General features: G+C 71.1%; 191 protein-coding genes, 1 tRNA gene and 3 pseudogenes (2 of these 195 only partly in view). 98 read left to right on the plus strand and 97 right to left on the minus strand.

Annotation, left to right across the window (positions count from 1 at the left end):
* The 7 genes in view from OOK38_RS00765 to pcaD are tightly spaced (at most 10 nt apart) and all read left to right on the plus strand, a layout consistent with a single transcriptional unit that may run on beyond the window.
* Positions 1-397 carry the 3' portion of a CoA transferase subunit A gene (locus OOK38_RS00765; RefSeq protein WP_266764028.1) on the plus strand. The gene continues 386 nt to the left of window position 1, outside the view, so the window shows 397 of its 783 coding nt (coding positions 387-783); its start codon lies off the left edge, out of view; the stop codon is at positions 395-397.
* Positions 397-1,044 (plus strand): CoA transferase subunit B, encoded by a 648-nt coding sequence (locus OOK38_RS00770; protein WP_266764027.1) that lies wholly within the window; start codon positions 397-399, stop codon positions 1,042-1,044. Before OOK38_RS00765 ends, OOK38_RS00770 begins: the two co-directional genes overlap by 1 nt.
* Complete coding sequence (locus tag OOK38_RS00775; protein WP_266764026.1) at positions 1,041-2,243, plus strand: thiolase family protein; 1,203 nt, start codon at positions 1,041-1,043, stop codon at positions 2,241-2,243. Before OOK38_RS00770 ends, OOK38_RS00775 begins: the two co-directional genes overlap by 4 nt.
* A gap of 10 nt (positions 2,244-2,253) precedes the next feature.
* Positions 2,254-3,021: a protocatechuate 3,4-dioxygenase subunit beta gene (gene pcaH, locus OOK38_RS00780; protein WP_266764025.1), complete on the plus strand. Its 768-nt coding sequence runs from the start codon at positions 2,254-2,256 to the stop codon at positions 3,019-3,021.
* 2 nt (positions 3,022-3,023) lie between these two features.
* Positions 3,024-3,587, plus strand: a complete 564-nt coding sequence (gene pcaG, locus OOK38_RS00785; RefSeq protein ID WP_266764024.1) for a protocatechuate 3,4-dioxygenase subunit alpha — start codon at positions 3,024-3,026, stop codon at positions 3,585-3,587.
* Positions 3,584-4,933: a 3-carboxy-cis,cis-muconate cycloisomerase gene (pcaB, locus tag OOK38_RS00790; protein ID WP_266764023.1), complete on the plus strand. Its 1,350-nt coding sequence runs from the start codon at positions 3,584-3,586 to the stop codon at positions 4,931-4,933. The genes pcaG and pcaB overlap by 4 nt, the downstream gene beginning before the upstream one ends.
* Complete coding sequence (pcaD, locus tag OOK38_RS00795) at positions 4,930-6,072, plus strand: 3-oxoadipate enol-lactonase (RefSeq protein WP_266764022.1); 1,143 nt, start codon at positions 4,930-4,932, stop codon at positions 6,070-6,072. The genes pcaB and pcaD overlap by 4 nt, the downstream gene beginning before the upstream one ends.
* A gap of 317 nt (positions 6,073-6,389) precedes the next feature.
* Here pcaD and OOK38_RS00800 read toward each other — a convergent pair whose 3' ends face one another.
* Positions 6,390-9,056, minus strand: coding sequence for an AAA family ATPase (locus OOK38_RS00800; protein ID WP_266764021.1), 2,667 nt, complete (start codon positions 9,054-9,056; stop codon positions 6,390-6,392).
* A 260-nt stretch (positions 9,057-9,316) separates the two neighbouring features.
* Between OOK38_RS00800 and OOK38_RS00805 the strand changes: the two genes are divergently transcribed.
* From OOK38_RS00805 to OOK38_RS00815, 3 genes are all read left to right on the plus strand, one after another.
* Complete coding sequence (locus tag OOK38_RS00805) at positions 9,317-10,603, plus strand: MFS transporter (protein ID WP_266764020.1); 1,287 nt, start codon at positions 9,317-9,319, stop codon at positions 10,601-10,603.
* A 4-nt stretch (positions 10,604-10,607) separates the two neighbouring features.
* On the plus strand, positions 10,608-11,762 hold the full coding sequence (locus OOK38_RS00810; protein ID WP_266764019.1) for an anhydro-N-acetylmuramic acid kinase: 1,155 nt from the start codon (positions 10,608-10,610) through the stop codon (positions 11,760-11,762).
* 94 nt (positions 11,763-11,856) lie between these two features.
* A complete protein-coding gene (locus OOK38_RS00815; RefSeq protein ID WP_266764018.1) occupies positions 11,857-12,867 on the plus strand; it encodes a DUF2510 domain-containing protein in 1,011 nt (336 codons plus the stop codon).
* A 274-nt stretch (positions 12,868-13,141) separates the two neighbouring features.
* Here the strand turns inward: OOK38_RS00815 and OOK38_RS00820 are convergent, their stop codons facing one another.
* On the minus strand, positions 13,142-13,759 hold the full coding sequence (locus tag OOK38_RS00820; RefSeq protein ID WP_266764017.1) for a TetR/AcrR family transcriptional regulator: 618 nt from the start codon (positions 13,757-13,759) through the stop codon (positions 13,142-13,144).
* A 260-nt stretch (positions 13,760-14,019) separates the two neighbouring features.
* Here OOK38_RS00820 and OOK38_RS00825 point away from each other — a divergent pair, with 260 nt between their 5' ends.
* Entirely contained in the window at positions 14,020-14,916 is an 897-nt protein-coding gene (locus OOK38_RS00825; protein WP_266764016.1) for a phosphatase PAP2 family protein, read from the plus strand.
* Positions 14,913-15,869, plus strand: a complete 957-nt coding sequence (locus OOK38_RS00830) for a hypothetical protein (protein ID WP_266764015.1) — start codon at positions 14,913-14,915, stop codon at positions 15,867-15,869. Before OOK38_RS00825 ends, OOK38_RS00830 begins: the two co-directional genes overlap by 4 nt.
* A 198-nt stretch (positions 15,870-16,067) precedes the next feature.
* Here OOK38_RS00830 and OOK38_RS00835 read toward each other — a convergent pair whose 3' ends face one another.
* From OOK38_RS00835 to OOK38_RS00850, 4 genes are all read right to left on the minus strand, one after another.
* Positions 16,068-16,907 (minus strand): phospholipid scramblase-related protein, encoded by an 840-nt coding sequence (locus OOK38_RS00835; protein ID WP_266764014.1) that lies wholly within the window; start codon positions 16,905-16,907, stop codon positions 16,068-16,070.
* A gap of 52 nt (positions 16,908-16,959) precedes the next feature.
* Positions 16,960-19,011, minus strand: a complete 2,052-nt coding sequence (locus tag OOK38_RS00840; RefSeq protein WP_266764013.1) for a phosphocholine-specific phospholipase C — start codon at positions 19,009-19,011, stop codon at positions 16,960-16,962.
* A 207-nt stretch (positions 19,012-19,218) separates the two neighbouring features.
* Complete coding sequence (locus tag OOK38_RS00845; protein WP_266764012.1) at positions 19,219-21,531, minus strand: HEAT repeat domain-containing protein; 2,313 nt, start codon at positions 21,529-21,531, stop codon at positions 19,219-19,221.
* A 109-nt stretch (positions 21,532-21,640) separates the two neighbouring features.
* Positions 21,641-22,105 (minus strand): DUF3592 domain-containing protein, encoded by a 465-nt coding sequence (locus OOK38_RS00850; protein WP_266764011.1) that lies wholly within the window; start codon positions 22,103-22,105, stop codon positions 21,641-21,643.
* Positions 22,106-23,689: 1,584 nt separating this feature from the next.
* Between OOK38_RS00850 and OOK38_RS00855 the strand changes: the two genes are divergently transcribed.
* On the plus strand, positions 23,690-25,375 hold the full coding sequence (locus OOK38_RS00855; RefSeq protein ID WP_266764010.1) for a ribonuclease J: 1,686 nt from the start codon (positions 23,690-23,692) through the stop codon (positions 25,373-25,375).
* Between the two features lie 451 nt (positions 25,376-25,826).
* Here OOK38_RS00855 and OOK38_RS00860 read toward each other — a convergent pair whose 3' ends face one another.
* On the minus strand, positions 25,827-26,126 hold the full coding sequence (locus tag OOK38_RS00860) for an STAS domain-containing protein (RefSeq protein WP_266764009.1): 300 nt from the start codon (positions 26,124-26,126) through the stop codon (positions 25,827-25,829).
* Positions 26,127-26,485: 359 nt separating this feature from the next.
* Positions 26,486-26,821 (minus strand): MerR family transcriptional regulator, encoded by a 336-nt coding sequence (locus OOK38_RS00865; protein WP_266764008.1) that lies wholly within the window; start codon positions 26,819-26,821, stop codon positions 26,486-26,488.
* 1,207 nt (positions 26,822-28,028) lie between these two features.
* Here OOK38_RS00865 and OOK38_RS00870 point away from each other — a divergent pair.
* Positions 28,029-29,267: a PP2C family protein-serine/threonine phosphatase gene (locus OOK38_RS00870; RefSeq protein ID WP_266764007.1), complete on the plus strand. Its 1,239-nt coding sequence runs from the start codon at positions 28,029-28,031 to the stop codon at positions 29,265-29,267.
* A gap of 166 nt (positions 29,268-29,433) precedes the next feature.
* Here OOK38_RS00870 and OOK38_RS00875 read toward each other — a convergent pair whose 3' ends face one another.
* The gene (locus OOK38_RS00875; RefSeq protein ID WP_266764006.1) at positions 29,434-30,255 is read right to left on the minus strand and encodes a hemolysin III family protein; all 822 of its coding nucleotides are present in this window, start codon (positions 30,253-30,255) and stop codon (positions 29,434-29,436) included.
* 214 nt (positions 30,256-30,469) lie between these two features.
* On the opposite strand from OOK38_RS00875, the gene OOK38_RS00880 reads away from it, so the two are divergent.
* Both OOK38_RS00880 and OOK38_RS00885 read left to right on the plus strand, forming a co-directional pair.
* Positions 30,470-31,030: a hypothetical protein gene (locus tag OOK38_RS00880; RefSeq protein WP_266764005.1), complete on the plus strand. Its 561-nt coding sequence runs from the start codon at positions 30,470-30,472 to the stop codon at positions 31,028-31,030.
* A gap of 150 nt (positions 31,031-31,180) precedes the next feature.
* Positions 31,181-31,537: a hypothetical protein gene (locus tag OOK38_RS00885; RefSeq protein WP_266764004.1), complete on the plus strand. Its 357-nt coding sequence runs from the start codon at positions 31,181-31,183 to the stop codon at positions 31,535-31,537.
* 106 nt (positions 31,538-31,643) lie between these two features.
* Here OOK38_RS00885 and OOK38_RS00890 read toward each other — a convergent pair whose 3' ends face one another.
* The 4 genes from OOK38_RS00890 to OOK38_RS00905 all read right to left on the minus strand — a co-directional run bounded on the left by OOK38_RS00890 (position 31,644) and on the right by OOK38_RS00905 (position 34,485).
* On the minus strand, positions 31,644-31,952 hold the full coding sequence (locus OOK38_RS00890) for an SCO5918 family protein (RefSeq protein WP_266764003.1): 309 nt from the start codon (positions 31,950-31,952) through the stop codon (positions 31,644-31,646).
* Positions 31,953-32,002: 50 nt separating this feature from the next.
* A complete protein-coding gene (locus tag OOK38_RS00895; RefSeq protein ID WP_266764002.1) occupies positions 32,003-32,407 on the minus strand; it encodes a CBS domain-containing protein in 405 nt (134 codons plus the stop codon).
* Between the two features lie 46 nt (positions 32,408-32,453).
* On the minus strand, positions 32,454-33,944 hold the full coding sequence (locus tag OOK38_RS00900) for a DEAD/DEAH box helicase (protein ID WP_266764001.1): 1,491 nt from the start codon (positions 33,942-33,944) through the stop codon (positions 32,454-32,456).
* Positions 33,945-34,281: 337 nt separating this feature from the next.
* A complete protein-coding gene (locus tag OOK38_RS00905) occupies positions 34,282-34,485 on the minus strand; it encodes a cold-shock protein (protein WP_164374567.1) in 204 nt (67 codons plus the stop codon).
* Between the two features lie 496 nt (positions 34,486-34,981).
* Between OOK38_RS00905 and OOK38_RS34475 the strand changes: the two genes are divergently transcribed.
* The 5 genes from OOK38_RS34475 to OOK38_RS00930 all read left to right on the plus strand — a co-directional run bounded on the left by OOK38_RS34475 (position 34,982) and on the right by OOK38_RS00930 (position 39,023).
* On the plus strand, positions 34,982-35,110 hold the full coding sequence (locus OOK38_RS34475) for a hypothetical protein (RefSeq protein WP_323178774.1): 129 nt from the start codon (positions 34,982-34,984) through the stop codon (positions 35,108-35,110).
* Positions 35,111-35,437: 327 nt separating this feature from the next.
* Positions 35,438-36,277 carry an RNA polymerase sigma factor SigF gene (locus OOK38_RS00915; RefSeq protein WP_266764000.1) on the plus strand — a complete coding sequence of 280 codons (840 nt, stop codon included), beginning with the start codon at positions 35,438-35,440 and terminating at the stop codon, positions 36,275-36,277.
* 477 nt (positions 36,278-36,754) lie between these two features.
* Complete coding sequence (locus OOK38_RS00920; protein WP_266763999.1) at positions 36,755-37,819, plus strand: aromatic ring-hydroxylating dioxygenase subunit alpha; 1,065 nt, start codon at positions 36,755-36,757, stop codon at positions 37,817-37,819.
* Complete coding sequence (locus OOK38_RS00925; protein WP_266766043.1) at positions 37,816-38,091, plus strand: hypothetical protein; 276 nt, start codon at positions 37,816-37,818, stop codon at positions 38,089-38,091. The genes OOK38_RS00920 and OOK38_RS00925 overlap by 4 nt, the downstream gene beginning before the upstream one ends.
* Positions 38,088-39,023: a PDR/VanB family oxidoreductase gene (locus OOK38_RS00930; protein WP_266763998.1), complete on the plus strand. Its 936-nt coding sequence runs from the start codon at positions 38,088-38,090 to the stop codon at positions 39,021-39,023. The genes OOK38_RS00925 and OOK38_RS00930 overlap by 4 nt, the downstream gene beginning before the upstream one ends.
* Here OOK38_RS00930 and OOK38_RS00935 read toward each other — a convergent pair.
* The gene (locus OOK38_RS00935; protein ID WP_266763997.1) at positions 38,974-39,789 is read right to left on the minus strand and encodes an IclR family transcriptional regulator C-terminal domain-containing protein; all 816 of its coding nucleotides are present in this window, start codon (positions 39,787-39,789) and stop codon (positions 38,974-38,976) included. The two genes, OOK38_RS00930 and OOK38_RS00935, sit on opposite strands and share 50 nt — an antisense overlap.
* 185 nt (positions 39,790-39,974) lie before the next feature.
* Here OOK38_RS00935 and OOK38_RS00940 point away from each other — a divergent pair, with 185 nt between their 5' ends.
* The 4 genes from OOK38_RS00940 to OOK38_RS00955 are packed head-to-tail and all read left to right on the plus strand — an operon-like array spanning position 39,975 to position 43,400.
* The gene (locus OOK38_RS00940) at positions 39,975-40,946 is read left to right on the plus strand and encodes an ABC transporter substrate-binding protein (protein ID WP_266763996.1); all 972 of its coding nucleotides are present in this window, start codon (positions 39,975-39,977) and stop codon (positions 40,944-40,946) included.
* 41 nt (positions 40,947-40,987) lie between these two features.
* Positions 40,988-41,752 (plus strand): ABC transporter permease, encoded by a 765-nt coding sequence (locus OOK38_RS00945; protein WP_266763995.1) that lies wholly within the window; start codon positions 40,988-40,990, stop codon positions 41,750-41,752.
* Positions 41,753-41,784: 32 nt separating this feature from the next.
* Positions 41,785-42,567, plus strand: coding sequence for an ABC transporter permease (locus tag OOK38_RS00950; protein ID WP_266765943.1), 783 nt, complete (start codon positions 41,785-41,787; stop codon positions 42,565-42,567).
* A gap of 20 nt (positions 42,568-42,587) precedes the next feature.
* A complete protein-coding gene (locus OOK38_RS00955) occupies positions 42,588-43,400 on the plus strand; it encodes an ABC transporter ATP-binding protein (RefSeq protein ID WP_266763994.1) in 813 nt (270 codons plus the stop codon).
* A 140-nt stretch (positions 43,401-43,540) separates the two neighbouring features.
* On the opposite strand, the gene OOK38_RS00960 is transcribed toward OOK38_RS00955, so the two are convergent.
* From OOK38_RS00960 to OOK38_RS01010, 11 genes are all read right to left on the minus strand, one after another.
* A complete protein-coding gene (locus OOK38_RS00960) occupies positions 43,541-45,142 on the minus strand; it encodes a glycoside hydrolase family 13 protein (RefSeq protein WP_266763993.1) in 1,602 nt (533 codons plus the stop codon).
* A gap of 39 nt (positions 45,143-45,181) precedes the next feature.
* The gene (locus OOK38_RS00965) at positions 45,182-46,057 is read right to left on the minus strand and encodes a carbohydrate ABC transporter permease (RefSeq protein ID WP_266763992.1); all 876 of its coding nucleotides are present in this window, start codon (positions 46,055-46,057) and stop codon (positions 45,182-45,184) included.
* Complete coding sequence (locus tag OOK38_RS00970) at positions 46,054-47,025, minus strand: carbohydrate ABC transporter permease (RefSeq protein WP_266763991.1); 972 nt, start codon at positions 47,023-47,025, stop codon at positions 46,054-46,056. Before OOK38_RS00970 ends, OOK38_RS00965 begins: the two co-directional genes overlap by 4 nt.
* An 8-nt stretch (positions 47,026-47,033) precedes the next feature.
* On the minus strand, positions 47,034-48,383 hold the full coding sequence (locus OOK38_RS00975; RefSeq protein WP_266763990.1) for an ABC transporter substrate-binding protein: 1,350 nt from the start codon (positions 48,381-48,383) through the stop codon (positions 47,034-47,036).
* Between the two features lie 164 nt (positions 48,384-48,547).
* Positions 48,548-49,546, minus strand: coding sequence for a LacI family DNA-binding transcriptional regulator (locus OOK38_RS00980; RefSeq protein ID WP_266763989.1), 999 nt, complete (start codon positions 49,544-49,546; stop codon positions 48,548-48,550).
* A gap of 77 nt (positions 49,547-49,623) precedes the next feature.
* A complete protein-coding gene (locus OOK38_RS00985; protein WP_266763988.1) occupies positions 49,624-50,313 on the minus strand; it encodes a GntR family transcriptional regulator in 690 nt (229 codons plus the stop codon).
* Positions 50,314-50,417: 104 nt separating this feature from the next.
* Complete coding sequence (locus OOK38_RS00990) at positions 50,418-51,419, minus strand: proline racemase family protein (protein ID WP_266763987.1); 1,002 nt, start codon at positions 51,417-51,419, stop codon at positions 50,418-50,420.
* Positions 51,420-51,464: 45 nt separating this feature from the next.
* The gene (locus tag OOK38_RS00995; RefSeq protein ID WP_266763986.1) at positions 51,465-52,364 is read right to left on the minus strand and encodes a dihydrodipicolinate synthase family protein; all 900 of its coding nucleotides are present in this window, start codon (positions 52,362-52,364) and stop codon (positions 51,465-51,467) included.
* Positions 52,365-52,453: 89 nt separating this feature from the next.
* Positions 52,454-53,899, minus strand: coding sequence for an NAD(P)/FAD-dependent oxidoreductase (locus OOK38_RS01000; protein ID WP_266763985.1), 1,446 nt, complete (start codon positions 53,897-53,899; stop codon positions 52,454-52,456).
* Positions 53,892-54,191: a (2Fe-2S)-binding protein gene (locus OOK38_RS01005; protein ID WP_266763984.1), complete on the minus strand. Its 300-nt coding sequence runs from the start codon at positions 54,189-54,191 to the stop codon at positions 53,892-53,894. Before OOK38_RS01005 ends, OOK38_RS01000 begins: the two co-directional genes overlap by 8 nt.
* Complete coding sequence (locus tag OOK38_RS01010; protein WP_266763983.1) at positions 54,188-55,339, minus strand: FAD-binding oxidoreductase; 1,152 nt, start codon at positions 55,337-55,339, stop codon at positions 54,188-54,190. The genes OOK38_RS01005 and OOK38_RS01010 overlap by 4 nt, the downstream gene beginning before the upstream one ends.
* Before the next feature lie 135 nt (positions 55,340-55,474).
* Between OOK38_RS01010 and OOK38_RS01015 the strand changes: the two genes are divergently transcribed.
* Positions 55,475-56,884: an aminopeptidase P family protein gene (locus tag OOK38_RS01015; RefSeq protein WP_266763982.1), complete on the plus strand. Its 1,410-nt coding sequence runs from the start codon at positions 55,475-55,477 to the stop codon at positions 56,882-56,884.
* 72 nt (positions 56,885-56,956) lie between these two features.
* Here the strand turns inward: OOK38_RS01015 and OOK38_RS01020 are convergent, their stop codons facing one another.
* From OOK38_RS01020 to OOK38_RS01035, 4 genes are read right to left on the minus strand one after another with little or no spacing between them, the layout of a single operon-like run.
* Complete coding sequence (locus OOK38_RS01020) at positions 56,957-57,772, minus strand: ABC transporter permease (protein WP_266763981.1); 816 nt, start codon at positions 57,770-57,772, stop codon at positions 56,957-56,959.
* Between the two features lie 10 nt (positions 57,773-57,782).
* Positions 57,783-58,673 carry an ABC transporter permease gene (locus tag OOK38_RS01025; RefSeq protein WP_266763980.1) on the minus strand — a complete coding sequence of 297 codons (891 nt, stop codon included), beginning with the start codon at positions 58,671-58,673 and terminating at the stop codon, positions 57,783-57,785.
* A gap of 7 nt (positions 58,674-58,680) precedes the next feature.
* Positions 58,681-59,877, minus strand: a complete 1,197-nt coding sequence (locus OOK38_RS01030) for an ABC transporter substrate-binding protein (protein ID WP_323178775.1) — start codon at positions 59,875-59,877, stop codon at positions 58,681-58,683.
* 38 nt (positions 59,878-59,915) lie between these two features.
* A complete protein-coding gene (locus tag OOK38_RS01035) occupies positions 59,916-60,953 on the minus strand; it encodes an ABC transporter ATP-binding protein (RefSeq protein WP_266763978.1) in 1,038 nt (345 codons plus the stop codon).
* Positions 60,954-61,075: 122 nt separating this feature from the next.
* Between OOK38_RS01035 and OOK38_RS01040 the strand changes: the two genes are divergently transcribed.
* Together OOK38_RS01040 and OOK38_RS01045 are read left to right on the plus strand one after the other, a co-directional pair.
* A complete protein-coding gene (locus OOK38_RS01040) occupies positions 61,076-61,894 on the plus strand; it encodes a FadR/GntR family transcriptional regulator (protein ID WP_266763977.1) in 819 nt (272 codons plus the stop codon).
* Positions 61,851-62,630 (plus strand): cache domain-containing protein, encoded by a 780-nt coding sequence (locus OOK38_RS01045; protein ID WP_266763976.1) that lies wholly within the window; start codon positions 61,851-61,853, stop codon positions 62,628-62,630. The genes OOK38_RS01040 and OOK38_RS01045 overlap by 44 nt, the downstream gene beginning before the upstream one ends.
* Before the next feature lie 150 nt (positions 62,631-62,780).
* On the opposite strand, the gene OOK38_RS01050 is transcribed toward OOK38_RS01045, so the two are convergent.
* Positions 62,781-63,440 (minus strand): hypothetical protein, encoded by a 660-nt coding sequence (locus tag OOK38_RS01050; protein ID WP_266763975.1) that lies wholly within the window; start codon positions 63,438-63,440, stop codon positions 62,781-62,783.
* Positions 63,441-63,710: 270 nt separating this feature from the next.
* On the opposite strand from OOK38_RS01050, the gene OOK38_RS01055 reads away from it, so the two are divergent.
* From OOK38_RS01055 to OOK38_RS01065, 3 genes are read left to right on the plus strand one after another with little or no spacing between them, the layout of a single operon-like run.
* Positions 63,711-64,367, plus strand: coding sequence for a helix-turn-helix transcriptional regulator (locus tag OOK38_RS01055; protein ID WP_266763974.1), 657 nt, complete (start codon positions 63,711-63,713; stop codon positions 64,365-64,367).
* A gap of 32 nt (positions 64,368-64,399) precedes the next feature.
* Entirely contained in the window at positions 64,400-64,930 is a 531-nt protein-coding gene (locus OOK38_RS01060) for a toxin-antitoxin system, toxin component (protein ID WP_266765942.1), read from the plus strand.
* A 13-nt stretch (positions 64,931-64,943) separates the two neighbouring features.
* Positions 64,944-66,170: an MAB_1171c family putative transporter gene (locus tag OOK38_RS01065; protein ID WP_266763973.1), complete on the plus strand. Its 1,227-nt coding sequence runs from the start codon at positions 64,944-64,946 to the stop codon at positions 66,168-66,170.
* Between the two features lie 272 nt (positions 66,171-66,442).
* Here the strand turns inward: OOK38_RS01065 and OOK38_RS01070 are convergent, their stop codons facing one another.
* Positions 66,443-67,486, minus strand: coding sequence for an alpha/beta fold hydrolase (locus OOK38_RS01070; RefSeq protein ID WP_266763972.1), 1,044 nt, complete (start codon positions 67,484-67,486; stop codon positions 66,443-66,445).
* A gap of 253 nt (positions 67,487-67,739) precedes the next feature.
* Between OOK38_RS01070 and OOK38_RS01075 the strand changes: the two genes are divergently transcribed.
* The gene (locus tag OOK38_RS01075) at positions 67,740-67,976 is read left to right on the plus strand and encodes a hypothetical protein (protein ID WP_266763971.1); all 237 of its coding nucleotides are present in this window, start codon (positions 67,740-67,742) and stop codon (positions 67,974-67,976) included.
* 238 nt (positions 67,977-68,214) lie between these two features.
* On the opposite strand, the gene OOK38_RS01080 is transcribed toward OOK38_RS01075, so the two are convergent.
* The 4 genes from OOK38_RS01080 to OOK38_RS01095 form a co-directional block, all read right to left on the minus strand.
* The gene (locus OOK38_RS01080) at positions 68,215-68,514 is read right to left on the minus strand and encodes a hypothetical protein (protein WP_266848014.1); all 300 of its coding nucleotides are present in this window, start codon (positions 68,512-68,514) and stop codon (positions 68,215-68,217) included.
* A 274-nt stretch (positions 68,515-68,788) separates the two neighbouring features.
* Entirely contained in the window at positions 68,789-69,538 is a 750-nt protein-coding gene (locus OOK38_RS01085; RefSeq protein WP_266765941.1) for a GNAT family N-acetyltransferase, read from the minus strand.
* A gap of 99 nt (positions 69,539-69,637) precedes the next feature.
* Positions 69,638-70,351 (minus strand): 4'-phosphopantetheinyl transferase, encoded by a 714-nt coding sequence (locus OOK38_RS01090; protein WP_266763969.1) that lies wholly within the window; start codon positions 70,349-70,351, stop codon positions 69,638-69,640.
* A complete protein-coding gene (locus tag OOK38_RS01095) occupies positions 70,299-71,207 on the minus strand; it encodes a metallophosphoesterase (RefSeq protein ID WP_266763968.1) in 909 nt (302 codons plus the stop codon). Before OOK38_RS01095 ends, OOK38_RS01090 begins: the two co-directional genes overlap by 53 nt.
* A 256-nt stretch (positions 71,208-71,463) precedes the next feature.
* Between OOK38_RS01095 and OOK38_RS01100 the strand changes: the two genes are divergently transcribed.
* The 3 genes from OOK38_RS01100 (at position 71,464) to OOK38_RS01110 (ending at position 75,708) form a co-directional block, all read left to right on the plus strand.
* Positions 71,464-72,669 carry an ATP-grasp domain-containing protein gene (locus OOK38_RS01100; protein WP_266763967.1) on the plus strand — a complete coding sequence of 402 codons (1,206 nt, stop codon included), beginning with the start codon at positions 71,464-71,466 and terminating at the stop codon, positions 72,667-72,669.
* Between the two features lie 145 nt (positions 72,670-72,814).
* Positions 72,815-74,500, plus strand: a complete 1,686-nt coding sequence (locus OOK38_RS01105) for a carbohydrate binding domain-containing protein (protein WP_266763966.1) — start codon at positions 72,815-72,817, stop codon at positions 74,498-74,500.
* A 113-nt stretch (positions 74,501-74,613) separates the two neighbouring features.
* Complete coding sequence (locus OOK38_RS01110) at positions 74,614-75,708, plus strand: D-cysteine desulfhydrase family protein (RefSeq protein ID WP_266763965.1); 1,095 nt, start codon at positions 74,614-74,616, stop codon at positions 75,706-75,708.
* Positions 75,709-75,760: 52 nt separating this feature from the next.
* On the opposite strand, the gene OOK38_RS01115 is transcribed toward OOK38_RS01110, so the two are convergent.
* Positions 75,761-77,098, minus strand: coding sequence for a 6-phospho-beta-glucosidase (locus OOK38_RS01115; protein WP_266763964.1), 1,338 nt, complete (start codon positions 77,096-77,098; stop codon positions 75,761-75,763).
* A 164-nt stretch (positions 77,099-77,262) separates the two neighbouring features.
* Here OOK38_RS01115 and OOK38_RS01120 point away from each other — a divergent pair.
* The 6 genes and pseudogenes from OOK38_RS01120 to OOK38_RS01145 form a co-directional block, all read left to right on the plus strand.
* A pseudogene (locus OOK38_RS01120) lies at positions 77,263-77,463 on the plus strand (hypothetical protein); the annotation flags it as partial.
* Between the two features lie 95 nt (positions 77,464-77,558).
* Entirely contained in the window at positions 77,559-77,726 is a 168-nt protein-coding gene (locus tag OOK38_RS01125) for a hypothetical protein (protein ID WP_266763963.1), read from the plus strand.
* Entirely contained in the window at positions 77,723-78,490 is a 768-nt protein-coding gene (locus OOK38_RS01130) for an IclR family transcriptional regulator (RefSeq protein WP_266763962.1), read from the plus strand. Before OOK38_RS01125 ends, OOK38_RS01130 begins: the two co-directional genes overlap by 4 nt.
* Before the next feature lie 242 nt (positions 78,491-78,732).
* A complete protein-coding gene (locus OOK38_RS01135; protein WP_266763961.1) occupies positions 78,733-80,007 on the plus strand; it encodes a sensor histidine kinase in 1,275 nt (424 codons plus the stop codon).
* Positions 80,004-80,672, plus strand: coding sequence for a response regulator transcription factor (locus tag OOK38_RS01140; RefSeq protein ID WP_266763960.1), 669 nt, complete (start codon positions 80,004-80,006; stop codon positions 80,670-80,672). The genes OOK38_RS01135 and OOK38_RS01140 overlap by 4 nt, the downstream gene beginning before the upstream one ends.
* 136 nt (positions 80,673-80,808) lie before the next feature.
* Positions 80,809-82,929 (plus strand): MMPL family transporter, encoded by a 2,121-nt coding sequence (locus OOK38_RS01145; protein ID WP_266763959.1) that lies wholly within the window; start codon positions 80,809-80,811, stop codon positions 82,927-82,929.
* A 175-nt stretch (positions 82,930-83,104) separates the two neighbouring features.
* Here OOK38_RS01145 and OOK38_RS01150 read toward each other — a convergent pair whose 3' ends face one another.
* Positions 83,105-85,813, minus strand: a complete 2,709-nt coding sequence (locus OOK38_RS01150; protein ID WP_266763958.1) for an FAD/NAD(P)-binding protein — start codon at positions 85,811-85,813, stop codon at positions 83,105-83,107.
* A 404-nt stretch (positions 85,814-86,217) separates the two neighbouring features.
* On the opposite strand from OOK38_RS01150, the gene OOK38_RS01155 reads away from it, so the two are divergent.
* From OOK38_RS01155 to OOK38_RS01165, 3 genes are all read left to right on the plus strand, one after another.
* Positions 86,218-87,414 carry an Ig-like domain-containing protein gene (locus OOK38_RS01155; RefSeq protein WP_266765940.1) on the plus strand — a complete coding sequence of 399 codons (1,197 nt, stop codon included), beginning with the start codon at positions 86,218-86,220 and terminating at the stop codon, positions 87,412-87,414.
* A 244-nt stretch (positions 87,415-87,658) separates the two neighbouring features.
* Positions 87,659-89,065 (plus strand): glycoside hydrolase family 16 protein, encoded by a 1,407-nt coding sequence (locus OOK38_RS01160; RefSeq protein WP_266763957.1) that lies wholly within the window; start codon positions 87,659-87,661, stop codon positions 89,063-89,065.
* A 15-nt stretch (positions 89,066-89,080) separates the two neighbouring features.
* Positions 89,081-90,601: a glycoside hydrolase family 64 protein gene (locus OOK38_RS01165; protein ID WP_266848015.1), complete on the plus strand. Its 1,521-nt coding sequence runs from the start codon at positions 89,081-89,083 to the stop codon at positions 90,599-90,601.
* A gap of 51 nt (positions 90,602-90,652) precedes the next feature.
* Here the strand turns inward: OOK38_RS01165 and OOK38_RS01170 are convergent, their stop codons facing one another.
* Positions 90,653-91,561 (minus strand): AraC family transcriptional regulator, encoded by a 909-nt coding sequence (locus tag OOK38_RS01170; RefSeq protein ID WP_266763955.1) that lies wholly within the window; start codon positions 91,559-91,561, stop codon positions 90,653-90,655.
* 146 nt (positions 91,562-91,707) lie between these two features.
* Here OOK38_RS01170 and tkt point away from each other — a divergent pair, with 146 nt between their 5' ends.
* The 8 genes from tkt to OOK38_RS01210 all read left to right on the plus strand — a co-directional run bounded on the left by tkt (position 91,708) and on the right by OOK38_RS01210 (position 101,206).
* Positions 91,708-93,783 carry a transketolase gene (gene tkt, locus OOK38_RS01175; protein WP_266848016.1) on the plus strand — a complete coding sequence of 692 codons (2,076 nt, stop codon included), beginning with the start codon at positions 91,708-91,710 and terminating at the stop codon, positions 93,781-93,783.
* Between the two features lie 19 nt (positions 93,784-93,802).
* Positions 93,803-94,948, plus strand: coding sequence for a transaldolase (gene tal / locus OOK38_RS01180; RefSeq protein ID WP_266763953.1), 1,146 nt, complete (start codon positions 93,803-93,805; stop codon positions 94,946-94,948).
* Entirely contained in the window at positions 94,945-96,591 is a 1,647-nt protein-coding gene (zwf, locus tag OOK38_RS01185; protein WP_266763952.1) for a glucose-6-phosphate dehydrogenase, read from the plus strand. Before tal ends, zwf begins: the two co-directional genes overlap by 4 nt.
* The gene (gene opcA / locus OOK38_RS01190) at positions 96,588-97,523 is read left to right on the plus strand and encodes a glucose-6-phosphate dehydrogenase assembly protein OpcA (protein ID WP_266763951.1); all 936 of its coding nucleotides are present in this window, start codon (positions 96,588-96,590) and stop codon (positions 97,521-97,523) included. The genes zwf and opcA overlap by 4 nt, the downstream gene beginning before the upstream one ends.
* Positions 97,516-99,162, plus strand: a complete 1,647-nt coding sequence (gene pgi, locus OOK38_RS01195) for a glucose-6-phosphate isomerase (RefSeq protein WP_266763950.1) — start codon at positions 97,516-97,518, stop codon at positions 99,160-99,162. The genes opcA and pgi overlap by 8 nt, the downstream gene beginning before the upstream one ends.
* 7 nt (positions 99,163-99,169) lie before the next feature.
* Positions 99,170-100,048 carry a phosphogluconate dehydrogenase (NAD(+)-dependent, decarboxylating) gene (gene gnd, locus OOK38_RS01200; RefSeq protein WP_266763949.1) on the plus strand — a complete coding sequence of 293 codons (879 nt, stop codon included), beginning with the start codon at positions 99,170-99,172 and terminating at the stop codon, positions 100,046-100,048.
* A 7-nt stretch (positions 100,049-100,055) separates the two neighbouring features.
* Complete coding sequence (locus tag OOK38_RS01205) at positions 100,056-100,667, plus strand: histidine phosphatase family protein (protein ID WP_266763948.1); 612 nt, start codon at positions 100,056-100,058, stop codon at positions 100,665-100,667.
* 83 nt (positions 100,668-100,750) lie between these two features.
* Positions 100,751-101,206, plus strand: coding sequence for a tellurite resistance TerB family protein (locus tag OOK38_RS01210; protein WP_266763947.1), 456 nt, complete (start codon positions 100,751-100,753; stop codon positions 101,204-101,206).
* A gap of 165 nt (positions 101,207-101,371) precedes the next feature.
* Here the strand turns inward: OOK38_RS01210 and OOK38_RS01215 are convergent, their stop codons facing one another.
* A complete protein-coding gene (locus OOK38_RS01215; protein WP_266763946.1) occupies positions 101,372-103,267 on the minus strand; it encodes a bifunctional sugar phosphate isomerase/epimerase/4-hydroxyphenylpyruvate dioxygenase family protein in 1,896 nt (631 codons plus the stop codon).
* 155 nt (positions 103,268-103,422) lie between these two features.
* Positions 103,423-104,298, minus strand: a complete 876-nt coding sequence (locus OOK38_RS01220) for a shikimate dehydrogenase (RefSeq protein WP_266763945.1) — start codon at positions 104,296-104,298, stop codon at positions 103,423-103,425.
* 200 nt (positions 104,299-104,498) lie between these two features.
* On the opposite strand from OOK38_RS01220, the gene OOK38_RS01225 reads away from it, so the two are divergent.
* Together OOK38_RS01225 and OOK38_RS01230 are read left to right on the plus strand one after the other, a co-directional pair.
* Entirely contained in the window at positions 104,499-105,164 is a 666-nt protein-coding gene (locus OOK38_RS01225; RefSeq protein ID WP_266763944.1) for a TetR family transcriptional regulator, read from the plus strand.
* A 280-nt stretch (positions 105,165-105,444) separates the two neighbouring features.
* Complete coding sequence (locus OOK38_RS01230) at positions 105,445-106,740, plus strand: MFS transporter (RefSeq protein WP_266765939.1); 1,296 nt, start codon at positions 105,445-105,447, stop codon at positions 106,738-106,740.
* 199 nt (positions 106,741-106,939) lie between these two features.
* On the opposite strand, the gene OOK38_RS01235 is transcribed toward OOK38_RS01230, so the two are convergent.
* Positions 106,940-107,377 (minus strand): PPOX class F420-dependent oxidoreductase, encoded by a 438-nt coding sequence (locus OOK38_RS01235; protein ID WP_266763943.1) that lies wholly within the window; start codon positions 107,375-107,377, stop codon positions 106,940-106,942.
* Positions 107,378-107,493: 116 nt separating this feature from the next.
* On the opposite strand from OOK38_RS01235, the gene OOK38_RS01240 reads away from it, so the two are divergent.
* From OOK38_RS01240 to OOK38_RS01250, 3 genes are read left to right on the plus strand one after another with little or no spacing between them, the layout of a single operon-like run.
* Complete coding sequence (locus tag OOK38_RS01240; RefSeq protein ID WP_266763942.1) at positions 107,494-108,075, plus strand: TetR/AcrR family transcriptional regulator; 582 nt, start codon at positions 107,494-107,496, stop codon at positions 108,073-108,075.
* 2 nt (positions 108,076-108,077) lie between these two features.
* On the plus strand, positions 108,078-109,529 hold the full coding sequence (locus OOK38_RS01245) for an MFS transporter (protein WP_266765938.1): 1,452 nt from the start codon (positions 108,078-108,080) through the stop codon (positions 109,527-109,529).
* A 30-nt stretch (positions 109,530-109,559) separates the two neighbouring features.
* Positions 109,560-110,786, plus strand: coding sequence for a serine hydrolase (locus tag OOK38_RS01250; RefSeq protein WP_266763941.1), 1,227 nt, complete (start codon positions 109,560-109,562; stop codon positions 110,784-110,786).
* 12 nt (positions 110,787-110,798) lie between these two features.
* Here the strand turns inward: OOK38_RS01250 and OOK38_RS01255 are convergent, their stop codons facing one another.
* The 3 genes from OOK38_RS01255 to ribA all read right to left on the minus strand — a co-directional run bounded on the left by OOK38_RS01255 (position 110,799) and on the right by ribA (position 113,885).
* Positions 110,799-111,965 carry an MFS transporter gene (locus OOK38_RS01255; protein WP_266763940.1) on the minus strand — a complete coding sequence of 389 codons (1,167 nt, stop codon included), beginning with the start codon at positions 111,963-111,965 and terminating at the stop codon, positions 110,799-110,801.
* Positions 111,966-112,194: 229 nt separating this feature from the next.
* Positions 112,195-113,181 (minus strand): ornithine cyclodeaminase family protein, encoded by a 987-nt coding sequence (locus tag OOK38_RS01260; RefSeq protein ID WP_266763939.1) that lies wholly within the window; start codon positions 113,179-113,181, stop codon positions 112,195-112,197.
* Positions 113,178-113,885 (minus strand): GTP cyclohydrolase II, encoded by a 708-nt coding sequence (ribA, locus tag OOK38_RS01265; protein ID WP_266763938.1) that lies wholly within the window; start codon positions 113,883-113,885, stop codon positions 113,178-113,180. The genes OOK38_RS01260 and ribA overlap by 4 nt, the downstream gene beginning before the upstream one ends.
* A 40-nt stretch (positions 113,886-113,925) precedes the next feature.
* Between ribA and OOK38_RS01270 the strand changes: the two genes are divergently transcribed.
* Positions 113,926-114,687, plus strand: a complete 762-nt coding sequence (locus OOK38_RS01270) for a creatininase family protein (protein ID WP_323178776.1) — start codon at positions 113,926-113,928, stop codon at positions 114,685-114,687.
* Positions 114,688-114,824: 137 nt separating this feature from the next.
* Here OOK38_RS01270 and OOK38_RS01275 read toward each other — a convergent pair.
* The 5 genes and pseudogenes from OOK38_RS01275 to OOK38_RS01295 all read right to left on the minus strand — a co-directional run.
* Positions 114,825-115,982, minus strand: a pseudogene (locus OOK38_RS01275) (lysylphosphatidylglycerol synthase transmembrane domain-containing protein); the annotation flags it as partial.
* Complete coding sequence (locus OOK38_RS01280; protein WP_266765937.1) at positions 115,901-116,782, minus strand: class I SAM-dependent methyltransferase; 882 nt, start codon at positions 116,780-116,782, stop codon at positions 115,901-115,903. The gene OOK38_RS01280 and the pseudogene OOK38_RS01275, both read right to left, overlap by 82 nt.
* A 53-nt stretch (positions 116,783-116,835) precedes the next feature.
* Positions 116,836-118,059 carry a glycosyltransferase family 4 protein gene (locus tag OOK38_RS01285; RefSeq protein WP_266763936.1) on the minus strand — a complete coding sequence of 408 codons (1,224 nt, stop codon included), beginning with the start codon at positions 118,057-118,059 and terminating at the stop codon, positions 116,836-116,838.
* Positions 118,056-118,454 carry a 6-carboxytetrahydropterin synthase gene (locus OOK38_RS01290; RefSeq protein ID WP_266763935.1) on the minus strand — a complete coding sequence of 133 codons (399 nt, stop codon included), beginning with the start codon at positions 118,452-118,454 and terminating at the stop codon, positions 118,056-118,058. The genes OOK38_RS01285 and OOK38_RS01290 overlap by 4 nt, the downstream gene beginning before the upstream one ends.
* A gap of 136 nt (positions 118,455-118,590) precedes the next feature.
* Positions 118,591-119,571: a zinc-binding alcohol dehydrogenase gene (locus tag OOK38_RS01295; protein WP_266763934.1), complete on the minus strand. Its 981-nt coding sequence runs from the start codon at positions 119,569-119,571 to the stop codon at positions 118,591-118,593.
* A 108-nt stretch (positions 119,572-119,679) separates the two neighbouring features.
* Between OOK38_RS01295 and OOK38_RS01300 the strand changes: the two genes are divergently transcribed.
* A complete protein-coding gene (locus tag OOK38_RS01300; RefSeq protein ID WP_266763933.1) occupies positions 119,680-120,483 on the plus strand; it encodes a CDP-alcohol phosphatidyltransferase family protein in 804 nt (267 codons plus the stop codon).
* Positions 120,484-120,537: 54 nt separating this feature from the next.
* Here the strand turns inward: OOK38_RS01300 and OOK38_RS01305 are convergent, their stop codons facing one another.
* A complete protein-coding gene (locus OOK38_RS01305; protein WP_266763932.1) occupies positions 120,538-124,254 on the minus strand; it encodes a choice-of-anchor D domain-containing protein in 3,717 nt (1,238 codons plus the stop codon).
* Between the two features lie 348 nt (positions 124,255-124,602).
* On the opposite strand from OOK38_RS01305, the gene OOK38_RS01310 reads away from it, so the two are divergent.
* From OOK38_RS01310 to OOK38_RS01325, 4 genes are all read left to right on the plus strand, one after another.
* Positions 124,603-125,484 (plus strand): DNA-3-methyladenine glycosylase, encoded by an 882-nt coding sequence (locus tag OOK38_RS01310; protein ID WP_266763931.1) that lies wholly within the window; start codon positions 124,603-124,605, stop codon positions 125,482-125,484.
* A gap of 161 nt (positions 125,485-125,645) precedes the next feature.
* Positions 125,646-126,785, plus strand: a complete 1,140-nt coding sequence (locus OOK38_RS01315; protein WP_266763930.1) for an ABC transporter ATP-binding protein — start codon at positions 125,646-125,648, stop codon at positions 126,783-126,785.
* A complete protein-coding gene (locus tag OOK38_RS01320) occupies positions 126,782-127,492 on the plus strand; it encodes an ABC transporter permease (protein WP_266763929.1) in 711 nt (236 codons plus the stop codon). The genes OOK38_RS01315 and OOK38_RS01320 overlap by 4 nt, the downstream gene beginning before the upstream one ends.
* A complete protein-coding gene (locus OOK38_RS01325) occupies positions 127,489-128,163 on the plus strand; it encodes an ABC transporter permease (protein ID WP_266763928.1) in 675 nt (224 codons plus the stop codon). Before OOK38_RS01320 ends, OOK38_RS01325 begins: the two co-directional genes overlap by 4 nt.
* Before the next feature lie 45 nt (positions 128,164-128,208).
* On the opposite strand, the gene OOK38_RS01330 is transcribed toward OOK38_RS01325, so the two are convergent.
* The 4 genes from OOK38_RS01330 to OOK38_RS01345 are packed head-to-tail and all read right to left on the minus strand — an operon-like array spanning position 128,209 to position 132,190.
* Positions 128,209-128,736 carry an ATP/GTP-binding protein gene (locus tag OOK38_RS01330; RefSeq protein ID WP_266765936.1) on the minus strand — a complete coding sequence of 176 codons (528 nt, stop codon included), beginning with the start codon at positions 128,734-128,736 and terminating at the stop codon, positions 128,209-128,211.
* Positions 128,737-128,770: 34 nt separating this feature from the next.
* Entirely contained in the window at positions 128,771-129,202 is a 432-nt protein-coding gene (locus tag OOK38_RS01335) for a DUF742 domain-containing protein (RefSeq protein WP_266763927.1), read from the minus strand.
* Between the two features lie 58 nt (positions 129,203-129,260).
* Positions 129,261-129,734, minus strand: a complete 474-nt coding sequence (locus tag OOK38_RS01340; RefSeq protein WP_266765935.1) for a roadblock/LC7 domain-containing protein — start codon at positions 129,732-129,734, stop codon at positions 129,261-129,263.
* Between the two features lie 2 nt (positions 129,735-129,736).
* Positions 129,737-132,190, minus strand: a complete 2,454-nt coding sequence (locus OOK38_RS01345; RefSeq protein ID WP_266848019.1) for an ATP-binding protein — start codon at positions 132,188-132,190, stop codon at positions 129,737-129,739.
* Positions 132,191-132,644: 454 nt separating this feature from the next.
* Between OOK38_RS01345 and OOK38_RS01350 the strand changes: the two genes are divergently transcribed.
* Both OOK38_RS01350 and OOK38_RS01355 read left to right on the plus strand, forming a co-directional pair.
* Positions 132,645-133,604 (plus strand): ABC transporter substrate-binding protein, encoded by a 960-nt coding sequence (locus OOK38_RS01350; protein ID WP_266763925.1) that lies wholly within the window; start codon positions 132,645-132,647, stop codon positions 133,602-133,604.
* Positions 133,605-133,733: 129 nt separating this feature from the next.
* Entirely contained in the window at positions 133,734-135,410 is a 1,677-nt protein-coding gene (locus tag OOK38_RS01355; protein ID WP_266763924.1) for an aromatic amino acid ammonia-lyase, read from the plus strand.
* A gap of 178 nt (positions 135,411-135,588) precedes the next feature.
* On the opposite strand, the gene OOK38_RS01360 is transcribed toward OOK38_RS01355, so the two are convergent.
* Complete coding sequence (locus OOK38_RS01360) at positions 135,589-137,070, minus strand: MFS transporter (RefSeq protein ID WP_266763923.1); 1,482 nt, start codon at positions 137,068-137,070, stop codon at positions 135,589-135,591.
* 314 nt (positions 137,071-137,384) lie between these two features.
* On the opposite strand from OOK38_RS01360, the gene OOK38_RS01365 reads away from it, so the two are divergent.
* Positions 137,385-137,963, plus strand: coding sequence for a TetR/AcrR family transcriptional regulator (locus OOK38_RS01365; RefSeq protein ID WP_266763922.1), 579 nt, complete (start codon positions 137,385-137,387; stop codon positions 137,961-137,963).
* Between the two features lie 168 nt (positions 137,964-138,131).
* A complete protein-coding gene (locus OOK38_RS01370; RefSeq protein WP_266763921.1) occupies positions 138,132-139,799 on the plus strand; it encodes a serine/threonine-protein kinase in 1,668 nt (555 codons plus the stop codon).
* Between the two features lie 64 nt (positions 139,800-139,863).
* On the opposite strand, the gene OOK38_RS01375 is transcribed toward OOK38_RS01370, so the two are convergent.
* Positions 139,864-140,265, minus strand: a complete 402-nt coding sequence (locus OOK38_RS01375) for a hypothetical protein (RefSeq protein ID WP_266763920.1) — start codon at positions 140,263-140,265, stop codon at positions 139,864-139,866.
* Between the two features lie 144 nt (positions 140,266-140,409).
* Between OOK38_RS01375 and OOK38_RS01380 the strand changes: the two genes are divergently transcribed.
* Complete coding sequence (locus OOK38_RS01380; RefSeq protein WP_266763919.1) at positions 140,410-140,850, plus strand: PAS domain S-box protein; 441 nt, start codon at positions 140,410-140,412, stop codon at positions 140,848-140,850.
* A gap of 193 nt (positions 140,851-141,043) precedes the next feature.
* Here OOK38_RS01380 and frc (OOK38_RS01385) read toward each other — a convergent pair whose 3' ends face one another.
* On the minus strand, positions 141,044-142,300 hold the full coding sequence (frc, locus tag OOK38_RS01385) for a formyl-CoA transferase (protein ID WP_266763918.1): 1,257 nt from the start codon (positions 142,298-142,300) through the stop codon (positions 141,044-141,046).
* A 65-nt stretch (positions 142,301-142,365) separates the two neighbouring features.
* A complete protein-coding gene (gene oxc / locus OOK38_RS01390) occupies positions 142,366-144,114 on the minus strand; it encodes an oxalyl-CoA decarboxylase (protein ID WP_266763917.1) in 1,749 nt (582 codons plus the stop codon).
* A 295-nt stretch (positions 144,115-144,409) separates the two neighbouring features.
* On the opposite strand from oxc, the gene OOK38_RS01395 reads away from it, so the two are divergent.
* A complete protein-coding gene (locus tag OOK38_RS01395; RefSeq protein ID WP_266763916.1) occupies positions 144,410-145,999 on the plus strand; it encodes a FadD7 family fatty acid--CoA ligase in 1,590 nt (529 codons plus the stop codon).
* A 29-nt stretch (positions 146,000-146,028) separates the two neighbouring features.
* Here the strand turns inward: OOK38_RS01395 and OOK38_RS01400 are convergent, their stop codons facing one another.
* The 5 genes from OOK38_RS01400 to OOK38_RS01420 all read right to left on the minus strand — a co-directional run bounded on the left by OOK38_RS01400 (position 146,029) and on the right by OOK38_RS01420 (position 152,230).
* Positions 146,029-146,961: a LysR family transcriptional regulator gene (locus OOK38_RS01400; protein ID WP_266763915.1), complete on the minus strand. Its 933-nt coding sequence runs from the start codon at positions 146,959-146,961 to the stop codon at positions 146,029-146,031.
* Positions 146,962-147,083: 122 nt separating this feature from the next.
* Positions 147,084-147,296: a formate dehydrogenase subunit delta gene (locus OOK38_RS01405; RefSeq protein ID WP_266763914.1), complete on the minus strand. Its 213-nt coding sequence runs from the start codon at positions 147,294-147,296 to the stop codon at positions 147,084-147,086.
* 1 nt (position 147,297) lies between these two features.
* Positions 147,298-150,144 (minus strand): formate dehydrogenase subunit alpha, encoded by a 2,847-nt coding sequence (fdhF, locus tag OOK38_RS01410; protein WP_266848021.1) that lies wholly within the window; start codon positions 150,142-150,144, stop codon positions 147,298-147,300.
* Entirely contained in the window at positions 150,141-151,754 is a 1,614-nt protein-coding gene (locus tag OOK38_RS01415) for an NADH-quinone oxidoreductase subunit NuoF (RefSeq protein ID WP_266848023.1), read from the minus strand. The genes fdhF and OOK38_RS01415 overlap by 4 nt, the downstream gene beginning before the upstream one ends.
* Positions 151,751-152,230, minus strand: coding sequence for an NAD(P)H-dependent oxidoreductase subunit E (locus tag OOK38_RS01420; protein ID WP_266848025.1), 480 nt, complete (start codon positions 152,228-152,230; stop codon positions 151,751-151,753). Before OOK38_RS01420 ends, OOK38_RS01415 begins: the two co-directional genes overlap by 4 nt.
* Before the next feature lie 407 nt (positions 152,231-152,637).
* On the opposite strand from OOK38_RS01420, the gene OOK38_RS01425 reads away from it, so the two are divergent.
* Positions 152,638-153,327, plus strand: a complete 690-nt coding sequence (locus tag OOK38_RS01425; RefSeq protein ID WP_266763910.1) for a GntR family transcriptional regulator — start codon at positions 152,638-152,640, stop codon at positions 153,325-153,327.
* Positions 153,328-153,393: 66 nt separating this feature from the next.
* On the opposite strand, the gene OOK38_RS01430 is transcribed toward OOK38_RS01425, so the two are convergent.
* Positions 153,394-154,269, minus strand: coding sequence for an acyl-CoA dehydrogenase family protein (locus OOK38_RS01430; protein ID WP_266848027.1), 876 nt, complete (start codon positions 154,267-154,269; stop codon positions 153,394-153,396).
* A 225-nt stretch (positions 154,270-154,494) separates the two neighbouring features.
* Between OOK38_RS01430 and OOK38_RS01435 the strand changes: the two genes are divergently transcribed.
* Positions 154,495-155,187: a GntR family transcriptional regulator gene (locus OOK38_RS01435; protein WP_266763908.1), complete on the plus strand. Its 693-nt coding sequence runs from the start codon at positions 154,495-154,497 to the stop codon at positions 155,185-155,187.
* A 72-nt stretch (positions 155,188-155,259) separates the two neighbouring features.
* On the opposite strand, the gene OOK38_RS01440 is transcribed toward OOK38_RS01435, so the two are convergent.
* Both OOK38_RS01440 and OOK38_RS01445 read right to left on the minus strand, forming a co-directional pair.
* The gene (locus OOK38_RS01440; protein WP_266763907.1) at positions 155,260-155,826 is read right to left on the minus strand and encodes a carbonic anhydrase; all 567 of its coding nucleotides are present in this window, start codon (positions 155,824-155,826) and stop codon (positions 155,260-155,262) included.
* A gap of 346 nt (positions 155,827-156,172) precedes the next feature.
* Positions 156,173-158,122, minus strand: a complete 1,950-nt coding sequence (locus OOK38_RS01445) for a DUF262 domain-containing protein (RefSeq protein WP_266848029.1) — start codon at positions 158,120-158,122, stop codon at positions 156,173-156,175.
* Positions 158,123-158,386: 264 nt separating this feature from the next.
* Between OOK38_RS01445 and OOK38_RS01450 the strand changes: the two genes are divergently transcribed.
* Positions 158,387-158,584, plus strand: coding sequence for a hypothetical protein (locus tag OOK38_RS01450; protein ID WP_266848031.1), 198 nt, complete (start codon positions 158,387-158,389; stop codon positions 158,582-158,584).
* Positions 158,585-158,919: 335 nt separating this feature from the next.
* Positions 158,920-160,140 carry an Ig-like domain-containing protein gene (locus tag OOK38_RS01455; RefSeq protein ID WP_266848033.1) on the plus strand — a complete coding sequence of 407 codons (1,221 nt, stop codon included), beginning with the start codon at positions 158,920-158,922 and terminating at the stop codon, positions 160,138-160,140.
* A gap of 188 nt (positions 160,141-160,328) precedes the next feature.
* On the opposite strand, the gene OOK38_RS01460 is transcribed toward OOK38_RS01455, so the two are convergent.
* Positions 160,329-160,413: transfer RNA gene (locus tag OOK38_RS01460), tRNA-Leu, on the minus strand.
* 142 nt (positions 160,414-160,555) lie between these two features.
* Between OOK38_RS01460 and OOK38_RS01465 the strand changes: the two genes are divergently transcribed.
* Positions 160,556-161,887 carry a DUF2254 domain-containing protein gene (locus OOK38_RS01465; RefSeq protein ID WP_266848034.1) on the plus strand — a complete coding sequence of 444 codons (1,332 nt, stop codon included), beginning with the start codon at positions 160,556-160,558 and terminating at the stop codon, positions 161,885-161,887.
* 169 nt (positions 161,888-162,056) lie between these two features.
* Here OOK38_RS01465 and OOK38_RS01470 read toward each other — a convergent pair whose 3' ends face one another.
* The 3 genes from OOK38_RS01470 to sucC form a co-directional block, all read right to left on the minus strand.
* Entirely contained in the window at positions 162,057-163,655 is a 1,599-nt protein-coding gene (locus OOK38_RS01470) for an aldehyde dehydrogenase family protein (protein ID WP_266848035.1), read from the minus strand.
* 143 nt (positions 163,656-163,798) lie between these two features.
* Entirely contained in the window at positions 163,799-164,740 is a 942-nt protein-coding gene (gene sucD / locus OOK38_RS01475) for a succinate--CoA ligase subunit alpha (RefSeq protein WP_266763901.1), read from the minus strand.
* 11 nt (positions 164,741-164,751) lie between these two features.
* The gene (gene sucC, locus OOK38_RS01480) at positions 164,752-165,882 is read right to left on the minus strand and encodes an ADP-forming succinate--CoA ligase subunit beta (protein ID WP_266848037.1); all 1,131 of its coding nucleotides are present in this window, start codon (positions 165,880-165,882) and stop codon (positions 164,752-164,754) included.
* 166 nt (positions 165,883-166,048) lie between these two features.
* Between sucC and frc (OOK38_RS01485) the strand changes: the two genes are divergently transcribed.
* The 3 genes from frc (OOK38_RS01485) to OOK38_RS01495 all read left to right on the plus strand — a co-directional run bounded on the left by frc (OOK38_RS01485) (position 166,049) and on the right by OOK38_RS01495 (position 170,994).
* Positions 166,049-167,281: a formyl-CoA transferase gene (gene frc / locus OOK38_RS01485; protein ID WP_266763899.1), complete on the plus strand. Its 1,233-nt coding sequence runs from the start codon at positions 166,049-166,051 to the stop codon at positions 167,279-167,281.
* Between the two features lies 1 nt (position 167,282).
* On the plus strand, positions 167,283-169,487 hold the full coding sequence (locus OOK38_RS01490; protein WP_266848039.1) for an acetate--CoA ligase family protein: 2,205 nt from the start codon (positions 167,283-167,285) through the stop codon (positions 169,485-169,487).
* 118 nt (positions 169,488-169,605) lie between these two features.
* Positions 169,606-170,994: an OFA family MFS transporter gene (locus tag OOK38_RS01495; protein ID WP_266848041.1), complete on the plus strand. Its 1,389-nt coding sequence runs from the start codon at positions 169,606-169,608 to the stop codon at positions 170,992-170,994.
* A gap of 139 nt (positions 170,995-171,133) precedes the next feature.
* On the opposite strand, the gene OOK38_RS01500 is transcribed toward OOK38_RS01495, so the two are convergent.
* From OOK38_RS01500 to OOK38_RS01525, 6 genes are all read right to left on the minus strand, one after another.
* Positions 171,134-172,144, minus strand: coding sequence for a sugar phosphate isomerase/epimerase (locus OOK38_RS01500; RefSeq protein WP_266763896.1), 1,011 nt, complete (start codon positions 172,142-172,144; stop codon positions 171,134-171,136).
* 11 nt (positions 172,145-172,155) lie between these two features.
* Positions 172,156-173,487: a Gfo/Idh/MocA family protein gene (locus OOK38_RS01505; RefSeq protein ID WP_266848043.1), complete on the minus strand. Its 1,332-nt coding sequence runs from the start codon at positions 173,485-173,487 to the stop codon at positions 172,156-172,158.
* Positions 173,488-173,568: 81 nt separating this feature from the next.
* Positions 173,569-174,618, minus strand: coding sequence for a substrate-binding domain-containing protein (locus OOK38_RS01510; RefSeq protein ID WP_266763894.1), 1,050 nt, complete (start codon positions 174,616-174,618; stop codon positions 173,569-173,571).
* Positions 174,619-174,638: 20 nt separating this feature from the next.
* Positions 174,639-175,658: an ABC transporter permease gene (locus OOK38_RS01515; protein WP_266763893.1), complete on the minus strand. Its 1,020-nt coding sequence runs from the start codon at positions 175,656-175,658 to the stop codon at positions 174,639-174,641.
* Entirely contained in the window at positions 175,655-177,193 is a 1,539-nt protein-coding gene (locus OOK38_RS01520) for a sugar ABC transporter ATP-binding protein (RefSeq protein ID WP_266763892.1), read from the minus strand. The genes OOK38_RS01515 and OOK38_RS01520 overlap by 4 nt, the downstream gene beginning before the upstream one ends.
* Positions 177,194-177,310: 117 nt before the next feature.
* Entirely contained in the window at positions 177,311-178,492 is a 1,182-nt protein-coding gene (locus OOK38_RS01525; protein WP_266763891.1) for an ROK family transcriptional regulator, read from the minus strand.
* A 395-nt stretch (positions 178,493-178,887) separates the two neighbouring features.
* On the opposite strand from OOK38_RS01525, the gene OOK38_RS01530 reads away from it, so the two are divergent.
* Positions 178,888-180,159 (plus strand): low temperature requirement protein A, encoded by a 1,272-nt coding sequence (locus OOK38_RS01530; RefSeq protein WP_266848044.1) that lies wholly within the window; start codon positions 178,888-178,890, stop codon positions 180,157-180,159.
* A 45-nt stretch (positions 180,160-180,204) separates the two neighbouring features.
* Here the strand turns inward: OOK38_RS01530 and OOK38_RS01535 are convergent, their stop codons facing one another.
* The 4 genes from OOK38_RS01535 to OOK38_RS01550 all read right to left on the minus strand — a co-directional run bounded on the left by OOK38_RS01535 (position 180,205) and on the right by OOK38_RS01550 (position 183,552).
* A complete protein-coding gene (locus tag OOK38_RS01535; protein ID WP_266765934.1) occupies positions 180,205-180,879 on the minus strand; it encodes a GntR family transcriptional regulator in 675 nt (224 codons plus the stop codon).
* Between the two features lie 155 nt (positions 180,880-181,034).
* Complete coding sequence (locus OOK38_RS01540; RefSeq protein WP_266763889.1) at positions 181,035-181,982, minus strand: beta-ketoacyl-ACP synthase III; 948 nt, start codon at positions 181,980-181,982, stop codon at positions 181,035-181,037.
* A 135-nt stretch (positions 181,983-182,117) separates the two neighbouring features.
* Positions 182,118-182,252 (minus strand): hypothetical protein, encoded by a 135-nt coding sequence (locus OOK38_RS01545; protein WP_266763888.1) that lies wholly within the window; start codon positions 182,250-182,252, stop codon positions 182,118-182,120.
* On the minus strand, positions 182,221-183,552 hold the full coding sequence (locus OOK38_RS01550; protein ID WP_266763887.1) for an OFA family MFS transporter: 1,332 nt from the start codon (positions 183,550-183,552) through the stop codon (positions 182,221-182,223). The genes OOK38_RS01545 and OOK38_RS01550 overlap by 32 nt, the downstream gene beginning before the upstream one ends.
* Before the next feature lie 254 nt (positions 183,553-183,806).
* On the opposite strand from OOK38_RS01550, the gene OOK38_RS01555 reads away from it, so the two are divergent.
* Both OOK38_RS01555 and fdhD read left to right on the plus strand, forming a co-directional pair.
* Positions 183,807-184,778: a 2-dehydropantoate 2-reductase gene (locus tag OOK38_RS01555; protein WP_266763886.1), complete on the plus strand. Its 972-nt coding sequence runs from the start codon at positions 183,807-183,809 to the stop codon at positions 184,776-184,778.
* A gap of 169 nt (positions 184,779-184,947) precedes the next feature.
* Positions 184,948-185,811 (plus strand): formate dehydrogenase accessory sulfurtransferase FdhD, encoded by an 864-nt coding sequence (gene fdhD, locus OOK38_RS01560; protein WP_266763885.1) that lies wholly within the window; start codon positions 184,948-184,950, stop codon positions 185,809-185,811.
* Between the two features lie 129 nt (positions 185,812-185,940).
* Here fdhD and OOK38_RS01565 read toward each other — a convergent pair whose 3' ends face one another.
* Positions 185,941-186,483 (minus strand): isochorismatase family protein, encoded by a 543-nt coding sequence (locus OOK38_RS01565; protein WP_266763884.1) that lies wholly within the window; start codon positions 186,481-186,483, stop codon positions 185,941-185,943.
* Between the two features lie 470 nt (positions 186,484-186,953).
* On the opposite strand from OOK38_RS01565, the gene OOK38_RS01570 reads away from it, so the two are divergent.
* Positions 186,954-188,849 (plus strand): sialidase family protein, encoded by a 1,896-nt coding sequence (locus OOK38_RS01570; RefSeq protein ID WP_266848046.1) that lies wholly within the window; start codon positions 186,954-186,956, stop codon positions 188,847-188,849.
* A 10-nt stretch (positions 188,850-188,859) separates the two neighbouring features.
* Positions 188,860-190,098: a hypothetical protein gene (locus OOK38_RS01575; RefSeq protein WP_266848047.1), complete on the plus strand. Its 1,239-nt coding sequence runs from the start codon at positions 188,860-188,862 to the stop codon at positions 190,096-190,098.
* On the opposite strand, the gene OOK38_RS01580 is transcribed toward OOK38_RS01575, so the two are convergent.
* Positions 190,031-191,152 (minus strand): bile acid:sodium symporter family protein, encoded by a 1,122-nt coding sequence (locus OOK38_RS01580; RefSeq protein WP_266849307.1) that lies wholly within the window; start codon positions 191,150-191,152, stop codon positions 190,031-190,033. The two genes, OOK38_RS01575 and OOK38_RS01580, sit on opposite strands and share 68 nt — an antisense overlap.
* Before the next feature lie 163 nt (positions 191,153-191,315).
* On the opposite strand from OOK38_RS01580, the gene OOK38_RS01585 reads away from it, so the two are divergent.
* Positions 191,316-192,188 carry a LysR substrate-binding domain-containing protein gene (locus tag OOK38_RS01585; protein ID WP_266763881.1) on the plus strand — a complete coding sequence of 291 codons (873 nt, stop codon included), beginning with the start codon at positions 191,316-191,318 and terminating at the stop codon, positions 192,186-192,188.
* Between the two features lie 30 nt (positions 192,189-192,218).
* Here the strand turns inward: OOK38_RS01585 and OOK38_RS01590 are convergent, their stop codons facing one another.
* Positions 192,219-193,196: an Lrp/AsnC family transcriptional regulator gene (locus OOK38_RS01590; RefSeq protein ID WP_266763880.1), complete on the minus strand. Its 978-nt coding sequence runs from the start codon at positions 193,194-193,196 to the stop codon at positions 192,219-192,221.
* A 138-nt stretch (positions 193,197-193,334) separates the two neighbouring features.
* On the opposite strand from OOK38_RS01590, the gene OOK38_RS01595 reads away from it, so the two are divergent.
* From OOK38_RS01595 to OOK38_RS01610, 4 genes are all read left to right on the plus strand, one after another.
* On the plus strand, positions 193,335-194,819 hold the full coding sequence (locus OOK38_RS01595) for an MFS transporter (RefSeq protein ID WP_266848049.1): 1,485 nt from the start codon (positions 193,335-193,337) through the stop codon (positions 194,817-194,819).
* A 441-nt stretch (positions 194,820-195,260) separates the two neighbouring features.
* Positions 195,261-197,087 (plus strand): long-chain fatty acid--CoA ligase, encoded by a 1,827-nt coding sequence (locus OOK38_RS01600; RefSeq protein ID WP_266763878.1) that lies wholly within the window; start codon positions 195,261-195,263, stop codon positions 197,085-197,087.
* A gap of 348 nt (positions 197,088-197,435) precedes the next feature.
* The gene (locus OOK38_RS01605) at positions 197,436-198,227 is read left to right on the plus strand and encodes an aldo/keto reductase (RefSeq protein ID WP_266765932.1); all 792 of its coding nucleotides are present in this window, start codon (positions 197,436-197,438) and stop codon (positions 198,225-198,227) included.
* Positions 198,228-198,405: 178 nt separating this feature from the next.
* The gene (locus OOK38_RS01610; RefSeq protein WP_266763877.1) at positions 198,406-199,101 is read left to right on the plus strand and encodes a glycoside hydrolase family 75 protein; all 696 of its coding nucleotides are present in this window, start codon (positions 198,406-198,408) and stop codon (positions 199,099-199,101) included.
* 44 nt (positions 199,102-199,145) lie between these two features.
* Here the strand turns inward: OOK38_RS01610 and OOK38_RS01615 are convergent, their stop codons facing one another.
* Entirely contained in the window at positions 199,146-199,847 is a 702-nt protein-coding gene (locus OOK38_RS01615; RefSeq protein ID WP_266763876.1) for an SDR family oxidoreductase, read from the minus strand.
* A gap of 115 nt (positions 199,848-199,962) precedes the next feature.
* Positions 199,963-200,799, minus strand: a complete 837-nt coding sequence (locus OOK38_RS01620; protein ID WP_266765931.1) for a trans-aconitate 2-methyltransferase — start codon at positions 200,797-200,799, stop codon at positions 199,963-199,965.
* A 250-nt stretch (positions 200,800-201,049) separates the two neighbouring features.
* Here OOK38_RS01620 and OOK38_RS01625 point away from each other — a divergent pair, with 250 nt between their 5' ends.
* Positions 201,050-201,820, plus strand: a complete 771-nt coding sequence (locus tag OOK38_RS01625; RefSeq protein ID WP_266763875.1) for a phytanoyl-CoA dioxygenase family protein — start codon at positions 201,050-201,052, stop codon at positions 201,818-201,820.
* A 29-nt stretch (positions 201,821-201,849) separates the two neighbouring features.
* Here the strand turns inward: OOK38_RS01625 and OOK38_RS01630 are convergent, their stop codons facing one another.
* The gene (locus OOK38_RS01630) at positions 201,850-203,556 is read right to left on the minus strand and encodes a glycoside hydrolase family 6 protein (RefSeq protein ID WP_266763874.1); all 1,707 of its coding nucleotides are present in this window, start codon (positions 203,554-203,556) and stop codon (positions 201,850-201,852) included.
* Positions 203,557-203,567: 11 nt separating this feature from the next.
* Complete coding sequence (locus OOK38_RS01635) at positions 203,568-205,052, minus strand: cellulase family glycosylhydrolase (protein ID WP_266763873.1); 1,485 nt, start codon at positions 205,050-205,052, stop codon at positions 203,568-203,570.
* A gap of 255 nt (positions 205,053-205,307) precedes the next feature.
* Here OOK38_RS01635 and OOK38_RS01640 point away from each other — a divergent pair, with 255 nt between their 5' ends.
* From OOK38_RS01640 to OOK38_RS01655, 5 genes and pseudogenes are all read left to right on the plus strand, one after another.
* On the plus strand, positions 205,308-208,232 hold the full coding sequence (locus OOK38_RS01640; RefSeq protein WP_266763872.1) for a glycoside hydrolase family 48 protein: 2,925 nt from the start codon (positions 205,308-205,310) through the stop codon (positions 208,230-208,232).
* A 175-nt stretch (positions 208,233-208,407) separates the two neighbouring features.
* Positions 208,408-211,068 (plus strand): cellulose binding domain-containing protein, encoded by a 2,661-nt coding sequence (locus tag OOK38_RS01645; protein WP_266763871.1) that lies wholly within the window; start codon positions 208,408-208,410, stop codon positions 211,066-211,068.
* Positions 211,069-211,377: 309 nt separating this feature from the next.
* Positions 211,378-211,938, plus strand: a complete 561-nt coding sequence (locus tag OOK38_RS01650; protein WP_266763870.1) for a hypothetical protein — start codon at positions 211,378-211,380, stop codon at positions 211,936-211,938.
* 658 nt (positions 211,939-212,596) lie between these two features.
* Positions 212,597-212,739: pseudogene (locus tag OOK38_RS34605) on the plus strand (DUF6233 domain-containing protein).
* 94 nt (positions 212,740-212,833) lie between these two features.
* Positions 212,834-213,298 (plus strand): hypothetical protein, encoded by a 465-nt coding sequence (locus OOK38_RS01655; RefSeq protein ID WP_266763869.1) that lies wholly within the window; start codon positions 212,834-212,836, stop codon positions 213,296-213,298.
* Positions 213,299-213,372: 74 nt separating this feature from the next.
* On the opposite strand, the gene OOK38_RS01660 is transcribed toward OOK38_RS01655, so the two are convergent.
* The 3 genes from OOK38_RS01660 to OOK38_RS01670 all read right to left on the minus strand — a co-directional run bounded on the left by OOK38_RS01660 (position 213,373) and on the right by OOK38_RS01670 (position 217,044).
* A complete protein-coding gene (locus tag OOK38_RS01660) occupies positions 213,373-213,657 on the minus strand; it encodes a hypothetical protein (protein ID WP_266763868.1) in 285 nt (94 codons plus the stop codon).
* A gap of 485 nt (positions 213,658-214,142) precedes the next feature.
* Positions 214,143-215,963, minus strand: coding sequence for a rhamnogalacturonan lyase (locus OOK38_RS01665; RefSeq protein ID WP_266765930.1), 1,821 nt, complete (start codon positions 215,961-215,963; stop codon positions 214,143-214,145).
* A gap of 136 nt (positions 215,964-216,099) precedes the next feature.
* On the minus strand, positions 216,100-217,044 hold the full coding sequence (locus OOK38_RS01670) for a YafY family protein (protein ID WP_266763867.1): 945 nt from the start codon (positions 217,042-217,044) through the stop codon (positions 216,100-216,102).
* Positions 217,045-217,254: 210 nt separating this feature from the next.
* Here OOK38_RS01670 and OOK38_RS01675 point away from each other — a divergent pair, with 210 nt between their 5' ends.
* Together OOK38_RS01675 and OOK38_RS01680 are read left to right on the plus strand one after the other, a co-directional pair.
* Positions 217,255-217,734, plus strand: a complete 480-nt coding sequence (locus OOK38_RS01675) for a hypothetical protein (protein ID WP_266765929.1) — start codon at positions 217,255-217,257, stop codon at positions 217,732-217,734.
* Positions 217,731-218,222, plus strand: coding sequence for a hypothetical protein (locus tag OOK38_RS01680; protein ID WP_266763866.1), 492 nt, complete (start codon positions 217,731-217,733; stop codon positions 218,220-218,222). Before OOK38_RS01675 ends, OOK38_RS01680 begins: the two co-directional genes overlap by 4 nt.
* Positions 218,223-218,371: 149 nt before the next feature.
* On the opposite strand, the gene OOK38_RS01685 is transcribed toward OOK38_RS01680, so the two are convergent.
* Together OOK38_RS01685 and OOK38_RS01690 are read right to left on the minus strand one after the other, a co-directional pair.
* Positions 218,372-218,677, minus strand: a complete 306-nt coding sequence (locus tag OOK38_RS01685) for a 4a-hydroxytetrahydrobiopterin dehydratase (protein ID WP_266763865.1) — start codon at positions 218,675-218,677, stop codon at positions 218,372-218,374.
* Between the two features lie 101 nt (positions 218,678-218,778).
* Positions 218,779-219,846 carry an ADP-ribosylglycohydrolase family protein gene (locus tag OOK38_RS01690; protein WP_266763864.1) on the minus strand — a complete coding sequence of 356 codons (1,068 nt, stop codon included), beginning with the start codon at positions 219,844-219,846 and terminating at the stop codon, positions 218,779-218,781.
* A gap of 27 nt (positions 219,847-219,873) precedes the next feature.
* Here OOK38_RS01690 and OOK38_RS01695 point away from each other — a divergent pair, with 27 nt between their 5' ends.
* The 3 genes from OOK38_RS01695 (at position 219,874) to OOK38_RS01705 (ending at position 222,629) form a co-directional block, all read left to right on the plus strand.
* Positions 219,874-220,710: a helix-turn-helix domain-containing protein gene (locus tag OOK38_RS01695; RefSeq protein WP_266763863.1), complete on the plus strand. Its 837-nt coding sequence runs from the start codon at positions 219,874-219,876 to the stop codon at positions 220,708-220,710.
* 168 nt (positions 220,711-220,878) lie between these two features.
* On the plus strand, positions 220,879-221,742 hold the full coding sequence (locus tag OOK38_RS01700) for a helix-turn-helix transcriptional regulator (RefSeq protein WP_266763862.1): 864 nt from the start codon (positions 220,879-220,881) through the stop codon (positions 221,740-221,742).
* A gap of 77 nt (positions 221,743-221,819) precedes the next feature.
* Positions 221,820-222,629, plus strand: coding sequence for an SAM-dependent methyltransferase (locus OOK38_RS01705; RefSeq protein WP_266763861.1), 810 nt, complete (start codon positions 221,820-221,822; stop codon positions 222,627-222,629).
* 143 nt (positions 222,630-222,772) lie between these two features.
* Here the strand turns inward: OOK38_RS01705 and dnaK are convergent, their stop codons facing one another.
* From dnaK to OOK38_RS01730, 5 genes are all read right to left on the minus strand, one after another.
* Positions 222,773-224,647, minus strand: a complete 1,875-nt coding sequence (dnaK, locus tag OOK38_RS01710; protein ID WP_266763860.1) for a molecular chaperone DnaK — start codon at positions 224,645-224,647, stop codon at positions 222,773-222,775.
* A 164-nt stretch (positions 224,648-224,811) separates the two neighbouring features.
* Positions 224,812-225,237, minus strand: coding sequence for an OsmC family protein (locus tag OOK38_RS01715; protein ID WP_261705012.1), 426 nt, complete (start codon positions 225,235-225,237; stop codon positions 224,812-224,814).
* Positions 225,238-225,401: 164 nt separating this feature from the next.
* Positions 225,402-227,207, minus strand: coding sequence for a hypothetical protein (locus OOK38_RS01720; RefSeq protein ID WP_266848053.1), 1,806 nt, complete (start codon positions 227,205-227,207; stop codon positions 225,402-225,404).
* Between the two features lie 58 nt (positions 227,208-227,265).
* Complete coding sequence (locus OOK38_RS01725; protein ID WP_266763858.1) at positions 227,266-228,327, minus strand: ATP-binding protein; 1,062 nt, start codon at positions 228,325-228,327, stop codon at positions 227,266-227,268.
* A 347-nt stretch (positions 228,328-228,674) separates the two neighbouring features.
* A protein-coding gene (locus OOK38_RS01730) for an alkaline phosphatase family protein (RefSeq protein WP_266763857.1) crosses the window boundary here: on the minus strand, positions 228,675-230,686 show its 3' portion. 64 nt of this gene lie beyond the right edge of the window; the window shows 2,012 of its 2,076 coding nt (coding positions 65-2,076); its start codon lies beyond the right edge, outside the window; its stop codon occupies positions 228,675-228,677.

Genomic DNA, 230,686 nt, shown 5'->3' on the forward strand with positions numbered 1-230,686 from the left:
CGGCGGACTGCCGTGGCGGTACGACGGCCACGGCGGCGTCACGCTGGCCTCCCCGCCGAAGGAGGTGCGCGAGTTCGACGGCACCCCGTACGTGCTGGAGCACGGCATCCGCACCGACTTCGCCCTGGTACGGGCCGCGAAGGGCGACCGGCACGGCAACCTCGTGTTCAACAAGTCCTCCCGGAATTTCAACCCGCTCGCGGCGATGGCCGGCCGGGTGACGATCGCCGAGGTGGAGGAGCTCGTGGAGCCGGGCGGGATCGATCCGGACGCGGTGCATCTGCCGGGCATCTTCGTGCAGCGCGTCGTGGCCCTGACTCCCGAGCAGGCGGGAGCCAAGATGATCGAGAAGCGGACGGTCTCGGCGTCCGCGGCGGACGGAACGGTGAGCGAGTAATGGCCTGGAGCAGGGAAGAGATGGCCGCCCGCGCCGCGCGCGAGCTCGCGGACGGCCAGTACGTGAACCTCGGCATCGGTCTGCCGACACTGATCCCCAACCACCTCCCCGCGGGCGTCGAGGTGATCCTGGAGTCGGAGAACGGCATTCTGGGAACCGGCCCCTACCCGGCCGAGGACCAGGTCGACCCCGACCTCATCAACGCGGGCAAGGAGACCGTCACGGTCCTGCCGGGCGCCTCGTACTTCGACTCCTCGCTGTCCTTCGGGATGATCCGCGGCGGGCACATCGACGTCGCCGTGCTCGGAGCGATGCAGGTCTCGGCGGGCGGCGACCTCGCCAACTGGGCCGTCCCCGGCAAGATGATCACCGGCATCGGCGGCGCGATGGACCTCGTGCACGGGGCCCGTACGGTCATCGTGGTGATGACCCACACCGCCAAGGACGGCTCGCCCAAGATCCTTGGGGAGTGCGAGCTGCCGCTCACCGGGAAGGCGTGCGTGAACCGGATCATCACCGATCTGGGCGTCCTCGACGTCACCGACGAGGGGCTCCTGCTGGTGGAGACGGCTCCCGGTGTCACAGCCGAGGAGATCAGGGCGAAGACCGCCGCCGAGGTCCGTGTCGTGGAGGAGATCCCGTCGTGAAGGACGTCTACATCGTCGATGCCGTCCGGACGCCGGTCGGCAAATACAACGGCTCGCTGGCCGGCGTCCGCCCGGACGACCTGGCCGCCCACGCCATCCGTGAACTCCTCGCCCGGACCCCGGAGCTGGACCCGGCGCGGATCGAGGACGTGTACTTCGGCAACGCCAACGGCGCGGGCGAGGAGAACCGCAACGTGGGCAGGATGGCCGCCCTCCTCGCCGGACTGCCCACCTCCGTGCCGGGCGTGACCGTCAACCGGCTGTGCGCCTCCGGGCTCGAAGCCGTCATCCAGGCGGCCCGCGCCATCGCCCTGGGCGACGCCTCGATCGCCCTGGCCGGTGGCGTCGAGTCGATGACCCGTGCCCCGTACGTCCTGCCCAAGAGCGACCGGCCGTTTCCCGCCGGGCACGCCGAGCTGTACTCCACGACCCTCGGCTGGCGCATGGTCAATCCGCGGATGGACCCGCAGTGGACGATCCCGCTCGGCGAATCCGCCGAACTCATCGCGGACAAGCACAAGATCACGCGTGAACAGCAGGACGAGTTCGCCCTCGCCAGCCACCGGAAGGCCGCCCGTGCCCGGGAGGAGGGCCTGTTCGACGCCGAGATCGCCCCGTTGTCCCTCCCCTGGCGCAAGGGCGACCAGGTCGTGTTCGGCGCCGACGAGTGCGTACGCGCCGACGCGTCCCTCGACGCGATGGCCCGGCTGAAGCCGTCCTTCCGCACGGAAGGGGGCACCGTGACCGCGGGCAACGCCTCGCCCCTCAACGACGGCGCCGCCGCCCTGCTGCTGGTCGACGCGGAGGGGCTGGAGGCCACCGGCCGCGAGCCCCTCGCCCGTGTCTCCGCCACCGGCGTGTCCGCGGTCGACCCGCAGTACTTCGGACTCGCCCCCGTCGAGGCCGTGAACCGCGCGCTCGCCAAGTCGGGCAAGGGATTTGACGATCTGTCGACACTCGAACTGAACGAGGCCTTCGCCGCCCAGGTCCTCGGCTGTGTCGCCGAATGGCCCGGGCTCGACCCCGGGATCCTCAACCCCCAGGGCGGCGCCATCGCCCTCGGCCACCCCCTCGGCGCCTCCGGTGCCCGGCTCGCCGGCACCGTCGCCCACCAACTCGCCCGCAAGGGAAGCGGAGTTGGTGTCGCCACCCTCTGTATCGGCGTGGGCCAAGGTCTCGCCCTCGTCCTCGAACGCTAGGAAGTCGGCCATGGCTCTGACCCAGTCGGACATCGACGTCGAGATCAAGGATCTCCAGGACGCCTACGACAAGGCGGTGGCCGGCGGCGCGCCCGTGCGGCACCACCCCGCTCGCGACTACGCCCCGTACCGCAGCTCCGGGCTGCGCCACCCGAAGCAGCCGCTGGTCGCCGTGAGCGGCGACCCGGAGACGGTCGAGCTGTCGGGCCCGGTCTTCGGGGTCACCGACATCACCGAGATCGACAACGACCTCACCCTGCAGCACCGCGGTGAGCCGATCGGCGAGCGGATGACCGTCTCGGGCCGGCTGCTCGACCGCGACGGCCGTCCGGTGCGCGGTCAGCTCGTCGAGATCTGGCAGGCCAACGCGGCCGGACGGTATGCCCATCTGCGCGAGCAGCACCCGGCACCGCTCGACCCCAACTTCACCGGTGTGGGACGCACCCTGACGGACGATCAGGGCCGGTACGCGTTCACCACGATCAAGCCGGGCCCGTACCCGTGGGGGAATCACACCAACGCGTGGCGGCCCGCCCACATCCACTTCTCGGTCTTCGGCACGGCCTTCACGCAGCGGCTGGTGACCCAGATGTACTTCCCGAGCGACCCGCTGTTCCCCTACGACCCGATCCTGCGGTCCGTGACGGACGAGGCGGCCCGCGACCGGCTGATCGCCACCTACAACCACGATCTCTCGCGGCCCGAGTTCTCCATGGGCTACGAGTGGGACATCGTCCTCGACGGTCCCTCCGCCACCTGGATCGAGGAAGGCCGTTGAGCATGACCGAGCGATTGCTCCCCACCCCCTCCCACACCATCGGCCCCTTCTACGGCCACGCGCTGCCCTTCCCGGGCGGCGGCGACATCGCGCCCCAGGGCCACCCCGACACGATCACCCTGCACGGCCATGTCTACGACGGCGCGGGCACACCGATCCCCGACGCCCTGCTGGACTTCTGGCAGGCCGCGCCCGACGGCTCCCTGACGGGCACCCCAGGCTCCCTGCGCCGCGACCCGTCGACGGGCGGCTTCCTCGGCCGCAACGGCGTCGACTTCACGGGCTTCGGCCGCGTCGCCACCGACGCCGACGGGCACTACGCGCTGCGCACACTGCCGCCCGGCAACGCGGGGCTGCCGTACATCTGCGTCTGCGTGTTCGCGCGCGGTCTGACACACCACCTGTTCACCCGCGCCTATCTGACCGACGGCACGGACCCGCTGCTCGACGCGCTGCCGCCCGAGCGGCGCGCCACGCTGATCGCGGCCGAGGGCGCGCTGCGGACGTACCGTTTCGACATCCGCCTTCAGGGCGAAGGCGAGACGGTCTTCCTGGAGTTCCAGTGACACCTGCCGACCCCGTCGCGTCCGACACCGGCCTGCTCGCCCCCGGCCGGGCGGGTTCCCCGGCGTCGGCCGCGACGAGCGACACCGCGTATCTACGGGCACTGCTCGACGCGGAGGCCGCGCTGACCCGGGCCCAGGCGTCGCTGGGGCTGGCCCCGGCCGACGCCGCGACAGCGGTGTCCTCGGCGGCCGACGCCGGGGACTTCGACGTCGCGTCGATCGCGCTGCGCGCCCGGGGCGGCGGCAACCCGGTGATTCCCCTGGTCGCGGACCTGACGGCCGCCGTCCCGGCGGAGTACGGTCCATACGTCCACCGGGGCGCGACGAGCCAGGACATCCTGGACTCGGCCACCATGCTCGTCGCGGCCCGCACCCTGGACCTGGTCCTGAGCGACCTGGACCGCACCGGGCGGGCCCTGGCCCGGCTGGCGGAGGAGCACCGCGACACGGTGCTCCCGGGCCGCACGCTCACCCAGCACGCGGTGCCGACGACCTTCGGGCTCAAGGCGGCGGGGTGGCGGTCGCTGGTGCTCGACGCCAGGGACCGGGTGCGGGCCGTGCGGTCCTCGCTGCCCGCCCAACTCGGCGGCGCGGCAGGCACCTTGGCCGCGTTCACAGCCTTCGGCGCGGACGACACCCGGGCCCTGACCGCGGCGTACGCCCGCGAACTGGGACTGGCCGAGCCCGTGTTGCCCTGGCACACCCTGCGCACGCCGATCGCGGACCTGGCCGGAGCGCTGGCGTTCACGGCCGGTGCCCTGGGCAAGACGGCCGCCGACGTGCTCACCCTCTCGCGCACGGAGATCGCCGAGCTGGCCGAGGGGTCGGGCGGCGGTTCGTCCGCGATGCCGCACAAGGCGAACCCGGTGCGGGCCACGCTGGTGGCCGCCGCGGCCCGGCGCGCGCCGCTGCTCGCGGCCACGCTGTACGGCGCGATGACGGCCGAGGACGAGCGGCCGGCCGGGGCCTGGCACGCCGAGTGGGAGCCCCTGCGCGATCTGCTCCGGCTGGTCGGCGGGGCGGCCCTCGACGCGGCCGAACTGACCGAGGGTCTGCGGGTGAACACCGAGGCCATGCGCGAACATCTGGGGCTCACCCATGGGTTGATCGTCTCGGAGCGGCTGGCCGCGGAACTGTCCCCGGTGCTCGGCCGGGCGCCCGCCAGGGACCTGCTGACACGAGCCGCCGAACGGGCGGTCACCGAGCGGCGGCCCCTCGCGGACGTGCTCCGCGAGGAGCCCGGCCTCAAGGACCGCCCGGACGTCGACCTCGCGGACCTCACCGACCCCACTCGCTACACGGGCTCCGCCGGAGTCCTCACCGACCGTGCTCTGGAGCGACGTTGACCGTGAAACTGCTCAACCACCGCACCGAGGGATCGGCCACCGCTCCCCCGCTGCTCCTCGGCCCCTCGCTCGGGACGTCGTACGCCCTGTGGGACAGGGTCGCGCCCGACCTGTCCGTCACCCACCGGGTGGTGCGCTGGGACCTTCCCGGACACGGCGGCTCTCCGGCCGACCTGATCGGACCGGGGGCGACCGTCGCCGACCTGGCCGCGCTCGTGCTGGAGCTGGCAGACTCCCTGGGCATCGAGCGCTTCTCGTACGCCGGTGTGTCGCTCGGCGGGGCGGTGGGTCTGCATCTGGCGGTCCACCACCCCGAACGGCTCTCGTCCCTCGCCGTCATCTGTTCCTCTGCCCACTTCAACGGGTCGAAGCCGTGGGAGGAGCGGGCCGAGCTGGTGCGCCGCGAAGGCCTCGCGCCCGTCGCCGCGACCGCCGACACCCGCTGGTTCACCGCCGGTTTCACCGTGCCGGAGCTGGTCGAGGACCACCGCGGCGCCGACCCGGAGGCGTACGCCGCCTGCTGCGACGCCCTGGCCGCGTTCGACATCCGGGACCGGCTGTCGTCGCTCACCGTGCCGACCCTGCTGATCGCCGGGCGCGAGGACCCCGCGACGCCGCCCGCGCATCTGCGGGAGATCGCCGACGCGGTGCAGGGCGCGGCGCTCGTCGAGATCCCGGGCGCCTCCCACCTGGCGCCCGCGCAGTGCCCGGAGGCCGTGCTGACAGCCCTGCGGACGCACTTCTCGGCGGGCGGCGCCCGGCGCGGCATGGAGGTCCGCCGCCAGGTTCTCGGTGACGCGCACGTGGACCGCGCGCAGGCCCGCCAGAGCCCGTTCACGGCCCGCTTCCAGGACTTCATCTCGCGCTACGCCTGGGGCGAGATCTGGACCGACACGACGCTGACGCGCCGCGAACGCAGCATGATCACGCTGACCGCGCTGGTGGCGCACGGGCACTACGACGAGCTGGCGATGCATGTCCGCGCGGCGCGGCGCAATGGGCTCACACCCGAGGAGATCGGCGCGGTGCTGCTGCAGACAGCGGTCTACTGCGGTGTCCCGGCGGCCAATTCGGCGTTCGCCGTGGCCCAGCGGGTGCTGGCCGAAGAGGACACGGAGGGCGACCCCCGCCCGGAGTGACCTCATGAGCGGGAGCCCGCCCCGGGATGGCTCACCCCGCCTGATGAGCAGGCGCCGCCATGCTCACGGGCCGGCCTGGTGAGCGGGCGCCGCAATGCTAGCGGGCCGGCCTGGTGAGCGGGCGCCGCAGTCTCACGGCCCCGCCTGATGAGCGGGCGCCGCAGTCTCACGGCCCCGCCTGATGAGCGGGCGCCGCAATGCTCGCGGGCCCGGCGGAAGCGGGTGCTCGGTGCACGGCCGGTCACGGAAGCGGGTGCTCGGTGCCTGGCCGGGCATGGAAGCGGGTGCTCGGTGCCCGGCCGGGCAGCCGCGGCGGGCTACAGGCCCGCCAGCGCCGCCTCCGCCTTCGCCACCAGCCCGTCGGCGCCACTGGTACGCGCCAGCGTCAGGCCCTTGTTGAGTTCCGTCACCGAGCGGGAGGCGATGCCGTACTCGATGCGGGCGGCCGCGTGTTCGTACTGGCAGGGGGAGGCTTCCAGGTAGGTGACCGCCTGGGCCGCCAGCCGGACCGCGCGCTGGCCGGTCTCGAGGGCGGCGGCGCAGCGGAGCGCCTCGCCGATCGCCGTGTCGGTGCCGAACCGCTCGGCCTGGCGACGGGCGTCACCCGCCAGGGCGGCGGCACGCGACGGGTCCTCCGTGGCGAGTGCCCTGGCGAGGTCCACGGCCCAGGGTGCGAGCACCGTGTTGTGGTGGCCCCGGGCGCCGGCTGCCTTCTCCGCCGCCTCCAGTTCGTTGATGCCTTCCTTCGTGCGGCCGACGGCGAGCAGCAGACGGCCGCGCACGGAGCGGGTGTCGGGAAGGACGATCGTGGCGGGGTACGGAGGTGCGAAGCCGTAGCGCTCGGCGATCTCCGCGGCCTGCTGGACGTGACCGCGGGCCAGCAGGGTGTCGATGAGCCCGCAGGTCGCCGACCAGTACAGGGGCAGGCCGCGTCCGACGCGCTCCGCGAGGCGCAGCGATTCGCGCTGGTAGTGCTCCGCGTCGGCGAGGCGGCCCCGGCGGCGGAGTGCGAGTCCCAGGTAGGCGTTGGCCAGGGACTGATGGCCGCCGCTCCAGCCCGCCTTCACATAGGCGTGCAGGGCCTCGCTGAACAGGCTCTCGGCCCGGTCGAGCCGGTCGGCGTAGGCGTACGCGCTGCCCAGCATGAGGAGGAGTTCGACGCCCCACTCGGTGTCGGTCCAGGCGAGTCCGGGCGCGAGGCGGCCGTTGACGAGGGCGCGGTCGCAGAGTTCCACGACCTCCTCGGCGTTCTCGCCGCGGGTCATCGCGTCGAAGCCGCGCAGTATGAGGAGGGCGCGCTCGGAGTTGTCGCGCCCCGTACAGGTCGCGACGAGTTCCGCGAGACCGCTGGAGTGTCCGGAGCGCTCCTCGCCCGCGTGGATGCCCTCCCACATGTAGTGCACGGCCTGGAGCCGCATCCGGGCGGGTCCCGGCTCGAGCCGCTCGACCTCCTCGTCGACCGTGCGGACCGCTTCGTCCAGTTGGTTGTTGTGGAGCAGCGCCTGGGAGAGCCGGAAGACCGCGTCCACGCGCGTGGTGTCCTCGAGGCCGGGCCGTTCGAGCGCGGCACGCAGATGGCCGATGGTCGTGGAGGGCGCGGTCAGGAGCGTGGCACAGCCCAGCTCGTAGAGCACGCGCGCGTGCACCTCGGGAAGCGGTGGCTCCTTCAGCGCGCGCTCCAGGCAGCGCCGGGCCGCGTCCGGGGCGCCGACGGCCAGGTGTTCGCGGGCGGCCTCGCGCATCTGCTCGACGAGCTCGGGATCGTCGTCCGGATGCACTTCGAGCAGGTGGCGGGAGGCCGCGGCGGCACCTCGTCCGGACTCGGTGACCGCCCAGGCCGCCTGCCCGTGCATCGCCGTGCGCAGGGCGTCCGGGATCGAGCGGTAGACCGCGGTCGCGATCAGCGGGTGCACGAACTCCAGGTCGTCGTCCGGCCCGTGGCCGTTCGCGGATCCGACCGTGGTCAAAATGCGTGCGGCGCCCAGCAGTTCGGCGCAGCGGTTGGCCTCGTCGTCGGGCATTCCGGCGAGTTGGGCGGCGAGGTCGAGGGAGATCCCGGTGCCGAGGATGGCGGCCGCCCAGGCGAACCGGGTGGCGTCGATGCCGAGTCCTTCGAGGCGGGCGACCAGTCCGCGGCCGCGGGCCGAGCGGTTCAGGTCGCGCAGGTCGGCGGCCGATCCCTCGCTCGGCTCCAGTTCGCTGTCCTGGACCTTGGCGAGCAGTTCGACGGTCTCGTACGGGTTGCCGCCGGTGACGGCCCACACCTCGCGGCAGAAGGGCGCGTCCGCGTGCTCGCCGAGCGTGGCGCGGGTGAGTCCCTCGGCGGCGGCCGGGGTCAGCGCGCTCAGGGTGGAGATGGGACGGGCCTCGGCGGCCACCGCGTCGAGCAGCCGGGCGCTCTCGCCGGTGACCCCGCCGGGCCTGCGGGCGACCACGACGAGGACGGGCAGGTCGTCGAGGCGCTCGGCGAACGCGGCGAGCCAGCGCAGCGTCTCCTGGTCGGCCCAGTGCGCGTCGTCGATGAGCAGCACGAGCGGCCATTCCCGCTTGGCGAGCCGGCGTACCGCGGCGACCAGACCGTCGCAGACACCCTGCGGGTCGGGCTGCCGGTCACCCGGTTCGGCTATGCCGAGGGCGGGGCCGGCGATGTCGTACCAGTCGCCCAGGTACTCGCGCGCCTCCTCCGGGAGGAGCGAGACGAGGGCGGGCTGGAGCAACTGCCGTACGACATTGAAGGGAACGGACGTGACGGTCTCGCCGCCGCGTGCCGACCACACCGTGCAGCCGTTGCTCTCCGCGATCCGGCGTGCCTCCGCGAGGAGAGCGGTCTTGCCGAGTCCCGCGTCGCCGCTGACCATCAGCAGGCTGCCCGAGACCGCGGAGTCCGCGCGCAGCGCGGCGATCGCCTCTTCGAGGGTGGCGACCTCCTCGTCGCGCTCCCACAGGGAAGCCGAGGCGACCGCTCCGGGTCGTGCCTCCGTCATCCCGTTACCTCCCCAGGTCGCCCGAATGACGTAACTCCCATGAGCCTAGCCCCCTGGGAGCCACGACGGAGGCGGGACCCGGCAGCAGTTGCCGAGACGGGTGACGGCGGTGTCCGGGAGTCGACGCCGCCGGGCGCCCATCGGCCTCCGTGAAAGTTATTGACAGTCAGCAGACCCGAAAATGAAGGTAACTTTCCTCCATCGGTCTCACCGCGGAACCGGTACCGCCCGGCCCCGCACGCCCCCCGGGAGGAACCGGCATGAGCGCCCCCGCGCACGACTCCGACCTGCGCGCCCTCCGGTCAGGGCAGTCCCGCCGAGCCCTGTTCGCGGGCTCCGTGGGCAACCTCATCGAGTGGTACGAGTTCGGCGTCTACGGCTGTTTCGCGACGATCATCGCGGCCCGCTTCTTCACCCCGGAGGGCGGCGGCGGTGCCGAGGCACTGGTGAAGACATACGCGTCCTTCGGACTGGCGTTCTTCTTCCGGCCGGTGGGAGCCGCGCTGTTCGGTCGGCTCGCCGACCGCGTCGGACGACGGCCGGTACTGATCACGGTCGTCGTCCTGATGTCGGCCGCGACCACCCTGATCGGCGTCCTGCCCACGTACGCCACCGCGGGCGCCCTGGCCCCGTGGCCGCTCACCCTTCTCCGGGCTGTCCAAGGCCTGTCCGCGGGCGGGGAGTTCGGCGGCGCGGTCTCCGTGATGACGGAGTCGGCGCCACCCGGCCGACGCGGACTGTACGGGGCCTGGCAGTCGTTCACGGTGGCGCTCGGCCTGCTGGGCGGAGCCGGCGTGGCGGCGCTGCTGGCCAGCGTGCTCAGCGAGGCTCAACTCGGCGACTGGGGCTGGCGGTTGCCGTTCCTGCTGGCCCTGCCTCTCGGCCTGGGCGCGCTGTGGCTCCGGCTGCGGCTGGACGAGACGCCGTCGTTCGCCCATGAGCACGCGCGCGAACGGCCGCCGGCACGCGAGGTGGCCCGGGCGATCGCTCTCGGCACGGGCCGGATCATGGGCTGGTCCGCGGCGGGCTACACCTTCCTCGTCGTGCTCCCCTCGTACCTCCAGAGCACCCTGGGCACGACCTTCCGGGAGGCGCTGCTCGCGACGGTCCTCGCCAACCTCGGCTTCGCGGCCACGATCCTCCCGGCCGGTCTGCTCAGCGACCGGATCGGGCGCCGTCCGGTGATGCTCGCCGGCGCCGTGCTGGTCGCCGTCCTGTCGATCCCCCTGCTCGACCTCCTTCAGAACAGCGGCACTTCGAACGCCGTGAAGGGTCTCGCCGTCCTGTCGGCGGGTGCCGTCGTCGGGCTGATGGCGGGACCGGGGCCCGCGATGCTCGCGGAGATGTTCCCGACGAGCGTGCGCTGCACGGGGCTCGGACTCGCCTACGCGCTGTCCAATGCCGTGTTCTCGGGCTGCGCCGGGCTCATCATCACGGAAACCGCCGCACGGACCGGGAGCGTCCACATCCCCGGGTACTACGCGGCGGCGACCTGCGCGGTGAGCGCGCTCGCGCTCGCCACGCTCCGTACGGAGAAGGGGAGGTGAGCGCGTGCGGGTGATCGGCCTGATGTCCGGTACGTCGTACGACGCGATCGACGCGGCGGCCGTGGATCTGGAGCTCGACGCGGACGTCCTCGTCCTGCGGCCGCTCGGCCACGTCAGCGAGGCGTACGACGCGGCACTGCGCGACGCGCTCGCGGACGCGCTGCCACCGGCCCCGACCGACCTGGCCCAGGTGTGCCGTCTGGACACCTTGATCGGCCGGGCGTTCGCGGCGACGGCCGTTCGCGCCGACCATGAACTGTGCGACGGGCGAGCGGAGTTGATCGCCTCGCACGGCCAGACCGTCTACCACTGGGCCGAACGGGGGCAGGTGCACGGCACCCTCCAGCTGGGGCAGCCCGCCTGGATCGCCGAGGCGACCGGACTGCCGGTGGTCGCCGACTTCCGGCCGCGGGACATCGCCGCGGGCGGACAGGGGGCGCCGCTGGTGAGCCGGGTCGACCTGCTGTGGCTGCGGGGCCGCCCGGGTACCCCGGTGGCGCTCAACCTCGGGGGCATCGCCAACCTGACCGCGCCGGACGGGACCGCCTTCGACACCGGCCCCGCCTGCGCGCTGCTCGACGCGGCGGCCCGGGGGCTGAGCGGAGGGCGCCTCGACCACGATGTGGACGGCGCCCTCGCCGCACGCGGCACCGTCCACGATCCCCTGCTCCGGCGCCTGCTCGCGGAGCCGTACTACGCGCTGCCCGCGCCCAAGACGACCGGCAAGGAGCTCTTCCATCTCGGCTATCTGTGGGACGCGCTGGCCGGGTTCGGGACGCTGACCGCCGAGGACGTCATCGCCACCCTCACCCGGCTCACCGCCCGGACGGTCGCGGACGCGGTGCGGTCGGTGCGGGCCACGGAGGTGATCGCCTCCGGCGGCGGCACGCGCAACCCGGTCCTCATGGCGATGCTGGACGCGGAGCTTCCCGGCGTGGCGCTGCGTACCTCCGACGAGCTCGGGCTCCCCGCGTCCGCCAAGGAGGCGTACGCCTTCGCGGTCCTCGGCTTCCTGACCGTGCACGGCCTGGCGGGCACGGAACCGGCGAGCACCGGGGCCCGCCATCCCAGCGTGCTCGGTTCGATCACGCCGGGCCGGGACGGGCTGCGGCTGCCGGCGCGGGCGGAGCGGGCACCCGCGCGGCTCGTCGTGGAGTGAGCCGGGCCTCGCGGGAACCCCTTGACAGGCTCCCGGGGCGGGCTTCGGGGGGCCCTCTCATCCGCCTTTCACCCTGGACTCATACGGTGGGGCCATGACGCAGGTGACTCCCCCCGGCTGGTATCCCGACCCCGGGCAGACGAATGACGCTCCCGCCACCGAGCGCTGGTGGGACGGTAAGGCATGGACGGACCAGGTCCGCCCCGTCGGGTCGGCCGCCGTATGGGGTCCCCCGGCACACGCGCCGGCCGCCGGACCGTATCCGGCCCTCGCCCCGTATCCGGCCCTGGCCCCGGGTTCCCCGCGGCGCGGGCTGCGCATGGGCATAGCGGTCGCCGCGGCGATCGCCGTCCTCGCGGGCATCGGCGGCGGCGTGTACGCGCTGACCAAGGACGACGGCGGAGGTGGTGGCAGCGCGGCCTCCCAGGGGCCCGGCGGACCGGACGGCCAGGGCGGACCCGGCGGCGGACAGGGCGGCCCGAGCGACGGCCCGAGCGGCGCGCCGGGGGACTCCGGCGGCTCCGGCGGACAGACGCCGGCGCCCGGCGAGTCGGGTCAGCCGGGGACCGAGGACGGCTACGCCACGGACGTCTACAACGGCATCAGCATCCCGGTGCCGGACGAGTGGACCGGCGAGAGCCGCGCGGGTTCCGCCTCGGTCGCCACCAAGGACACCTACAAGTGCCCCGGCGACACCTCGCAGAACTGCCAGCGCGGCGGCGCCTACTCGGCCCCGGCGAAGGCGCTGAAACTGAAGTCCACCACGGCGGAAGCGGCGGCCAAGGAGGACATCTCCGCGAACGCCGACGATTCGTACGGCAAGGGCTACGGCTCGATCACCTCGCACACCCAGCTCGCCTCGAAGGCGGTCACGGTGGCCGGCGAGAAGGGCTACATGGTTCGCTGGAAGGTCGTGACGAGCAAGGGTGACGACGGTTACGTCGAATCGCTCGTGTTCCCCTCCCCCGCCGACTCCACCTCGCTCGTCGTCGTGCGCTTCGGCGTCGATGTCAGCTCCAAGGCTCCCGAGCTGTCGGTCATCGACACGATCACCAAGGGCATCAAGGTGGCGTCCGGGACCGGCGGCAGCGGCCAGAACGTCTAGGCGCACCGCCGGGCGCCCCTGTCCCGGCCCCGCGCGGAGCGGGCATTTCTGACCCGCTCCGCGCGCCGAGCCGGGCATCCCCGTCCCGTCCACCCGCCGAGCGGGTCTTCCCGTCGGCTCGCGCGCGGGGTCCGTGGGCATGCATCGGCCGGATGGGGCGCCCCTCCGCTCAAGGGGAACCCCACCCGGCCGGTGGGTGCGCGCCGCCCCCGTCCCCACGGTGCGGCGCGTTACAGGCCGACGTCCTGTCATCCCGAGGACGGCGGCCTGAGTCTCAGGTCAGGCCGAGCGTCGGCAGCACGACCGCCTCCACGAACTGTGTGAGATACGCCGCGTCCGCGTACTGGCCCTCCAGAAGGGGGCGCACCCGCAGGACCCCGAGCATCTGCGCCGGGATGAACTCGAGCGCCGGGTGATCGGCGGCGACCTCGCCGCGCTCGACGGCCCGGCTGATCATCTGCCTCAGCTCGGCGACCTCGGGCTCCACGAGAGCGTCACGGAGCGCCTGCTGGAGCTCCTTGTCCTGCATCACGGCGTTGCCGAGGCCCTGCAGCAGCTGTGTGCTGTCACGGGCCGACCATTCGCCCGCGGCCCTGGCCGCCTCGCGCAGGTCCCCGGCGAGCGAGCCGGTGTCGATGCCCGTGAACCGCGGACAGCGGTTGTTGCGCAGCGCGGCGGCCACGAACTGGGGCTTCGTCTTCCACTGCCGGTAGAGCGTGGACTTGCTGCATCGCGTGCTGGCGGCGACGCCCTCCATGGTGAGCGCCTCGTAGCCGCATTCCCGGATCTGCTCGAGCACGGCGTCGTAGAACTCCTGCTCACGCTCGGGCGTGATCTTGGAGCGGCGCGAGGCGACGACCGTCTCCGGTCCGTCCGCGGCCTGCGACGTCATGGCGCTTCTCCTCGCTGGAAACCGGCCGACGCCGGTGCGGTCTTGCATCCACTCTAATCGATACGTCAGTGTACCGGTACGCCTCCGTATCGGTACACTCCCGTATCGGTACACTGTCGTATCGGTACACTGCCGTATCGATGAGTCTCGGACAGCATCCACTCCTCCCGCACCCGGAGATCGGGCGGACGTCGAGTGGATCCTGTCCCGGGCTCACCGCGCACCACCCCACACCAGACCGTCAGCGAGGGGGCCGGGGGATGGATTCCCGAACCGAGCCTGCAGATTCCGCATCCGAGTCCGCATCAGAACCGGAGCCGCCCGACGCGGCCATACCGGCGGCCGCGTCACGAGACGCGGCCGCCCCGGTACGCCCGCACGACACCGTCGCGCGCCCGCCGCTGCTGCGGGAGCTGCTGCTCGTCGTCGGACTCTTCGTCGTCTACAAGGCCGGCCGCGTGCTGGCCACCGGCCACACCGACCAGGCCTTCACGGACGCGCACCGCGTCTGGGACTGGGAACGATTCCTGCACCTGCCGGACGAGGGCGCCCTCCAGGGCACGCTGCTGCACAGCGACTCGCTCGTGCACATCGCGAACACCTACTACGCGACGGTCCACTTCCCGGCCACCGCCGCCTTCCTGGTCTGGCTGTATCTGCGGCGCCCCGCGCACTACGTGTGGGCCCGCCGGGTCCTCGCCCTGGTCACCGCCGCCGCCCTGGTCGGGCACCTCACCTTCCCGCTCGCACCGCCGCGGCTGCTCGCCGGGACGGGTCTCGTCGACACCGGCCAGGTGTACGGGCCCACGGTGTACGGAGCGCACCCGGCGGCCGACACGATGGCGAACCAGTTCGCGGCGATGCCGTCGCTGCACTTCGGCTGGGCACTGATGGTCGCGATCGGCCTGATCGCGACGACCCGGTCGCGCCTGCGCCCGCTGTGGCTGCTGCATCCGCTGCTCACCCTGCTGGTGATCGTCGGCACCGCGAACCACTACTGGCTCGACGCGATCGTCGCGACCGCGCTGCTCTGCGTCGCTCTCGCCGTCGTCCACCCGCCGCACCGGACGGTGACGACCGCGGGACGGCACCAGGAGCACGACCTCGCCGAGGCCCCCGTACGGGATCTGCCCGAACTCGTGGGAGCCGGGCGATGACCCCGACGCTCGCCGCCATCGTCCTGTCCCTCTTCTCCGCGGCGGCCTACGCCGCCGCGGCCGTCGCCCAGGAGCGGCTCGCCGCCCGGTCGGCCGGCTCGGGCACGCTGCGCCTGCTGGCCCGCGGCGCCTGGTGGTGGTCGGTGACGCTCAACGCCTCGGCCGCACTGCTGCACGTCGCGGCCCTCAAGTACGGAACGCTCACCCTGGTCCAGCCGCTGGGGGCACTGACGCTCGTGGCGGCTGTGCCGCTGGGCGCGCGGGTCGCCGGACGGCGGGTCACCGCGGTCGAGTGGCGCGGTACGGCGCTCACCCTGCTCGGCCTCGCCGCACTGCTCGTCAGCGCGTCCGGACCCGCGCCCGACGATGTGCTGAGCCTGCCGCAGGCGCTGGCCGTCGCCGGTACGACCGCCGTACTCATCGGCGGGCTGTCGCGCGGCGCGCGGCCGGGCCTGCGGCACGCGACGGCCTCCGGGTTCGCCTCGGGCGTGGCGTCGGCTCTCACCCAGACCGTGACGGTGGCCGCCACGGACCGCTCGGACTCCCTGATGAGCGCCCAAGTGGTCGTGGTGGCACTGCTCGTGGCGGTCTTCGCGGCGGGCGGACTGCTGTTGTCGCAGACCGCGTATCAGGGCGGACTCGGCGCTCCGCTGGCCGTCGTGACGCTCGCCAACCCGCTGGCCGCGGCGGTGATCGGACTGTCGCTGCTCGGCGAACGCCTCCAGGGCGGCGCGGCGGGCGTCCTGCTCGCGCTCGCCGGAGCGTCGGTCGCCGGGTGGGGCGTGGTGACGCTGTCCCGCTCGGCACCCGAGCCGGCCGCGGACCCGGTGGACACCCTGGTGGACGACGAGCATCCCGTCGCCGCGGTGCTGGCCCTGGAGCCCGGATCGGCGGCGTACGAGCCCTCGTTGCTGCCTCAGCAGCCCAACTCGGGCCACCTCACGTCCCTGTAGGGCCCTGGAGGAACAGCCCCGCCCCCCGTCGGGAACGGACTCGGGTCACCACGGGAAGCCGGCTCACGTCCTCGCGGGGAGGCGACGCCGAGGGCGACCGGCGGACGCGACACGTGGCCGGCGGTCGTGAGGGGCGCAACAGACACGAAGGGCGGCCGCGGAGAGATCCGCAGCCGCCCTTCCGCACATCCGGTCCGGTTAACCCAGTCCGCGGGAGTCCTGCTTGAGCGCCGTGTCGACGGTCAGCGCCGTCGCGACGACGAGGCTCAGCAGCGGCTCGGGGAGCTGGAAGTGGATCTGCAGGACGTAGTTGTCCGCGGTCGTGAACATCGTCTTGGCGAGGCCTTCCCAGGTCTTCGTGATCCGGGCCACCTCGTTGTCCGTGTGGTCGACGATCGCGAAGTTCCAGGCACGCCAGTTCTCCGCCTTGATCGCACCGACCTTCTGGCCGTTGACGTTCATCGCGAAGTTGATCTTGCCGATCATGTTCTGCTGGACTATCTCGCCGACGGGCGAACCGTCCGGACGCGACACGATCACCCGCGACTTGAGGAACTTCGCGGGGCGGGTGAGCAGCAGCTGCGGCTGGCCGTGCGCGTCACGGATCTCCAGCTTGTGCGTCATGAACTGGTCGAGGCTGGAGACGAAGCGCAGGATCTTCTTGAGCACGCCCTGGCCGACCTGGACGACCGAGCCGATCAGATTGCCCTGCTGGTCCATGACCTTGTACTCGTTGGTCAGCTCGATCAGCTTGGCCTTCTGGTTCACCACCAGGACCGGCTCGGTGAACAGGCTGCCGCCGCCGACGACGCTGGGGGCCACCCCGGCCTGCTGCTGCACCTGACGCTGCACGCGCGGGTCCGTGCCCGGCGCGCCCTGCTGGGGGAACGCCTGCTGAGGCGCCTGGCCCTGCTGCGGCACCTGCTGAGCGGCCGGAGCCTGCTGGTCGGTCCACTGCGAGCCGTCCCAGTAGCGCTGCGTCTGAGGCGCGTTGGGGTCCGGGTACCAACCTGCAGGAGTGTTCGAATGCGTGGTCACCGGGGCACCCTACCGTGACATGGCCGGAAATCAACTGTCAGTTGGGTATCCATCAGACGGTGACGAGGGCCGGGTCACTGACGCCGGATTTGCCATTCTCGACATGTCCGGCGAATCGCCTCAGGAAGCCCGCCTCCGCGTCCCAGGCGACGGTCAGGTCGTACCAGCGCTTGCTCGCCCGCAGGTCCACCCTGTGCTTCACGGTCGCGCCCGCCCGTACCCGGAAGACATGCGGCTGCCCGCCGTAGCCGTCGGTGAGTTTGAGCGTCGCCGTGGCGGCGCCCTTGTTGACGAGGGTGAGCTCGACGTCGCAGCCGACATGGCGGGCGGTGACCTCGGGCCCTGCCGTCCTGTTGGCTCCCTTGAAGGTGCGCAGGAAGCCGTTCGGACCGTGCACCGTGAGGTCGTACGAGCCGGCCGAGTAGGCCGAGTTCCAGGTGTCCGAGACGGTCTTCCCCGCCTCGGTGGTGTACGTCCAGGGGCCGTCGGCGCGGTTGCCGGAGGTGACGAGGAAGGCCGCGCCGGCCTTGGCTCCGGAGCCGAAGGTCAGACTGAACCTGCCCGCAGCGGTGTCCGCCGAACCGTCCACGAGGGGCGCGTACTTGAGGGGGCGGGCCGGGCGCGATCCGCGCTCCTGCCGGGGCAGGGCGGGGTTCGCCGGCGGGGTCGGCACATAGTCCGGGTGACGGTTGCCGTCCGGCGGCCGGTAACCGTCGGTGTCGGGCAGCGCGACCGGCCTGGTGTCCTTGTGCGCGAAGTCGAAGGCGGCGGTGAGATCGCCGGTGACGGCACGCCGCCACGGCGAGATGTTGGGCTCGCGCACCCCGAACCGGGCTTCCATGAACCGGATGATCGAGGTGTGGTCGAGCGTCTCGGAGCAGACGTAACCGCCCTTGCTCCAGGGCGAGACGACGAGCATCGGCACCCGCTGGCCGAGTCCGTACGGACCGGCGGCACGGCTCGCGTCACCCTGGTATAGGTCCGGGCCGACGTCGACCGTGGACTTGCCCTGCGCCGCGGACTGCGGCGGGAACGGCGGCACCAGGTGGTCGAAGAAGCCGTCGTTCTCGTCGTACGTGATGAACAGCGCCGTCCTGCTCCACACCTCGGGGTCCGAGGTGAGCGCGTCCAGCACCTGGGAGATGTACCAGGCACCGTAGTTGGCGGGCCAGTTGGGGTGCTCGGTGAAGGCCTCGGGCGCGGCGATCCAGGAGATCTTCGGCAGCTTCCCGCCCTGCACGTCGGCCCGGAGCTGGTCGAAGAAGCCCTCGCCCTTGCGGGCGTCGGTGCCGGTGCGCGCCTTGTCGTAGAGCGGGTCGCCGGGCTCGGCGTTGCGGTACTGGTTGAAGTACAGCAGCGAATTGTCGCCGTAGTTGCCGCGGTAGGCGTCCGCTATCCAGCCCCAGGAGCCGTTCGCGTCGAGCCCGTCGCCGATGTCCTGGTAGATCTTCCAGGAGATCCCGGCCGCCTCCAGCCGCTCGGGGTACGTCGTCCAGTCGTACCCGGCCTCGTCGTTGCCGAGGACCGGGCCGCCGCCCTTGCCGTCGTTGCCGGTGTAGCCCGTCCACATGTAGTAGCGGTTCGGGTCCGTGGAACCGATGAACGAGCAGTGGTAGGCGTCGCAGACGGTGAACGAGTCGGCCAGCGCGTAGTGGAACGGGATGTCCTCGCGCGTCAGATAGGCCATCGTCGTCGCCGACTTGGCGGGCACCCATTTGTCGTACTTGCCCTTGTTGAACGCGGTGTGCCCGTCGCTCCAGCCGTGCGGGAGGTCCTGGATGAACGCGAGACCGAGGTCGTCCGCCTCCGGGTGGAAGGGGAGGACGTCCTTGGTGCCGTCCGACTGGTACCAGACCGACTTGGTGCCCGTGGTGGTCGCCGGACGCGGGTCGCCGAAGCCGCGGACACCCCTCAGCGAACCGAAGTAGTGGTCGAAAGAACGGTTCTCCTGCATCAGGACGACGATGTGCTCGACGTCCTCGATCGTGCCCGAACGATGGTGCGCGGGCAGAGCCGCCGCACGCTGGATGCTGCTGGACAGCGCGGTGAACGCCGTGGTGCCACCGGCGAGTTGGAGGAATCGGCGCCGATTCACTTGGGGCATGGGTGGGTGACCTCTTGTCCTGGCGGGCCCATTCGGCCGGAAGGTGATGGAACGTGCGCGAAAGGAGTGTTCCAAGAGCACCAAACGTCAGGGAAGTGCCCCATGACGCTCGCGTGAAACTCGGCGGTACGCGAGACGAACGGTTTCGGACGGGGCGTCAGAACCCAGGTCTCCTGCGGTTGGGCTGGACCGCGTCCCTTGTCAGGTTCACCTGCCGGAGTCCTCTGAGGCGGCCCGACCCTCGGGGCTGTCGGGCCAGTGTCTCGCCAGCATCTGTCGCGCGGTGTGGCGGACGTCCGGGTCGGGGTCGGCCCTGGCGGCCAGGACGGCGGCCAGGGTCTCGGGGCGGTCGGAGCGGTACTGCGCCAGCGTCCGCAGGGAGGCCTCGCGGGCGTCCTGGTTCGGATGTCCGGTCGTGGCCTGGAGGGTGGCGAGGGCTTCCGGGAGGTCGGGCCAGCATTTCCCCAGCGTCTGCAGGGCGGCCCTGCGTACGTAGGGGTCGGGGGTGGTGGTGGCGGTCTGGACGATGGCCAGAGTCTCGGGGTGGTCGGGCCAGTACTGCCCCAGCGTCTCCAGTGCGGTGAGACGGACGTACAGGTTGGGGTCCGTGGTGGCGGCCCGGACAATGGCCGGCACCTCGGGGTGATCGGGCCAGTGCCTCGCCAGCAGCGGAAGAAACTCCTGGCGGGACTCGCCGTCGGGATCGGTGACGGCCTCCTGGACGGTCGGCAGCGTTTCCGGGTGGCCGGACCAGTACTCCGCCAGCAGCGGCAGGGCCAGTTCGCGGATCTCGGCGTCGGGGTCGGTGGCGGCCTCCTGAATCGCGGCCAGGGACTCGTGGTGGTCTGGCCAGTACCTCCCGAGCGCCCGCAGGGCGGTGTAGCGCACCTCGTGGCTGGGGTCGGCGGCGGTGGCCAGGAGGGTGGCCAGGGTCTCGGGATGATCGGGCCATGTGTCTGCGAGACGGTCCAGGAGGACGCTGCGGTCGGCGGGGTGGTGGGCGGCCATCGCGAGCTCCCGGATCTGGTCCGGGTTGTCTCCGAGCGGGGTGCCGGCGATGTGCGCGGGCTCGGAGTCGGCAGGATCACTCAGCAGTGACGTGGGGTCGACACGCCCGTGGTTCTGGCGTACCCGCGCCCCGTGCCGGCCGATCGCCTCCGTCATGACCGGCTCCGCGAGCCACCCTTGCCCCGCCGAGGTCCCGACCACGGTCGCCACGACAGTGCCGCCGGGCACCGCCGCGTCCTCCGCCGGAACAACTGCCGGAGGAACTGCCGGATCCGTTGCGGGGCACGCCGCGAGGACCAGACGGGCCGCGGCAGCCCAGGTCCGCTCCACGGCGCAGGTCCCGCGCACCCTGGCGGCGTGCCCGAACGCCGCTTCCCGGTCCTCCAGCACCTCGGCGATCCGGCGCCCCCACGCCGCCACATCCGCCTCCTGCCGATCGGTGACCGGGACGACCGTCCGGCCCGCGTCCTGGGCCGGCAGAACTTCGCTCAGCAGCGTGCCCAGACCACTCCGGTCGGAGACAAGCAGCGGAACCCCGGCCGTGACGGCCTCCAGTCCTGCCAGACCGAACACCCCGGCCCGCGACGGCATCAACACCAGGTCGGCGCCCACCCGCTCCCGGCGCATCCACGCCGCCTCGGTGACGTAGTGATGCATCCTCACCCTCAACCCCGCGGGCCGGGACGCCCACTCCAGGACCTGCTCGCACAAACGCTCGTTCTCGTCCTCGCTCTCGCCCGACTGCGCGTCGTAAAGCACCAGGTCGACGTACCTGCCGGGCGGCAGCCGGTCCAGGGCGTCGGCCAGCGCCCGAGCGGCGATGTCCACGCCGGTGACCCGCCAGTCCGCCGGGCGACCCACGAGCAGCACGCGCGGCACATGCTGCTCCTGCGGCATCCAGTCGGGCATCGCGGCCGAGACCTCCGGAGCATCGGTGTCGTCGAAGCCGGGATCGAGCCGGACCGGCTCGACCGACCTCTTCGCGGGAAGTTCCTTGAGTAGCCATTTGTTCAAGTGCGGTCCCACCGCGAGCACATGGTCCGCCCGCGAGGCCAACTCCAGCTCAAGACGGGCATGTTCCTCCGCCGACGCCGTCTCGTCGGTCCCGCCCCACTCCGAAGCGTTCGATGCCATGTGTACCAACTGGACGAGCCGCGCCGCGGGGTAGGCCGATCGCTTCAGTCTCAGCGCCGACGGCCCGGTGATCCGGCCGTGCCCCACGACGATGTCCGGCAGGACTCCACCAGGCAGCACGGGAACATGGCCGGGCCCCGCTTCATCGCCGGTACCGGAGACCCGCGGAAGCTCCACCAGCGTCACCCCGAGCGCCCTCGCGTCGTCCCACACCCATTGTCCTTGCTCGCCCAGCACCGAGCAGAACACCTGCGCCCCGGCCTCGGCCAGTGCCTGGCACAGCTGCCGGTTGAACGAGCTGACCCCGCCGTGTTCCGGCGTCCACGCCGTGGCCATCACCAGAACGCGCACCGTCGTCTCCGTCACACCGTCCGCCATCGTCGATCCCCCATCCCGTCCCCATCACCCGATCACGCAGAGCAAGCGGCGACCGGGCGAGCGGATGCCGTGCGCGGAGGCGGCCCACCCTGATCGCGACGTGGGAAAGCTAACTACCGCCCGCGAACAGCGAGAGCACACCGATCCCGACACCGGCGACGACGAGGGCAGTGGTGAGGGCGAAGCCGAGGAACACCAGCATGCAACCGAGTTCCCGCTGGGCCCTGCGGTCGCCGGGCAGGGCGACCGTGGCCCTGTCCGGGCGCTCCGGCAGATAGGAGACCGTGAAGAGGTCACCCGGGACGGTCGTATTCGGAGCGGTGTCCTCGAACCGGACCTGCCGGCCCTCGTGGGTGACGAACTCGAAGAGGTAGTAGCGCCGCAAAGAAGAGGGACGCCCCCCACCGCTGCGCCGCACCGTCTCGATTCTTATGCATCTGCCTTCGGTACGCAGACCGTGCCGCTGCGCCCGGGTCCGCCGGCGGACCCGGTTCACCAACGTCACGCCCATGGCGATCGGGGCGATCACGAACAGAGAAGCAATGGCGACGAACGCAAGGGCGATGAAGGTCATTCGAAGTTCCTCTGGTGCGAGTGGTGCTGATGGCACTGATGGTGCGACAGGGTGTGAAGCGAGGCGGACAGCGGATGCCCACCCCAGTACGCCGCACGGGCCGGACCAGTTCATCCGTCACTGCCCGCGTGCCCTCGGCTCCACCGGATGGTCCGGACACCACCGCCTGACCCGGCCGTGGGAACCGGCCGCGCGCCCCTTCGCACCAAGACGGGCTCCGAGCCCCGTCCGTTCCATCGACGCCGCGGGCCCGCCTACGCAAGCGGATGGAGGAATCACGGGCAGCCGCCCGTGGAACTCGGCGCCGGTGGGCCGACCGCCTCCACCTCCGTCAGCAACAGTCCGTCGAGGTCCACCGACGCGGCGGGAGAGGCACCATTGCCGTGAGCGCGCGTCTCACGTGGGGACCCGCGTCACCGCAGCCCCCCGCACGGGACTCCCCTTCCAGGTTGCCCCGGCGCGCCTCGGGTTCTCCCGGTACTTCCGGTTCTTCCGCGAGACGGACGCCGCGTTGCGCCCCCGTGATGGCCTCCCACACGATGCGGCCACCACCAGAGACGGGAGCCGCAACGATGCCGCACATCCACCGCCTTCGCCAGGAACCAGTGGTACAGCTAGCGCATCTTTCTGACCTGCGCTTGTGCGGGAGCGATGAGGCTGTGACCTGCTAGGACGGGTTGCAGAGGCGATCGGAGACAGTCAGAGGAAACCGCTCTGATTCGACCCCGGTTCGACCCGGGTCGCTCGGAGGCAGTCAGAGGGCAACACCCTCTGCAACTGGCCCCTGAGGGACCAGAGTTGACCGGTGTTGATCACGAGTGGGCGGCTCTGGCGGTGCTCTGTTTCGACCTCGGTCGAGCTGCGATGGGGACGCCTGCCTCCCTCTCGGGGCCAGGCATGCGGGGTCTTCAGGATGGCCGTCCTGAAGATCTCGCCGGCGCCGATGGAGGTCGGTTCGGACATCACCCGTGGTTTTTAGCGGGCCTGGGTGGCGTCCACGTCTTTGCGAGACGACCCCACCGTGTCAGACAGCACCCACCAGCCACTCCCCCGCATACCTTCCTAGCGTCCTGTCAGTACTCCGACAGCTTCGGGATATCCGCTGAAGACACAGGTCACCCACCGGTTTCAGCCGCTCGGAAGATGGCCTACCCGCACCACGACCCGACAGGTGGGCACGGCGCCGACCCTCGCCAGCGAAGCGCACTTTCCACCATGGCAACGGCTACGGGCCAGCTGGCCGTCGCCGGTGTCGATGTCGCCGGCCGTGCTCGATTCCGTGGCGGCGGGCACCGTGGGGCTGGTGCCCACGTTCCGGGAGCCCTGTTGCAGGCGCTGACTCCATGCGGCTCTCCGACTCGGACGTCTCGAACCTCTCAGACGTCCGGTAGCCCGCCGACTGGACGGTCGTGGCAGAGGGCGAACCCGTGGCCAGGCGGCCGTCGACACGCGGCACAGCCGTGCCCGCGCCCCCGCTACAACCTGCTCGCCCCGCGACCCGGTGCGGGTGCCCCCCTCCGTCGGGAAGAAGAGATCACACAGGCAATGGATCACGCCGTCCCGCTCTCCGGGTACCGTCAGGGTATGAGTCACCCGCACCCCGACCTGAAAACCGCCCCGCCCCTTCCCGAAGGAGGACTGCGGGTCATCGCCCTGGGCGGCCTGGGTGAGATCGGCCGCAACATGACCGTCTTCGAGCACGCGGGCAAACTGCTCATCGTCGACTGCGGCGTGCTGTTCCCCGAGGAGACCCAGCCCGGCGTGGACGTCATCCTGCCGGACTTCACCTCGATCCGGGACCGGCTGGACGACATCGTGGCCGTGGTACTCACCCACGGCCACGAGGACCACATCGGCGGCGTGCCGTACCTGCTGCGCGAGCGGTCCGACATTCCCGTCGTCGGCTCCAAGCTGACGCTTGCGTTCCTGGAGGCCAAGCTCAAGGAACACGGCATCCGGCCGCGCACGGTGCGGGTGCGGGAGGGCGACCGGCGCAGCTTCGGGCCCTTCGACTGCGAGTTCGTGGCGGTCAACCACTCCATCCCGGACGGCCTCGCGGTCGCGATCCGCACCGGCGCCGGGATGGTGCTGCATACCGGCGACTTCAAGATGGACCAGTTCCCTCTCGACGACCGCATCACCGATCTGCGTGCCTTCGCCCGCCTCGGCGAGGAGGGCGTGGACCTGTTCCTCACCGACTCCACCAACGCCGAAGTACCCGGCTTCACCACCTCCGAGCGTGAGCTGAACCCGGCGATCGAGCAGGTGCTGCGCACCGCGCCGCGCCGGGTCATCGTCTCCAGCTTCGCCAGCCATGTGCACCGCATCCAGCAGGTCCTGGACGCCGCCCACCAGCACGGCCGTAAGGTCGCCTTCGTAGGCCGGTCGATGGTCCGCAACATGGGCATCGCCCGTGACCTGGGCTATCTGAAGATCCCGTCCGGTCTGGTCGTGAGCACGAAGGAGCTGGAGAAGCTCCCGGACCACAAGATCACTCTGGTGTGCACAGGCTCCCAGGGCGAACCGATGGCCGCGCTGTCACGGATGGCCAACCGCGACCACCAGATCCGCATCGGCAAGGGCGACACCGTCCTGCTCGCCAGCTCTCTCATCCCCGGCAACGAGAGCGCCATCTACCGGGTGATCAACGGACTCACCCGGTGGGGCGCCCACGTGGTCCACAAGGGCAACGCCAAGGTCCACGTCTCCGGGCACGCCAGCGCCGGCGAACTCGCCTACTGCTACAACATCGTCAAACCCCGCAACGTCATGCCCGTGCACGGCGAATGGCGCCACCTGCGGGCCAATGGCGACCTCGCCATCCGTACCGGCGTCGACCCGGACCGGGTCGTCATCGCCGAGGACGGCGTCGTCGTCGACCTCGTCGACGGCCGCGCGTCCATCACCGGGAAGGTCCCCGCCGGCAACGTCTACGTCGACGGCATGGAAGTCGGCGGCGCCACCGAAGCGTCCCTCAAGGACCGCCTCACCCTCGCCGCCGAAGGCGTGGTCACGGTAGTGGCGATCGTCGACGCGGACACCGGCGCCCTCGCCGAGGCCCCCGACTTCCTGGCCCGCGGCTTCGTCCACGACGACACCACCTTCGAGCCGGTCATCCCAGTCATCGAGAAGACCCTGGCCACCGCGGCCGAGGAAGGCGTCGGGGACGCGCACCAACTCGAACAGCTCCTCGCCCGCGCCGTGGCGAACTGGGCGTTCCGCACCCACCGCCGCAAGCCCCTCATCATCCCCGTCATCATCTACGCCTGAGCCACAGCACGGCCCCCGGTTCCGGTCCCGGGGGTACCGAGGTCGGGCACGGGAGTCAGCAGCCGCCTCGGGAGGCCGGGGTGGCAACACACTCCACATGATGAGCCATCGGGAAGATGTCGCCGAAGCCCACCCTGCGAGAACCAGCAGGTCAGGCATGGTTTATCGACACCGAGGAGCCGCCACCTTTCCGGCTGCGGCGGAAGCGGGTCATACAGCCCACAGACTGTCTCGAGAATGACAGTACGGACTCGGAGGGTTCACGTCTCGGTGGGAACCCTCGGGGCGAATGGGGCTCCTTTGCCTGTGCCCAGGGGAGCGCGGAGAGGTCTCCGCAATGGGCAGTGATCGGGCCGATACGTAGTGGACAGCAGCCCCGGACCGAAACGGCCCCGCAGAGGGGGACTGCTCCGCGGGCGCGATTCAGTCCCTAGTGGCGCCGTCCTGGTGATCAGCGGGCTGTGGAACTGGGGTTGGTGGCTGTTGAGGTGTCGGGGTGGAGGGTGAAGACTCGGTCCAGGCCGGCGATACGTAGGATCCGGGCGGTGTTGGCGGGGACTGCGGCCAGGGCCATGTCGCCGCTCTGTTCCGTAGCCAGGTTGCGTGTCGCCAGCAATGCGGTGATGCCGCTGGAGTCGCAGAATTCCAGGCCGGCCAGATCCAGGACCAGCAGTTGTCCACTGGCGAGGGTGAGGCGGTCCACGGCCTGGCGGAGTTCGGGTTCGTCGCCCCAGCGTGATCGACACCGCAAGCTGCACCAGCGGCGCGGGCCGGTTCCGCTGACCAGGCCCGCCCACCGGCAACACCCTCGCCAACGCCTCGGCCAGTCCGACCCGGTCCGCACACCGCCGCAGCGGTGCCTCCCCGGCGTGTCCGACCAGTCCCTTGCCGTCGGCCCGCACGACCGGCCGCCGGTCCCACCCTGTACGCTCGGTCGCCAGAAAAATGCCTTGATCTTCTGCCCGACACGTCCTCAACAAACGCATCCTTGCAGGTCAACGGCATCTTTCTACTGTCAGGGCGTCAGCCCGTCAATTCCGGTGAATAGCCAGGGCTGACGCAGACGCCGCCCGTCCGAACGCCCTGCCGCCGGAACCCGGACGCACCATCTCAGGACACGGGCGGACCGGACGGTCCGGCCGTCCGGCGATGTTCGGCGTTGATGCGCTGGGCTTCTTCGAGTTGGTCTTCGAGGATGATGATGCGGCAGGCGGCCTCGATGGGGGTGCCGTTGTCGACGAGTTCGCGGGCGCGGGCGGCGATGCGCAGCTGGTAGCGGGAGTAGCGTCGATGGCCGCCCGCGGAGCGGAGCGGGGTGATGAGGCGGGCTTCGCCGAGGGCGCGGAGAAAGCCCTGGGTGGTGCCGAGCAACGCTGCGGCCCGGCCCATGGTGTAGGCGGGGTAGTCGTCGTCGTCAAGCCGGCCGAACGAGTCGTCTGCTGTCACTTGCACCTCTCCGAGAAACGCGTGGAGGGGCCCTGGCGCCAGTAGCGCCAGGGCCCCGAAGGAACAGCTACACCATCTGCCGGCCCTGATACTGCGCCGGCCTTCTGTTTCCGCACGCCCACCCGGGAAAGGGCGGGAAATGCGGGGATCGCGGTTGCTCGACCGGAGACCACCTCACTATCGATGTCCTGCGGTACCCGGGCTCTGCAATTCCGCCCGGGCGATCCTGATGGCGCTCGGCCCCTCCGTTCTTTCCCTCTGGGATCTACTCACTGCCGGTACTGCTCTACCGCGTACTGCTGGTGATGCGACCTGCTCGGTGACCTGAGGAAGCGCCACTCTTCGGCAGCCAGCCCCGTCGCCCGTCCTCCGACCACTGCTCTGGCTTAGAACCCCACTGCCGAACCTCCCGGTGCGCGCGCCCGCAGCCGACGCCTTCACCGAGGAACCACTCACATACCTTCGCTGCTGGATACCGCGAACTGCACTAACGGGTACTGCAACTTCAACTGCGGTCCTGCTCACGGCGGCCCCTGATCACTGCGGGCCGCCCGGTCCGGTCGTCAGCCCCGTCGCCGTCCTGCGACAACCCTGGCTCCGAAACTCCACCACCGCACCGCCCTGCGCACTGCAACTACCTGTACCACTGCCTGGCAGTTCGTGTCTGCCAGGCCCGGCTGATCTCGGCTACGAGAGAAACCATAGCCAGACGATCTCCCAATGTCTACTCCAGCCAGCATAGATTTTTGTGCGTTCGGCGGGGAGGTAAGCGACCTCGACCGCGACGGAGGCTGGCACCCGTCTGCCAGGGCGAGAGGGCGAAAGGTCCGGGGCATGTGCAGCGGGCAGAAGAGCGTCGTCGCGCGATCCAAAAACCCTGGGACCCCAACGAAGAGCGTCAACGCCACAACCGCCATCTCACCCGCTGGCAAGCGAGGACCTCGGTATGCGGGCTTGGTGTGTCGGACGGACAAGGCGTACGGCCGCCGAGTCCGGGGCCGGACGTTGGCGTCCGTTCAGGGGCTCTGTGGTGCAATGACACTGCCCGGCACCAGGCCCTGGCGCCGCCCCCTCGGCCCACTCGGCAGGGGGCACTGCGCTGGCGGGCAGCAAAGAGCGAGGAGTCACCGTGACCGTATGCGGGCCTGGCGAAGAAGGCAGGCCGACCACTCGTCTTCCTGACAGCGACGGCGGCCGGGGCGGGGCGATGACCTTGGCGGGGACGCTGGCGGCGGCGGAGGCCACGGCGCCCGTGGAGTCGCTCGACGTGGTCGCGCGCATGCTCAAAGAGCGACTCGGGGCCGCGGCGGTGTCATTCCTGATCACCGACTTCAGCGGCGGCTCGGTCGTACGGCTGGGGGCGGCGGGCAGCGTCGAGACCGACGAGCCCGCGCGGCGCATCACGTTGCGGGGCACCCTGTACGACGACGTGATCCGCACCCAGCGGCCGAGGGTGGAGGACAAGGGCGAGGGCGGTCTGGTGCGGCTCGTCGCCCCGGTGACCAACCGCGGGGACGCCATCGGGCTCCTGGAACTGTTCTTGCCCGTCGCGCCTGACGCGGAGGTGATGCAAGAGGTCAGCGAGACCGCGCACGCCCTGGCGTACATCGTCATCGCGAACCGGTCCTTCACCGACGTGTACCAGTGGGGCCGCCGCACCGCACCGCTGAGCCTGGCCGCCGAGATCCAGTACAGGCTGCTCCCGGCATCACTGGCATGTGAGGCGGCGCAATTCGCGGTCGCCGGGGCGCTGGAGCCCGCCGACCACGTCGGAGGTGACACCTTCGACTACGTGATCGACCGGGACACCGTCCAGCTCTCCGTCACCGACGCCATGGGCCACGACGTCGACGCCGCACTCCTGGCAACTCTCCTGGTGGGCGCCCTGCGCCGGGCACGGCGGGCCAGTGCTGGCCTCGCCGAACAGGGCGATCAGGCCGATCAGGCCGCGCGCGAGCACGGCCGCCACGGCTACGTCACCGGGCAGCTCCTGCGCATCAGCCTGCTCGACGGCACCGCCGAGTTCATCAACGCCGGGCACCCCTGGCCACTGAGGATGCGGGACGGACAGGTGCGGGAGATCACTCCGAAGATCGATATGCCGTTCGGCTTCCACGCACCGCACAGCTACCGGGTCCAGTCGCTGGACCTGCGGCCGGGCGACCGGCTCGTGATGCTGACCGACGGCATGCTGGAGCGCAACGCCAACAGCCTCGATCTGCCGGACCTGATCGTCCGCACTCGCGCGCTGCATCCCCGCGAGGCCGCCCGCACCCTCATCGCCGCGGTCGTCGACGCCAACCACGGTCACCTGCAGGACGACGCGACCGTCATGTGCCTCGACTGGCACGGCATCGGCCACTCCCATCGGGACGCCGACACCGGCGCCAACCTCGCCGACGCCTCCGCCCCGTCGCCAACGGGGCCGACCACTCCTGGGCGATGACCTTGAGACCGCTCCGCTCCCCCGCTTCGGGCGGCCCTTGGACCGCGGTGCGGAGGAGCGGACGGCTTTCGCGCGCGGCGCGATGCCTCGACGGCCGCCCTGCCCGTCGCGGCCCGGCACGCGGCAACGTGCGTGACCAGCGGCCCTGGCCAAAACGTTGTCGCGGTCAGTAGACGGCCAGGGAGATGGCGATGTAGTGCGCCGTGAAGGCCGCCACGGTCAGGGCGTGGAACACCTCGTGGAAGCCGAACCAGCGCGGTGAGGGATCGGGGCGCTGCAGACCATAGACGACCGCGCCCGCGCTGTAGAGGAGACCGCCGGCCACGACCAGGGTGAGTACGGCCACTCCGCCGGTGTGCAGGAAGTCGGGCAGGTAGCGCACCGGTGCCCACCCCAGCGCCAGGTAGCACGGGGTGTACAGCCAGCGCGGAGCTCCCACCCACAAGACCCGGAAGGCGATGCCGACCAGTGCGCCCGCCCACACGACCCACAGCAGCACGGACCGCTGGCCCGGCGGGAGAAGGACCACCGCAAGAGGCGTGCAGGTGCCGGCGATGATCAGGAAGATGTTGGCGTGGTCGAGACGCCGCAGGACCGCCTCGCCGCGCGGCCCCCAGGTGCCACGGTGGTAGACGGCGCTCGTCGCGAACAGCATCCAGGCGGTGACCGCGTACACGGCGCAGGCCACGGCTGCCTGCGGGGTGCGGGCCAGACAGATGAGCACGATGCCCGCGATCAGTGCGGCGGGGACCATCCCGGCATGCAGCCAGCCCCGCAGCCTCGGCTTGATCGGTTCTGCCAGATCGGCCGCCCGCTCCACCAGAGCGGCAACCGAGTGCCCGCTCTCCCCATCTTGTGATCCGCAGGGCAGCCCGTCTTCATGGTGTTCTCCACGCGCTGCGGCGGCGTACATGTATTCGGCTTCAGCGGCGTCGTGCGACACGGCTTCTCGTCCTCCCTCGGACTCCTGGGCATCACCGGTGATCATGCAGCCATGCTAAAGACCTCGCCCAGACAGTTTCTGCAAGGCCGGTCTCGAAACAGCCAGGCCGCGTCGCCGGAAATGGGTCACTTCGCCGCCGTGTGAACTCCGGCCCGTTGCCGCTGCCGCCCTGGGCTCGAAGCGGAATAGATCAGTTGCTCATGGGAACGATCAGAGCTCCCGAGCGGGTATCCCCGCTCCCTGCGCGCAAGGATCGCCGATGCTTCCTGAGGTCCGCCCCCACCTGTCCGGCCCCCTCGCCGACCAGTTGGAACACCAACTGGGTCTGCCTCCGCAACGGGAAGCCGGCGATCTCGATGTGCAGCACGTCGCCGGCATCGCCGTCGTCGCAGCCGCCCACTCCGATGGGTATGCGGCCACCGGTCACCTCTTGGGGCTGCTGGCCGCGCTGCCTGCCCCCACCAAGGCAGGAGAACGCTTCTGGTCGGAGCTGTGGAGGTCTTCGGGCACCGCGTACCTGCTGCCTGCCAACATCAAGGCTGCGGTGCTGCGTTCCCTGGCGGGAGAAGGAATCGTGCTGGCCCGACAGATCCTGTCGGCTGTCGATGAGATGACCCCGCCCCAGCGCGTCGCAGCCGGGGAGGTGATCGGTCAGGCCCTCGCCGAGTCCGACCACTTTCCCGACCTCAAGACACAGGTCATCGGAGAACTATGGCTCCGTGACCTCGAACTCACCGCCTGGCGCGTCCTGCACGCAGACCGCAGGTCCGACGATCCGACAGGACGCAAAGCATTCCTCGACGCCTGGAGCAGGGTCTGAGCTTCAGCGCTTGCTTGTCGTGATGGGTGAACAGTTCCAGCAGGGCTCGGACGGGCACGCGTGCGTCTGCAGGATGGCGGACGGTCCGTCCAGGCAGCACCTCCCGCACACCGGGGGAACCTCAGGGTGGCCAGTAAATATAATCGGCCCATGTCGAAGCCTGACGAGCTGCTCGTTGACGTCGCCGCCCTGGTGGAGTCCGGGCAGAGCAACCAGATGTCCCTGACCGTGGTCACCGGTGGTGCCGTCATCACCGGCCGACTGGCTCCCGAAGCCGTGTGGAGGCGGAGGGTGTCGGACGTGCTGACGGATTCCGCCCGCCTGGGAGAATTCTCAGCCGTCTTCGACACCCCCGCGAAGAACGGGCCGCCCACGCATCTGCACTTCCATGTCGCCCGGATCCTGCAGGGCACGGTGGGGATCCCGGAGACGGGCGGGATGTACCGCGTGGCGATCGCCGACGTCGGCGCCTGGACCGTGGGCGACTTCAGCTATTCCGACCACTGAGCACCACTGCGACGGGAACCCGTTGCAAGCAGTGTGGGCCCGGCCGGCACATGCCGGCCAGGCCCACACTGCTGTTCAGGTGTCGGCTTCGTGCCTGTTCCCTCGGTCAGACGGACACGGGAGTGCCGAGCGTCGCGGAAGCGTGCTGGAGCGGGCTGAGGATGCGTACGGGTGCGCCCTCGGGGAGGGTGCGGCAGGTGAAGCCGAGCTGCGTCATGGCCCGCAGGACTTCGCCGGCGCTGAAATCACGGCGGTCCTGGCGAGTGATGACCTGGCCGACCTGTTTGACGGGGTAGTGGCGGCGGCCGATGATCACGGATTCGCCGGTACCCAGTTCGGGCTTGATGCCCTTCATCGATTCCAGCACGCCGCTCTTGGTGAGCTCGAAGGGGAAGCGGGCGATGACACAGCGCATGTGACCTCACAGAGAGAAGAGGGAGAACGGCCCGGCCAGGGTGAGACGGTTCAGCGGGAGAGGGCGAGGACGCCCAGAGCGCTGCCTTGCCCGTCGACCACCGGCAGGGCACCGAGCCGGCGGGAGCGCATCGCGTGCTCGGCTTCGGCCGTCGTGGCCACGGATGTAGTGAACGACCCGTGGTCGCCGAGGATTTCGCGCAGGCGGACGCGGTCCGTGTAGGCGGAGCTGTCGCGGACGGCGGTGAGTTCGGTCCGGGTGACCAGGCCGGTGCACTGGCCGTCCTGGTCACAGACGACCAGCCGACCCGTGTGTGCGGCGGCCATGACCGACAGCGCCACCTCGACACTCATGTCGTCACAGACCTGCGGTCCGGCCGCGTCCATGACCTCAGCCACCGTCCTGTGCCCGGGGTCGGCGCTCGCCGGGCGGGGCTGCATCTGAACCAGCGTCACAAGGTGCCTCCTGCAGAGATGGGTCAGCTTCCTGATCACGAAGGTTCTAGGCCGCCGTGCCGAAGACGGTCTGGCGTACGGGCGCGCGCCGGGTCGTCGAAGAGGGGCGGCGCCGGCCTCGCGAGGTGCTGCGCTTGGAGCGTTCGGCCACCGGTGCGGTGATGACGACCGGGATGCCGGACGGGGACTGGGCACCGGTGATCCGGTGCAGGGCCTCGTCGCCCGAGCGGATCTGGGTGGTCTGCGGCCGGATCCCGGCGTCCGACATGAGGCGGACCATGCCGCGGCGCTGACTCGGTGTGACGAGGGTGACGACGCTGCCGGACTCGCCGGCTCGGGCCGTGCGTCCGCCGCGGTGGAGGTAGTCCTTGTGGTCGGTCGGCGGATCGACGTTCACGACGAGGTCGAGGTTGTCGACATGGATGCCGCGCGCCGCGACGTTGGTCGCCACCAGCACGCTGACGTGCCCCGTCTTGAACTGCGCCAGCGTGCGGGTGCGCTGCGGCTGCGACTTGCCGCCGTGCAGCGCGGCGGCCCGAACCCCGCTGTTGAGAAGGTCCTGGGTCAGCCGGTCGACGGCGTGCTTGGTGTCCAGGAACATGATCACGCGGCCTTCGCGGGCGGCGATCTCCGTCGTGGCGGCGTGCTTGTCGGCGCCATGGACGTGCAGGACGTGGTGCTCCATCGTCGTGACCGCACCGGCCGACGGGTCGACCGAATGCACGACGGGGTCCGTCAGATAGCGGCGCACCAGCAGGTCGACGTTACGGTCCAAGGTGGCGGAGAACAGCATCCGCTGTCCCTCGGGACGCACCTGGTCGAGCAGCGCGGTGACCTGCGGCATGAAACCCATGTCGGCCATCTGGTCGGCCTCGTCCAGCACCGTGATGCCCACCTGGTTCAGCCGGCAGTCGCCCCGGTCGATGAGGTCCTTGAGCCGGCCCGGGGTCGCGACGACGACCTCGGCCCCGCCTCGCAGCGCGCCGGCCTGCCTGCCGATCGACATCCCGCCCACCACCGTGGCCAGCCGCAGCCTGACGGACCGGGCGTAGGGGGTGAGCGCGTCGGTCACCTGCTGCGCCAGCTCACGCGTCGGTACGAGGATCAGCCCCAGCGGCTGGCGGGGCTCAGCACGCTGTCCCGCGGTACGGGCCAGCAGAGCGAGACCGAAAGCGAGGGTCTTGCCCGAGCCGGTGCGCCCGCGGCCCAGGACGTCACGGCCCGCCAGGGAATTCGGCAGCGTCGCGCCCTGGATCGGGAACGGCGCGCTCACACCCTGCCTGCCGAGTTCGGCCAGCAGCTGCTCGGGCATGGAGAGATCGGCGAAGCTCTCCACGGCAGGCAGCGCGGGGGTGATCGTCGTGGGGAGCGCGAATTCACCCTGCACGGGGGCGGGCCGGCGGCCGTAACTGCCTGAACGAGCAGGACCGCCGGAACGGCGTGGTGCCGGCGAGCCGAAGCGGCTGCCGCCCCTTCCTGCGTCGGCACTGCCATTACGGGTGCGGGGTGAGTAGTCGTTCGTACGTGTGCGGTTCATGCGGAACCTTCCTCGATGCGGCACATATCAAGGAATTCCCGCAAGCGGTAAGCAGCACGGAATTACAAGTATGGACCGATGTCAAAGCAAATCCGGCCGACGGGAATCCGCGGCGGGCGTAAATGCTGAAATAGGTGACGCAGCGAGGACGTAAAGTCCCGGGCGCCGAGGCGCGGTGTGGATCTTCAGGATGCGCCTGCATCCTGAAGGAGGAGCCGCGTGTGGTGAGACTGCGGATTTCTCCGAGCCGTCCCGCAGGTGAAACCACTGCGGGAAAATGCGTGTAGCTGGGGCCCGCACCCCGAGGGATGCGGGCCCCAGCTACTGCGCGTCAGCGTCAGGCCGGAACGATGTTCTCGGCCGTCGGGCCCTTCTGGCCCTGCGCGATGTCGAAGGTCACCTTCTGGCCTTCGAGCAGCTCACGGAAGCCCTGGGCGGCAATGTTCGAGAAGTGGGCGAACACGTCAGCGCCGCCACCGTCCTGCTCGATGAAGCCGAAACCCTTGTCCGCGTTGAACCACTTCACGGTGCCAGATGCCATGTCATATCTCCTTTGGGGCAGTACACCGGCGTCCACACTGTGCGAACACCGTGTCGCCGCGATGATTACCCCGCCGGAAAATGACCGGAAATACAAAAGCGCTCTCCCCGACAGAAGCCGAGTGGGAGCACTTGAAGTTCGGGAACCACAACTGCAACTGAGATGGACAGTAGCACGCCGCAACGGTCCGCGTCGGTTAAGTAATTCCACTCCGCTCATTGCGGCAAAAACTCTCACTACACGGTCCGGCAAACTCTCACCTCACGAGCACAGATATTGACTCACTCGCAGTGCAACGTTCCAGAAAAGCGGAGTCGCCAGCCGCAACCAGGGTTGTCGGGGCGCTTTGGCGTGTGCGGCTGTCCGCAGGATCGCATTGAACAGCGGCCAAGAGCAGCGCCCTGCGCCACGGCGGCGGCGCCTACACCCTGGACCTGGTCGCGCCCCGGACAGCATCGAGGTGGCCGTGCACGACCACTGCTCCCGGGTGCTCCGCATGCGCATCCCCGCCTTGAACAGCACCGGAGGCTTCGGCCGGCCCATGGTCAACCGCCTCGCCGACACCACCGCCGTCACCCGCCACCCGTTGGGGAGCAAGACCGTGAGCGCCCTCATGCCGCGGTAGTGACCCGGCGTAAACGTCAGGCGGCACTCCTGGTCGTTGCTGGGGAAGGCGACCGCAGTGGCAAAATCCTGACGTCGCGTTGCCCGTCGTGCCAGCACCAGGGGCTTCGCCGGGACGGCATCTCGGCGGGGGCGGCCGGCCCTACGTCGAAACCCCGCCTGCCGAATGGGTTAACCTCGCTTCCGCTTTGACTCCTGAGGCCGGATGGCCGAGCAGCAGATCCACTGCGGAATTGCCTGGCATGCATGCCTCAACTGCGGGTACGCCGTCTCTGGCCGCTCAGGAGCAGGCGGCATATGAGGCTGGATCACGCAGGAGGGGACGAGCATGACAGTGACCGAGACGGCAGGGGCGCGGACCGTTGTGCTGCCGGAGATCAGTGACCCGTCGCAGGTCGCTCCGAAGGACGCCCGCGAGCTGTCGAGGCTGTTCTTCGACCAGCTCGCCGTTCTGGAAGAGGGCACGCCCGAGTACCAGTACGCGCGCAACACCCTCATCGAAATGAACATCACCCTCGTCCAGTTCGCGGCCGCGCGCTTCCGCAGCCGCGGACAGGACGAGATGGAGGACATCGTCCAGGTCGGCACGATCGGACTGATCAAGGCCATCGACCGTTTCGAGCTGACCCGCGAGGTCGAGTTCACCTCCTTCGCCGTCCCCTACATCGTCGGTGAGATCAAGCGCTTCTTCCGTGACACCACGTGGGCCGTCCACGTCCCGCGCCGGCTGCAGGAAGCACGCGTGGCGCTCGCCAAGGCCACCGAGGAGCTCCGCAGCCGGCTCGGCCGCATGCCCACCACACGGGAACTGTCCGAACTGATGTCCCTGTCCGAGGAAGAGGTCATCGAGGCCCGCAAGGCCGCCAACGGTTACACCTCGGCCTCCCTCGACGCCGCCATCACCTCCAGCGAAGACGGCGAAGCCGCCCTCGCCGACTTCATCGGCATCGACGACACCGCCCTCGAACTCGTCGAGGACTTCAACGCGCTCGCCCCTCTGATCTCCCAGCTCGACAACCGTGAACGCCGCATCATCCACATGCGGTTCGTCGACGAACTCACCCAGGCCCAGATCGGTGAACACCTCGGCGTCTCCCAGATGCACGTCTCCCGCCTCCTCAACCGCACCCTCGCCAAGCTCCGCGAAGGCATGCTCACCACCAACTGAGCACAGCAGCCCACAACACACCGGCGTTGCTCTCCTCCCCCCATGCGGCGGAAGGGGGACAACGCCGGTACACGCCACGACGCGTCGGCACGGACTCTCCCCCTGCTCGCGGTGCGGCACTTCGCCGCTGGTAGCAGCCAGACTCAGAACCTTCCTGGCCACACCGCCCGAAACCAACCGGGCCACTCCTGGGCTGAGTCACCATGCGGCAACAGCCCTGTTTGCGCTAGCCGGAGCAGGCGCCCCATGCGCGTCACCGGAGACGAACGGCCTGTCGATGACCGTCTCGCTGCGTCGTTCAGTCAGCAATCTGCTCGCGATTCCTGCCCCCCAATCCCTCGCGCTACCCGGCCGACCTGCGACAACACGCTGACGTGGCATTTCATCGGACATCTTCCGTGAGACGGAAGTCGTATTGCGGCCCAGTGATGCCTGCCCGAACGATGCCACCACCATCAGAGACGGGAGCCGGCCTTCATGCCTCACATGACGTCCTTCGCCAGGAACCAGTGGTACGTCGTCGCCTATACCTACGAAGTCGGGCGCGAATTGCTCGGACGGACGGTTCTCGGTGAACCGCTCGTCCTCTTCCGGACCGAGGAGGACGGGACGGCCGTGGCCCTGTCCGACCGCTGTGTGCACCGGCGCTTCCCGCTCTCGGAGAGCCGGCTCGACGGTGACCGGATCGTGTGCGGCTATCACGGGTTCACGTACGACACGACGGGCACCTGCGTGTACGTGCCGGGGCAGAAACGGATCCCGCGCACCGCCCGTGTCGCCTCGTATCCGGTCGTCGAGCAGGACCTGTTCGTCTGGGTCTGGATCGGCGACCCGGCCCTCGCCGACCCGGCGGCCGTCCCGCGCGCCCCGCACATGGACTCGCCGGACTGGACGACGGTCAGCGGCATGGAGCCCATCGACGCGGACTACGGACTCCTCGTCGACAACCTCCTGGACCTCTCGCACGAGACGTATCTGCACGGCGGCTACATCGGCACGCCCGAGGTCGCCGAGACACCGATCGCCACCGAGGTCGACGAGGGCGCGGGCATCGTGCGCGTCTCGCGGCACATGGACGACGCAGAGTGCCCGCCGTTCTACGCCCGTTCGACCGGTATCGAGGGCCGCATCACGCGCTGGCAGGACATCGAGTACCACGCGCCCTGCCTCTATCTGCTGCACAGCAGGATCGCGCCGGCCGGTGTGCTGCCGGAGGCGGACGGCGGCGACCCGGACGCGTTCCACACCGAGATCACGTACGCGATCACGCCGTCCGGCGACGGCAAGGTCTACGACTTCTGGGCGGTCTCCCGCGACTTCGCCCGCTCGGACGACGAAGTCACCACCTTCCTGCGGGACTTCAACCACACGGTCGTGATGCAGGACGTCGACGCGCTCAACCTCCTCCAGAAGACCCTCGGCACCGAACGCGACGGCTACCAGGAGCTGAGCATCAACATCGACACCGGCGGCCTCGCCGCCCGCCGCATCCTCGCCCGGCTGGTCGAGCAGGGCGAGAAGCCCGTGGAGAGGGTCCTGTGACCGGCCCGACCGGCGAGATCTACCGCGTGGACTGGGTACCGGGCACCGACGTGCTGCACGGAACGTGTCACTGCGGCGCCGAGCACACCGCCGGGGACCCGATCGCGATGTGGGAGTGGATGCTCGCCCACCCCGAGGGTCACGAAGCACCGGGGAACGGCCTCGGACCACGGGCGGGCGACCGGGGACCGCGGGGCGGCGAACCCGGACCGCGGGGAGACCGGGGCGGACCGCGCGAAGGCGGCCCCGAACCGCGGGGGAAGGCCTCATGACCGCGTACGAAGCCGAACTCGTCGTCGGGCGGCGGGAGTCCGTCGCCGACGGCGTGGTCGCCCTGACCCTGCGCCATCCGCTCGGCGCGGAACTCCCGTCCTGGGAGCCGGGCGCCCACATCGACGTCGTCCTCGGTCCGGACCTGGAGCGGCAGTTCTCCCTGTGCGGTGATCCGGCGGACCGCCGGGCCTGGCGGATCGCGGTGCTGCGCGAGCCGGACGGACGGGGCGGATCGGCTTATGTCCACGAGCAGTTGGGCGACGGTGACCTGGTCCGCGTTCGTGGTCCGCGCAATCACTTCGCGCTGGCACCCGCCCCGCGCTACCGGTTCGTCGCGGGCGGCATCGGCATCACCCCGATCCTGCCGATGCTCGCGGCGGCCGAGGCGGCGGGCGCCGAGTGGTCGCTGCTGTACGGCGGGCGCACCCGTGGCTCCATGGCGTTCACCGGGGAGTTGGGACGGTTCGGGGACCGGGTCACCCTCGCTCCGCAGGACGAGACCGGGCTGCTGGACCTCGCCCCCGTGCTCGACGAGGTCCCCGAGGGCACCCTCGTCTACTGCTGCGGCCCCGGGCCGCTGCTCGACGCGGTGGAGGAGCGGTGCCCGGCCGGACTGCTGCACGTGGAGCGCTTCCGGCCGAAGCCCCAGGAAGCGGGCGGGGAGAGGGAGTTCGAGGTGGTTCTCGACCGGTCGGGGCGCACTCTGACCGTCGCCCCCGGCGTCTCCGTCCTCGACACCGTGCGCGCCGCCGGCGTCGAGGTGCTCTTCTCCTGTACCGAGGGCACCTGCGGGACCTGCGAGACGGACGTGCTCGAAGGGACGCCGGACCACCGGGACTCGGTGCTCACGGACGAGGAGCGGGAGGCGGGCGGGACGATGCTCATCTGTGTGTCCCGCTGCCGCGGGAAGAGCCTCGTGCTGGACCTGTGACCGCGAGGTCCCCCTCGATCCGCGCGACCGTCGCCAGCAGGTGGGGAAGCAGGTCGCGGCGGACGGATCCGAGGCTGTTGCCGCTGGCGTGCACGGGGATGTTCGCGGCCGCCACCACGGTGCCGTCCCGGTCCCGCACCGGGGCGGCGACCGAGCGCAGGCCCTCCTCCAACTCCTGGTCGACGATGGCGTATCCCTGCCGCCGCACCCGGCCGAGTTCCGCCTTCAGGAGGGCCCGCGAGACGATCGTGCGCTCCGTCAGGGACCGCAGATCCGCTCGCTCCAGCAGGGCGTCGATCTCCGCGTCGGCGAGGTGCGCGAGGATCACCCTGCCCACGGAGGTGACGTGGGCGGGGAAGCGGGTGCCGACATTGATCGTCACCGTCATGATGCGCCGGGTCGGAACCCGCGCCACGTACACGACGTCGTCGCCGTCGAGGACGCAGAGCGAGCTCGACTCCCCCACCTGTTCGGCGAGTTGCTTCAGATGGGGCAGGGCGATCTCCGGGAGGGTGAAACCGGAGAGATAGGCGTAGCCGAGTTCCAGCACGCGCGGGGTGAGCCGGAAGACCCGGCCGTCCGTGCGGACGTACCCGAGATCGACCAGGGTCAGCAGGAAACGGCGTGCCGCGGCGCGGGTCAGGTCGCAGCCGCGGGCGACCTCACTGAGTGTCAGTTCCGGTCGGTCGGGCCCGAATACACGGATGACGGCGAGTCCGCGTTCGAAGGATCGGACGAAGTGGGGCGCTCGGGCTGCTGCAGGCATCGTCGCCTCCAGAGGGACACACGGAGCGCTCCCGCGGAGGCCGAGAGCGCATTTCGGTAACTGTCAACAATATTGTTAGCCAAGGCCATTGACCCGGCACGGACGGGGTTCTACCTTCGCGCTGAGCACCATTGTGCGGTGTGCGCACAACCTGTCGGAACACTTTCGTCTGCACAGGAGGAGCCATGCGTCGTCTGCTCGCCGGTATCGCGGTCGGAGCCTTCCTGGTCGCCGCGTCGGCCTGCGGTTCGTCCGACGGCGGTGGCGCCTCGGACAAGAACTCTTCGTCCGGCGGTACCACCACCGTCAAGGTGGGGATCATCCCCATCGTCGATGTCGCCCCGGTCTATCTGGGCCAGAAGAAGGGCTTCTACAGCAAGCGCGGACTGAAACTGTCGATGACGCCCGCGCAGGGCGGCGCCGCGATCGTGCCGGGTGTCGTCTCGAGCCAGTTCCAGTTCGGGTTCTCCAACATGACCTCGCTGATGATCGCCCAGTCCAACGGCGTTCCCGTGAAGGCCATCGCCAACGGCGTCGCGTCGACGGGCGTCGACGGCAAGGACTTCGGCGCCATCACGGTCAAGAAGGGCAGCGCCATCACGTCGGCGAAGGACCTGGAGGGGAAGAAGGTCGCCGTCAACACGCTCAAGAACATCAATGAGACGGCCGTGCGCGAGTCGGTGCGCAAGGCCGGCGGCGATCCGTCCGAGGTGAAGTTCGTCGAGCTCGCCTTCGACCAGATGCCCGCGGCCCTCGACAGTGGCCAGATCGACGCCGCGATGGTGGTCGAGCCCGCGCTCGCGACGGTCAAGAGCCAGGGAGCGACCGAGATCGCCTCGTCCCTGGTCGACGTGGCGAAGGACCTCACCGTCGCCATGTACTTCACCTCGAACCAGTACGCGACACAGCACCCCGACGTGGTGAAGAAGTTCCAGGAGGCCACCGCGGAGTCGCTCGCCTACGCCGACGCCCACCCGGACGAGGTCCGGCAGATCGTCACCACGTACACGAAGATCCCGGCGGCCCTGCTGGCGGACGTGACCCTGCCCAAGTGGCCGGCCGAGCCGAACCGGACCTCCATCGAGGCGCTGCAGAAGCTGGGCGAGCAGGACGGCCTCTTCAAGTCGGCGCCCGATCTGGACAAGCTGCTGCCGTGAAGCGGAAGCAAGCGCGTGGCAGTGGCTCCGCCGGGTGGGCAGTGAACGCCGCTCTGGGCGCCGCCGGGCTCGCGGCCTTCCTCGTCCTCGGCGAGGTGGTGCCGCGGCTCGGCGTGGTCAAGGAGGAGTACTTCCCTCCGACCAGCCGGATCGCCCGGGCCCTCGGCGACGAGATGTCCGACGGCGCCTTCTGGACCGATCTCGGTGACACCCTCACCGGCTGGGCACTGGGCCTGGCGATCGCGGTCGGTGCCGGCATCGTGGTGGGCGTGGTCGTCTCGGTGGTGCCGTATCTGCGCGAGGTGACCGCCTCGACGATCGAGTTCCTGCGTCCGATCCCCTCCGTGGCCCTGATCCCGCTCGCCGTCCTCCTCTACGGCACCGAGCTGCGGTCGGTGCTCCTCCTCGTCGTGTACGCGTCCTTCTGGCAGGTCCTCGTCCAGGTCATGTACGGCGTGCGGGACGTGGACCCGGTGGCGGAGGAGACGGCGCGCTCGTACGGGCTCGGCACCTGGGCCCGGGTCCGCCATGTGCAGTGGCCGACGGCCCTCCCGTACGTCATGACGGGTGTCCGGCTGGCCGCGGCGGTCGCGCTCATCCTCACCGTGACCGCCGAACTCGTCATCGGAGCACCGGGGTTGGGCGCGCGCATCGCGGTCGCCCAGACCTCGCAGGCCGTGCCCGAGATGTACGCGCTGATCGTGGTCACGGGTCTGCTCGGACTGCTGATCAACGTGGGTGCGCGGTCGGTGGAGCGGCACGCGCTGGCCTGGCACCAGTCGGTGCGCGGGGAGGTGGCGGTGTGACGGACATCCCGCCCGAACCGGTCAGGCCGAGCATGTGGAGAAGCCTCCCCCTGCGGGTGCTGTTCGTGGCCGCGCTCCCGGTGCTGCTGATCGCCGTCTGGTGGCTCGCCTCGGACGGCAGCACCAATGTCTACTGGCCGCCGCTGCGCACGATCCTCAACACGTTCCCCGACGTCTGGACGCGCGACCGGCTCCACGCCGACCTGGTGCCCAGCCTGCTGCGGCTGCTCGCCGGCTACGCGTCGGCGGCGGTCGTGGGTGTCGCCCTCGGCACGGTCATCGGCTCGTACCGGAAGGTGCGGGCGGTGTGCGAACCGGTCCTGGAGTTCCTGCGGGCGGTGCCGCCGCCGGTCCTCGTTCCGGTCATCATGCTGTTCGCGGGCATCGGGGACACGATGAAGATCGTCGTGATCGCGAGCGGCTGCGTCTGGCCGATCCTGCTGAACACGGTCGAGGGAGTGCGCGCCGTCGACTCCGTGATGTCCGAGACGGCCCGCTCGTACGGCATCACCGGACCGGCCCGGATACGCGCCGTCGTCCTGCCGTCGGCGAGTCCGCAGATCTTCGCGGGCCTGCGCCAGGCGCTGTCCATCGGGATCATCCTGATGGTCATCAGCGAGATGTTCGCGGCCAGCAACGGACTCGGCTTCACCATCGTGCAGTTCCAGCGCGGCTTCGCGATCCCCGACATGTGGACCGGAATCCTCGTCCTCGGCCTGCTCGGCTTCGTCCTCTCGGTCGTCTTCCAGCTGGTCGAGCGCCGGGTGCTCGGCTGGTACCACGGTCTTCGGGACTCCTCCCGGCGGTCCTCGTGACGTTCGCGAAAGGGCGGTCCATGCACGCGTCTTTGGTCGTATCCGGCCTGCGGAAGGTCTACGAGGGGTCAGGGCGCAGGGTGGAGGCGGTCCGGGACCTCACCTTCACGGTGGACGCGGGTGAACTCGTCTGTCTGGTCGGCCCGTCGGGCTGCGGCAAGACCACACTGCTGAAGTGCATGGGCGGTCTGCTGACCCCGACTTCGGGCGAGGTGCTGCTCGCGGGCCGGCGGGTGAGCGGCCCGCCGCCCGGCATGGCGTTCGTGTTCCAGGAGTACGGGCGCAGCCTGTTCCCCTGGATGCGGGTCGGCGAGAACGTCGAACTGCCTCTGAGGCAGAAGAAGCTGAGCAGGACGCGGCGGCGGGAGCTGGTCGCCGACGCGCTGGAGTCCGTCGGCCTGGCCGATGCCGCGGGGGCCTATCCGTGGCAGCTGTCCGGCGGGATGCAGCAGCGGGTCGCCATCGCGCGGGCCCTCGCGTACGAGCCCGAGGTCCTGCTCATGGACGAGCCGTTCGCGGCCGTCGACGCGCAGACCCGCGCCGATCTGGAGGACCTGGTGCGCCGGCTGTGGCGGCAGCGCGGCATCACGATCCTGTTCGTGACCCATGACATCGACGAGGCCGTCTATCTGGGCGAGCGGGTGCTGATCCTCTCGGCCTCCCCCACCGTCGTGCAGGAGCAGCTGAAGGTCGATCTCCCGGAGGAGAGGGACCAGTTGCACACCCGGGTCGCCCCGCGCTTCGCAGAGTTACGGACCCATGTGTACGAGCAGATCCAGGCGGCGAAGCGCGGGGAGCCGGTCACGAAGACGGACACGCCTCCACCTCGCTGAGCCGGCCGGCCAGCCAGCAAGGTGTTCGCGGTGGCGTTCAGCCGCAGGTAGCGCAGGCCCGTACCGGCCGCAGGGCGACGGTGACCGTGTGCTGATCCCTTCGAGGTGGGGGTGGGCACACGGTGTCCGGTCCGTTCGTCTCAGGCGCGCAGCCATACCGCCGTGTCCGGCGGGAGGAACCCGTCGGCGTCCAACGGGCCGCTGCCGAGCAGGAGTTCGGAGTGCTCCGGCAGCTCGACCGGGCCGTCGGCCAGATTGACGACGCACCGCAGACCGTCCGTACGGGCGAAAGCGAGGACGCCCTCCGGTGCGGGGAGCCAGCTGAGGGGGCCGTCGCCGAAACCCGGTTCGGTGCGGCGGATGCGGAGCGCGGCACGGTAGAGGCTCAGCATCGAGGCGGGGTCCTCGGACTGGCGGTCGGCGGCGTGGGCGGGCCAGCCGGCCGGTTGCGGCAGCCAGGGGTCGCCGCCGAATCCGGCGTACGGCGCCTCGGCGGCCCAGGGCAGCGGGACCCGGCAGCCGTCGCGGCCCGGGTCCGAGCCGCCGGAGCGGAAGTGCATCGGGTCCTGGATGCTCTCGAGCGGCAACTCGACCTCGGGCAGCGCGAGTTCCTCCCCCTGGTAGACGTACACGGAGCCGGGCAGGGCGAGCGAGAGCAGTGCGGCGGCGCGGGCCCGGCGGGTGCCGAGAGCCAGGTCGGTGGGCGTGCCGAAGGCCTTGGCGGTGAAGTCGAAGCCGGTGTCGGTGCGGCCGTAGCGGGTGACCGTGCGGGTCACGTCGTGGTTGCACAGCACCCAGGTGGCGGGCGCGCCCACGGGGGCGTGCTCGGCGAGGGTCTCGTCGATCGAGGTGCGCAGCCGCGCGGCGTCCCAAGGGCAGGACAGGAAGGAGAAGTTGAACGCGGTGTGCAGTTCGTCGGGGCGCAGATAGCGGGCGAAGCGCTCGGTGTCGGGGAGCCAGACCTCGCCGACGAAGACCCCGTCGTAGGCGTCGGCGACCGCCCGCCAGGAGCGGTAGATGTCGTGGAGTTCGTCGCGGTCGACGTAGGGGTTCGGGTCGCGGCCCTCGACGAAGTCGGGCAGGTCGGGGTCCTTGGCGAGCAGCGCGGCCGAGTCGATGCGCACGCCCGCCACCCCCCGCTCGAACCAGAAGCGCAGGATCTCCTCGTGCTCCTGGCGGACGGCCGGGTGGGCCCAGTTGAGGTCGGGCTGCTCGGGGGTGAAGAGGTGGAGGTACCAGTCGCCGTCGGGCAGCCGGGTCCACACCGGTTCGGCGGAGCCCGCGAACTGGGACGGCCAGTCGTTGGGCGGGAGTTCGCCGTGTTCGCCGCGGCCGGGGCGGAAGTGGAAGAGCTCGCGCTCCGGTCCGCCCGCCAGGGCCGCCCGGAACCAGGGGTGCTGGTCGGAGACGTGGTTCGGCACGATGTCGACCAGGGTGCGGATGCCCAGTTCCCGGGCCTCGGCGATCAGTTTCTCCGCCTCGGCGAGCGTCCCGAAGGCCGGGTCGATGGCGCGGTAGTCGGCGACGTCGTAGCCGCCGTCGGCCAGGGGTGAGAGATACCAGGGGTTGAACCACAGTGCGTCCACGCCGAGTTCGGCGAGGTACGGGAGTCTGGCGCGGACGCCCGCGAGGTCGCCGGTGCCGTCGCCGTCGCCGTCCGCGAAGCTGCGGACGTACACCTGGTAGATGACGGCGGAACGCCACCACGCGGACTGATTTCGGGCAGGGCGGGGCTGTCCCACGGTGCGTTGCCTTTCGTTCGAGGAGGTCACGTACAGGCGTCAGCCCTTGGTGCTGCCCGCGCTGATTCCGGCGATGATGTGCCGCTGGAACACCAGGAACATCACGACCATGGGGATGCTGGCGATCACCATCGCGGCGATGAGCACGGTCAGCTGGATGTTCTGCGACAACTGGACGAGGGCCACGCTGATGGGCTGCTTGTCGGTGTCGGAGAAGACCATCAGCGGCCAGAGGAAGTCCTGCCAGACGGCGACCAGGGCGAAGATCGACACGACTCCGAGGACGGGCCGGGACATCGGCAGCACGATCGACCACAGGGTGCGCAGTTTCCCGGCGCCGTCGATCTCGGCTGCCTCCAGGACGTCGCGCGGGATCTGGTCGAAGAAGCGTTTGAGGAGATAGAGGTTGAAGGCGTTGGCGACTGCCGGCAGCCAGATGCCCAGCGGGTCGTTGAGCAGGCTGGTGTGGATGAGAGGCAGGTCGGCGACCGTCAGGTACTTCGGGACGACCAGGGCCTGCGCCGGGACCATCAGGGTGGCGAGGATGCCGCCGAGGATCACCTTGCCGAAGGCCGGCTTCAGCTTGGACAGGGCGTACGCGGCGGCGGTGCAGAGGACGAGCTGGAGGAGCCAGGCCCCCGCCGCCTGGACGACCGTGTTCCACAGGTGCGTGGGCAGGTCCATCAGGTCCCACGCGTCGGTGTAGCCGGACAAGTGCCACTGGTCGGGTACGAGGGTCGGCGGTGTGCGCGTCACCTCGTCCGGCGACTTCATGGCGCCGGTCACCATCCAGTAGACGGGGAACAGGAAGGCCAGCGCGAACAGCAGGACGACACCGCAGAAGACGGTCCAGTAGACGGCCTTGCCGCGGGGGCGGGCCAGGGTGAGCGGGGAGACCAGGGTGCGGGTGCTCATGTGTCGTCCCCTTCCGAGCGGGTCAGCCGCAGGTACAGGGCGGAGAAGGTGCTGAGCAGCACGAGCAGCATGACGCTCAGCGCGCAGGCCCCTCCGAAGTCGTTGTAGAGGAAGGCGTACTTGTAGATCAGGTACAGCACCGTGACGGTCTTGTCCTCGGGTCCGCCGCCGGTGATCACGAACGGTTCCGTGAACACCTGCATGGTGGCGATGATCTGAAGGAGCATCAGCATGAGGATGATGAAGCGGGTCTGCGGGATCGTGACGTGCCGGATCCGCTGCAGGAGGCTCGCGCCGTCCAGCTCGGCCGCCTCGTACAGCTCGCCGGGGATGCTCTGGAGCGCGGCGAGGTAGATGAGGACGGTGCCGCCGAGGTTGGCCCAGGTGGCGACGATGACCAGCGAGACGAGGGCGGTGTCGGCCCCGTTGGACCAGTTCGAGGTCGGCAGGTGCAGAAAGCGCAGCGTCTCGTTGGCGAGGCCCGCTCCGGGGTCGTAGAACCACTTCCACAGCAGGGCGCTGACCACCGGCGGGATCATCACCGGCAGATAGACCACGACTCTGAAGAAGGCCTTCGCGTGCCTCAGTTCGTTGAGCACCAGCGCCATCACGAAGGGGACGGCGAAGCCGATGAGCAGGGCGAGGACCGTGAAGGTGAGGGTGTTGCGCCAGGCGGCGGTGAACTCCGGGTCGTGGAAGACCCGGGTGAAGTTGGCGGTGCCGACCCACTCACCGCCGCTGCCCGGCGTGTACTTCTGGAAGGCGATCACGACCGCACGGATCGCCGGGTACCAGGAGAACAGCGCGAAGCAGAGCAGGCCGCCGATCAGGAAGGCGTAGGCGCGGGACTGGTCGGCCAGGCGCCGGCGCCAGGGGGGCCCGGGCCGGCGTCCCGCCGAGCGCGGCGCCTCCGGCACGCCGACGGCGGCCGGAGGGAACGCTGCGGGGGGCTTCGATGCGGTCTTCATGAACGGTGTCAGCCTCGGGCCAGAATCGAGTCGATCTTGCCGGAGGCGTCCTTGAGGAGCTGGTCGATGTCGGCGTCCTTCTTGGTGAGGACCGCGGACACGGCGCCGTCGAGGACGGAGTAGATCTGCTGGGCCTGCGGGGGCTCGATCTTCATCTGCAGGCTCTGGTTGCCGTCGAGGAAGGCCTGGTAGTTCTCCACCGGCACGTTCGCGTTGGCCTTCTTGACCTCCTGGTCCTTGGCGTCCGCGGCGCCGGTGAACAGGCGCGGCTCGGGCAGGCCGACCGGGGCGTCGTTCTGCTTGGCGCGGGCGTAGTCACCGAGGAACCCGTCGCCGGGTGTCAGGAACATGTGCTCCAGCCACTTCAGGCCGGCCTTGATCTGCTCCGGAGTGGCCTTCTTGTTGAACATGTAGCCGTCGCCGCCGATGAGCGTGCCCTTGCCGCCGGGCATGGGCGCGAGGGCGAGGTCCTTGTAGTTCCCGCCCTTCTCCTTGACCAGGATCGGGATGTTGTCGGGCGCGGAGAGGTACATGCCGAGCTTGCCGGAACCCATCATCTGCTGGACGTCGTTGATGACCAGCAGCTGCTTGGTGCCCATGGAGTTGTCGCTCCAGCGCATGTCCTTGAGGTTCTGCAGGACCGCCTTGCCCTCGGGGCTGTCGATCGTGGACTTCTTGCCGTCCTCGCCGACGACGTTCCCGCCCTGCGAGTAGAGCTCGGCGGTGAAGTGCCAGCCGCCCTGGTTCTGGGCGCTGTAGTCCGCGTAGCCGACCGTCCCCTTGCCGAGCGCGGCTATCTTCTTGGCGTCCGCGCGCAGCTCCTCCCAGGTCGTCGGGGGCTTGTCGGGGTCGAGGCCGGCCTTCTCGAAGAGCGCCTTGTTGTAGATGAGGCCCATCGAGTAGCCGGTGCGGGGGATGCCGTAGATCTTGCCGTCGACGGTGTAGATGTCGCGCAGTTGCTGCTGGATGGTGCTGTAGCTCTTGAGGTCCTTGACGTAACTCGTGATGTCGGCGGCCTGGTTGACGTCGACGACGTGCTTGGCGTCGGTGAAGTACGTGTAGAACACGTCCTCCATCTGGCCGCCGGCCAGCTTGGCGTCGAAGGTCTTGGGGTCCTGACACGGGAACGCGTCGTGGGCGACGACGTCGATGTCCGGGTTGGCCTTCTCGAACGCCTTGATGTCGGCTTCGAAGAACGAGCGGTCGACCTTGGCGCTCTTCGGCGGCTCGCAGTTGACCGTGATGCGGGTCTTTCCGTCGGCCGTGTCGTCGTCGCTCGAACCGCAGGCGGTGGCGGCGAGCGCGAGGGAGGACGCCATGAGCATGACGGCGGTACGGCGGAACCCGGTGCTTCTCATTGGTGGACCCCTTTGGGCAGGAGCGAGGAAGGCCCACGGCGGGTGTGCCGCCGTGTTCTGGCGCCGCACACTCAAGCACCGCCGACATCTGTCCGCAAGATGTCGCGCAGAATCTGTAATTATTTGACAGCAGAAGGGGTCTCTGCGGCGGGTGTTTGCGGCCCTCAGACGCGGGGCGCTTGCGCGGTGGACCCGCGCACCACCAACTCCGGTTCGAACAGCAGCTCTTCGGCGGTCACACTGCTGCCGCCGATCTGCGCGTTCAGCAGCTCCACCGCTGCGCGCCCCATCGCCTCGATCGGCTGGCGGACCGTGGTCAGCGGGGGTTCGGTGCAGTTCATGAACGCCGAGTCGTCGTATCCGACGACGGAGATCTCGCCCGGGACGCTGAGTCCCTTGCGCCGGGCGGCCCGTACGGCGCCGAGCGCGAGCGGGTCGCTGGCGCAGATGATGCCGGTCACCCCGCGGTCGAGCAGCCGGGTGGCCGCGGCCTGACCGCCCTCCAGCGAGAACATCGCCCGGGCGACGTGCTCGTCGGGCAGGTCCGGCGCGAGGGCGCGCGCCGCCGCGAGTTTGCGGCCCGACGGCATGTGGTCGCCGGGGCCGAGGACGAGCCCGATCCGCTCGTGGCCGAGCGAGTCGAGATGGCGCCAGGCCTGCTCGACGGCGACGGCGTCGTCGCAGGAGACGCAGGGGAAGCCGAGGTGTTCGATGGCCGCGTTGACCAGCACCACCGGAATGTTGCGGTCCGCGAGCTGGCGGTAGTGGTCGTGCGGCGCGTCGGCCTGCGCGTACAGACCGCCGGCGAACACCACGCCGGAGACCTGCTGCTGGAGCAGCAGTTCCACGTAGTCGGCCTCGGAGACGCCGCCCTTGGTCTGGGTGCACAGCACCGGGGTGAGGCCGAGCTGCGCGAGCGCTCCGCCGATCACCTCGGCGAAGGCCGGGAAGATCGGGTTCTGCAGCTCGGGCAGGACGAGGCCGACGAGCCGGGCGCGTTCGCCGCGCAGCTGGGTCGGCCGCTCGTAGCCGAGGACGTCGAGGGCGGAGAGCACCGCCTGCCGGGTGGAGTCGGAGACTCCCGGCTTGCCGTTGAGCACCCGGCTGACCGTGGCCTCACTGACCCCGACCTTCTTGGCCACCTGAGCAAGTCGTCGCGTCATGTACGCAAGAATAGCGCAAGAAATGCAAGCTGCTTGCGTAGAAATTCGCCCACTTCACGCTCGCGTCGTCGGCCCCCTCAGGGTGCGGCCCACAGACCGCGGACATGGCCCAGGTGGCGCGTCATCACCGCGCGCACGGCGTGCTCGTCGCGGTCGAGCAGGGCGTCGAGGAGTTCCAGGTGCTCCTCGGCCGAGGCCTCCAGACGGCCCGCCTCGACCAGGGCGTTGAGCCCGTACAGGCGCGAGCGCTTGCGCAGGTCGCCGACGACCTCGATCAGATGGGAGTTTCCCGCGAGGGCGAGCAGGCCGAGGTGGAAGCGGATGTCCGCCTCCACGTACGCGATGAGGTCACCGGCCGCCGCCGCGGTCACGATCTCCCGGGCGGCCGGACGCAACGCCTCCAGCGAGACGGGGTCCGCCGTGGTGGCCAGCTGGACGATGGTGGGGATCTCGATGAGCGAGCGGATGTGGGTGTACTCGTCGAGCTGCTTCTCGGAGACCGCCGTGACCCGGAACCCCTTGTTGGGCACCGTGTCGACCAGGCCCTCCTTGACCAGGTCGAGCATGGCCTCGCGGACCGGCGTCGCGGAGACGCCGAAGCGCGCCGCCAGCGTGGGCGCCGAGTAGACCTCGCCGGCGCGCAGTTCGCCGGCGATCAGCGCGGCGCGCAGCGCGTCGGCCACGCGCTCGCGATAGCTGCTCTTCTTGCCGCCCAGCGTGGGCAGGTCGGGAGCGGCTGAGGGTGCGCTGCTGCGCTGGGCGGCCATCGGGGTCTCCTCGTACGGGCCGGTGCGTCGTCTCGGCGCACCGGCCATGTGCCATATCACGTGTTACTCGGACTACCAGTATCTACGTCCCGGAGCGGGGCCGCTCACAGGACGAATCCGGCCGGGAACGGGTCCGTGGGGTCGAGCAGGTACTGGGCCGTCCCCGTGATCCACGCGCGCCCCGTGAAGCTGGGCAGCACGGCGGGCGTTCCGGCGACCTCGGTGGTGCCGAGCAGCCGGCCGGTGAACCGTGTCCCGATGAAGGACTCGTTCACGAACTCGGTGTCCAGCGGGAGTTCACCACGGGCGTGCAGCTGGGCCATGCGCGCGCTGGTGCCCGTACCGCAGGGCGAACGGTCGAACCAGCCGGGGTGGATCGCCATCGCGTGCCGCGAGAAGCGGGCCGTCGCCCCGGGAGCGTACAGGTGGACATGGTGGCAGCCGCGGATGGACGGGTCCTCGGGGTGCACGGGCTCGCCCTCGGCGTTGACCGCGTCCATCAGCGCCAGTCCGGCCGCGAGGATCTCGTCCTTGCGGGAGCGGTCGAAGGGCAGGCCGAACTGTTCCAGCGGCAGGATCGCGTAGAAGTTCCCGCCGTAGGCCAGGTCGTAGGTCACCGTGCGCCCGTCGGCGAGCGTGGCCTTGAGGTCGAGGCCGACGGCGAACGACGGCACGTTCTTGAGCGTGACCTCCTTGGCCGCGCCGTCCTCGACGGCGACCTCGGCGACGACGAGGCCCGCCGGGGTGTCGAGCCGGATCGTGGTGACGGGCTCGACGACCTCGACCATGCCGGTCTCCACCAGCACGGTCGCCACCCCGATGGTGCCGTGCCCGCACATCGGCAGATAGCCCGACACCTCGATGTAGATCACGCCGTAGTCGCAGTCCGGGCGGGTGGACGGCTGGAGGATGGCGCCGCTCATCGCCGCGTGGCCGCGCGGCTCGTTCATCAGGAGCTGTTTGATGTCGTCGCGGTGCTGACGGAAGTAGAGCCGCCGCTCGTTCATGGTCGCGCCCGGGATCGTGCCGATCCCGCCGGTGATCACCCGGGTGGGCATGCCCTCGGTGTGCGAGTCGACGGCGTGCAGGACGAGTTTGCTGCGCATGGGACTCCTGAGTGGTGTCGGCGGGGGCCTGGAGGTCGGGACGGCTCAGGCGAGACCGGCGGCGACGGCCCGCTCCGTGGCCAGGCGCACGGCGGCCTCCTGCTCGGGCAGCAGCGGGACGCGCGGCGGCCGGACCGGACCGCCGTGGCGGCCGACGACGTCCATGGACAGCTTGATGGCCTGGACGAACTCGACCCGGGAGTCCCAGCGCAGCAGCGGGTGCAGCTGTCGGTAGAGCTTGCCCGCCGTGTCGAGGTCACCGGCGACCGCGGCGCGGTAGAGCTCGACGCTCGCCCGGGGCAGCGCGTTCGGGTAGCCGGCCATCCAGCCCTTGGCGCCGGCGACGGCGAGTTCGAGCAGCACGTCGTCCGCGCCGATCAACAGGTCGAGATCCGGGGCGAGTTCGGCGATGCGGTAGGCGCGGCGCACATCGCCTGAGAACTCCTTGACCCCCTGGATGGACCCGGCGGCGTGCAGCTCGGCGAGGAGTTCGGGCACCAGGTCGACCTTGGTGTCGATCGGGTTGTTGTACGCGACGACGGGGATGCCCGCCCGGGCGACCTCTTCGTAGTGGGCGAGCACGGATCGCTCGTCCGCGCGGTAGGCGTTGGGCGGCAGCAGCATCACGGCGCCGCAGCCCGCGTCCCTCGCCTGCTCCGCCCAGCGGCGGGCCTCGGCGGAGCCGTACGCGGCGACGCCGGGCATCACCCGCGATCCGCCGATCGCGGCGACGGCGGTCTCGACGACCTTGGCGCGCTCTTCGGGCGTGAGCACCTGGTACTCACCGAGCGAGCCGTTCGGCACGACGCCGTCGCACCCGTTCTCGACGAGCCAGGCGCAGTGCTCGGCGTACCGGTCGTGGTTCACGGAGAGGTCGTCGTTCAGCGGGAGCGCGGTGGCGACGAGGACTCCGCGCCAGGGGCGGCTGTCGGGGGTGACGGTCATGAGCTGCTCATCCCTCTCGATAGGGTGTGACATTTTACTGTGGCGGAGGCAAAGCGCGGTCGAGTGGAGCGGGGTCGTCGCGGGGCGGGTCACTCCCGGGCAGGGGACGAACCCGCGCCCGGGGCCCCGTCGTCGCCGTCCGTACCGGCGCGGGCGAGCACGCCGAGCGGTACCGGGCGCGCCAACAGCCGTCGTGCGGGCGTCTGTTCGCAGCCGACGAGCCCGGCGACCGCGGGTTCGCACATCCGGCCCTGGCACCATCCCATCCCGGCCCGGGTGAGCAGCTTGACCGTCCGTACGTCGCCGGCACCGAGGTCGGTGACGGCCTCGCGGATACGGCCGCCGGTCACCTCCTCGCAGCGGCACACGACGGTGTCGTCGGTGACCTGGTCCGTCCAGTGCGCGGGTGGCGCGTACACGGCGTCGAGCGCGGCGAAGAAGGTGCGCATCCTCGTACGGGACTTGACCGCTCGGGCCACCGCACGCGGGTCGGGTTCGGTACCCGAGAGCCGGGCGGCGATCGACCGGCCCGCGAGGTGTCCCTCGGTCAGGGAGAGCGCGGCGCCGCCGATGCCGGTGGTCTCGCCCGCGGCCCAGACGCCGGGCACGTCGGTGCGCTGCTCGTCGTCCGCATCGACCCTCAGTCCGTCGATGCGGCAGCCGAGCGCTTCGGCGAGGTCGGTGTGCGGGATCATCCCGTGTCCGACGGCGAGCGTGTCGCAGGGGATGCGGCGCCCGGTTCCGGTCCTGACCCGCCCGTCGGGGCCGAGCGCGGCGACGGTGACGGCTTCGAGCCGCTCCTCGCCATGGGCCTCGACGACGGTGTGCGACGGGACGAACGGCACGCGATGACGCAGAAGTTGAACCGCGTAACGGGCTCCCTCGGCAAGCTTGCCCGGCTGAGCCGCCATCGCCCCGGCCCTGCGGACGAACGCTCGGGGACCGGCGGACTCCACCAGGGCCGCGACCTCCACTCCGGCGGCCGCCAGCCCGGTCGCCACGGGCAGCAGCAACGGTCCGGTGCCCGCGACGACAGCGGTCCGCCCCGGCACGACGAGGCCGCCCTTGAGCATGGCCTGGGCGCCGCCCGCGGTCACGACACCGGGCAGGGTCCAGCCGGGGAACGGCAGCACCTTCTCGTATCCACCGGTGGCGAGGAGCACGGCGTCGGCGCGCACGGTGACGGAGCGTTCCTGGAGAGGGCCGAGGAGGGCGTGGACGCTGAATCCGGGTCGTGCGCCCGCCCCGGTCCGTTCGACCAGCCACACATGATGGTCCGTCAAGTGCTCGATCGTGCCCGTTTCCAGGTGTGCCGCGAGCCCCAGTTCCAGCCGTTCCCAGGTACGCCACTGGTGGTGCAGCGCGCGAGGCCGCCGGGCACCGAGACCGCTCGCGGCCCGGCGGTAGAACTGCCCGCCCGCCGCAGCGGCCGAGTCGATCAGCGTCACATGGATGCCGCGTGCCGCCGCGGCGAGGGACGCGGCGAGACCGGCCGGGCCCGCGCCGATCACCGCGAGGTGGCGTCCGTCAGTCATCGTGGCCCGTGCCTTCCTGTGTGCGGATCGTGTCGCCCGGCTCCAGCGGGACCAGACAGGCCCGCTGATTGGGGCGGCCGTTGACGGTGACGAGGCAGTCGAAGCAGACGCCGATGCCGCAGAAGACGCCGCGGGGCCGGCCCGCGTCGCGGGTGGTGCGCCAGGAGGTGACGCCCGCGGCCCACAGTGCGGCGGCGACGGTCCGGCCGGGCAGCGCCTCGATCTCCCGGCCGTCGAGGGTGACGGTGAACGCGGGGCCGGGTTCGGCCCGTACGAGGTCCAGGGGGTTCACACGGCCTCCTCGGGGAAACGGTCGGGACGGAACGGCGCGAGGTCGAGCTCGGGTGTCTTGCCGGCCAGGACCTGCGCGATGAGCTGTCCCGTTCCGGTGGACAGTCCGATGCCCGCCCCTTCGTGCCCGCAGGCGTGGAAGAGACCGGGCGCCCGGGGGTCGGGGCCGATCGCGGGCAGGTGGTCGGGCAGGTAGGGCCGGAAGCCGAGATAGGTCCGCAGGGCGCGCACCTCCGCCAGGAAGGGGAAGAGCCGTGTGGCCCCCGCCGCCAGTTCGCGTACGACGGGCAGCGAGAAGGACCGGTCGAAGCCGACCCGTTCCCGGCTCGCGCCGATCAGGATCGGACCGGCCGCGGTCCCCTCCACCACCGGCGAGGTCTGGAGCGCGGCCGAGTCACTGGCGACGTCGGCGACGTAGTCCGCGGCGTACACCTTGTGGCGCACCCGGCGCGGCAGGGGTTCGGTGACGAGGACGAAGCCTCGGCGGGGCAGCACGGGAAGGGTGACACCGGCGAGGGAGGCCACCGCCGCGCCCCACGTCCCGGCCGCGTTGACGATGGCCGGCGCGTGCAGATCACCCCGGTCGGTGCGCACGCCGCGGACCGAGCCGTCCCGTGCGCGCAGCACCTCGGTCACGGTGCGCCCGGTCAGCAGCCGCGCGCCCGAAGCCCGGAGAAGATGCGCGGCGGCCAGGGCGGGCATCACCTGGGTGTCCTGCGGATAGCGCACGGCGCCCGCGAGTCCGGGCGCCAGGTACGGTTCCAGATCGTGGAGTCGGTCGGCGGTGACCGGTTCGGCCAGCACACCGGCCGCCCGCTGGCCCGCGGCGAAGGTCTCCAGCGCGGCCAGGCCTTCGGGCGTGGCGGCCACGACGACGCCGCCCTTGGCCTCGTACTCGATCTCCTCCGCCCGTTCCTGGGCGAGGTCGGCCCACAGGCGCCCGGAGAACAGCGCGAGGTCGAGCTCGGGCCCGGGTTCCTTGTCGGAGACGAGCAGGTTCCCCTCCCCCGCGCCGGTCGTGCCGCCGGTCACCGGGCCGCGGTCCACCACGGCGACGTCGAGGCCCGCGCGAGCCGCGTACAGGGCGCAGGCAGCGCCCACCATTCCGGCTCCGACGACCACGACATCGCAGGTAAATGGCTTGCTCACATCAGTACTATGTCACATGCTTCTCTCGTACGGAACAGTCGACGCCCCGCCCGGACACCCCACCCGGACGTCCCGTCGGGCGCGCCCCGGACGACACCACCCGCGCGACACGACCTACACGAGAAGGTGCCTGACGTGGCCAAGGGCCGAAAGAACGGTCTCTACCGAGGAATCTCCGACGAGCTGTCCGCCCTGATGCGCACGGGCTGGGCGGACACCGAGCAGCACGATCTGCGGCCGAACGAGCAGGCGGCCCACGCGGCCCGCCGCCGCGCCGCGCTCTCCGCCCTCTTCCCGGGCGAGCGGCTGGTCGTCCCGTCCGGAGGACTCAAGACCCGGTCGAACGACACCCATTACCCGTTCCGCCCGTACTCGGGATACGTCCACCTGACAGGTGATCAGACGCGTGACGGCGCACTCGTGCTGGAGCCCCGCGCGGAGGGCGGTCACGACGCGCACTGTTATCAGCTCCCCCGCGACAGCCGGGACAGTGACGAGTTCTGGACGGGCATGACGGCCGAGCTGTGGATGGGCCGTCGCCGCTCCCTCGCCGAGTCGGAGCAGGTGCTCGGACTCCCCTGCCGTGACATCCGCACGATCTCCGGGGACCTGGCGCACTCGGGTGTCCCGACCCGTGTCGTCCGCGGCCACGCCCCCGCGATCGAGGCCTCGCTCGTCACGGACGAGGAGCGGGACGCCGAGCTGGAGGAGGCGCTCTCCGGGCTGCGGCTGGTCAAGGACGCCTGGGAGATCGGCGAGCTGCGCCGGGCGGTGGACTCCACCGTGCGCGGATTCACCGATGTCGTACGGGAGTTGTCGCAGGCGGTCGCCACCTCGGAGCGATGGATCGAGGGCACCTTCTTCCGCCGCGCCCGCGTCGAGGGCAACGACGTCGGCTACGGCTCGATCTGCGCGGCCGGCGAGCACGCCACGATCATGCACTGGGTGGAGAACGACGGCCCGGTCCGCCCCGGCGAGCTGCTGCTGCTCGACGCGGGCGTGGAGACCCGCACCCTCTACACCGCCGACGTGACCCGCACCCTTCCCATCAGCGGCACGTTCAGTCCGATCCAGCGCGAGGTCTACGACGCCGTGTTCGAGGCGCAGGAGGCGGGCATGGCGGCGGTGAAGCCGGGTGCCCTGTACCGCGACTTCCATGACGCCGCCCAGTGGTCGCTGACCGAGCGGCTGGTGGCGTGGGGCTTCATCGAGGGCCCGGTGGAGCGCGCCTTCGACCTCGGTCTCCAGCGCCGCTTCACCATGGCGGGCACCGGGCACATGCTCGGGCTCGACGTCCACGACTGCGCCCGGGCCCGCAACGAGGACTATGTCGGCGGCGTCCTGGAGCCGGGCATGGTCCTCACCGTGGAGCCGGGCCTCTACTTCCAGCCGGACGACCTGACCGTGCCCGAGGAGTGGCGCGGCATCGGCGTACGGATCGAGGACGACCTCCTGGTCACGGCCGACGGCCATGAGAACCTCTCGGGCGCGCTTCCTCGCTCTGCCGATGAAGTGGAGGCGTGGATGCGGGAGTTCGCCGGATAGTCCCGGCCCGCCAGAAGCCCGGCCACGGCCCGCTCACCGCTCGGAGCGGGCTCACGGCCACTCGCCGCCCGCTCAGATCCTGCTCTCGGCCGCCGTGTCGGCGGACAGCCGCTGTGCCGCGTAGATCGGAATCACCGAGAGCAGAACGAGCACGGCGGCCACGACGTTCACGACCGGTGCCTGCCGGGGTCTGGTCATGTTGTCGAAGATCCAGATCGGCAGAGTCTCGATGCCGGGCCCGGCCGTGAACGTCGTCACGACGATCTCGTCGAAGGACAGCGCGAAGGCGAGCAGTCCGCCGGCCAGCAGCGCCGAGCGCACCAGCGGGAAGGTGACGTCGGCGAAGGCGCGGAAGGTGTCCGCGCCCAGGTCCATCGCGGCTTCCTCGTACGTTCCGGACGTACGGCGCAGTCGTGCGACGACGTTGTTGAAGACGACGACGATGCAGAAGGTCGCGTGGCCGACGATCACGGTGAACATGCCGAGTCCGACGCCGAGCGGTTCGAGCACCGTGCTGAACGCCGAGTTGAGCGCGATGCCCGTGACGATGCCGGGCAGCGCGATCGGCAGGACGACCACGAAGGAGATGGCGTCGCGGCCGAAGAAGCGGTGGCGGGCGACCGCGAAGGCGATCAGGGTGCCGAGGACCAGCGCGATCGCCGTGGCCCCGAGGCCCGCCTTGACCGAGACCCACAGCGCGGCGCGGGCACCCTCGTTGGCCCAGGCGACCGACCACCAGTGGAAGGTGAGCCCGGTCGGCGGCCAGCTCGCGCTGCGGTCCGGGTTGAAGGAGTTGACCAGGACGAGCGCGAGCGGCACGTAGATGACCGCGAAGCCGAGCCCGGCGGCGACGCGCAGCGCGATGCGCGCGGAACGGGAGAGTTGCACAGCGGGCTCCTCAGAGACTGCTCAGGGCGCCCGTGCGGCGCATCGCGAGGAGGTACACCACGATGACCACGACGGGGACCGTGCCGAGCGCGGCGGCCATGGGCAGGTTCAGTTCGATGTTGGAGTAGACGACGTTGCCGATCAGCTGGGTCTTGCCGCCGACGATCTGCACGGTGATGTAGTCGCCGAGACTGAGCGAGAAGGTGAAGACCGAGCCGGCGGCCACGGAGGGCAGGACCATCGGCAGCACGACCGACCGGAAGGTGCGCCCCGCACCGGCGCCCAAGTCCGCCGACGCGTCGAGCAGGTTGGCCGGCAGCTGCTCCAGCGCGGTGTGGATCGGCAGGATCATGTACGGCAGCCAGAGGTAGGTGAGCGCGATGATCGCCGCGACCAGTCCGTACCCGGGTCCGCTCAGCCCGAAGGGCTTCAGCATCCAGTCGGCGAGGCCGCCTTGGGAGAGGATCAGCCGCCAGGCGTACACCTTGACGAGGTAACTCGCCCACAACGGGGTGAGGATGGCGACGACGAGCAGCGGGCGCCGGGCGGGCTTGGCGATGCGGGCGGTGTAGAAGGCGATCGGGAAGGCGATCACCGCGCACAGGACGGTGACCGCGAGGGCGACGCCGATGCTGCGCAGGATGACCTGCCGGTACACGGGCGTGGTGAACAACTGGTGGAAGTTGTCGGTCGACCAGACCTTCACGACCTCGGAGGTGAAGGAGTTCGTCGTCCAGAACGCCGACACGAACAGCACGGCCAGCGAGCCGAGATAGAGGACCGCGAGCCAGAGCAGCGGTGCGGTCAGGAGCAGGGACAGCCGCAGCCGGGAGTGCCGGTGCAGGGTCCCGGCGAGCCGCCGGACGGGGGAGCGTCCGGCGGCCTGCGGGGTGGAGGTCATCGCTTGTTCAGCCCTTGATCTCGGTCCAGGCCTGGACCCACTTCGCGTACGGGACGCACTTGACGTCGGTGCGGCCGTCGAGGCACTGCTCGATGGGCGTGTTCCAGAACGCGATGTTCTTCCAGTAGCTCTCGTCGGTGGCGTGGTAGGTGTCGCAGAAGGTCTTGTCGCTGGTCTCCTCGCACGCCTCGGCGTTGGCGGGCGCCTCCCCGAAGTACTCGGCGACCTGGGCGTTCACCTTCGGTGAGATGATCCAGTCCATCCACTTGTAGGCGCAGTTGGGGTGCTTGGCCCCGGCCGAGATCATCCAGGTGTCGGACCAGCCGGTGGAACCCTCCTTGGGCACGAAGGCCTTGACCTTGGCCCCCTCGTCGGCCGTGAGGTTGGCGATGACCTGCCAGGTGGTACCGACCACGGAGTCCCCGCTCTTGAACGCGGAGATCTCCTTGAGGTAGTCGCTCCAGTACTCCCCCACGTTCGCGCTCTGCTTCTTCAGCAGCGCGACGGCCGCGTCGAACTGCTTCTGGTCGAGCGCGTAGGGGTCCTTGATCTTCAACTCGGGCTTGGTCGCCTTCAGATACAGCGCCGCGTCGGCGATGTAGATCGGTGAGTCGTACGCGGTGACGTGGCCCTTGTTCGCCGGGGCGTCGTCGAAGACCGCCGACCAGGACGTGGGCGCGGGGGTGACCTTCTCGGTGTTGTACATCAGGAGGTTGGCGCCGCGGCCGTGCGGGATGCCGTACATCTGGCCGTCGACGGAGTTCCAGGCGCCCTTCTTCAGGCCGCTGAAGACGTCCTTGTAGTTCGGTACGAGGCCGGTGTTGACCGGGGCCGCGTCGCCCGAGGCTATGAGCCGGAGGGAGGCGTCTCCGGAGGCGGAGACCGCGTCGTACTGGCCGGTCTTCATCAGCTTGACCATCTCGTCGGAGCTGGCGGCGACCTTGGAGTTGACCTGACAGCCGGTCTGCTTCTCGAAGTCCCCGACCCAGTCGACCTTCGGATCGTTGGAACCGTCCTCGACATAGCCGGCCCAGGCGATCAGGTTGACCTGCCCCTCGGTCTTGCCGAGCTTCGACTGCGCCTTGAGGTCGGGCGGGTTGAGGCCGGTGGACGAGGAAGAGCCGGTGTCGGACGATCCGCAGGCGGTGGCCGCGAGGAGCACCGCGACGGCGGTGGCGGCCTTGAGGGTTGGGGTGAGGCGCACGGCGTACTCCATACGTGACGGGGGACTGAGCGTGGGAGTCAGCGGGGGTCGGGGACCTGGAAGGTGTGGCGGCGGTGCCACTGGAGCCGGACCCGGGTGCCGCGCAGGGCGGCGACGTCCTCGGAGGAGGTCTCCAGGTTCTGCTGGAGCGCGGTGAGGCGGCCGCCCGCGTCGAGGTCCACCAGGAAGCGGGTGGAGTCGCCGAGGTAGACGACCTCGGCGACGGTGCCGGTGGCGGTGGAGTGCTCCGGCTCGTCCGCCTCGGCGGACTCCTTGAGGACCCGGATCTTCTCGGGCCGGATGCTGTAGGTGCCCGGGGCGCCGACGACCTGTTGCGCCGACTGGCCCTCGAGCAGGTTGGACGTGCCGACGAAACCCGCGACGAACGGGGTGGCGGGGCGTTCGTAGATCTCGGCCGGGGTGCCGACCTGTTCGATGCGGCCCTGGTGGAAGACGGCGATGCGGTCGCTCATCGTCAGGGCCTCCTCCTGATCGTGGGTGACGAACACGAAGGTGATGCCGACCTCGCGCTGGATCGCCTTGAGTTCGACCTGCATCTGCTCGCGGAGCTTGAGGTCGAGGGCGCCGAGCGGCTCGTCGAGCAGCAGGACGCGGGGGCGGCCGACGAGGGCCCTGGCGAGGGCGACGCGCTGGCGCTGGCCTCCGGAGAGCTGGCCCGGACGGCGCCGGCCGAACCCTTCGAGACGTACGTCGGCGAGTGCCTTGCGGGCCCTGACGAGCCGCTCGGCCTTCCGCACCTTGCGGACCTTGAGTCCGTAGGCGACGTTCTGTTCGACGGTCATGTGCGGGAACAGGGCGTAGTCCTGGAAGACCGTGTGCACGTCCCGTTCGAAGGGGGCGAGACCGGTGACCTCCTGGCCGGCCAGCTCGATCCGGCCCGCGGTAGGGCTCTCGAATCCGGCGATCATCCGCAGGACGGTGGTCTTGCCCGAGCCGGACGGGCCGAGCATCGAGAAGAACTCGCCGTCGGCTATCTCCAGATCGACTCCTGCCACGGCGGTCGTGTCACCGAACGCCTTTCGCAGGCCCTGGAGCCGGATCGCCTTTGCCTCCATGGGCGGGGAACCTTTCTGGTGCAGGTGTGCGTTGCAACACTGACCGGAAAGATATGAAGTCATAGTTCAAATCTCAAGACCCCTTTAGAGTAAAGGTTGAGTCAACGCACAAGGTGGTGACCGTGAAGCAACACAGGGGCGACGGCGTCCGCAGAGCCGTCTTCACTCCCGTGGACAACCGCGCGCGCGTCGAGACGGTCGTACACCGGATCGGCGACGCCATCGAGCTCGGGCTGCTCGCCGACGGCGAGCAGCTGCCCGGCGAGATGGAGCTGGCCGGGCAGCTCGGCGTGTCCACGGTCACCCTGCGCGAGGCCCTCATGGCCCTGCGGCAGCAGGGTCTGGTCACCACGCGGCGGGGGCGCGGGGGCGGCAGCTTCGTGTCCCTGCCCGAAGTGCCGGGCGAGGAACGGCTGAAGGCCCGGCTGGCCGGCTGGAGCACCGAGGAACTGCGGGACTTGGGCGACCACTGGGCAGCCGTGTCCGGAGCGGCCGCCCGGCTCGCGGCGCAGCGGACGGAACCGGACGACCTCAAGGCGCTGCGCCGCACGCTGGACGACCTGGCGTCCGCCGAGGACGCCGCCGCCCGCAGCCGCGTCTACGGCCGCTTCCATGTCGAGCTCGCCGCGGCGGCGCAGTCCGCCCGGCTGACCCGTGAACAGGTCGTGCTCCAGACGGAGGTGGGGGCGCTGATGTGCCTCGTGCTCGGGGACGACGAATATCGTGAAGAAGTCGCAGACCGTCACCGCTCCGTAATCTCCGCCGTGCAAGATGGGGCCCACGATTCGGCCAGAGCGCTGGCCGAGCGGTGCGTACAGGACTCGACGGCGCGGCTCATCACCCTCCGCCTCGCGATGCCACGCGCCGTGTCCGGTCCCCGTCCGCTGGAGGGCACCCATGAGCAGGAGCCCAGGCCCGGCCGGCGCGACCGCGACGCTTGACGCCACCCCCGAGGCGGCCGTCGCCGCGCAGGTCCGCTCCACGCTCGAGGCCGTCTTCGAAGCGGTCGCCGAGACCCGCGCCGACACGACCGCTCTCCTCGCCCGCGTCGCCGCGCAGGGCCGCCGCCCCGCGACGGCGGATCTGGCGGCACTGCGACCGGGGCTGCATCTGCGGCTCACCCGGCGGGAGTTGGTGTCGGGCGCCGGCTTCGTGGCCGCGCCGGGCCTGCTCGGTGACGTACCGGCGTGGCTGGAGTGGTGGCAGCAGAGCTCCGACGGGGGTGTACGGCCCTTGCTGCTCGACCTCGATCCGGCGCACTCCGCGTACTCCGACTACACGCACTGGGACTGGTTCGCGCTTCCCCGCGACACCGGGCAGCGCGCGGTCGCCGGGCCCTATGTCGACTACCTCTGCTCCGACGAGTACAGCCTCACACTGTCCGTACCCGTCCACATGGAGGGCCGGTTCGTCGGGGTCGCCGCGGCCGACGTGTATCTGCGGCACTTCGAGGGCACCGTCGTCCCGCTCCTCCAGCGGCTGCCCGGAGCGGCCTACCTGGTGAACGCGCGCGGACGGGTGGCGGCGTCCGCCGACCCGGGCCATCTGGCCGGATCGCTCACCAGGGGACCGGACTTCGCGTCCGTGCTGTCGGCGGCCCGGAGCATGCGCTTCGAGGAAATGCGGCTCGTCCCGTGCGACGGCGTGCCACTCGTCCTCGTGACCCCGGCCGTCTGACTTCGACCGCGTACCGAGGTCCACGACCTGCCGAGGTCTGCAACCTGCCGAGGTCTACGACCGCTTACGCGTCCCGCTTCCGGGAAGCCGCACCACGGCCCGCGCCCGGTCGAGGACACGCACCAGTGGCCCGAAGGCCGACGGCGCGGGTCACACCGCCCGCAGCTCCGCCGCGCCGTTGCGTGTCGTGCGGGCCTTGCGCGGCGGGCCCGCGACCGGGCGGACGGCCTCGCGCAGCACCAGGGTCATCCGCGTGTAGCCCATGTTCTGAAGGGTCTTGGGCGTGTCGTCGACGATCCGGCAGTCCGTGCGGCCCCAGCGCGGGTCGGGGTGCACCAGCGGGCGGACGGCTCCGTCGTGCTCGACGGCGCCGGGACCCACCGCGCGGATCCAGTGCGGCAGACCGTGCCGATAGGCGGCATCCATGATCGGGTCCTGGGCGATGTCCCGGCGGATCGACTGGAGTCCGCGGTCCTGGCCGTGCCGCTCCACCGCCGCGGCGAATTGCGCGAGCATCGGCAGGCACCAGCTCGACTCGTGCTCGCCGAGGATCGACCCCGCGTCCGGATGGAACAGGACGAACCGAAGGAAGTTGTCGCCCGGCATGGCGGTCGGATGGGTACCGACGCCGTCGAAAAGTGTCTCGAATGCGGCGTTGGACAGAACGACGTCCCAGCGGTGGTCGAACACGACGGAGGGGAAGGGGACGGCCTCAAGCAGCGTGGCGTAGTCCTGGAGGTACGCCTGAGCTTCGAGACTCTCGGGGACAGGTCGCGGCTGGGACCGCTGCCTTCCTGCCTGGTACGCCATCGGGAGGTCACCCCTCTTGCCTCTGCGGCCTTCACGCGGCGCCCCGATCCTGATGCCCCGGGCACAGGCGTGTCAACTATCGTGGCATTTGGCGCTTGTTGACGGCTGAATCTCGCCACAGTTGTGGCGAGACCTGGATGTGAGTTCGAGCGAGGGGCTACGCTCCGGATGGTCCCCGGTCTTGGCACCGGGATGGTTTTCCGACCTTCGTGTCCACATGGTTCCCGACCTTCGTGAGAGCCACCTGAGAGAGACGTAGGAGATCTGTCGGTGACGGATGGCTTCGAGGTTCCGGGCGCCACGGCGACGGTTCTGCTGCAGGCCGTCGTGGCCCGGGTCACCGCACTCGCCGACCGGCTCGGCGTGCTGCACGCCGAAGTCTTCGACGTCCAGCGGCTGTCGACCGGGTCCGGCGTCCCCGAACCCGTGGTGAGGGCCCTGCTCAGCGGCCGCCGCGCCGGGGAGCCCGATCTGCAGGCACGGTTCCTGCAGCGCCTCGACCTGCTGCGCCGGACCCGGCTCAAGCCCAACGGGCGCCGCTACACCCAGCAGGAGATCGCGGACGGCGCCGGCATGTCGCGTCAGCAGGCGGGCGCCCTCATCAACGGCGACCGGCGCCCCACCATGGAGCACTGCGACGCCATCCAGCGCTTCTTCCGGGTGCCCGCCGGATTCCTCACGGCCGAGGACTCCGAAGCGCTCGTGGGCGCCCTGCAGCGCTCGGAACAGGAACTCCTGCAACGGCTCGCCGACCGCGAACGCGCGGCGGCCACCGTCGCCGACGATCCCCTGGAGCGGCTGCTCCTCGACCACGGGGTCCGCGGAATCGCCTGGCGGGCCGCGCAGTTGCCCACCGACCAGCACCGGGACAAGGTCGCGGAGTGGCTGGACATGCTCCTGGAGAGCGTCAAGCGGCCAGAGTCGTGAGCCGGGGGAGATCAGTGGGCATCGGAAGGGAAATGCGCCGTCTGTGCGGCGAGTTGGTCTCGGAGCTCTCGCTCCCGGCGCCGGCGGCACCCGCCGACCTCTACACGGCGCTGTGCTGCGCGATGAGCAGACGCCGCGGCCGCCCCGTCCAGTTCCGTACGGCCGTGTTCCCGCCCGGCACCGCCAGCGGCCTGTGGCTCGACATGGCCGAGCAGGACCTCGTCGTCATCGAGGAACGCACCGCGCCCGACCACCAGTTGGTCATCCTCGGCCATGAGCTGTGGCACATGAAGGCCGGGCACTGCAGCCATCACGTCGGGGGCGCGGCCGTCGCGGCGCGCTTACTCAGCGACACCGCGGACCTCGAGGCGACCGTCCTGAGAGTGGCCGCGCGCACCCGATTCGACCTCGCGGACGAGAAGGAGGCCGAGAGCTTCGGTCTTCTGCTCGCCAGCAAGTGCCGTACCTGGCTGGCCGGTTCGTCGCTGCGCGGCCCGGTGCAGCAGCACGGTCTGGCCGGGCGCATCGAGACCTCCCTGGGCTGCCGCGGGCCACGGGGCTGACGGTCCCGGAACCATGGACGGATCCAGCTACTACATCCCGGCCGTCGCCATGGGCGCCGCCATCGGCTTCAAGGGACCCACGCTCCTGCGCGGCTGGCGCGACCCGCTGCTGCGTTCCGTGGGTGTGCTGCTCGCCCTCGCCGGTCTGGTGTTCCTCTTCGCGGCCCCGCCCACCATCGCCGCGGTCAACGACATCACCGGGATACCCAACGTCTCGGCGCCGCTGGTCTACTGCCTGCTGAGTGCCTACAGCGCCTCGTGTCTGGTGCTCATCATCAACTGGCGCGGCGGACCGCCCGAGGTGACCCGACGGCTCTCACGCCGCTGGATCCTCGGCTACACCGTGGTCGGCGTGGCGCTGATCGCGCTGTTCGCCCTCGGGGACGCCTCCGTCGAACGGCTGCGGGACCTCGACACCTACTACGCCAACACCCCCTTCATCCGCGAGATGATCGTGCTCTACCTCGTCTCGCTGACCGCGGCGGGTGTCGCGATGAACGTCATGTGCTGGCGCTGGGCCGCCCAGGTGCGCGGCCGGCTGCGCGCCGGGCTGGTGATCATCGCGTTCGGCTCGCTGTGCAACATCCCCTACTCGGCGGCCAAGCTGACCGCCGTGGTGGCCCGCTGGTTCGGCGGGAACCTCGACGGCCTGAGCACCAACGCGGCACCCGTACTGGCCTCGGCGGGGGCCCAGATCACCGCCGTCGGGTTCTGTCTTCCGCTCGCCTTGCAGCGCATCGAGGACAGCTGGAACACCTGGTCGACCTATCGCACACTCGGGCCGCTGTGGCGCGAACTGAGGCCGGTCTCCGTGCCGGAGGACCGCGCGGTGCGGATCTCCTGGTGGTCGCCCGCCGAACTCCAGGTCACCCAGCGGGAGTCCGACATCCACGACGGCATGCTGAGCCTCTACCCCTACTTCGACTCCGCGGTGCGCTCCCGGGCCTACGGCGCCGCGGTCGCGGCGGGCTCCTCCCCCACCGAGGCGCACGCCGAGGCGGACGCCGCCATGGTGACGGTCGCCGTGCGGGCCAGGGCCGCCGATCCGGAGGGCCGGGTCATCAGCTCGGCGGAGGAGGTCTCCGCGCCGCCGACCGCCGGATCGACGTTCGCGCACACCGACGGCCCGCGGGACCTCGTACGCATGTCCATCGCGCTGCGCCGGTCGCCCGTCGTCGCGGCGGCCCGTGGCCGGGCGGCGACCAGGGCGGCGAGCGACTCCCGCGAACGAACGGGCTAGCCCGGCGACCGGGTCGGCAGGCGGCTCCCGCGAACGAACGGGATGACCGCTCCGGGCACACCGCCGCGTCCGAAGGAGCGGCTGGTCTCGACGACGGGGTCAGGGGCGACACCGGGTGCCCGGCACGGCACCCGGCGCGGCACCCGGGGCGGCACCCGGGGCGGCACCCGGGGCGGCACCCGGGGCGGCACCCGGGGCGGCACCCGGGGCGGCACCCGGGGCGGGCAGGCCGCCGGGGCGGCGTCTGCCCGGCCGCCCTCGGAACCACCGCCTCAGGTCGCGCTGCGTTCGCTCGCCTCGCGCAGATCCTTCTCCACCGCGCGGTTCTGGACGGTGTCCGGTTGCCCGGCCGCCGTACCCGGGCGTCCGGCGCGCAGCAGCCCCCGCCAGCGCTCGCGGCTCCAGTCGGCCGCGTTGGTGGTGGTCGTGAACTCCTCGACCAGGGCGAGGAAGCGCGCGGGATCGCTGTGGAAGGGGAAGTGACCGGCCCCCTCGAAGATCTCTAGGCGGCTGCCCGGCATGGCCTCGTGGGCCCCGTGGGCGTGCCGCACCGGAACCACGCTGTCCCGGTCGCCCCAGAGCAGCATGGTGGGCATGCCCTCGGTGAGGTAGCAGCGGTCGAGCATGGTGACCGCCTGGCCGCGCCAGTCGACCACCGCCCGCAGGGTCCGGATGAACGCGCTGCGGGAGGTCGCGTCGGGCAGCGCGTCGACGAGGTTCACCAACTCCGGCGCGTCCTGGGCGAGATCGGTGTCGAGCAGACGCATCAGACGCAGGAAGAGGCCCACTTGGAGGCCCATGCCGGGCAGTCGCAGCGCGGAGAGCATCAGATGGGCACCCGGCAGCGACACGGCGCGCAGGACGGGGTTGACCTCGCCCCCGACACCGCCCGCGCTGACCAGGATCAGCCGCTCGGTGCGCTCGGGGAACTGGTACGCGAACTGCATCGCCACTCCCCCGCCCAGCGAATGCCCCACCAGGGTGGCGGACTCGATGTCGAGCGTGGACAGCAGATCACGCACGCCGTTGGCGTAGGCGGCCACCGAATAGTCGGCGCGCGGTTTGTCCGAGGCGCCGTGGCCGAGCAGGTCGGGCGCGATCACGGTGTGGGTGCGGGCGAGGTCGGGGATCAGCTCCGCCCAGGTCGCCGAGGAGTCGCCTATGCCGTGGATCAGGACGAGCGCCGGGCCCTCACCGGCCATCCGGTAGGCGCGCCGGTAACCGTGCACGACGCGGTGGTGCAGCCGCAGTTCCCCGTCACCGACGGAACGCAGCCGCGGGGTGCGCCGCGGATGGCGGGACTGTAAGTCGACCACGGGCAGACCTCCCGTTCCCTGGCCGCCGCGAAGGCGGCTCCCGAGCCGCCGGAACGACGGCTCCGGGGCCGTCCGGTAGGCGGCCCCAGCTCTCGTCACCAGCGTAGGGCCCCTGTCCCACAAGGGATTTCCGTGATGTTTCGCCTCCGCTAAGCGGGCGAACCTCCCCGCACCGAAACCGGATTGTCAGTGGTGGACGGCAAGCTGGGGTCAGGACCAGTGTCACGACAAGCCAACCGGGGAGAGCCGTCCGATGCCGACCGCCGTACTGACCGAACACGAACGCGCCGCCGTGCAGGCCTACCTCCGCCTCCTCCAGACGGTACGAGCGGCATTCGACGGCCCGCCGGACGGGTCCCGACCACCCATGGTGCCGCCCGCCGTACTCGCCGAGGCGGAGCGAGCCCTGGCGGCGGCCGGCCTCGCGGGCAACGAGGAGTCGTTCTTCGAACTGCTGCACTCGTGGTGCCCGGAACCGGGCTGGGCGTGAGACACGGACGTCCGGGTCCCGCCTCCGTGCGGCCGATGCCGACGACCGGAACGCCACCGTGATCGCGGACACCGCCTGCCGGGCGGCCGGGTACGGCGAAGCCCCCGGGTTCGAGCTGCCGGGGGTCTTCGTCGTCCGGGCGGATGGAGTCGGGCGGGTGGAGTCGGGCGGAGTCGGGCGGAGTCGGGCGGGCAGTCGATCCCGTCGTGGCCGCGGGGCCGTGACGGCGCGCCGGGCCCTACGCGGCGCCGTTGACGTCGGGGGCGACGAAGCGCCGGTGGAGCGGGCTGAAGCTCGTCTCGGGTTCGCCGGCCATGCCCGCCTTCTGGATCGCGGGGGCGAGCCGCTCGGCGAAGAAGGCCTCGAACGCCTGCTGGGATTCCCAGACGTCGATCACATGCAGGCCCTGGGCGTCGAACCAGGCCACGTGCATCTGGCCACCGGCCGCCGGGACCTGCTCCCAGTCGACCGCGTCCCGCACCGTGTCGTACTGCTCCGGCGTGACTCCCGCCCAGTGCATCGACATCACCATCGCCATGTCCAGCCCCTTACCGCTCGTAGTGGTGTACGCCGTACTCGGACCAGCCAACATCCACCCGCTGCCGCGCACATCTCCACGGCGGCCAATGGTGTCCCCCTGCCGGTGCCGGGCATCGGGATCGTTCCACCCGACGAGCGGTGCCGGACAGAGCGTGCGGAGGCACACCGGAGCCCGCGGAACGCCTCGTACGCGCGGTGCGCCTCTCCGCGCCGGGTTCGCCGTCGCCGACGCATGTTTCCCGCGAAGCGGTCCGGATCAGAAGCGGTCCGGATCAGGAGTCTCCCGGTGTCCAGATCCAGGGCGTGGCCGTGGTCGCGGCCCGGAAGCCAAGGCGTCGGAGGGTCGGGGCGCTTTCCTCGGACGCGTCGACGTGCAGATACTCGACTCCCCGGGCCACCGCGAGCCGGGCTCGGGCCGCGATCAGCGCCCGGTAGATTCCGCGGCCTCGCCAGGCCGGCACCGTCGTACCGCCCCGGAGCCCGGCGAAGGCGGTGCCGGGACTGAGGACCAGCCACGCGGCGGAGACGACCTGGCCGTCGGCCTCGGCGACGAGGACGGCGATGTCGTCCGGTGCCGCCGCGATCTGCCCGTTCAGGAATCCGTGGAGCGGGCGCCAGTCCATGCCCCACACGCTGGACTCCATCACCGCGATCCGCCGGATGTCGGCGTCCTCGGCGACACGGCGCAGTGCGACGCCTGCCGGGACCACCGGCTCTCTCGCCGTGTCGGCCGCATGTCCGATCAGCACCGTCTCCGGCTTCCCCGGGACGAATCCGGCGGCTCGGAGGCGGTCCGTGAGGTCCGCCGGCCTGTCATGGGCGCGGGTCTTCCACTCGACCGCCTCGCCCCGCGCGGCGAAGTAGTCGCGCTGCCGGACGATCAGCCGGTCCAGGCCGGCACCGCTCGGTCCGAGGTCGCGCGGGGCGATGACGAAACCGCGGAAGTGTCCGACCACACGCAGGAGCGGTCCGTCCTTCTCACATCTGACTCCGGCCGGGAGCGTCGGGAGCACTCCTCGCATCTGCGCGTCGTACGCGGCCAGCAGCGTGTCGATGTCCTCCGTCACGCCATCGAGGGTACGCAACCGTCAACTCGGTTGCTCCAGTGGCCTGTTCAGGCGTCAGGCCCGGACCGTCGGGCTCTGCCGCCCGTGCGGGACCGTGACCGTCGTCGCGACCAGCCCCCGCTGGACGGTCCAGCGTCCGTCGAAGGACGGGACGGGACTGCCGTCCACCACGGGCCCCGGTACGAGGAGTCGGGCGTGGAAGGTTCCCGAGAGGTCGGGGGTGGCGGGTGTCGGGCCCACGGAGATGTCGATGTCCGCCTCGGAGAAGTCGAGCCACTTGCCGGTGAGCGGGAACCACGCCTTGTAGACCGACTCCTTGGCGCTGAACAGGAGCCGGTCCCAGTGGACGTCCGGTGTCCGGGCGCCGAGGCGGTCCAGGCGGCCCGTCTCGCTGGGCAGGGCGACGGCGGCCAGGACGTCCTCCGGAAGTGCCAGGTGGGGTTCGGCATCGATGCCGAGGGAGGCCAGATCGGTGGCACGGGCGAGCGCGGCGGCGGCGTAGCCGTCGCAGTGCGTCATGCTGCCGATGAGGCCCGCGGGCCACTGCGGGGCTCCGCGCTCGCCCGGCAGCACGGGGCCCGGGGCCACGCCCAGCTTCTCCATGGCACGCCGGGCGCAGGCACGCACGGTGGCGAACTCGCGGCGCCGCTTCTCCACGGCGCGCGTCACGATCACCCGCTCCTCGGGGTACAGGTTCGCGACCGCGGTCTCGTCGTCACCGTGGCTCTCCACCGTGACGACCGACTCCGGAAGCAGCTCCTCCATCACCGGCTTTGACCTCCATCGGCAGAATGCGGCGCAGCGTTCCGGGCGGCCCCGGTCGCTTACGCCATTCTCGGGGATAGCCCACCGACACCTCTTCGAACCGGACACCGTCGTGCCAGGTGGTCCGGGGGATGTGCAGATGTCCGTAGACCATGGCCTCGACCCGGAACCTGCGGTGCCAGTCGGCGGTCGCCCGGGTGCCGCACCACATGGCGAACTCGGGGTAGCGCAGGATGTCCGTCGGGTGACGGTCCAGCGGGTAGTGGTTGACCGGGACGGTCGGCAGGTCGTCGGGGAGTTCGGCGAGTCGGCGTTCGGTCTCGACGACCCGGGCCCGGCACCAGGCCTCGCGGCTCGGGTAGGGGTCGGGGTGGAGCAGGTGCTCGTCCGTGCAGACGACGCCGGTGCCGTGGGCGTAGGCCAGCCCCTCGTCCTTGGTGGCGCAGCCCTGCGGCAGGAACGAGTAGTCGTAGAGCAGGAAGAGCGGCGCGACGACGGCGGGACCGCCCGGTCCGTTCCAGACGGGGTAGGGGTCCTCCGGGGTCGTGACGCCCAACTCCCGGCACAGAGCGACCAGATGCTCGTAGCGGGCGACACCGCGCAGCTGGACGGGGTCCTTGGGATGGGTCCACAGCTCGTGGTTGCCGGGCACCCAGACGACCTTGCGGAAGCGGCCGCTGAGCGTCTCCAGGGTCCACCTGATGTCATCGACGATCTCACCGATGTCGCCGGCCACCAGGAGCCAGTCGTCGTCCGACTCGGGTCGCATCCTCTCGACCAGCGCGCGGTTCTCGGCGTAGCCGATGTGCAGATCGCTGATGGCCAGCAGGTTCCCGTCGCCGCCGTCTGTCGGCCGCACGCGCCACCCCCGTAGAAAGCGAATGTCAACACAAGAACACACCCGCCCGGCGCCGGACAAGGAGGCCCTCCGGCCGGCACATGGGTGAATCCGTAACATGCCCGTAGCAGCACGGGGGTCCCGCGCCCCCTATGATCGCCCCAACACCACCGCCCCGAATCCGCTTTGGCGTACGGCGGCGCTTGGTGCACCTCCCCTACCCCTGGCCGGGCCCGGCCTGCTCCGCCGTGCCCGCGAACCGTGAAAGGTGGCTTGCATGGGCTCTCGCGTACGCGTCTGGCTCAACCGCACGTACGCGGAGAACGTGTTCTTCATGGATCAGCTGCGAAGTAATCCGCAGCATCGCGCGGTCGAGATCCATGCCACCCACGGCGACGCCGACTCTCCCGTACTGGCCGCCGCCGACACCGCCGAGATGGAGCCGGAGGGCCTGTCACCGCGAGCCTATGTCGAGTACGCCCTCGACATGTGCGCACGGCGCTCCGTCGACGTCTTCGTGCCGGTCCTGCACCAGGCGGCGATCGTCGCGCAGCGCGCCGAGTTCGCGGCGCTCGGTACGGCTCTGCTGGCACCGCCCTCGGAGGCGGTCGCGGTCTTCCACGACAAGGCCACCGCGTACCAGGCCGTCGAGGCCGTGGGTGTTCCGGTGCCTCCCTGGTGGCGGGTGCGCACGGAGGACGAGCTGGTCGCGGCGGTGGAGCTGCTGGAGGCCGCGGGTCAGCGGGCCTGCTTCAAGCCCGCGGCGGGAGCGGGCGGGGTTGGCTTCCGGGTGATCACCCGCACTCCCTTCTCGCTCATGCACCTCAACGGGTTCCCGAGCCCGTACGTTCCGCTGGACCTGGTCGTGGAGGCGCTGCGCGCCGCCGACGAGCCCGTCGACTGGCTGGTCATGCCGCACCTCGGACAGCCGGAGGTGTCGGTGGACTGCCTCACCGGCCCGGACGGCCGGGTCCGCATGGCGATCGGCCGCACCAAGAACGGGCGGCGCCGCGGATTCACCCTCGACGCCGCCTGGATCGAACCCGCCACGCTGCTCGCGGAGGCGTTCGGGCTGCACTATCTGTCGAACATCCAGTTCCGGATGTACGGCGACGAGCCGGTTCTGATGGACGTGAACACCCGTCCGGCGGGCGGACTGCACCAGCTCTCCCAATGCGGGGTCAACGCCCCTTGGTCCGCAGTACAGTTGGCGCTGGGCGAGGAGACGGGCGAGGTGGTCCCGCCGTTCCTCGGTCAGGACTACACGGTGGTCTCGGGGCCGCGTCCGGTGCGTCCGGTGTCGCTGCCGCAGCAGCGGACCGAGGTGCCGGTACCGACGCTGTCCGAGGTGCCCGTACCGACACTCCCCGCGGTGCCCGCGCAGGCCACGGAGCCCGCGGCGTCCTCCCCGGTGGACGCGACCGCCTCCACCGCTTCGGCCCAGGCCACCACGTCCGCCTCGGCGGCCATCGCGCCCGCCTGACCCTCCGGGCCCTCCACGCCGCCCTCCGCCTCTACCGGTCTGGACCAATTCCCGCTCAGCGTCTTGACAGCGGGATTGGTCCATACCAACTTGGTTGCGCACCTCTCTGCACTCCCGAACACCCCCATTTCCCCAGGGAGATCGCGTGCGCATCACACAGCTCAGACGTTCCAGACATCGCTTCCTCGCCCTGCTCGGCACGGCCGCGCTGGCCCTCGCCGGGGCGGTCGCCCTGCCGGGTACGGCCCAGGCGGCGAACATCCTGTCCAACCCCGGCTTCGAGACGGGCAGCCTGTCCCCCTGGTCCTGCTCCGGCAACCTGGGCTCGATCGTCTCCAGCCCCGTACACGGCGGCTCCAAAGCCCTTGCGGGGGCGGTGAGTTCGAGCGACAACGCGCAGTGCACCCAGACCGTCTCGGTCCAGCCGAACACGACGTACAGCCTCTCTGGCTGGGTCCGCGGCAGCTACGTCTACCTCGGCGTGGACGGCGGTGCCTCGACCTGGACGACGTCCCCGTCGGCGTACAGCCGGCTGAGCGTGGCCTTCACCACCGGTGCCTCGCAGACCAGCGCCAAGATCTATGTGCACGGCTGGTACGCGCAGGGCACCTACTACGCCGACGACGTCAGCCTGGACGGTCCCGGCGGCGGTGGCTCCGACAGCCAGGCGCCGACCACGCCCACCAACCTGACCTCCACCGGCAAGACCTCCTCCAGCGTGTCGCTCTCGTGGGGCGCGTCGAGCGACAACGTCGGCGTCAGCGGGTACGACGTCTACAGCGGTTCCAACCAGGTGCTGACCGTGTCGGGCACGAGTGCCACGGTCAGCGGGCTGTCCCCGAGCACCGCCTACTCGTTCACCGTGAAGGCGCGGGACGCGGCCGGTAACACCTCCGCGGCCTCCAACTCCGTGAGCGTCACGACGAGCGCGGGCGGCGGTGGCGGCACCGGCTTCAAGCAGGCCGCTCCCTACCTGTTCGAGGGCTGGGGAGACCCCCCGAACCCGACCACGGTGATGAACGCGACCGGGATCAAGTGGTTCACGATGGCGTTCGTGCTCGACTCGGGCGGCTGCAACCCCGCCTGGGACGGCAGCCGGGCGCTGGCCGGCGGCGTCGACCAGACGGCCATCAACCAGATCCGTTCCGCGGGCGGTGACATCGTCCCGTCGTTCGGTGGCTGGCAGGGCAGCAAGCTCGGCGCCAACTGCTCCTCGGCGAGCGCGCTCGCCGGCGCTCTGCAGAAGGTGATCGACGCCTACAGCCTCAAGGCCATCGACATGGACATCGAGAACACCGACGAGTTCGAGAACGAGGCCGTCCAGGCGAGGATCCTGACCGCGCTGAAGACCGTCAAGGCCAACAACCCCGGCCTGAAGACGATCGTCACCTTCGGCACCTCGACGACCGGCCCGACCTACTACGGCAACCGGCTCATCGAGCAGGCGCAGTCCCTGAACGCCAACATCGACGTCTTCACCATCATGCCGTTCGACTTCGGCGGCGGCTCCGACATGTACGGCAACACGGTCAACGCCACCGAGGGGCTGAAGGCCAAACTGAAGTCGACCTTCGGCTGGGACGACGCCACGGCCTACTCCCACATCGGCATCTCCGGCATGAACGGCCTGTCCGACCAGCAGGAGAACACCACCCCGGCGATCTGGACCCAGATCCGTGACTGGGCCAACGGCCATCACATCGCCCGGCTCGCCTACTGGGCGGTCAACCGCGACCGGCCCTGCCCCGGCGGCGGCGTGGTGAGCAACTGCTCCGGCATCAGCCAGAGCACCTGGCAGTTCACGTCGATCACGGCCGGCTTCACGGGCTGAGACGACGGCGGAACAGCGCGGCGGGCCGCCCCGGCGGCCCGCCGTGTCACGTTCCCCGCACGATCCACCGCGTTACGCTCCCCGGACGACCGGCGTCAGCAGAAAGGCCCGCGGTGACCAGCACCCGCTCCGGAGCGAACATCCCGCCCCGCGCCCTTCTGGGCAGTTGGCCCACTCCCCTCGAACCGGCCCCGCGGCTCGCCCGTGCGCTCGGGCTCGGCCCCGACGACCTGTGGATCAAACGCGACGACCTCACCGGCCTGGGCGGCGGCGGCAACAAGATCCGCAAGCTGGAGTGGACCTGCGGCGCGGCGCTGGCGGACGGTGCCACCGTGCTGGTGACCACCGGCGCACCGCAGAGCAACCACGCCCGTCTGACGGCGGCCGCGGGAGCCCGGCTGGGCCTGAGGACCGTCCTCGTCCTCGCCGGTGGGCCCGCGGCGCCGGACGCCGGTGAGCCCGGCGCCGACCCGGCCGGGGCACGGCCACCGGGTTCACCCGCGAAAACCCCGTCCACCCCGCCCGCCTCCGGCAATCTCGCCCTCGACGGCCTCTTCGGCGCCCAGGTCGTCTGGGCGGGCGACCGCGAGTACCTCGACGCCATGGCGGCGCGCACGGTCGAGGAGCTACGGGCGCGGGGAGAGGTACCGGCACTCGTCCCGTTCGGCGGGTCCAGCGCGCTCGGCGCCCGCGGCTACACAGAATGCGCCCGTGAACTCCTCGACCAGGCACCGGACTTGACGAACGTGGTCGTCGCGCTCGGCTCGGGCGGGACGATGGCCGGGCTCGTCGCCGGGCTGGGCGCCGCGCGTGTCCTCGGCGTCCACGTCGGTGCCGTCACCGATCCCGCCCGGGTCGTCGCGGAGCTGGTCTCGGAGCTGTCCGGCACACCCTGCGACCCGCGCTCGCTGCGCGTGCGCCGCGACCAGGTCGGAGCGGGCTACGCCACGCTGACCGAGCCGGTCATGAGTGCCCTGACCCTCGCCGCGCGCGCCGAGGGCATCGCCCTCGACCCGATCTACACCGGGCGCGCGATGGCCGGCCTGGTCGCGGCCGTCGAGGACGGCGACATCACCCCGGGACAGCGCACCGTCTTCCTGCACACCGGCGGGCTGCCCGGCTTCTTCGGCCACCCCGCGGCGGTCGCCCGCGCGGAGGCCGAACTGCTCGGCCCTCCGGACAGCCCCCTTCCCGCTCCGGCTCCCTGACCACCCCCGACTCCCGGGACAAGTACGGGGCGGACGTCTCCTCGGCCGATGTCTACTTCAGGTACGCCAGGCCGGGGTGCACGGCCGTGTATCCCTCGACCAGGGCACGCGCCACGTTCACGGAGTCGACGAGCGGGTGGAGCGCGAAGGCCTTCACCGCGGTCGTACGGGACCCCGACTCGGCGGCGGAGAGCACCTCCCGCTCCACCGCCTTGACCGCGCACACCAGCCCGGCGGCGTGGCCGGGCAGCGGGTCGACGGTGACGGGGTGCGCGCCGTTGGCGTCGACCAGGCAGGGCACCTCGATGACGGCCTCGCCGTCGAGGACGCTCAGCGTGCCGCGGTTGCGGACGTTGAGGATCAGGGTGGTGCGTTCGTCGCGGGCGATGGCCCGCATGAGGGCGAGCGCCACCTTCTCGTAGCCGCCGGAGAGATCGTCGGCGTCGCGCTCCCCGGCACCGGCCGCGTCCCGGTTCTCCGCCATGTACGTGGCCTCGCGCTCGGCGCGGGTGCGGTCCCAGGCGGTCAGGGCCGCGGCGTCCGGGCTCTTCATCTCGTCGTAGAACCGGGCCTGTTGGTCGCGCAGGAACGCGCCGCGCGTCTTGTCGGCCTCCTGGTAGGCGCGGACGGTCTCGCGGTTGAAGTAGTAGTAGTGCAGGTACTCGTTCGGGACGGCGCCCAGCGACCGGAGCCACTCCGGGCCGAACAGCTTGCCCTCCTCGAAGGAACCGAGCAGGCCGGGGTCGGCGAGCAGCCGCGGGAGCTCGTCGCGGCCCGCGACGCGCAGGCCCCGCACCCAGCCGAGGTGGTTGAGCCCGACGTAGTCGATCCACGCCTCGCGCGGGTCCGCGCCGAGGACCTTGGCGATCCGGCGCCCGAGGCCGACCGGCGAGTCGCAGATGCCGATCACACGGTCACCGAGGTGGCGCGACATCGCCTCGGTGACCAGGCCTGCCGGGTTCGTGAAATTGATGACCCAGGCGTCCGGCGCGAGCCGGGCCACCCGCCGCGCGATGTCCACGGCGACGGGCACCGTGCGCAGGCCGTAGGCGATACCGCCGGCGCCGACCGTCTCCTGGCCGAGGACGCCCTGGTCGAGGGCGACGCGCTCGTCCGCCGCGCGACCCTCCAGGCCGCCGACGCGGATCGCGGAGAAGACGAAGTCGGCGCCGCGCAGGGCCTCGTCGAGGTCGGTCGTGACGGTCACCTCCGGCGCGTCGGGGTCCCCCGCCGCCTGCTCGGCCAGGACGCGGGCCACGGCGGAGAGCCGTCCGGCGTCCAGGTCGTGCAGCACGACCCTGGTGACGCGGCCCTCGGCGCGGTCGCCGAGGAGCGCCCCGTACACGAGGGGGACGCGGAATCCACCGCCGCCCAGAATGGTCAGCCTCACGCGAGTACCACCTTTGCAGTTCGTGCGGGACGCGGGTCGCGCGGCGAGGGATCACGCCGCGGCCACCGGGACGCCCGCGTCGTCCGGGGACCAGCGTGTCACCACGTCCACCGGCTCGTTCGTCTCCACCCCACGAGTGTCGGTCCCGCACACCCTCGCCACCCCTCTCCAGCCTGTTCGCCCTGCCGCGGCGCAGCCTGTGTACGGACGGGACGTACGAGGCGGAGGGCGTCGACTACGAAACGGCGGGCGGGACGCTGCGTGCCGAGGTTGGTCGGACCCGTCGGCCCGGCCAGCGCAGCCAGCGCAGCCAGCGCAGCCAGCGCAGCCAGCGCAGCCAGCGCAGCCAGCGCAGCCAGCAATAGTCGTTGACGTCACTGGTTGTCGCTGTCCGGGTCCTACGGCATGCTGAGGCCGTAGGACCGCACCGCCCCGGCCGGGGCCCGGCCCCAGGGAGCCCGTGATCGCAGGTCGGCCGAGCGCCGCGGAACACCCCCGAGGAACCGTCCGCGTCGACGCCCGGGAGCCGTGGACGCACGGCCTGCACGCGGACACCGGCTGTCCGCCGGACCGGCTGGGCCTGTGCTCGGGACAGCTGGTCATCGCGGACGCCGAACTCGACTCATGACCGCCCTGTCCGCTCCCGGCCGCCTCCTCGCCGTGCTCGCCGCCTTCGACCACGAGCACACGGCACTGTCCCTGACGGACATCAGCCGTCGGGCGGGACTCAGCCTCACCACCGCCCACCGGCTCGTGGCCGCGCTCACCGAATGGGGCGCGCTGGAGCGGGACGCCGACGGCCTGTACCACGTGGGCCTGCGCCTGTGGGAGATCGCGGCGCTCGCCCCGCGCGGCCTGGCGCTGCGGCAGATCGCCCTGCCGTATCTGGAGGACCTGTACGAAGCGACGCACGAGAACGTGCAGTTGGCGGTCCGCGACGGCGCCGAGGTCGTCTACATCGAGTGGATCTCCGGGCGTTCGTCGGTCGGCGTCCGCATCCAGGTGGGCGCCCGCTGGCCGCTGCACGCCACGGGCGTCGGGCTCGCGCTGCTCGCGCACGCGCGGCCCGCGTTCCAGGACGCCTACTGCGCCGGGCCGTTGACCGCCTTCACGCCGTACACCATCACCGATCCGGCCCTGCTGCGGCGCGTTCTGGCCGAAGTCCGGCACACGGGTGCGGCGGTGAGCAGCCGTCAGGTGACCGACGACGCCCTGTCGGTGGCCGCCGCGGTGCGCGGCACGGAGGGGGCGGTCGTCGCGGCCGTGTCGGTCGTCGTGCCCCGGGCCGACGCGCAGGTACCGGCGTTGGTCCCGGCGGTACGCCTCGCGGCCCGCGGAATCTCACGGGCCCTCGGATGGCGGCCGACGGCCCCGACGGAACCGTACGCCTGACGCCACACTCCACACTCCACACGCCTGACGCGGACGCGGACACGGGACCGGGACCGGCAGAGCACCCGCACCCGCACCGGCACCCGCACCCGCACCCGCACCCGCACCCGTATGAGGCCAACACCCGGACGGGCACGGTCGGGAACCCGCCTTCGGGCGGGACGGGATATCCCTCTCGCCGGTGAGGCGTCCGCGGGACCGGATCGGGATACTGGGACGGCCCTTGTCCAAAGGAGCCGTGTATGCCCGCCCAGTCCTGGTCAGCGTCCGTCGCCTCGCGGTGGCGGACGGCCGTGTCACCCGCCGTGTCCCGATGGCGGCCGATCGTCGCGCGGTTGCGGACGACGCATCCCTACGTCCTCGACACCGCGCTCGCCGCACTCGTGCTGTTCGCCGCCTCGCTCCAGTGGATGTTCCCCGACGAGGGCGACGACCGGCTGTCCTGGCAGGGGTTCCTGCTGGCGGTCGGGACGGCGGCGCCGCTGGTGTGGCGGCGGCGGGCGCCCCTCCTGTCCGCGCTCGCGGTGTCGATCTGCACGCCGGCCATGGCGCTGTACCACGCGCCGCCGCCGAACGTCGCCTACGGCGGGCTGGTCGTGCTCTACACGGTGGCCACGCTCTGCCCGCCCGCGCAGCGCCGCTTCATGCTGGTGACCTGGCTGGTCGGCGCCTCGCTGACGATGACCACCAAGGAGCACGCGCAGCCCTTCGAGTACGCGTTCCACCTCACGAGCTTCCTCAGCGCGTACGCGCTCGGCGTCCTCACCCGCGTACAGCGCGCCTACACGGCGGAGTTGGAGGACCGGGCCCACCGGCTGGAGCGCGAGCGCGCCTCGGACACGGCGCGCGCGAAGACCCAGGAACGCGCGCGGATCGCCCGCGACATGCACGACATCCTGGCCCACGCGGTCAGTCTGATGGTGGTGCAGGCGGAGGCGGGACCCGTGGTCGTGCGCAGTGATCCGGAGCGGGCCGAGGCGGCCTTCGACGCGATCGCGACGAGCGGGCGCGACGCCATGACCCAGCTGCGGCGCATTCTCGGGGTTCTCAAGGAGGACCCGGTGAACGGCGCGTCGGCCCGGTTGCCGCAGCCCGGCATCACCGCGCTCGGTGAACTCGCCGCGCAAGTCGCGGAGTCCACCGGACTGCGGGTCGACCTGCGGACCGCCGGCGAGCGGCGCCCCCTGCACCCGGACACCGAGGTGGCCGCGTACCGGGTGGTGCAGGAGGCCCTCACCAACACCGTGAAGCATGCGTACGCCGCATCGGCACGGATCGAACTCGACTGGACGGAGGACGCGTTGACGCTCACGGTGACGGACGACGGACGGGGGCCGGTGCGTCCGCCCGGCGGACGGGATCTCGGACCCTCGACCGGCGGACACGGGCTGATAGGCATCCGCGAGCGGGCCGCCGCCTGCGGAGGCAGCGCACACGCGGGCCGCGGCCCCGAGGGCGGCTTCCGGGTCACCCTGCGCCTTCCGGCCGCGGCCGACCGGCAGGCGGCCCTCGGGTGAGCATCCGCGTGGTGGTCGCCGACGACCAGGAGCTGGTCCGCAGCGGTTTCAGCATGATCCTGGAGGCCCAGCAGGACATCGAGGTGGTGGCCGAGGCGGGTGACGGCTTCCAGGCGGTGGCCGCCGTACGGGAGCACGCGCCCGATGTGCTGCTCCTCGACATCCGCATGCCGCGCATGGACGGTCTGGAGGCCGCGCGCGTGGTGTGCGCGGAGTCCGGCTGCAAGGTCGTCATGCTGACCACGTTCGACCTCGACGAGTACGTGTACGAGGCGCTGTACGCGGGGGCCAGCGGCTTTCTGCTCAAGGACGTCCGCCGCGACGACCTCGTCCACGCGGTGCGGGTGGTCGCGGCCGGCGACTCGCTGCTCGCGCCGACGGTGACACGCCGGCTGGTCGCGGACATCGTGCGGCGGCGGCTGGCGGAGACCGCCGTCGAGGTCCCGCCCCAGCGGCTGGACGTCCTCACGGCGCGCGAGGAGGAGACCCTGCGGCTGCTCGCCCGCGGGCTGTCCAACGCGGAGATCGCGAAAACCCTGTTCGTGAGCGAGCACACCGTCAAGACGCACGTCAGCAACATGCTGAGCAAGCTCGGCCTGCGGGACCGCGTGCAGGCGGTGATCTGCGCGTACGAGACGGGGCTGGTGACCCCGGGCTCCTCCTAGCGAGTGAGCCGCCGGGGCGCCTCCCTCCTGCGAGGGATTCCCGGAAACCGCTCCCTCCGGCGATCCGGTGACCCCCGGTCCGGTACGACGCTGAGTGGCGTTGTCAGGAACCGCACCAACCGCCGGGAGGCGCACCGTGCTCGCCACGATCTCCCGGGCGGCGACCCGCCGCCCGATCACCGTGATGCTCGTCTGGCTGCTCATGCTGCTGATCGGCTTCGGCCTCGGCACGGGCGTCTTCGGCCGGCTCGTCGACTCGGTGCCCGATGTCCCGGGCACCGAGTCGGAACGCGCCGCCGCCCATCTCGACCGCGTCGACACGAGCGGTGAGTCGATCACCGCCGTCATCGCGGGCACCTCCGTCTCGGACCCCGCGCTGCGGTCCCAGGTCGCGGGGGCGGTCGCGGACCTGCGTACGGTCTCGGGAATCGCCGAGGTGCCCGACCCGTACACCACCCGGGGTCTCACCTCCGAGGACGGCAGGGCGCTCGTCATCCCGGTGACGCTCAAGGGCGACATGAAGTTCCGGGACGAGAAGAGGGCCGTCGACGCGGCGGCCGAGCGCATCAAGCGGATCGACGCGCCCGAAGTCCACGTCAGCGGTGGGCTGCTGCTCGGGCAGCAGATGAGCGGGCGGGCCCAGGAGGACGTGCAGCGGGCCGAGTTGATCTCCCTGCCGGTCGTGCTCGCCCTGCTCCTCGTCGTCTTCGGCGGGCTGCGGGCCGCGAGTCTGCCGCTGGTGATCGCGATCAGCGGAGTCGCGGGCGCGTTCCTGGCGCTGTTCGCCTTCAGCCAGTTCACCGACATCTCGGTGTACGCGATCCAGATCACCACCATGCTGGGACTCGGACTGGCCATCGACTACGCCCTGTTGATGGTGGTCCGCTTCCGGGAGGAGCGGCGCCACACCGACGACGTCGTCGAGGCCGTGCACCGCACCGTGGCCGGAGCCGGACGGACCGTCCTGTTCTCCGGGCTCACCGTGGCCGTCAGTCTCACCGGGCTGCTGGTCTTCCCCAGCCCGTTCCTGCGCAGCATGGGTCTCGCGGTGGCCGCCGTGGTCGTCGTCGACATGCTCGCGGCGATCACCCTGCTGCCCGCCCTGCTGGCCCGCTTCGGGGCGGGGATCGCACCGGCACGCGCGAAGACCGCGGCCGCCGGGGCCGGTCCGGAGACCGAGGGGCGCGTCTTCGCGCGCCTCGCCCGGTTCGCCACCCGCCGTCCGGTCGTCGTCCTCGTGGCCCTCGTCCCGGCCCTGATCGTCCTCGCGCTGCCCGCCGTCGGCATGAAGATCAGCATCGGGGACGCCAAGCAGCTGCCCGCGAGCACCGAGGCACGGCAGTTGTACGACACGCTGGGTGCCCACTTCCCGCCCGGCACCGGGGTGTCTCCGGTGTCCGTGGTGGTGGGTTCCGGCGCCGGTCCCGGCACGGTGGACCGCGTCCGTGGCCTCGTCGGCACGAGTGACGCGCGGGCCCTGCCGGACGGCAGCACGCTGGTGCACCTGCAGCCGACCGGAAGCGTCGACGGGAAGGCGGCGACGGATCTGGTCGAGCGGGTACGGCAGGTACGCGGCGACGAACCCGTCGAGGTGACCGGCGTGGCGGCCCGGCTGGTCGACTTCCGCGCGATGCTCGCCGACCGGGCGCCCTGGGCCGCGGTCACGGTCCTCGCCGGCATCTTCGTCCTGCTCTTCGCCTTCACCGGTTCGGTGCTGATCCCGCTGCGGACGATCGCGACGACGCTGCTCAGTCTGGGGGCCGCGCTCGGCGCGGTGGTCTGGGTCTTCCAGGACGGGCATCTGGCCGGGGTGCTGGGCGCCGAGGGCCTCGGTTCGCTGAGCCTGACCGCTCCGCCGCTGATCATGGCGATCGCCTTCGGACTCGCCATGGACTACGAGCTGTTCATCCTGGCACGGATGCGCGAGACCTGGCTGCGGACCGGCGACCACCAGGAGGCCGTCGTCACCGGGCTGCGCCGTTCGGGCCGGGTCGTCAGCTGCGCGGCCCTGCTTCTCGCCATCGTCTTCGGCGCGTTCATGACCGGCGGCTTCTCGCCCATCCTGCAGATCGGCCTCGGCCTCACGCTCGCGGTCCTGATCGACGCGACCGTCGTCCGCATGCTCCTCGTACCGGCGACGATGGCGCTGCTCGGCAGGCGGGCGTGGTGGGCCCCGGGCGCGCTGCGCAGGGCGCACGACCGGCTCGGCGTGAGCGAGGAGGAGCCGGCGGAGCGGCCCCAGCTGGCCGGCGTCTGACCTCGGTCCCGAGCGGTACCCCTGTCGACGCCGGTCCTCGGACCGCTGGGGCTCCCACCGCTTGGACGCGAGCGGTCCGGCATCCGCCTGCCCCCGACTGCGGATGCCGGACCGCTTCGTCGCGCGCGGACGGCGCTGTCGCGCGACCGAGCGGCGCCCGCCCGCCGCACTCAGCTCAGTTGGGCAGCTCGGCCAGCAGGCGGCTGTCCCGGGGTGAGGGGCCGCGGTCGAGGCGGGAGTCCAGGAGACGGCGGGCCGCCTCGCAGCGGCCCGCCGCGACCAGGGCGTACAGCAGGGTCTCCTCGACGACCTCCCGCTGGGCCGCGCTGCCGCCGACCCGGCCGAGGACCGGGAGGAGCGCGTCCAGGCCCCGGGCGGCTTCGGAGAACCGTTCCTCGACGAGGGCGGCGAAGGCCTCGCAGAGGGGGACGACGACCTCGCGCTGTACGGGGTCGGCGCCGGCGGCGTGGTCGCGGAGCCGGCGCAGCGCCGCGAGATCGCCGACGGCGGTGAGGGCGACCGCGGCGTGCAGCGCGGTGAAGGCGGTCGCGGGCCGTTCCACGATCTCCCGGGCGACGTTGTCGAGGACGTCCGCCGCCGGTACCCGCCCCCGCCAGCTGTCGCTGAGCCGGGCCCGCCACAGCAGCGATCCCGAGTCGACCAGGGCGCGTACACCGGTCACCCGCCCCGGCGCCAGCTGGGCGAACCAGCGTCTGCGGACGGCGGCGGGATCGTCGAGGGCCAGTTCGTGCAGGGCGATGTGCCAGGAGAAGTGGGCCCGGTGGACGGCGCCCCGTCCGTGCCCCGACACCCAGGCGTCGAGCCAGTCGCGGCCGGTCTCGTGGGCCCCTGACTCGTAGTGGACGTGGGCGAGGGCGTGCACGGCGTGTCCGGAGGCCGGCTCGGCGGTCAGCGCGCGGCGGGCCAGTTCGGCGGCCTCGTCGTACCGGCCCTGGTCCTGGCGCAGGAAGGCGAGGAGCGAGGCCGGGAACCAGTGACCGTCGTAGGCGGGCGCGGCGCGCTCGACCAGGTTCAACGCGTAGCCCGTGTCGAGGTCGTTGATGCCGGAGAAGGCGATGGTGGGCACGGCGGCGGCGAGCGCCAGCGCGTCGGCGGGGTACGCGGCGAGGTGCCCGAGCAGGGCCCCCGCGCCGCCGTCCGGGGACTCACCGTGCACGCGGCGGGTCACCACGTCGACGAAGGAGCGCTCACGCTCGTCGGCCCGTTCCCGCGCGCAGCGCTGCGCGTCGGCCAGCGTCCTCGGTACGTCGACGTCGGCGCCGCACTCGTGGCCGAGCAGGGCGAGCGCGGCGTGCCCGAGCGCGAAGCCGGGGTCGAGGGCGACGGCACGGGCGAAGGCGTCCTCGGCACCGGCCCTGACCTTGAGGACCCGTTCGAGGCCGGTGCGATGGGCGGCGGCCGCCTCGGCGTGGGTGGACAGCGCGAGTCCGTGGGCGTCGACCGGCCGGCGGCGCGCGGAGCGCCGCGCGGGTGCCTGGGGTGCGAGCAACTGCTGCGCCAGGTCGGCGGCCTGGACCCGGATTTCGGGGATGGCGGTCGTCTCCCACAGTTCGCCGCGGCGCGGGGCGCCGAGGGTGAACACCGGCAGCCCGGCGGTGCCATCGGCGTCGAGGAGCCTGCCGTCGCGGGTCGCGACGCCCAGACCGAGCGGGCCGGGCACGGCGGCACCCGTGTCGAACAGCGAGCGCCACAGGGGGTCTTCGGGTCGAGGGCCGGGCCCCGTGCAGTCGATCACCCAGCCTGCCGGGATGTCACGGCCGTCGGAGAGCGTGACCCTTACGGAGCCGTCGGGGCGTACCACGGCGTCGGCGATCCTGCCCGTGTGCACCCGCAGCCGCCGGGCCGTACGGGCCCGGGCCACCGACTCGGCCGTCACCGGCGCCATCCGGTGGCGGTGGGTGTTCCACAACGCGCCCTCGCGCTCCAGGAACAGGGCGCGTTCCTCGGGTGTGAGGCTGTGCCACAGGCGAGCGGTGTGCGGGCGCAGACTGTCGAGCGCGGGGCGCCAGTCGCCGTGGGCGCGCACGGCGCGGCCGATGTGGCGGTAGACGGTCCGGCGCAGCGTGGACAGCGTCGGCGCGTCGAGCCCTTCGGGTGCGGCCATCTCGGCGGCGGGGCTCAGCGCGTGCGGCTGCGGCAGCAGGCCGGTGCGGGAGAGCGCGTGCACGGTGCGTCCGGGCCGGTCGAGGCTGAGCGCCAGGTCGACCGCGGTGAGCCCGGTGCCCACCAGCAGGACGTCGGCGTTCGCGCGTCCGCTCGCGCGGGCGGCCGGCTCGGCGAGGGGTCCGTCGAGGGCGCCGGGCGCCCAGGGGGACCCGATGAACCGTTCGGAGGTACGGAGTCCGGGCGGGACCCGGTCGCCGGGCGGGGCCGCCGGTCCGGTGGCGAGGACCGCGCTGTGGGCCGACAGGCGCTCCCCGTCGGCGAGCCGAAGCTCCAGCCCGCCGCCCGGGGCGGGGATGCAGCCCTCCGCCCTGGTCCGCAGCCGGTGTACGGCGACGGTGCCGTGGGCGTGGACGATCGCCTGGGCCAGGGTGTCGGCGAGGTAGGCGCCGTAGCGGTATCGGGTGGCGAAGTCGGTTCCCCTGACGGTGGGTTCGCCGTGCCGGCACAGCCAGCGGGTGAAGTGTCCTGGGTCGTCGGGGTAGCAACTCATGCCGCCGGCGGGCACGTTCAGCCGGTGCCGGGGATCGGGGGTGGCGTACGCGGTGCCGCGTCCGGCTTCGGGGGCCGGATCGACCAGGACGAGTTCGAGGGGGGTGCGGCGCCGGGTCGCCGTCTCGCACAACTGCACGGCGGTGAGCGTGCCGGCCGCACCCGCTCCGACGATCGCCACGGTGTGCCGCTCACGGGCTGGATTCACGGATGCCTCCGGCGGGGTCTGCTGCGGAACCGGCAAGCGGAGCTCCTTCGTCACTCGGCGACCGGAGAGGTCAGGAAAAGGGGGCTCCTGGAAGGGGATCTCACGGAAAACTCAGGGATCCGGTCGGCGCTTCATACTCTGTTCACATTCCAAGGTGGCCCGGCAACCGTGGATTTAGGCCGTCTCTCCGGACGTCTTCACAGGAATCTCAGGTTGGAGCCGTCGGATTCAAAGAATCAACCCATGGAAGTCGCGCAGGATGCACCCGCAGTGGTGGTGAGCGATGAACCGAGGAAAGGCGTTCCGTGGGCTTCCCTGAGATATCGAACCGGCCCGAGTCCGCACCGGAGGCCTCGGGGCAGGCGCGGCACCGGCCCGGGCGTCCGGCCTGGTCACGGCGGGGAATCCTCGCCGCCCTCGGCGCCGCGGTGCCGGCCCTGGCGCTGACGGGGTGCGGCGACCCGGCGGACGCCGCGGAGGGGACGGCAACGACGCCGACCGGCGGGACACAGGCCGGGACCGAGGCGAAATCCCAGGTGAGGACGCCGGCCATCACCGTCAGCCCCGCCGACGGCACGAAGAAGGCCGAATTCACCGGCCCGGTCGAGGTCTCGGTGACCGACGGCACTCTGTCGACGGTCGATGTGTCCGGCAATGACGGCTCCACTCTGGCCGGATCCTTCAACGACGGCCGCACCCGATGGACCTCCACCCGGAATCCGTACTCGGGCACCAAATACACGGTCACCGCGAAAGCGGAGGGTGCCGCGGAGCACACCGCGGTCTTCGTCACGAAGTCCCCGGGCGAGACCTTCGTGGGCTATTTCACGCCCGAGGCGAATTCGACCTCCGGCGTCGGCATGCCCGTGTCGATCAACTTCACGAAGGCCGTGACGGACCGGGCTGCCGTCGAGAAGGCGATCACGGTGACGGCGGAGCCCGCGGCCGAGGTGGTCGGCCACTGGTTCGGGAACACCCGGCTCGACTTCCGTCCGGCGCGGTACTGGGCGGCGGGCACGAAGATCACGCTGAGCCTGCGTCTGAAGGACGTCGAGGGCACGGACGGCGTCTACGGCGTCCAGTCCAAGGACGTCACCTTCCGCATCGGCCGCCACCAGGTGAGCACGGTGGACCTTGCGAAGAAGACCATGACGGTGGAGCGGAGCGGCGCGACCCTCGCCACCTATCCGGTCAGCGGCGGCGACGCGGACCACACCACCTGGTCCGGGATCATGGTGATCAGCGAGCGGTTCGAGGAGACCCGGATGGAGTCCTCGACGGTCGGGCTCGGCGACGAGTACGACATCGCGGATGTGCCGCACGCCCAGCGCCTGACCACTTCCGGCACCTTCATCCACGGCAACTACTGGGCCTCGGCCTCGATCTTCGGCGGCAGCAACACCAGCCATGGCTGCATCGGCCTGCACGATGTGAAGGGCGCCGACGACACCTCCGTGCCGGGCTCCCGGTTCTACGAGAGCTCGATGCTCGGTGACGTGGTGGTCGTCAAGAACTCGGGCGAGCGGACCGTCGAGGCGTCGAACGGCCTCAACGGCTGGAACCTGTCGTGGGCGGACTGGAAGGCCGGCAGCGCTCTTTGACGGTCCACCCCGAGGGGCGGGCATCGGCGGACCGCGCCGGGCCCGCCCCTTCGGCGTGCCCCCTTCTTTCACGGCGTGAACTCCCTTGAGCCGTAAGGACTTTCTCGGCTTCACCTCTTGACGGCCGGAGTGACAGAGAGCACATTGGCCGCGCAGCTGCTGTGAGAGCGCTCTCAACTGGCCATGGGAGCGCTCTCACGACCACCCGCGCACCCCACACCCCGTACCCGAAGAGGCACACCCCATGAGTGAAACTTCCGGCACACCTGTCAGACGCGGCCCACTGCGGCGCGTGCTCATCGCCGTGCTCAGCACGCTGAGCCTGGCGGCGGTGGCCGCCACGGCGGCCACCCTCCCCGCGAACGCCTCCGCCCCCACACCCCCCTCCGGCTGGTCCCAGGTCTTCCTCGACGACTTCAACGGGTCCGCCGGAACCGGCGTCAACACGGCCAACTGGCAGTACACGACGGGCACGAGCTACCCGGGCGGTCCCGCGGGCTTCGGTACCGGCGAGATCGAGACGATGACGTCCAGCACCAACAACGTCGCGCTCGACGGCGCCGGCAACCTCCGGATCACGCCCCGGCGCGATGCCGCGGGCAACTGGACCTCGGGCCGGATCGAGACGGTCCGCACCGACTTCCAGCCGCCCGCGGGCGGCAAGCTCCGCGTCGAGGCCCGCCTCCAGATGCCGAACGTGACCGGCGCGGCCGCGAAGGGTTACTGGCCCGCCTTCTGGATGCTGGGCGCGCCCTTCCGCGGCAACTACTGGAACTGGCCGGGCATCGGCGAACTGGACATCATGGAGAACGTCCAGGGGCTCAACACCGAGTGGGCCACCATGCACTGCGGTACCTCACCGGGCGGCCCCTGCAACGAGACCTCCGGCATCGGCGGCAACACCCCCTGCACCGGGGCCACTTGTCAGGCCGGGTTCCACACGTACGCCGTCGAGTGGGACAAGTCGACGAGCGTCGAGGAGATGCGCTTCTACCTCGACGGCGTCAACTTCCACACGGTCCGGGCGAACCAGGTGGACGCGACCACCTGGACGAACGCCACCAACCACGGCTACTTCGTGATCCTGAACGTCGCGATGGGCGGTGGCTTCCCGGACGCCTTCGGCGGCGGCCCGGACAGCGGCACGGAACCCGGCCACCCGCTCGTGGTCGACTACGTCCAGGTCCTCCAGTCGGGCAGCGGCGGCGGTGGCGGCACCACTCCGCCGCCCACCGGCAACCGTGACGCGTACAGCGCCATCCAGGCCGAGTCCTACGACGGTCAGGCGGGCGTCGGCACCGAGACCACCACCGACTCCGGCGGCGGCCAGAACATCAGCGCGCTCGCGAACGGCGACTACGCGCTCTACAAGGGCGTCAACTTCGGCTCCACGGCCGCCAAGCAGTTCTACGGCCGGGTCGCGAGCGGCGCGGCGGGCGGGGTCAGCGGCCTGGTCGAGGTGCGCCTCGACAGCCGTACGAGCACGCCGGTCGGCAGCTTCGCACTGGGCAACACCGGTGGCTGGCAGGCCTGGAAGACCGTGCCCGCGAACATCAGCTCCGTCACCGGAACCCACGACGTCTATCTGACCTTCACCAGCGGCCAGCCCGCGGACTTCGTGAACGTCAACTGGTTCGACTTCGGTCACTGACACAGGAGTTGACGGATGCTCACCCGATCCCCGGCCGGGCCGGCCGCATCACGCCCCGTGGTCAGGCGGAAGGCCGGCGCCGTCCTGGCCGCCCTCCTCACGGTGCTGGTGCTCGGCCTGGCCGGGGCGGTACCCGCCAGGGCCGCCGCCGACTACACCCAGGGCGTCGCCTCGACGGGCTCCGGATCCGTCCAGATCTGGTTCACACCCACCGCGCCGGCGTCACTGGTCGATGTGCACTACCTGTCGCCCGGCGCGGGACAGCAGAACTTCCGGATGACGAACACCTCGGGCACCTGGCGGCAGAGTGTCAGCGGCCTGCCGAGCGGCTTCACCCTGGAGTACTGGTTCACGTACGAGAGGAGCGGCCCGCTCCTCGACACCCCGCACTTCACTCACACCGTGGGAAGCGGAGGAGGCGGCGGAGGCGGCACCGGCAGCTTCCCGATCACCTTCCAGAACAACACCCGTGGCACGTACGGGGATTCACAGATCTACGTCACGGTGCTCGGTCAGGTGACGCCAGGTCAGTGGTCGTACATGAAGGCCGACGGGACCATGGCGCACATCAGCCACCTGGACGCGAGCGCGCCCGGACATCTGACCAGGAACGGCGTGAGCTACCCGAACATGTCGTTCACGCTGGCCCAGTCGGGCGGTTCGGTGCCTTCCCCGACGTCCATCCGCGGCGGCCGGATCTACGTCTCCCTCGGCTCCCCCCTCTACATCCCGGTCTCCCCGGACGACCAGGGCTGGGGCGGCCCCGACCTGCGCAACCCGAACGACCCCAACACCGACGTCTACTACGACTGGTACGAGTACACGTACGTCTTCGGGCAGGTGGCCTTCGGCGGCAACACCACCCAGGTCGACCAGTTCGGCTTCCCGATGACCTCGCGGCTCACTCAGGCGTCGAGCGGCTACGACACCACGCGGGGCATCACGCTGACCCGCGCCCAGGTCATGTCGCAGTACGCCGCCTCGGTGGGCGCGGCCTTCAGGCCGCTGCAGGATCCGTACCGGATCGTCGCCCCGCGCTCCTCCGACCTCTTCCTCCCGGGAGGCTCCCAGGCGGACCATCTCCAGCCCTCCATCGACCAGGCCTGGTCGTACTACTCCACCCACCCCTTCAAACTGACCCGGCTCGGCGAGACCTTCACCGGCCGGGTCGCCGGGACCACGCTCACCTTCACCAAGAACGGAGCCGGTCCCTACACCCTCCGGAAACCGTCCTCCGCGGACGTCATGGCCTGCGCCGGAGCGCTGGCCTCCGGCAGCGACCCGGAGAAGCAGCTCGGCGCGGAGTTCTGCGCCGCGTTCAACCGGGGCGTCGCCCTCGACACCACGGCCTGGTACACCCCGTCCGCCTACTACACCCCAGGCGCCGGGAACGACTACGCGGCCTTCCTGCACACCGTGGGTCTCGACAAGCGTGCCTACGCCTTCCCCTACGACGACGTCAACGACCAGTCGTCGGTGCAGATCCTCGGCAACGCGAGCCCGCCGACCGGGCTGACGCTCGGCATCGGCTGGTGACCCGGCCCCGCACGGCCGGCTGAGAGGGGCGGACCACAAGGTCCGCCCCTCTCAGCGCAGTTCGGCGCGGAAGGCCACCGGGGTCGCCCCCGTGTGCTGGTGGAAGAACTTGGAGAAGTTGGCCGCGTCCGGGAAGCCGACGGCGACTCCGATGCGCCCGATCGGCATGTCGGTGTGGGCCAGGAGCCGCTTGGCCTCCAGGACGACCCGCTTGTCGATGAAGCCCTTGGGCGTCTCGCCCGTGGCGGCGCGCACCGCGCGGACCAGGGTGCGGCGTGAGTATCCGAGGGCGTCGGCGTAGGCGCTGACGCTGTGGTTGGTGGCGAAGTCCTTCTCGACCGCGTCCCGGAAGCGGGTGAAGGTGGTGTCGGTGTGCTCTCGGGCCGTCTCGGCGGAACTCGCCGCGAGATGGGCGAGGCGCAGCAGGAACGCGGTGAGCGAGTGCCGCAGCACCGAGGTGTGCAGGCTGAGCGGCAGTGTGGTCGTGTCGACGTACTCGCGCTCCAGCTGGGCGAGCGAGTGCTCCAGTGCCGTGAACCGGCCGGCGTCGGGGCGCAGCAGCGGGGGCAGGTCGTAGCGGTAGAGGCCGGTCGCCTCGACGGTCGCCCGGGGGAGGAACCCGGGCTGCATGGTCAGGACGGTGCCGCGGTAGCGGTCGGTGGTGGAGAAGCGGTGCACCTGACCGGGCCGGATCCACAGGATGTCGCCCGCGCGGGCCTCGTACTCGGCGAAGTCGATCATGTGCCGGACGGGGCCCTCGTGGAAGAGCATCACGACGTGGAAGTCGATGCGGTGCACGCGTTCCAGCGGGGCGTCCGCGTGCCAGGTACGCCCGGTCCCCATCGCGCCGACCTGCATGCCCACGCCGGACAGGCTCAGATCGGCCGGGAAGGGGAAGGTCCTGATCCCCTCCCGGCCGCCTTCGCTCCCGGCACCGCCTTGGGTGGTTCTGTCTGCCATGTCCTTCTCGCGTCGGCTCGCCACGACTCTGCGTGTCCCACTTTCACCGAAGGCTGACACACGGGCACCTTCCCCAGCAAAAGTCTGACTTTTAGGTTTGAAGGCATCGACCCAGAGTTCGCCCATTCAGTGAGGACTTCTTGAAGATGAGTACGCAGAGCTCCGACGGCGCCATCTGGACCGAGCTCGACCGCCGCGCCGTCGACACCGCCCGCATTCTGGCCGCCGACGCCGTGCAGAAGGTCGGCAACGGTCACCCCGGGACCGCGATGAGTCTGGCCCCGGCCGCGTACACCCTCTTTCAGAAGGTGATGCGTCACGATCCGGCCGACCCGGAGTGGACCGGCCGCGACCGCTTCGTCCTCTCCCCCGGACACACCTCTCTGACCCTCTACACGCAGCTCTTCCTGTCGGGCTACGAACTCGGTCTCGACGATCTGAAGGCGTTCCGCACCCACGGGTCCAAGACGCCCGGTCACCCCGAGTACGGACACACCGCGGGCGTGGAGACGACGACCGGTCCGCTCGGGCAGGGTGTCGCCAACGCGGTCGGCATGGCGATGGCCGCCCGCTACGAGCGCGGCCTCTTCGACCCCGAGGCCCCCGAGGGCGAGTCCCCCTTCGACCACACCATCTGGGCGATCGTCTCCGACGGCGACCTGGAGGAGGGCATCTCCGCCGAGGCCTCCTCGCTCGCCGGCCACCAGAAGCTCGGCAACCTCGTCTTCGTCTACGACGACAACCACATCTCCATCGAGGGCGACACCGCGACCGCCTTCTCCGAGGACGTGCTGAAGCGCTACGAGGCGTACGGCTGGCACGTGCAGCGGATCGAGCCCGCGCTCGGCGGCGACATCGACGTGCGGGCGCTGCACACCGCGCTCACCGCGGCCAAGGCCGAGACCGAGCGCCCCTCCATCATCGCGATGCGCACGATCATCGCGTGGCCCGCGCCCAACGCGCAGAACACCGAGGCCTCGCACGGCTCGGCGCTCGGCGCCGAGGAGATCGCCGCCACCAAGCGCATCCTGGGCTTCGACCCGGAGCGGACGTTCCAGGTCGACCCGGAGGTGCTGGCCCACGCCCGCCAGGCCCTCGACCGGGGCGCCGAGGCGCACACCGCGTGGGACAAGCGGATCGGCGCCTGGCGCACCGCCAACCCCGAGCGGGCCAGGCTCTTCGACCGGATCGTCGCGGGCCAGCTCCCCGAGGGCTGGGAGGCCGCGCTGACGGTGTTCGAGGAAGGCACCTCCGTCGCCACCCGTGCCGCGTCCGGCAAGGTACTCCAGGCCCTCGGTGACGTGCTCCCCGAGTTGTGGGGCGGCTCCGCCGACCTGGCCGGCTCGAACAACACCACCATCGACAAGACGTCCTCGTTCCTGCCGAAGGGCAACCCGCTGCCGGAGGCCGACCCGTACGGCCGCACCGTGCACTTCGGCATCCGCGAGCACTCGATGGCCGCGGAGATGAACGGCATCGCGCTGCACGGCAACACCCGTATCTACGGCGGCACCTTCCTGGTGTTCTCCGACTACATGCGCAACGCCGTCCGGCTGTCCGCGCTGATGCAGCTCCCGGTGACCTACGTCTGGACGCACGACTCGATCGGCCTCGGCGAGGACGGCCCGACGCACCAGCCGGTCGAGCACCTCGCCTCGCTGCGCGCCATCCCCGGCCTGAACATCGTCCGCCCCGCCGACGCCAACGAGACCGCGATCGCCTGGGGCGAGATCCTCAGGCGGCACGCCACGAACCCGGCCCCGCACGGTCTGGCCCTCACCCGTCAGGGCGTGCCGACCTACCCGGCCAACGCCGACGCGGCGCGCGGCGGGTATGTCCTGCGGGACTCCTCCACCGAGACCCCGGACGTCGTCATCGTCGCGACCGGCTCCGAGGTGCAGCTCGCCGTCGCCGCGCGCGAGCAACTGGAGGCCGAGGGCGTGGGCACCCGCGTGGTGTCGATGCCGTCCGTCGAGTGGTTCGAGGAGCAGTCCCCGGAGTACCGGGCCGGCGTCCTGCCGCCCTCCGTGAAGGCCCGCGTGGCGGTAGAGGCCGGGATCGGGCTGACCTGGTACCGGTACGTCGGTGACGCGGGACGCATTGTCTCGCTCGAGCACTTCGGCGCCTCCGCCGACGCCGGAACCCTGTTCGCCGGGTTCGGCTTCACCGCCGAGAACGTAGCCGCCGCCGCGCGGGAATCTCTCACCGCAGTCCGCGGTTGATCCGACCGCACGAAGGAAGATGATCACTGTGACCGAAGCAACCGCGACCGCGGTAACCCTGAAGCGCCTCTCCGACGAAGGCGTCTCCATCTGGCTGGACGACCTGTCCCGCAAGCGGATCGAGTCCGGCAACCTGGCCGAACTCATCGAGAACCGCCACGTGGTGGGCGTCACCACCAACCCGTCCATCTTCCAGGCCGCCATCGGCTCCGGCGAGGGGTACGAGGAGCAGCTGGCCGACCTCGCCGTGCGCGGGGTGACGGTCGACGAGGCCGTCCGCATGATGACGACCGCGGACGTACGCGCCGCCGCCGACGTCCTGCGCCCGGTGTTCGAGACGACCGGCGGCCGGGACGGCCGGGTGTCCATCGAGGTCGACCCCCGGCTGGCGCACAACACGGCCGCCACGATCGCCGAGGCCAAGCAGCTGGCCTGGCTGGTCGACCGCCCGAACGTGATGATCAAGATCCCCGCGACGAAGGCGGGCCTCCCGGCGATCACCGAGGTCATCGGCCTCGGCATCAGTGTCAACGTCACGCTGATCTTCTCCCTGGAGCGCTACCGCGCGGTCATGGACGCCTACCTGGCGGGCCTGGAGCGGGCGCACGCCGCGGGCATCGACCTCGCCGGCATCCACTCCGTCGCCTCCTTCTTCGTCTCCCGGGTCGACAGCGAGATCGACAAGCGCCTCGCGAAGGTCGGCACGGACGAAGCCCTCGCGCTCAAGGGCAGGGCGGCGCTCGCCAACGCGCGGCTCGCCTACGAGGCGTACGAGGAGGTGTTCGCCGGTGCCCGCTGGACGGCGCTCGCCCCGTCCGGCGCGCACAAGCAGCGTCCGCTGTGGGCCTCCACGGGCGTCAAGGACCCCGCGTACAAGGACACCCTGTACGTCGACGAGCTGGTCGCGCCGGGCACGGTCAACACCATGCCCGAGGGGACACTGAACGCCACCGCCGACCACGGCGACATCCACGGCGACGCGGTGACCGGCGGCTACCCCCAGGCCCGTGCCGATCTGGCCGCGGTCGAGGCGCTCGGGATCTCCTACGACGAGGTCGTCGGGCAGCTGGAGGACGAGGGCGTCTCGAAGTTCGAGGCCGCCTGGGAGGATCTTCTCGACGCGGTGGCGACTTCGCTCCGCGGCAAGGGAGTTGAGGGGGCATGACCAAGGGTGAGGCGCTTTCCGACGGCACCCCGCAGGGTGCGCCCGCCGCGCCGCAGGGATCTGGTGACACGGCCGTGGAACCGGGCGGGCTGAGCCCCGAGGCGCTCGGCGTCCCGTCGCCCGACTGGGACAACCCGCTGCGCGACCCGCGCGACCGCCGGCTCCCCCGGATCGCGGGCCCCTCCGGTCTCGTCATCTTCGGTGTCACCGGTGACCTGTCCCGCAAGAAGCTGATGCCGGCCGTGTACGACCTCGCCAACCGGGGTCTGCTGCCGCCGGGCTTCTCGCTCCTCGGGTTCGCCCGTCGCGAGTGGGAGGACCAGGACTTCGCGCAGGTGGTGCACGACTCGGTGCGCGAGCACGCGCGGACGGAGTTCCGCGAGGAGGTCTGGCAGCAGCTCGCCGAGGGCATGCGGTTCATCCCCGGTGACTTCGACGACGACGCGGCGTTCAAGCAACTGCGGTCGGCGGTAGAGGAGTTGGACTCCTCCCGGGGCACCAGCGGCAACTACGCCTTCTATCTCTCCGTACCGCCGAAGTTCTTCCCGAAGGTGGTCCAGCAGCTCAAGAAGCACGGACTGGCGGACGCTCCGGAGGGTTCCTGGCGGCGCGCGGTCATCGAGAAGCCGTTCGGCCACGACCTGGCGAGCGCGCGCGAACTGAACCGGATCGTCCACGACGTGTTCGACCCGGACCAGGTGTTCCGTATCGACCACTACCTGGGCAAGGAGACCGTCCAGAACATCCTGGCGCTCCGCTTCGCCAACCAGATGTACGAGCCCGTCTGGAACCGGTCGTACGTCGACCACGTCCAGATCACGATGGCCGAGGACATCGGGATCGGCGGCCGGGCCGGCTACTACGACGGCATCGGCTCCGCCCGGGACGTGATCCAGAATCACCTCCTCCAGCTCATGGCGCTGACCGCCATGGAGGAGCCGGCCGCCTTCGACGCCGAGTCGCTGCTCGCCGAGAAGCTCAAGGTCCTGAAGGCGGTGAAGCTGCCGGAGAACCTGGGCGAGCACACCGTGCGCGGCCAGTACGCGGCGAGCTGGCAGGGCGGCGAGAGGGTGCGCGGCTACCTCCAGGAGGACGGCATCGACCCCGGGTCGACGACCGACACCTACGCGGCCGTCAAGCTCCAGGTGGACAACCGCCGTTGGGCGGGCGTCCCCTTCTATCTCAGGACCGGCAAGCGCCTGGGCCGGCGGGTGACGGAGATCGCGGTGGTCTTCCAGCGCGCCCCGCACTCCCCCTTCGACTCCACCGCCACCGAGGAGCTCGGCGCGAACGCGATCGTCATCCGCGTGCAGCCCGACGAGGGCATGACGGTGCGCTTCGGATCGAAGGTGCCGGGTACGTCGATGGAGATCCGGGACGTCACGATGGACTTCGCGTACGGCGAGTCGTTCACCGAGTCCAGCCCCGAGGCGTACGAACGGCTGATCCTGGATGTCCTGCTCGGCGACGCCAATCTCTTCCCCCGTCACCAGGAGGTGGAAGAGTCCTGGAAGATCCTCGACCCGATCGAGGGGTACTGGGAGAAGCACGGCACGCCCGCGCAGTACCCCTCGGGCAGCTGGGGCCCGAAGGAAGCCGACGAGATGCTCGCACGAGACGGACGGAGCTGGCGCAGGCCATGAAGATCGACCTGACCGACACCACGGCAAGCAAGATCAACAAGGCGCTCGTACGGGGGCGCCGGGCCATCGGCACCCCCGCCGTGGGCATGGTCCTGACGATGGTCATCGTCACCGACGAGGAGAACGCGTACGACTCCATCAAGGCGGCCGAGGAGGCCTCCCGGGAGCACCCCTCGCGCACGCTGGTCGTCATCAGGCGCGTCGCCCGCACCCCGCGCGACCGCACCAACTCCCGTCTGGACGCGGAGGTGCGCGTCGGTTCCGACGCCGGCACCGGCGAGACGGTCGTCCTGCGGACCTACGGCGAGGTCTCCGACCACGCCGACTCGGTGGTCCTGCCGCTGCTGCTGCCGGACGCCCCGGTCGTCGTCTGGTGGCCGGTGGACGCGCCCGACAACCCGGTCAAGGACCCGCTGGGCGCCCTCGCGCAGCGCCGGATCACCGACATGTACGCCGTCGAGACCCCGCTCCAGGCGCTCGACGCCCGCGCCGCCTCGTACGCGCCGGGTGACACCGACCTGGCGTGGACCCGGCTGACACCGTGGCGCTCGATGCTGGCGGCGGCCCTCGACCAGGCCCGGGCGAAGGTGATCTCCGCGGCCGTCGAGAGCGAGGCGCAGAACCCGAGCGCCGAACTGCTGGCCCGCTGGCTGGAGGCCCGCCTCCAGGTCAGGACCGAGCGGGTCGTCACCGCGGGCCCCGTGGTGACCGCCGTCCGGCTCGGCACCGCGAACGGTGAGATCGTGATCGACCGCCCCGAAGGGCCGCTGGCCACGCTGTCCCTGCCCGGACAGCCGTCCCGCACCCTCGCGCTGAAGGTGCGCTCCACCTCCGAACTGATCGCCGAGGAACTGCGCCGCCTCGACGCGGACGAGATGTACGCCGTCGCCCTGCGGGGCGAGGCCACCAAGGAGACCCCCCGTCATGTCTGACTCCCCCAAGCCCACACGGCGTCCGGAGTGGGTGGCCCTGGAGGACCACCGCGCGACCGCGCTGCTCCACCCACGGCTGCGCGAGCTGTTCGCCGCCGACCCCGCGCGCGCCGAGCGCTATGTCGTACAGGTCGGTGACCTGCGGATCGACTACTCCAAGCATCTGATCACCGACGAGACCCTCGCCCTGCTCCAGGAACTGGCCACCGCCACCGATGTGTTCGGGCTGCGGGACGCAATGTTCCGGGGCGAGAGGATCAACGTGACCGAGGACCGCGCGGTGCTGCACACGGCGCTGCGGGCGCCGCGGGACGCGGTGGTGGAGGTCGACGGGGAGAACGTCGTGCCGGCCGTGCACGCGGTCCTGGACAAGATGGCGGGTTTCGCCGGGCGGGTCCGTTCGGGTGAGTGGACCGGGCACACCGGCAAGCGCATCAAGAACGTGGTGAACATCGGCATCGGCGGCTCGGACCTGGGTCCGGCGATGGCCTACGAGGTGCTGCGTTCGTTCACCGACCGCGGTCTGACCCTGCGGTTCGTGTCGAACGTGGACGGCGCCGACCTGCACGAGGCGGTGCGGGACCTGGACCCGGCGGAGACGCTGTTCATCATCGCCTCGAAGACGTTCACCACGATCGAGACGATCACCAACGCCACCTCCGCGCGCTCCTGGCTGCTGGAAGGACTCGGCGAGGAGAAGGCGGTGGCGCGGCATTTCGTGGCGCTGTCGACGAATGCCGAGAAGGTCTCGGACTTCGGGATCGACACGGCCAACATGTTCGAGTTCTGGGACTGGGTCGGCGGCCGCTACTCCTACGACTCGGCGATCGGTCTGTCGCTGATGATCGCGATCGGTCCGGACCGGTTCCGGGAGATGCTCGACGGTTTCCACCTGGTCGACGAGCACTTCCGCACGGCTCCCGCCGAGGCCAACGTGCCGCTGCTGCTGGGTCTGCTGGGCGTCTGGTACGGCAACTTCCACGACGCGCAGTCGCACGCCGTGCTGCCGTACTCGCACTACCTGTCGAAGTTCACCGCCTATCTCCAGCAGCTGGACATGGAGTCCAACGGCAAGTCCGTGGACCGTGACGGCAACCCGGTGGAGTGGCAGACCGGTCCGGTGGTGTGGGGCACGCCCGGCACCAACGGCCAGCACGCGTACTACCAGTTGATCCACCAGGGCACCAAGCTGATCCCCGCCGACTTCATCGGCTTCGTCAACCCGGTAGGCGAGCTGAGCGACGAACTCCAGTCCCAGCACGACCTGTTGATGGCGAACTTCTTCGCGCAGACCCAGGCGCTGGCCTTCGGCAAGACGCCGGACGAGGTGCGTGCCGAGGGTGTGCCCGAGGAGCTGGTGCCGCACAAGACGTTCCGGGGCAACCACCCCACGACCACGATCCTCGCGGCCGAGCTGACCCCCTCGGTCCTCGGTCAGCTGATCGCTCTCTACGAGCACAAGGTGTTCGTCCAGGGCGCGATCTGGAACATCGACTCCTTCGACCAGTGGGGCGTCGAGCTCGGCAAGGTGCTCGCCAAGCGCGTCGAACCCGCCCTCACCGACGGCGCCGACGTGCCCGGTCTCGATCCCTCCACGGCCGCTCTCGTGGCCGCTTATCGCACTCTCCGAAAGAAGTGAACTGACCATGCAGCTCGGACTCATCGGCCTCGGCAAGATGGGCGGCAACATGCGCGAGCGGATACGCCGCGCGGGACACACCGTCATCGGCTACGACCGCAACCCGGACCTCGCCGACGTGCACAGCCTCGCCGAACTCGTGGGCAGCCTCGAAGGCCCGCGCGTGGTCTGGGTGATGGTGCCGGCCGGCGCCCCCACCCAGACCGTCATCGACGAACTCGGCGACCTGCTGGAGGCCGGCGACACGGTCGTTGACGGCGGCAACTCCCGCTGGACCGAAGACGAGAAGCACGCCGAGGAGCTGGCGGCCAAGGGCATCGGCTTCGTCGACGCGGGCGTGTCGGGCGGTGTGTGGGGCCTGGAGAACGGCTACGCGCTGATGGTCGGCGGCGACGCCGAGAACATCGCGAAGGTACGGCCGGTCTTCGACGCGCTCAAGCCGGAGGGCGACTTCGGCTTCGTGCACGCCGGCAAGGTGGGCGCGGGCCACTTCTCCAAGATGGTCCACAACGGCATCGAGTACGCCATGATGCAGGCCTACGCCGAGGGCTGGGAGCTCCTGGAGAAGGTCGACTCGGTCACCGACGTACGTGAGGTGTTCCGCTCCTGGCAGGAGGGCACCGTGATCCGCTCCTGGCTGCTCGACCTCGCGGTCAACGCCCTGGACGGCGACGAGCACCTGGACAAGCTGCGCGGCTACGCGGAGGACTCCGGCGAGGGCCGCTGGACCGTCGAGGCGGCCATCGACAACGCCGTTCCGCTGCCCGCCATCACGGCGTCCCTCTTCGCGCGCTTCGCGTCCCGTCAGGACGACTCGCCGCAGATGAAGATGATCGCGGCGCTGCGCAACCAGTTCGGCGGCCACGCCGTCGAGTCGGCGAAGTAGGCGGACCATGGGCGACCTCATCCTGGTCCGCCACGGAGAGACCGAGTGGACCCTGACGGGACAGCACACCAGCTGGACCGACCTTCCGCTCACCTCGCACGGCGAGGAACAGGCCAAGTCCCTGGCCCGGTTCTTCGCGGGGCACACCTTCGCCCAGGTCCTCACCAGTCCCCTCGACCGCGCGGTACGGACCGCCGACCTGGCGGGCCTGTCCGGCGGGCGGATCGATCCCGATCTGCACGAGTGGGACTACGGCGGCTACGAGGGGATCACCACCCGCGCCATCCACCGGGCCCGGCCCGACTGGGTGCTCTGGAACGACGGGGTGCCGCCCGGCCCGGACGGCCACCCCGGCGAATCACCGCGGGAAGTGGGGGTGCGCGCCGACCGGGTGCTCTCCCGGGTGGACGCCGCGCTCTGCAACCACCCCGGCGATGTGGTGCTGGTGGCGCACGCGCACTTACTGCGTGTCCTGACGGCCCGCCGGCTGGGGCTGCCGCCCGAGTCGGGGCGGCTGTTCCAGCTCGCGACCGGGACCGTCAGTCGGCTCTCCACCGAGCACGGCGATCCGGTGATCGCCACGTGGAACGAGCCGGGAACTTCCGTCGTGGCCCGCTAGTTTCTACGTTGCTGTAGAAACCGAAGAGGTATCCGGTCCGCCCGCTCGGGCGGACCGGGCCCTTGACTACGTATGGAGTTCTCATGGCCCTGTGGGACCGCGTCAAGGAATCCGCGTCGACGATGCAGACCCAGCTCGTGGCGAAGAAGAACGATCTGAAGAGCGGTGCCTTCCGCGACGCGAGCATGGCGATGTGCGCGCTCGTCGCCGCGGCGGACGGCTCGATCGACCCGTCCGAGCGGCAGCGCGTGGCCCAGCTCATCGCCACGAACGAGGTGCTGCAGAACTTCGACGCCATCGACCTCCAGCGCCGCTTCGACGACAACCTGAACAAGCTGACCGCCGACTTCGCCTTCGGCAAGGTCAGCGTCCTCCAGGAGATCGCCAAGGCGAAGAAGAAGCCCGCCGAGGCGCGCGCCGTCATCCAGATCGGCATCGTCATCGGCGGCGCCGACGGCGACTTCGACAAGACCGAGCAGGCCGTCGTGCGGGAGGCGTGCTTCACGCTCGACCTGCCGCCGCACGAGTTCGACCTCTAGGACACCGTGTCCACCGGCTGACCCGGCCCCGGCCGCACCACGTCCGCGACTCGTCGACACCCCTGATGGGGCGGGCGCGTCGCCCTGGTGGCCGGGGTCCGGCGCGTCCGGACACCCCGCCGCATCGCCCGCGACACCGGCGACCCGCTCCGAACAGCCGGTGCGTCAGCCCCCCGGTCGTCCCGCCGCGCGCTGCGCCGCGAGGCGCACCGGGGCGTTCTGCGCTCCGTACCCCAGGTAACCGCCGTCGCGCTGGACGAGTTCGAAGAAGACGCGGCCGACGGTCTCGGTGTAGCAGTGCCGGAACTCCCCCTGCTGGTCACGGTCGTAGAGGATGCCGAGTTCGCGGTACGTCGCCAGCTCCTCGTCGCCGAGCTCGTACCGGGCGGCCAGGTCGTCGTAGTAGTTGGCGGGTATCGCCAGCAGACGGCCGCCCGCCGCGCGGAAGCGCCGGGCCGCGTCGGTCACGTCGCCGGTGGCGAGGGCGATGTGCTGGGCGCGGGCGCCGTCGTCCGTGGGCGCGGGGCCGACACCGAGGGCGATACGGACACTTCCGTCGGCGTTGGTGACGGCACGGCTGCGATGGAGTCCGTACGGGTCGGCGACGTCGACGCTCTCCTGGCCGCTCAGCCCCAGCACGCTGTGGTGGAAGAGAGCGGCCTCGTCGAACTGGTGCCAGGGCTGGGTGAGCGCCAGATGATCGATCCGGGTCACGGAGCCGGCGCCCGGCCCCGGTTCGGTGTGCGCCTCCCGTCCGGGCTGTTCGACCTGCTCGAAGTCACCGGTCCAGCCGCGGAGTTCGGATCCCCCGCGGGAATCTCCACGGGAGTCTCCCGGTCCGGACCGGACCGGGCTCCCGGGCGAGGCGCAGAAGAAGAGCTCGGTGCCGTCGGGTGCGGCGACCGCGTCGAGGGGCGCGTCCTCGAGAGCGCGACGGCGCGGCAGGACGGGGGCGAGGAGGGATTCGGCGCGCCGGGCGGCGGCGGCCGGGTCGGGCGATTCCAGACCGATGGCGGCCAGCGCGGTGCCGTCGCGCCGGGCGGCCGGTCCGGTGTTGACCAGGACACGGGCCTCGCCCTGCTGCCAGAGGTCCACGGGCTTGCTGCGGTGCCGGGCCGTACGGGTGAAGCCGAGGGCGCCGAGGACCTCGGCGACGGGGACGACGTCGGGCGTGACGAGTTCGGCGAACGCGACACCGGTCGGCACGACGGGGGCGGGCGGTGCCGCGAGCCCGGCCGTCTCCCGCAGGAGGGGCCGGGTCGTCTCCTGGAGGACGAGGAGGGAGCGGCGCGCGTCGACGGCGGTGGGCCCGGCCTCCGCCTGCCGGAAGACGTCGTTGAAGACTTCGAGGGAGAGGGGACCGCGGTAGCCGGCGCGCAGGACGTGCGCGAGCAGTCCGGAGAGGTCGAAACCGCCCTGGCCGGGGAAGCAGCGGTAGTGACGGCTCCACTGGAGCACGTCCATCGCCATCAGCGGGGCGTCGGCCAGCTGCAGGAAGAAGATCTTGTCCCCGGGGATGTCCTCGATCCCCTTGGGGTCCGAGCCGCGCGCGAGGATGTGGAAGCTGTCCAGGCAGGTGCCGAGGGCGGGGTGACCGGCGGACTCGACGATGCTCCAGGCGTGGTCGTACGTACTCACGTGGCGGCCCCAGGCCAGTGCCTCGTACGCGACCCGGACGCCGAAGTCCTCGGCCAGGACGGCCAGTCGGCTCAGTTGTTCCGCCGCGAGCGCGTCGTCGTCCACGGCGAGCGGCGAGACGCTGGAGCACACCAGCACGGTGTCGGCGCCGAGGCGGCGCATGAGCTCGAACTTGTGGCGCGCCCGCCGCAGACCGCGGGCGAACTCCTCCTCGGCGACGGCCTCGATGTCGCGCATCGGCTGGTAGAGGTCGATGCTCAGGCCGAGGTCGGCGGTGCGGGCCCGGATCTCCTCGGGGGTGAGGGGGCTCGCGAGCAGGTCGTTCTCGAAGATCTCCACACCGTCGAACCCCGCCCGGGCCGCGGCGGTGAGCTTCTCGGTCAGGGAACCGCTGAGGGACACGGTGGCGATGGACGTACGCATGGCGATGCTCCTTCGGTGTCGCTTCACTTCATGACCGGGCGAGGGGGACGGGACCCGGCAGAGGCGCGGGGAAGCGCGCGAGCGGCGTCCCCGGGTCGGCGCCCGTCCGGTCGCCGCGGCGCCCTCGTTCGCACGTCTTCCTCCGCACTCGGGTCTCAGCTCCGGGCACCCGCGGCGCCGGCCAGCTCGGCGATGTCGGCGAGCATGCGCGCCGGGTCGGGCTCCCGCCCGGTGAAGAGCCGGAAGGCGTCCGCGGCCTGGAAGACGGCCATGCCGCCCCCGTCGAGCGTGGCGCAGCCGGCCGCGCGGGCGGTGCGCAGCAGCTCGGTCTCCAGCGGCCGGTAGACCACTTCGGCCACCCACAGCGCGGGACGCAGCAGTTCGGCCGGGAACGGGAGTCCGGGGTGCGCGGCCATGCCGGTGGGGGTGGCGTGCACGATGCCGTCGGCGCGGGCGAGCAGGGACGCGAGGGTGTCCGGCGTCGCGGCGGCTGCCCGGCCGTCGCCGAAGTGGCGGTTCAGGGCGGTGGCGAGGGAGGCGGCCCGGTCGGGCATCGCGTCGACGAGGGTGATGTGTCCCGCGCCGAGCGTGAGCACCGCATGGGCGACGGCCGCCCCCGCGCCGCCCGCGCCGAGCTGGACGACCCGTTCCAGGGAGACATCGGGCAGTCCGCGCGCGAAGGAGGCCGCGAAGCCGGTGACGTCCGTGTTGTGCCCGATCGCTCGGCCGTCCTCGAAGACGACGGTGTTGACCGCGCCGAGGGCCGCGGCCTGCGGGGCGAGTTCGTCGAGGTGCGCGATGACCAGCTGCTTGCAGGGGTGGGTGATGTTCAGTCCGTCGAAGCCGACGTCGCGTGCGGCGCGTACGAGATCGCCCACGGCCTCCGGTGGAACACCCAGGATGTCGATGTCGATCAGCCGGTACAGGCAGCGCAGTCCCTGCCGGTCGGCCTCGCGCTCGTGCAGTGCCGGGCTGAGGGAGGGCCCGATTCCGGAGCCGATCAGGCCGACGAGATACGAGGTCTGGGACACGGCGGGCCTCCGGAGGCGTGGGGTCGGCGGCAGGCCGGTGAGCGGCCGGTGACCGACTGACGGCTGATTAATGTACTAACTGGTTCGTTAGTCATATCAAGCCGTCGGCCCGAAGGGAAGGGAGGGAGCCCGGGCGACCTCGCCCCGGCGCGCCCAGCTTCTAGAATCGCGGAACCGACCGTCTCGCCCGAAGGAACCCGATGACCAGCGTCGAAGAACCGGCACGACCCGGCGGGCGCATCCGCGACGCCGCCCGCACCAGGGCCGAGATTCTCGACGTGGCGACCCAGGAGTTCTCCCGCGCCGGTTTCGCGGGCGCCCGGGTCGACGAGATCGCCGCGCGCACCAGCACCACGAAGCGGATGATCTACTACTACTTCGGCGGCAAGGAGCAGCTTTTCACGGCGGTCCTGGAGCGCGCCTACTCGGTGATCCGGCAGGCCGAACAGGAGCTGGACGTCGAGCATCTGGACCCGGTCGCGGCCATCCGCCGGCTGGCCGAGCTGACCTTCGACCACCATGAGGCGCATCCGGACTTCATCCGCCTGGTGAGCATCGAGAACATCCACGAGGCCGAACACATCGCGGCCTCCGAGGAACTGGGCAGGATCGGCTCGCCCGCCCTCGACGTGATCGGCCGGATCCTGGCGACCGGCCGGAAGTCGGGCCTGTTCACGGCGGACGTCGACGCCGTGGACCTGCACGCGATGATCAGCGCCTTCTGTTTCTTCCGGGTCTCCAACCGGCATACGTTCGGCGCCCTGTTCGGCCGCGATCTGGTCGCGTCCGACCAGCGGGAGCACTACCGCGCGATGCTCGGCGACATGGTCATCGCCTACCTGACCGCGGACCGCGCGGCGGACTGAGCACGGGAAGATCCTTCGGCGCGACCTCTTGACACCCGGGAAACGTGAGCGCAACATCCGTAGCCATCCGCTACTAACTATCCAGTGGGTTAATTAGCCGCGGGGACTACAGTCGCCACCTGGACTCACTCCGGGCACGGCCGATCCGTACGCCTCAGATCCCGGCATCCGTCCCCTGGCTTCGCCGCACTCCCGTCCCCGGAGTTCCCCGAAGGAGCACGCCGTGTCCGACACCGCCGTCCCGCTCGACGCGCCTCCAGGCCAGCCCAGGAAGGCCGCCATGGCCGCCTGGATCGGCAGCGCCCTGGAGTACTACGACTTCTTCATCTACGGCAGCGCCGCGGCCCTGATCTTCCCGAAGGTCTTCTTCGACGACTCCGACCCGGCCGACGCGACGCTCCTGTCACTCGCCACCTTCGGTGTCGCCTACGCGGCCCGCCCGATAGGCGCGCTCTTCCTCGGCCATTTCGGCGACCGGGTGGGCCGCAAGAAGATCATGGTCTTCACGCTGATCCTGATGGGTCTGTCGACGTTCCTGATCGGCTGTCTGCCGACGCGCGCGCAGGTCGGCGGCCTCGCCCCGGTCCTGCTGGTCCTCTGCCGCATCCTGCAGGGCATCTCCGCGGCCGGCGAACAGGCCAGCGCCAGTTCGATGACGCTGGAACACGCGCCGCCGGACCGGCGGGGCTTCTTCACCAGCTTCACCCTCAGCGGCACCCAGGGCGGCCAGCTCCTCGCGACCCTGGTCTTCCTGCCGGTCGCCGCGCTGCCCGAGGACCAGTTGCTCTCCTGGGGCTGGCGGGTGCCCTTCTGGGCGAGCGTCGGCGTCGCCGTTGTCGGCTACGTCATCCGCCGCACGCTCCAGGAGACTCCGGCCTTCACCAAGCAGGCGGCCACCGAGGGAGTGGTCAAGCTGCCGCTCGCCGTGCTCTTCCGCGAGCACTGGGCGGACGTGCTGCGGGTCGTCGCGGGCGCGCTCATCGCCTCGGTCAGCACGATCTTCACGGTGTGGGCGCTCGCCTACGGCACCAGTGACGCGGTCGGTCTGTCCCGCACGCAGATGCTGTGGGTGGGCGCGCTGGCCAACCTGGTCGCCCTCGGCGCGATTCCCCTCTGGGCCACGCTGTCCGACCGCATCGGCCGCCGCCCGGTCTATCTGATCGGCGCCGCGGGCAGCGCGGTCCTGATGTCCGCCTACCTGTGGGCCATCTCCACCGGCTCGTACTCCCTGGTGCTGCTGTTCGGCATCCTCGCCTTCGGCGTCGTCTACAGCGCCGCGAACGGCGTCTGGCCCTCCTTCTACGGCGAGATGTTCTCCACCCGCGTCCGGCTCTCCGGCATGGCCATCGGCACCCAGATCGGCTTCGCCGTGGCCGGGTTCGCCGTCACCTTCGCCGCGCAGATCGCCGGACCGGGCGGCGACGACTGGTCCTCGGTGGCCCTGTTCACCGCGGCCCTGTGCGTGCCGCCGGTCCTCGCCGCGCTCACCGCCCGGGAGACGCACACGGTGCCGACCGAGCGGCTCGGTGAGGACACGGCGGGCGAAGCGGTGCGGCGTGAGGCCGTGAGCGCCTGACCCGCCCGGGGGCGCGGCCGTTCACGGCCCACCACCCCCTCCGGACAACCCGGACCCCCGACGCGCGGAGCCGCTCGGGGGTCCGGGCCCGCCCCGGCTCCGCGCGGCACTCGGCGCGACGCCGTGCGGGCCCCGGGGATCAGGGAAGGGCGCGTGCCGCCGCCGGGTCACGGCCTCGGCGCCCGGAGGCGGTTCCGCCTCAGCGTCCGGGAATCCCGTACGCCCGCTCCACGCGCAGCCGCAGGACGAGCCGGTCGTCGCGGACCATGGCTGCGCGGTACTCGTCCCAGTCCGGGTGTTCACCGAGCACGTCCCGGTACACCCGGATGAGCTCCTCGACCGTGTCGTCGGCCGGGTCCTCGGCGACGGGCGTCAGTTCGGCCGTGCCCTCGACGACCGTGTACGCCCACCGGTCCGCGCTGGTCACGTGGTACGAGGCCCGCGGATCCCGGCGCAGATTGCGGGTCTTGGCGCGGTCGTCGGTGAGCGAGACGCGGATGATCCCCTCGTCGGGGTAGTAGAAGTGGCTGACGTTCGACAGCTGGGGCCGGCCGTCCTTCTTGAGGGTGACGAGCACTCCACCCTTGTACTCGGAGAGCAGCTTGAGCAGTGCGTCCTGGGTCGCTTCCTCAGTCATGTCTTGTTCAACGCTCGGGATCCGGCACGTCATTCCGCGCCGACGCCCTCCAGGAACCCATCCCCACCGGGGCACACTGGTAGACACTGTCTACTTCCTCCTGGTAGACAGTGTCTATGAATGATCGGGAGACCACCGGGCTGAGGACGCGCCTGATCGACGTCGGCGTCGATCTCGTCACGAGGGAGGGCGCGCAGGCCCTGACACTGCGGGAGATCGCCCGTCGGGCGGGGGTCTCGCACGGCGCCCCGCGCCGCTACTTCCCGACCCATCTGGAGCTGCTGTCCGCCATCGCGCACCGCGGCTTCACCGACCTCCAGGCACGGGCGGCGGAGGCCGGCGGCGACAGCGGGGCCGATCCCCGTGCCCGGCTCACCGCCCTGGCGAAGGTCTACCTGGACTTCGCGCTGTCCCAGCGCGGCATGTACGAGCTGATGTTCCGTCACGACCTGCTGGAGAGCAATCGGTTGGGGCTCCGCGAGACCAGCCTGCCGATGTTCGGGGCGCTGGTGGACCTCGTCGGCCGGCTGCGCCCGGACGCCGAGGCCCGGATCGTCGCGGGTGCCCTGTGGGCGAACCTGCACGGCATCGCCCAACTGTGGGGCTGGGGCAGCCTGAAGCTCGCCACGGGCGCCGACGGCTTCCTGCCGCTGCTGCACGCGGCGCTCGACGCGCACCTCGGGCCGGAGGAGCGGTGAACCTGCCCGACGCTCCGGTCGCCGAACGCCATTACGCCTCCGCGGCCGCGCACCGCCGGGTCACCCTCGCGAGCAGTGTCCTCGGTGCCGTCATCGTCGCCCTCGACGGCACGGTCCTCACCATCGCGCAGCCCACGCTGCAACGCGATCTGGACGCCTCGTTCGCGCGGGTCCAATGGACCAGCACCGGGTATCTCATCGCGGTGGCGGGCCTGTTGGTGTTCGCGGGACGCCTCGGGGACCGCTACGGCCATCAACGGGTCTTCGCCCTCGGCATCCTGGGCTTCGGGGCGGCATCGGCGGGGATCGGCCTCGCGCCCGGGATCGGCTGGGTCATCGCGCTGCGGGTCGTGCAGGGCGTGTTCGGCGCGCTGCTGCAACCGGCCACGCTCGGGATGCTGCGCGCCGCGTACCCACCCGACCGGCTCGGCATGCCCATCGCGCTGCGGACGAGCGCCATCGGTCTCGCCGCTGCCGCCGGCCCGCTGCTCGGCGGCGCTCTGGTCAGCCACTTCGGCTGGCGGTCCGTCTTCTTCCTGAACGTGCTGCCCGCGCTGGTGATGGGCGCGCTCGCGCTCACCGTCCGGGCGCCGGCCGACGCGGAGCGCGGGACCGACCGCCCGGCCGCGGCGGGTGGCCTCGGTGTCCCGGGCGCCTGTCTGCTCACCGTGGCCCTGGTCGCCCTGGTGCACACACTGGTCGCCGTACCCGACGCCGGGTGGACGACTTCGACCGTGGCCGGACTCGCCGTGGTGGCCGCCTCCGGCGCCGCGTTCGTACGCCGGGAGCGCCGCGCCGCGAGCCCTCTGGTGCCGTCCGACGTCCTCGGCTCGGCGACCATCGGCGCGGCGCTCGGCATTCTGGTGGCCGCCTCCGCCGCGATGCTCGGCACCCTGTTCGTCGCCAGCTACCACCTTCAGGGAACCCTTGGGCTGGACCCGCTGCAGACCAGCCTGCGGGCCCTGCCGGGCGGCGTGACGATGGTGCTCGGCGCTCCCGTCGCCGCCGTCCTGCTGCGCAGGCTCGGCCCGCGGCGGACCACCGTGGCCGGAACGCTCGTCCTCACGCTCGGCGTCCTGCTCCTGGCCCGGCTCGACGAGGCGTCGACGGCCGTGCCCATCGGACTGGGGTTCCTGCTGCTGGGCGCCGGTTTCGCCACCGTCATGGTGACCGCGACGGCGGTCGTCGTACGGCAGGCCTCCGCGGCGTCGGCCGGTGTGGCGGGCGGGCTGCAGCAGACGGCGATGAACATCGGGCCCACCCTGGGGATCGCGGTGGCGGCCACGCTGATGACGGTCACCCCGGGCACCGCCATCGGCCCCCCGCTGATCACGCTCGCGGCGATCTCCGCGGCGGGGACACTGCTCGCCCTGCGGCTTCCGGGGCACAAGAAGACGGTGACCGCCGACCGGGGGAGCCCGGACGACGGGTCACCAGCGCGTACGGGACGATGAAGAACACGAGCCGCAGCCCGGAGGAGAGCCATGCGACATCTGCGACAGGAAGTCGAGCCGGGATCGGTCGGCCTCGACGCCGAGGCGCTCGGCCGGCTCGACCGGCACTTCGCCCGGCTGGTCGACGACGGCAGGCTGCCCGGATATCTGGTCGCCGTCTCCCGGCACGGCCGGGTCGCCCATCTCACCACCTACGGCAGACGCGACCGCGAGGCCGGACTCCCGGTGGAGAGCGACACGCTGTGGCGGATCTACTCGATGACCAAGCCGGTCACCTCGGTCGCCGCGCTGATGCTCCTCGAAGAGGGCCGCCTCGGACTCGACGACCGCGTGGCCGACTTCCTTCCGGCCTTCGCCGAACCGCGCGTCCACGTCGGCGGAAAGGGGCCCGACACGACGACGCGTCCGGCCGAACAGCCCATCCTCATCCGCCACCTGCTCACCCACACCGCGGGCCTGACCTTCGGCTTCTACCACGCGCACCCCGTCGACGGGCTCTACCGGGACGCCGGTCTGGAGTCGTCGGTGGCCCCCGGCGCGGACCTCGCCGGGACCTGCGACGTCTACGCCGGGCTGCCGCTCCAGTTCGAGCCCGGCACCCAGTGGAACTACTCGGTCGCCACCAACGTCCTCGGCCGGGTCATCGAGGTGGTGTCCGGCCAGGACCTCGACGTCTTCCTCCACGAGCGGATCTTCCGCCCGCTCGGAATGGCCGACGCCGGTTTCCACGTCACGGACGAACAGGCGGGCAGACTGGCCGAGTTGTACGGCGACGACGACGAGGGAGGGATCACTCCGATCCCCGGGCTCCCGCTGCGCGGCCGGCCCCGCTTCCTGTCCGGCAGCGGCGGGATGGTCGCCACCGCCCACGACTACCACCGCTTCATGGAGATGCTCCGGCGCCGCGGCGAACTCGACGGAACCCGTCTGCTGCGCCCCGGGACCGTCGACATGATGGCGGCCAACCAGCTGCCCGGCAACGCGGACCGCCGCTCCTTCGGCAGCCCCGTCCACCAGGAACCCGGCAACGCGGGCCTCGGATTCGGCCTCGGCGTCTCCGTCGTGGTGGACCCGGCGCTCACCCGGGCCCCTTCCAGCGAGGGCGCGTTCGGCTGGAGCGGGGTGGCCACCACGACCTTCTGGGTCGACCCCCGGCGCGACCTGACCGTGCAGTTCCTGAGCCAGCTCCGCCCGACGGCCTCCCACTCGGTCTTCCCCGAGCTCAAGCGGCTGGTCCACGAGGCGGTGCGGTCCTGATCTCCGCCCGGCTCAACTCGGCTTCGGGGTCGTCCGGTTGATCCGGTACACGTCCCGAACGCACAGGTTGAGCACCGTGGCGGCGACAATCACGCCGGCGCACACCAGGAGCACCTCACGGTCGGACCAGGCGCCGGCCGCGAGGGCGGCGAGCAGGTAGCCGAGCGGAATCGCGAGGCGCTCCCCGACACTGTTGAAGGAGCCCGCGCGTCCCAGCTCGGCGTCGGGTATATGCAGTTGGAAGGCGGTCGTCCACGCGACGATCGCGACGTCCAGACCGACTCCCGCGATCAGGGCGGCGAACAGGACGGCGGGCAGCGGCAGTCCGAGACCCATCGCCGTCAGCGGCAGAAACAGCAGGGAGGCGGTGCAGACGGCGACGGCGAGCAGCCGGTACGGCTTCCACCACAGGCACACCAGCGCGCCCGCCAGCAGGCCGAGCGCGAACGCGCCCTGCACCAGGCCCCAGGATCTCGCGCCGGAGTACAGCGTCGCGGCGAGGACCGGTCCCAGCATCTGGAATCCGGCCAGCCAGGCGGCGACCACGACCATCCCGGCCACCGTGTAGGTCCACAGCCAGGTGCGGGAGCGGAATCCGGCCCATCCGGCCCGCAGATCGCTCAGGGCGCTGTGCGCGGTGACGGGGGCGTCCAGTCGCAGCCCGTGCAGCAGCAGGGCCGCGATCAGGAACGTGAGGGCGTCCCAGGACAGCGCCCATCCCGGTCCGCAGAGCGCGACGACCAGCCCGCCCACCACGGGCCCGAGCACCCGTACCGCGTTGCTCGGCAGCCTGACCAGCGCGTTGGCCCGCTGCAGGTGCTCCGCCGCCACCAGTTGGTTCACGACGCCCTGACCGGCGGGCACGGTGAAGGCCACGGCGACTCCCGACAGGAAGCCGCACGCGGCGATGGAGGCGGTGGAGGCCGCGCCGCTCAGCACGACGACGGCGAGCGCCCCTTGTGCCGCCGCCGCGACGAGGTTGCCCACCAGCAGGATCCGGCTGCGGGACATCCGGTCCGCGAGCACCCCGCCCACCAGTAGAAAGGCCACGGTGGGAACGGTGTTCACCGCCAGCACCAGGCCGAGCGATCCTGCTCCGCCGCCTTCTCCGATCACCGCGTAGGCGAGCGCGAGCGGCGCCATCGCCGATCCGGTCGCCGAGATCAGATTGGCCAGCACGAACCGTCTTCATGGTTCTCCCCCACCACCCGGAGGGGGACCTGCCGGGTCCGCTCGGACGACTCCAAGTGCCCGGCGATCATACGAGGTTGACCTCGGGGCGCGATGACTGCGCCACCGCCCGCCCTGCCAGGACGACGAGCCATGCCCGTGCTCAAGACGCCGCCGCCGACGGCCGTGGGCGCCGAGTCCGTGCGCCGGGCTCAGCCGACGACCACGCGCGCCGGGGTCATACGCCGGGCCCCGCCGCCCGGGCCGCGTGGATGACGGCCCACGCCGCGGCGGCGTCCTGGATGCCGAGCCCGACGCTGTTGTAGAAGACGATGTCCTCGGGGCGCGTGCGGGCCGGACGCCGGCCGGTGAGCACGTCGCCGAGCGCGATCAGGTCCTTCGGGGCGAGCCGCCGCTCCCGCAGCGCGTCCACCACGGGCCCGGCGTGCTCGGCCGCGGTCCCCGGGTCGTCGACGACCACCGCGTCGGCCCGCCGGAGGACCTCCGCGTCGACCTCGCTGCGGGTGGGTTCGAACGATCCGACGCTGACGACCGTGCAGCCCGGGGCGAGCCAGGAGCCCCGGACGACCGGCGTGGCGCTGAGGGTGCAGGCGGCGACCATGGGCAGCCCCGCGACGGCCTCCTCGGCCGAGTCGACGGCCTTCACGGCGACCCCGAGTTCGGCCGCGAGGCGCTGCGCCGCCAGGGCGCGCCGGCCGGGGTGCGGGCTCCACAGCCGTACGGACCGCAGCTCGCGCACCCGGGCGACGGCCCGCGCGTGGGCGAGGGCCTGGGTGCCGGAACCGAGCAGGCCGAGCTCCGCGCTGCCGGCGCCGGCCAGCACGTCGAAGGCGACGGCGCTGGCCGCGGCGGTGCGCAGGGTCGTCACCGCGGTGCCGTCCATGACGGCGACGAGCCGCCCGGTGACCGGGTCGAGCGCGTTGATCACCGCGTGGACGGACGGCAGCCCGGCCGCCGCGTTGCCGGGGTTGACGCTGCCGATCTTGGCGACCGCCCCGGTGTCCGCGGACAGGCGGGCCAGGTACGCGAACACGACGCTGTCGTCGAAGCGGCTGGGGTGCATGATCTTGCCGGGCAGTTCCGCGGTGCCGTCACCGAGCGCGGTGAAGGCCGCGCGCTGCGAGGCGATCGCCGCGTCGGTGTCCAGCAGCCGTGTCACCTGCTCGCGCGAGAGGAACAGCGGGCCGGGGTCGTCCTGGGTCATTCCTCAGTGATAACCGTCTTCGCCGATTCGCAAAAGATCGCCTTGGTCCACTCCTCGCTGTCCAGGTGGGGCAGGTAGTGGTCGAGGCGCTCCCGCTTGGTCAGCAGATAGCTGAGGTTGTCCTCGCACGGCGGTATCAGCAGCGGCACCTGCTCGGCGACCTTGATGCCGTGGCGCAGCAGCGACTCGCGCTTGCGCGGGTTGTTCGACAGCAGCCGTACGGACCGTACGCCGAGGTCGTGCAGCATCTCCGCCGCCACCCGGTAGTCGCGGGCGTCCACCGGCAGCCCGAGGGCGACGTTCGCCTCGACGGTGTCGAGACCCTCCGCCTGGAGCTTCATCGCCTTCAGCTTGGCGAGCAGTCCGATGCCCCGGCCCTCGTGACCCCGGAGGTAGACGAGGATGCCGCGGCCCTCGGCCACGATGGCGCGCAGCGAGTCGACGAGCTGGGGGCCGCACTCGCAGTGCTGCGATCCGAAGGAGTCGCCGGTGAGGCATTCGGAATGCAGCCGGGTGAGCACGTCCCCTTCCCGGAGAGTGTCCAAGTCGCCGTAGACGAGGACGACTTGTTCCTCGCCACGGTCGTGGTCGAGGTAGCCGACGGCATGGAAATCGCCGTACTCGGTGGGCAGTGGGGCAATCACGACTCGTTCGACACCTGTGAGGTGGGCATTCCCGCCGAGTACGCCAAAGTTATCTGTCATGATCTGGTTCCTAAGCAGAGTCGAAAGGGCCGTGAAAAACATGAGTAGTTCGGGAACGCGCGCGACGGTGTCCGGTGTGCTGCCGCTGGACACCACGGAGGACGTCCGCGAGCGGGGGGCCGGTGTCGCCCGTCAGGTCGCCGTCCTTCCCGTCGGCAGTCTCGAACAGCATGGCGCCTACCTGCCCCTGACCACGGACACCCTCGTGGCGTGCGCCATCGCGCGGGAGATCGCGGACGCCTATCCGGTGCATCTGCTTCCTCCGGTGACGATCTCCTGCTCGCACGAGCACGCCGGCTGGCCGGGTACCGTCAGCATCTCCTCCGTCACCCTGTACGCGGTCGTCCGGGACATCGCCGCCTCGCTGCGCCGCTCCGGCGTCGACACCCTGGTGGTGGTCAACGGGCACGGCGGTAATTACGTGTTGGGCAATGTAGTCCAGGAATCCGCGGGCACCGGTACGCGCATGGCGCTTTTCCCTGCCATGGAGGACTGGGAAGGCGCGTGTGAACGGGCCGGTGTGCAGACGTCGTTGCTCACTGATATGCACGCGGGAGAAATCGAGACGTCCATTCTCCTGCATGCCCATCCGGAATGCGTCAAAGACGGTTATGAGGCCTCCGATTTCGTCGCCGACGACCGCCGGCATCTGCTCACCCTCGGCATGTCGGCCTACACCGAGTCCGGGGTCATCGGCCGTCCCTCGATGGCCCGCGCCGAGAAGGGGAAGGAGCTCCTCGCCGGGCTGGCCGAGGCCTTCGGAGCGTATTTCTCGCTGCTGACGTCCGAGACGCTGCACTGATCAGGCCCTCCCGCGCTCTCCTCGCGGGGGCGCCGGAGCGCGGCACCCCAGCGGACGACCAGGACCGCGGCGCCGGGCAGGCTCGCCGCGAAGCTGAGCACTCCGTAGATCACCGCGACGGTGAGGCCCATGCCCGCGCCGAGCCCGGCGGCGCCGAACGCCCAGGCGGTGACGCCCTCGCGGGGGCCCCAGCCGCCGATGTTCAGCGGCAGCCCCATGGCGAGCAGCGCGAGCAGCGCCAGCGGCATCAACTGGGCTACGGACGCGGTGGATCCGGCGACCCGGGCGGCGAGCACGAACATCGTCAGGTGACCGGCGAGCACCAGCACCGACGAGAGCGTCACGCCGGGCCAGCTGCCGCGGGCCAGCAGAGCGCCCCGCGCCTCGGCGAGCGCGCCGCGGACGGCGCCGTACCGGACGGCACCCACGGGGGCCCGGCCCTTGCGGACGGCACCCACGGTCACCACGCCGCACACCGAGACGATCGCGAGAATCAGCGCGGCCTCGCGGGACTCGGCGAGCACCGGTGACGGCTGGGTGAGCAGCACGATCGCACCGACGGCCACCAACACGGCCTGTCCCGCGGTGCGTTCGAGCACCACCGCGCGTACGCCCCGGCCGATGTCACCGGCGCTCTGCCCGTGCCGGACGGCGCGGTGCACATCGCCGAGGACTCCGCCGGGCAGCGCGGCGTTCAGGAACAGCGCACGGTAGTAGTCCGCGACGGCCGCGCCCAGCGGGAGCCGGATGCGCAGCTCACGCGCGACCAGGCACCAACGCCAGGCACTGAACACCGTGGTGAGCAGTCCGATCCCGATCGCCGCCCACAGTGTCGTGGCGTCGATCCGCCGGAGGCCGTCCAGGAACACCCCCGTGCCGAGCCGCCAGAGCAGCACGCCGAGGATGAGGACGCCCGCGACGGTGCCGAGGTGCGTACGGAGGCGACGGTCACCGAGCCGGGCCCGCAGGCCCCGCGCTGTTCCGGCCGCCGCGGGGCTCCCGGCGTCCGCGGCCGGGCCGGACTCCGGCCGGGTGCCCTCGGCGGCGGACTCGTGCACATCCGCACCGGGCTCGGCGAGAGTCCGGGCCTGGCCCGCGGTCGCACCCGGCGCCGCGGGGGTCCGGGGCAGGCTCGTGTTCAGGGGCGGGCCGTCGAGGCCGGGGGGCGCGGCCGCCGGGGCGGAGGCCACTCCCACCGTCTCCAGGCCCGCGCTCACACCGCACCCCCGGTCGGGTGCGGCAGGGCCAGCACATCGCTGTGGTGGACGACGACGCGCAGCTCGCCCGCGGCGCACGCCGCCAGGCGGGAGTTCAGATACGTCTCCGCCCGTGCCGCCAGGTCGGGGCGCTGTTCCACCGCCGCGCCGACCCAGCCGCGCAGCCACTCCGCGGTGAGGGCGGCCTCGTCGGGGCCGAGCCGCCAGGGGCTCGGATGCACCCGCACCGTCGCGCCGTGGCGGCCGAACGCCTCGCAGGCGGCCGTGATGGCCTCCGGGCCGAGCAGTTCGCCGCGCCGCTGGTGGGCGTCGAACGCCTCGGCGATCTCGGCGTCCATCGGCTCGGCCGGGGTGAGTTCGACGCGTCCGACGACGGACAGCGTCAGCAGGGCCGGCACACCGGCGCCGGCGCAGGCCGCCGCGAGCCGGTCGATCTCCTCGCCGGTGAGCACGTCGAGCAGCGCCGACGCGGTCACCAGGGAGGCGCCGGCCAGGGCGTCCGCGGTCAGCCGGCCGATGTCACCGCGCTGGGTGGTGACGCCGACGTGGCTGCCGTCGGCCGCCGCCTTGGGCGCTCCGACCGTGGCGAAGTGCAGCAGGTACGGGTCCCGGTCGTGCAGGATCCAGTGCTGGGCGCCGTCGAGCCGGGGCGCCAGCCAGCGCCCCATGGAGCCGGTGCCGCAGCCCAGGTCGTGGATGACCAGGTCGCCGCCGCGCACCGGCCGGTTGGCCAGCCGGATGCGCAGCGGGTCGAGCAGATCGGCCGCCCGCGCGGCGGCGTCGGCGGGTTCGCGCAGCTGGAGCCACTGGGGCGCGAAGCGCGGCACCTCGTCGGTGTCCGCATCCCCGACTCGCTGACCGGGCACGCCCGTCCTCACCTTCTCCTCGGGAAGGCCGGAGTCCGGCCCGCTCGCGGGAGTCGTCGCGGTACTCACGCGGCCCTCCGGGGTTCGTGGGGCAGCCGGCCGAGCACACCGGCCAGGCTGCGCGCGGTGGTCGCCCAGCCGTCGAGCGCGGCGCGCCGTCCGCGGGCGGCGGCCTTCAGCCGCCGGCGTACGTCGGCCTCGCCGAACCAGCCGCGCAGTTCGGTGGCGAGCGCCGCCGGGTCCTCCGGCGGTACGAGGATGCCGGGCACTCCGCCGTCGGGGGCGCGTCCGACGGCCTCGGGCAGACCGCCGACGTCCGTGGCGAGCACCGGGATGCCGCGTGCCAGGGCCTCGGTGACGGCCATGCCGTAGGTCTCCGCGTACGAGGTGAGGACCATGAGGTCGGCGGCGGCGTAGCTGGCGTCGAGTTCGGCACCGGCCTGCGGTCCGGCGAGGTGCAGCCGGTCACCGAGGCCGTACTTGGCGATCAGGCCGCGCAGTTGGGCGACGTAGGCCGGGTCCTGGCCGAGTCCGCCGACGCACACGCAGCTCCAGGGCAGGTCGGTGACGGTCGCGAGGGCCTCGATGAGGCGGTGCTGCCCCTTGCGCGGGGTGACGGCGGCGACGCACAGCAGCCGCGAGACACCGTCGGTGCCGGAGGCGAGCGGTGCGATGTCGGCACCGGGCGCGGCGACGTGGACACGGTCGGGGGCGAGGCCGTGGTGGGCGACGAGCCGGCGGACGGCCCAGTCGCTGGTGGCCACGACGGCCGACACGGCCCGCAGTGTCGTACGTTCCCGGGCGTCCAGGTCGGCGGCCACGGCGGGCTGGAGTCCGGTCTCGTCGCCGAGCGGCAGGTGCACGAGCACGACGAGACGCAGCCGGTCGGCCTCGGGGACGACGATCTCGGGGACGCCGCAGGCGACGATCCCGTCGAGGAGGACGACCGTGCCGTCGGGCAGGTCGGCCAGTGTCCTGGCGAGTTCCGTACGGGCGGAGATTCCGGGGCGGGGCCATTCGCCGGGGACGGCGTGCCGGTGGACCTGCCAGCCGAAGCCGGGCAGGTCCAGGCAGAGCCGGCGGTCGTAGGCGTTGCCGCCGCTCGGCGCGGTCGCGTCGTCGACGCCGCCCGGCATCACGAAGTGCACGGAGCGCAGGGACATGGGGATGATCTCGGCGTTCTTGAGAGCCGTGTGCTGCACGGGCACGTAGTTGAGGGCGCCCGGGCCGACGGTCGCGGAGGTCTGGCCGGACCGTGCGGACGCCTGGTCGAGGCTCACGTCGGTCACAGGGCACGCTCGTAACTCGCCCAGGCGATGTGCGACTCGTGCAGGGTGACGGTGATGCCGGTGAGTCCGTGGGCACCTTCGCCGAGGGCTCCGGCGTGCACGCGGTCGGCGAGCCGGTCGGCGACGACCTTCGCCAGGAACTCGGTCGAGGTGTTGGTGTCCTTGAAGTCCGGCTCGCTGTCGAGATTGCGGTAGTTCAACTCGCTGACGACGGCGCCGAGCTCCTGCGTGGCCAGTCCGATGTCGACGACGATGTTGTCGTCGTCCAGCTCGGTGCGGCGGAAGGTGGCGTCCACCAGGAACGTCGCCCCGTGCAGGCGCTGCGCGGGTCCGAAGACCTCGCCACGGAAGCTGTGGGCGATCATCAGGTGATCGCGGACGGTGATGCTGAACAACGGACGACCCTCCAGGTGCGGTGCGTCTGATCCTCTGCCGGGATCACGTCGTGTAGTACGGCTGTCCGGTTCACCTTGTTCAGCCGCTTGTCGGCCTTTCTTCGGATTGCCTGAGGTCAGGCCGGTTCTCGTCGGCTCAAACCTCTTCGTAGGCCACGCGGTGGCACAGGGCGGGTATCGATCCGGAGGCCAGTTTCCCCATCACGTCGGGTAGTTCTCCGAAGGCGCACTCGCCGGTGATCAGGGCGTCGAAGGCCGGTTCGGCGAGGAGTTCCAGGGCGAGCGCGAGACGGTCGGCGTAGGTCCGTCCGGCCCGGCCCGATGGGGAAACGGAACCCACCTGGCTGCTGCGCAGGGTCAGGCGGCGGGAGTGGAAGGCCTCCCCGAGCGGCAGGCTGACGCGGCGGTCGCCGTACCAGCTCAGCTCGATGACGGTTCCCTCCGGGGCGAGCAGGTCGAGGGCGCGGGTGAGTCCGGCCTCGGTGGCGCTGGCGTGCACGACGAGGTCGAGTTCACCGGCGGCGTCCTCGGGGAGCGCGAAGTCGATGCCGAGCGCCCGGGCGACGGCGCCGCGTGCCGGGTCGGCGTCGACGAGCTGGACCCGTACGCCCGGGAAGCGGGCGAGCAGCGCGGCGACCGAGCAGCCGACCATGCCGCCACCGACCACGGCGATCCGGTCGCCGATCAGCGGGGCGGCGTCCCACAGGGCGTTGACCGCGGTCTCGACGGTGCCGGCGAGGATGGCGCGGGAGGCGGGCACGGACTCGGGTACGACCGTCACGGCGCTGGCCGGGACGACGTACCGCGTCTGGTGCGGGTAGAGGCAGAAGACCGTGCGCCCGAGCAGATGCCCGGGCCCTTCCTCCACCTGGCCGACGCTCAGATAGCCGTATTTCACGGGCGCGGGGAAATCCCCGTCCTGGAACGGCGCGCGCATCGCGGCGTGCTGGTTCTCCGGGACTCCCCCGCGAAAGACGAGGGTCTCGGTGCCCCTGCTCACTCCTGAGTAGAGCGTGCGTACGAGCACCTCGCCCTCGGCGGGCGCGGACAGGGCGACGTCCCGGATCTCGCCGTGGCCCGGCGACGCGAGCCAGAAGGCGCGAGCTGTGAGTTCCATGAGCGTCCCCCTGAACGATGGAGCAGATCTTCACGTACGGACCAGTGACAAGTCGCGCACACGGTACGCGGCGTTGATCGAATCTGTCATACGGCCGGAGGATGTGCGGTGGCCCTGAACAACACGTACGGCGCGAGGCTTCCCCAGCAGGAGACCATGGTGGGAGCCGGTGTGCAGCTCCTGCTGCTCGCCCTGCTGGGCACGGCGATCGGGCTGGGACCCGCGGGCTGGCTGACCGGTCTCGCCTTCGGGATCGCCACCTGGGCGGTGCTCACCCGTGCCCTGCGGCGCACGCAGCCCAGCTCCTTCGGACCCGCCAACCGTGTCACCCTCGGCCGCGCGATCCTGGTGGGCGGCGTCACCGCCCTGGTCGCGGACTCCTTCCAGAGCTCGCCGCCGGTGAGTCTGCTGGTCGGTCTGACGGCGGTGGCCCTGATCCTCGACGGCGTCGACGGCAAGGTCGCCCGGCGGACCGGCACGTCCTCCGCCCTGGGCGCGCGCTTCGACATGGAGGTGGACGCGTTCCTGATCCTCGTGCTGAGCGTGTACGTCGGGATGTCGCTCGGCCCGTGGGTGCTGCTGATCGGCACGATGCGGTACGCGTTCGTCGCGGCGGCCCGGGTGATGCCGTGGCTGAACGCCGCGCTGCCGCCGAGCATGGCGCGCAAGACGGTGGCGGCCATGCAGGGCGTCATCCTGCTGGTCGCGGGCGCCGGGGTCCTGCCGTACGCGGTGACGCTGGGGGCCGTCCTGCTGGCCCTCGGGCTGCTCGTGTGGTCGTTCGGCCGTGACATCGGGTGGCTGTGGCGGCAGAGCCGCCGTGGACCCGTCGAGCCGGTCCGGAAGGACGGGGCCGGGGACGAGCGGCCGCGGGAGCTGGTCGGCGCGGCCGCGGCCCGTTCCGACCGCTGAGTCACCTGCCCGCGCGGGTGGCACGGTGCAGGTCACGGGTGTCCGCGGGGATGTTCAGTAAGTGATCTTCACGCCGCGGACCGTGTGGTTGTCCGTAGTACTACCGGTGGCGGCGGCAAAACCGACCAGGACGTTCTGCGGCAGGGCGACGGCCGTGTCGATGACCTGTGTGCCGTCCACAGCGACCAGGACGTGTCCGGCGGTCGTCACGGTCACGTCGACGACATGGGTGCCGGTCCGCAGGGCGGGCACGGCGGTCGAGGTGGCGGCATAGGTGAACGGCGAACCGGTTCCGCCGACGGCCACCCCGACGAAGTTGGCCGACGGGTCACCGGTGTTGCGATGGGTGTCCAGGGTGACGGCGATGCCCGGCAGACCCGCGTAGCCGAGGCCACCGCCTCCCGCGCCCAGTGCCGTCGGAGTCGCCTTGGCCGCGTCGAGCAGCAGCAGGGCGAGACCGTCGGCGCCACTGCCGCCGCCGATCGCGGCGGTGAAGGTCGCCTTGAGGCGGGCCGACGGTACGGCGGTGCCCTGGACGGCGGACCCCCTGGCGCTCTGCACGGCCTGGGTGAGTACCAGGTCGGTGCCGGACAGCGCCGCGGAACCGTTGTAGGTCCAGCGGTTGGGGCCGGGCGGCGGCACCGCGTACGAGGTCGCGGTGATGACCGCGTCCCGTACGGAGTGGATGTCGGTCTTGTCGCCGTTGGCGCCGGTGAAGGCGAGCAGCGCCGTCGGCGGCAGCGAGTTGACCGTGGTGTTCAGCAGCCGGATGCCGTCCATCGAGACGGTGAGGGTCTTCCCCGAGACGGACACGGAGACGGTGTGCGGGCCCGAGCGGAGGTTCGGAACGCTGGTGGTGGTCGCCGCGTAGGTGAGGGCCCCGTTGCTCGTGGCGGCGGTGATGCCGACGAAGTTCGCGGACGGCTCACCGGTGTTGCGGTAGGTGTCGAAGGTGATGGCCACGCCGGGCTTGCCCGCCCAGCCGAGGCCGCCGCCGTCGGTGCCCAGCGCGGTGGGGGTGGCTCCGGCCGGGTCCAGGAGGCCGAAGGTGAGGCCGTCGCCGCCGCTGCCACCGCCGATGACCGTGGAGAACGCGGCCTTGAGACCATCGGTGACCACCGGGACCGGGAAGACGGCCGAGCCCGCCTGGTGGGCCGCGGTCCGGGTGAGCTGCAGGTCGGCGCCGGACAGCAGGGCGGAACCGTTGAGCTTCCAGCCGCCGTCCCCGGGTGCCGGGACGGTGACCCGGCCGGGCGCGGTCCCGGTGCCGGTCAGTGATTCGTTCTGCGGTCCGCGGCCGTCGTCGGAGGTCAGCTGGTAGGTACCGGAAGCCGCGCCCACGGCGGTCGGGGAGAAGGTGACCGCCTGGTGGATCACGTCCTCCGGGCCGATGACCTGGCCTTCGCTGAGCGGGTTCGTCACCTGGAACGGGGCCGCGGGCGGGGCCGCCTTGGTGACGGTGAGCGGAATGTTGCCGGTGTTGCTGATGTCGAAGGTCTTGGTGACCGATTTCCCGACGGCCACACTGCCGAAGCCGGTCGACGTCGGGGTGACGGTCAGACGCGCCTCGCCGACCACCGCGCCGCCGGTGAGCCGGACGGCGGCGGTGCCGTTCGTTCCGGTGACGGACAGCGTGCCGGAGTGTTCTCCCGCGGCCGTCGGGGCGTACCTCACCTGGACGGTGACGGACTGCTGGGGCTGGACGAGGGCGCCGTCGGCAGGCAGTCCATCGACGCCGAAGGGCGCGTCCGGTGACGTGCTCGCCGAGACCGTCTCGGCCTCGGTGCCGGTGTTGGTGAAGCTCACGCCCAGGGTCTTGACGGTTCCGGTGGCCACCGTGCCGAACGCCAGCTCGGAGGGGAAGGCGGTGAGGCCGGGGCGGGTGCCGTAGCCGGTCAGCCCGAGCCCCACCGCGCCGGTGTCCGTGGTGACCGTCAGCACCGAACTGTCCCCTCCCGGCGAGGTCGGCGAGAACGACACCGGAACCGTGTAGCTGTCGCCCTCGTGCAGGGTGACCGGCAGGCCGGTGGGCGCGGCGGAGAACTGGCCGCCCGGCGCCGCTGCGACCGCCGAGATCGTGACGTCCTCGGTGGCGGTCACCTTCGCGGTGCCCTGGCCGGTGCCTCCCACGGCGACCTTGCCGAAGTCCACCGGACCGCCGGTCAGCGCGCCGGTGGACGGCCGGCCGAAGCCGAGCACATGGCCGTCGCGGGTGCCGACGTAGACCCTCCCCCCGTCGGTGGCGGGTACGGAGAACTTGGACACGGTGCCGATCGGCGCCGAATAGCGCAGGTTCAGGGTGCCCTTGACCGGTACGGCGTCGTACGCGCGCAGCTGGCCGTTGGCCCCGTTGGAGCCGTCCGAGTAGACCGCCCAGACGAGAGCGGAGCCCGGAGTGGTGCCGGTGGAGGTCACCACGGGTGACCCCGAGGTGTAGCCGAAGGTGCCGGTACTGGTGCCGGTGTTGGTCAGGGTGGGCAGGCCGGCGCCGTTCGTGCCGTAGGCGAAGGCGCGCAACGGACCCTTGCTCCCGATCGTGTAGACGTAGCCGCCCTCACCGCCGTACGCGGCCGGGTGCCCCCAGACACCCTCGTACGGGCCGAAGGTGCCGAGGACGCCGTCGGTTCCGCCGGGGCCCTGGGAACGGCCGCCCAGGTTGTCGCGGTCGAGGAGGAACAGGCGGCCGTCCTTGCCGATCTCCACCAGCAGACGGGGGTGCTGGGCGGTGCCGAAGGCGGGTCCGGGCAGCGCCGTCGGCCCGCCGGAGCCGAGGTCGGTGTCGTTGGTGTCGAGGGTCGGGGCGTTGCTGGGGCTGAAGAAGTCCTGCGCGGACATCGTGCCGTCGCTGTTGACCCCGAGGCGGACCACCGACTCGGCGAGCCGGCCCGGTGGCTGCGAACCCGGGCCGGGCGCCGGGGAGATGCCGTTCCCGGTGGACAGGAACATCCGGCCCGGGCCGTCGGAGACCAGACCGCCACCGCTCATCCAGATGCCCGCCATGCCGTTGGCGGAGGAGTCCTCGGTGGCCCACAGCGTGGTGGCCCGGCTCGTGGTGTTCACACCGAGGACGTAGCCGACGTACGGGCCGACGTCGCAGTGCGACGCGAAGGCCGCGTAGACCGATCCGCCCATCAGGAGCAGGCCGGGCCGCTGGGCGGCGGTGAAGGCGTTGAAGGGGTGGCTCGGGTCGTTGACCGGTGCCCCCTGCACCTTGACCGGCCAGCCTGCGCGCTCGGTGCCGGTCGTCGCGTCGAGCGCGTGCACGTACCAGTTGGGGTGCTGGGTGTCGGCGCCGTCGTTGATCTTCGCGGTGAGGTAGACGGTCTTGGTGGCCGGGTCGTACACGGGTGTCGAGGTGACACCGAAGTTGGGAACCAGGTCGCCGCAGCCGATCGCCGAGGCGGGCCAGGGCGCTCCCAGGTCCTTCGTCCAGTTGATCGTGCCGGACGCCGAGTCGAGTCCGTACACCTTGGCGTTCTCGGTGGCCGCGACGACCGTCCTGCCCGCCACCAGGGGCTGCGCGTACACCTGGCCGTCCACGGCGGTGGAGAACTGCCGGCCGAAGTCGGAACTGGAGACCTCGGAGGGAGCGAGACCGGGCTCGTCGCGGTCCCAGCCGGTCCGCAGGTCGTCGACCGAGACCGTCGGCGCGTCGGCCCGGGCGCGGTCAGCCGCCGGCGCGGGCAACGTGCCTCCGGTGCCGAGCAGCAGACAGCCCGTCAGCAGCGAGAGCAGCCGGTTCGTGGTCCGCCGTGCGCGCGTGCTGGGCATGTCTCCACCTCGGTGCATGAGTGCGCGAGGGCGGAGACCGGCAGGTCCCGCCGGCGATCATGGTCGAGGAGGCGACCCGATATTCATACGATCCCGGAAGGCCGGCCGGGCATGGTTCACCCCGATGGACCAAGGACGCCGCACGGCACAGCCGCGGACGAGGTGACGCCGCGCGGGAGAGTCGCCGACCGGGTGGGAACGCCCGCCGCGGGGCGCTTACCGCAGTCCCGTGCGCGCCGGTCGCCCGTGAGCGCGAAGCCGCCGGAATACCTGACGGAACATGTCATGTATCGCCTCCACAGTGGTGCGCACGGAGGCGGTGGACGTGTCCCGAGCGGGAGGTTGGACATGGCACGGCACATGGTCGCGTTCGAGGTGGCCGGTCCCTGGTCCCTGGAGAGCAGCAGGGAGTTCTGGGAGGAGATGGCACCCCTGCCACCGGCCGGGGCGGCGGGCGCGGGAGCCGCGCTGCGTACGGTGTTCCACGCCGACGCCGACTGGCGGCGGGTCACCGCGGAGGTGACACAGAACGGGTCCACCGCCCACGTCCAGGTCACGGGGGACGGCGATCTGGACGCCGCCGCGGAGCAGGTGCGCCGCTTCCTGTCCCTCGACGTCGACGCCCGCGGCTGGCCCGCGGTGGGCGACCGCGACCCCGTGATCGGCCGGATCCAGGCGCGCCGGCCGGGACTTCGCCCGTGCGGCTTCCATTCTCCGTACGAGGCCGCCTGCTGGGCGGTGCTGACCCAGCGCACCGGGAGGGCGGCCGCCCGTGGCATGCGCGACGACCTCGTCGACCGCCATGGAACCGGCGGCGCGTTCCCGGCGCCCGAGGCACTGCTCCGGATGGACACCGAACTGCCCTGGCGCAAGACCGAATACCTGCACGCCGTCGCCCGGGCGGCCCTCGACGGACTGCTGGACGGCGAGCAACTGCGTTCCCTGGAACCGCGGGACGCGATGCGGCAGGTCCAACAGGCCAAGGGGCTGGGCGCCTTCGCCGCCGAACTGGTCGTCCTCCGCGGCGCGGGCCACCCCGACGTCCTGCCGACCCAGGAACGCAGACTCGCCGCGGAGATCACCGAACAGTACGGACCGGACCACGACCTGACCGGGATCTCCGGGAACTGGCGGCCGTACCGCACCTGGGCCGCGCTCCATCTGCGGGTCCTGCGCGGCGAACGCATGGGCGCCGAACGGGCCCGCGGGACGCGGACACCCACGCGATGAAGCACGCCCGCCCCACCCGCAGGGCCCACTGGAAATCGGACGTCCGCACGACATTCACGACCTGTCATGACCGGGAACGAACATCAACTGGCTAGACTACGCACCCTCGTGCACGCGATCGCGCCACGCGCGAGCAAAGCCGTTCCGAAGGGTTTCGACGCTTGATAGCCATCGAAGATGTCAGCAAGCGATACGCCGACGGCACGGTGGCCGTCGATCGCCTGTCCCTGCAGATACCGAACCACTCCATCACCGTTCTCGTCGGACCTTCGGGCTGCGGCAAGACCACCACGCTCCGCATGATCAACCGCATGGTCGAGCCGAGCAGCGGCACGATCCGGGTCAACGGTGAGGACATCCGGAGCCGGCCGGTCAACGCCCTGCGCCGCTCCATGGGTTACGTCATCCAGAACGCCGGTCTCTTCCAGCACCGGACGATCCTCGACAACATCGCCACGGTGCCCCGGCTGCTCGGCTGGTCCAAGCAGCGCGCCCGGGACCGCGCGGCGGAACTGATGGAACGGGTCGGCCTCGACCCGGCCATGGCCCGCCGCTATCCCTACCAGCTCTCCGGCGGCCAGCAGCAACGCGTCGGCGTGGCCCGCGCGTTGGCCTCGGACCCGCCCGTCCTGCTCATGGACGAGCCGTTCTCCGCGGTCGACCCGGTCGTCCGCCGGGGCCTGCAGGAGGAGTTGCTGCGCATCCAGGGCGAGCTGGGCAAGGCCATCGTCTTCGTCACCCACGACATGGACGAGGCGATCACCATCGGCGACCGCATCGCGGTCCTGCGCACCGGCGGCAAGCTCGCCCAGTTCGCCGCCCCCGACGAGATCCTGTCGTCGCCGGCCGACGCGTTCGTGGAGCAGTTCCTCGGCGCCGACCGGGGCATCCGCGGTCTGTCGTTCCTCTCCACCCGCGATCTCGAACTCGACCGCTCCCGGGTCTTCCCCGTCGGCTCCGACTGGCAGGAGATCGCCGGACGCGAGACGGGAGGGGCGCCGGTGCTGGTGACCGACGCGGGCGGCAAGCCGCTCGGCTGGGCCGATCCCGGCTCCTGGAGCGGTGACGTGGAGACGCTCGAACCGCACGGGCAGAGCTTCGAGGTGGGCCGCGACTCGCTGCGGGTCGCCCTGGACCGGGCCGTGCTGTCGCCGACCGGGCAGGCGGTCGCCGTCGACGGCGGCGGGAAGGTGCTCGGGGTCGCCGGGCAGGAGACGGTCGCCGCGGCGATCCGGCTGGCCCGGCAACGACGGGCCGAGGACGCCCCGCGGGAGACGGCGTCGGCGAAGGCGCTGCGATGAACGGGTACTTCGACATACCGAGCGACCTCCAGCACAGCTATGGCGGCCTGATCGCCGTCCATATGCAGGAGGCGCTGGTCCCGGTGCTGGTCGGTCTGCTGCTGGCGCTGCCGGTCGGCCTGCTGTGCGTCCACTACGACTGGCTCTACCCGCCGGTGCTGTGGACCTCCACGGTGCTCTACGCCATCCCGTCGATCGCCTTCTTCGTGGTGCTCATCGACTACACCGGGCTGACCCAGCTGACCGTGATGATCCCGCTGGGCCTGTACAGCCTGGTCGTGCTCGTACCGGCGGTCGTCGACGGCATCCGCTCGGTCCCCGAGGAGACCAACGCCGCCGCCTCGGCCATGGGCATCGGCCTCGCACGCCGCTACTTCCAGGTCCAACTGCCCATCGCCGTACCGGCGATCATGGCCGGACTGCGGGTGGCCGTCGCCTCCAGCATCAGCCTGGTGAGCATCGGCGCGCTGATCGGCAACCAAGGAGGGCTCGGCAATCTGCTGACCACCGCGCAGTTGTACGACCGCCCCCGCCTCGCCGTGACGTCGGTGGTCACCACCGCCGTCCTGGCGATCGTGATCGACGCCCTGCTGGTCCTGCTGCGGCGGGTCCTCACCCCCTGGGAACCGCCGTCCGCCCGGGCGGCGCGGCGCTCCGGGGCGACGACCGCGGACGTCGCCGCCCGCACCCCGGAGGGCGTGTCGTGAACGTACTCGACTTCATGCGGTCCTTCTTCAGCGACGGCGCCCAATGGCACGGCTACGACGGCATCCCGCAACGCGTGTGGGAACACCTCCAGTACACCGCCGGAGCCCTGGCGATAGCCGCGGCCATCGGTCTGCCGGTCGGCCTGATCACCGGACACACCGGGCGCGGCGGCAACACGCTGGCCTTCCTGTCCGCCGGCGCCCGCGCGCTGCCGACCTTCGGACTCCTGGTCCTGATGTTCGTCTGGCTCGGGCTCGGCATCGTGCCCGTGATGATCCCGCTCGTGGTGCTGGCGATCCCCCCGATCCTCATCACCACCTACGAGGCGATCCGCACCGTGGACCCCTCCCCCGTCGATGCCGCCCGGGGCATGGGCATGCCGGCGACAAGGATCCTGTTCCAGGTCGAGGTCCCGGCGGCGCTGCCGCTGATCCTCAGCGGACTGCGCTCGGCGACGGTCCAGATCGTCTCGACGGCGACGATCGCGGCCTATGTGTCCCTCGGCGGGGTCGGCCGGTACATCCTGGACGGCCTGTACCAGCACAACTACGAGAAGGTGGCGGGCGGGGCGGCCCTCACGGCCGTCCTCGCGCTGTTCGTCCTCGGCCTGTTCTGGGCCGTGGGCCGGGTGGCGGTCTCCCCCGGCGTGCGCAGACGCCGGGCCGCGTAGGAGCGGTACGACCACGGCGGGGACGGCCTTCGGGCCGTCCCCGTCTCAGCGTTCGGCCGTGGCGAGGGCGTGTTCGAGGACGACGAGCAACGCGTCCCGCACAGAACCGCGGTCACGTGCGTCGAACACGGTCAGCGGCACATGGTCGGCGACGTCGAGAGCCCACCGTACGTCGTCCAGATCGTGTTCGATCCTGCCGTCGAAGGCGTTGACGGCCACGGCGAACGGGATCTCGCGGTGCTCGAAGTAGTCGACCGCCGCGTAGCAGTCGTCGAGCCGCCGGGTGTCGACGATGACGAGCCCGCCGAGCGCGCCCTCGACGAGGTCGTCCCACATGAACCCGAACCGCTCCTGGCCGGGGGTGCCGAACAGGTAGAGCTTCAGGGTCGGGTCGAGGGTCACGCAGCCGAAGTCCATGGCGACGGTCGTCGTCACCTTCTCCGGAGTGTGGCTGAGGTCGTCGACTCCGGCGGCGACCGAGGTGATGGACGCCTCGGTGGTCAGCGGCTCGATCTCCGAAATGGCGCCCACCGTGGTGGTCTTGCCCACGCCGAAGCCGCCCGCGATCACCATCTTCACGGGCAGCGGCGGCCGGGGCGTCTCGTCGTCAGCCCTCACGGACCGCGCCCCGGGAGTCGGGGATAGCTCGAAGACCATCGATAACCCTTCGCAGAACGGTGACATCGCGGTTGGAATGGGCCTGCGGGGCGTACAGGGCCAGTTGACCGTCGGCGCGCAGATCGTCGGCGAGCACCCGGATCACATTCAGATGCATCCGGAGTTTCGCCGCGATCTCCGCGAGCGACTGCGGCTCCCGGCAGACCGTGATGATGTCGCGGTGCTGGTCGAAGACGAACGCGTCCAGCGCCGCCAGCCCCACCCGTGTGGCCACCACCTGTGTCTCGATCGGGATCGGCGGTACGAGGCTGTCGCCTCCGGCGATCCGCCCCGCGGTCAGCAGGAACGGCCGGACGACCGAGGCGGGGCGTTCCACTCCCCACTCGGCGTCGTCACCGGCCAATGGCTCGCCGGACGTCATCACGTCCTCCCCCTTCACCTCGCGGGGCGTCACCGGTCATGTGACGCCCCGACGGACGTCAACCGGTCGGTGCGATGCCCACGGTGTTCTTCAGCTCCATGACCAGTTGCGGGCTCAGCACCGCACCGGCCCGGTTGGCGAACAGGGTCATCTCGTAGGCGATGTTGCCGAGCTTCGCCTCCTTCGAGGCCACCACTCCGAGCACCGCTCCGGCACCGAGGGCGGACACCAGGACGTGCCCTTCCTCCAGGTCGATGATGACCTTGTTGAGGCTGCCGAGGCCGTAGTTGCCGGAGGCGCCCATGGCGAGGCTGGTGATGCCGGAGACGATCGCCGCGAGCCGTTCGGAGTCGGCCTGGCCGCGCAGTCGGGAGACCGCGATGAGCAGTCCGTCGGAGGAGACACCGATCACGTCGACGACCCCGGCTGTCTCGGTGGCGAATCGATTGAGCAGCCAGTTGAAGTCGGCAGCGGCGGTCTTCACGTCCGTCGCGGGTTCCGCGGCTCGGGACTCCGGCTCGCCTGTCCACATGGTCACGTGCTCATGCCTTCCGGGGAAGAGGGTCTTCTGTTCTGAGTGTCGGGTACGGCCTGGCCACCGGGCCTGCCGCCCGGCCGGATCACCCCGGCCCGGGCGTCCTCCGTCGTGCTCTCGCGCTCGGCCCGCAGGACGGCGGCCTCGAACTCGTCGAGTTCGTCGCGCGCCGCCTCGGCGTCGGTGGGTGCCCAGGAGGGCGGCCGACGGTGGGTGACGGGTTCCTTGGGTCGCGGCAGCCGGCTCGACGCCGTGCCGGCCGACAGCGTCGCACCGCGCACCCGGCGGCGCAGGGGACCGGCGTCGCCGGGCCGCGCCGGGGCGGTGGGGCCCTGGCCCGGGTCGATTCCGGTGCCGGGCCGGGCGCCGCCGTGTGTCATGGCGCGCTCGGCGCCGGGGTCCGTCCTGGGTTCCGCGCGGCGGGCGTGGCCGGGGGACTCGGCGTCCTGGGGACGGGCGGGCACCCTGCGGGGCAGGCCCGCGGGGCCGGGCGGCGACTCGACCTGCGCCGGGCGCGGCTCGATCGGGCCGGAGCGGCGCGCGGGCGGCTGGATGTGCGGGGCCCGTGTCGCGGAGCGGCCGGGGTCGGCGAGCACCAGGTGGGAGGTGGGCACCGCCACGGTGGCGGTGACACCGCCGCCCGGGGTGCGGGACAGGACGACCTCGATGCCCCAGCGCCGTGACAGGCCGCCGACCACGAACAGACCGAGGACCTCCGTCGGCGCCAGGTCCAGGCGCTCGCGCCGGATCAGCCGGGCGTTCTCCTGCGCCAGCCGCTCGGGGCTCATGCCGAGCCCGTGGTCGATGATCTCGACGAGCGCTCCGCCCCCTTGGTGCCGGGGCCGCAGGACCACTTCGACGCCGCTGGTCGCCGGGGAGAACATCACGGCGTTCTCCAGCAGTTCGGCGAGCATCAGCGTCAGGTCGCCGACGATGTCGGGGACCACGGTGACGTCGCCCTCGGCGTGCGGGGTGACGCGCTGGTAGCCCTCGATCTGGCCGAGCGCGGCGCGGACGATGTTGCTGAGCCGCATCGGTTCGGTGTTGAGGCCGGTCTCGCTGATCCCGGCGAGCAGCATGAGGCTGTCGGCGTTGCGCTGGAGGCGGACGGCGATGTGGTCGATGCGGTAGAGCCGGTCCAGCACCTCGGGGTCGGTCTCGCCGCGTTCCACGGAGTCGATCAGGGCGAGTTGGCGGGCCGTCAGGTTGCTGACGCGGCGTCCGACGTTGCCGAACATCTCGGCGATGTTGCGCCGGCTGACGACCTGGCGCGCCAGCAGCGCGCTCGCGGTGACCTGAACCTGGTTGAAGGCTTCGGCCAGTTCACCGATCTCGTCGCGCACCGGCACGGGCACGGCTTCCAGCCGCGGCGGACTCGCGTCGTCGGCGTCGTCGTCGGCGACGCGGGCGAGCTCGGACTCGGCGGCGCCGGCCACGTGCTGGGCCGCCGCCGTGAGGGTACGCACGGTCCGCACCACCGAGCGGCGGGTCAGCACGGAGAACAGCAGCCAGGCGGCGAAGGCGAGCAGGTTGCCGACGACCAGCCAGGCCACCCGCCACCAGGCGCCGTTCGACGCGGACTGGGCGTCCGCGGCGATCTCGCCGATCAGTGACTGGACGATCTTCAGGCGGTTCTCGGCCTGCCGCTCATAGGTGGGGTCGGCGCGCAGCGCGTCGTCGAGCGCGGCACGCAGCTGCGTCGCGTTCTCGGCGACCAGACCGCCGGGGTCGACCTGGAGCGCGGCCCAGTGCTGGGCGATGACGCTCTGGTACGGGCTGTGCTCGATCCCGGCGAGATCGGTGCCCTGTTCCTGGCTGGCGAACCGGGTGAACCGCTCGGCCTGGTAGGTGTACTGGTTGTAGTCGCCGACGGCGCCGGTGAACTCGATGAGCGCGTTGGAGTCGCGGGTGCGGGACGCGAAGACACTGGTCTCGAAGGAGGCGTGCGCGGCGTCGGCGCGCAGCAGCGCGTCGAGCAGGTTGCCCGCGGAAGAGGAGGACTCGCTGCCGGACTGGCCGAGACCGAGGCCGTTGATGAGGCCCTCGATCACCGCTCCGTACGCCGGGTCGATGTTGTCGGCGGGGATCGGCCCCTCCTCGACGGTCTTGCGGAGGCTGTCCAGGCCCTCGAGTTCCTTCAGCGCCTGGGCCTCGCCGTCGGGCAGCCGGTCGCTGTAGGCGGCCCGGACGGTTTCGATGCGGGTGCCGACCTGGTCCTGCGCGTCCAGGTAGGCGGAGGTGTCGGGCGACCGCTCTCCGGAGCGGGCCGCCTCGTAGCGCAGGGAGACCAGGAGCGCCTGCCGGTGCTCGGTCTGCACGGCGTCGATGAGTTTGGTCACCTGCGCGCTGTCCCGCACGAGTTGGGCGGTGTCGGCGGCGGACCGGGCCCGGTCGATCTCTCCGTAGACGACATAGGAGAGCATCACGGATATCACCGCGAGCGGCACGATCACCAGAACATTGAGTTTCCGGCGGAAAGGCCAACGGTCCAGCAGGGATGGTGTCCGGCCGGTCCGAAGAGCCGTGGACGGCTGCCCCGAGGCGGCTTTTCTGTGCGCGGGCACCCAACCTCCTTGACTTCATTCCCCGTTGGAAGCCCATAGGCAGGCCTGCATGGATCAATGGTCACGAACAGCGCGGTCGGGCCGACAAAGTGGAAGGGGGCCCTCGACGCGGCCAACACTAGCGGTTGCCGTAAGAGTACGGCCATGATCAACCGAGAAGTGACACGCGGAGGCGCCTGGTTCGCTCGGATTTTGGTCATGTTGTGCCTACGGGCTGAAGCTGTACGGTCCCCATCAGTGATCTATTCGTGCCTTGACGGCAGTTGAGGCGGCTCGATTGGATCGTCAGGACCGTCACACCCGTGCCCCCGGCCACCGATGCCCCACCCATTGCCAAGTCTGGATGACCAACGTGACCATCGCCAGAAGCACTCGAACCTCCGCAACGTACGCTGTTTCCCTGCTGGTTGCGGCCACGGCCGCACTGACGGGCTGCGGTTCCTCCGACGACTCCGGCAAGGACGACCCGTTGCAGGGTGACGCCGCCAAGGGCGGTACGGTCGTTGTCGGTTCCAACAACTTCCCCGAGTCCATCCTGCTCGCCGACATCTACGGCGAGGCCCTCAAGTCCAAGGGCATCAAGGTCAGTTACAAGCTGAACATCGGCAGTCGCGAAACCACGTACGGACTGATCAAGAACGGCACGATCACGGTCCTGCCGGAGTACAACGGCGCGCTGCTCGCCTACCTGGACGCCAAGGCCACGCCGACCACCGTCGAGGAGACGAGCAAGGCCATATCGGCCAAGCTCGACCCCAAGCTCGCCCTGCTGACTCCGTCCGAGGCCCAGGACAAGGACGCGATCGCCCTGAACGAGGCCACGGCCAAGAAGTACAGCCTCACGGAGAAGTCGAGCATCGCCGACCTCGCCGACGTGGCGAAGGACCTGGTCATCGGCGGCTCCCCCGAGTTCCAGACCCGGCAGCAGGGCCTGAAGGGACTGAAGTCGGAATACGGTCTCGATTTCAAGAACTTCAAGGCACTGGACGCGGGCGGCAAGATCACCGTGACGGCCCTCAAGGACAACAACATCCAGGCCGCGGATATTTTCTCGACCGACCCCACAATCAGCAAGAACAAGTTCGTCGTGCTGCAGGACCCGAAGAATCTTTTCGGATTCGAGAATGTAACTCCGCTGACATACAAGAGCGATCTGCCGGCGGCCGGAGTTTCCGTCCTCAATGACATCTCGGCGAAGCTCGACACCGAAACCCTCGTGAAGCTCAACAGCGAGGTGCAGGAGGGCAGCAAGGACCCGCTGGACGTGGCGAAGGCGTGGCTGTCCTCGGCGGGACTCAGCTGACGTCGGAACCGGCAGCCGGCTGACGGGTGCCCGCGGGCCGGGGAGAAGCCTTCCCCGGCCCGCCCTTCTGTCTTCTGTCTTCTGTCTTCTGTCTTCTGTCGACGTACGGCTGAGGAGTGAACGTCCGTCATGCTCGAGCGCACGGCCGACGCGGCCACCGGCTCCGCGGTCGACGAGCCCACCGGGGGTACCACGTCGCGCGGTGCGGCCCTCCACGGTGCGGCCCTCCACGGCCGGGGCCTCGATGCCGCCGCGGTGGCCCGGATCGCCGACGGAGCGACACCTCCTCCCCCGCATCCCGCGGCACTCGAGGCGATGGAACGCACCCGCCGTGCCGCGCGCCGACTCGCGGCGGAGGGCACCCGGGTCTACGGCCGCAGTACCGGGGTGGGCGCGCACCGGGGCCTGGCTGTCGAGGAACACGACGGCGCGGGCCATGATCTGCGGCTGCTGCTCAGTCACGCGGGCGGCGTGGGCGAGCCCCTGCCCGTACGCCAGGTCCGCGCGATGATGGTGGTGCGCGCCAACCAACTCCTCGCCGGTGGATCGGGGTTGGGTCCCGAGATCGCGGTGGCCGTCATGGACGCGCTCCGCGCGGGAGTGCATCCCCGGGTCCCCGAGTACGGGTCCGTGGGTACCGGCGATCTGACGGCGCTCGCCCAGCTGGGTCTTGCCCTCTTCGGCCACGGCCCCTGGCTGCGGGACCGGGCGGGCTCCGGGAGCCGTCCCTCCGAGCGACCCGGCTCCGGGTTCGCGCTCCCGCAGAGCCCGCTCCCGCGGAGCCCGTTCGCGGAGAGTCCGCTCCCGGTGAGTATGGCCCTTCAACGAGGCGACGCGCTCGCCCTGTTGAGCAGCAACGCCCTCACTCTCGGCCAGTCCGCGCTCGCCTGGCACGATCTCGGTGTCCCGCTCCGCGCCGCGCACCTGGTCGCCGCGCTCTCGCTGCACGCGGTGGGAGGCTCGCTCGAGGCGTACGCGCCCGAGGTCCACCGGGCCCATCCGCACCCGGCGATCGGGCGGGCCGCGGCCCAGGTCAGAGGACTGCTCGGTGTGGCGGCCGGGAACGGAGCGGTCGTACCGCGGCCGCCGGGCGGAGTGGCGGCACGGGTGCAGGACCCCTTCGGCTTCCGCTGCTTCCCGCAGGTCCACGGCCCCGCGACGGAGGCGTGGTCGGGCCTGGAGCGGGTGCTGTCGATCGATCTCAACTCCGCCACCGAGAACCCCCTCATCGGCTGGGACGAGACCACGGGCGCCCCCATCGCACAGCATCACGGCGGCTTCTTCACCGCGCCGCTCACCCTCGCGCTCGACCAGCTGGGTCTCGCCGTGCTCGGCACGGCCCGGCTCTCGACGGCGCGGCTGTCCGCTCTCGGCCGCCCCGAACTGACCGGGCTGCGCTCCTACTTGGCCGACACGTCCTCCGCCGGGTCGGGAATGATGATCCTGGAGTACAGCGCGGCGTCCGCCCTCGCCGAGATACAGGCGTGCGCCACCCCGGCCGCGCTCGGGCACGTGGTGCTGTCCCAGGGCATGGAGGAGGCGGCGACCTTCGCGACCCAGGCGGCCCGCAAGTCCCTGCGGCTGGCACAGGCGTACCGGCTGGTCCTGGCCTGCGAACTCGTCGCCGCCGTAAGGGCGCTGCGTCTGCGCGGCACCCCGCCCGCTCCGGACACCCCGGCGGGGCGTGCCTACGTGCGCGCGGCGGCGGCTCTGGACCCGGACATGCGGGACCGCCCCCTCACGGACGATGTGACGGACGCGTCGGCCCTGCTCGAAGGGTTCGCGGACCTCACCTACGACGGCTGAGCGGCCCCGGCGGACAAGGCCACCCCGCCCCGAGCCAGTTCCGGGCCCGTGGCTCGGGAGCAGGGCCGGCGCCAGGGCCGGAACCGGAACGGAAACCCGACCTGGCCCGGGCGCCGGTACCCCGGCACCGCACACCGGCGCTGACGCCGGACCCCGCGCGGCACCGGACCTCGTACCGTCAGCTCCGCGCGCCCGGTGCGACGGCCTCGGTTCCGGTCGTCGCACCGGCATCGGCACCGGGGGCCCCGCTCACGGTCCGCCCCGAAGCCCTGGGTGTGCCGGAGAGACGTGCCGTGCGCCGGACGGGGACGAGGAGCGCGGCCAGTGCGGCGGCCAGGCAGAGCAGGGCGAGCAGGGTGAACCCGTGGGTGTACCCGGACTCGTACGGCAGGCCCGAGGACTGGAGATGGCCGGTCACCAGCACGCTGGTCACCGCGGCGCCGATGGAACCCCCGATGGTGCGGATGTTGGCGTTCATCCCGGTGGCCGCGCCGGTCTGTTCGGCCGGGACGCTGCCGACGATGAGGTTGGCCATCGCGGCGAAGGCGAGTCCGATGCCGAGGCCGAAGACACCCGCCGCGAAGGCGATCTGCCACGGCCGGTCGTGCCACAGAGCGAGGAATCCGCAGGCGACGGCGCCGAGCGCGGCACCCGCGACCAGCAGCTTCTTGGCGCCGAGGACGGGCTCCAGCCGGCCGCTCAGCACGCCCGAGCAGAACATCGCGATCAGCATCGGCAGCATGAGCAGTCCCGCCGCGGTCACGCTCGCTCCGAAGCCGTAGCCGGCCGAGCTCGGAGTCTGGACGAACCCGGGGAGGAAGGACCAGATCGCGTACATGCCCGCGCCGAACAGCAGCGCGGCGGTGTTGGTGGTCCACACGGCGGGCAGCCGCATGATGCCCAGGTCGATGAGCGGGCTGCGGGAGCGGGCCTCGGAGCCCAGCCAGAGCGCGAAGAGCAGCACGGCCGCGACGAACAGACCGATCACCTTGGCCGATCCCCAGCCCCAGTGGCTCGCCTGGCTGAGCGGCAGCAGCAGTGCCACGAGCCAGCCCGAGAGGAGCACGGCGCCGAGCCAATTGACGCGTCCTTGGGCCCGGTTGGGCGACTCGGGGACGTACCGCAGGGCGATCAGCGTGGTGGCCGCGACGACAGCGACGGGGATCCAGAACAGCCAGCGGTAGTCGAGCGCGGTCACGATCGGACCGGCCGCCACCATGCCGACTCCCCCGCCGGCGGCGATCACGGCGGACAGGTTGCTGATGCTGCCGCTCACCTGGGACGCGGCGAACTCGTCCCGGATGATGCCGAAGGACAGCGGGAACAGGGCTCCGCCGATGCCCTGCACGACCCGGGCGACGATCAGTACGCCGATGGTGGGCGCGAGCGCGGCGAGCAGACAGCCGGCCAGGACGGCCAGGAGAACGGCGACGAGGGTGCGTTTCTTGCCGATCAGGTCGCCGACCCGGCCGAGGATGGGCGTGAAGATCGACGCGGACAGCAGGTACGCGGTCATCACCCAGGTCGCGGTGGACTGCGAGGTGTGCATGGCGTGCTGGACGGTCGGCAGGGCCGGTGCGATCAGCGATTGCAGCATGGCGAACACGCCGGCACCGGTCGCGAGGACCGCGAAGGTGAGGCGGGTGGACGTGCGGGGCATGAAGAGCCTCTCCGGACAGGATGCGGCCGAGGTCGTCGGGCCACGGTCGTACGGGACGGGCGGGTTGCGGAGCAGCGTCGGGCACACCGACGGCCGCGACGGCGGTCGCGGAGTGGACGTTCGGGGGTGGGGCCGTGCGGTGCGGTCACCGCACGCCGCGCCGGGGATCGAGGACGGGGGCACGAGCGCGTCGGCTACGCGTGCGGCCGCACGCGTCCACGCCGAACGCACCCCCGACTGGTAAAGTGGAGGTACCCCTCCACTGTAGCGGAGGCATACCTCCGTTTCAATCTCGATCCAGCCGGGAGGCAGCAGTGACGGCACAGCCGTTCCCCGTCAGCGAGATCGTCGCGTCCCGGCGACCGCACCGGAAGGACGCGGCCCGCAACTACGACGCGCTGCTGGCGGCCGCCCGCGAGGCGTTCGCGGAGAGCGGCGCGGAGGCCTCCCTGGAGGACGTGGCCCGGCGCGCGGGTGTCGGCATCGGCACGCTGTACCGGAACTTCCCGACTCGCCGCCATCTCTTCGAGAGCGTCTACGCGGGCGAGGTCGACGACCTGTGCCGGGTCGCCGAGGAGGTCGCCGGCCTGGAACCGTGGGTGGCGCTGACGTCGTGGCTGCGCCGCTTCGTGGACTACACGGTCACCAAGCGGGCCATCCGCGAGGCCCTCAACGACGAGTCGGAGATCTTCCTGGCCTGCCGGGAATCGATGTACGCGGCCGGCGGCCCCCTCTTCGAGCGCGCGCAGAAGGCGGGCGAGGCGCGGGCCGACATGACCTTCGACGACCTGCTGCGCATGGTCGCCGGCATCACGGCGACGAACTTCCTGGACGACGCCCAGCGCGACCGCGTCCTGTCGGTGGCCCTGGACGGGGTCCACGCACCCCGCTGACCAGGGGTCCGGCAGGGGGCGATGCCGCGGGTCGGCCGCCCCTTCCTTCCTCTCCGGCGACCGCGCGACCGACGGGCCCCACCGGCTCGCACGACTGGGCTAGAGTCGGCGCGGTCCCCGGTCTGACGTTCTGCCGTGGGGGGTTGCGCGCTGGGGGATGACAGCACCATGCGGTACGAACACGTGGAACTCTCCGGATACGAGATCCAGGGGGTCCTGGGCCGGGGCGGCTTCGCCACGGTCTACCGGGCACGCCAGTTGGCGGTGGGCCGGGAAGTGGCGCTGAAGGTGGACGGCAGGGCGCTGGCCTCGGACCGTGACCGGCAGCGCTTCCTGCGCGAGGTCACGGCGGCGGGGCAGTTGTCCGGGCATCCGCACGTGGTCCCGGTCTACGACGCGGGCGTCCTCGGTGACGACCGCCCGTACATGGTCATGGAGTTGTGTCCCGGCGGCTCGCTCGGCGACCGCCTGCACCGCCATGGACCGCTCACCGTCAAGGAAGCCCGCGACATCGGACTGGGCATCGCGGACGCGCTGGCCGCCGCGCATGCGGTCGGCGTGCTGCACCGCGACATCAAGCCGGGCAACATCATGGTCAACCGGTACGGCGCCGCCGCCCTCACCGACTTCGGTCTGGCGGCCATCCCCAGACCCGGCCGGGAACTGTCGGTGACACGCGAGGCGCTCACTCCGGCGTACGCGCCGCCCGAGGCCTTCCACCTGGCCGACCCCACGACGACCGGTGACGTGTACTCGCTCGCCGCGACGCTCTATGCCCTCCTGCGGGGCCGTCCGCCGCACCATCCCGAGGACGGCACCCAGCTCAGCCTCGCGGAACTCATCGTCCGGCACACCTGGCCCTACCCCGATCTGCCGGGGGTGCCGAGCGCCCTCAACGAGGTGCTCAGACACGCCCTGGCGACGGATCCGGCGTCCCGGATGTCGGACGCGGGCACGTTGCGGGACGCCCTGGCCGCCCTCGACGTCGACAGCACCGATCGGGGCGCGTTCGGGCCGGCGCCCCGCATCGCCACCACCGTTCCCGCGCACCGGGACGCGCCTCCCACGCCTCACACCCCGCCCGGCACCGTTCCCCCGCCGCCTTCGGGCCCGGTGACTCAGGACGGCCGACCCGGTCGGGCGGCCGGGAACGGCGGACCGGACGCGGGGCCCGGAGGGTCCGCCCCCGGCGGGGCGAGCACGGTCGCGGAGCCCGCGGACCGCAGGTCTTCGCGGTGGCGGCCCGGAGCGATCGGCGTGTTGGCGGCCGTGGTCACCGTGAGCGTGTCCGTCACCCTGGTGATCCATCAGTACGGGTCGCCGGGCGGCCCCGGCTCCTCGTCCACCGGGTCCCCGTCCCCGAAGGCCACGGACAAGGGCTCGTCGGGCGGTGCCGCGGCCTTCGGCGGAGTACGGACCACCCGTCGCGGCTGCGCCGCCGCGGACGTCGAGGGGGTGGGCGGCCGCTGCGTCACGACCGCCGAGTGCTGGAGCGGCATCACCGACATCTCGGGAACGATCACCGTCAGCCGCGCCGACTGCCACATCGACCACGTGTGGGAGACCTTCGCCATCGCCCCGCTGCCCAAGGACGGGATGACGTACAACGCGAGGGACCTCGCCAAGCATCCCGACGTACGAACTCTGTGTTCGCAGCAGGTCATGCGGAACTCCCTGACGTCCACCGGCCGCGCGGACGGCGTCCGCTGGGAGGTGGACGTCCTGCCGCCGACCCCCGCGCAATGGGCCGAGGGGCTGCGGGTGTTCCGCTGCGTCGCCGCGGCGCTCACGGACGACGGCCAGACCACGAACAGCCACTTCGGAGTGACCGGGTGACGTGACGTCACGCGGTTTGCCCCTCCGGTGCCACCCGGCCGTCGCGTCGCCGCCCCGGTCGCATTCAGGTGATCGGCCGGGCGGACCCGGTGCGGCACAGCCACTGCCAGCGCCGACGCTCGGTGACGCACGTGGCGGCGGCCAGCAGGGTGACCGGGCCCGCCGCCCAGCCGGGCCAGGCCAGCCACGAGCACACCACCGCCGCGACGAGTTGCAGCAGAACCAACAGCACGGTCGCCCAACCAGGTACCGGGACAAGGACGTTGCTCTTGTCCCCCGGTGTGGCGAACACGGTCGGCAGACCGATCAGCACCACCACCGAGAGCACGGCGAGCAGCCACGAGTGGCCGGACAGGGCCCAGGGGGTGGCCACCCAGGCCACGAGCTCCGTAGCGAAGCGCAGAACGGACGCCGTGCGGTCGTCGGGCCGTCCCGACGCGGTCTGTCCTGCAGCGGTATCGGTCACCGCGAGACCATCCCACGCGCGGCGCGCGATCACCAGAGGCCCGTGCACCGCCCCTCCCCGGCTCCAACAGCCCCCGCACACAAGGGATCTCCAGAACGGGATTCTGTATACTGTCGGCACCACTGGCCCCGGCTCGGAGGCGACATGGACAAGCTCGATCCCGAAGTGATCCTGGGCATGGCCGCCCAGGCACCCGACGGAATAGTGATCGTCGACGGTGACAACCTGATCCGCTACTGGAACCGGGGCGCCGAGCGCATCTTCGGGTTCTCCGCGGCCGAGGCGGACGGCCGCAGCCTGGACGTCATCATCCCGGAGAAGCACCGCCGACGTCATGGGGAGGGCTTCCGCACCGCCGTGGAGAAGGGCGCCACCAAGTACGGCGAGGCTGACCTCCTGACGGTTCCCGCGCTGGCGGCGGACGGCCGGACCCTGTCCATCGAGTTCAGCGTGGTGCTGCTGGCCGGGAGCGACGGCGCCCCGTACGTCGGGGCCGTCATCCGGGACGTCACCGCGCGGCGCGCCCGGGAGCGGGAGATGATGCGGCGGCGGTCCGAGGCCGGCGCCGACCGCGCGACGGTGTGACCGTCGTGATCTCGTGACCGGCTTGATCTCGTGATCTCGTGACCGGCTTGATCTGGTGAAACGAGGGGGGTGCCCGGCGCTCCCTCGCCGACTGAGTGCCACTCCTGCGCCCGAGTGCCCCGTGAACGGCTGCCGTTCGCGGGGCACTCGGGTATGCGGGCACTCGGGTGTGCCAGGCGGTTGGGCGTCGGGGTCAGGCGACGACCTTCCCCTCGTGCAGCCTGCGGATGGCGTCCGCGTCGTAGCCGAGGTCGGCGAGCACTTCGTCGGTGTGCTCGCCGAGCAGCGGCGCGCCGGTGATCTCGGGCTTGAATCCGGAGAACTTGATCGGGCTGCCCACCGTCAGATAGGTGCCGCGCTCCTTCTGCTCGACCTCGACGATCGTGCCGCTCTTGCGCATGTCGGGGTCCTCGGCGAGCTCCTTCATGCTGAGCACCGGCGCGCACGGCACCTCGAAGGTGCGCAGGATGTCGACCGCCTCGTACTTGGTCTTGTCCGCGAGCCACTTCTCGATCTCGCCGAAGATGTCCATGATGTGCGGCTGACGGGCCAGGGCGGTGTCGTACTCCGGGTCCTCGGCCCACTCCGGCCGGCCGATGGCCTCGCAGGTGCGGACCCAGTTCTGCTCCTGGACCGTGAAGTAGATGTAGGCGTTGGGGTCGGTCTCCCAGCCCTTGCACTTCAGGATCCAGCCGGGCTGTCCGCCGCCGCCGGCGTTGCCCCCGCGCGGCACCGCGTCGCCGAACTCCCCGTTCGGGTACTGCGGGTACTCCTCCAGGTAGCCGACGCGCTCCAGGCGCTGCTGGTCGCGCAGCTTGACCCGGGTCAGATTGAGCACGGCGTCCTGCATGGACACCGAGACCTTCTGGCCGAGCCCGGTCGCGTTGCGCTGGATGATCGCCGTGAGCAGGCCGATCATCAGGTGCATACCGCTGTTGCTGTCGCCGAGCGCCGAGCCGCTGATGGTGGGCGGTCCGTCCCAGAACCCGGTGGTGGACGCGGCACCGCCGGCGGCCTGGGCGACGTTCTCGTAGACCTTGAGGTCGTTCCACTGGGAGTCGTCGTTGAAGCCCTTGACGGAGCCGAAGATCAGTCGTGGGTTGAGCGCGTGGATGTGGTCCCAGCCGAGGCCCATGCGGTCCATGGCACCCGGCGCGAAGTTCTCGACCAGGAGGTCGGCCTCGCGGATCAGCCTCTCCATGACCTCCTTGCCCTCGGGGGACTTGGTGTTGATGGCCAGGGACCGCTTGTTGCTGTTCAGCATGGTGAAGTAGAGGGCGTCGAGGTCGGGGATGTCCCGGAGTTGACGGCGCGTCACATCTCCTCCGGCGACGCGCTCGACCTTGATGACGTCGGCGCCGAACCAGGCGAGCAGCTGCGTGCACGCGGGCCCGGCCTGGACGCCGGTGAAGTCGATCACCTTGATTCCGGCGAGCGGCTTTTCACTCATGGTGGATTCCTTCTCGTGAATGTTCTCGGTGCGGAAGTCGGCCGTGCGGGAGGGGAGTTCGGGGCTCACTTCCGGGCCGGCGTGATGGTGCCGCCGGTGATGCCCTTCGGGTTCAGGTGCGCGATGTGCCCGCTCTCGGTCCCCGCGGCGGGGTCGATCACGCAGTCGATGAGCGCCGGGCCGCCGGAGGCCAGCGCCTCGGTGAGGGCGGCGGTGACCTCGGCGGGCGTGGTCGCGCGGTAACCCTTGCCGCCGAACGCCTCGATCATCCGGTCGTGGCGGGCCGCGAGCATCAGGGTGGTCGGCGAGGGCGCGTCACCGAGGGGATTGACGTCGTCGCCGCGGTAGACACCGCCGTTGTTCATGATGACCGTCACCACGGGCAGGCCGTAGCGGCAGATCGTCTCCAGCTCCATGCCGCTGAACCCGAAGGCGCTGTCGCCCTCGACGGCCACGACCGGGGAACCGCTCTCGACGGCGGCGGCGATCGCGTAGCCCATGCCGATGCCCATGACACCCCAGGTGCCGCTGTCGAGGCGGTGCCGCGGCACCCGCATGTCGATCACGTTCCGGGCGATGTCCAGCGCGTTCGCGCCCTCGTTGACGATGTACGTCTCCGGGCGCTCGTGCACGACGTCCCGCACGGCCTTCAGAGCGCCCATGAACTGCATGGGGTGCGGGTCGGCCTTGAGCCGCTCCGCCATCTTCGCCACGTTCTGCGCGGAACGCGCGGCCAGTTCCTCGCGCCAGGCGGCGGGCGCCGCGATCCGGCCGGGCTTGGCCCGCTCGGCGATCGCGTCGAGCACCGACTCGATGTCTCCGACGAGCGGGGCCGCGATGGGCTGGTTGCTGTCCATCTCCCTGGCCTCGATGTCCACCTGGATGAACCGGGCGTCGGGGTTCCATTGCGGTGCCTCGCCGTGGTTCAGCAGCCAGTTGAGGCGGGCGCCGACGAGCATCACGACGTCGGCCTTCCTCAGGGCCAGCGAACGGGCGGTGGCGGCCGACTGCGGGTGGTCGTCGGGCAGCAGGCCCTTGGCCATCGACATCGGGATGTAGGGGATGCCGGTGGACTCGACGAACTCGCGGACGCGGTCGTCGGCCTGCGCGTACGCGGCGCCCTTGCCGAGCACCACCAACGGCCGTTCGGCGCCCGCGAGAAGCTCGATGGCACGGTCGACGGCCTCGGGCCCCGGCAGCTGGCGCGGCGCGGGGTCGACGAGGCGGCTGAGCGTCCTCGCGCCCGCCTCCGCGTCCATGATGGAGCCGAGCACCGCGGCGGGGATGTCGAGATACACACCGCCGGGGCGCCCGGAGACCGCGGTGCGCAGCGCGCGGGCGATGCCCCGGCCGATGTCCTCCACGCGGCTCACGCGGTAGGCGGCCTTGCAGAACGGCTGCGCGGCGGCGAGCTGGTCCATCTCCTCGTAGTCGCCCTGCCTGAGGTCGACCAGGTGCCGTTCGCTGGAGCCGGAGATCTGGACCATGGGGAAGCAGTTGGTGGTGGCGTTCGCCAGCGCGACCAGCCCGTTCAGGAAGCCCGGAGCGGACACGGTCAGGCAGATGCCGGGCTTCTTCGTGAGGTAGCCGGCCGCCGCCGCCGCGTGTCCCGCGTTGCTCTCGTGCCGGAAGCCGATGTAACGGATGCCCCGCGCCTGCGCGAGGCGGGCCAGGTCGGTGATCGGAATGCCGACGACCCCGTAGATGGTGTCGACGTCGTTCATCCTCAGGGCGTCGACGACCAGGTGGTACCCGTCGGTGAGCTCGGTCGCGTCGGCGTTCGCCGCGGTCTCCAGTGTCGAGGGGGCGGTCATGGTCCGAGGTCCTCCTTGGGCAGATCCTGCCGGTGCGGCTGCTTCTCCCACCATCCAGAGCCCGATCGTCCGCGTCCAAGACCCATCGGCGACCAGCCGATAAGCAGCGTCTATCGACGGCAGGTCCAGGCCTCGCAACTCCCTTGATAGACAGCTGCTATCGGCCGTTCGCCAGTACGTATTGGACGCGCACCGGGCGCCGCCGCAGGCTCGCAGAGGACCGCTTCGCCGAAGCGGTGGACGGCCGTCCCTGGCGGTCGGCGCTTCATCGGACCTGGTGTGAGGAGGTGCGGTCATGACCGTTCGGGCCGCGGGATCGGTGCGCGGCACCGACGGCTACCGGACCCCTGAGGTCACGGGACTCGCCGGTCTCCTGGACCGGCAGGTGCGTGAACGCCCGTACGCCCGGGCCCTGATCGTCACCGCCGACCGGGTGCATCTCTCGTACCGGGCGCTCGCCGCGCTGGCCGACGACGTGGCCGCGCGGCTCGGCGCCACCGGGCTGCGTCGGGGTGCCGCGATCGGGCTGATCGGTGCCAACACCGCCGAGTTCGTCGTCGCGTTGCTGGGGGCGGCACGGGCCGGTCTGGTGGTCGCGCCGCTGGACCCCGCGCTGCCGGGACCGGAGCTGTCCGCCCGGCTCGACGCGCTCGGCGCACCGGCGGTCCTGGTCGGTCGGCCCGCGGCCGGCGGCCCGCCGGTCGTCCCCGTGGGGGTTCCCGCCTGGCCCCTTCGCGTGGACGTCTCCCGGGCCGGAACGGCGGCGGTCGTCCTCGACACCGGCCCACGGGCGCGTCAAGTACGCGGAGCGGCGGAGGAATTGACACCGGGCGACGCCCTGGTCCTGTACACCGCCGGGACCACGGCCCGCGCCAGGATGGTCCCGCTGACGCACGCCAACGTCGCCGCGTCCGTACGGGGCATCTGCGCCGGCTACACGCTCGGGCCCGACGACGCGACGGTGGCGGTGATGCCGTTCTTCCACGGGCACGGGCTGTTCGCGGCGCTGCTGGCGTCCCTGGCCGGCGGGGGCTGCGTGCTGCTGCCCGCGGGCGGGCGGTTCTCCGCGCGGACGTTCCGGGACGACATGCGGGCCGCGGGCGCCACCTGGTTCACCGCGGTCCCGACCGTGCACGAGATCCTGCTCGACCGGGCGGAGTCCGAGCACCCGGTCCCGCACGGGCCGCCCCTGCGTTTCGTGCGCAGTTCCAGCGCCCCGCTGAACCCGGCCACACAGCGGGCCCTGGAGCGCGCGTTCGGCGCGCCGCTGCTCTCGGCGTACGGCATGACCGAGTCCACGCACCAGGCGACCAGTGAGCCGCTGCCCCAGCACGGCGTCCTCAAGCACGGGTCGGTCGGCCTGCCGACCGGGGTGGACGTGCGGGTGGCCGACCGGAACGGGCGGCCGTGCCCGGCCGGCGTCCAGGGCGAGGTGTGGCTGCGCGGGCCCACGGTCGCCCGCGGCTATCTCGCCGAGCCGGAGCGGACGGCGCGCGGTTTCGCGGGCGGCTGGCTGCGCACCGGCGATCTGGGGTCCCTGGACGGGGACGGCTATCTCTCGCTCACGGGACGGATCGACAACATCATCAACCGGGGCGGCGAGAAGGTCTCCCCCGAGCGGGTCGAGGACATCCTCGCCGGATGTCCCGGGGTCGCCGAGGCGGCCGTGTTCGCCGTACCCGATCCGGTGTACGGGCAGCGCGTCGGCGCCGCCGTGGCCGTCCGCGCGGGCGAGACCGTCGGACCGGAGGAGATCCTGCGGTACTGCCGAGACCGGCTGGCCGCCTGCGAGGTGCCCGACCGGCTGGAGCTCGTCGCCGCGCTGCCGCACACCGCCAAGGGCGGTCTCGACCGGCTCGCGGTGGAGGCCCGGTACGTGCGCTGACCGCGGCGGCTCCCGCGTCGTCCGCCGGCTCAGCGCACGCGATGGTCGCTCGGCAGCGGCTGCCCGAAGAAGTCGTCCAGCGCCAGGCCCGTGGCCGCGTTGACGAAGGCCCGGGCCGCGACGGAGCCGGGGGTGGCCGCGTGGATCGCCACCGAGACCTGCGCGCCCGCCTCCGGGTCGACGAGCGGCAGCGCGCGGGTCCGGCCGATCACCGGCATCGCGCGCAGCCAGGTGTGCGGCACGATGCTCGCCCAGTCGCCGCCGCCGACATGCGCGTAGAGCGCGGCGATGGAGTCCGTCTCCACCTGCGGTGTCACCACGAAGCCCTTGTCCGCGAAGACGCCGTCGATGATCTGGCGGATCCGCATGTCGGGGGTGAGCAGCGCGAGCGGCAGCTGCGCCGCGTCCGCCCACGTCATGGTGGTGGTCTGGGAGATCAGCTGGTCGTCGGAGACCAGCAGCATGTACCTCTCCTGGTACAGGGGGACCACCTGAAGGCCCTCCTGGTCGCCCGGATCGAAGTGGGCGATGGCCACGTCCAGCTCGAAGTCGCGCAACTGGCGGTGGAGTTCCTTCGTCGACAGCCGGGAGCGGACCTGCACCTTGGCCAGCGGGTGCGCCGCGCAGAACGCGGCCACCGGCATCGCCAGCGTCGTCGAGGCCGTCGGGTCCGTCCCGAGCCGGAGCGTCCCGGTGATGCCCGACTGCACGGCGGCCACCTCGGCCTTGAACGCGTCCTGCTCGGCGAGGATCCGCTTGGCCCACACGACGAGCCGTTCGCCTTCGGGTGTGAGGCCCTGGTAGTTGTGCCCGCGGTTGATGAGGGTGACGTTCAACTCCCGCTCCAGCTTGGCGATCGCCGCCGAGAGCGCGGGCTGCGAGACGTAGCAGGACTCCGCGGCCCGCGCGAAGTGCCGCTCCCTGGCCACCGCCACGAAGTACTCGAGCTGCCGGAACAGCATGAACGGCTCCTCTCTCGCTCGCGCCGCCCACCGGCACCGCGGACGGACCGGCCGGCTGCCCCGTGATCATCCAGAGCCTACCGAGCCGGCCGTGTCCCGCCTCCGTTCGTGCACGGCCTCGCTCAGCGAAGGAGCCGTACGGCCGCGATCACCAGCGGGTGCAGCCCGTCGGCGCCGGCGTCGACGTGCGCGAGGAGCCGGGAGCGCATGCGGGGGTCCCAGAACCGGCCGATGTGACCCGCGATCGCCTCGGCGGCCGATTCCCCCGGCAGGTGCCCGAGGTTCACGGCGATGTCGTTCGCCATCCGGCGCTCCGGCGGCACGCTCTCCGTCATCTCAGTCCACCGCCGTGAGTACGTCGTCCCCGGCCGGCTCCGGCTCTCCGTCCCGGGCCCGCTCCGGCTCCTCGTCGCCGTGTCCGAGCGGATGGACGAGACCGACCTGTACGGCGGTCACCTTGTACTCGGGGCAGTTGGTCGCCCAGTCCGAGTTCTCGGTGGTCACCACGTTGGCGCCGGTCACGGGGTGGTGGAACGTGGTGTAGACGACGCCGGCCGGCATCCGGTCGGAGATCTCCGCCCGCAGCGTCGTCCGCCCGACCCGGCTGGCCAGTGTCACGAGCGCGCCGTCGGTGATGCCGCGCACCTCGGCGTCGTGCGGATGCAGCTCCAGGATGTCCTCGGGATGCCAGGCGACATTGCCGGTACGCCGGGTCTGCGCGCCCACGTTGTACTGGCTGAGGATGCGCCCGGTGGTGAGCACCAACGGGAAGCGCCGGGTGCTGCGTTCGTTGGTCGGCACGTACGCGGTGACGACGAACCTTCCCTTGCCGCGCACGAATTCGTCCACGTGCATCACGGGTGTCCCCTCGGGGGCCGAGGCGTTGCACGGCCACTGCACGCTGCCCAGCTTGTCGAGGACGTCGAAGGAGACGCCGGTGAACGTCGGGGTGACGGAGGCGATCTCCTCCATGATCCGGCTCGGATGGTCGTACGCCATCGGGTAGCCCATGGCGGTGGCGATCTCGCACACGATCTGCCACTCGTGCTTGCCCGTCCTCGGCTTCATCACCGCGCGCACCCGGTTGATCCGGCGCTCGGCGTTGGTGAACGTGCCGTCCTTCTCCAGGAAGGACGCTCCGGGCAGGAAGACGTGTGCGAACTTGGCCGTCTCGTTGAGGAACAGGTCCTGCACGACGACGAGTTCCATCGCTTCGAGCGCGGCGGTGACGTGCTGGAGGTTGGGGTCGGACTGGGCGATGTCCTCGCCGTGCACGAACAGACCGCGGAAGGTGCCGTCGATCGCGGCGTCGAACATGTTGGGGATGCGCAGGCCGGGCTCGGCGAGGAGGGTGCCGCCCCACAGGTTCTCGAACACCTCGCGCACGGCGTCGTCGGAGACATGCCGGTAGCCGGGCAGTTCGTGCGGGAAGGAGCCCATGTCGCAGGAGCCCTGAACGTTGTTCTGCCCGCGCAGCGGGTTGACCCCGACGCCGTCGCGGCCGATGTTGCCGCACGCCATGGCGAGGTTGGCCATTCCCATGACCATGGTCGAGCCCTGGCTGTGCTCGGTGACGCCGAGGCCGTAGTAGATGGCCCCGTTCGGTGCGTTCGCGTACAGCCGGGCGGCGGCCCGGAGTTGACCGGCGGGTATCCCGCTGATCTCCTCGGTGGCCTCCGGGCTGTTCTCGGGAAGGGCGACGAACTCCGCCCATGCGTCGAACCCTTCGCACCTGCGGTCCACGAAGGAGCGGTCGACCAGGCCCTCGGTGACGACCACGTGCGCCATGGCGTTGACCACGGCGACGTTGGTGCTGGGCCGTAGCTGGAGGTGGTGCGCGGCCTCGATGTGCGGTGAGCGCACCAGGTCGATGCGGCGCGGGTCGACGACGATCAACTCCGCTCCCTCGCGCAGGCGTCGCTTCATGCGCGAGGCGAACACCGGGTGCCCGTCGGTGGGGTTGGCCCCGATCACCATGATGACGTCGGCCTCCGCGACGGAACGGAAGTCCTGGGTGCCGGCCGACTCGCCGAAGGTCTGCTTGAGTCCGTATCCCGTCGGGGAGTGGCAGACGCGGGCGCAGGTGTCCACGTTGTTGTTGCCGAAGGCGGCGCGCACCATCTTCTGGACGACGTAGACCTCTTCGTTGGTGCAGCGCGACGAGGAGATCGCGCCGATCGAACTCGGCCCGTACCGAGCCTGGATGTCCCGCATCCGCCGGGCGACCGTGCCGATCGCCTCGTCCCACTCGACCTCGCGCCAGGGATCGGTGATCCTGTCGCGGACCATGGGCCTGAGCATCCGGTCGGGGTGGGTGGCGTAGCCGAAGGCGAAACGGCCCTTCACACAGGAGTGGCCCTCGTTCGCGCCGCCGTCCTTGTACGGCACCATCCGCACGAGTTCGTCGCCGCGCAGTTCGGCCTTGAAGGAGCAGCCGACCCCGCAGTAGGCGCAGGTGGTGACCACCGACCGGGTCGGCATGCCGAGTTCGACCACCGACTTCTCCTGGAGCGTGGAGGTCGGGCAGGCCTGGACGCAGGCCCCGCAGGAGACGCACTCGGAGTCCATGAACGACTCGGCGGCGCCGGGCGAGACCTTGGAGTCGAAGCCGCGCCCCTCGATGGTCAGCGCGAAGGTGCCCTGCACCTCGCCGCAGGCACGCACGCAGCGGGAGCAGGCGATGCACTTGGAGGGGTCGAAGTCGAAGTACGGGTTGGACGTGTCCTTCTCGGCGTCGAGGTGGTTCTCGCCCTCGTAGCCGTACCGCACCTGCCGCAGGCCCACCACGCCCGCCATGTCCTGCAGTTCGCAGTCGCCGTTGGCCGGGCAGGTCAGACAGTCGAGCGGGTGGTCGGAGATGTACAGCTCCATGACGCCCTGGCGGAGCTTCTCCACCTTCGGCGTCTGGGTGCTCACCCTCATCCCGTCCGCCACCGGGGTGGTGCAGGACGCCGGGGTGCCCCGCCTGCCGTCGATCTCCACCACGCACAGACGGCAGGAGCCGAACGGCTCCAGGCTGTCCGTGGCGCACAGTCTGGGTATGTCGATACCGGCCTGCGCGGCGGCGCGCATCACGGACGTCCCCTCGGGGACGGTCACCTCCAGCCCGTCCACCTCGACCGACACCGTGGCCTCGCCGGGGCGTTCCGGGGTTCCGAAGTCGGGTTCCTTGAGCAGCGTCATGCCGTGCCCTCCGTCCTCGCGCCGCTGGGCTGCCGGGAGTCGGTGTCCCGGCCCGGTCCGCGGGCGAGGAAGTCGTCGGGAAAGTGGGTGAGGGCGCTCCGTACGGGCATCGGCGTCAGCCCGCCCATCGCGCACAGCGAGCCGTCGGTCATCAGGTCGCACAGATCTTCCAGCAGCGCCAGGTTCTCGTCCCGGTGCCGACCGGCCACGATCTTGTCGATCACCTCGACGCCGCGTACCGAACCGACCCTGCACGGCGTGCACTTGCCGCAGGACTCCTCGGCGCAGAACTCCATCGCGAAGCGGGCCTGCGCGGCCATGTCGACGGTGTCGTCGAAGACCACGACGCCGCCGTGGCCGACCATGGCGCCCGCCGCCGCGAAGGCCTCGTAGTCCATCGGCAGGTCGAACATCGACGTGGGGAGGTAGGCGCCGAGCGGCCCGCCGACCTGCACCGTGCGCACCGGGCGTCCGGAGAAGGTGCCACCGCCGTAGTCCTCGACGAGTTCGCGCAGCGTGACGCCGAACGCGGTCTCGACGATGCCGCCGCGCGCGATGTTGCCGCCGAGCTGGAAGACCTGGGTGCCGCGTGAGCGGTCGACGCCGAGTTCCTGGTAGGCCTGCGCGCCGGACGCGAGTACGACGGGGACCGTGGCGAGGGTGAGGACGTTGTTCACCACGGTCGGTCTGCCGAACAGGCCCTCGATCGCGGGGATCGGCGGCTTGGCGCGTACCGTGCCGCGTTTGCCCTCCAGGCTCTCCAGCATGGAGGTCTCCTCGCCGCAGATGTACGCTCCGGCGCCGACACGGACGTGCAGGTCGAAGTCGAGCGTCGAACCGAGGATGCCTTTGCCGAGCCAGCCGTGTTCGCGGGCGACGCCGATCGCGGCGCGCAGGGTGGCCACCGCGTCCGGGTACTCCGAGCGGACGTAGAGGTAGCCCTCGCTCGCGCCGACGGCGTGCGCGGCGATCGTCATGCCCTCGATGAGCATGAAGGGGTCGCCCTCCATGACCATCCGGTCCGCGAAGGTGCCGCTGTCCCCCTCGTCGGCGTTGCAGCAGACGAACTTCAGCTCGTCCGCGCAGTCGAGCACCGTCTTCCATTTGATGCCGGCGGGGAATCCCGCGCCGCCCCGGCCGCGCAGTCCGGACGCGGTGACCTCGGCGACCACGTCGGCGGGCGGGCGTTTCAGCGCGGCATGCAGCCCCGCGAGTCCGCCGTGCGCCAGGTAGTCGTCCGCGGACAGCGGGTCGGTGACCCCGACGCGGGCGAAGGTGACCCGGTTCTGGCGGGCCAGCCACGGCAGTTCGTCCACGACGCCGAGCCGCAGTGGATGGTCGGCGCCGTCGAGCATGCCCGCGGCGAGGAGGTCGTCGACGTCGGACGGGGTCACGGGGCCGTATCCGACGCGGCCGTGCGGGGTCACCACCTCGACGAGGGGTTCCAGCCAGAGCATGCCGCGCGAGCCGTTGCGTACGACGTCGAGGGCGAAGTCACCACGGGCGGACGCCTGTTGCAGGGCGTCCGCGATCTCGTCCGCGCCGACGGACCGGGCCGCCGAGTCGCGGGGGACGTAGACCGTGGCCACGGGGTGCGCTGTGTCGTTCACGATGAGACCGTCCCGTCGAGGATCGAGCCCAGCCGGGCCGGGCCGACCCGTCCGTACAGCCGGCCGTTCACCTCGACCGCGGGGCCGAGGGCGCAGTTGCCGAGGCAGAAGACCTGCTCGACGGTCACGGCATCGTCCGCGGTGGTCTCCCCCAGTGTCAGTCCGGCTTCGCGGGCGTAGGTCACCAGACCGTCCGCGCCCAGGGCCTGGCAGGCCTCGGCCCGGCAGATGCGCACGGTGGTGCGTCCTGCCGGTTCGCGGCGGAAGTCGTGGTAGAAGGTCACCACTCCGTGGACGTCCGCCCGGGAGAGGTTGAACTCGTCGGCGAGCACCGGAATCGCCTCGTGCGGCACATGGCCCAACTCGGCCTGTACGGCGTGCAGTACGGGCAGCAGCGCACCGCGCTGATCCCGATGACCGGCCGCCACCCTCCGGACCACGCTCTCGACCGTCACGTCACTCGCGCTGGTCGTCATGATCGCTCCGCCTTCCGTCACGCGGGGTCCCCGGCGATGCTCGCGGGAGACCGAGACTACCCCATACAGGCTTCTGTATACAGAACTCAATCGAGCTCAATCCCCTTCACGGAGGCGGGAATTGACGGGGCGGGCGGCCGGGGAAGCGAGTGCCCTGCACTGCTCCTCGAGCACGGACGGACCCGGCTCCACCGACGCCACCGACCGCCGTACACGCCTGCCACCTGCTCGAAGACGGGCGGAGGACGGCTCGGGCGGCAGCCCCGGCCGGCCTGGATCACACCCGAAGCGGCCACCATCCTGCATACCAAAACCTGTATGCTGACGCAGCCGTCGGCGACCCTCTCGGCGGCCACCACTCGGCAGAGCCGTCGGCCCCGCGGGCCCGGTGGCAGAACGGGGCTCCCATGCGTGAGGCACTCACGGCCGCCGCGTCCCGGCGCGTCACCCGCCCGGCGCCACTGCGTCAGGCCGTGTACGACGCCCTGACCGAGCTGATCGTCAGCGGCTCCCTCAAGCCCGGACAGCACCTGGTCGAGGCGGAGCTCGCCGAGCACCTCGGAGTCAGCCGCCAGCCCGTGCGGGAAGCCCTGCAACGGCTCCAGACCGACGGCTGGGTCGACCTGCGCCCCGCCCAGGGCGCCTTCGTCCACTCCCCCACCGAGCAGGAGGCCGCCCAACTCCTCGGTGTCCGCGCGGTCCTCGAGACCTACTCGGCCCAGCTCGCCGCCCAGCACGCGAAGCCCGAGGACGTGGAACGGCTCTGGGAGTTGCACCAGGAAGGTGTCGACGCCCTCGCCGCGAGCGATGTCGAGCGTCTGGTCGCGGCCAACACCGCCCTGCACGCGTTCATCACCTCCGTGGCCGACAACGCCGTACTGGCCGAACTGATCGCGGGCGTCAGCCAGAAGGTGCGCTGGTACTACACGCCGATCGCCCGGCCCCGCGGCAAGGAGGCCTGGAACGAGCACGCCCAGTTGATCAGGGCCATCGCCAAGGGTGACGCGGACCGTGCCGGCGAGGTCATGCGCAAGCACACCGAGCGCACCACGGGCTTCTACGGCAAGCAGCTCGCCGCCGGGGCGAACCAGGACTGACCGGACGGGCGCTCGCGCGGGACTCATCACGCCGCCCGCCCGGTCACACCGTCCGCCGGGCCGGCTTCACGTCGACGCGAGAGAGTCGACGGGACGGCGGCCGACGCCGGAGCCAAGGTCCTGTTCACCGAACTCCTTGCCACCGGAACCCTTCTCTCCGGGACCCTTCTCGGAGGACCCCTTCCCACCGGAGCCCGCGACACCGGGGCCGAGGACGTCGGCACCCCCGGCGGCCCGCAGTTCCAGCAGCCACGGCCGAACGGTCCGCAGCAGGATGTCGAGCCCTCCGCCGTCCCGTCCGAGCATCGCGTCGGCGGGAAGCAGGACCGGATCGGCGCACACCGAGGAAGTCGCGCTGCCACTGGGCCCTCCCCCGCCGGGCCTGGCCGGGACGAACAGGTCCGGGGCCTGCGCCGGAACCACCCACAGCGTCAGGCCGTCCGGCCCGGTGAGCGGCCGGGAGGACCAGAGGTAGCTGTCGGCCTCGCCCGCCGCGACCACCTGCCGCTTGCGACCCCGGAGGGCGACGACGTCGGCGAAGCGCGTGGCGGCCGAGGACGGCATCCCGTACGGGACCTCCATCTCCTGGTGGCCGGGTCCCCCCTCGGACAGGGCGAGGCCGGCGAGGTGCCGTCCGGCGGCGACCTCGCCGCGCACCCAGGAACCACCGCAGGATTCGACAGCGGCGACCGCGGCGAAGTGGGACGCGAGCACGGCGGCGGTCGCCGGGCAGACGCGCGATGTCCGCGCCACCACATCGGCGGCCTCCGGCAGCCCGAGCCCCCCACCGCCGAACTCCGGGGAGACGGTGAGCCCGAGCAGTCCGGCACGGCCGAGCGCCGTCACGGCCGAGCGGGGGAACCTGCCTTCCCGCGCGGTCACTTCGGCTGCGGGCGCGACGACTTCGGCCAGGACGGCCGAGAGAGAACTGCGGTACGGCACGGGGTGACCCCCTCCTCGGGAACGACCTCCCACGGGAATTGCATACAGTATGTTGTCTTCTTCTGTGATGCGCCAGAGGAACGCCGAGCCGAATCCCGGAAGCGACGGCGCACCCACGGACTTCGCCGCGAGGGGCACACAGATCCATGGGGTTATTGCATACTGAAGTCCGTATCCCGAGGCCCAACTCCGGGGCGTCGGCGGTCCGAAGACGGGGAGGGTTCCATGCCCGACACGCCCACCGTGGCAGCCCACGGCCCGATCACCAGGCCCGCCCCCCTGCGCCAAGCCGTCTACGACGCGCTGACCGAGCTGATCATCAACGGCTCCCTCACGCCCGGACAGCACCTCGTCGAGGCGGACCTCGCCGTACGGCTCGGCGTCAGCCGCCAGCCCGTCCGGGAAGCCCTTCAGCGGCTCCACACCACCGGCTGGGTGGACCTGCGGCCGTCCCAGGGCGCCTTCGTCCACTCCCCCACACCGGAGGAGTGTGCCCAACTCCTCAGTGTGCGTGCGGTCCTGGAGACCCATTCCGCCCACGGCGCGGCCCTGCACGCCACCGCACACGACGTCGCCCGTCTGTGGGAGTTGCAGCGGACGGGCCTCACGGCCCTCGCGGCCGGCGGCGCCCGGGCCATCGTCGAGGCCAACGCCGCGCTCCACGGGCACATCACCCAGCTGTCCCGGAACACCGTCCTCGCCGAACTCATCCCCCAGGTCGACCGGCGGGTGCGGTGGTACTACATGCCCATCGCCAAACCCCGCGGCACGGACGCGTGGAGCGAGCACGCGCGGATCATCGAGGCCATCGCCGACCGCGACGCGGAGCGCGCCGAGGAGCTCATGCGGCGGCACACCAGCAACACGACCGACTTCTACTGCAAGCAGATCGCCGCGATGGCCACCCGGCAGCGCTGACGCCCGGGTGGGACGACGCCCTCCTGCCGCGGACGCCCGCCGACGCCGACCGACGGCAAGAGGGCGGGCGCCTCAGGCTCGCGGGGCAGCTCGGACTCGCGGGTCGATCTCCCGCAACAGCCCGGTCGTGACATCGAACACGAAGCCTCGGACATCGTCGGTGTGCGGCAGGAACGGTGAGGTGCGCACCCGCTGCATCGACTGCCGTACGTCCTGGTCGACGTCGCTGAAGGCCTCGACCGCCCAAGCGGGCCGCTGCCCGACCTCCATCTCCAGCTCGTGCCGGAAGTCCTCGGTGAGAGTCTGCAGGCCGCAGCCCGTGTGGTGGATGAGTATGACGCTGCGGGTGCCGAGCGCGCGTTGGCTGATCGTCAGGGAGCGGATGGTGTCGTCGGTGACGACACCGCCGGCGTTGCGGACGGTGTGACAGTCGCCCAGTTGGAGCCCGAGCGCGGCATGAAGGTCGATACGGGCGTCCATGCAGGCCACGACGGCGACGCGCTGGACCGGGCGGGCACCCATGCCTGGATCCACGAAGTCGGCGGCGTACGCCCGGTTGGCCGCCACGAGCCGGTCGATGACCGTCCCGCCGGGAACGCGGTTGACGGACTGGGCGAGACGGGGTGCTGGAGTCGACATGCTGGGCTACCTCACTCCGGTCGGTATCGAAAGACCACTCATCACGTCGCGAACACGGGCTCGCGGGCACGGGCTCGCCGACGCGCGGTCGCGGCCACGGGAGCCACCCCGGGGACACGACCGCACCGGCGAGCATCCCCACGCGACGACGCCCCGGGCGCGCGCCGCGGAGCCGGGACACCTGGGGGTCCGGGGGACCATCACGGACGAGGTCGTACCCGCGATATGTATGTGATATGCAATCCCGGGGTGAGGAGGCTGGTGTCCCCGACCACCCCGCTCCGTCTCCGTCGAGGCGTTGTCGCCGATCCGACCGGCGGCCCGGTTCAGGCCGCGGGTCCCGGACTCACTGTTCGGCGCACAGATTCCTGACGTACGCCCGCAGCGCGTCCGCGCTGTGGAAGAGGCGGTAGTCACCGGCTTCGAGGGCCGTCTGCTCCTCCTCGGTCGTGTCAGGGACCAGGACGACGGGCACGCCGCCTTCCGCCCGCAGCCCCTGAGGCCAGAAGGCGGCTGCCACGGTGATGGCGGCGCCGGTACGCGGGTCGCTGACCTCGCTGTCCAGCTCCGGTTCGGCCAGATCGGCTTCGCGCACGTCGGACAGCAGCGCGCGGAGACCGGGGACCTCGTCGGCGGGGTCGGCCTTCGCGGTGCCGGACGGGGCCGCGCACGAGGCCGCGGTCAGCGACTCCCGCACGTCCGCCAACGCCATGGGGGAGGGGCCGTCGTGCAGACTCTGGAGGAAGTCGTTCGCGGCGCCGGCCAACAGGGCGCGCCGCGCGGCGAGGAAGTCCGGGTAGTTGGACACCTTCCACAGGTCACGGTCCATCGGGATCCACTGGGTCGCCAGCGCCCCCGGCATACGTGACTCGATCTCCTCCAGATAGTCCGCGGGCTCCTTCGCCCCGATCCTCAGGTTCGTGTCCTGGGTGAGGAAACAGAAGTTCGCGACCGCGTTCACCTCTCCCCGGCTGTGATCGTGCTTGTAGAGAAGCGCCTTGGGGAAAATGTGGTGCACCTGGAGGGAGCTGAGACGTCCCAGCATCCCGTCCCGCAGCGGAACTCCGCTGACGAAGTCCTGGGCGCCGTACACCCGCGTCAGCATGTAGAGGAGCGGGTAGAAGCGGGAGCCCATGCTGGATCCGACGAAGTCGTCCGGGCCGACCCCGAGATGGCCGCCGCGGCTGCGCCGCAGCACGCTGATCAGCTGATCGACCCCGCCGTCGTCGAGCGCCTGCAGGTCCTGGTTGAGGACGGTCTCGGTGGCTCCCGTGTGGCGGCCCCAGAGGAAGCTGTGCACGTACCAGTAGAAGAGCCGGTCGCGCGTCATGGCGTCGGGGAACGATCCCCCGTGGCGGTGGAGCAGCCGGCTCATCACCGGGAGGGCGCCGCGGCCGCTGAGAACGGCGCCGTGGTCGAGCCCCAGCCGTCCGCCGAGCGAGTTGAGCAGATACGACACGGAGTCGATGGTCTCGGCGAGTCCCGACCGGAACGCCGGCACATCCACGTCGGCGAGCTTGGAGAACTGTGCCTCACCGGTGATGACGGCGTTGACGTTGCGCAGCAGCCAGTCGAGCTTGAAGCCGAAACCGGCGGCCGACCAGTCCTGGAGCGCCCGGTTCATGGTCGGCCGGGCAGCCGGCCAGGCCGCGCAGATGGCGGCGAGGGCGAGGTCGCCCTTGGAGAGTTTGGTACCGCCCGAGTTCACCCGGTTGAAGATCTCCACGACCACGTCGATGGTCTTGTCCTCGCCGGTCACCTCGTCGATGTGGACACTGCGATCCTTTATCTGGGTGATGCGGTTCAGCCGTTCGATGTAGGCGACCTGGAGGTCGGCGTCACCGTTCGCCAGCTGGGTCACGGCGAGGAGCTGGCCGGCCAGTCCGCTCCGGAAGAGCGCGGTGACGTCCACCCAGAGCGGGTTGTCCTTCATCTTCGCCGGGGCGTAGAACTCGAAGGCCTCCGTCTGGAGGTTGAAGTGCAGCCCGGTCAGCGCCGAGGCATTGCCCTCGAAGAAGCTCGGAGCTCTGCCGCGGGTGATTCCGTAGAGAGTGGTGACGCGCTGCTGACCGTCGAGCAGCAGGTGGATCGAGCCGTCCCGGCCCGAGTCACCGCCCCGTGTCTGCACACTGTCGGCCTTGGTGCTCCAGGTCAGGAAGCCACCGATGGGGTATCCGCGATAGAGGGACTGGAAGAAGCCGCGCACCTGGTCTCGCGTCCAGACATAGCCACGCTGGAACTCGGGAAGCGCGATGTCTCCGGCGTCGACCTTGTCCAGAACCTGCGAAATATGCACCGTCGTTGAACCTGTTCATCCGGTCCTGGCGACTTCCCCCACCAGAACGTGTCCGACCGAACACACGAAGTTACCAGCCGGCGGTCGCGAGTCGAGTCGGGTTCGGGCGCATGTACGAGGGTGGGGCCCCTGCTCGACGACTATGGATGAACTCCCGCCGCCCGCCGACCACTTCGCGAGGCGCATGGCTCGGCTCCGCGAGGTGCCGCGAGGTGCCGCCTCACACTCACCTTGCCGTCCGGGGCGAAGTGGTACTTCGTCTTCGTGCCACCCTCCATCAGCCCGGCGTCCACCGCTCTGTTCCAGGCGCGCAGGACGCGCTCCGTCTCGGTTCACGGGCCGATGCAGCCACGGGCCACGATCGCCCTGCACACGGGCGAGGTCCGCCGGCTGCCCGTACCCGGCCTCGAAGCGCCTGGCCCGGAGGACACGGCATGGCTCTCCGAGATCTCCGACAGGTGAGGCCACGGCCGGGCGGCCTGATGACGAGACCGGCGGCCTGACGGCGGGCCGGGCGGCCTGACGGCGGGCCGGGCGGCCTGATGGCGGGCCGGGCGCCAGTCACGCCGGACCCCTCGCCCCCTGTCGCCGTACGGCCTGCGCCGATCGGCGAGAGCGGATCGATCACGTGCCGTCCGGCCGCCGAGCGGAGTTCCGGTGACGCATGCGCAACACGTGAGACCCGCCACAATCCACCCACCAAAACGGACTAATGCGCAAAAATGCTTCTTTGGGGCTGATGGCCCACCTGGCAGTCAGCCCCAGGGATTCAACGACCAGCGGCATGGGAGAAGCGTTTGATCACCGCACGCAAGCGACGCACCGGGCTGATGGCTACGGCCGGAGCACTCGCACTCACGGCGCTGGGCGGTACCAGCTACGCCGCCACCGACGACACCGGGACTCACCCGGAAACGCAGGCACAGGCGAATCAGGCGGACACCCAGGACGTTTCCGACGCCCGAATAAAGATCACGCCCGGCCAAGCCCACGGCATCGGAATCAACGACCCCGTGAACGTCACCGTCAGCGACGGCAGACTCACCAAGGTGACCATGACCGCCGTCGCGACCGGCACCGAGGTTCCGGGCACTCTGTCCGCGGACGGCACGTCCTGGAAGCCGAACGGCCCACTGAAGCAGGCCACCCGATATCAGGTCGCCGCGGAGGCCGAGGACGCGAAGGGCCGCTCCGCCACCGAGAACGCCGCGATCTCCACGGTCTCCCCGGCCAACGACTTCCTCGGGCACCTCTCCCCCGAGAACGGCTCGACCGTCGGCGTGGGCATGCCGGTGACCTTCAACTTCGACAAGGCGATCGGCGACAAGGCCGCCGTGAAGTCGAAGATCCAGGTCAGCTCCAGCAGCGGCGAGCAGATCGTCGGTCACTGGCTCAACAACAGCCGTCTGGACTTCCGCCCCGAGCACTACTGGAAGCCCGGCTCCACCGTCACCGTCAAGATGAGGCTCGACGGCGTCCAGGAGACGGTCACGTTCAAGATCGGCCGGAGCCAGATCAGCACCGTCGACGCCAGAACGAAGCAGATGTCCGTCGTACGGGACGGCAAGACGATCAAGACCATCCCGGTCTCGTCCGGCAGCGCCGAGCACCCGACGTACAACGGCCAGATGGTCATCTCCGAGAAGTACCGGCAGATCCACATGAACGGTGCGACCGTCGGCCTCACGGAGAAGAACGGCAAGCCCTCGTACGACATCAAGGCCGTACCGCACGCCATGCGCCTGACCGCCTCGGGCACGTTCATCCACGGCAACTACTGGGGCGGCGACTCGGTCTTCGGCAAGGTCAACACCAGCCACGGCTGCGTGGGCCTGAAGGACGTCAGGAACGCCGGCGACGGCAAGCAGCCCGCCGCGTGGTTCTTCGACAACTCGATGACCGGTGACGTCGTGATCGTCAAGAACTCCGCGGACAAGACCACGGTGGCCCCGGACAACGGCCTCGGCGACTGGAACATGCCGTGGAGCGAGTGGGTCTCGGGCAGCGCATCGAACTGACGCCACGTCGCTCACGCACGCGAACCTGAATCCTCCCGTCAGGCGACGGCCGGCACATCACCGGCCGTCGCCTGCGGCGCCAAGGACGCTCGGACGGCCCTCACCCCGGGGAGTCCTCGAGCCAGGAAAACGCAACGAGGACCACGACCGTCAGGTCGAGGTCCTCGTTCGTGTATCGCCACAAAGAGTGTCCGAGGGGGGACTTGAACCCCCACGCCCGTTAAAGGGCACTAGCACCTCAAGCTAGCGCGTCTGCCATTCCGCCACCCGGACTAGGTGTCTGCCGCCTGGCCGAGGGTGTTCCCCGCGGCGACATGGACAACAATACCAAGGTTTCGGAGTGCCCTTCACCTGCATATCCGGGCCCTCGGAGCGGGTCCGCGGCGCGAGGTGGGGGTGCACCTACAGTCTCACCATGGGTGACTGGATGGATACCGGTGGTTTGCGGGAGGGGCGGCGGCCGAGGGCGTTGTCGCCGTTGCGGGAGCATCTGCGGGACACGTTCTGGTTCGCGCCCACCGCGGCCATGGTGCTGGTCTTCGTGGTGTGGGCGGTGGCGTCCGAGCTCGACACCGCGATCGTCGAGGCACTGCAGAACGCGCACGAGTACGACACCCTCGATGATCTGCTGCGTCTGGCCGACGACGCGAAGACCGTGGTGACCGTGGTCAGCTCGGCCATGATGACCTTCATCGGTGTGGTCTTCAGCATCTCGCTCGTCGCCGTGCAGATGGCGAGCGGGCAGTTCAGTCCGCGGGTGGTGCGGATCTTCGTGCGCAGCCGGATCACCAAGGCCACCTTCGCCGTCTTCCTCGCGACGTTCCTGCTGTCACTCCTCGTGCTGACCTCGTACGAGGGGCAGGCCGAGGCCCGGCTGGTGACCTCGGTCCCCCTGGTCCAGTCGGTTCTGACGCTCCTGATGCTGGGGCTGAGCCTCCTGCTCTTCGTGATGTACGTGAACCAGACCCTGCGGCTCATGCGCATCAGCCATGTCATCGACCGGATCACCCGGGAGGCGTTCAAGGTCGTCGCGCGGATGCCCGTGGCCCGTTCGTCCGGTGAGGAGGAGTCGCTCGGTCCCGAGACCGCCCGGGTCGCCCATCACGGGCGGGCCGGCGTCCTGCGGGACGTGAACATCGCCCGGCTGGTGAAGGCGGCCCGGCAGCAGGGGGTCGTCCTGCGGCTGATCCCGCGGATCGGGGACTTCGTCGTGCCGGGCACGCCCCTGCTCGCCGTGCACGGAGGTCCCGCTCCCTCGGGGCGGTCCCTGAGCTACACCGTGTCCGTCGGTGTCGAGCGCACCTTCCACCAGGACTTCGGGTTCGGGCTGCGCCAGCTGTCCGACATCGGGCTGCGGGCGCTGTCGGCCGCCGTGAACGACCCGACCACGGCCGTGCAGGCGATCGACCGCATCGTGCAGTTCCTCTCCGCCGTCGCCGGGCGGCCCCTCGACGCGGCGCTCCATCGCGACCGGCGCGGGAACGTGCGGCTGGTGCAGCCCGTGCCCGGGTGGACCGAACTGGTCGATCTCGGATTCGCCGAGATCCGGGGGTGCGCGGTGGGCAGTCCGCAGGTCACCCGGCGCATCCTCGCCGGGCTCGACGACCTGGCCGTGACCGCTCCCGCGGACCGCCGCGAGCCGCTGCTCCGGCACCGCGCCCTGCTCGTCGAGGCCGTGGAGCTCACGGTGTCCGAGGCGTCGGACCGCGCCTTCGCCCTGCGCCCGGACCGGCAGGGCATCGGGTAGCCGGCCCGGTACGCCGGCCGCCCCACCCGCGTAGTGCGCAGCGCACCGGGCCACCCCCGTAAGGCGGCGCCCTGTCACGGACCCGGTCGGGCGGCGCCCTTCCAGGACGCCGCCCGCGCTCACCTCACGAAACTCGCAACGCTCACGGCGCTCACGGCGCTCACGGCGCTCACGGCATCAGGTGATAGTCCGGGAAGTTCCCCGGCAACCGCTCCCCCTCCGGCCCCCGGGTCACCGCGCGCACCAGGAGTTCGCCGCCGACGAACGCTCCGCGCCACGACGCGCCGAAGCCGCCGAAGAGTTCGTCGCGGTCGCCCCGGGAGCGGGGCTTTCCGTGGCCGACCTTGAACGCGCGGATCTGCGGGGCGAGTCGGCTGTACGTCGCCTCGTCGTCCGTGGACAGCGTGGCGACCAGCGCGCCGTTCGACGCGTTCATCGCGGCGAGCAGCTCGGCCTCGGTGTCGACCAGGACGATCGTGTCGACCGGGCCGAAGGGTTCCGCGTGGTGCAGCGGGGAGGACGGGGGCGGGTTGAGGAGCGTGACGGGCTGGACGTACGCGGCCGTGTCCTGGCCGGGCAGGAAGCGGGCGTCGGACAGGCTGCCGCGGTGCAGCGGGACGGCGCCCCGGTCGATGGCCTCGGCGACCTGGTCGTGGAGTTCCTTGGCCTTGGCCGCGTTGATGACCGGGCCGAAGTCGAGGGCCGGGTACGGGTCGTCCGGGTGCTCGACGGCGAGCGGGTGGCCGGTCCGCAGGGTGCGGACGGCGGGGAGGTACGCGGTGAGGAACTCGTCGAACAGGGCGCGCTGGACGACGAAGCGCGGGTAGGCCGTGCAGCGCTGCTTGCCGTAGTCGAAGAGCTTCGGGACGACGGCCGTCAGCGCGTCCCAGTCTGTGTGGTTCCAGATGCCCCAGGTGTTGAGCCCCTCCTGTTCGAGGACATGCCGCTTGCCGAGGTCGGCGACGGCGGTGGCCACCGCGGCTCCGGTGTCCCGGCCGCCGACGAAGGAGACGCAGCCGATCTCGGGCGCGCGCACGAGCGCCTCCGACAGCTCGCCGCCACTGCCGCTGACGAGGGTGACGGGGATGCCTTCGCGTACGGCGAGCGCGCAGGCCAGGGTGAGACAGGCGACGCCACCGTCGGTCGGGGTCTTGGCGATGACCGCGTTGCCCGCCAGCGCCTGCACCAGCATCGCGTGGACGAGCACGCTCATCGGGTAGTTCCAGCTGGCGATGTTGGAGACGGGTCCGTCCAGCGGGGCCCGGCCCTCCACCATGGGCTCGATGCCGTCGACGTACCAGCGCACGCCGTCGATCGCGCGGTCCACGTCGGCCTGCGCGAGCCGCCAGGGCTTGCCGATCTCCCAGACCAGCAGGAGGGCGAGCAGTTCGCGGTGTTCGGTGAGCGCGTCGAGGGTCGCCGCCACGCGGGCCCGGCGTTCCGCGAGGGGCACATGGCGCCAGGCCCGGTGCTGGTCCAGCGAGGCGCGGACGGCCTGCCGGGCGGTGGCGCCGTCGAGCCGTGGCGGTCCCGCGATGGGGCTGCCGTCGACGGGGCTGGTGGCGGGCAGTGCCCGGCCGTCCGCCTGCCAGCCGGAGTTCCAGAGGTTGAGTACCCGGTCGTCGCGGAACGCCTCGGGGGCGACGGCGAGGCACCGCCGCCAGGCGTCGGTCCAGGACGTTCCCGCCTTGAGGACAAGGGGGGTGGGGTCGCGGGGGGCGGGGTGGTGAGGGGTGGGGTCCAGCGGGTTGGCGTCGAGGGTGGTCATGGGTGTCTCCGCTCTCGGTGCACAGTCGGGGGCGGGGGGCCCGGCTTCTGCCGAGCGGCAGGTCGTACGGGCCCGCGCGAACAGTCGTCGCGTACGTAGGGGGAACGTAGTGAGGTCGTACGGTTTCCGGCAGTCACCTCACATTAACTATGAGTGACGTCACTCCGGGTATCCGGCTCGGCCAGCCGGGCCAGGACCAGTCGGGCGGTCTCGGTCGGGGTGCCGCCCACGCTCACCCCGGCCGCCTCCAGGGCCGCCTTCTTGGCCCGGGCGGTGCCCGAGGAGCCGGAGACGATGGCGCCGGCGTGGCCCATGGTCCGGCCCTCGGGGGCGGTGAAACCGGCGATGTAGCCGACGACGGGCTTGGTGATGTGGTCGCGGACGTAGGCGGCCGCCCGCTCCTCGGCGTCGCCGCCGATCTCCCCGATGAGAACGATCAGCTCGGTGTCGGGGTCGTCCTGGAAGGCCGCCAGGCAGTCGATGTGGGTGGTGCCGACGACGGGGTCTCCGCCGATGCCCACGCAGGTCGAGAAGCCGATGTCCCGTAGTTCGTGCATCAGTTGGTAGGTGAGGGTGCCGGACTTGGAAACCAGGCCGATGCGTCCCTGCCGGGTGATGTCGGCGGGGATGATGCCGGCGTTGGACTGTCCGGGGGAGATGAGGCCGGGGCAGTTGGGGCCGATGACGCGGGTGCCCCGGGCCGCGGCATGGGCGCGGAAGGCGACGGTGTCGTGGACGGGGATGCCCTCGGTGATGACGACGGCGAGACCGATCCCGGCGTCGGCGGCCTCCATCACGGCCGCCCGGGCGAAGGCGGGCGGGACGAAGACGACGCTCACGTCGGCGCCGGTCGCCTCGATCCCGTCTCGCACCGAACCGAAGACAGGGACGGCCCTGGGGGCGCTTCCCAGGCCCTCGGGGCTCTGGGGGACGTCGAAGTCGACGGTCCGGCCGGCCTTGCGCGGGTTGACCCCGCCGACGATGTTCGTGCCGGCCGTGAGCATGCGCCGGGTGTGCCTCATGCCCTCGCCGCCGGTCATGCCCTGGACGAGGACCTTGGACTCCTTGGTGAGAAATATGGCCATGTCCTGCTCCTTCAGCCGGCGTCGGCGAGTCGGGCGGCGAGGCGGGCGGCGTCGTCCATCGTGGTGGCCTGCCGCACCAGGGGGTGAGCGCGGTCGTCGAGGACGGCCCGGCCCCGTACGGCGTTGTTGCCGTCGAGCCGGACCACCAGCGGCTTGGTCGGCCGTACGGCGTCCAGGGCCCGCACGATGCCGTCGGCGACCGCGTCGCAGGCGGTGATGCCGCCGAAGACATTGACGAGGACGGACTTGACGTCCGGGTCGGAGAGGACGACGGACAGGCCGTCGGACATGACCCGCGCGGAGGCCCCGCCGCCGATGTCGAGGAAGTTGGCGGGGCGGGCGCCGCAGCCGGCGACCACGTCGAGGGTCGACATGACGAGGCCCGCGCCGTTGCCGATGACGCCGACCTCGCCGTCCAGCTTCACGTAGTTGAGGCCCTTGGCCGCGGCCGCCGCCTCCAGCGGGTCGTCGTGCCGTTCGTCCTGCTCGCCCCAACGCGTCTGACGGAAACGGGCGTTGTCGTCGAGCGTCACCTTGCCGTCGAGGGCCAGGAGGTGTCCCTGGACGGTACGGACGAGCGGGTTCACCTCGACGAGGAGGGCGTCCTCGCGGGTGAGGACCTGCCAGAGCCGCATCAGGATGTCGGCGGTCCGCGGCGGCAGCCCGGCAGCCCGTACGATCTCGTTCGCCTTCGCCGAGGTGACGCCCTCGACCGGGTCCACGGGGACGCGCGCCACCGACTCCGGCCTGGTCGCGGCCACTTCTTCGATCTCCGTGCCGCCCTCGGCCGAGGCGATCGCGAGGAATTGTCCGGCGGCGCGGTCGAGGACGTACGAGACGTAGAACTCGCTCTCGATGTCCGCGGGTTGGGCCAGCATCACCGTGCGGACCGGGTGCCCGTTGATGTCCGTGCCGAGGATCTGACGTGCCGTCCGCTCGGCAGCGGCGGGGTCCTCGGCGAGCCTGACACCGCCCGCCTTGCCGCGTCCGCCGGTCCTGACCTGCGCCTTGACGACGACGCGACCGCCGAGCCTGCGGGCGATCCCGCGCGCCTCGCGGGGTGAGTCCGTGACTTCCGCGCGCGGGACCGGGATGCCGAACTCCTCGAAGAGCTGCCGCGCCTGATGCTCGTACAGGTCCATGATTCGGCTCCTGTCCTGAAAGTGGTGCACGACCCCTGGACATCACCCATCGGATGCGGGATAACAATCTTCATACAGTATTCGTCGACTGTATGCAATGTGCCGAACCTGGCCCACCGCCGGCGGCATCGGGGCGGCTCAAGGCAACGGACAAGTGAGGTGACCTGTGACGACCAAGGCTCTCGAAGGCATCCGCGTCCTGGACATGACGCACGTTCAGTCCGGTCCCTCGGCGACCCAGTTGATGGCATGGCTCGGCGCCGACGTGGTCAAACTCGAGGCACCGTCCGGTGACATCACCCGCGCGCAGCTGCGGGACATCCCGGACGCCGACTCCCTCTACTTCACCATGCTCAACAGCAACAAGCGCAGCATCACCCTCAACACCAAGACGGAGCGCGGCAAGCAGCTCCTGACCGAGCTGATCCGCCGCTCGGACGTCATGGTGGAGAACTTCGGCCCCGGCGCGATCGACCGCATGGGTTTCACCTGGGACCGCATCCGCGAGATCAACCCGCGGATCGTCTACGCCTCCATCAAGGGCTTCGGGGACGGTCCGTACACCAACTTCAAGGCGTACGAGGTGGTCGCGCAGGCCATGGGCGGCTCCATGGCCACCACCGGTTTCGAGGACGGGCCGCCGATGGCCACCGGCGCGCAGATCGGCGACTCCGGCACCGGCATCCACGCCGTCGCCGCCATCCTGGCCGCCCTCCTCCAGCGCACCCGCACCGGACGCGGCCAGCGCGTCAACGTCGCCATGCAGCACGCCGTCCTCAACCTCTGCCGGGTCAAACTGCGCGACCAGCAGCGCCTCGCGCACGGGCCGCTCGCCGAGTACCCCAACGAGGACTTCGGCGACGAGGTGCCCCGCTCCGGCAACGCCTCCGGCGGCGGCCAGCCCGGCTGGGCCGTCAAGTGCGCGCCCGGCGGCCCCAACGACTACGTCTACGTCATCGTCCAGCCCACCGGCTGGAAACCGCTCACCGGGCTGATCGGGCGCCCCGAGCTCGCCGACGACCCCGAGTGGGCCACCCCGCAGGCCCGGCTGCCCAAGCTCGCCAAGATGTTCCAGCTCATCGAGGAATGGACCAGCACCTTGCCCAAATGGCGGGTGCTGGAGAAACTCAACGCCCAGAACATCCCGTGCGGACCGATCCTGTCCACCAAGGAGATCATCGAGGACGCCTCGCTCGCCGCCAACGACATGGTCGTCGAGGTCCAGCACCCCGAACGCGGCTCCTATGTCACCGTCGGCAGTCCGCTCAAACTCTCCGACTCCCCCGTCGACATCACCGCCTCTCCGCTGCTGGGTGAGCACAACGAGGAGATCTACATCGGCGAACTCGGCCTCGGCGACGAGGAATTGCGGCTGCTCAGGTCGGGCGGGGTGATCTGAGGTGACGGACCAGGACCGGGTGGCGAGGGTGCGGGCGCTCCTCGACGGCGTACGGGGCGAGGGTCGGACCGCGCTGACGGCGCCCGAGGGCAAGCTGCTCGCCGACGCCTACGGGATCGCCGTGCCCGGCGAGGAGATCGCGCACGACCAGGACGAGGCGGTGGCCCACGCGGAGCGCTTCGGCGGCCCCGTGGTGATGAAGATCGTCTCCCCCGACATCCTGCACAAGACCGATGCCGGCGGTGTGCTGGTCGGTGTCGAGGGGGCGGCGGACGTACGGGCCGCCTTCCGAACGATCGTCGAGAACGCGCGGGCGTACGACGTCCGCGCCCGGATCGACGGCGTGCAGATCCAGGAGCTGCTCCCCCGCGGGCAGGAGGTCATCGTCGGCGCGGTCACCGACCCCACCTTCGGCAAGGTCGTCGCCTTCGGACTGGGCGGTGTGCTCGTCGAGGTCCTCAAGGACGTCACCTTCCGGCTCGCGCCGGTGACCGCCGACGAGGCGCTGTCGATGCTGGACTCGATCCGCGCGGCGGAGATCCTGCGCGGGGTACGGGGCGCGCCGCCGGTGGACCGGCCGGCGATCGCCGAGCAGATCCGGCGGGTCTCCGAACTCGTCACGGACTTCCCCGAGATCGCCGAGGTGGACCTCAACCCGGTGATCGCCACCCAGCGGGGCGCGGTCGCGGCCGACATCCGGGTGATCCTCGGCCCGAGCGCGCAAGCCGAACGGCGCCGGTACACCCGGGCGGAGATCCTCACGTCGATGGACCGGCTGATGCGGCCCTCGTCGATCGCCGTGATCGGCGCCTCCGACGTTCCGGGCAAGATCGGCCACGCGGTGCTGCGCAACCTCATCGACGGGGGCTTCGCGGGCGAGATCCATCCGGTGAACCCACGGGCCGACGACATCCAGGGCCGCAAGGCCTACGCGAGTGTCGCGGACATCCCCGGAGAGGTGGACGTCGCGGTCTTCGCCGTCCCCGCCCCCGCGGTGGCCCGGGTCCTGAAGGAGGTCGGGCGCAAGAACATCCCCAACGCGGTCCTGATCCCCTCAGGGTTCGCGGAGACCGGCGAACACGGACTCCAGGACGAGATCGTGGCCATCGGCGAGCGGTACGGCGTCCGGCTGCTGGGCCCGAACATCTACGGCTACTACTCGACCTGGCAGGACGTGTGCGCCACGTTCTGCACACCGTACGACGTGAAGGGCGGTGTCGCGCTCACCTCGCAGTCCGGTGGCATCGGCATGGCCGTCCTGGGGTTCGCGCGCACCACGAAGACGGGTGTCTCGGCGATCGTCGGGCTCGGGAACAAGGCGGACCTGGACGAGGACGACCTGCTCACCTGGTTCGGCGAGGACCCGCACACGACGTGCGTCGCGATGCACCTGGAGGACCTCAAGGACGGCCGCGCCTTCGTGGAGGCGGCCCGCGCCACGGTCCCGAGGAAGCCGGTCGTCGTACTGAAGGCCGGGCGTACGGCCGCCGGCGCGCGGGCCGCGGGCTCGCACACCGGCGCGCTGGCGGGCGACGACGCCGTCTACGACGACATCCTGCGGCAGGCCGGTGCCGTCAGGGCTCCCGGGCTGAACGACATGCTGGAGTACGCGCGCGCCCTGCCGGTGCTTCCCACTCCCCGGGGCGACAACGTCGTGATCATCACGGGCGCGGGCGGCAGCGGCGTGCTGCTGTCCGACGCGGTGACCGACAACGGGCTGTCCCTGATGGAGATCCCGCCGGACCTCGACGCGTCCTTCCGGAAGTTCATCCCGCCCTTCGGGGCCGCGGGCAACCCGGTGGACATCACGGGTGGCGAGCCGCCGTCGACGTACGAGGCGACGATCCGGCTCGGCCTTCAGGACCCGCGCGTCCACGCGCTCGTCCTCGGCTACTGGCACACCGTCGTGACCCCTCCCATGGTCTTCGCCGAACTCACCGCGCGCGTGGTGGCCGAGTTCCGCGAACGCGGCATCGAGAAGCCCGTGGTGGCGTCGCTCGCGGGCGACGTCGAGGTCGAGGAGGCCTGCCGGTACCTGTACGAGCGGGGGGTCGTGGCCTACCCGTACACGACCGAGATGCCGGTGGCGGTACTCGGCGCGAAGTACCGCTGGGCGCGCGCGGCGGAAAGGCTGCGGGCCGAAGCCCTGTCCGGCAGGACGGTGGCGGGAGACGGGCGGGATGTTGGGGGGCCGTCCATGACATGAGTGTGTGCGGGGGCGGCCGACGGTGCGCGTCGGCCGCCCCCGGGACCCGCGGGCGCACGAAAGGCATTTGGCAGGGGGCGCTGACCAGATCTTTCGACGCAAGGGGTGCTAGAGCGACATGACAACCACCGACTACTCGACTCCCGTCCCCTATCAAGAGGTGACGGATCACAACGGCCGCGTGTATCGCATCGGCGAGTCCGATGTCGACATCATGGGCCGCAAACGCGCATGGATGGTCTTCCTGCCCTGGGCGGGCATGATGGGCATCAGTTCCGCCGAGTACGCGTTCACGTCGGCGGAGGACACGCTCCACGAGGCTCATCTGTGGAGCAGCGGACACATCTTCTGGCTGATGGGCGTCTGGGTGTTCTTCCAGGCGGCCGTGGCCTTCCCGGCCGGGCAACTGCGCGAGAGCGGCAGGCTCCCGGCCCGTACGGCGATGCTGCTGGGCGCGCTGGGCACCCTGCTCGGCTATGTGTCCCTGGCGTTCGCGCCGAACGTGGCGGTCGCCTATCTCGGCTTCGGCATGTGCAGCGGCATCGGCGCCGGTCTCGTGTACGCGACCAGCGTGAACATGGTCGGCAAGTGGTATCCGGAGCGCAAGGGCGGCAAGACGGGCTTCGTCAACGGCGGCTTCGCCTACGGGTCCGTGCCCTTCGTGTTCCTGTTCACCTCGTACATGGATCTGAGCAACTACCGGGGCGTCCTGGTGGGTGTCGGTCTGCTCTGCTGTGCGGTGGTCGCGGTGTCCGGCTGGTTCTTCAAGGACCCGCCGAAGGGCTGGTGGCCGGCGAACGTGGATCCGCTGAAGGTGTCGGACGACCCGAAGGTCCGGCGGGCGCTGGAGAAGAACCCTCCGGCGGTGAAGCAGTACACCCCCAAGGAGGCCTCGCGTACCCCCGTTCTGTGGATGATGTGGTTCTGTCTGCTGTGCACGGCCGGGATCAACATCTTCGGCATCGCCTTCCAGGTCCCGTTCGGCAAGGACATGGGCTTCGCGGGCGGGATCGTGGCCACGGCGATGTCCCTGAAGGCCATCGTCAACGGCACCGGGCGCGGTGTCATCGGCTGGATCTCCGACCGGTTCGGACGGCGCCACACCCTGATCATCGTGTGTCTGGTGCTGGGCACGGCGCAGTTCGGCGTCCTGGTCTCCGGCCAGATGGGGAGCATGCCGTTCTTCCTGTTCTGCTCCATGGTCTCGGGCTTCGGCGGCGGCGCGATCTTCCCGCTGTTCGCGGCCATGACGGCCGACTACTTCGGTGAGAACAACAACGCCTCCAACTACGGGATGGTCTACAGCTCGAAGCTGATCTCGGGCCTCGTGGGCTCCGGCATGGGCGCGGTCGTCGTCGGCGCGTGGGACTACCAGGGCGCGTTCGTGCTCGCCGGGTCCATCGGTCTGGCGTCCGCCGTGCTGGCCCTGTTCCTCAAGGCACCGGACAGGCCGCAGGCCCGGACCATCGTTCCCAATCCGCACCCGCTCGGCGAGGAGATGGCGTGACCTCGGGCTGACACCGCGAGCGTGTGGCGAACGAACGGCCCGGCACACGAGGGTGCCCTCCCCGCTAGTCGGCGGGGAGGGCACCCTCGTGGGCCGGGCCGTGCCGTGCTGTGCCTGCTGCTGTCGGGCGGTGGGGCGGCTAGGGGCTGTCGTTGCCGCCGAACGCCGCGTCGAACGATGCCGACGCCGGCTCGAAGTCGTACGCCTTGAGGCGGGTCAGGGCCTCGGGCGCTCCCTGGAGCCGGTCCATGCCCGCGTCCTCCCACTCGACCGAGACGGGCCCCGTGTAGTCGATGGAGCGCAGCATGCGGAAGACGTCCTCCCAGGGGACGTCGCCGTGGCCCGCGGAGACGAAGTCCCAGCCGCGCCGCGGGTCGCCCCAGGGCAGGTGGGAGCCGAGCCGGCCGTTGCGGCCGTCGAGGCGCTTGCGGGCCTCCTTGCAGTCGACGTGGTAGATCCGGTCGCGGAAGTCGTAGAGGAAACCGACCGGGTCGAGGTCCTGCCAGACGAAGTGCGACGGATCGAAGTTGAGGCCGAAGGCGGGCCTGTGGTCGATCGCCTCCAGGGCCTTGTGTGTCGTCCAGTAGTCGTAGGCGATCTCGCTCGGGTGGACCTCGTGCGCGAACCGGACGCCCTCGGCGTCGAAGACGTCCAGGATCGGGTTCCAGCGGGCGGCGAAGTCCTCGTAGCCGCGCTCGATCATGGATTCGGGGGCGGGCGGGAACATCGCGACGAGGTGCCAGATCGCCGAGCCGGTGAACCCGATGACGGTGTCGACGCCGAAGGCCGCCGCCGCGCGAGCGGTGTCGGCGATCCCGGCGGCGGCCCGCTTGCGCACGCCCTCGGCCTCGCCGTGGCCCCAGATACGGGCGGGCAGGATGGCCCGGTGGCGTTCGTCGATGATGGCGTCGCAGACGGCCTGGCCGACCAGATGGTTGGAGATGGCCCAGCACTTGAGGCCGTACTTGTCGAGAAGCGCGCGCCGGGACTCGACGTACGACGGATCGTCGAGCGCTTTGTCGACCTCGAAGTGGTCGCCCCAGCAGGCGAGTTCGAGTCCGTCATAGCCGAAGTCACGGGCCAGGCGGCAGACCTCTTCGAGGGGCAGATCAGCCCACTGGCCGGTGAAGAGAGTGAAGTTGCGCGGCATTCCGGGCCTCCTCAGACCGCTACAGGTGTGTAAAGGGAGTTCTTCTCGGCACTCTCCTCGACCGCCGCGAGGACGCGCTGCACCTGCAGGCCGTCGGCGAAGGACGGCGTGGGCGGGCGCCCGGCCGCGATCGCCCGGACGAGGTCGCGGGCCTGGTGCACGAAGGTGTGCTCGTAGCCGAGGCCGTGCCCCGGCGGCCACCAGGCGTCGAGGTAGGGGTGGTCGGGCTCGGTGACGAGGATGCGGCGGAAGCCCGCGTGGCTCGCGGGTTCGGTGTGGTCGTGGTAGGCGAGTTCGTTGAGGCGCTCCAGGTCGAAGGCCAACGAGCCGCGCTCTCCGTTGAGTTCGATGCGCAGGGAGTTCTTGCGTCCGGTGGCGAAGCGGGAGGCCTCGAAGGAGGCGAGCGCTCCGGAGGCGAACCGGGCGGTGAAGAGGGCTGCGTCGTCGACGGTGACGGCGCCCGAGCGCGAGCCCGGTACGGGATCGGAACCCGATCCCGAGCCGGACCCCGAGCCGGACCCCGGACCCGAGCCAGGACCGGAGCCCTCGCCGGAGCCGGAAGACGGAACGGAACCCGTGCCGGCCGCCGACGCGCCCGTCTGCGGCACAGCCGACAGCCCACTGGACGCCCGCAGGGGCAGGGGACGTCGGCGTACGAAGGTCTCGGTGAGGGCGGACACCCCGCCGAGCGGCTCCCCCGCCAGATACTGCGCGAGGTCGACGATGTGGGCCCCGAGGTCGCCGAGGGCGCCGGAACCGGCCGTCTCCTTGCGGAGTCTCCAGGTGAGCGGGAACTCCGGGTCCACCAGCCAGTCCTGAAGGTACGTCACCCGGACGTGCCGCAGGGCTCCGAGGCGGCCCTCGGCGACCATGGAGCGGGCGAGCGCCGTGGCGGGGAGCCGGCGGTAGTTGAAGCCCACCATGGACATCTGGCCGCGCCCGAGGGCCGAAGCGGCCGCCGCCGCCATGGCCTCGGCCTCGTCGACCGTGTTCGCCAGTGGCTTCTCGCACAGCACGTGCTTGCCCGCGGCCAGCGCGGCGACGGCGATCTCGGCGTGGCTGTCACCGGGTGTGCAGATGTCGACGAGGTCGACGTCGTCCCGGGCGATCAGCGCACGCCAGTCGGTCTCGGTGGCCCCCCAGCCGTGCCGGTCCGCCATCGCCCGCACGGCCTGTCCGTCCCGGCCGCAGACGGCGGCGAGGACCGGGCGGCGCGGCAGGTCGAAGACGCGGCCCACGGTGCGCCAGCCCTGTGAGTGGGCGGCGCCCATGAACGCGTAGCCGACCATGCCCACGCCCAATGGCGGCTTGGCGGCCTCGTCGCCCTGGTGCGGCTGTCCCATGCGGGTGTCCTCCTCGTCGTCGTGGCGCGGTGGGGGTGGGGCCCTGTCTCCCGGACAGGGCCCCCGTGTCGGCAGGGCGCATCACTTGAAGCCGGTGGCCATGTACTGCTTGACGTTGTCCTTGTCGACGACGGCCGAGAAGAGCGTGAGCGACGCGGGGATCTCGAACTCGGCGAGCCCTCCGATGCCCTTGCCCTGCCCGAGGGTGCGGGCGAGGTCGATGGCGGACGCGGCCATGGTCGGCGGGTACAGGACGGTGGCCTTCAGGACGCTGTCGCCGGCCTCGATGGCCTGGAAGGCGGAGAGCGCCCCGGCCCCGCCGACCATCAGGAAGTCGTCGCGGCCGGCCTGCTCGATCGCCCGCAGCGCCCCCACGCCCTGGTCGTCGTCGTGATTCCACAGGGCGTCGAACTTGGGCTGTGCCTGGAGGAGTTGGGACATCTTGGCCTGGCCCGACTCGACGGTGAACTCGGCCGCCTGGCGGGCGACCTTCTTGATGTTCGGGTAGTTCTTCAGAGCCGCGTCGAAGCCCTCGGTGCGCTGCTTGGTGAGTTCCAGGTTGTCGAGCCCGGCGAGTTCGATGACCCGGGCGCCCGCCTTGCCCTTGAGCTTCTCTCCGATGTAGTGACCCGCGCTGAGGCCCATGCCGTAGTTGTCGCCGCCGATCCAGCAGCGGTACGCCTGGGGCGAGTTGAAGATCCGGTCGAGGTTGATGACGGGGATGCCCGCGCGCATGGCCTTGAGGCCGACCTGAGTGAGGGCCTTGCCGTCGGCCGGCAGCACGACCAGGACGTCGACCTTCTTGTTGATCAGCGTCTCGATCTGGCCGATCTGGGCGGCCGTGTCGTTGGAGCCTTCGGTGATCTCCAGGGACACGTCCGAGTACTTCTTGGCCCTGCTCCTGGCGTTGTCGTTGATGGCGTTGAGCCAGCCGTGGTCGGCCTGCGGTCCGGCGAAGCCGATGGTGACGTGCTTGCCGGGCTTGTCGTCGGCGGCCGGCTGGTCGTTCGCGGCCGGCTTGTCGTCCTTGGTGTCGTTGCTGGTACAGCCGACGAGGAGGGCGCCGGCCGAGACGGCGGCGGTCCCGAAGAGCAGTCCTCTGCGACTGGTCAGGCTCATGGGTTCTGGCATGGCGGTGGACCCTTCCCGTGTCAGGTCGTGCTTGCTGTGCGCCGCTGGACCAGGACCGCGGCCACGATGATCGCGCCCTTGGCGATCTGCTGGACGTCGCTCTGGAGGTTGTTCAGCGCGAAGATGTCGGTGATCGTCGTGAAGATCAGAACGCCGAGGACCGAGCCGGTGATGGTGCCGCGGCCCCCGCTGAGCAGGGTGCCGCCGATGATCGCGGCCGCGATGGCGTCGAGTTCGTAGAGGTTTCCGTTGGTGTTCGTGCCGGAGCCGGACAGGATGATCAGCAGGAAGGCGGCGATGCCGCAGCAGAGTCCGGAGAGCAGATAGAGATACAGCCGCTGACGTCGTACGTCGATGCCGGCGAGCCGTGCCGCCTCCGCGTTGCCGCCGACGGCGACCGTGCGCCGGCCGAAGGTGGTGCGGTTGAGGATCAGCCAGCCGAGGACGGTGACGACGGCGAAGACCAGGACCAGCGGCGGGACACCAAGGACGTAGGAGTCGCGTTCGCCGAGCTTGAGGATGCCGTCGACCGAGACGATCTGCGTCCTGCCGTCGGTGATCTGGAGGGCGAGGCCGCGGGCCGAGGCGAGCATGGCGAGCGTCGCGATGAAGGGGACCATCCCGCCGTACGCGACGAGCAGTCCGTTGACCAGGCCGCAGCCCAGGCCGACCAGCACCGCGGTGAAGAGGATGCCCGTGAAGCCGTACTCCTGGGTGGCGACCGTGGTGGCCCAGACCGAGGAGAGCGCGACGATCGCGCCGACCGACAGATCGATTCCGCCGGAGGTGATGACGAAGGTCATCCCGACGGTGACGACGCCGATCACCGAGGCCTGGGTGAGGACGAGTTGGAGGTTGCGCGTGTCGAGGAACTCGTCGGGCCTGGTGATACCGCCGATGACGATCAGGGCGGCGAGGACGCCGAGGAGCGAGAGGGTGCGGACGTCGGCGCGGGCCACGACCGTGCGCCACGCGGGGAGTTCACCCGTCGACGGCACCTTGTCGGTGCCGTCCCGGGGCGGGGACACATGCTGCGTCATGACGCCGGGCTCCCTTCACTGGCCACAGGACTTCCTTCCATCACGAGGTCGAGTACGCGGTGTTCGTCGAGCTCGCGGGCGGGTGCCGTGTGCACGACGCGCCCCTCGCGGAGCACCAGGACGCGGTCGGCGAGCCCGAGCACCTCGGGCACTTCGCTGGAGACCAGCAGCACGGCGAGCCCCTCGTCGGCCAGCCGGCGGATCACCGCGTACAGCTCGGCGCGGGCTCCGACGTCGACGCCGCGGGTGGGCTCGTCGAGGAGCAGAACGCGGCAGCCGCGCAGCAGCCAGCGGGCCAGCACTGCCTTCTGCTGGTTCCCGCCGGACAGCGTCCTGACCGGCACCGCGGGGTTGTCGGGGCGCAGGGAGAGCTCGCGGGTGGCCGCCCGGGCCGCGCCGCGTTCGGCCCGCCGGTCGATCCAGCCCCCGTGCGCGTAGCGGGACATGGAGGACACGGAGACATTGCGGGTGACCGACTCCAGCATCAGCAGGGCCTGCGCCTTGCGCTCCTCGGGGGCCAGTCCGACTCCGGCGCGCACGGCGGCTCGTACGCTGCCGGTGCGCAACGGCTTCCCGTTCACGCTGACCCGGCCGGTGGTCGGCCTGCGTGCCCCGTAGATCGTCTCCAGGATCTCGGAGCGGCCGGAGCCGACGAGTCCGGCCAGGCCGACGATTTCACCCGGGCGCAGTTCGAGGTCGAGCGGCGCGAACTCCCCTTGCCGGGAGAGGCCTTGGACCGTGAGGACGGGGTCACCCGGTGGCCGCGCGCCGGTCCGGTCCGGGAAGACGTACTCGACGTTGCGTCCCGTCATCAGGGCCACGATCTCGCGGGTCGGTGTCGACCTGGCGGGCAGTCCCCCCGCCACCGCGCGCCCGTCCTTGAGCACGGTGACCCGGTCGCCGATGCGGCGGATCTCCTCCAGGCGGTGCGAGATGTAGACCACCGCGACACCGTCCGCGGTCAGGTCCCCGACGATACGGAAGAGGTTGTCGACCTCGTCGGGGTCGAGGGCGGCCGACGGTTCGTCCATGACGATGAGGCGCACGTCGTGGGAGAGCGCCCGCGCCATGGAGACGATCTGCTGCTGGGCGGCGGACAGATCACCGACGAGCCGCGCCGGATCGATCTCCGGATGCCCGAGCCGCTTGAGAAGGGCGGCGGTCGCCGCCTTGGCGGCCTTGCCCCGTACGACGAATCCGGCGGCGGTGGGTTCATGTCCGAGGTGGACGTTCTCGGCGACCGACAGCCCCTCCACCAGGTCGAGTTCCTGGTAGATGGTGGCGATGCCCAGGCGCATGGCGGCGATCGGGGACTTGAGGGTGACGGGCTCGCCGCGCCAGTCGATGGTGCCGTCGTCGGGCTGGTGGGCGCCGGCCAGGACTTTGATGAGGGTGGACTTCCCGGCGCCGTTCTGGCCCAGCAGGCAGTGCACTTCACCGGCCTGGACGTCGAGGTCGACGCCGTCGAGGGCCCGGACTCCGGGGAACGACTTGGTGATGCCGGACATGGTGAGCAGGGGTGGTTCTGGTGCCATGACGGTTCCCTCGGGCAGGCGTGCAGGCCGGTTGCCGGGCGGTGCGCGTACGGGGCGGGCGGTTTCGGGCACGGCGGAGCGGGACGCGGCGCCGGTGGTCCGATTCCTGGAGGTGACTTACGCGGGCGAGAACAGGTGGTCGCTGATCAGCCGGGCCCCGCCGATGACTCCGGCGGTCGGGCCCAGCTCCCCGAGGACGATGGGCAGATTGCCGGTCGCGAGCGGAAGCGACTGGCGGTAGACCTGGGTGCGGATCGCGGCCAGCAGGGTGTGGCCGAGACCTGTCACCCCACCGCCGATCACCACCAGGCCGGGATTGAAGAAGCTGACGAGTGCGGCGATGACCTGGCCGGTGCGGTTGCCGCCCTCCCGGATCAGATCGAGCGCGGTGGCGTCGCCCGCCGCGGCGGCCGCGGCGACGTCGACGGCGCTCAGCCCGCCATTCGTCTCCAGCCGCGAGGCGAGCTCGGCCGACAGTCCCTGCCGGGCGGCCTCCACGGCGTCGCGCGCGAGCGCGGCGCCGCTGAAGTGGGCCTCCAGGCAGCCCCGGTTGCCGCAGGCGCACGGCCGTCCGTCGGGCACCGCCTGGATGTGCCCGATGTCGCCGGCGCTGCCCGTCGCACCGCGATGGACCTCACCGCCGACGACGATGCCGCAGCCGATGCCGGTGCCGATCTTGACGCAGAGGAAGTCGCCCACGGAGCGTGCGACGCCCGCGTGCTGCTCCCCCATGGCCATCAGGTTCACGTCGTTGTCGACCATGACCGGACAGCCGAGTTCCTGGCTGAGCGCCTCGCGGACCGGGAAGCCGTCCCAGCCGGGCATGATCGGCGGGGCGACCGGGACACCCTCGGGGAAACGGACGGGACCCGGGACGCCGATCCCTGCGCCGTCGAACCCCTCCGCGAACCCCGACGCCTTCAACTTCGCCGCCATGGCGAGCACTTGCTCGGAGACCGCGACCGGGCCCTCGCGTACGTCCATGGGCTGGTTGATGTGCCCGAGGATCTCCAGCTCCGCGTTGGTGACGGCCACGTCGATCGAGGTCGCGCCGATGTCGACGCCGAGGAAGCGCAGCGCCGGTGCGAGCCGGACGTTGTGCGAGCGGCGTCCGCCCCGTGAGGCGGCGAGTCCGTCGGCCACCACGAGCCCGGTCTCCAGCAGCCGGTCCACCTCGACGGCCAGTTTCGACCGCGAGAGGTCGACCTGATCGCCGAGCTGGGCACGGGAGTTGGGACCACCGTCACGCAACAGCCGCAGCAGCCTGGCCTGGTGAGCGTTCGCGGGTCGTGCCGTCATACGTCTCACAAGCCCCTCCCCGCCTCGATCGGCCGGCGTCCGTCAGGTTCCGGCCAACCTCACCGGCCCTGCTTTCGAGGGGAACGTAGCAGCGGCTGCCGGGAGTTGGAAGAAGTTGCGCAGGAATTCCCGCTGACTTTCCCCACTCCCAGGACAAAGGGAGGCCGACGGCCGGAGAGCCGGACTCTCAGCGGGACGGCCGCATACGATCTCCGCATCGATCTGTCGCGGGGGGACACATGAGCATGGCGGGGAACGAGGCGGGCCACACGTCGGTGGACGAACCGGCGCAGCCGGTGGCGCGGGGGGTGCCCGGTCCGTCCCCGGCAGGGGACGCGGGTGCGGCGGCGCGTGCGATGCCGGCCGAGGCTGTGCACCCGCCAGGTGGCGAACCCGTGGACCCGCGAGCGGAAGAGGCGGGGAACCAGGCCACAGGAGGGGCGGGGACCCCGGCCGCGGAAGAGGCGGGGCGCCCGGCCACGGAAGAGACGGGGCGCCCGGCCACGGAAGAGGCGAGCCGCCGGGTCAGCACCCTGGAGCTCTTCTTCGACCTGGTCTTCGTCTTCACCCTCACCCAGCTCACCGTGCTGCTCGCCTCCGATCTGTCGTTCTCGACGGCGGCGCGCGTCGCGCTGATCTTCGTGGTGCTGTTCTGGATGTACGGCGCGTACGCGTACCTCACCAACCAGGTGCCGCCCGACCGGCCTTCACGGCGGATCCTGCTGTTGCTGGGTATGGGCGCCTTCCTGGTGTGCGCGCTGGCCATCCCGCGCGCCTTCGACGACGGCGGCGTCGTCTTCGGCCTGGGCTTCCTGGCCGTCGTGCTCGTGCACAGCGCGCTCTACACCCGCGAGCACGGCCGCGACGTCGTCTGGTACGCGGTGCCGAACTCGCTGGCCGCGCTGGCGGTCACGGCGGCCGGGCTGTTCGACGGCCCGCGCGCCGACGGGCTGTGGCTGCTGGCGCTGCTCTTGCAGTTCGTCACACCGTTCTTCGCCGAGCACGGTCCGCGGCGCCGGGGCGGGCGCGAAGCCGCCGCGCTGCGTTCGCAGTTGGGCGCGCTCGACCCGGCCCACTTCGTCGAACGGCACGGGCTGCTGCTGATCGTCGCGTTCGGCGAGTCCGTCATCGCGATCGGCATCGGGATCGGGGACCGGCCGCTCACCGCGGACCTGTTCGTGGGCGCCTTCCTCGCGCTCGCGCTGGCCGGTGCCCTGTGGTGGACCTACTTCGTGCGCGACGAGCACGGGGCGGAGGCCGCGTTCACGGCGACGCCGCCGGACCGGCGCTGGCGCCTGGCGATGAACGCCTACTACTACGCCTTTCTGCCCATGCTGCTCGGCATCGCCTATTGCGCGGCGGGGGTGAAGAAGACGCTCGGGCATCTCACCGAGCAGCTGCACACCGGTCCGGCCCTGGCGCTCGCGGGCGGGGTCGCGCTGTTCCTCGCCGGGGACGTGGCGTTCCGTTCGGTGCTGCGGCTGTGGCCGGTGACGTTCCGCGCGGTCGCGGTACCCGTCGCGGCGGCCACCGCGCTGCTCGGCGTCCGTCTGTCGGCGGTCGCCGAACTTCTCGCTCTGGTCGCGGTGCTGGTGGTGATGCTCGGCGCGGAGGCCCGCTGGTCGCCGTGCCGCCCGGCCTCGCGACCGGGCGGGGGCCCGAGCTAGGGCTCGGGCTCGGGCTCGGGCTCGGGGAGGGTTTCCGTCGGCTGACTACTTCTCGCGGTCGTGGTACATCTTCCGCGTGTGCTCCGTGTGGGCCCGCATGACCGCGGTGGCGCGCTGTTCGTCGCGTTCCGCTATCGCGGCGATCAGTTCGCGGTGTTCGATCCAGGACTGCCGGCCGCGCTGCCGGGCCACCGGCGTGTAGTACCAGCGGACCCGGCGGTCGACCTGGGCGGCTAGTTCGGCGAGGACCGTGTTGCCGGCGAGTTCCATCACCTTGGCGTGCAGCCGCGCGTTCATCGCGACTGCGCCGTCCACGTCGTCGGCGGCTACCGCCCGCTCGCCCTCCGTGCACAGGTCCTCGAGCGCGGTGATGGCGGCGGTGCCCGCGTTGGCGGCGGCGAGCCGGGCGGCCTCGGCCTCCAGGAGCGTACGGACCGTGAGGAGCTGGTCGGCCTCCTCCTCGGTCGGCTCGTGCACGAACGCGCCCTGGGCGGGCCGCAGATCGACCCATCCCTCGGTGCTCAGCCGCTGGAGGGCCTCGCGCACGGGCTGCCGGGACACCCCGAGATGACCGGCGAGTTCGCTCTCGACGAGATGCTGGCCCGGCTGGAGGGCGCGGGTGGTGATGAGTTCCAGCAGCGCCTCGTAGACACGGTCACGCAGCGGACCGGGCCGCTCGAGCTTGGGTACCGCTCCCTGAGGCAGGCCTGTCGACAACATCACGGTCCCTCCTGGGCAGCGCCGTCGCCGCGATAGGAAAGTCGATTATCAATTGTCTTTCGCCTACAGTCTACGGCGCACAAACGCCGAGGGGCACGGGAGTTGGGCTTGTCACACCCGGGTGCGCGAGGGCCGGACGAGCAGCTCAGGCCGCCTCACGGGCAGCGGACGACCTGCCCGGCGTAGGACAGGTTGCCGCCGAAGCCGAACAGCAGGACCGGGTCGCCGGTGGAGATCTCGCCGCGCTCGACGAGCTTGGAGAAGGCCAGCGGGATGCTCGCGGCGGAGGTGTTCCCGGATTCGACGACATCCCGCGCGACGACGGCGTTGACCGCGCCGATCTTCAGGGCGAGGGGTTCGATGATGCGCAGGTTGGCCTGGTGCAGGACGACTCCGGCGAGGTCCTCGGGCGCGAGGCCGGCCCGCTCGCAGGCCTTGCGGGCGATCGGCGGGAGCTGCGTGGTGGCCCAGCGGTAGACGCTCTGCCCCTCCTGCGCGAACCGCGAGGGAGTGCCCTCGATGCGCACCGCGTTGCCCATCTCGGGCACCGAGCCCCACAGGACCGGCCCGATGCCGGGCTCCTCGCCCGCCGGACAGGCCTCGACGACGGCGGCCCCCGCGCCGTCCCCGACGAGGACGCAGGTCGTGCGGTCGGTCCAGTCCGCCACGTCGCTCATCTTGTCGGCGCCGATGACCAGCGCCCGGGTCGCGGCGCCGGCGCGCACGGCGTGGTCGGCGGTGGCGAGGGCGTGGGTGAAGCCGGCGCAGACGACGTTGACGTCCATGGCGGCCGGCGAGGGGATGCCGAGGCGGGCGGAGACCCGGGCGGCCATGTTCGGGGAGCGGTCGACGGCCGTGGAGGTGGCGACGAGGACGAGGTCGATGTCGCTCGGCGTCAGGCCGGCCGCGGCGAGCGCCTTGGCTGCGGCGTGCGCGGCGAGCTCGTCGACCGGTTCGTCGGGCCCGGCGATGTGGCGCGTCCGGATGCCCACCCGGCTCGTGATCCACTCGTCGCTGGTGTCGACCAGGCCTGCCAGGTCCTCATTGGTGAGTACCTTGGCGGGCTGGTAATGGCCGACGGCGGCGATCCGTGAGCCGTTCATGAGTGGTCCCCCTCGTGCTTCGGTAGCGGGATCCACCAGTCTGATCAATGACTCGCGGGTACGACGGCAGGTGATGCCACAGGAAAGGGACGCCAGGCTTGTCGGCTTCTGTCAGACTCTCGGACGCCCGAACACCTACCCCGAGAACAGTTGCGTCGCCTTCTGGACCAGTTCGTAGAGGCCGTAGCACAGGGGTGCGCCCACCCACAGCCAGGCGAAGGCGATCAGCGGTCGCCTGTCAGGCGGACTCGGGCTGCTGTCGTGCGACATCGGCGGCCTCCCTCGGTGCGGGGATGTGGTGGCGGGCGTGGACGGGCCGTACGAACTCGTTCGCGACGAAGCCGACGGCGAGCAGCCCGATCATGATCAGGAACGACAGTCCGTACAGGGAGGAGCCGTGTTTGCCGGCCGCCTCCTGGTGGTCCGCGATCCAGTTGACGATCAACGGGCCGAGGACACCGGCGGTGGACCAGGCGGTGAGCAGCCGGCCGTGGATGGCACCCACCTGATAGGTGCCGAAGAGGTCCTTCAGATACGCCGGGATCGTGGCGAAGCCTCCGCCGTAGAAGGAGAGGATCACCAGCGCGGCGAGGATGAACAGCGGCTTGGAGGAGTCCCCGAACCAGGCGATGACCGCGTACATCAGCGCGCCGGCCCCGAGGTAGACGCGGTAGATGTTCTTGCGTCCGATCAGGTCGGAGGTCGAGGACCAGCCGATCCGGCCCGCCATGTTGGCCGCGGAGAGCAGAGCGACGAAACCGGCGGCGGCGGAGACGGAGACCGGTGTGGAGGAGTCCGCGAAGAAGTCCGTGATCATCGGGGCGGCCTTCTCCAGGATGCCGATGCCCGCGGTCACGTTCATGCAGAGCACGAGCCACAGACACCAGAACTGCGGAGTGCGTACGGCGCTGCGCGCGGAGACCTGGACCCCGTCGAGCGCGCTCGGCCCGGACGCGGACGGCTTCTCGCCTCGGGGCACGCGCACCAGCAGCACCCCGAGCGTCATGAACACGGCATACGTCAGCCCGTGCACGAGGAAGGCGAGCGCGATCCCGGAGGAGTCGGAACCGAACGACTTCAGCATCTGGGCGGACCAGGGCGAGGCGATCAGCGCGCCGCCGCCGAAGCCCATGATCGCGATGCCGGTGGCCATGCCGGGCCGGTCCGGGAACCACTTGATCAGAGTGGAGACGGGTGAGATGTAGCCGATGCCGAGGCCTGTCCCGCCGACGAAGCCGTAGCCGAACACGATCAGCCAGTACTGCTCGGTGGCGGCGCCCAGCGCGGCGATGACGAAGCCGGAGGAGAAGCAGACGAGGGCGACGGTCATCGCCCAGCGCGGGCCGTTGCGCTCGACGAGCGTGCCGCCGAACGCGGCCGACAGACCGAGCATCACGATGCCGAGCTGGAAGGGCAGCGCGCTCTGGGTTCCGCTGAGACCGAGCGCGGATTCGAGCGGCGGCTTGAAGACGCTCCAGGCGTAGGCCTGGCCGATGGAGAGGTGGACCGACAGGGCGGCCGGCGGGACGAGCCAGCGGCTCCAACCGGGCGGTGCGACAGGAGGGCTCATGATCCGGAACGATAGGAAGCGGTTGCCCGGCTGTGAACCCACGCGACACGAACGGGGCGACCGTATGCGACGAGCGGTCCCCCTGGCGCGACGAACGGTCACCGGGTCCGGGTTCCTCGCGCCGCGCGCGGAGTGCCCCACGGCCCCTGGCGTCGTCGGACCCCTTGCCCGCGCTCATTCCATCCTGTAGACAATATTTCGTCGACAGAGTTCGGAAGTTCCTCGGTACCCTCGACCGAACGGAGCGCCACACAGTGAGAGTCGCAGTTCTCGGCGCCGGTGCGATCGGCGCCTACGTCGGCGCCGCGCTGCACCGCGCCGGCGCCGACGTGCATCTCGTCGCCCGTGGACCGCATCTCGCGGCCATGAGGCAGCACGGCGTCCACGTCATCAGCCCGCGCGGGGACTTCACCGCGCGGGCCCACGCCACCGACGACCCGGCCGACATCGGTCCGGTCGACTACGTCTTCCTGGGCCTGAAGGCCAACTCGTACGCGGCGTGCGGGCCGCTCATCGAGCCGCTGCTGCACGACACCACGGCGGTGATCGCCGCCCAGAACGGCATTCCCTGGTGGTACTTCCACCGGCACGGCGGCCCCTACGACGGCCACCGGGTGGAGAGCGTGGACCCGGGCGGCGCGGTCAGCGCGGTGCTGGCGCCGGAGCGGGCCATCGGGTGCGTCGTGTACGCCGCCACCGAGCTGGAGGGACCGGGAGTCGTACGCCACCTCGAAGGCACCCGGTTCTCCATCGGCGAGCCCGACCGGTCCGTCTCGGCGCGCTGCCGGGCGTTCGGCGACGCCATGCGGGACGGCGGACTGAAGTGCCCGGTCGAGCCGGACCTGCGCAATGACATCTGGCTCAAGCTGCTCGGCAACATCTCCTTCAACCCGATCAGCGCACTGGCCCGGGCCACCATGCGGCAGATGTGCCTGCACGGCGGGACGCGCAGGGTCATCGAGATCATGATGACCGAGACACTGAGCGTCGCCGAGGCCCTCGGCTGCGAGGTGGGCGTGTCCATCGAGCGGCGCCTCGCGGGTGCCGAGCGGGTCGGCGACCACCGCACCTCCACGCTCCAGGACCTGGAGCGCGGCAAGCCCCTGGAACTCGACGTGCTGCTCGCGGCCGTCGTGGAACTGGCGGAGATCACCGGGGTGCCGGTGCCGACGCTGCGGACCGTGCACGCCATCTCGGATCTGCTCGCGCTGCGGACGGCCGCATGAACGCGGAGCGGGCCGCCCGCCGAGGCGGCACGCGGCCCGCTCCGTACGTGCAGGACAATGAGAACGTGAAGGCCACCTCCCCGCACGACGATGCGGTGACCGCACGGCAACCGCCGCATGAAGGGCCGCTCCGGCCAGCCGCACGTACAGAAGCGGGACTGATCACGACATGGGACGAGTCACGGAACGACGCAAGGTGATCCGCATCCGGGACGGGGCCGTGAGCACCCGCCCGGACACGCTCGTCGCCGAGGAACCGCTGGAGATCCGCCTCAACGGCAAACCTCTGGCGATCACCATGCGCACCCCGGGCGACGACTTCGCGCTGGCCGCGGGCTTCCTGGTGAGCGAAGGGGTGCTGGGCCGGGCCGACGAGCTGCAGAACATCGTGTACTGCGCGGGGGCCACGGTGGACGGCTCCAATTCCTACAACGTCGTCGACGTGCGGACGGCGCCCGGCGTCGTCATCCCCGACATCACGCTCGAACGCAACGTGTACACGACGTCCTCGTGCGGCCTGTGCGGCAAGGCGAGCCTCGACGCGGTCCGAACGACGGCCCGCTGGCCCGTCGACGACACGGAGGGCGGCACCACTCCCCCGGTGCGACTGGAGCCCGAGCTGCTGTCCAGCCTCCCCGACCGGCTGCGCGCGGCCCAGCGGGTCTTCGACCGGACCGGGGGCCTGCACGCGGCGGCGCTGTTCACCGAAGGGGGCGAGCTGGTCGACGTGCGCGAGGACGTGGGCCGGCACAACGCGGTCGACAAACTGGTCGGCCGCGCCCTGCAGAACGGCACGCTCCCGCTCGCCCGGACGGTCCTGCTGGTCTCCGGCCGGGCCTCCTTCGAGCTGGCGCAGAAGGCGGTGATGGCGGGCATCCCGGTGCTCGCGGCGGTCTCCGCCCCGTCGTCCCTGGCGGTCGACCTGGCCGTGGAGACCGGCCTGACCCTGGTCGGCTTCCTGCGCGGGGCCAACATGAACGTGTACGCGGGCGAGCACCGCGTCGCCCTGCGGGCCGCGGCCGCCCAGGGCTGACACCGGTTCCCCGCGACACGGCGGTGGGGCCCCGAACGGCGGGGAGCGCCCCCTGCGCCGGAGGGGCCCCGCCTCGGCCCAGGACCCCTGCGGCCTCGGCGAACGCGGGCACCTCACCGGCGCTCACACTCAACCCGTCTCGAAGCTCACCTCGCCGGCCCTCACGACCGTGCCGAGGCGCGGGAAGTCCAGGCGGACGGAGGCCTCGTGCTCGGGGGCGGTGAACGCGGCCATCGCGTCCTCCACGAAGACGAGGTCGTAGCCGAGGTCACCGGCGGCGCGGGCGGTCGACTCGACCCCCAGGTTGGTGGCGATTCCGCCGAACACCAGGGTGGAGACGCCGTGTTCGCGCAGCCGTTCGTCGAGACCGGTGCCCTGGAACCCGCCGATGGTCCGCTTCACGATCTCCAGATCACCCTCCGCGACGAGCCCGGCGACGAGCCCGCTGCCGGGCGGCTGCTCCGGTACTCCGGACCGCTCGACCCGGATGAGCACCACGAGAGCGCCCGCCTTCCGGAAGGAGGTCGCCAACTCCTCCGCGGTGGCGAGGACTTCGGTGCCCTTGTGGGGCGCCAGGGGCAGCGCCACGATGCGCTCCATCAGATCCACGAGCACCAGGGCGGTGCGCGCCGGGTCGAGGGCGAGGCGGGGTTCGGCTTCGGGTGCGGTCATGACGGAACGTTAGCCCGCATCAGCCGTCCGTACTGGAAATCCGGATCAACAAGCCCGTGAACTCCCCTGTCCGAGGGCAAGGCCGCCGCCGATCCGCCGCCCGTGGCGACCGGTCCATTCGGGTGAGTGGCCGCCGCCGGGCCGAGCCAGTCCGCGGCCGTCGGCGTGTTCGGCATGTCGCGCGGCCTTCCCCGGGCGGACACCGGAACGCGGAAATCTGGCGTGAACACGACCGGTTCACGCTTCTTGTGGGGTGCCTGAGAGCCCAAGTAGCGTCTGCGGCGCGAACGTTGGACGTGGGATGTCCAGAGAATCCGGAATGCCCAGCCGTACGAAGGGCAGGTCGCACCATGCCGTCACGTCTCCGCACCCGTCCGAGATCCGCCTTCGCGGCCCGACAAGGCCCCGGCTCCCGGACCGTTCCGAGACCCGCCTTCGCCACCCGCCGGGGGCCCGCACCCCGCGCCTTCGTGAGACGGCGCTTATCCGCCCGGCCGGGCCGCGGCCTCCGCGCCCGGCTCGCAGCCGCCCTGACCGCCGCTCTCGGCATCGCCGCGCTGCTCGCGCTCCCCGGCACGGCTCGCGCCGAACCGGCGCCCACCACCGGCGAGTTCGAGCAGCAGGTCCTCTTCAAGGCCGCTCAGGATCCGGGCTACGCCTGCTTCCGCATCCCGTCCGTCGTACGGACGACCGAGGGAACGCTGCTGGCCTTCGCCGAGGGACGCGTCCTCAACTGCGGCGACGCGGCCGACATCGACATCGTGGTGAAGCGCTCCGCCGACGGCGGGCGCACCTGGAGCCCTCTCCAGGTCGTGAACGAGGGCGGCGGGGACACCCACGGGAACCCCACGCCGATCGTGGACCGTGAGACCGGCCGGATCGTGCTGGCCCAGACGTACAACACGGGCCGTACGGACAGCGCGGGCTGCTCGGTCCCCTGCGACCGCACCCCGCATCTCCAGTACAGCGACGACGACGGTCTCACCTGGTCGCGGCCGCGCGACCTGAGCGAGGAGATCCTGCCCGCGAACTGGAACTCCTGGTACGCCACCGGCCCGGTGCACGGCATCCAGCTCACCCGCGGCCGGCACGCGGGACGGCTCGTCTTCGCCGTCAACACCGAGACCTGGAACGGCGCTCGGGTCACCGCCAACCACGCCGCGCTCATCACCAGCGACGACGGCGGCGACCACTGGGACATCGGCGCGACCGACTCCTGGCCGATCGCGGACGACGGCACCTTCCGGCAGAAGCCGTCCGAGATGACACTCACCGAGCGCACCGACGGATCGGTCCTGGTCAGCGGTCGCGAGCAGGACGGCACCGACCTCGGGCACCGCACCCAGGCGGTCAGCCGGGACGGCGGCGACAGCTTCGTCTCCGCCTTCCGTGACGTCCCGGACCTCTACGCGCCCCAGGTGCAGGGCTCCACCCTGCGCGTCGGCGACCGGATCCTGCTGTCCTGCCCGGGCGACCCCGACCGCCGCAGGACCATGATGATCCGCTCCTCCTACGACGGCGGACGCACGTGGGACAGCGTGGACCGCGGCACGGTCGTCACCACCGACTGGTCCGGCTACTCCGACCTGGTGCGGGTCGACGGCGACACGGTGGGCCTGCTGTACGAGGGCGGCGCGGTCGACGCGCGCGACGAGATCCGCTTCGCCCGGTTCACCGAGGACTGGCTCCGGCCGCGCCGGGGCCCGGACCCGACGACGGCCGACCTCGCTCCGCTCACCCGGCGGGCGGCGGTCCTCGGCGGCCCGGCGCGGACGGCGGGCGTCCTTCGGGGCGCGCTGGAGTTCGACGGCGCCGACGACGCCGTACGACTGCCGTATCAGGACCGGCTCGCGCTCGGGACGAAGGACTTCACGGCGTCCCTGTGGTTCCGCTACACGGCCACCAGCGGTGAACAGCCGCTGCTGTGGATGGGCGGGATCGGTACGACACAGCCGCAGGTGTGGCTGCGCGGGGAGCCCGCGTCCAACCGGATCACCGGTCTCATCACCACCAGGAACGGTGCCGCGGCCCCGACCACCGCGTCCGTGCGCACCACGGGCGCGTACAACGACGGCCAGTGGCACCATCTGGCGCTGCGCCGTGGCGGGGGACGGCTCACGCTGTTCGTCGACGGGACGACCGTCGGCGCGGCGGACGTCCCCGGATCGGTGAGCCGGAACTCGCCGTTCGGGGTGCACATCGGCCAGCGGATGGACAGCCGGGCGTACTTCACCGGTGCGATCGACGATGTGCGGGTCTACGACCGGGCGTTGAGCGACGACGAACAGTCGGCGACGCCCTCGGAGCAGGTGACCCGGGACACCGTCCTGTGGCTCCCCATGGACCATGTGAGCGGGGACCACTAACGTCCCGTCCGTGCCCGACGACGCACGAACGCGACGGCGGACCGGGACCGGGCTCGGCCTTCTGCTGGCCCTGGTCTCGGCGGCCGTGCTGCTCACCGCCCTTCCGGACCGTGACCGGGAGGGCGGTGGCGTGTGCTCCGCCCGCACCCTCACCTCCTGGAGCGCGGAGGCGGATCTCACGCGCGAGTTCGCCCGGTACGGCGACGACGCCGGCCGCGCCGACGACTGGACCGGCGGCGACGGAACCCATTCGCTGCGACTCCCCGACGGCCGGGTGCTGTGGCTGTTCTCGGACACCTATCTCGGCCGGGTGTACGCACCGCCGAACCCGGTGGGCGAGTCGTACGCCTGGCGCGACGCGAACGCGCCCCTGGTGCGCAACTCGGCGCTCGTGATGTCCCGCGACGGCCGGCTGCGGACCACGCTGCCCGCGCCCGTCTTCCCCGATCCGGCACCGCGGCAGTGGCGCTGGCCGGTCGCGGCCCGCGTCGAACCCCGCTCCCCGGGCTCGGACCGGCGGGTCGTCCGGGTTCTGCTGTGGACCCGGACGGCGGGGCAGGCTCCGTGGATCTACGGCGTGCCCACCGCCACCGAGGTCGCCACGCTCTCGCTGCCCGGACTGCGCCTCGAAGGCATCACCACGGTCCTGGACCAGCGTCCGGTGGCGGACCCCTCCCGGCGCGTGCTGTTCGGTACCGCGGCCGTCGACACCGGCGCCTGGACGTACGTCTTCGGGGGCGACGACGGGCGGGCCGCCGCGCGTCCCGCCGGGCGGGCGTACGTGGCGCGGGTGCCGCGTGGCGGGCTCGGCGAGCCGGGGGCCTGGGAGTACTGGGACGGTTCGGCGTGGACGGTGCGCGGGCGTCCGGCGCCGGTGCTCGGGGACGGCCGGCGCACGGGTGTGGGCAGCGCGTTCACGGTGGTGCGGGACGGCGGCACCTACGTCCTGTTCACGATGGCGGCCGGCGCCGCGGGTCTGACCACGATCACCTCGTACTGGGCGTGCGCTCCGGCCGGGCCCTGGCACGGGCCCACCCGGAGCTTCAGCCCGTCCCTGCCCGACGGTGACGTGGCCGCGTACAACCCGCAGGCGCACCCGGAACTGAGCGACGGCGACCGGATCGTCCTCAGCTACGACGTCAACTGGCTCGACGCCACGGGCACCGCGGCGCAGGCGCACCTCAGCCGGAACGTGTCCCTGTACCGACCGCGATTCGTGACGTTGCGACTGGGGAGACCCGGCTCCTAGCGGACCCGGCGGTCCCGCCCGCTCCGGCCGGACCGCGGGTACCGGAGCTGCCGCCGGTGCCCGTCGTCCCTCCTGTCCCGGACGGCTGGTCCGGGCCGGCCGGGCCGGTCGCCTCGGGGTCGCGGGCGCGGCGTTTGGCGATCACCGCGCACACCATGAGCTGCATCTGGTGGAAGAGCATCAGCGGGAGCACGGCGAGCGAGGCGTGCGCGCCGAACAGGACACCGGCCATGGGGAGTCCGGAGGCGAGCGACTTCTTGGACCCGGCGAACTGGATGGCGATCCGGTCCTCGCGGCCGAACCGCAGGGCCTTCGCGCCGTACCAGGTCAGGAGGAGCATCACGCCGAGCAGCAGTGCCTCGACGACGAGGAGTCCAGCCAGCTGCACGGCACTGACCCGGTGCCAGATGCCCTGCACCATGCCCTCGCTGAACGCGGTGTACACGACGAGCAGGATCGAGCCGCGGTCGACGTGACCGAGGACCTTCTTGTGGCGGGTGATGAAGGCGCCGATCCAGGGGCGCAGCAGTTGCCCGGCCACGAACGGCACCAGGAGTTGCAGCACGATCCTGACGAGCGCGTCGGGCGAGAACCCGCCGCCACTGTTGCCGAGGAGGGCGGCCGCGAGCAGCGGGGTGAGGACGATGCCGGCCAGCGACGAGAAGGAGCCCGCGCAGATCGCGGCGGGCACGTTGCCCCGGGCGATCGAGGTGAAGGCGATCGACGACTGGATGGTCGACGGGACGAGCGTGAGGAAGAGGAGGCCGGTGTAGAGGTCGTGCGTCAGCAGCGCCGGCTCCAGGCCGCGGGCGGCGAGGCCGAGCAGCGGGAACACCACGAAGGTGCACACCAGCACCGTGCCGTGCAGCCGCCAGTGTTTGAGGCCCTCCACCGCTTCACGGGTGGAGAGGCGCGCGCCGTACAGGAAGAAGAGGAAGGCGATCGCCGCCGTGGTGGCGCCGGAGGCGACGTCCGCTGCCGTACCGCTCGCCGGGAAGAGGGCGGCGAGCCCCACGGTCCCGAGCAACAGCAGGATGTACGGGTCGATCGGCATCCAACTCGGCCACTGCAGGCGTTTCACGGTGCTCCACTGCTCGGTTCGGTGCGTCTGTTCGTCCTGGGCGGGTCGTGCCCTCTCCATCGTCCTCTCCCGGGTCGTGATCGGGAATCCGTCATACCGCTCTGACTGTCATCACGTTTCGCGATAGCGTGACGGCATGTACGACCCTTCCCAGCTGCGTACGTTCCTGGCGGTGGCCCAGACGCTGAGCTTCACTCAGGCGGCCCGGCGGCTGGGGGTGCGCCAGTCCACGGTCAGCCAGCATGTGCGGCGTCTGGAGGACGCGGCCGGGCGGCAGTTGTTCTCGCGCGACACGCACTCCGTCGAGCTCACCGAGGACGGCGAGGCGATGCTCGGGTTCGCGCGGCGGATCCTGGAGGTGCAGGAGCAGGCGGCGGCGTTCTTCGCCGGGACACGGCTGCGCGGGCGGCTGCGTTTCGGCGCGTCCGAGGACTTCGTGCTGACCCGGCTGCCGGAGATCCTGGAGGGTTTCCGTTCCGACCATCCCGAGGTGGACCTGGAGCTGACGGTCGAACTGTCCGGCACCCTCCACGAACAGCTCGCCGCCGGTCATCTCGACCTGGTGCTGGCGAAGCGTCGGCCCGAGGACCCGCGCGGTGAACTCGTCTGGCACGACCGCCTGGTGTGGATCGGAGCCCAGCGGCTGCGGCTGGACCCGGACCGTCCGGTCCCGCTGATCGTCTACCCTCCCCCGGGCATCACGCGGGCGCTCGCCCTCGAAGCCCTGGAGCGCCAGGGCAGGCCGTGGCGCATCGCCTGCACCAGCGGCAGCCTCAACGGCCTGCTCGCGGCGGCCCGCGCGGGTCTCGGGGTGATGGCCCACTCACGGGGACTCGTGCCGCCCGGTCTGGTCCGGGTACCGGAGCGAGCGGGGCTCCCGGAGCTCGGCGAGGTCGACTTCGTGCTGGTGCACGGTCGCCGGCGGCCGTCCGCGCAAGGGGCCGCGGACGCGCTCGCGGCGGCGATCCTCGCGGGCGGTGACCGGCTGCACCGGGGACGACGGAACTAGCGTCCGCCGCGGTCGGCGCGTCCGGCGGCGTCAGCGGAGCCTGGCGTACGTGAGTTGCTTGACCCGGCGCATGAACGGCGTCGTCTCGACGTACTGGACGCCGTCGAGACGGCCGAGCGGGCCGCTCAGGTACGCGTAGAGACCGGCCGTGTCGGGGACGACCGCGGTGACGACGATATTGGAGGGGCCCGCCGTCGCGGAGGCGAAGGCGATCTCGTCGTGGGTCGCCAGGGCCTGTCCGACGGAGTGCAGGGCGGCGGGCGCCGCGGTGATCCACAGGCAGGCGGCGAGGCCGTAGCCGAGGTGCTCCGAGTGGTACTCGACGTCGACGTACACGGCGCCGGACGCCAGCAGCGCGGCGAGACGGCGCTTGACGGCGGACTCGGAACGCCCGGTGGCGCGTTGCAGCTCCGGGTAGGTGGCGCGGCCGTCGCGTTCGAGCGCGGCGACCAGCGGTTCGTCCTCGGGATCGATACGGGCCGGACCGCTCGCCTCGGACCGCTCGGGGCGCAGCGCGGCGATCTGGTCGTCGGTCAGCGCGGCGAACTTGCCGATCCAGCCGTCGGGGCCGCCGAAGAAACGGTGGATCAGCTGGTGGGCCCGGATCTCCATGATCTTCGGGGTGCGCGGGAGCTTGCCGAGCAGCAGGTCGTCGTGGTCGGCGGGACTGCGCGGGCGGGTCATGCAGATCACCTCGGTGCCGCCCGAGGCGAGGCCGATCCAGGCGGTGTCGGGACGCTGGGCCAGGGCGTCCGCGATGGCGGTGGCGCTGTCGGGCGCGCAGCGCAGCCGCAGCATCCAGTGGTCCTGACCGAGCCGGTGCGCGTCGCGGACCGCGACGACCCGGAGCCCGGCCTCGGCGCACAGCTTGCGGTAGCGCCGGGCGATCGTCTGGTCGGAGACGCCCAGCACCTCCCCGATCCGGCTGAAGGAGGCCCGCCCGTTGATCTCCAGGACGGCCAGCAGCCGCAGATCAAGCAGGTCGAGATCGTTGGATTCCAGTTTCATGAGGCCCGCCCCTGTCGGATTCCGTCGATCCGGCACCCGAAACCATGGCGATCGACCGGCACGGCCCCATCGCACGGAGACAGATCGGGTGTCACACACATCCGGCCGGCGCGAGCCGTGGCACAGGGAGATGAGGACATGCGTACATGGGGGCCGCTCACGGCGGTGTGCCTGGGGACGTTCATGTTGCTGCTGGACGTGACGATCGTCGTCGTCGCGCTGCCGGACATGGCGCGGGCGCTGCACGCGTCCCTGAGCGATCTGCAGTGGGTGATCGACGGCTACGCGCTCGCGCTGGCCGCGCTGCTGCTGGGGGCGGGGGCCGCCGCCGACGTGCTGGGCCGGCGCCGCGTGCACGTGGCGGGCGTCGTGCTCTTCGCGGCGGCCTCGCTGTGGTGCGGGCTCGCGACCGGCCCGGGGATGCTGGTGGCGGCTCGGGCGGTGCAGGGCGTGGGCGCGGCGGCGATGCTCGCCACGACGCTGCCGCTGCTCGGCTCGGTCTACCAGGGGCGGCAGCGGTCGGCGGCGCTCGGGGTGTGGGGCGCGGTCAGCGGCGGCGCGGCGGCGGTCGGCCCGGTACTGGGCGGGCTGCTGACCGAGGGGCCCGGCTGGCGGTGGATCTTCTTCGTGAACCTGCCGGTGAGCGTGGCGGCCGTGTGGCTGACGCTGAAGGTGGTGCCGGAGTCGCGGGGAGCGCGCGGGACGCGGATCGACTGGGCGGGCACGGCGACGTTCGCCTGCTTCGTGGGCGCGACGACGTACGCGGTGGTGCGGGCCGGTTCCGACGGCTGGACGTCGACGACGACCACGGGCTCGTTCGCCTTCGCGGCACTGGCGCTCGTCGCGTTCGTGCTCGTGGAGCGGTGGGTGACTCGTCCCCTCCTGGACCTGGCGCTGCTGCGCGAGCCCGCCTTCGTGGGCGTGATGCTGGGCGCGCTCGCCTTCAACGGAGCGGCGTTCGGCGTCATCCCGTATCTCTCGATCTGGATGCAGACACTGCTGGAAATGAGCCCCGTGCGCGGCGGGCTCACGCTGCTGCCGATGACGGGCGCCTCGGTGGTGGTCGCGATCCTCGCCGGGAAGCTGCTGCACGGGGTTCCGGCGCGGCTGACGATCGGCGGCGGGCTCCTGCTGATCGGCTCGGGGGGCTTCTGCCAGGCCGTCCTCGACGCGGGCGCGCACTGGACGGTGCTGGTGCCGGGTCTGGTGCTCGTCGGGATCGGTGTCGGGCTGGTCTCCCCGGCGCTCGCGGGCGCCGCGCTCGCCGCCGTACCGCCGGAGCGGGCGGGCATGGCGGGCGGCGCGGTCAACACGGTCCGGCAGCTCGGGTACGCGCTCGGGGTCGCCGTGTTCGGCACGGTCCTGACCTCTCGCATGCAGGACACGGTGTCGCACGACGCGGCCCACACGCTGGCGAGCGGGGGCGCCGGGGCGCTGCGGGGCACGGTCTCCGAGGACACACTGCGGGCCGCCTTCGCCTCCGGGCTCGACACGGCGTCGGTGGTGGCCGGCGTGACGGGGATGATCGGAGGCGCACTCGTCCTGGCGCTCGTCCGGACACCGCGCACCGCGGCGGCCGCGTCCAGGACACCGGCCGAGACGGTGACGGCGCCTCGCGCATGACGCGGGCAGGGCCGGTCCCGGAACCACCGGGACCGGCCGCTCGGCCGCTCGGCGGCTCGGCGGCTCGGCGGCTCGGCGGCTCGGCGGCTCGGCGGCTCGGCGGCTCGGCGGCTCGGCTGCCTCGACGACACCGCGGCCGGGAGCTGGGAAGCGGCGACCGGACGCGGCTCGCCCGACCCCGGAATCAGAGACTCCGAATCCATCGCGGCGCGCCGTCACGTGCCGACGCGGGGTCGTACAGATTCCGTGGAGATTACGGACCCGAACCCTACGGAACCTACGGAACCGTAAGGAATTCTGTCCGACCCTTCCCCTTGTGCGGGCATTTCCCCGGCTGACCAGTGGGGACGCCACACCGCTCGACGGCTCGAACCCCCTCCCGTCCGGTCGAACGGTGGGGTAGCTTTCACGGCGCTGTGCGGAGCGCCACGAGGAGCGGTATTGCGCGAGTTCACCAACCCCCCGTTGGCGTCGGCGCCGCCGGTGGGCGGCCTGGCCGACGCCGTGTTCGAGCATGCCCAGGAAGACCCGCTCCACATCGCGCTCGGCCGCAAGGACGAGCAGGGACAGTGGCGCGACGTCACCTCGGCCGAGTTCCGGGACGAGGTCCTGGCGCTCGCCAAGGGCCTGCTCTCGCAGGGCATCCGCTTCGGCGACCGGGTCGCCATCATGTGCCCCACCCGCTACGAGTGGACCCTCTTCGACTTCGCCCTGTGGACGATCGGCGCCCAGGTCGTGCCCATCTACCCCACCTCCTCGGCCGAGCAGGTCTTCTGGATGCTGCACGACGCTCAGGTGTCGGCGGTCATGGTGGAGCACGAGGACCACGCGATGACCATCGCCACCGTCGTCGACCGGCTGCCCCAGCTGCACAAGCTGTGGCAGCTCGACGTGGGCGCCGTGCACGAGCTGTACGAGGCGGGCGCGCACCTCGACGACGAGGTGGTCCACCGGCACCGCCGCGCGGTCACCCCCGAATCGACCGCGACGATCATCTACACCTCGGGCACCACCGGACGCCCCAAGGGATGCGTCATCACCCACGCGAACTTCATGTTCGAGGCGGACACCGTGATCGAACGCTGGGAGCCCGTCTTCCACTCCAAACGCGGCGACGAGGCGGCCACCCTGCTGTTCCTGCCTCTCGCCCATGTCTTCGGGCGGATGGTGCAGGTCGCCGCGTTCCGCGGGAAGGTCAAGTTCGGGCACCAGCCGCAGCTCAACGCGGCCGCGCTGCTGCCGGACCTGGCCGCCTTCCGGCCCACCTTCTTCCTGGCCGTGCCGTACATCTTCGAGAAGGTCTTCAACGCCGCCCGCCGCAAGGCCGAGAAGGAGGGCAGATCCGGCCCCTTCGAGAAGGCGGTCGACGTGGCTGTCCGCTACGCGGACGCGATCGAGGCCAAGGCCTGGGGCATCGGTCCCGGCCCCTCGGCGAGCCTGCGCATGCAGCACCAGGTCTTCGACAAGCTCGTCTACTCCAAGGTGCGGGCCGCCATGGGCGGCCGGGTCAGACACGCGATGTCGGGCGGCTCGGCGATGGACCGGCGGCTCGGGCTGTTCTTCGCGGGCGCGGGCGTCACCATCTACGAGGGGTACGGGCTCACCGAGTCGACCGCCGCCGCGACCGCCAACCCGCCGGAACTCACCCGGTTCGGCACCGTCGGGCAGGCGATCCCCGGCACCACGGTGCACATCGCGGACGACGGCGAGATCTGGCTGCACGGTGGCAACGTGTTCCAGGGCTACCTCAACAACGACAAGGCGACCGACGCGACCCTGCACGACGGCTGGCTCGCCACCGGCGACCTCGGGTCCCTGGACGAGGACGGCTACCTCACGATCACCGGGCGCAAGAAGGAGATCCTGGTGACCTCGGGCGGCAAGAGCGTCTCGCCGGGGGTGCTGGAGGAGCGGGTGCGCGACCATCCGCTGGTCGCGCAGTGCATCGTGGTCGGCAACGACCGGCCGTACATCGCCGCGCTCGTCACCCTCGACTCCGAGGCCGTCGAGCACTGGCTCCAGATGCGCGGCAAGCCCCAGCTGTCCGCCGGCGATCTGGTGCGCGACCCCGATCTGGAGACCGAGGTGCGGCGCGCCGTGGTCGCCGCGAACACCCTGGTCTCGCAGGCCGAGTCGATCCGCACCTTCCGGATACTGGCCAACCAGTTCACCGAGGAGCACGGGCTGCTGACCCCGTCGCTGAAGCTGAAGCGCAAGGCGATCGAGAAGGCGTACGCGACGGAGGTCGAGGCGCTCTACCAGGCGTAGTGCCGGGCGGGGGTCCCCCTCATCGGGGCGGGCGCGTTCGCACGGCTCTCCCGGTCAAGGGCCCGATTCCTCCGATGTTTCCCTGATCGCCGGTTCCATGACGGTCGAGGGCAGCCCTACCGCGCGCCGACCGGATCAGGGGCCGGTCAGCCGTCCGGACGTGATCGACACCTCCCGGGCGTGATTGATCGGACCCATTTCAGCCAATCTGCGATTCCTCGGACCGGAAGCCCGGTCAGGAATGCATCACGGCCCGTGATCGTTGACGATACGAAGACCATCCGACGACTGAAGGATCGAGAGCTCGTGAGCAAGGTCCCCCCGACCATCCTGAACAACGGCGTCGAGATGCCGCAGCTGGGCTTCGGCGTCTGGCAGGTGCCGGACGACGAGGCGGAGCGAGCGGTCGCCACCGCGCTGGAGTCCGGGTACCGCAGCATCGACACCGCGGCGATCTACGGCAACGAAGAGGGCACCGGCAAGGCCATCAACGCCTCCGGCATCGCCCGCGAGGAGCTCTTCGTCACCACCAAGCTCTGGAACAGCGACCAGGGGTACGACTCGGCGCTGCGCGCCTTCGACACCTCGCTGGAGAAGCTCGGCCTGGACTACGTCGACCTGTATCTGATCCACTGGCCGACGCCGTCCCGCGACACGTACGTCGACACGTACAAGGCCTTCGAGAAGATCTACGCGGACGGTCGCGCCAAGGCCATCGGCACCTCGAACTTCCTCCCGGAGCACCTGGCGCGGCTGATCGACGCGACGTCCGTCATCCCGGCCGTCAACCAGATCGAGCTGCACCCGCACCTCCAGCAGCGCGCGGCCCGTGAGTACCACGCCGAGCAGGGCATCGCCACCGAGGCCTGGTCGCCGCTCGGCCAGGGCAAGGGCCTCCTGGAGGTCCCGGCGATCATCGCCATCGCCCAGAAGCACGGCCGCACTCCGGCCCAGATCGTCCTGCGCTGGCACCTCCAGCTGGGCAACGTCGTGATCCCGAAGTCCGTGACCCCGGCCCGGATCAAGGAGAACATCGACGTCTTCGACTTCTCCCTGGACACCGAGGACATCGCGGCGATCTCGGCACTGAACGAGGACCGCCGGCTGGGCCCGGATCCGGCCACGTTCGACATCGGCTGACCGGCACCCGCCCGCACCACCCGCCGGCCCGGATGCGCTGACCGCATCCGGGCCGGCGGCCTTTTCATGCCCCTGGACCGGACCAACTCCGGGGAAAGTCTTGACGCGGTCATGCAAGCAGGGCCACCTTGTACGGCAACCCGGTAAGGAAAGTTTCCTAACAGAAGGGTCCCCCACAGTGCGCACTCGAACACTGACCCTGTCCGCGGCCGCCTGCGCGGCACTGCTCGCCACCGCCACGCTCCCGGCCGGCGCCTCCGCCACCGCCAACCCCCGCTCGGCACAGGAGGGTTCGGTCAGCGCGGCCGCTCTCCTCGCCAAGGTGACGTCCTGCTCGCAGATATCGAGCGGCAAGTACCGGACCGACGAAGAGACTTCGGCCACCGTCCCCGTCTGCGGCAAGAACGGCGCCGTGTTCTGGAAGGCCGACCTGGACATCGACTGCGACGGCCAGGTCACCGCCAGGTGCAACGGCGACACCGACCCCTGGTTCCAGGACGACACCGCCTTCCACCAGTCCAACGGCCAGGCGCTGCGCGCCGACTCGCTGCCCTACGTCGTCGTGCCGAGCACCAGCAGCATCTGGAAGTACACGAGTTCGGGCATCAAGGGTGGCGGCGTGGTCGCCGTGATCTACAACGGCAAGGTCGAGTACGCGGTGGTCGGCGACACCGGACCGACGCAGATCATCGGTGAGGCGTCGTACGCCACCGCGAGCGCGCTCGGTATCGACCCCGATCCCGAGACGGGCGGGACCGACTCGGGCGTGACGTACATCCTGTTCAAGAACTCGCAGGTGTCCCCCATCGAGAGCCACAGCGCGGCCGTGTCGCTCGGGGACTCGCTGGCCAAGCAGTTCATCCAGAGCAACTGAGGACCGGCCCGGCGGAGGCGCGCACCGCCCCCGCCGGGCACGGCTCAGACGGGCTGGCCGATCGGGCGGACGACCAGGGTGTTCACGTCGACGCCCGTCGGCTGCCCGACCGCCCAGACGATCGAGTCGGCGAGCTGCTCCGCCGTCAGCAGCTGCCCCGGCGGCAGGCTGCCGTAGCTGTCCCAGAACGGGGTCTCCACGCGGCCGGGCGAGACCAGGGTCACGCCCACGCCGTACTCGGTGACCTGGCGCCTGGTGTTCTCGGCGAGCCCGGTCACCGCCCACTTGGTCGCGCCGTAGATGTTGCCGGGTGTGTTCACATGCCCGGCGACACTGCCGATCAGCACGATGCGGCCACGGGTCTCCTTCAGCGCGTCGATGGACGCCCTGATGAGCAGCGCGGGCCCCAGCACATTGGTCAGCACCATCTCGGACCAGCCGGCGGGGTCGCCCTCGGCGACCGTGTCGTGGGTGGCGAAACCGGCGTTGGCGACGACGGTGTCGAGCCGCCCGAACTCCTTGAGCGTCGCCTCGACCGCCGCCCGCACCTGGTCGTACTCGGCCGCGTGGCCGACGACCGTCAACAGCCCCTCGGGGTTGCCGAGTTCCTCGGCGAAACCACGCAGCCGCTCCGCCCCACGACCGGTCACGGCCACCCGCTGCCCGGCGTCGAGCAGCCGACGCGCGACAGCGGCTCCGATACCGCTGCCGCCTCCGGTGATCAGCGCGACAGGAGAGTCGGTCATGGTCTACCCCCAAGAGTTTCCGGCCGGCCGCGGGCCGACTGTACGGCGAACCCGGGGAGTTCATCACTTGGAGCACACTCGATGTCAAGGCAGGCCGTGCGTCCGCGGCACGGGTCTATTCCGGCTTCACGCCCACGTACACCGTCATCGCCGTCAGGACGAACGCGTCCGTGCGGTGGTGCACGCTCGCCTTGTCGTCCGGGTCCAGGAGCCGGTCGAGGGTGGCGAGGTCCTCCGGGTCGAGCCCTTCGGCGAGGCCGCTCCGCCGGTGGGTGAGGGCGGTGACGACGAAGGCGCGGGCCTCGTCCGAGAGCGGGGCGGGCAGGTCGAGGAGGAAGGTGCGGGTCGCCGTGTGGCGCAGGCCGACGGCGGTGAGCAGGGCGGGCCAGTCCTCCGTCTCCTCCACCGATCCGGGCAGTTCGGCCCGCATCCGGGTGAACCACTCGTCGTGCACCGCGTCTATGCGGGCCTGGAGGCCGGGCCGGCCGATGCCGATGTCGCGCGGGAGGAACCGCGTGGGCAGGCCTCCCTCGAGCAGCGCGAGGGTGCCGCCGGGCGCCAGGCTCCGGACGAAGCCCTCGAGGGCGGCCCGCTGGTCGCCGACATGGTGCAGCGACCTGCTGGCCCACAGCAGGTCGGCCGGGTACTCCAGGTCACCGATACCGTCGGAGAGTTCGGCCTCGACGGTGCTGAAACGGTCGGCGAGGCCGAGCCGCTCGGCGCGGGCGCGGGCCTCCGCCAGCAGAGGTTCCACGCCGTCCACGGCGACGACCCGCGCACCGGGGAACTTCTCGGCGAGCAGGCAGGAGATGACGCCGGGACCGCTGCCCGCGTCCACGATCAGCTCCGGCTCGGGCCGCTGCTCCCGCAGCCAGTCGGCCGCCTCGACGTACGCCGGGGTGAACAGCTCCGCCTCCTGCACCAGCATGGGCAGCATCTGGGAGAAGTCCATCTGGGTGTGATCGTGCCCGTGGCCCTGCGCGGGGCCGTGGCCGTGATCCTGCGCCGGGCCGTGGTGCTGTGCCCGGCCGGGGCGGGGGCCGTGGTCGTGGTCCTGTGCCATGGGACAAGCCTCTCTCTCGGAATGAGGACAGCGTGCGCCGCCACTCCCGGAAACGGCCAGTCGCGTTGCTCGAACGGCAAAAGAGGGGCCGCCGGAAAACCGGATGCGCCCACCGGGGCCCGTCATCGAGCATGACCCCATGGACGACGTCATGGTGGAGCGTTTCCTCGAGGACGGCTTCGTGCGGATCGAGGGCGCCTTCCCGCCACGGGTCGCCGCGGACTGCGCCCGGCTGCTGTGGAAGGAGACGGGCTGCGCTCCGGACGACCCCGCCACCTGGACCAAACCCGTGCGCTGGATCTCCGGCATGGCCCAGGGCCCCTTCGCCGCGGCCGTCAACTCACCCGCCCTGCACGACGCGTTCGACCTGCTGCTCGGCGAGGGCCGCTGGGAACCGCGCTACTCGCTGGGCAGCTTCCCGCTGCGTTTCCCGCACGAGGAGGAACCGGACGACGCGGGCTGGCACATCGAGGGAAGCTATCTGCCCGAGGGCGCGACCTGGTACCACACCAACCTCCGTTCCAAGGGGCGCGCGCTGCTGATGCTGTTCCTGTTCAGCGAGGTGGGCCCCGAGGACGCCCCGACGCGTATCCGGGTCGGCTCGCACCTGGACGTGCCCCCGCTCCTGGAGCCGTACGGGGAGGAGGGGGTCTCGGGCCTGGACATCGCGCCGCGGCTGGTCGAGGCGTCGGCGCACCGGCCGGTCGCGTACGCCACCGGCCGCCCCGGCGACGTCTACCTGTGCCATCCCTTCCTGGTGCACGCGGCGCAGCCGCACCACGGGAGCCGGCCGCGGTTCATGGCGCAGCCGCCGCTGCATCCTGCGGTGCCCTGTGAGCTGGAGCGGCCCGACGGGGACTACTCGGTGGTGGAGTCCGCGATCCGCCAGGGGCTGGGGAAGGGGAACTGACCCCTGGCGGACCGCACGCGCTCAGCCGGTCACAGCGCCGGGTACGCGTTCTTCATGAGCTCCTGGAACTGGGCGGAGAACCAGTGTCCGGAGAGCGGGGCGTTCGGCAGCGCGCCGGAGAGGCTGTTCCCGTTGCGGGCGTTGCCCGTGTACGTGGGGTCGCACATCCGGTCGAAGCCCTTGCCCTCGTCGTTCGCGATCGCCGAGCTGGAGCCGTCGGACTCGCCCGGGGGCTTCATCCACACATAGGCGTCGATGCCGGTCGCCGGTGCCGCCTTCGGACGCTCGCCGAGACCCGCGCCCGACTGGTTGCACCAGTTGCCCATGTGGATACGGCGGTCGTAGCGCCCTCCGTCGACGTACGTGTCGACGCTGGTCGTCGCGCCGGGACCGGCGGGCCGCGCCGTGCCGCCCCAGCCGTTCCTGGAGGTGTCGATCAGCATGCCGATGCCGGAGTCGAAGCCGACCGAGACGAGCTGGGTGCGGAAGGCCTGGGCGTAGGACAGCTCGTCGACGTAGCGGTTCCAGTCGACCCACTTGGACTGGCGCACGGAGGTGCCGTTCACCGTGTCGTTGATGGTGAAGTTGTTCTCCTTCAGGGCGCTGTAGTTCGCCGTGTTGGTGATGAACCCGTGCACGTCGCCGACCGTCGCGCCCTCACTGGTCGCGGCCTGCTTGAACAGGGTCGCCGAGGGGGCGAAGTTGTCGTCCCAGCCGAGCCAGCCGTGGTGGCCGGCGTCGATGTAGTTGTAGACGTTGGGGATCGCGCCGAGCTTGGCCAGCGCGTAGCCGACGCCCTTCACGTAGTTGCCGTTGGCGAGCATGGTGTCGCACGCGGGCGTGGCGGTGGCGCGGCTGCCGGTGTTGGTGACGAGGTTCGGCAGCGAGTCGATCTCGATGGTCGTGACGATGCGCAGCCCCGCGTACTTGCTGTCGGAGAGGATCGCCGCGATCGGGTCGATGAACTGCGTCTTGTACTTGTCGATCTCCGTCGGGCCGAGCTCGCCGTTGGAGGCGAGGGCGGCGCAGTCGCGTCCGGGCAGGTCGTAGACGACGAGCTGGACGACCTCTTCGCCGCTGCCCTTCTGGGCGAGCGCCGCGTCGAGGTGGGCGCGCAGACCCATGCTCGTGGACGAGCCGTTGATCGCGGCGATCCGGTCGAGCCAGACGCCGGTGGGCTGGTTGGAGATCCGGCTGCCCCCGGTCTCGGCGGCGGCCTTCGCCGACCATTCCGGGTTCACGTAGACCTTGGCGCCGGCGTACGGGTTGTCGACCTTGCCGGAGGGATCGGGATCGGGGTCGGTGCCGCCACCGCCGTCGTCGACGTTGCAGGTCACTCCGTCGAGCGTGAAGGCGGTGGGCAGGGCGTTGGTGCCGCTGTAGGAGGCGTTGAAGCCGAAGCTGGTCGAACTCCCTGTTCCCAGCGTGCCGTTGTACGACTCGTTGGCGGCGGTGACGGCCGTCCCGCTCTGGCTGATCTTGGCGTTCCAGCCGGAGGTGACCTTCTGGTTCCCGGCGTACGACCACTTGACCGCCCAGGAGGACTTGGCGGCGCCGTTGTTGGTGACCGTGACGGCGGCGGTGAAGCCGGTGTCCCACTGGTTCTGCACCTTGTAGTCGACGGTGCAGGGGACGGCGGCGACGGCGTCGACGTCCGCGGGGACCGCCGCGGCGGCTCCCGATCCCGCGGCGATCAGGGCGAGTGCCCCGAGAAGTGCTGTTCTTGCACGGCTCATGTGCGGGTTCCTTATCCGTTGAGGGCGCGCAGGTGGTCGCGCAGCCCGATGCCGTACGCGGTCGGTGTTCCGTCGTAGTTCGAGATCAGCGACGGACCGGAGGAACAGTCCCAGGTGTTCCAGGTCCAGCCGAGATAGGAGAGCCCCCGGTCGTCGAACCACTTCATGACGGTGTCGACGAAGGAGTGGGAGCAGGTGTTCTCCCCGATCTCGCCCGCCACCAGGGGTACTTGGGCGGCGACGGGGGCGAGTGTCGAGTTCCAGCAGCTCTCGCTGGCGCAGGTGTTGAAGTTGTAGACGTGGTACGCGGCGACGAGATTGCCCGTCGGATCACTGGGCCTGTACGTCAGCCACTGGCTCAGGTCGTTGGAGTACGCGAGCCCGCCGGCCAGGATCAGGTTCTTGGCGCCGGTGCCGCGTACCGCGTCGACCAGGTCCTGCATTCCGGCGACCTCGTAGGAGATGCCGGGGCAGCTGCCGCCGTCGCGCCAGCAGGTCCACGCCTGGGTGGTCGTGGAGGTCGCGCGGTCCGGGTAGGGCTCGTTGAACAGGTCGAACGCGACGGCCGGGTCGTCCTTGAAGGTGCTCGCGACCGAGGCCCAGAAGGACGGCGTGTACTGCGCGTCGGGCATCGGCTTCTGGCAGGTGGCGTGCACGTCGGAGCAGCCCGCCGAGTTGCCGGTGTACTGGCCGTAGGTCCAGTGCAGTTCGACGAGCGGGGTCATGCCGTGCGCCTCGACCTTGGCCACCAGGTCCTTGACCGCGGCGATGTAGTTGGCGCCGGCGTACTCCGGTTTGATGTTGGAAAGGCCCAGCCAGCACTCCTCGTTGAGCGGGATGCGGACGGTGTTGGCCTTCCAGTCGGCGATCGCCTTGACCGCGGCGTCGTCGACGGGACCGTCGAAGAAGCCGTAGCCCTGGACGCACATGAACTCGCCGCCGGAGCGGTTGACGCCGAGCATCCTGCGGGTGGCTCCCGCGGAGTCGACCAGCTTGTTGCCCGAGACGTGCAGTTTCGGCGCCTCACCGCCGGTCGGCGGCGGGTCGGTGGGGGTCGGGGTGGGCGTGGGCGTCGGTTCGGCGTCCACGTTGCAGGCGATGCCGTTGAGCTTGAACGCCGTCGGTGCCGTGTTGCTCCCCGACCAGGAGGCGAGGAAGCCGGCGCTGACGCTCGCGCCGGTGGCCAGCGTGCCGTTCCAGCTCTCGTTGGACGCGGTCACGGTCGTACCGGACTGGGACCACTTGGCGTTCCAGCCCTGGGTGACCTTCTGGCCGCCGGAGTAGTCGAAGCCGAGGCTCCAACTATTCAGTGCGGCGCTGTTGTTGGTGATTTTCACGGAGCCCTGGAAGCCGGTGTCCCACTGGCCGGTGACCGAGTACTCCACCGTGCACGCGGGCGTGGCTCCCGAAGCCGTGACGACCGGCGCGATCGCGGTGCCCACCAGGGCTACCGCGGCGCCGATCACTAAGAGAGACAAACGCGGGGGGTGACGCATGAAGCGACTCCTTGCAGCTCTGGCGCGCCGTGATCGACGCGTCGACTGGTGGAACCGCTCCCACTGGTGCGGAAGAAGCTAGCGCCAAGTGCGGGAGTTGGACAGAGGAGTCGCACTGTTGATCAATCGAATCATTTCGACTCTTCAAGCACCTTGACCCCTCTCACCCCCGTCTCCAATATGGGAGCGCTCCCACTGGTTCAAGGCTTGTTGCTCCTCCCCCCATTCTCCGAGCCGCAAGGAGGAACCAGCACCATGGATCCCAGCCCTCGATGGAGACGTCGTCGCAGCTCGCGTCGCCTGTGGACCGCCGTCGTGGCGGCTCTCGCCCTTCCGCTCACGACTCTGGCGACCGGTACGACTCCCGCACACGCGGCCGCGGTTCAGTGCAGCGTCGACTACAAGACCAACGACTGGGGCTCCGGCTTCACTGCGGATCTGACGATCACCAACCGGGGCACGGACGCCATCAACGGCTGGACCCTGACGTACGCCTACACCGGCAACCAGACCCTCACCAACGGCTGGAACGGGACCTGGTCCCAGTCCGGCAAGACGGTCACCGCGAAGAACGCCGCGTGGAACGGGACGATCGCCGCCGGAGCCGCCGTGACCGCCGGCGCGCAGTTCACCTACAGCGGCAGCAACACCGCCCCCGCCTCCTACGCGGTCAACGGCACCACCTGCGCCGGCGCCCACCAGCCGCCGATCACCGTGCTGACCAGCCCCGCCGCGGGCGCCGTCTACACCCAGGGCGACGCGGTCCCGCTGGCCGCGACCGCGGCGGCGGCCGACGGGGCGACCATCGGCAAGGTCGAGTTCTACGACGACACGACCCTGCTCGGCACCGACACCAGCTCGCCGTACACCCTGTCGGCCTCCGGACTGGCCGTGGGCAGCCACTCGCTCGTGGCGAAGGCGTACGACAGCCTGGGCGCGTCTGCGGATTCCACCCCGGTCGGCATCACCGTCGCCTCGGGCCCCGCCGTGGTCGCGTCACCCACCCAACTCGGCGTCCAGCAGGGCAAGTCGGGGACCTTCGGCGTGAAGCTCTCGACCCAGCCGAGCGCGAACGTGACGGTGGGCGTGACCCGCACCGAAGGCAACACCGGGCTGTCCGTCACCGGCGGTTCCAGCCTGACGTTCACCCCGTCCAACTGGAACACCGCCCAGACCGTGACCATCGGCGCCGACGCCTCGGGCACGGGATCCGCGACCTTCACGGCCTCGGCGACCGGTCACGCCAAGGCCACCGTCACCGTGACGGAACTGGCCGCCTCGAAGGCGTACGACGCGCGTTTCCTGGACCTCTACGGCAAGATCACCAACCCGGCGAACGGCTACTTCTCCCCCGAGGGCATCCCGTACCACTCGGTGGAGACGCTGATCGTCGAGGCGCCGGACCAGGGCCATGAGACGACATCGGAGGCGTACAGCTATCTGATCTGGCTCCAGGCGATGTACGGGAAGGTCACCGGCGACTGGTCGAAGTTCAACGCCGCGTGGACGACCATGGAGACGTACATGATCCCCACGCACGCCGACCAGCCGACGAACTCCTTCTACAACGCCTCCAAGCCGGCCACCTACGCGCCCGAACTGGACACTCCGAACGAGTACCCGGCCAAGCTCGACACCGGTGTCTCGGTCGGCCCGGACCCGATCGCCTCCGAGCTGAAGAGCGCCTACGGCACGGACGACGTGTACGGCATGCACTGGCTCCAGGACGTGGACAACACCTACGGCTACGGCAATGAGCCCGGCAAGTGCGAGGCGGGTCCCACCGCCACCGGCCCGTCCTACATCAACACCTTCCAGCGCGGTGTGCAGGAGTCGGTGTGGGAGACCGTGCCGCAGCCGACCTGCGACGCCTTCAAGTACGGCGGCAAGAACGGGTACTTGGACCTGTTCACCGGCGACTCCTCGTACGCGAAGCAGTGGAAGTACACGGACGCCCCGGACGCCGACGCGCGTGCGGTGCAGGCCGCCTACTGGGCCGACCTGTGGGCCAAGGCCCAGGGCAAGAGCGGTGACGTCTCGGCCACGGTCGGCAAGGCGGCGAAGATGGGCGACTATCTGCGCTACGCCATGTACGACAAGTACTTCAAGAAAATAGGCAGTTGCGTCGGCCCCTCGACCTGCCCGGCGGGCACCGGCAAGGACGCGTCGCACTATCTGCTGTCCTGGTACTACGCCTGGGGCGGCGCGACCGACACCTCGGCGGGCTGGGCCTGGCGCATCGGCTCCAGCCACACCCACGGCGGCTACCAGAACCCGCTGGCCGCCTACGCGCTCAGCACCAACGCCGACCTGAAGCCCAAGTCGGCCACGGGCGCCTCGGACTGGGCCACCTCCCTGACCCGCCAACTGGAGTTCTACCGCTGGCTCCAGTCGAACGAGGGCGCCATCGCGGGCGGCGCGACCAACAGCTGGGCGGGCCGCTACGCGACACCTCCGGCCGGGACGCCGACCTTCTACGGCATGTACTACGACCAGCAGCCGGTCTACCACGACCCGCCGTCCAACCAGTGGTTCGGCTTCCAGGCGTGGTCCATGGAGCGGGTCGCCGAGTACTACCAGCAGACGGGGAACGCGAGCGCCAAGGCGGTCCTCGACAAGTGGGTCTCCTGGGCGCTGTCCAAGACCACGATCAACCCGGACGGCACCTACCAGATCCCCTCCACGCTCCAGTGGTCCGGCGCCCCGGACACCTGGAACGCCTCAAGTCCCGGCGCCAACAGCGGACTTCACGTCACCGTCGCCGACTACACGAACGACGTCGGGGTGGCCGCCGCGTACGCCAAGACCCTGTCGTACTACGCCGCCAAGTCCGGAAACACCCAGGCGAAGACGACGGCGAAGGCACTCCTGGACGGCATGTGGAGCAACTACCAGGACGGTCTGGGCATAGCCGTCCCGGAGACCCGCGCCGACTACAACCGCTTCGACGACAGCGTGTACGTACCGAGCGGCTGGACCGGCACCATGCCGAACGGCGACGCGGTCAACTCCTCCTCGACCTTCGCCTCGCTGCGGTCCTTCTACAAGAACGACCCGGCCTGGTCGAAGATCGAGAGCTATCTGGCGGGCGGCGCCGCGCCCTCCTTCACGTACCACCGGTTCTGGGCGCAGGCGGACATCGCCCTCGCCATGGGCTCGTACGCGGAGCTTCTCGAATAGTCCCCGCTGTGGCTCCGGGTACGCGGCCCTGTCCCTGACGGCAGGGCCACCGGCCGGGCGGTCCCTCACCCGCACTGAGGGCCGCCCGGCCATCACGTTTTCCCCCTTCCCATCGCTTCCCCTCCCGCCCCAGCCCTCCCCTCCTTCCCCCATCTCCCCCGGAGAGGACCCCACCGTGCGAAGAACCCGCATCCTCACGGCCGTGCTCGCCCTCGCCGCCGGATTACTGGCCGGCACCCCGCCCGCACTGGCCGCGCACTCCCCCGAGGAGACCGCCACAGCTGTCGCGGCAGACACGTACACCTGGAAGAACGCCCGCATCGACGGCGGCGGCTTCGTCCCCGGCATCGTCTTCAACCGCTCCGAGAAGAATCTCGCCTACGCCCGCACGGACATCGGCGGCGCCTACCGCTGGGTCCAGTCGACGAAGAGCTGGACACCGTTGCTCGACTCGGTCGGCTGGAACGACTGGGGCCACACCGGCGTCGTCAGCCTCGCCTCCGACTCCGTCGACCCGGACAAGGTGTACGCGGCGGTCGGCACCTACACCAACAGCTGGGACCCCACCGACGGGGCCGTCCTGCGCTCCGCCGACCGGGGCGCGAGCTGGCAGAAGGCCGACCTGCCGTTCAAGCTGGGCGGGAACATGCCCGGACGCGGCATGGGTGAGCGTCTCGCGATCGACCCGAACAAGAACAGCGTGCTGTATCTCGGCGCGCCCAGCGGCAAGGGCCTGTGGCGGTCCACGGACTCCGGAGCGAGCTGGTCGCAGGTCACCGACTTCCCCAACGTCGGCGACTACGTGCAGGACCCGACCGACACCAGCGGCTACGCCTCCGACAACCAGGGCATCGTCTGGGTCACCTTCGACGAGTCGACCGGCTCCGCGGGAAGCACGACACAGACGATCTACGTGGGGGTCGCCGACAAGGACAACGCGGTCTACCGCTCGACGGACGGCGGTGCGACCTGGTCCCGGCTCGCGGGCCAGCCGACCGGTTACCTCGCCCACAAGGGCGTCCTCGACGCGACGAACGGCTACCTCTATCTCGCCTACAGCGACAAGGGCGGCCCGTACGACGGCGGCAAGGGCCAGTTGTGGCGGTACGCGACCCGGACCGGGACATGGACGGACATCAGCCCCGTCGCGGAGGCCGACACCTACTACGGCTTCAGCGGGCTGACGGTCGACCGGCAGCACCCCGGCACCGTGATGGCGACGGGGTACAGCTCCTGGTGGCCGGACACCCAGATCTTCCGGTCCACGGACAGCGGCGGCTCCTGGACCAAGGCGTGGGACTACACGTCGTACCCGAACCGCTCGAACCGCTACACGATGGACGTCTCGTCCGTGCCCTGGCTGACCTTCGGCGCGAACCCCTCACCCCCCGAGCAGACCCCTAAACTCGGCTGGATGACCGAGGGGTTGGAGATCGACCCCTTCGACTCGGCCCGGATGATGTACGGGACGGGGGCGACGGTCTACGGCACCGAGAACCTCACCGACTGGGACGGCGGAGGCCAGTTCACCGTCAAGCCCATGGTCCAGGGCCTGGAGGAGACGGCCGTCAACGACCTCGCCTCGCCCCCGTCGGGTGCCCCGCTGCTCAGCGCGCTCGGTGACATCGGCGGCTTCCGGCACACGGATCTCACCAAGGTCCCGTCGATGATGTACACCTCGCCGAACCTCACCTCCACGACCAGCCTCGACTACGCCGAGACCAGCCCGAACACGGTGGTACGCGTCGGCAACCTCGACTCCGGTCCGCACATCGGCTTCTCGACGGACAACGGCGCCAACTGGTTCGCGGGCAGCGACCCTTCGGGGGTCACCGGCGGCGGGACGGTCGCCGCGGCCTCGGACGGCAGCCGCTTCGTGTGGAGCCCGGCCGGCACCGGGGTGCAGTACACCACCGGGTTCGGTACGTCGTGGTCCGCGTCCAGCGGTATCCCCTCCGGCGCGGTCGTCGAGTCGGACCGGGTCGACCCGAAGACCTTCTACGGCTTCAAGTCCGGCAAGTTCTACGTCAGTTCGGACGGCGGCGCGACCTTCACGGCGTCTTCGGCCGCCAATCTGCCCAGCGGGGACAGCGTGCGCTTCAAAGCGCTGCCCGGCGCCAAGGGCGATGTGTGGCTGGCGGGCGGCGCGAGCGACGGGGCGTACGGGCTGTGGCACTCGACGGACGGCGGCGCGAACTTCACCAAGCTGTCAGGCGTCGACCAGGCCGACACGATCGGCTTCGGCAAGGCGGCGACGGGGGCCTCGTACCAGACGCTCTACACCAGCGCGAAGATCGGAGGCGTACGCGGGATCTTCCGCTCCACGGACAAGGGAGCGAGCTGGACGCGGATCAACGACGACGCCCACCAGTGGGGTTGGACGGGAGCGGCCATCACCGGGGACCCGCGGATCTACGGGCGGGTGTACGTCGCGACGAACGGGCGCGGGATCGTCTACGGAGACAGCTCGGACACCGGGGGCGGCGGGGGCACCGATCCGACGCCCACACCGACGGGAGCCTGCACCGTGACGTACCGGATCACGAACCAGTGGTCGGGCGGCTTCCAGGCGGACGTGCAGCTCGCCAACACCGGGTCGAGTGCCTGGAGCGGCTGGTCGCTCGGCTGGTCCTTCGCCGACGGCCAGAAGATCACCCAGCTCTGGAACGCCGACCACACCCAGTCGGGCGCGGCGGTGACAGCGAGGAACGTCACCTGGAACGCCAACGTGGCGGCGGGTTCCTCGGTGAGCTTCGGCTTCACGGGGAGATGGACGGGGGCGAACACGAAGCCGACGGCCTTCAAGCTGGGGGAGCAGAGCTGTGCGGTGAGTTGACCTTCCCGCCCTCAGCCTCCAGGGGCTCGTGTCCGACGGGCACGGGCCCCTGAGCAACCCATCACAGGTCGGAGACCTGGAACCAGGGAAGTCAGGAGAACGCTTCCGCCCCGCCGTCCGACACGGTCCGGGGAGACACGGACGGTTCGGGGCGAACGGACCGTCGCGGCACGTCACGAGAAAGCAGCGTTGGAGCCCTTTGTCCCACCCGGAGTGATCACAACTGCGTCACCACCTTCACGCTCCACTCACACTCCCTTCACATGGCCCGATACCGTCACTCCACCACGAACCATCCCTGGGGGGACCATGTCGCACAACCAGCCGCCACCGCCCTTCGGATACGGGCGACCGCCCGGACCGCCCGAGCCCGCACCGCAGCCGACCAGACCCCGCTGGGCGCGTAAGCGCTACGTGCTGCCCGCGATCTTCTTCGCCTTCGCGCTCGGCGTCGGCAGCGCCGACAACGGCGACACCGACAGCGGCAAGAAGAGCAACACCACGAAGGCCGCGGCCGCCAAGGTGCGGCCGGCCCCCACCGTCACCATCACGGCGACAACGACAGCGACGGCAACCGCGACCGCGAAGCCGAAACCGGCGCCGACGGTGACAGCGACGAAGACCGTCAAGGTGAAGGTCACCGTCACCGCGAAAGCCGCCTCCGGCAGCGGCAGCGGCAGCGGCTCCGGTGGCAGCAGCGGCGGCGGAACGAGCGTCAGCACCTGCTCGATCACCTCCAACGCGGGCAACTGCTATTCGGCGGGCCAGTACTGCCGCAACAGCGACCACGGCGCCAGCACGACCAACGCGAGCGGCACCAGGATCACGTGCTCGTACCGGTCCGGCGGCTGGCGCTGGACGTACAGCTGACAGCGGCGACGAAACCTGCGGTTCCACCACCGACTCACACAGCGCCGCGATGCACGAGAAGACGTTCTCGTACTCCGCCCCGCATGAAGGGCACCGGTATTCGTTGCTCCTTTCGTCCACTGGGGTACGCACCAGGGCGTAGCAGTCGTGCGTCGAAGACTGCTGCGCCGACGCCGGGATCCGCGGGATCAGCCCTCCCTCCGTCAGGACCCATTTGGTCTCGTCGTAGGGCGGCCAGCCGGTCAGCCCCAGCTGGCCGGTCAGCCCCGGCTTGTCCTCATCTGCCATGTCGCGAGCGTGCCCCACCGGCAGCCGCTCGACGAGACCGCCTCAGCGCGTCGACAGGCGGTACTCGTCGACGAGCGGGCTGTCGGCGAAGTCCGTGTCGACGTCGTTGACGATTTCTTCTTATGCGGCCGGGTCTTCCTCGTGGATCATGCGACCAGGATTGTGGGCAAGCTGAGAGCCTGCACGACCCGCCGCCCGACCTGCCACGACTCCACACCCTGGAGACCTGGCTGACCTACACCCTCGGCCGCGTCCGGCGGGACATCGCAGCAGCAGAGCAACGGGAAGCCGAACGCAGCAGGGCATCCAGGCCCGGCCGTCGGCCCCGGACTGGCTCATCGAGCACAGCCTCGACGACCGCACCCCCTCGGTGTACGTCCACACCGGGGACTGCCACATGGCCGGGAACGCAGCAAGGGCGTTACACGCGAGCAGGCGCTCCGTGCGCTCATCGAGGGAGTCGCCGCCTGCAGGCACTGCCGGCCAGAGCGAGACCTCGGCTACCTGGAGTAGAACGCGTAAGCCACCCGTCCGTCCACATCGGACAGCCAGCCCAAACCGTCGCGACACCCCTGAAGAGCCAAGCGCCCAGCCCTAGCATTCCTGCGTGGACATGGACACTTTGATAGGGACCGCGCTCGGCGCCGTCATCGGCGTCACCACCACACTGATAGCCGAAAGGGCCCGGTGGAACCGTGAACACTCCTCCCGAGAGAAGGCCACCAAACGGGAGGTCTATGGCGCCTACCTCGGGGCGATGTCGCTGACTCTGCACCACTTACGCGCCCTGCGCCGAGAGGAAGGGCTGACGCGTGAAGTCCGTATCAGCCGAGTCGGTCAGACGATAGCCGCTGAAGGCGCATACAACCTCCGCTATCAGGTGGTGATCACCGCTCCAGATCAACTCGGAGAGCTCGCGGAGCACGCATTCGCCTGCCTTCGCGCTGTGCGGGACAGGTTCGACACCGCCGACGTTGGTACCGATCCGGGCTGGGATCCTGCATTCAACGCTGCGGACGAGGCTCTGAAGGAACTGCGAGTGGCTATGCGGAGCGACTTAGAACGTGGCTAGGTAGATGCCCGGACCCGTTCGACCAGCACACCCAGCAAGGCCTCTGGCAGCCAGCGAAGATGCGGGCATAGTGATCACGGCCAGAGGATGTTCGCCGGCCACGCGCTGCGGCTCGACTTCCGGGCCGCCGCCTTCTTGGCCGGCTGCTTCTTCGCAGTCTTCTTGGCCGCCGTCTTCTTCTTCGGCATCTCGTGGAGGGTGACGTCCTCGCCGCGGGAGGCCTTGGCCCTGGCGACGGACTCCAGCGCTTGCAAGCCTTCCAGTACCTTCTCTGTGCACTGGTCACCTTGCTGGTTGCCGCGGTCCTTACGTACCTGGCTGGCCTGTAACAGGCCGACCGCGACAAAGGGCACATCCACTTCCGATAGAGGACCGGCCATACCGGTACCGGCGCAGCCGCATGGCCTCCCGTGGGGAGCCGGGAGGAGCGGCGGGCCCTGCCGTCCGTAGCACGGCGGGACCCGAGCGGGGGGCCTTCACCTGGGGGGATCTGGGAGCCCGCGCGATCAACGATGCACCAGAACAAGCCACCGGGATAGATGCGTGACTGGAAATATCTGCCCACCGCCGGGCCCCGATCGGGAATGCACTGTCTCTGACTTCAAACTGGAGTGGCCATGTCTCCTTCGCCTGACCATCGGTCCCACGTTGTAGTGACGGCTGCCCTGGGCGCAGTTGTCGCCGGCCGACGACGGTGTTGGTCCGACCAGCGATGTCTCTTGAAATGGATCTCCCCAGATCCTCCCCAGAGCGATTGGATCATGGAGTTTGCAGCCGCCCGGCCGCGTGAGAACGCGCCGGGCGGCCACTTTTTGATCTCATCTCCAAGGACTGTTTTCCCAGGTCACGGCGTGTACACCGTCGGCCGAGGCGCCGGCGCCATGCCGTTGCCGAGGAAGAAGCTCGGGTGCGGGGGCTGGTTGTAGGCCGTGTTCTGCCAGGCCAGCCCGGTCCGGTACATCGTGTCGTGCAGCAGCGTCGTGATCTTTGCGCCGGTCTCGTACGGCGTCGAGTAGACGCGCAGGGCGGTGTTGTCGGCCGTCGGCCAGACGACCTCCTCGCGCCAGTCGCCCAGGATGTCGCCGGACAGGCTCGGGGTCGCCTTGGTGCCGTTGTTGGAGTGGACGGACGCGCCGGTCAGCAGGCGGGTGTCGGACGAGGTGCCGTACTTGTCGATGTGGGTGCCGTCGAGGAGTTCGCGGACGGTGTCGCCGTCCCACCAGGACAGGAAATTGACGGAGGACGGTTCGCGGCCCTTCGTCGCGCCGGCCTCGTCGCGGATGTAGCTGTCGGAGGCGGACCAGACCTCGGCTCCGTCGTTGCCCGCCCAGATGTCACCGGCGACGCCTCGGCCGTTGTCGCAGCAGGCGTCGAGTTTCCAGTTGACGGTACCGTTCGCCGGGTTGATGTACAGCTCGGCGGGCTGGCTGCTCGCCTCCGAGACCTTGAAGTACTCCAGACCCGCGTGGGAGGGGTCGAGGTCGCCGAGGTGTTGAGCGTCGCCGTGGCCGGTCTTCGTCGTCCACAGGCCGTTGCCGTTGTCGTCCACCGCCATTGCGCCGTAGACGATCTCGTCCTTGCCGTCGCCGTCGGCATCCCCGACGGAGAGGCTGTGCGACCCCTGACCGTCGTACCCCTTGCCGCTGTTGGTCGAGGAGTTGGTGTCGAAGGTCCAGCGCCGGGTGAACGCGCCGCCCCGCCAGTCCCAGGCCACGATGACCGTACGGGTGTAGTAGCCGCGCGCCATGATCAGGGACGGCCGGGCGCCGTCCAGATAGGCGGTTCCGGCGAGGAAGCGGTCGACGCGGTTGCCGTAGGAGTCGCCCCAGGAGGAGACCGTGCCGCGCGCCGGGACGTAGTCCACGGTGCCCATGGCGGCTCCCGTCTGACCGTTGAACATGGTCAGGTACTCGGGCCCGGACAGCACGTATCCGCTGGAGTTCCGGTAGTCGGCGGAGGAACTGCCGATGACCGTGCCCCGCCCGTCCGTCGTCCCGTCCGCCGTCTTCATGGCGACCTCGGCCTTGCCGTCGCCGTCGTAGTCGTACACCTGGAACTGGGTGTAATGGGCGCCCGAGCGGATGTTCCGGCCCAGGTCGACGCGCCACAGGCGGGTGCCGTCGAGTCTGACGCCGTCGACGATCGTGTTGCCGGTGTAGCCGGACTGGGAGTTGTCCTTGGCGTTGGTCGGCTGCCACTTGAGGACGAAGTCGAGGGCGCCGTCGCCGTCGAGATCGCCGACGGAGGCGTCATTGGCCTCGTAGGTGTACGCGACACCGTCGGGGGTGGTGCCGCCGGCGGGCGGGGTGATGGGGACGTCCTTGTAGCCCGTGCGGAACTGGACGGCGTGCACCGAGTCGCCCTGCTCCACGCCGTTCACGATCGCGCGGACCGTGTAGTCGGCCTGCGCGGGCCCACCCGAGTGGAAATAGTTCGTCGAACCGCTGACCGGGGCGGAGTTGACCAACGTACCGGCGCGGTAGACGTTGAACGAGACGCCGTTCGGGTCGGTGCCCAGCCAGCGCCAGCTGACCAGGTTGCCGCTGTCGGTGTGGACGCTGACGACGCCCCGGTCGAGGGCTTCGACCTGCCTCGCCGTGGCGGCCTGGGCCGATCCGGCGCCGAGGGCGGTGAGTCCGGCGGCGATGAGGGCGGCGGCCGCCATGGCCGAGCCGATCACGCGTCCGCGGTGCTGCCGTTGCGGGTGCTGCACGATGGATACCTCCTGAGAGGACGGACTGCTTCTGTCCCCTCAGTCGCCGCCGCCCGCACGGGAGTTGCCGCCGTGCAGCAAGCGCTCTCTATGCGTATCTGCGGGCCAGCTCGGCAACCGTGGCGGCGATACGGGCACGCAGTTCGGGCGGCTCCAGGACCTCGATCGCCGTCCCGATGCGCAGGAAGTCGTCGTGGGCCTGGTCCACCGATTCGACGGGAACGGTGGCCCGCGTCCAACCATCCCTTTCCGTAAGGCCGTTCGCCGCCACCGCCTCACCCACGGGCCCGCTCAGACGGGTTCCGGGCGCGATCCGCACGACCGCCTCCGCACGGTGCAGCCGTTCATGGAAGTCCCGCTGGTAGGCGGTCCAGTACGCCGCCAGGTCGAAGTCCTCGGGCCGGGGGAACTCCTCTCCGGAGAGGGCGAGTTCGAGGATCTGGTCCACCCTGTACGTGCGCGGGCCCGGGCCGGCGACCACGTACCAGCGGCCCGCCTTCAGGACGAGGCCGTACGGCTCCAGGCGGCGCTCCACGTCGGTGGGTTCGCGCCAGCGGCGATAGCGGACGTGCAGGACGCGGCCGTTCCAGACGGCGTCGGCGACGGCGGGGAGATACGGGGTCGCGTCGGCGTCCGCGTACCAGCCCGGCGCGTCCAGGTGGAAGCGTCCGCCGACCCGGTCGGCGTGCTCGCGCAGTTCGCGCGGGAGGGCGGCGCGCACCTTCAGCTGGGCCGCGGCGAGCACCGCGCCGAGACCGAGTTCGGCGGCGGGTCCGGGGACCCCGGCGAGGAAGAGGGTCTCGGCCTCCTCGGTGGTGAGGCCGGTGAGGCGGGTGCGGTAGCCGTCGAGCAGCCGGTAGCCGCCCGCGTGCCCCGCGTCGCCGTACAACGGGACACCTGCCGCGCTCAGCGCCTCGACGTCCCGGTACACCGTCCGCACCGACACCTCCAGTTCCTCGGCGAGCTGGGCGGCGGTCAGTCTGCCGCGGGTCTGCAGCAGCAGAAGGATCGAGACGAGACGGCTGGACTTCACTGACACATGGTGTCAGTGAAGCGGGCCTAGCGTCCTGCCATGGCTTCAACGACCTCCACCGGTTCCACGCCGTCGACCGGCTCCGTGGCCCCTGCGGCCCCTGCGGCCCCCATGGCATCGGCGGTCTCCGCGCCGTCCGTGGCTGCCGCGCCCTCCACGGCATCCTCATCGTCCGCAGCCTCCGTGGCCTCCGCAGCCTCCGTGGCCTCCGTGGCCTTCAAGGAGAAGTTCCTGACCGTTCCGCCGCCCATCGAGATGGCGGGGCGGCGGATCAAGCGCTACCACGTCACCGCGGACCCGGACGGGATCGAGCCCGAGGTCGAGCGGGCGGCGTACGCGATGCTGCCGCGGCTGCTCCCCGAGCCGGACGGCACCCCGCCCGCCACCTTCGTCGTCCTGCACCGGGGCGGTGACGACGGCGCCTACCTCAACGCCTACAGCTGGGTGTGGGACAACGTCCTGCACTTCCGGGGCGCCGCCGCGGGCCAGCCGGTGCTGGGCTGCCCCGACCGGAACCCGGCGCACTTCGTCACCCCGGACCTCCCGTGGATCGGCTGCGTCTGGGAGCTGCCGCCGATCCTGCACGAGCGGGACGCCTGGGTACGACACCTGCTCGCCTCCGAAGTGCCGGACCTGGAGGCCTACTTGACCGACTCGCTGCCCGAAGGAACCACAGGAGACCGCACATGAGCAACGCCCTGGACGACGACGCCGTCCGCCGCGACTTCGACTTCCTCCACGGTGACTGGGACGTCGTCAACCGCCGCCGTACCGACTTCCTCGACGCGGAGAGCGACTGGGAGGAGTTCCCGGCCGTCAGCCGCTGCTGGAACCTGTTCGGCGGGGCGGCGAACATCGACGAGATCGACGTGCCCGGCCAGGGATGGAAGGGGCTGACGCTGCGCCTCTTCGACGCGGAGACCGGGCAGTGGTCGCTGAACTGGTCGTCCAGCCGCAGCGGGAAGCTGTTCCCGCCGGTCCTCGGGCGGTTCGGACCGGACGGGCACGGCGAGTTCCACGGCGACGACACCCATGACGGGAAGGACGTGCGGGTGCGGTTCGTGTGGTCGGGGATCTCCGAGACCACGGCTCGCTGGGAGCAGGCGTTCTCCCTGGACGAGGGGAGCACCTGGCTGACCAACTGGACCATGGATTTCACTCGGAGGAAGGCCGCCTGACGCCCGTCCGGCCAGGCGCCGGGCCGGTGTTCAGGCCTCGCGGAACGCCCGCAGGGGCGGCGCGCGCACGGCGTCGTCGGCGGCCCGTGGCTCGCCGCCCCGCAGGGCGTCGTGCTCGTCCGCTTCCTTGCCGTCGTCCGGTACGGAGGTCAGTGTGCCCCGTGCCCCGGCGCGAGTTCCTCCACCCTGCGGGCGAGATCGAAGTCGAGCGCGGTGACGGCGCCGCCGACGCTGTGCGTGTTCACGCTGAGGGAGATCGTGTTGTAGCCGAGGGTGAGGTCGGAGTGGTGGTCGAGCTCCTCCTGCACCTGGGCGATGTGCACGACCATCGCGGTCGCCGCGAAGTGCGAGCCGAGCCGGTAGGTACGGGCGAGCCGGTCACCTTCGAGCGACCAGCCGGGCAGCTCCGCCAGCCGCTCCTCGATCTCCTTCTGCGCCAGCGGTTCGACGGCCATGGACGTGATCCCTTCGTACGGCGGGTGAGCCCTTCGCCCAGCGTGCCACAGCCGTCCCCGGTCGGCAGGGCACGCGCGGCGCGGCTCACCGGTCCCCGCGATCACCGCCGTACGCACTCCGCCGCGAAGTCGTCCGCCAGGACCGTGATCGTGGAACGGCCCTCGATCCGTTCCAGCCACTCCTGCGGGAGTCCGTGGTCGCCGTGCCGGGCGCCGAGAAGGTTGCCGCAGATCGCGCCGGTGGAGTCGCTGTCGCCGGAGTGGTTCACGGAGAGGAGCAGGGCGTCGGTCACCCGGGGAGCGGCGAGCGCGCAGTAGACGGCGATGGCCAGGGCCTCCTCGGCGATCCAGCCGGCGCCGAGGGACTCGACCTTCTCGGCGGCCGGATCTCCTTCGGAGGCGAGGTCGAGGGCACGGTTCAGGGCGGCCGTGGTCTCCTCGTGCCCCGGATGGCGGGCGAGCAGCCGCAGCGTGCGCAGGACGGCGCCCTCCACGGAGTCCCCGGAGACGAGGTGGGTGACGATCGCGGCGAGGGCGCCGGAGGCGTAGTACCCCGTGGGGTGGCCGTGGGTCGTCTGGGAGCAGCGGGCGGCGATGCCGAACGCGGTCTCGGCCGGGGCGCGGGTGAGCCCGAAGGGTGCCGAGCGCATGACCGCCCCGCATCCCTTGGAGTCCGGGTTGACGGGTCCGGGCGGCCCGAGCTCGCTCGCCGGGTCCGGAAAGTGCTCCCGCTGGAGCCCGGAGAGGCAGGCGTTGCCGGGCGCCCGGCGGGCGTACAGCCAGCTCTGCGCGGCGAGTCCGCCGTGGACGTCCGGGCCGGGTCCGGGCTCGGTCTGGGTGTCCAGCCACCGCCCGTACGCCCATCGCACGAGCCGTGACCAGCCGCCCCCGATGCCCTTGAGCCGCTCGCGGGTGTGCGCCTGCTGGACGCCCTCCACCGTGAACAGGGTCATCTGGGTGTCGTCGCTGATCCGGCCCACCACCCCGTCGGCGTCGGGGACCGGCCCCGTCACCCCGCGCGGTCCGTGCGCGGCGCGGATCCGTTCCAGGGAGTCGAACTCGACGGGGTAGCCGAGGGCGTCCCCGAGCGCGCCGCCCAGCAGACAGCCGCGTACGCGTGCCCGGTAGAGGGCCTCGGCCTCCCAGGACAGGTTCCACAGGTCGTTCACGTGCCACTCCTCGACTACGGTCGCCGTATGAGCATTGTCCCGTCCGGTCCCGCCGCCGTCTCAAGTGCCCCTGCCGGGAAGGGCCTCGGGCCGTTGCTGCGCGGCTGGCGGGAGCAGCGGCGGGTGAGTCAGCTGGAGCTGGCCCTGCGGGCGGGCTCCTCGGCCCGTCACATCAGCTTCATCGAGACGGGCCGCTCCCGCCCCAGCGAGGAGATGGTGCTGCGGCTGGCCGAGCACCTCGACGTTCCGGTGCGGGAGCGCAACGCCCTGCTCCTCGCCGCCGGTTACGCCCCGCACTATCCGGAGACACCGCTGGACGACCCCTCGATGGAGGCGCTGCGCGAAGGCATGGAGCGGCTGATCCAGGGCTACGAGCCCTGTCCGGCGCTGGTGGTCGACGCGACGTACGACGTCCTCGCCGCGAACCGTGGGGTCGCCATGCTGCTGGACGGTGTCCCGGACCGGCTTCTCGCGCCGCCGCTGAACGCGATGCGGCTGACCCTCCACCCGGAGGGCCTGGCGCCGCGCATCCGCAATCTGCGCGCGTGGCGGGACCATCTGCTCGCCCAGATGGACCGGCAGATCGCGCTGCGCCGTTCGGAGCCGCTGCGCGCGCTGTACGAGGAGGTGGCGGCGTATCCGGTACCGGACCGGGACGCGGCCGAGGACGACGAGTCCGCCGGCCCCGTCCCCTACTTCGCGCTCCCGATGCGGATCGAGCACGACGGCCGTGTGCTGTCGTTCGTCTCGTCCATCTCGACGTTCAACACGCCGATGGACGTGACGGTCGCCGAGCTGGCCATCGAGACGTTCCTCCCGGCGGACCCGGCGACGGCCAAATACCTTCACGCGCAGCACTCGTGAACTTCCGTCATAGGGCGTGTGAGTGATCCGGCAGCGGACACCTGGACATCATTCCGGCGTTCCGAACCCCAAATCGCCCTGCACGTAAATGTGTTGAGGCCAACCCCTGAGGGTTCTCCACGAACATGGCACACTGCACGCATACTTCGGCCCGTGGGGAGGCGTGGCGTGAGTGAGCGGCGACCCGCGCCCACGGTGGGGCAGGTGGTTCTCGGGCGGCGGCTGCAGGAGCTGCGCGAGGCCGCGGGCCTGAAGCGGGAGGAGGCGGCCCGTGTCCTGCGCGTCGCCCCGGCGACCGTCCGGCGGATGGAGATGGCCGAGGTCGCCCTCAAGATCCCTTACGTGCAGGTGCTGTTGACGACGTACGGCGTGGCCGACGACGAGGCCGCCGTCTTCGTGGCGCTCGCCGAGGAGGCGAACCAGCCGGGCTGGTGGCAGCGGTACCACGACGTGCTGCCCGACTGGTTCAGCATGCACGTCAGCCTCGAGGGCGCCGCCGAGATGATCCGCTCGTACGAGCCGCACTTCGTGCCCGGGCTGCTGCAGACCGAGGAGTACGCGCGGTGCGTGCTGGAGGCCGGGACGGTCGGGCAGACGGGCCCCGAGGCCATCGAGCGGCATGTCGCGCTGCGTATGAAGCGGCAGGGCCTGCTCACGCGGGCGAGCCCTCCCCACCTCTGGGTGATCATGGACGAGACGGCGTTGCTGCGTCCCGTGAGCATCCGGGGTGAGGTCATGCGCGATCAGATGGACCGGCTCCTCGAATGGGTCGAGCTCGATCACGTCACGCTCCAGGTCGCGGAGTTCGCGAACGGCCCGCACCCGGGGACGTACACGTCCTTCGCGCTGTTCCGCTTCGCGCAGCCGGAGCTGCCGGACATCGTCTACAGCGAGTACGTGACCGGCGCCCTCTACCTCGACGCGCGCGAGGAGGTGGCCCTGCACCTGGAGGTGCTGGACCACATGTCGGCGCACGCCGCCTCCGCCCAGCGCACCAAGGAGATCCTCCGGGAGTTCCGCGAGCGCTATTGAGCACGCCGCCAGGACCTGACATCCCCGCGACGACGATCGCCGCACCGGACACCCGATGACGACCGAGGAGCAGACGCATGACCGGACCCGACGCCGCGCCCACCAGGATCGACACCAGCCGGCCTCATCCGGCCCGTGTCTACGACTGGTGGCTGGGCGGCAAGGACAACTACCCGGTGGACGAGGAGCTGGCCCGCAGGATCCTCGCCGCGGACCCGACCGCCGTGCGCGGGGCGCGCGCCAACCGCCGCTTCATGCACCGCGCGACGCGGGCCGCAGCTCAGTCCGGGATCCGTCAGTTCCTGGACATCGGTACGGGCATCCCCACCCAGCCCAACCTGCACCAGGTGGCCCAGCAGGTCGCACCGGACGCCAGGATCGTGTACGCGGACAACGATCCGATCGTGCTGCGGCACGCGGAGGCGCTGCTGCACGGCTCCGTCGAGGGCAGCACCGACTACGTGCACGCCGATGTCCGTGACCCCGAGACCATCCTGCGGCTGGCCGGCGAGTGCCTGGACCTCAAGCAGCCCGTGGCCCTGTCGCTGGTCGCGCTCACCCACTATCTGGACACCGACGGCGACGACGTCTACGGCCTGCTGGAGCGGTACGTCGACGCGCTCGCCCCCGGCAGCCACCTCGTGCTGTCGCAGGTCACCGCCGACATCAGCCCCGAGGGTGTCGAGAGGGCCGCCGAGCTGTTCCGGCGCAGCGGCACCCCGTTCTTCCCGCGCGGGCGGGAGGAGTTCTCCCGGTTCTTCGACGGTCTGGATCTTCTCGACCCCGGGGTCGTCCCGGTCGTCGACTGGCGGCCCGAGGCGGAGGACCTCGCCGCCGCGAAGGAGGGCGTCGCGCCGTTGTACGCAGGTGTCGCCCGCAAGAGCTGACCGTTCCCGAGCGGCCCGAGCGGACCCCGGAGTCGCGGGAACCGAGCAGGCCCGTTCCGGGCCGGTCGGTCCCCGCGGGCGGCCCGGCTCCCGTCCGAGGACGGGTGATCCAGCGGTGTCGGCGGCGCTCGTGACCCAGGCTCCTAGGGAGTGTCCTTCGTACTCCGGTCGCGGTCCTCGTCCACGATCTCCGCGTCCACCACGCCCTCGTCCTGGTCCGGGGTGTGCTCGGTGGGCGGCCGGTCCTCCGCGGAGGTCTGCTGCTGGGCCCGGGCGTACATGGCCTGGCCCATCTGCTGGCTGACGGTGGCCAGTTTCTCGATGGCGCCGCGCAGGGCGGCGGTGTCGGTGGAGGAGTCCGCCAGGAGCTGTTTCAGTTCGCCGGCCGCCGATGCGACCTCGGTCTTCGTGTCGGCGGGGATGCGCTCGTCGTTCTCGTTGACGAACTTCTCGGTCTGGTAGACGAGTTGCTCGCCGTGGTTGCGGGTCTCCGCGGCCTCGCGGCGGCGCCGGTCCTCCTCGGCGTACTGCTCGGCCTCGCGCATCATGCGGTCGATGTCGTTCTTGGGCAGCGCCGAGCCGCCGGTCACGGTCATCTTCTGCTCGCGCCCGGTGGCCAGATCCTTCGCAGAGACGTGCATGATCCCGTTGGCGTCGATGTCGAAGGCGACCTCGATCTGCGGAACCCCGCGCGGCGCGGGCGGCAGCCCCGTGAGGTCGAAGACGCCGAGCTTCTTGTTGTACGCGGCGATCTCGCGCTCGCCCTGGTACACCTGGATGCCGACCGAGGGCTGGTTGTCGGCGGCCGTCGTGAAGATCTCCGAACGCCGGGTCGGGATCGTGGTGTTGCGGTCGATGAGCGTGGTCATGATGCCGCCCTTGGTCTCGATGCCGAGGGACAGCGGGGTGACGTCGAGGAGCAGTACGTCCTTCACGTCCCCCCGGATCACACCGGCCTGGAGTCCGGCGCCGACGGCCACGACCTCGTCCGGGTTGACGCCCTTGTGCGGTTCCTTGCCGGTGAGCTCCTTCACCAGGTCGGTGACCGCGGGCATCCGGGTGGACCCGCCGACCAGGATGACGTGGTCGACGGCGGACAGCTTCACCCCGGCGTCCTTGACGGCCTGGTGGAAGGGGGACTTGCAGCGGTCGAGCAGGTCGGCGGTCAGCTCCTGGAACTGGGCGCGTGTCAGTTTCTCGTCGAGGTGCAGCGGGCCTTCGGCGGTGGCGGTGATGTAGGGCAGGTTGACGTTGGTCTCGGTGGCCGAGGACAGCTCGACCTTGGCCTTCTCGGCACCCTCCCGCAGTCGTTGCAGCGCCATCTTGTCGTGGCCGAGGTCGATGCCGTGCGAGGCCTTGAAGCGCTGCGCGAGGTGCTCGACGATCCGCTGGTCCCAGTCGTCGCCGCCGAGCCGGGTGTCACCGTTGGTCGCCTTGACCTCGATGACGCCGTCGCCGATCTCCAGGAGCGAGACGTCGAAGGTGCCGCCGCCCAGGTCGAAGACGAGGACGGTCTGCTCCTCGCCGCGGTCGAGCCCGTACGCCAGGGCGGCGGCCGTCGGTTCATTGATGATCCGCAGGACTTTCAGGCCCGCGATCTCGCCCGCCTCCTTGGTGGCCTGGCGCTGCGCGTCGTCGAAGTAGGCGGGCACGGTGATCACGGCGTCCGTGACGTCCTCGCCGAGATAGGCCTCGGCGTCCCGTTTCAGCTTCTGCAGCACCCGGGCGGACAGCTCCTGGGCGCGGTAGCGGGTGCCGTCGATGCTGCCCGTCTCCGGAAAGCGCCAGGTCACGTCGCCCATGTAGCGCTTCACGGACCGCGCGGTGCGCTCGACGTTCGTCACGGCCTGCCGCTTGGCGACCTCGCCGACCAGCACCTCACCGTTCTTGGCGAAGGCCACCACCGAGGGCGTGGTGCGCGCCCCTTCGGCGTTGGCGACGACCGTCGCCTCACCGCCCTCGAGGACGGCCACCACCGAGTTCGTCGTACCGAGATCGATTCCGACCGCACGTGCCATGTCCGTCCCCTTCCGCCAGGGCTCTGCCCGCCTCCAGCACAAGACGCGCGTTCCCGCTTGTCAATGGCGCGGGGGCGGGGCGGGGGCGGACGCGCGGCCCGGCGGGGGCGGACGCGCCGATGCCGCGCCCCCTTGCGGGAGGGCGCGGCATCGGCGTACGAACGTCAGGCGAGCTTCGCCGACAGGGTGATCGTCGTGCCGGTCAGGGCCTGGCTGACCGGGCAGTTCTTCTTGGCGTCCTCGGCCGCCGCGACGAAGCCGTCGTTGTCGAGGCCCGGCACCGTGCCCTCGACCGTGAGGTGGATGCCGGTGATGCCCTCGCCTGGCTGGAAGGTGACATCGGCGTTGGTGAGGAGCTTGGTGGGCGGGGTGCCGGCACCCGCGAGGGCGTGCGACAGCGCCATGGAGAAGCAGCTGGAGTGGGCGGCCGCGATCAGCTCCTCGGGGCTGGTCTTGCCGTTCGCGTCCTGGGCCCGCGACGCCCACGTCACCGGCTGCTGGCCGATGCCGGAGGAGTCGAAGGTGACGACGCCGTTGCCCTCGAGCAGGTTGCCTTCCCACACAGTGTGTGCGGTGCGCGTGGTTGCCACGATGATTCCTTTCGGGTGTGGTCCCGTTGCCGGGGTCCGTGGCTCCCATCCGATCACACCTGGGCCCGGTGCACCCAACCCTCCGGGGGCGACCTGCCGGGCCATGTCCGGGATTTCCCCGACGAGGCCCGGGAAAGGGCCTGCTGACGGACCGTCGCCGGGGTTCACCGCACCCGGAAGACCGGTCCGCGCGCGGTGAACGGGAGCCGTGCGTCCTGCGGGATCAGATAGGCGTGCTCGCGCCGCACCCGCAGCACGTCGCAGTATCCGTCCGTGATCACCAGGACGGGCGCGCCCGGCGGGAAGTCGTCGGCGCGGTGCAGCAGGTCGATGCCCGGCTGCAGCACGGTGCCGCCGCGCCCGCGCACCCGTACGCGTCCGGCGATCTCCGTGACCTGCAGATAGCCCGCGTCGTGCGGCGCGGCGTCGCAGAAGACGACCCGGGCCGCGGGTACGTCCCTGGCCTCGGCGTAGGAGGCGATGGCGCCCAGGGCCTTGCCGAGCAGGGTGCGGTCCATGGAGCCGGAGGTGTCGAGCACGACGCCGAAGGTGCAGCGGGCGATCTCCTCGGGCGGGAACCAGCGCCCCGCGCGCGGGATGTCGGGGGTGGCCGCCTGCCGGCGCGACGGACGCGCGTACGAGCGCAGGGGTTCGGGACGGGGTACGAACTCGTCGAACCAGCGGGCCAATCGGGCGTCCCAGGGCAGCGGCGGCTGGCTGAGCGCGCGGATCTCCTCGACGAGGCCGCCGGGCAGGAAGCCGCGCTCCTGCTGCTGGTGCAGGTCGAGGCCCCGGGCCAGGCCGCGGCGGTAGAACTCGTCGAGGTCGACGTAGTCGCGCGGCGAGCCGAGCGGGCCGCCCAGGATGTCGCCCGCTCCCTTGCCGCGCAGCGTCGCGAGGCGGCGCATCCGGCGCAGATCGCCGGCGATCCGGTCGTACACCTCCTCGGCCGACAGGTCCTTCAGGTCCGGGTCGTACAGCAGCCCCTCGGGCATGGTGCCGATCTGCATCTCGCACAGCCAGCCGTTGATCACATAGTCGGCGGCGATGTTGAAGAGGTACGGGTCCCGGGCGCCGCAGCGGTCGCCGTGGCGCAGGGCGGCGTGCAGCATCTCGTGGGCGAGGACGAACCGCCATTCCTCGTCGCTGAAGGAGCGCAGCGGGTTGATGTAGATCTCGGCCGCCCCGGTGTCGACGGCGGCGACGGAGATGCCGTGGGCGCGGGCCAGTTCGGCGTCGGCGACGAGGGTGATGCCGGCCGCGACGCCGCCGAGCAGCGGATAGGAGGAGACGAACCAGCTCAGCGCCCGCTCCCAGGGCTGGAGCAGGGTAGGCCCTCCGCGCATGGACGCGCGCCGGCCGCCCGCCATGTCCATCGCAGTCGCCATGGTGCGGGTCAGGGCGTGCGCGAAGGCCACCTGCCAGTCGGGCGCCGTGCCGCCGTTCCAGGTCTTCCAGGGCACCAGCAGCTGGTCCGGGGCGCCGCCCGCCGTACCGCAGCGCTCGTACCGGGGCGGGATGCCGTCGCGGCGCCAGCTCGCGGCGAGCCGCTCCTCGTCGCCGTCGGGGTAGGCGTCCGGGAGATTCTCCGGGGTCAGGCCCACCGGGAAGCCGAGCAGGAAGCGGTTCACCACCACGCAGCGCGCGGCGAGGTCGAAGGGGTCCGGCTGCTCGCGCTCCCCGACCGCGGCCGGGACATGGCCGAAGCCCAGGTGGATGACGGCGTGCGCCACGGCCCACGCCCAGGCCGCCGGTTCGGCGCGGCGCGTGGGGTCGACGTGCAGGACCCCGTCGGAGTCGACCGCCACCAGTCCGTCGCGGGGAGCGCCGGCGCACTTCTCCTGCCGGCAGACGCTGAAGCCGATCGCGGCCAGCGCCCGGTTCGCCCGCACCAGCCGCATCCCCTCGGCGAACGCCTCGGCGGCGGGGTCGGGTCCGGCCTTGGCGTCTGCCTTGCGGGCGCGGCTCATCGCGCGGCCCCCGTGGCCGGGCCGACCGCCGTCTCCGGGGGCATGCCCACGAGCACGGTCACCGGCGCGCCTCCACCAGGCGCGGCATGTCCCGGGCCGCCTCCACCAGGAACCACGCGGGCAGGACGGGATTGCCGTCGGCGTCGGACGCGATGACGCTCTGGGCGACCTCGACGGAGATCTCGGCGAGCTGCACGAGGAGGGACTTGGCGCGGTACGCGGTCTGGCGGCCGTTCGCCGAGAGGTGTTCCTTGCTCGCGGGCAGCTCCTTGAGGAGCCGGCCGCGGAAGGACTCCGCGAGGTAGTAGAGGAGGTCGCGGTCCTCCATGCGGGAGGGCCAGCGGGCGTCGCCCTTGATGATGGCCTCGATGCCGAACCGGCTGCGCACGATCTTGACGTACCCGCAGAAGGCGACCGCGTGCGCGGGCGTCAGCGTGCCGTGGGCGATCACCTTCAGGGTGTCCTCGTCGACCGCCGGCCCGAAGGAGCCCAGCGCGTCGGAGAGCATGTGCCAGGAGCGCGGCGTGGAGAACGGCTCCTCCGTCTTCGGCGGCTTGGACCACAGGTGGTCGGGCCGGTCGGTGAGGTGGTCCAGCACCCAGGGATGGATGCCGTTCGCGGCCGCCCAGACGAGCCAGTCCTTCGGGGAGGCCTCCAGGTGGACGTGCGTGAGGCGGTTGACCAGCGCGGAGGCGATCGGGCGGGCCAGCGCGTTGTCCGTGGCACGGTTGCCCGCGCCGATCACGATGGAGCCCTTCGGCAGTTCGTAGTTGCCGATCCGGCGGTCCAGGATCAGCGAGTAGAAGGCCTTCTGCACATCGGGGGTCGCCGCGTTCAGCTCGTCCAGGAACAGGCAGTACGGCTCGTCCCGGGCGATCGCCTCCGGCGGGCAGAAGACGGACCGGCCGTCGCGGATCTGCGGCACGCCGATCAGGTCCTCCGGCGCCAGCTGCGTTCCCAGCAGGCTCACGCACTCCAGCCCGAGCGATTCGGCGAACTCCCTGACCAGGGAGGACTTCCCGATGCCGGGAGCGCCCCAGAGGAAGACCGGCCGCACGGTGGCGAGACCGAGCAGCAGCTCCGGAATACGGGCAGGGGTGACGGTGGCGGCTGCCTGCACAGGCGAGCTCCTTGGGCGTGTTCGAGAGGGGGCGCGCAGGGGCGCGGCGTCCGATGCGCACAGTGTGGGCTCGCGGGTCCGTTCACCGCAGCCCATTTTCCGGCGCACGCGGCTCCCGCCGTACCGCCGCGGTCTTCGGCGCGAACGACCCACGGGGCTCGCCCGGATGGCACACCGAGCTCCGCATACTCCCGCCGGGCAGGCCGAGTTCTCTCGTACTCCCGCCGGGTACGCCGAGTAACCTCATGCCCCCGCCGGGCACGCCGAGTTCCCTCATCCCCCCGCCGGGCACGCCGAGTCGTCGCGCGACCGTGCCCGAGCGGCTCGCGGATCGAGCCGGGTCCGGCTCAGGCGGCGCGCTCGTCCGGGACGGTCCCCAGCGGTACCTGAGGACCGTCGCACTCGCCCAGCCAGCGCCGCAGTACGTCGTGCACCCGCTCCGCGCCGACGAGTTCGGTGTCCTCGCCGACGGGTGAGGACAGGGCCGCCGGGGAGAGCAGGAAGGGCCGCCCCTGGGCGCCGCCGAGCCCGCCGTGCGAACCGATCTGCTCCTCGAAGGCGAGGACTTCGCCCTCGTCCGGGTCGTACCAGGAGTTGACCATGATGTCGGCCGTGTGCGGGAAGGAGTGCGTCCGCCGCACGGCGCCGGCGGCGCCGGGGCCGAAGTCGGCCAGGGGGCCCGGGTGTTCGTCGTCGAGACGGTCCACCGGCGCCTCGGCGCCGTGCGCGCCGAGCACGAGGCCGCCGTGCTCCTCGCTGCGGACCAGCAGGAAGCCGACGCCGGGGTGGTTGGCGAGCGTGGACAGCAGCGCGGGGTGGCGGCGGTCGATCTCCTCCCGGCTCATCCGGTGCGGCACGTCGGGGAAGGAGATGAGACCGAGGTTGCCGGAGGCCAGGACGATGGGCTCGGAGCGGCGCCCCGACGGCCGGCGCCGCTCCTCGCGCTCCTCGACGGGCCTGCGCAGCGCGGCTCGTACGGCGGTCCGCGCCTCGGCACCGCTGTGGGTCCGCTGTGCCTTGCGGGGCACGGGCAGCCCGCAGCCGGCCCGGACCAGATTGCCGAGGCTGAGGCCGTAGCGGGTCAGGAAGGTCTCGCCCGGGCTCTGGCCGTGGTCGGAGAGCACGACGATCCGGTACGGCCGCGGGGCGTGCTCGGCGACCTTCTCGATCAGCGCGAGCGACCGGTCGAGCCGCTCCAGGATCTTCTCCGCGTCCCGGCTCCGCGGCCCGGAGTGGTGGGCCACTTCGTCGTACGCCACCAGGTCCGCGTAGACCGCGTTGCGCCCGGCGAGCATGTCGCCGATCACCGCGGCGACCACGACGTCCCGCTCGACGACGGTCGCGAAGGCACGGATGAACGGGTAGAGCCCGCCGCGCTTGACGCGGGGCCGCCGCTGCTTGAGGCGGGCCGCGGTGGACTGGCCCATCTCCCTGAAGACCTCGGCGGTGAACGACATCGCCGTACGGACGGCGTTGGCGGGATCGGAGAAGTACGCGAAGTAGCCGGCCCGCGAGCGGTTGTCCCGCCCCCTCCTCGCGGCCACGGACAGCACGAGGGCGAGCTCGTCGGCGCCGCCGCTGAAGAGGTTGCCGCGGCTCGCGCCGTCGACGGTGAGCAGTCCCCCGTCACCGGTGTGACGGACGGCCCGGCGCTGGAGTTCGGCGGCGCTGGTCGGCCGGTTGCAGACCATGACCTCCTGGGTGTCCTTCTCGTACCACCGGAAGGCCGGGACGTCGTGGTTGCTGCCGTGCAGGATGCCCAGCTGGCTTGCGCCTGTCTGGCTGGACCAGTCCGTACGCCACGCGATGAGGCGGTGGGTGGGACGGGTTCCCTCCAGCCATCGGGCCGCGGTCGGCATCAGCCCCTTGCCGATCGCCTCCCGCAGCACGTCGTGCCCGACGCCGTCGAGCTGGAGGAAGACGGCACCGGGGGTCGAGGGGCCGGGCCGCCCGTCGGCGCGCCTGCGGCGCCGGTCGGCGAGCCGGTAGAGCCGGCGCCGGTACGCGTCGTCGTCCCGTACCGCGAGGGCACCGCCGGTGGCCGAGGCGACGGCGGACATCACGGCGGCCACGACCACGGCGGTCTCGGGGGCGGCCTCCCCGTGTCCGGAGGGGTTGAGCCGCAGGGCGAGGAGCAGCAGCGAGCCGTTGAGGAAGAAGACGAGCAGGGCGAGCACGTAAGCGGGGACCAGCAGCAGCGCCCGGACGAGCAGGGGCCACACCAACGACGACAGGAGGCCGAAGACGCCCGCGCCGGCCGCCGCGGTGACCGCGATCCGCGTCGCGCTGTCCCCGGTGTCCGACTGCAGCTGGAAATCGGGCAGCGCACCGGCGAGGACGAGCATCGTGACGGTGGACA

Origin of the sequence: Streptomyces sp. NBC_00568, assembly GCF_026341855.1 — a bacterium.
Taxonomy (GTDB): Bacteria; Actinomycetota; Actinomycetes; order Streptomycetales; family Streptomycetaceae; genus Streptomyces.

What these genes read in the sequence shown, in the direction of transcription:
- OOK38_RS00770 (WP_266764027.1), top strand. Translation starts at nt 397, where the DNA reads ATGGCCTGGAGCAGGGAAGAGATGGCCGCCCGCGCCGCGCGCGAGCTC.
- pcaH (WP_266764025.1), top strand. Translation starts at nt 2,254, where the DNA reads ATGGCTCTGACCCAGTCGGACATCGACGTCGAGATCAAGGATCTCCAG.
- pcaG (WP_266764024.1), top strand. Translation starts at nt 3,024, where the DNA reads ATGACCGAGCGATTGCTCCCCACCCCCTCCCACACCATCGGCCCCTTC.
- OOK38_RS00800 (WP_266764021.1), bottom strand. Translation starts at nt 9,056, where the DNA reads ATGACGGAGGCACGACCCGGAGCGGTCGCCTCGGCTTCCCTGTGGGAG.
- OOK38_RS00805 (WP_266764020.1), top strand. Translation starts at nt 9,317, where the DNA reads ATGAGCGCCCCCGCGCACGACTCCGACCTGCGCGCCCTCCGGTCAGGG.
- OOK38_RS00815 (WP_266764018.1), top strand. Translation starts at nt 11,857, where the DNA reads ATGACGCAGGTGACTCCCCCCGGCTGGTATCCCGACCCCGGGCAGACG.
- OOK38_RS00820 (WP_266764017.1), bottom strand. Translation starts at nt 13,759, where the DNA reads ATGACGTCGCAGGCCGCGGACGGACCGGAGACGGTCGTCGCCTCGCGC.
- OOK38_RS00825 (WP_266764016.1), top strand. Translation starts at nt 14,020, where the DNA reads ATGGATTCCCGAACCGAGCCTGCAGATTCCGCATCCGAGTCCGCATCA.
- OOK38_RS00830 (WP_266764015.1), top strand. Translation starts at nt 14,913, where the DNA reads ATGACCCCGACGCTCGCCGCCATCGTCCTGTCCCTCTTCTCCGCGGCG.
- OOK38_RS00840 (WP_266764013.1), bottom strand. Translation starts at nt 19,011, where the DNA reads ATGCCCCAAGTGAATCGGCGCCGATTCCTCCAACTCGCCGGTGGCACC.
- OOK38_RS00845 (WP_266764012.1), bottom strand. Translation starts at nt 21,531, where the DNA reads ATGGCGGACGGTGTGACGGAGACGACGGTGCGCGTTCTGGTGATGGCC.
- OOK38_RS00850 (WP_266764011.1), bottom strand. Translation starts at nt 22,105, where the DNA reads ATGACCTTCATCGCCCTTGCGTTCGTCGCCATTGCTTCTCTGTTCGTG.
- OOK38_RS00855 (WP_266764010.1), top strand. Translation starts at nt 23,690, where the DNA reads ATGAGTCACCCGCACCCCGACCTGAAAACCGCCCCGCCCCTTCCCGAA.
- OOK38_RS00870 (WP_266764007.1), top strand. Translation starts at nt 28,029, where the DNA reads ATGACCTTGGCGGGGACGCTGGCGGCGGCGGAGGCCACGGCGCCCGTG.
- OOK38_RS00875 (WP_266764006.1), bottom strand. Translation starts at nt 30,255, where the DNA reads ATGATCACCGGTGATGCCCAGGAGTCCGAGGGAGGACGAGAAGCCGTG.
- OOK38_RS00880 (WP_266764005.1), top strand. Translation starts at nt 30,470, where the DNA reads ATGCTTCCTGAGGTCCGCCCCCACCTGTCCGGCCCCCTCGCCGACCAG.
- OOK38_RS00885 (WP_266764004.1), top strand. Translation starts at nt 31,181, where the DNA reads ATGTCGAAGCCTGACGAGCTGCTCGTTGACGTCGCCGCCCTGGTGGAG.
- OOK38_RS00890 (WP_266764003.1), bottom strand. Translation starts at nt 31,952, where the DNA reads ATGCGCTGTGTCATCGCCCGCTTCCCCTTCGAGCTCACCAAGAGCGGC.
- OOK38_RS00900 (WP_266764001.1), bottom strand. Translation starts at nt 33,944, where the DNA reads ATGAACCGCACACGTACGAACGACTACTCACCCCGCACCCGTAATGGC.
- OOK38_RS00905 (WP_164374567.1), bottom strand. Translation starts at nt 34,485, where the DNA reads ATGGCATCTGGCACCGTGAAGTGGTTCAACGCGGACAAGGGTTTCGGC.
- OOK38_RS34475 (WP_323178774.1), top strand. Translation starts at nt 34,982, where the DNA reads ATGCGCATCCCCGCCTTGAACAGCACCGGAGGCTTCGGCCGGCCCATG.
- OOK38_RS00915 (WP_266764000.1), top strand. Translation starts at nt 35,438, where the DNA reads ATGACAGTGACCGAGACGGCAGGGGCGCGGACCGTTGTGCTGCCGGAG.
- OOK38_RS00920 (WP_266763999.1), top strand. Translation starts at nt 36,755, where the DNA reads ATGCCTCACATGACGTCCTTCGCCAGGAACCAGTGGTACGTCGTCGCC.
- OOK38_RS00930 (WP_266763998.1), top strand. Translation starts at nt 38,088, where the DNA reads ATGACCGCGTACGAAGCCGAACTCGTCGTCGGGCGGCGGGAGTCCGTC.
- OOK38_RS00935 (WP_266763997.1), bottom strand. Translation starts at nt 39,789, where the DNA reads ATGCCTGCAGCAGCCCGAGCGCCCCACTTCGTCCGATCCTTCGAACGC.
- OOK38_RS00940 (WP_266763996.1), top strand. Translation starts at nt 39,975, where the DNA reads ATGCGTCGTCTGCTCGCCGGTATCGCGGTCGGAGCCTTCCTGGTCGCC.
- OOK38_RS00950 (WP_266765943.1), top strand. Translation starts at nt 41,785, where the DNA reads ATGTGGAGAAGCCTCCCCCTGCGGGTGCTGTTCGTGGCCGCGCTCCCG.
- OOK38_RS00955 (WP_266763994.1), top strand. Translation starts at nt 42,588, where the DNA reads ATGCACGCGTCTTTGGTCGTATCCGGCCTGCGGAAGGTCTACGAGGGG.
- OOK38_RS00965 (WP_266763992.1), bottom strand. Translation starts at nt 46,057, where the DNA reads ATGAGCACCCGCACCCTGGTCTCCCCGCTCACCCTGGCCCGCCCCCGC.
- OOK38_RS00970 (WP_266763991.1), bottom strand. Translation starts at nt 47,025, where the DNA reads ATGAAGACCGCATCGAAGCCCCCCGCAGCGTTCCCTCCGGCCGCCGTC.
- OOK38_RS00975 (WP_266763990.1), bottom strand. Translation starts at nt 48,383, where the DNA reads ATGAGAAGCACCGGGTTCCGCCGTACCGCCGTCATGCTCATGGCGTCC.
- OOK38_RS00980 (WP_266763989.1), bottom strand. Translation starts at nt 49,546, where the DNA reads ATGACGCGACGACTTGCTCAGGTGGCCAAGAAGGTCGGGGTCAGTGAG.
- OOK38_RS00985 (WP_266763988.1), bottom strand. Translation starts at nt 50,313, where the DNA reads ATGGCCGCCCAGCGCAGCAGCGCACCCTCAGCCGCTCCCGACCTGCCC.
- OOK38_RS00990 (WP_266763987.1), bottom strand. Translation starts at nt 51,419, where the DNA reads ATGCGCAGCAAACTCGTCCTGCACGCCGTCGACTCGCACACCGAGGGC.
- OOK38_RS00995 (WP_266763986.1), bottom strand. Translation starts at nt 52,364, where the DNA reads ATGACCGTCACCCCCGACAGCCGCCCCTGGCGCGGAGTCCTCGTCGCC.
- OOK38_RS01000 (WP_266763985.1), bottom strand. Translation starts at nt 53,899, where the DNA reads ATGACTGACGGACGCCACCTCGCGGTGATCGGCGCGGGCCCGGCCGGT.
- OOK38_RS01025 (WP_266763980.1), bottom strand. Translation starts at nt 58,673, where the DNA reads ATGACCTCCACCCCGCAGGCCGCCGGACGCTCCCCCGTCCGGCGGCTC.
- OOK38_RS01035 (WP_266763978.1), bottom strand. Translation starts at nt 60,953, where the DNA reads ATGGAGGCAAAGGCGATCCGGCTCCAGGGCCTGCGAAAGGCGTTCGGT.
- OOK38_RS01045 (WP_266763976.1), top strand. Translation starts at nt 61,851, where the DNA reads ATGAGCAGGAGCCCAGGCCCGGCCGGCGCGACCGCGACGCTTGACGCC.
- OOK38_RS01050 (WP_266763975.1), bottom strand. Translation starts at nt 63,440, where the DNA reads ATGGCGTACCAGGCAGGAAGGCAGCGGTCCCAGCCGCGACCTGTCCCC.
- OOK38_RS01060 (WP_266765942.1), top strand. Translation starts at nt 64,400, where the DNA reads ATGCGCCGTCTGTGCGGCGAGTTGGTCTCGGAGCTCTCGCTCCCGGCG.
- OOK38_RS01065 (WP_266763973.1), top strand. Translation starts at nt 64,944, where the DNA reads ATGGACGGATCCAGCTACTACATCCCGGCCGTCGCCATGGGCGCCGCC.
- OOK38_RS01075 (WP_266763971.1), top strand. Translation starts at nt 67,740, where the DNA reads ATGCCGACCGCCGTACTGACCGAACACGAACGCGCCGCCGTGCAGGCC.
- OOK38_RS01080 (WP_266848014.1), bottom strand. Translation starts at nt 68,514, where the DNA reads ATGGCGATGGTGATGTCGATGCACTGGGCGGGAGTCACGCCGGAGCAG.
- OOK38_RS01085 (WP_266765941.1), bottom strand. Translation starts at nt 69,538, where the DNA reads ATGCGAGGAGTGCTCCCGACGCTCCCGGCCGGAGTCAGATGTGAGAAG.
- OOK38_RS01100 (WP_266763967.1), top strand. Translation starts at nt 71,464, where the DNA reads ATGGGCTCTCGCGTACGCGTCTGGCTCAACCGCACGTACGCGGAGAAC.
- OOK38_RS01130 (WP_266763962.1), top strand. Translation starts at nt 77,723, where the DNA reads ATGACCGCCCTGTCCGCTCCCGGCCGCCTCCTCGCCGTGCTCGCCGCC.
- OOK38_RS01135 (WP_266763961.1), top strand. Translation starts at nt 78,733, where the DNA reads ATGCCCGCCCAGTCCTGGTCAGCGTCCGTCGCCTCGCGGTGGCGGACG.
- OOK38_RS01160 (WP_266763957.1), top strand. Translation starts at nt 87,659, where the DNA reads ATGAGTGAAACTTCCGGCACACCTGTCAGACGCGGCCCACTGCGGCGC.
- OOK38_RS01165 (WP_266848015.1), top strand. Translation starts at nt 89,081, where the DNA reads ATGCTCACCCGATCCCCGGCCGGGCCGGCCGCATCACGCCCCGTGGTC.
- OOK38_RS01170 (WP_266763955.1), bottom strand. Translation starts at nt 91,561, where the DNA reads ATGGCAGACAGAACCACCCAAGGCGGTGCCGGGAGCGAAGGCGGCCGG.
- tkt (WP_266848016.1), top strand. Translation starts at nt 91,708, where the DNA reads ATGAGTACGCAGAGCTCCGACGGCGCCATCTGGACCGAGCTCGACCGC.
- tal (WP_266763953.1), top strand. Translation starts at nt 93,803, where the DNA reads ATGATCACTGTGACCGAAGCAACCGCGACCGCGGTAACCCTGAAGCGC.
- zwf (WP_266763952.1), top strand. Translation starts at nt 94,945, where the DNA reads ATGACCAAGGGTGAGGCGCTTTCCGACGGCACCCCGCAGGGTGCGCCC.
- opcA (WP_266763951.1), top strand. Translation starts at nt 96,588, where the DNA reads ATGAAGATCGACCTGACCGACACCACGGCAAGCAAGATCAACAAGGCG.
- pgi (WP_266763950.1), top strand. Translation starts at nt 97,516, where the DNA reads ATGTCTGACTCCCCCAAGCCCACACGGCGTCCGGAGTGGGTGGCCCTG.
- gnd (WP_266763949.1), top strand. Translation starts at nt 99,170, where the DNA reads ATGCAGCTCGGACTCATCGGCCTCGGCAAGATGGGCGGCAACATGCGC.
- OOK38_RS01205 (WP_266763948.1), top strand. Translation starts at nt 100,056, where the DNA reads ATGGGCGACCTCATCCTGGTCCGCCACGGAGAGACCGAGTGGACCCTG.
- OOK38_RS01210 (WP_266763947.1), top strand. Translation starts at nt 100,751, where the DNA reads ATGGCCCTGTGGGACCGCGTCAAGGAATCCGCGTCGACGATGCAGACC.
- OOK38_RS01215 (WP_266763946.1), bottom strand. Translation starts at nt 103,267, where the DNA reads ATGCGTACGTCCATCGCCACCGTGTCCCTCAGCGGTTCCCTGACCGAG.
- OOK38_RS01225 (WP_266763944.1), top strand. Translation starts at nt 104,499, where the DNA reads ATGACCAGCGTCGAAGAACCGGCACGACCCGGCGGGCGCATCCGCGAC.
- OOK38_RS01230 (WP_266765939.1), top strand. Translation starts at nt 105,445, where the DNA reads ATGGCCGCCTGGATCGGCAGCGCCCTGGAGTACTACGACTTCTTCATC.
- OOK38_RS01235 (WP_266763943.1), bottom strand. Translation starts at nt 107,377, where the DNA reads ATGACTGAGGAAGCGACCCAGGACGCACTGCTCAAGCTGCTCTCCGAG.
- OOK38_RS01240 (WP_266763942.1), top strand. Translation starts at nt 107,494, where the DNA reads ATGAATGATCGGGAGACCACCGGGCTGAGGACGCGCCTGATCGACGTC.
- OOK38_RS01250 (WP_266763941.1), top strand. Translation starts at nt 109,560, where the DNA reads ATGCGACATCTGCGACAGGAAGTCGAGCCGGGATCGGTCGGCCTCGAC.
- OOK38_RS01260 (WP_266763939.1), bottom strand. Translation starts at nt 113,181, where the DNA reads ATGACCCAGGACGACCCCGGCCCGCTGTTCCTCTCGCGCGAGCAGGTG.
- ribA (WP_266763938.1), bottom strand. Translation starts at nt 113,885, where the DNA reads ATGACAGATAACTTTGGCGTACTCGGCGGGAATGCCCACCTCACAGGT.
- OOK38_RS01270 (WP_323178776.1), top strand. Translation starts at nt 113,926, where the DNA reads ATGAGTAGTTCGGGAACGCGCGCGACGGTGTCCGGTGTGCTGCCGCTG.
- OOK38_RS01295 (WP_266763934.1), bottom strand. Translation starts at nt 119,571, where the DNA reads ATGGAACTCACAGCTCGCGCCTTCTGGCTCGCGTCGCCGGGCCACGGC.
- OOK38_RS01305 (WP_266763932.1), bottom strand. Translation starts at nt 124,254, where the DNA reads ATGCCCAGCACGCGCGCACGGCGGACCACGAACCGGCTGCTCTCGCTG.
- OOK38_RS01310 (WP_266763931.1), top strand. Translation starts at nt 124,603, where the DNA reads ATGGCACGGCACATGGTCGCGTTCGAGGTGGCCGGTCCCTGGTCCCTG.
- OOK38_RS01320 (WP_266763929.1), top strand. Translation starts at nt 126,782, where the DNA reads ATGAACGGGTACTTCGACATACCGAGCGACCTCCAGCACAGCTATGGC.
- OOK38_RS01330 (WP_266765936.1), bottom strand. Translation starts at nt 128,736, where the DNA reads ATGGTGATCGCGGGCGGCTTCGGCGTGGGCAAGACCACCACGGTGGGC.
- OOK38_RS01335 (WP_266763927.1), bottom strand. Translation starts at nt 129,202, where the DNA reads ATGACGTCCGGCGAGCCATTGGCCGGTGACGACGCCGAGTGGGGAGTG.
- OOK38_RS01340 (WP_266765935.1), bottom strand. Translation starts at nt 129,734, where the DNA reads ATGTGGACAGGCGAGCCGGAGTCCCGAGCCGCGGAACCCGCGACGGAC.
- OOK38_RS01350 (WP_266763925.1), top strand. Translation starts at nt 132,645, where the DNA reads ATGACCAACGTGACCATCGCCAGAAGCACTCGAACCTCCGCAACGTAC.
- OOK38_RS01355 (WP_266763924.1), top strand. Translation starts at nt 133,734, where the DNA reads ATGCTCGAGCGCACGGCCGACGCGGCCACCGGCTCCGCGGTCGACGAG.
- OOK38_RS01360 (WP_266763923.1), bottom strand. Translation starts at nt 137,070, where the DNA reads ATGCCCCGCACGTCCACCCGCCTCACCTTCGCGGTCCTCGCGACCGGT.
- OOK38_RS01370 (WP_266763921.1), top strand. Translation starts at nt 138,132, where the DNA reads ATGCGGTACGAACACGTGGAACTCTCCGGATACGAGATCCAGGGGGTC.
- OOK38_RS01380 (WP_266763919.1), top strand. Translation starts at nt 140,410, where the DNA reads ATGGACAAGCTCGATCCCGAAGTGATCCTGGGCATGGCCGCCCAGGCA.
- frc (WP_266763918.1), bottom strand. Translation starts at nt 142,300, where the DNA reads ATGAGTGAAAAGCCGCTCGCCGGAATCAAGGTGATCGACTTCACCGGC.
- oxc (WP_266763917.1), bottom strand. Translation starts at nt 144,114, where the DNA reads ATGACCGCCCCCTCGACACTGGAGACCGCGGCGAACGCCGACGCGACC.
- OOK38_RS01395 (WP_266763916.1), top strand. Translation starts at nt 144,410, where the DNA reads ATGACCGTTCGGGCCGCGGGATCGGTGCGCGGCACCGACGGCTACCGG.
- OOK38_RS01400 (WP_266763915.1), bottom strand. Translation starts at nt 146,961, where the DNA reads ATGCTGTTCCGGCAGCTCGAGTACTTCGTGGCGGTGGCCAGGGAGCGG.
- OOK38_RS01405 (WP_266763914.1), bottom strand. Translation starts at nt 147,296, where the DNA reads ATGACGGAGAGCGTGCCGCCGGAGCGCCGGATGGCGAACGACATCGCC.
- fdhF (WP_266848021.1), bottom strand. Translation starts at nt 150,144, where the DNA reads ATGACGCTGCTCAAGGAACCCGACTTCGGAACCCCGGAACGCCCCGGC.
- OOK38_RS01420 (WP_266848025.1), bottom strand. Translation starts at nt 152,230, where the DNA reads ATGACGACCAGCGCGAGTGACGTGACGGTCGAGAGCGTGGTCCGGAGG.
- OOK38_RS01425 (WP_266763910.1), top strand. Translation starts at nt 152,638, where the DNA reads ATGCGTGAGGCACTCACGGCCGCCGCGTCCCGGCGCGTCACCCGCCCG.
- OOK38_RS01435 (WP_266763908.1), top strand. Translation starts at nt 154,495, where the DNA reads ATGCCCGACACGCCCACCGTGGCAGCCCACGGCCCGATCACCAGGCCC.
- OOK38_RS01440 (WP_266763907.1), bottom strand. Translation starts at nt 155,826, where the DNA reads ATGTCGACTCCAGCACCCCGTCTCGCCCAGTCCGTCAACCGCGTTCCC.
- OOK38_RS01465 (WP_266848034.1), top strand. Translation starts at nt 160,556, where the DNA reads ATGGGTGACTGGATGGATACCGGTGGTTTGCGGGAGGGGCGGCGGCCG.
- OOK38_RS01470 (WP_266848035.1), bottom strand. Translation starts at nt 163,655, where the DNA reads ATGACCACCCTCGACGCCAACCCGCTGGACCCCACCCCTCACCACCCC.
- sucD (WP_266763901.1), bottom strand. Translation starts at nt 164,740, where the DNA reads ATGGCCATATTTCTCACCAAGGAGTCCAAGGTCCTCGTCCAGGGCATG.
- sucC (WP_266848037.1), bottom strand. Translation starts at nt 165,882, where the DNA reads ATGGACCTGTACGAGCATCAGGCGCGGCAGCTCTTCGAGGAGTTCGGC.
- OOK38_RS01495 (WP_266848041.1), top strand. Translation starts at nt 169,606, where the DNA reads ATGACAACCACCGACTACTCGACTCCCGTCCCCTATCAAGAGGTGACG.
- OOK38_RS01500 (WP_266763896.1), bottom strand. Translation starts at nt 172,144, where the DNA reads ATGCCGCGCAACTTCACTCTCTTCACCGGCCAGTGGGCTGATCTGCCC.
- OOK38_RS01505 (WP_266848043.1), bottom strand. Translation starts at nt 173,487, where the DNA reads ATGGGACAGCCGCACCAGGGCGACGAGGCCGCCAAGCCGCCATTGGGC.
- OOK38_RS01510 (WP_266763894.1), bottom strand. Translation starts at nt 174,618, where the DNA reads ATGCCAGAACCCATGAGCCTGACCAGTCGCAGAGGACTGCTCTTCGGG.
- OOK38_RS01515 (WP_266763893.1), bottom strand. Translation starts at nt 175,658, where the DNA reads ATGACGCAGCATGTGTCCCCGCCCCGGGACGGCACCGACAAGGTGCCG.
- OOK38_RS01520 (WP_266763892.1), bottom strand. Translation starts at nt 177,193, where the DNA reads ATGGCACCAGAACCACCCCTGCTCACCATGTCCGGCATCACCAAGTCG.
- OOK38_RS01525 (WP_266763891.1), bottom strand. Translation starts at nt 178,492, where the DNA reads ATGACGGCACGACCCGCGAACGCTCACCAGGCCAGGCTGCTGCGGCTG.
- OOK38_RS01535 (WP_266765934.1), bottom strand. Translation starts at nt 180,879, where the DNA reads ATGTTGTCGACAGGCCTGCCTCAGGGAGCGGTACCCAAGCTCGAGCGG.
- OOK38_RS01540 (WP_266763889.1), bottom strand. Translation starts at nt 181,982, where the DNA reads ATGAACGGCTCACGGATCGCCGCCGTCGGCCATTACCAGCCCGCCAAG.
- OOK38_RS01545 (WP_266763888.1), bottom strand. Translation starts at nt 182,252, where the DNA reads ATGTCGCACGACAGCAGCCCGAGTCCGCCTGACAGGCGACCGCTGATC.
- OOK38_RS01550 (WP_266763887.1), bottom strand. Translation starts at nt 183,552, where the DNA reads ATGAGCCCTCCTGTCGCACCGCCCGGTTGGAGCCGCTGGCTCGTCCCG.
- fdhD (WP_266763885.1), top strand. Translation starts at nt 184,948, where the DNA reads ATGGGACGAGTCACGGAACGACGCAAGGTGATCCGCATCCGGGACGGG.
- OOK38_RS01565 (WP_266763884.1), bottom strand. Translation starts at nt 186,483, where the DNA reads ATGACCGCACCCGAAGCCGAACCCCGCCTCGCCCTCGACCCGGCGCGC.
- OOK38_RS01580 (WP_266849307.1), bottom strand. Translation starts at nt 191,152, where the DNA reads ATGCCGATCGACCCGTACATCCTGCTGTTGCTCGGGACCGTGGGGCTC.
- OOK38_RS01585 (WP_266763881.1), top strand. Translation starts at nt 191,316, where the DNA reads ATGTACGACCCTTCCCAGCTGCGTACGTTCCTGGCGGTGGCCCAGACG.
- OOK38_RS01590 (WP_266763880.1), bottom strand. Translation starts at nt 193,196, where the DNA reads ATGAAACTGGAATCCAACGATCTCGACCTGCTTGATCTGCGGCTGCTG.
- OOK38_RS01595 (WP_266848049.1), top strand. Translation starts at nt 193,335, where the DNA reads ATGCGTACATGGGGGCCGCTCACGGCGGTGTGCCTGGGGACGTTCATG.
- OOK38_RS01605 (WP_266765932.1), top strand. Translation starts at nt 197,436, where the DNA reads ATGCCGCAGCTGGGCTTCGGCGTCTGGCAGGTGCCGGACGACGAGGCG.
- OOK38_RS01615 (WP_266763876.1), bottom strand. Translation starts at nt 199,847, where the DNA reads ATGACCGACTCTCCTGTCGCGCTGATCACCGGAGGCGGCAGCGGTATC.
- OOK38_RS01620 (WP_266765931.1), bottom strand. Translation starts at nt 200,799, where the DNA reads ATGGACTTCTCCCAGATGCTGCCCATGCTGGTGCAGGAGGCGGAGCTG.
- OOK38_RS01625 (WP_266763875.1), top strand. Translation starts at nt 201,050, where the DNA reads ATGGACGACGTCATGGTGGAGCGTTTCCTCGAGGACGGCTTCGTGCGG.
- OOK38_RS01630 (WP_266763874.1), bottom strand. Translation starts at nt 203,556, where the DNA reads ATGAGCCGTGCAAGAACAGCACTTCTCGGGGCACTCGCCCTGATCGCC.
- OOK38_RS01635 (WP_266763873.1), bottom strand. Translation starts at nt 205,052, where the DNA reads ATGCGTCACCCCCCGCGTTTGTCTCTCTTAGTGATCGGCGCCGCGGTA.
- OOK38_RS01640 (WP_266763872.1), top strand. Translation starts at nt 205,308, where the DNA reads ATGGATCCCAGCCCTCGATGGAGACGTCGTCGCAGCTCGCGTCGCCTG.
- OOK38_RS01650 (WP_266763870.1), top strand. Translation starts at nt 211,378, where the DNA reads ATGTCGCACAACCAGCCGCCACCGCCCTTCGGATACGGGCGACCGCCC.
- OOK38_RS01665 (WP_266765930.1), bottom strand. Translation starts at nt 215,963, where the DNA reads ATGGCGGCCGCCGCCCTCATCGCCGCCGGACTCACCGCCCTCGGCGCC.
- OOK38_RS01680 (WP_266763866.1), top strand. Translation starts at nt 217,731, where the DNA reads ATGAGCAACGCCCTGGACGACGACGCCGTCCGCCGCGACTTCGACTTC.
- OOK38_RS01685 (WP_266763865.1), bottom strand. Translation starts at nt 218,677, where the DNA reads ATGGCCGTCGAACCGCTGGCGCAGAAGGAGATCGAGGAGCGGCTGGCG.
- OOK38_RS01695 (WP_266763863.1), top strand. Translation starts at nt 219,874, where the DNA reads ATGAGCATTGTCCCGTCCGGTCCCGCCGCCGTCTCAAGTGCCCCTGCC.
- OOK38_RS01705 (WP_266763861.1), top strand. Translation starts at nt 221,820, where the DNA reads ATGACCGGACCCGACGCCGCGCCCACCAGGATCGACACCAGCCGGCCT.
- dnaK (WP_266763860.1), bottom strand. Translation starts at nt 224,647, where the DNA reads ATGGCACGTGCGGTCGGAATCGATCTCGGTACGACGAACTCGGTGGTG.
- OOK38_RS01720 (WP_266848053.1), bottom strand. Translation starts at nt 227,207, where the DNA reads ATGAGCCGCGCCCGCAAGGCAGACGCCAAGGCCGGACCCGACCCCGCC.